This window comes from Photobacterium gaetbulicola (genome assembly GCF_003025515.1).
Classification (GTDB): Bacteria; Pseudomonadota; Gammaproteobacteria; order Enterobacterales; family Vibrionaceae; genus Photobacterium; species Photobacterium gaetbulicola.
Genome location: NZ_PYME01000001.1, coordinates 57,672 through 288,357, shown reverse-complemented (window position 1 = coordinate 288,357; position 230,686 = coordinate 57,672). Strand labels below are relative to the sequence as shown.

The following is a 230,686-nucleotide window of genomic DNA, read 5'->3' as shown; positions in this document are numbered from 1 at the left end:
ATTTAGAAGTGTTCTTCTCAACCAACCTTGCTCAGATTGATGGTGCTGTTAATGCCGGTATTGCGGCAGAGCTTACACGCCAGAACCAGCAAATTGAGTTGATCGCATCAGAGAACATCGTATCTAAAGCCGTAATGCAAGCCCAAGGTAGCTGCCTGACAAACAAGTATGCCGAAGGTTATGCTGGACGCCGTTACTATGGTGGTTGTGAACATGTCGACGAAGTAGAGCGCATCGCTATTGCCCGTGCCAAGCAACTGTTCCAATGTGAGTACGTCAATGTCCAGCCACATTCCGGAGCCCAGGCTAATGGGGCGGTAATGTTGGCACTACTTCAGCCGGGCGACACTATCTTGGGTATGTCTCTGGATGCTGGCGGCCACCTAACACACGGTGCGCGCCCTGCTCTTTCTGGTAAATGGTTCAACGCCGTTCAGTATGGGGTAGACAAAGACACCTGCGAAATCGATTACGAGCAGGTGCGCCAGCTCGCTATCGAAAGTCAGCCGAAAATGATCATTGCCGGTGGTTCGGCTATTCCTCGCCAGATTGATTTTGCTAAGTTCCGCGCCATCGCCGATGAAGTAGGTGCCTACCTGATGGTGGATATGGCCCACATTGCCGGTCTTATCGCCGTCGGCGAACACCCTAGCCCAATTCCTCATGCCCACGTTATTACTACCACCACGCACAAAACGCTACGTGGCCCACGTGGCGGCATGATTTTGACCAACCACGAAGACATCAATAAGAAGATTAACTCAGCGGTTTTCCCAGGTCTTCAGGGGGGGCCGCTAATGCATGTTATCGCGGGTAAAGCGGTCGCTCTGGGCGAAGCACTAGAGCCTGAATTTAAGTTATATATCAAGAATGTGATCAGCAACGCGAAAGTCTTGGCAGAAGTCCTGCAAGCTCGCGGTTGCGACATTGTGACAAACGGTACCGACACCCACCTGATGCTGGTCGACTTGCGTCCGAAAGGCCTTAAAGGCAACCAGGTGGAAGAAGCCCTTGAGCGTGCCGGTATCACCTGCAACAAAAACGGGATCCCGTTCGACCCTGAAAAACCAATGGTGACGTCAGGTATTCGTTTGGGAACACCAGCTGGTACCAGCCGCGGTTTCGGTGCCGAAGAATTTAAACAAATTGGTCAGTGGATTGGCGATGTACTTGATGGTTTGGCTGCAAACCCTGAAGACAACAGCGCCATTGAGCAGCAGGTTAAGCAGCAGGTACAGAAGCTGTGCAGCCGCTTCCCTCTTTACCAATAAGTAACCCTTTTTATGACAGAGTGGCCGGATAAGCCCGGTCACGGTAACAACTAATAAAATCTGCGGAAAGATTGCGCAAGGAGTTTTAAATGGAAAATACACTGAAGTTCGCCGAAAGCCACGAGTGGGTACGAGACAATGGTGACGGTACTATCACTATGGGTATCTCAAACCATGCTCAGGGCCTACTTGGTGATGTTGTATTTGTTGACCTTCCAGAAGTTGGCGATTCAACCGAAGCTGGTGAGTCTTTCTCTCTTGTCGAGTCAGTCAAGGCCGCATCTGATATCTATGCACCTGTGACCGGCGAAATCGTTGAAATCAACGAAGAGCTAGAAGACAGCCCAGAGCTAGTCAACGAAGAACCGTATGAAGGTGGCTGGATTGCTAAAATCAAAGTTCAGGACGTAGAGGAACTCTCTAACCTGATCGACGGTGAAAAATACCTAGCATCCATCGACGAAGACTAATTGAGCCGGGCTTTCGGGCCTCTGCGCCCGAGAGCCATCTTCGACAAGTAATCGCACAGCGACTCGATGACCATAAGCTATTGCAGTATGCTCAATGCAATAGGTAGTAACTGTTCAGGAAAGAACCATGACCGACATGACTCTTCTAAATGCACTAAGTGACGATAAGGAATTTGCAGGTCGTCACAATGGCCCGGATTCGGCACAACAAAAAATCATGCTGGAAACCATCGGCGTATCAAGCGTCGATCAGCTAATCGATGAAACGGTTCCGGCAGCAATACGTCTCCCAGAGCCAATGCAGCTCGACCTGCCTCAAAGCGAAGCGGACATGCTGGCCTCTCTCAAGGCAATCGCCAGCAAAAACATTATCAACCGCAGCTTTATCGGTCAGGGTTACTACAACACCTACACACCTAACGTTATTCTTCGCAACGTACTGGAAAATCCAGGTTGGTATACTGCTTACACCCCATACCAGCCTGAAATTTCTCAAGGCCGCTTAGAGTCTCTGCTTAACTACCAGCAGATGATCATGGATCTGACCGGTATGGAGCTGGCTAACGCTTCCCTACTCGACGAAGCAACAGCTGCTGCAGAGGCAATGACCCTGTGTCAGCGTGCCAGCAAGAACAAAAGCAAGGCGTTCTTTGTCTCTAACGACTTGCACCCACAAACCGTGGATGTTGTCCTCACTCGTGCCGGTTACATCGGTATTGAAATTATCCGCGGTGATATCCAAGATCTTGACCAGCACGATGTATTCGGTGCTTTGGTGCAATACCCAGGGACAACCGGTAACGTACAAGATCTGACCGCTATTATTGATGCGGCCCACGCCAAGAAGACCTTGGTAGCCGTTGCTTCAGACCTACTGGCGCTCACCCTGCTTAAAGCTCCGGGTGAAATGGGCGCTGATGTCGTGATTGGTTCAGCACAGCGCTTCGGTGTTCCGATGGGCTTTGGTGGCCCGCACGCTGGTTTCATGGCAACCAAAGACAAGCACAAGCGCACTATGCCGGGCCGTGTTATTGGTGTCTCTAAAGATGCCCGTGACAACCAGGCGCTGCGTATGGCAATGCAAACCCGTGAGCAGCACATCCGCCGTGAGAAAGCGACGTCGAACATTTGTACCGCTCAGGCACTGCTCGCCAACATGGCAGCGTTCTACGCGCTTTACCATGGCCCCGAAGGTCTACGCAAGATCGGCCGTCGCGTACATCACCTTACCGCGATTCTTGCTGCCGGCCTGCGCAATTCTGGTATTGAGCTGGCCAATGACAGCTTCTTCGATACCCTGACGCTGAACACTGGCAAGAAAACGACTGAGTTCTACAACAAGGCACTGGATGCCGGCATCAACCTGCGCAAATATGATGCCCAGCTAGGTATCAGCATCGACGAAACAACTAAGGTTGCCGATATCGAAGAGCTTTTGGCGCTATTTAGCGGCGAAAGCCTGAAAGCGTCGATGTTCACGGCAGATATCGCCAGCGACGAGTTTGCCGCGATTCCTGAGAGCTGCCGACGTACCAGCCAATACCTAACTCACCCGGTGTTTAACCAGTACCACAGTGAAACGCTGATGATGCGTTACATGAAGAAGCTGGAAAATAAAGACTACTCACTGACTCACGGTATGATCCCGCTGGGCAGCTGCACCATGAAACTAAATGCTGCCGCAGAGATGATCCCGGTAACCTGGCCTGAGTTTGGTGCCCTGCACCCATTCGCGCCAGCAGAGCAAGCCAAAGGTTACGCCGAGCTAGCCGACAACCTGTCCAAAATGCTGTGTGAAATCACCGGCTACGATGCTTTCTCGCTACAGCCAAACTCAGGCGCGCAGGGTGAATACGCCGGCCTCATCGCTATCCAGCGCTACCATGAGGCCAACGGCGATGCACACCGTAATGTGTGTTTGATCCCAAGCTCTGCCCACGGTACCAACCCGGCATCTGCGGCGATGGTTTCGATGAAAGTTGTGGTAGTCGGCTGTGATGATCAGGGCAACATCGATGTTGAAGATCTTAAAGCGAAGATCGAAAAACACCGTGACAACCTGTCTTGCATCATGATCACCTACCCGTCTACGCACGGTGTATATGAAGAAGCGGTACAGGAAGTGTGTGAGCTAGTCCATGAAGCTGGCGGTCAGGTTTACCTTGACGGCGCGAACATGAACGCCCAGGTTGGCCTAACCAGCCCTGGCTTCATCGGCTCTGACGTTTCTCACCTCAACCTGCACAAGACCTTCTGTATTCCACACGGTGGCGGCGGTCCGGGCATGGGTCCTATTGGTGTGAAATCTCACCTTGCTCCGTTCCTACCGGGCCATGTTGAGAACACTGAAGCGGAACAGCCACAATACGCAGTTTCTGCTGCGGATCTGGGTTCTGCGTCTATTCTGCCAATCTCTTACGCCTATATCGCGATGATGGGTGAAGCGGGTCTAACTGAAGCGACTAAACTGGCTATCCTGAATGCGAACTACGTAATGGAGCGTCTACGTCCACACTATCCGGTTCTATACCGTGGTACTCATGGTCGTATTGCACACGAATGTATTATCGACATCCGCCCAATCAAAGAAGCGTCTGGTATCTCGGAAGAAGATGTTGCCAAGCGTCTAATGGACTACGGTTTCCACGCGCCAACCATGTCGTTCCCAGTTGCGGGCACGCTGATGATTGAGCCTACGGAATCGGAAGACATTGCCGAGCTAGACCGCTTCTGTGACGCCATGATTGCTATCCGTCATGAAATCGCCCGTGTCCAAGATGGCGAGTGGGATCTGAAAGACAACCCACTGGTGAACGCACCGCACACTCAAGCCGATATCATGGACACTGAGTGGAACCGCAGCTACAACCGCGAACTAGCCTGCTTCCCATCGGCCCAGACTAAAGACGCGAAATACTGGCCGACAGTAAACCGCGTTGATAACGTGTTCGGTGACCGAAACCTCGTATGTTCTTGCCCAGGCATTGAGAACTACATTGAAGACTGAGGTTGTTGAAGACTAAGGTTGTCAAAACCCATTAGAGATGAGGCGAACCGTTTGGTTCGCCTTTTTTGTCGCAATTATGAGCATATACCTTCTTCAATAACGCTCATAACAACTTCCGCTCCCATAGCCCTCTTAACTTAAGAGGCCTCTTTTTAATCGCCGATGTTCGCTTGCGAGGCCGTTAGGATTTTATTTTTTATCCACTGATGCATAGGATGCATTCGCATGTTATGCGACTCCACCAAGACGATTTTCTTTATCTCTTCCGGGGTTTGCTCGGGGAAAGAAAGATAATCAAATTCACCATGCAGGTAATGGGCTAACTGCTTCGAGCAAGGCAGGATTAGTTCACTTTGCTTGATTACATCGAGCAGTGTATGAAGATACGAGCTCCTCGCTTGTATCTTAAGTTCGCCTGCCGACAAATGCTTTTCAATAAATGGCTGAGTATCATTCCAGCCAGGCACAACCAAACTGGCATACTGCCCCTTTTTTACTTCTTCTTGTGACAAGACCTTTCCTGCCATTGGATGCCCTATTCTGACCAGACCAACAAAGTCATCGTCACCAATAACCTGATGGGTAAACTGCTTGTTAGTAACAACCGGTGAATAGTTGATCGCTGCCTGTATTTCACCATTAAGCAATTTTTGAAGTGTTTGAGAGCCCCAATTTACAATATTAACTTGTGCGTTCGGTGCATCCTGAACAAGAGCAAGACATAACCGAGCACCCAGCCAATTTGAGATGAATCCATTGATGGCAATGGTTATCTTGCCCTTGTACTCTAGGGGCTCAAAATTAGGCGTATCTAAAATAACGGCGTCTAAGCTTTCCATAATCATCGGCAGCTGCTCGCCTAACTCTAGTGCACGCGGCGTCGGTTTCAGTCCGGTATGTACGCGGGTAAAGAGCTCATCATCAAAGTAGTTTCTTAAACGGCGCAATGCTTTGCTCACCGCCGGTTGGCTCAATGACAGCGCATCCCCTGCCATACGGGTATTTTGGGTTTTTAGTAGAACAAGAAAAACGCGTAGTAAATTAAGATCCAATTGTTTCATAGTCAACCAACGATCTTCATAGAAATAATATTATACCCGGTCAGAAAGAACTCTCCATCCACCTTTGTATCTAGAATGGGATTAGACCTGCCAAGTATACTAAACACTCATGTCTAGTAGAGTAAATTCAACACCAAAGCTTCAATCATCCTACTCTATAAATAAACGTCTAGGTGAACATCTTGAGCGGCCATGCATATATGTCGTGGATAACCCCTTACAGCAACAGACAGGATCAATATCTTGGGATTAAGAAGAAAATACTTGCAGAGATAAATGACTCATGTAGTTTGTCATACTTAATTTATCTCGATTGCCAACAATACACCCACTATGCCAACTAAAGACATCAAATTTATTGCCGTCGATATGGACGGGACACTACTCGATGAGAATAGCCAACTACCCGAAGATTTCTATTCGGTTTACCAGCAGTTAGAGCAACGAGATATTATCTTTGCAGCAGCATCGGGTCGTCAGTATTACAGCTTGATGGAGACGTTCGCGCCAGTTAGCGATGATATGATGTTTATTGCCGAAAATGGCACCATGGTGATGCATCAGGGTAAAGAGCTATACCGCTGTGAGATTGACAAGCCTTCTATTGCGGCGATTATCAAGCAGGCGAGAGCAATTGATGGTACACATATTGTCTTGTGCGGAACTCAGTCAGCCTACATTGAAACTCAAGACCCAATAGCGCTCAACGAATTTGCCAAGTACTACCAGCGCTGTCAGTATGTCAACGACCTCTTGGCTGTCGACGATGACTTCATTAAAGTCGCCATTTGTCATTTCGACGGCACCGAAGAGCATGTATTTCCAAGTTTTGACCGCGAATTTGGCCAGAGCCATCAAGTCGTCGTGAGTGCCAGGATCTGGCTCGATGTAATGAATGCCAATGCCTCCAAGGGAGCGGCGATTGAACACTTGCAGAGCACGCTTGGCTTTAGTTATGAGCAGACCATGAGCTTTGGTGACTACCTCAATGATTTAGAAATGCTCAAAGCGAGCTACCACTCTTATGCCATGGACAATGCCCACACTAAAGTGAAACAAGTCGCGCGCTTTTCAGCACCAAGCCATCGCGATGCGGGTGTAATGACCGTCATCAAACGTGAGTTACTCGATTAAGCTTGATTTAGTTGCCGGAGAGCCCTACTGGGCTCTTCGCTGTTTATCTCTCTACGACTAAAATCCGATTACTGACCAATAGGTGGCCACGGCCGGTGCTGCTCAGAATCAATCCACTCGGTTACCCATTGTGGCAATATGGGTGTATTCACCGGCTCGTGCATCGCTTCCAGCAATTCGTGCGGTGAAATCAACCCCTTCTTAGACGTCACTCCAGCCCGAACTAACACCGACGAGCACGGCTTGCCGTCTACCCACATCGACTGCTCGACATACAGCCATTTATCATCCCAACCGACACACTGTGAGTACATTTTTACCTTGTGAAACATATGTATGCGTTTTCTGTAGCGCACCGAGCTGCCTGCAACCACCAACGCCCACCGTTTTTTCGCCAAGACTTTCATCAACCCGCAGCGAATCCCTAATTCAGTTCGCCCCAAATCATACAGGGTAAGAACTCGCCCATTGTTCATTTCATTAAAAATATCGAGATCCCATGGACGGCAAGAGAATGAAATTTCACTTTTGTCGGTAATGTGAACCGGAGAGTTGCGCTTGGCTTGCCACATCACTTTTGCTAGACGCATAAACGGATACATAATCAGCTCTTCCTTTAACTGTTAGCTCTGTTATAAACCACTGACATATTAGATAATAATTGCAACAGCAGGTACCACTATAGAGCAAAAAATCTAAATCCCACGAATTATTATGACCAAACTGTCGATATCACCCATGTTTCACTGTAAAAAAGGCGAATCACATGATTCGCCTTTTTATCAACTCTCGATTTTCACCCTAAAAAACAAGGCATAAAATAGCGGAATAACCACTAAGGTAAGGACAGTGGCAAACAACAGGCCAAACATAATGGTCACCGCCATGCTCTTGAAGAACGGGTCGATCAGCAATGGCGCAACCCCCAAGATTGTAGTCAGCGCGCCAAGCAAAACCGGTCTGGCTCGACTGGTGGCCGCGTCTATGATCGCAAAGTATGGCGTTTTGCCATGTGCGATTTCCATATCCGCCTGATCTACCAATACAATCGCGTTTTTTACCATCATGCCAATCAGGCTGAGGAAACCCAATATTGCCATAAACTCAAACGGCGTTTGAAAAGCAATCAGTCCCACAGTCACTCCGATGACGGCTAATGGCGCAGTGAGCCAAATCACCAAAGGCTGGCGGATAGCATTGAACATAAAGATCACCGACAGAATCATTGCGGCAAACCCATAAGGTGCAGATATAACCAGCCCTTCATTGGCATCCTTCGATGCTTTATATTCGCCATACCAAATCAGCTCGTAACCCGGCGGTAAATCAATCGCTTCAATTTGGCCTCGAACACTATTGAACGCATCCGCAGTCAATACACCTGGAGCGGGATCAGCCTGTACCAAAATCGTGGGCATACGATTGATACGGCGCAAGATGGCGTCTTGCCATACCACATTTACCGAGTCAACCAACTGACTGACTGGAATAAAACCACCAGCCGCTGAACTAAACACCTCGGTGTTTTCAACTGCACGTTGATGGCCACGTTCATTTTCCGGCGAGCGCACCACAATTGGAATGAGGTTATCCCCTTCGCGATAGACACCTACATTACGCCCAGATAACGTTTGAGCAATAGCCTGATTAATCTCCTGGGTGGTCAAGCCAAAACGTTGGGCTTTTTCCGGCGAATAGACCGGACTCAACACAGGCACCTGTTGACGCCAGTCATCTTGTATCGCGATAAGGTTAGTATCCGCGTACATGATGTCCTTGGCCTGCTCGGCAAGTTGGCGCAATACATGGCTGTCTGGACCTTTGAAACCAGCTTCGATTTTTTTGCCACCACCTCGGCCCAGCATGAACTTCCACACTTTAATCGAGGCATCCGGGTACTTAGCCGACAGCTCATCCTGCAACTCAACCAACAGGGGCGCAATCTTTTTATAGTCATCAATGTCAATCAGCAACTGCCCGTAACTGCTATTCCGTGCTTCCGGGGCGTAAGTCAGCATAAAACGAAGGCCGCCACCGCCGATGAAACTCGTAATATTCGTCACCCCTTCCTTGGCTTTCACGTCTGATTCGATTTTCGCAACAAGCTTCTCAGTACGATGAATATCGGAGCCCTGAGGAAGATACACATCCACGACAAACTGCGGCCGTTGTGATTCAGGCATAAAACCGGGCGGAACATATCGCAAGCTGTAAACCGCCATCGCCAACAAAGCAACAAGCATGAGTACTGTCGCGAGACGATGCTGCAAAACCCAAACCAGCACCGCTTTGTACATAGCCATCAGCGGGCTAACGTTAGCCTGCCCCTTAACGGCTTTGACTTTCAAGAAGTCGTAGCAAAGCATCGGGGTGACAGTAACAGCAAACACCCAGCTCAAAAACATGGAATAAAGGATGACCCAAAACAGCGAGCCTGCATATTCGCCCATATCGGAAGGGGAAAGGCCGATGGCACTGAAAGCAAAAATACCCACTGCGGTTCCCCCCAGCAATGGCCATTTTGTTGCATCCACAACTTCTGCCACTATGGTTTCTTTGTCTTGTTCAGGCTCTTGCTGCAACCGAACCAAGATACCATCGGTCACCACAATGGCATTGTCCACCAGCATACCCAAAGCAATGATCAACGCCCCCAGGGAGATGCGCTGCATTGCGATGTCTTCGATAAACATAATGCACAGCGTACCGGCAACAGTGAGCAATAGCACAAAGCCAATGATCAAGCCTGATCGCACCCCCATAAACAGCAACAGAACCACGAAAACAATCACAACCGCAGCAATTAAGTTATCAATGAAGTTTGCAACTGAATCCCTTACCGAATCAGACTGCATTGAGATGATGTGGAGCTCCATCCCCAAGGGGCGTTGGCCTTCAAGTTCAGCCAAGCGTGCCTTTACGGCATCCCCCATATCAACGACGTTGCCGCCGGTGACGTTTGAGATACCAAAACCCACCGCCCGTTGACCGTTGTAACGCATCAACATGCTGGCCGGCTCTTGGTAGCCACGGGTAACGCTGGCAATATCACCAAGGCGCATTACGGTATTGTGCTGGCCAACACCAATCTGCAAGTTACGCAAATCATCAAAAGAGCGGATATTGGAAACAGGTACGACCGGAATACGCATGTCTTGTGTCTCGATAGCGCCAGCAACCGTCACTAAGTTTTGCTTTTGCAACACTTGGAACACTTGCTCTGCCGACACGCCAAAGGATGCCAGCCGCTCTCTCGAGATCTCAACGAAAATCGTTTGCTGACGTTCCGCCAATGTTGCTGTTTTGGCTACACCCGGAACCAGCACCATTTCACGACGTAAACCATCCACATAATCTTGGAGTTGCTTGTCACTAAAGCCATCTCCCGTAACCGCAAAAAACAATGCGTATACATCAGCAAAGTCGTCATTAACAATCGAAGGCCCTGCGCCAGGTGGTAACAACCGCTGTGCATCAGCGACCTTACGACGTAATTTGTCCCAAACTTGCTGTAACTCAGCGCCGGTTTTGGCGAACTCAAGCTTTATTTCGACCGTCACTTCAGACATACCCTGCTTGGAAACTGACTTCACTTCCTTCAGCTCCTGCAAAGACTGAACCGCCCCTTCAATAACATCTGTCACTTCGTCGGCGACTTCTTGTGCCGTCGCACCAGAATAAGCAGTATTGATGACAGCTTGACGAATAATAAATTCAGGGTCTTCAAAGCGGCCTAGCTTCAGGTAGCTGATATAGCCACCCAGCAGTATCAGGCCAATAAGAACCCAAACACTGGTACGCTTGGCCAGCGTGTAACGAGCAATATCCATTATTTGGCCTCAATGCTATCGTCAACCATCGGGCGGACTTTCATGCCATCATGTAAGCTAGAAACACCGGCGATAACCACTTGTTCACCTGTTTTCAGGTTATTGATGATCTCCACTCGGTCGCGACTTAATGTCCCCACTTCAACGTAGCGTTTACTCACGGTATTATCTGCTGCCACGACCCATACGTACTGCTTGCCTTGGTTGTCTGGTACAACAGCAACTAAAGGTACGGTGATGGTGAAGTTTTGACTTACCGCACCGGTTTCTACTGGAAGCACTTTCACCGCCATCCCAGGCAACACCCGATAACCTTGGATATCCTTGAACCCCAACACAACAGGATAGGTTTGGCTGACAGGATCGGCTTGGGTTGCAAATGTTTTCAATGACAGATCAAATAGATGGTTCGGAATGGCATTGATTTCAGCTTTTGCCTCCGTGCCACTGACACTCGATAGCATCACGCTATCTGGTATGTGAATCACGACTTCCAAATCATCTATATCATGTAAGGTAAACACAGGGTTATTAGCTTGCATCTGGACGAAATTATCAACGTACCTGCGACCGATAATGCCATCGAACGGGGCTTCTATCCGGGTGTAATCCAATTGGCGTTGTGCTTCATCACGTCTGTTTTTAGCTAAGTTATAGCGAGTTGTAACCTCATCTAATTGGCTTTTTGATATCGCTTTACTCTTGTCATAGATCGCTTTTGCACGCAAGTATTCTGCTTCTGTGTTATTTAGCTCTAGCTTTGCTGAAGCCAATGCCGTAATGGCATCCCGTGAATCTAGCCGAGCTAGAACCTGTCCCTTCTTAACTCTCTCGCCCTCGCCTACCAGTAGCTCAGTCAACCGTCCACCCACACGAAAAGCCAATTCCGCACGCTCAGCAGCCCGAACAACGCCATTAAAGCTAAGGCTATCACTACGAGACACTGACACGACTTCAGTAAGTGCTGGCCGCACAACAGGCGCCACAACGCTTGGCTCAGTCTCTTGACCACAGCCAAATAACGATAAACCTGTGATGGCCAGGCCTACAGCCATCGCCAATGTCTTCAACGAGCACCCGGCAGATACTTTGTGCATGTTTTTCAAAACATTCTCCAATAGGGAAAGGAAAGAAGAAATCAGCCCCTGTCTGGGGCGTTCAAAGTCTGTACAACGAATTCGGCGAATTTTAGTTCAGCCTTAGCCAAAAGTAAACTCATGAGTTTACCTTGCAACTAAACGTTGCTAAAATCAATGAAAACCATCACGGATTGAAGAGATGTCGCGCTCAGAACAAAAAAGGTTGGCCATCATTACAGCCGCCAAGCAAGAGTTTATCGCTAACGGCTTTTTGGCTGCCAATATGAACAATATTTGCACCGCAGCAGAAGTGTCGAAGCGAACCCTTTACCGCCACTTTGAAAGTAAAGAGTTACTTTTTGAAGCGGTCCTGACTGAAATAAGAGAAAAGTCAGTCGTTGAAGAACACTATCAGTTTGATGAAAATAAATCGCTAGATGAACAACTGCGCTTGATTACACAACATGAATTGAAAAATATTTACCAGGTATATGGAATTGAACTATCGCGAACTATCCTAATGGAGTTTTTCCGTCAGCCTGAACTTGCAAAATCCATTACCCAGCGCCTTTATCATACGCACGCAGTGAGTCAATGGTTCGAGCAAGCACTCGCAGCGAAAAAGTTATTCGCCCAAGATGTCCAAACCATCACCAGTATTTATATCAGCCTACTACAAGGTCAGCTGTTTTGGCCTCAAGTCCTTGATCTAATGCCTTTACCCGAAGGCGATGAACTTGAGCATAAAATAGATATGATTGTTACGACGATTGTCCGCACCTTTTCGGAGCCTTAACCAGCACCTGCAACTAAAAATAAGGCCGAGATACTTATCTCGGCCTTTTGCCCAAGCATTATTGCTATTGATTAAGCAAGCTTATGACATTTAATGAAAATAAAGTTTGGGTTTTTCGATAAATACTCGTAACGACCGGCATCCATTTCTTTCACCTTTTCAGACACTTCTCCTTCCGTAAGCTGGGTAATTACCAAACCATTCTGGGTTAAAGCGTTTGTGATTTCAGTCAGCGATCGACGATAAAAGCTTACTTGAACTGGCTTGCCAACGGTATTCCACTCTTCTTGCACCAATTCTCGCTCGAAGTAATTTCCACTTTGCGTACATTCAAAATCCGCAAACGGATGGTGAGTTGAAAAGACAAAATAACCACCAGCCCTCAATACACGATGAACATCGCTGAAAAGTGGATTAAGATCTTCCAGATAATGTACCATCAATGGTGAAATCACCAAATCGACACTCGCATCCTTTTCCTTCGGTAGCCCTTTTGAAAGGTCTTGCGCATAAGCCACCACCTTACTGCTCAACCCCGCTTCTTTTACCTTGCTAGCCACCAACTGAACCATCTCTTCAGCGTAATCAATACAGGTAACTGATTTAGCACCTTGCTTAAGCAAGTACTCGGCATATACACCGGACCCACAACCAAGATCGAGAACATCAAGATCATTCAGTGCTGGCAGCATTGCTTGAAGCGTTGGTCGCTCTAGGTGAGCATTGTAGATGTTGTCTTGAATAACTTCGTCATATTGGCTAGCGAACGTTGAGTACATCTTTGATTTCATAATACCTTCTCTGCTTTAAAGAATGCCGCGGTAAGGGGAAACATCTTTTACAGGATCAATCGGCTAACAGCAAGGAGGTCATTGTGACCATCATCATCTTGATAAAGTTCGATGCATAATTAGAAGGCCATGCATATTCATATTTAACATCATAAGCAAGATCATATTCACCGTTGTTATTGGTGATTCATTTATTGTGCTCTAGACAACAATATCGGTGAATACTGCTAATAACAAATACGGGTTATCAATTGCAAGCTACACATTTCAATTACAGACAAACTAGTCAACTGCCTCACAATTCAAGTTATTGCCCCCTTGAAATTATTGCCGACCTCAAGGCCAAAAGGCATGGTATATAAAGGTTTCTTTAATAATATCAAGGCTATTTATGACAACTGACAATCATCTGCACTTTTATGTTGGGAGCTATACTGATAAACCAAGCACCAGTAATGGTATAGCACATATCACATTAGACCCTAATACCGGAAGGCTATTTCGACAGGAAGATTTAGCATCTCTGCGTAACCCTACCTATCTCGCCGTTTCAGAACATGGTATCTATAGTTTTAGTGAAATACCGCAACAAGAAGGTGCCGCGCTCTACTTCAATTCAAGTATGGGTAATATCTACCTACCTATTGCAGGAGATTACCCTTGTCACATTGATGTAAAAGCTCCTCACCTCGCCGTTGCGAATTATGGTTCAGGCAATGTGTCAGTCTACCAACTTGATGAGGCTGGTAGACCGATACAATTAATTACAGAACTTTTTGAGCAAGGCCACGGCTCTCATACCGAACGCCAACAATCACCCCACGCGCATCAAGTCACATTTTTACAACAGTCAAACCATTTGGTTTTTGTCGATCTTGGAACAGACAGAGTCCATTTTTATCACTATGAAAACAGCGAAGAACCACAAAGTTTTACCCATAAGCAGAGTGTCATCATGCCCGCTGGCTCTGGGCCCCGCCACCTTGTTTTTAACAAGAGTGAAACACGCGCATACGTAGTATGTGAGCTATCCGAAACCCTCATAGTACTGACCCAAAATAATGGCCTTTGGGATATTTCTTATGAATGTGAATTATTGACTGATAAGGCAAATGGTGAAGCAGCCTCCGCAATTCGCCTTTCGCCTGATGAAAAGTTTATTTATGTATCTTGCAGGTCTCAAAACCTGATCAGTATTTTTAACGTCTCAGGTGACACTCCTTCAAGGCTCAATGCATTTGATTGTTTAGGGGATCATCCTAGAGACTTTATTCTATCTTCTGACGGGACTTGGTTAATCGTAACCAATTTATTCTCTGACAACATAGTTAGTTTTAGGCGTAACAGAATAACAGGAGAAGTCGAACCAACTGGACACCAATACAATATTGATGCACCAATCTGTATCGTTGAAGCGTTTTGATAAAGAGCTAACAACAATACCTGCAAGCTATAAACTAAAAAGCCTCTGTTAAAAGAGGCTTTTTAGGATTATGCCGTTTTCAGCTGGGCAAGTACGTCATGAAGTGAAGGTAAAATTGCATGACCAAACTGGCGAACTTCATTACAAGGCTGTACCAAGTCAGGGATCTGGTAGGTCATCATTTTAGCGGCAACTGCAGCCCTGACACCGTTGTTTGAATCTTCGAACGCCAGGCAGTACTGTGGTTCAACATTTAATCGGCTTGCTGCCAACTGGTAGATCTCAGGATGAGGCTTGCCATTGGCAACCTCACAACCCGTGGTCAGGTTATCAAAATACTTGTCGATACCCGCCAGCTCTATTTTTTTCTTAGCCACATCTTTGGCTGTTGAAGTAGCAATCGCGATAGGCGTTCCCTGTTCTTTAAGCCACTCCAATAGCTCTACCACGCCCTCTTTAACTGGAATGGCTTGGTGCTTAACCACGCCGTTGTAGCGAGTACGCCATTCCTCATGCAGGCGGTCTAAATCATCGCCATAGGCTTTGCGGAAAATCACCTCGATTCCCGCCGCATTACGGCCGATGATAGAGAGGTAGACATCTTCATGGAATGGAAGATTTTGCACTTCGCATGCTTCTTTAAAGATACGCATACATACGCGTTCCGTATCGAGAAGCAAACCATCCATATCGAAAATAGCAGCTTGATAGTTCATCACATTCCAGGTTTCTTGGTGGAGACGGTGCATTTTGACATATACACACCTCTTTTTCCCTAAAAATAACGTAATAAAACTGAAGTGCGGTGGACCATCCTCTGTTCCAGTCTGCTGGTGTTCAGAGCGAAAGGATTAGCGTCTCGAGTCAAGCGGCCTTTTTATCATCAGTTACAACCCATCTCGTTGCTCACAAGCATTATTTCAGTTACATCTCACAGTAAAGGTGCGATAATCTTTCTCCTCTGATTGCCGAGAGTTCTCGACTGATTATCAGAACACTGATTCAAAAGTATTTTTTCTGTAGGACATTCTTCAATGCGCGCCTTTGTATTACGAGCCCGATCCGCTCCTACCGACAGCCAGCAACTACTGGCTTCAGTTGGCCAAGAAGCTCACACCGAAATTTTGGCCCACACTCTGATGAATTCGATCTTTGTGGCGCAGTCGCACCGTGAAGACGTGATCGTTCACCTGGTACTGGAGAGTACCCAGGACTACTCCCGTACGGTAACTTTTGTAGCGAATGAAATGACCAATATCGGAGGTTTTCATGAGCAGGCACTATTGAAAAAAGTTGCCAAAGCGCTCGATGCATCAGTCGGAATGACCAAAGAGCAAGAGCGTCAGGTCGAACCGGGCATTACTGTTCGCACACTAAGCTTCGAAAAGCTGGTGAAAGAGCTTGCTGAAGATTATCAGCTTTACATGATGGACAAGAAAGGCACATCAATCCGCGAACAAGCATTCAGCGGCAACTCCTGTTTCTTGCTTACTGACCACATTCCGATGCCGAAGAAGACATTTAAAAGCTTGGAACGCCTCGGCACCCAAAAACTCAGCCTCGGGCCAAAAATGATCTTTGCTTCTCAATGTGTGGTGCTAATCCATAACGAATTAGATCTTTGCGAGTAATCGCGATAAGCGATAAGCCCGAGTCAACCAGGTTAACTCGGGCTTTTATTTAAAATCAGTCGCTCAACAACTTAAAACCATCAATCACCCTCAGTTTGGTTTCTTATATTTGTGCAGTAAGCCCAACGGAAGGTGGCAATAGTCATTTGGAAAGCGTGACAACCGGTCCTGGTGTTCTTCATCGCTTTTGACGTAGTTGGTCAGAGGCATCACTTCAACCACAATGCGCGGTTTATCTTTGCGAGAGTCGATATACTCCCGAGCCTGGGCGAGATGCAACGAGTCGCTACTGTATACACCAGTACGATATTTAAGACCGACATCTTCCCCTTGTTTGTTGAGGCTGTATGGGTCAATGATCTCAAAAAAATACGCCATCAGCTGCTTCACTGTCACGGCCTCGGCATCAAACTGCACCAATACGCACTCCGCGTACCCATCGTATTCACCTTGGGTGGTATCGGTTGTTCCATTAGCCCGCCCGGCCTCTGTGGCAATAACTCCTGGTAGGTGCTTCATAAACTCCTGAACGCCCCATAGGCAACCGCCGGCAAAATAAATTTGTTCCATTCCTGTCTCCTGAAATACCCTGATGACTATTTAACCACTCATCTATACTTGGGTACTAGCTATGGTTTCTCTTGGGCTTAAACTGCTTAATGCTGCGTTTCGCCTGACTGCGACGGTTGGCTTTTTTATCTCGCGGAGCCCTTTTTCGCTCGCCACCAACTGTCGAATCGGCCGGTTTATCTGTCACCAGAAACCCTTCCAGCCCAGTCGTTTCCATCGGTCGACCGGTGAGTTTGCGAATTGCATTTAAGGCAACGGTTTCACCATGGCATACCAGTGATATGGCCAGGCCATTCATACCCGCACGAGCTGTCCTGCCAACGCGGTGCACATAGACTGGCGCATTGTCAGGAAGATCGGCGTTGATCACTACAGGCAACGCATCAACATGAATACCGCGAGAAAGCAGATCAGTGGTGATTAGCACTCGGGTTTGCTGCGCCTTAAAATTGGCCAAGATTTGCTCACGCTCCGACTGCTCTTTATCACCATGCAAGGCAGCAACGTCAATACCCTTTTTATTCAACCTTTTAGCTAAACTGTCAGCCGCACTCTTCTCGCTGACAAAAACCAAAACTTGCGGCCAGTCATTTTGTTGCAGCAAAGCAATCAGTGCTTGTGGTTTGCTGCCCTTGTTGACCAAGTAAAGCTGCTCATGGATTTCTTCAACCACACTATTCTGCTTGCTGGCAGCCACTCGGTCTGGGTTATCCATTAGTCCCATCGCCGCCTGATCCAGTGTTTCGGGCAAGGTGGCGGAAAACAATAATGTCTGTCTCGCAGCCGGGGCAAAAGAGATTATTTTTTGTACGTCCGGCCAAAAGCCCATTTCCAGCAGCCGATCGGCTTCATCGAATGCCAATATCTGCAAAGATTTTAGCGACACATAGCCTTTATTAAGAAAATCAAGTAATCGTCCGGGTGTAGCAACGACAATCTGAGCGCCCAGCTCCAGCTCAGCCTTTTGGGCCTCTGGAGCAACTCCGCCACATAACATAGCCACCCGAATACCAAGCTGACTGGCAACGTCGAGCAATGACGCCGTCACCTGTGAAGCCAGCTCACGAGTCGGAACCAGCACTAGGCTTTGAAGAGTACTTTGCCCTGCATCAACCTTGTGCAGCATCGGTAAACCAAAGGCGTAGGTTTTGCCACTTCCCGTGTGTGCTAACGCCAGCACATCTTTGCCTTTAATTACGGCAGGAATAGCTAAACGCTGTATATCGGTCGGTGTCGTCAATTGGTCTGGCAGAGCGCTCAACACCATCTTGTTTAATTGCAATGATGCAAAAGTCATGGGCATTAACTGTTACGGTAGAAAAAGTGGATTCGCAGTCTACCAGTCCGAATCAATATCCCCAAGTAACTAGAACTATGAATCGGGTAGCAACAGTAGAATAGAACACTATTTGGTGATTTGTCGATTGAGGAAACAGAGCTGCTGGTATAATGCTTCCGTTTTTGGCATTTCAACCCCCTGTTGCCGAGCAATATCCAAAACATTGCTGTACATATACTGTAATTCCATTTCACGGCCGTTACGCCGATCAAGCAGCATACTGGTCAAATATGGCTTCATCTTGGCTGTATTATTGAGCATGGTTTCAATCAGACTTGGATCAATCGACGATCCTGTCGCTTTTGCGACAAGGCCCACTTCCAACATTATCGCTTTGGCCAGGGCGACCGTTTCACGGCAAGCCATGATCTGAGCCGTATCGGCATCCAGCACAGCTGACAAGCCATTAAAGGGCACATTCCACAATAATTTTTTCCATCGAGCATCGAGGATACTGTGTTCTATGTCTACCTCTACACCACAGTGCTTAAAATCATCAGCAACGCTGGTCAAGGCTGATATTCCAGACTCCCCATATACCCCCAAAGTCAACCGACCATAATCAATATGGTGGATGTGCCCAGGTCCAACTTTGTTGGAACAAATAAAACACAACCCTCCGGCAGTATATTCCAGTTCAAGTTGGTTACTGAGTGCCTGCTCTGCGCCAATACCATTTTGCAGCAAGAGAACAAGCGTATCTGATTTGAGCAAAGGACGGATTAAAGCCTCAAGTAAATCATTCTGGGTCGTCTTCAGAGCGACTAAGACAACATCAGCTTTGGGCATCTCGTTGGTCACGTTGTAAGCATTTATCCTATCAGCAGCAATGGAAAAATCGCCGAAATGGGAATCGACCTTCAAACCTTGTTGGCGAACTTGCTGATAATCACTGTTTAGCAAAAAATGAACATCAAAGCCCCCGTGGTGTAATCTAGCGCCATAATAACCACCGATAGCTCCTGTGCCGATGACTGCATACGTTTTGCTTTCCATTACTGTTAGGCTCCTGCATATTCCATGATGTAAATCTAATGCTTTAATGTACCGGATTTTTTCTATGCAGCAAGTGCATATACCCACGTTACTTCAAGGTGCAGGATTCAGAGGGTTGTCAGCGCCTTCAATCCAAGGCGAAGGTTTGCAGGAATGGCAGTCCCTTTCAAAAAGCTTCAACGACGGAGTGAATGGGCTGACACCCTCCCGAAGGTGGCGGTTCAATTTTAGACAACCAAATCAATCGAAATTTAAATTACCCATTATCTTCTGTAAAATGCATTCACGTCCTCTAGCAGCCATACTCTGTTGAGGCATTCCTCGAACAAGTTGTTCCAAAGGCAAATGGCAGTATACCTTTGTCTTAGCGAAGAGGAGCAACAACACAAAAAGATGAAGTATTATGATCAACGAAAATGATGTTATCTCAAGCCTCGAAGAACTGGAGGCATTTCTGCTGGCCGTTGAAAACGGTGGATTAGGCCTAACCAATGTTGCAGGTGTTGCCCTGGCTACCAACAATGCTGATGGCCGTCGTTTTATTGCAGTACTAGATGATAATCATCAACTGCTGTTGGGGCGCTGGGTAACAGAAGACGTCTATGAAAACGGCAAAGACCTTGTACGTTTAGGCCCCAAAGGCCCCGTTCACTAAATAGTGAATAAATCGCCTATGCCACCAAAATTAGCGTTTGGTGGCTTATGACAACGTATAACGGCACCGTCTCATTGACGCCCCAACCAACAACCCAATCAACTCATCTACGCACCGTCGATATTTATACAAACAAAATCAAATTTCATGCTTATCTAGCATTACCATCGCAAAAACCGTGAACCTCGTCACACCCGCAACCGTACAACACGCCTTAGATATGCTATCTTTTTCATAATTAAGGTAATAATTAGCTTCCATGGCATTTTGGTATCCGCAGACGTACTGATCTAAACATGTTGTTTAAATGAGGTAGAATTATGGATCAAGCGGAAAGTTTACGTAGCCTTTTTTCACACAAAACGGCCAGAGACAACCTCATTGATTGTAGAAACAAGCTTTATCAAGCAATTAAAACAGGAAATCATGCCGATATTGAATGTTTAATGGCTGAGCTTGATCAAGCACAACGATCTTTTGAAGCCTTCCTAAAAAGACAGTAATTTAGAAAGCACCACCTAATTGCTAATTTAATTTTTAATCATTCACAAAAAGCCATAAATAAACCTTTAAGTTGCAAAATACATTTGCAATTTAAAGGTTACAGGCATTTAGAAAACCAGGCATATAGACCCGGATTTCTATAATCTTAGCATATAGAGATTTTGGCTAACTCTTCAGCTAAATCATGATCAAGCTTATCCAACCAAGTATATCTTTCTCTGTACATTTTCCGCTTCGGCCTCTTAATCAACTCAATATCTTTTCTTTCACTAATTAAAGGCAAATGATAATACCAATCATTAAATTCTACCCCTCTTTGCTCTCGCCACAGCTGATCATAATTGAAATTTAGCTTTTTCTTATATCTTGTATCGGTATATACATGAGCTGAGTTTTTCACGGCATAAAGATTATTAATATTAAAATAGTTCAACACTATTCTTAGCGCCTCAACCACAAAGGCTTTAGGACGAATACCATAAACTGTTTTTGTGAACCTTCTGCTGAAATTATCGTTATCAACACTTCCCTGCACTCCGCCAATATAAGCACTACCTTCATGTACAGTAAAGGTAATTACGTAACGTTTATTTCCCGTATTATCACAAAGTGCCAATGTCAGCTCGCCTTCACGTCTATAACTATCAAGGAACAAAAACTTAATCATAAAGGTCTCTTCACCGATATCGAAGCTGTGCAAAGTCAAGCCATGCTGATAAATCATCTGCCGAGCGGTTAGGTTGATATGACTATCGAGCCATTCATGATGGTTAACCACGGCTTTGACAGCCATCATGCGACTCAAACCAGCTCTGAGATATGGCCGCATCGCCTTGAGCGCAAACTCGGGTTGATTTCGAAAAACGACCTTTCTTTCACCACACTTAAAGTTATCATTTAATAATTTCAATGATTTACGGTGAATCACCCCACGTAATATATATTTCGCTATAGACTTAGGTTTGTTGCGGCAGGTGACTTTATAAGTACTGAAAGCATCTTGAATTAAACTCATTACACACACCAATAAAACAGCGTTCTTTATGGTAAAGAGTAGAGCCCTCGATATGCCAACTCAACACTGACGATGTACGGTTTTGTATGCCTGTGTACCCCAAAAAAACAGCAGCATATTATTCCTTCAACACAAAGCAATGAAGTCCGTTGAACAGCTCTAATGTGATAATTATAATTTTATCAGAAGAAAGCTTTATTCCAATTAGCCGAAACCGTTATAATTATACAAACAGTGGAAATATACAGGTATAGCAATGCAACAAGGTCAGTTGGTACCACTAGTAAAAACTGTCAATGCCAGTACGATTATTGCTTTAATTAAGCATTTTGAAAAAGATATTTATCCATTACTGAGTGCAGCGGGTATACCTGATGATATCATGCAACATAAACATGAATATCTGCCAGAGGCTCCTATACGAAATCTCATGGGTATGATGGCGGAGCGGGCTGAGCCAGAGTTTTACGGTGAACTTCTGCGTACTTCCATTCGGGAGTATTTTATTCCTAAATTACTTTCACATCTGGATAATCCCAAAAGTATTGGCGAAGCCATTGAGCAAATGAAAACAGCGGTGCTACATGAATCCCCAAGTACCCAATTAAGCATAGAAAATTTTAACGATACACCATGGCTCTGCCGCTACAAACCGATCGAGGAAACCGAAGGTTATGTCTGGTCGGAAATCTTTGCCATCCTGTTTCTTGTCGAGTTTATTCGGCACACGACTAAACAGCCATGGTCCCCGACATACATTGCCATGCAATCAGATGCTGCGGATAAGCTTGCACAAATACTGAAGTGCAAGGAAACCAAATTTTTCACCAAAAGGAAAATTGGCGCGGTTGCTCTTAGCAATGAAATACTCAATTTACCCTACCACTCAGCAGCTAGCTTTGCTGTCTCTTCTTCCTCGAGCAATTCACCTAAAACGATTACCTATATTGAATCTATTTATCTCGCACTCTCCCCATACTTGTGCAAACAATCAATGACCATCACTGAAGCAGCAAAGATTTTAGGAACAACTCCGCGAACCCTGCAGCGCAGGCTTTCGCAGGAGCATACCAGTTTCAAGCATATTAGGGAGAATATCATGCTAGCCACTGCCTGTAGGCTAATGGAAGAAAAAGACTTCTCCCTGACAGATATAGCAGTTGAGCTTGGTTATGCAGATATCGCCCACTTTTCACGGGCTTTTAGAAAGCTGACTGGATTTCCCCCAAAAGACTACCGCAAGAAATTTGTCCGCTAGGTTAGCAATACCGGCGCAGGTTGCTTCGCGCCTGTACAGGATGCTGATTGCCACTTTTCAATAAAAGTGGCCACCACGATCATGTAACCGCTGGTTAAAATAAGCTGCCAGATTCGAGTATAAAAGTTCATATCAATCAATTTGCTATCACTGGCAACAACGGCGCCAAATATAACCAACAAAGCCGAGAATATACTGGCATAGATTGGCGCTTTCTCGGGCTGGCAAAAAATCTTCACTGCGAAAATCAGGGTAAAACAGGCCATCATCGCAACCAGGAAGGGAAACCACGGTGCAGTCACCAGCAGCTCATAAGCCATAATGGCCAGCAATCCGCCAACAATATTAGTTACAAGCAAAAACAGACTTAGTTTTACGCTCTTTGCAGCGGTCAGCTGCAGTGACAAGATACCAATAAAGATCATTGTCAAAATAGCTCCTGTCAGCTGACAAAAGTAGCAAAAAGCAATAACAGGAAAACTAATCAACAGTGCCTTGTATGATTCCTGTAACCTCACCTGCTGCGCTTGGCGTTCCTCTTGTGCGGATTTGGTGACTACATTCGGTATTTCGCCCCCCTGCGCAGGAAATAACCAATGCATAATACCATAAACAGCAACAGCCCCCCCCCCAGCCAGCATCAACGCTTTTCCTGCCTCCAAGGCAATCACCGGCTGCATAAGGCCCAAATACGGCAATAGTAGTGCTGCAATCATCAGCATCGTTGCAAAGAAGTTCCAATTCGGGTTCTGAAAAAGAAAATATGCCCATAGCATCATCAGCCCAATAAGCACCAACATAATAAGGGGATATTGGACTAGCCCATTGGTTACCATCAGGGCAATCAGAACAGTAGCCACCATCGATAAACCCAGCTCAGTCATCACCCGCTTATCTGCAATGGGCTTATCGACCAGCAGTTTGGCAACGAACACAGGCATCACATAGGCTAGCGGCCAGTTCAAACCATAGGCAATGATCAGCGATAACATCACACCAACGACGTAACGAAGTATCTTTTGACTTTGTTCCGTGTGCATTTTTCCGCCCCCAGCAATTTTAACGAATATACGAGAACCAAGAGATCACTCGTATCCAAACCATGCCGAACAGATTCATGACTGAGTCTTGTTCGGTATACGTCATGATATCAGCCTGCCCACCGACTCGAAGGCTACCTTTGGGTATCGGTTGGTCGAAACGGATCATCACGGGAAAACGCTGGGTTTGGCGCAGCCAGCCTGACTGATGCGCCACGGTTGCTAGTTGGCCTGCTTGCTGAGCCTGTCCCCACTCAACACCATAATCAATACTGGTAACTTCACCTAAAAACACCTCGCCCGGCACATTGTCAAGGGCGATTTCCACTTTATTGCCGGGCTTAATGTTGCCAAGGCTGTTCTCGCGATAATAGGCTTCAACCCAACTATCGCCACCAGCAACAAACGTCATCAGTGGCTGGCCTTTATTCGCAAAAATGCCTTCATCAAGCCTAAAGTTAGTGACCACCCCTTGAGACGGAGCACGGATAATGGTTCGCTCTACATCCAACTGTGCCTTTTGCAATGCAAGCAACGCAGCCTGTATTTCTGTATTTTCATTACCTTGTGCACCAAGTTGCTCTTTTGCTTGCTCAACAGAGGCCTTGGCTTGTTCAACACGTGCTTTCGCCTGGGCTAAAGCTGCATGAGTCTTATCCGCATCGGCTTGGGTGACGATGCCTTTGTCCACCATCGAAAAAACTCGCTTTGCCTGACGGCGAACATTTTCATGGTTTGCCATAGCATCACTCAATTGCGCTTGCGCCGACTCAACCGTCGCAGTTTGTACACCGACTTGCTTGCCCGCTTTTTCGAGGTTTTCCTCGGCTTGCTTGAGGGCAATCACATAATCCGTTTTGTCTATTTCTATAAGAGGCTGACCTGCGCGAACGATATCATTGGGTTGGACATGCACGTTAGTAACTGGGCCACTCACCAATGGCGCGAGAGGGACAACGTTCGCCCTTACCCTAGCCATATCGGTTGTGGGAATCACCCTGTCGCAAATCAGGTAAAAAACAAATAAACCCATGCAAATTAGTAATGCCATTAATGTCGCTCGGCGAGGGTCCGCTGCTTTCGTTTTATTTTTAGAGGTTATGGCTTCTTTTATCGCTGTGTTTCGATCATCTGACTCTAATGCCGTATTTTTTGCAGGTAATTGACTTTGCTGACTCATTACAACCTCATTGTAATCATACAATTGGTAAATGGATAAAAACCAACATTTTAAGTAATAAAGTACGTTGTATTCTTATCAATCCACGCCACAAAGCACTGTTCTGCAGCCACGCAGAATATCATGCTAGAAATGATGATAAAGCTCTGATTATCTGAATTTACTTGCTTATAAAATGTAATTTAGCTTGAAATTCTGGAATCAATGTCACATATTATTCTTGTTAGTGCTTTTATCGACGCAGTAGCTGACCGATTTGGGTCATACCATGGATGTATTCGGTAGTAATAATTTAAATGATTGAATTCCCACAGATACAGCTTGATCCTGATAATACCTTTGCCTCTGATTTTGGCATTTTAATCCATGATGAATTCAAGGTGCTTCATGTGGATCAGAATCTTTGCAACATCATTGGATTGAGTAAGATCCCAGCCAAATTATCACTTCCCAACCTGTTAAGTTTGCTTGTCGATGTCAATCCGGAGCAAGCACTCGCCCACCATCACCGTTTGATCAAAGGTGTAGAGCGACCAAGAGTTCAGACATTCAAAGTTACCAAACCCTCCGGCAAAGTCGCCCATGTCCTCGTTGCCGAATCGATTGTTCAATGGGAAGGCGAAATAGCAATCCAGTTAGCTATTATTGACATTACTGAAAAGTACAACGACTTTTATCAACTCGAGCAGCAAGCCTCGGTTGACTCGCTGTCAGGCCTCACCAACAGAAACCGCTTTGAGATCATACTGAGTAATGAAATAGCGAAGGCCCAGAGACACAGTTATCCTATTTCTTGTCTCTACATCGATATTGATGATTTCAAGCTGATTAATGATACATATGGCCACCAGACCGGTGACGATGTCATTAGAATATTTTCACAATGCTGTAAATCCAGTATCCGTCAATCGGATTTTATCGGTCGATGGGGCGGCGAAGAGTTTATCATCCTGCTGCCTCATACCTCCCATGAGTTCGCCCTCTTATTAGCAGAGCGCTTACGGTGGCGGGTAAGCCAACTCGATGTATCAACGGCTGATAGCACCGTAAATTTTACAATTAGCATTGGGGTCAATACCTTACTTGGTGACATGACATCACCAACATTGGCCTTACACCAAGCGGATCAGGCCCTCACTTTTGCCAAGCGGCATGGAAAAAATCAGGTCGCTTCGTTTGAAGAAATCACAACACCGACGGGCAAATCACCCGATTAACCCCTATGGCGCAAAGTGGTAAATTCCAACCGTTCATTTTATCTACACTTCTACTCGTCCAATAAGTAACGAGGTTGAAAGTAAAAGTGAAAAGTTTTTGGAATAAAGTTAAGTATTTCCTAACCACTCCCTATGGTAAAGCTTATTTAGTCTTTATTACTCTCACAAAGCTATACCTGGTATACAAGTGGGCTTTGGATCATGTCAGAGATTTCGGTGGAGATATATTCAATTTCATCGGTGCTTCGGAGCAATTCGGCGAATCAGTGGGAGCCATTTCCTTCACCGCCCTCTGCGGGTATTACACGGTAAAAGCGGTGTTCAATATCTTCAAGTCACCATCCAAAGAAGTCGCTGCTTAAATTAGCCTACAAATTAAAAATGGGAGCCTGGAGGCTCCCATTTGTCTACTGTTTATCAACTAACTCTATGATATATCCCCATATTTCACCTTCTTCTTCCTCTGGGGCTGGGTTAGCCCATTCGCCAGAGGTATCTATCCAGAACGACTTGAGCACAAACTGGATACCATCGGACTCGGTGATCGATATTATCTCAGAAGAGCCAATATAATCAGGGTGAGTAATCGTCAAGTGAACCTGACCGTCGACTAGTTGCCAATCAAATGGAAACTCGCCATCTTCTGGATCGACAAACGCACCAGTTCGATTTGGATTGAAGCGGATATTTTCTCCATCTCCATCCGTTGTGATACGCCAAGTTGTTTGCTGATCGCCCTCTTTACCTACCAACATATCTTCGGTGAATTTCAGCGCCCGGTTATCCGTCAAGACCTGACATTGCTGAACACTCGCTTGGTATGCCTGTACATCAGCATAGCCTGCGGGTTGATCCAGCTCATCATTCCATGGGGTGTTACCGGTATTGCATACAGATAGAGGCTGGTTTTGTTCATACTCTCGGAAAACAAAGCTCCATATATCACTATGATTTTGTGCACCATCAGTGTATTGCTCGTACACGACAAAGCTACTTTGGTCGTCATAGAACTGCTGATGGGCCAGTAACATGAACTCATTCTGGGTATTCACATCGGGCATTATTTTCAAGAAGCCTTCAGGAGTAACTTCCCACAGCGTTCCCTCTTGCGAGCGCCAATCACCGGCTCGTATCAAGTTGTATTGACCATTTTCATGGAACTGATACGCACGAGTATCGCCATCGCTTCTGACGCGTACAAACGTTTCTCCGGCAAGCGTATTTTCGAAATCACCTTCAATCGGGTTATATCCGCCGCACGCTGCAATTGCCTGATAAAAGTCATCGTAGCTCGCATTATCCTGATCTAACGGACAACTGGTTATCATGGGTGGGTAAGTCGTTACCCGTGCCGCCCAGATATTAAACCTATCTTCTCCGAAGTCATTCCACTGACTATAGACTTTAACGCCAATATGCTGTTCATCACGGCCGGTAAAAGCGAAGTAATCCACCGGACCCCACTCATAATCAACCTTAATGACTCCATCATTATTGACACTCCAATCAAAGCTGGCAGAGCTACCATCGGCAAATACAGTTTCCCCTTTACCTTGGTCATAGAAGTGCCATTGCTGCAGCTCCTGTCCGTTAAACAAGTAGTACGACTGACCTACTATTTCCTGTTCAGTGACCTGCAGGTAATAACACGCCTCCAGTAACGCTGCATAATCAGTATACTGCGGCTCACCAATCGGTATTCCGCCATCCCATTCGGTATTGCCTAGATTACACATCCGGCCGTGTTGGATGATGGCAGCCTGGGCTTCCTCCTCGCTGAGATAAAACTCCCCGAGCCAGTTCTTCCATGCCCCCGTCAGTGGCTCGACTTCATCAGCATTGAGCATTAAGCGCCAATAGGCATCGTACCAATTCCAAGGATTATCGGTATGCGGGACAGAAATCACTATGGTGCCGCTCTGGCTATCATTGACTCGCCAGTTAGGCTTGATCCCATTATGAGTAAGTTGTAACGGAACCAACTGATACTCCCCGTCTTGAAGGGGCGTGAACAAGTCATTATTGGTTACGACGTACCACTGCCTTGCCTCACCCGACTCGTCGTATTGGAATGATTCACCCAACAGCATACCGTTGTAGTCGCTCAACCCTGGCAGCAGGCTGGCGTCTATCTCATCAAGGGCATAGCCGCTGCTTCTTAACGACTCAATCTCTTGCGCAAGATCGGTAACCAACTGTGAACCCCACTCGGCAAAGCGCTGGCCAACCCATAACCCATTCTCATGCTTGGTGAATACTTTGTAGTCCTGGCCAACATCGATCTCTTTGACTGTAAAATTACCCTCAGGAGAGGCGAAGTAGCCATCGGAGATGGGTAAGTGGCTCCAGTTGACCGCTTCGGTATATTCCGACTCGGAACGGTCAGTTCTTACTGCATGATAGCCATTAAATAGCATACCTTGCGGATAGGCTTCATCAACGAGCTTACTATCGGTATTTGATAAGATGAACCGTTGACCTGTCACAGATCTTGTTTTTGCCTGCTCATCGTATTCAGTTGTCACTTCATACCAGTAATTACCCAATACATCGGCTTTATCTTTGATATAGCTATATTGGGCATATTCTTCAAAATATGGCTGTTCCGGTGCGGCCCAGACCGGCCTGAAGTAACTGAAGGTATATTGCTGATCGTTTTGCTTGGCAAAGCCAATTGCAGTGTTAACTATCCCGTCTGCTTGCCAGTCACGAGTATCGTAATAGTCAACGACAACGCCATCGGCAATGGATGCTGTCGCTTGTGCGCTGTAGTTCAGCTCACCTTCGCTATCTCCGAATGTCCAACCATCTATGACGTACTGCTTGATCCTCGTGGTGGTGGTTGTCACCGCGTCTTCACTGCGAGAATCGATGGTAAGGTATTGTATAGCATCAACACCGCTCAGATCCTCATTGGCAATTTGCGAGGCTATATCGATCTCATCAAATTCTCTGCCAGTGCCGTTACTTCCCCCCTCAAGGGCAGCATCCGATTCATCAATATAGCGCCAGAAGCGCTCGTGACCTTGGGTGTATGTACCGATATCCAACCATTGGCTTTCATACTGGATATAGCCATCCAGATTATAGTCATAATACCCAAAGCTGCTTCGCTCGAAAGTACCATCATCTTTATACAGGGCATGGCTTTCCCATTCGCCGAAGATGACTTCCGTGTCGGGCACGGTATAAACAGTATTTTCAGTGCGGCGGATACTGGCATCATTCAGCGTTTCGATTGTAATGTCTTGTGCAACGTCCAATGTTTTAACATCCATCAGAATATCGACGAACATTGGTGAGCGATAAGCATATTGAATTACAACATCGGCAACTGACTTGTCAGGATCATTGGGGTACTGATCACTATTATCCCCCACAGAATCCGAATCACTGTCTGCCCATTCACTGGCATCTAACGGAAATTTATCGTCGATATCATCGACTTTATCGCCATCATCATCGGTATCGGCGTTATTCCCAATTGTATCGCCATCCGTATCTATCCACTCTGTTTCGTCGTACGGAAAGGCATCATCCTCATCGTTGACATCATCATTGTCATCGTCGGGATCGCTGTTATCACCAATATCATCCTTGTCAAAGTCTGACCATTCGGTTTTATCGTCAGGAAACTGATCGGCTAAGTTATCGCCATAACCATCACCGTCGCTATCCTCCCACTCATCCTTATTGGTGGGGAACTTATCAGCCAGGTTATCACCGTGGCCATCACCGTCCACATCACGCCACTCTAGCGGGTTTTCAGGAAAATCATCTTCAGAATCTGCCACACCGTCCTTGTCGGTATCTGCCTCTACCGCTTTCTCTTCGCTAACGACCCGGTCAAAATCATAATCTTCAGCAATGTTCTCACCTCGATCATCAATCAACACCTGACCAACTTGACTCCCCTCCTCCATCGCTTGCTCAACCATACCACCAAGCGTATTTTCATCGAGTTCAGTTTCACTCTCCGGCAACACACCTGCCGTTACAATGGACTTTGCCGACTGCTGAACCAATTTTACCGCCACAGTTGCCCCCGTGGTCGCGGCATCTTGATAGTCACTGTCTATCAGATCCGGCTCTATCCCGAACATCTGGGCGATATCTGATTTGGCCGCTTCTTCACTGATCCCCTCTTGACGCATTTTGAAATCAACCATAGTGGTTAATGGCGACACCACTGCACTCCCACTGGGGGCTGACATAACAAAGTTTTTGGCAACCGTGGTACCCGGGTTATCTAAATCTATGGTTTCCTTTTGTATGGCCTTTACCACCACCGGGTAAGACTCAGGATTGTCAATACCGCTAACATCCAAAGTTGCTAGGCCATTTTCACTGCGCGTACTCGGTTCAACGTTTTCATCAAATTGGTAATCTCTATCTAAATCCAACCAGACAAAAGCATTATGAAGATAACCATCAATCGCCTTGATGCTCATCGATGTTGTAGGCTCGGGGATTGGCTCTTGCGCAATGGGAGTAGAATCATCACTGCAAGCCGCTACCATCAATAAGGTGCCTATCCCTACTGCGACAGCTATTGGATGCCGTTTCATACACTCTTCCTTGTCTATCCTCTACACAATACAACCCGCACAATTTGTCATTCTTAAATTTCGATATGTGGGTTGTTACTGAGGTTATATGAAGGATGTGTTTTGTTCGCATCACCCACTCGGGTGATAAAAACAATAAGAAGCGATAAACAGATAAGAAGGTTGATATAGAGCAAAATTTCTGGCAAAAAAAAAGGAAGCTGATGCTTCCTTTTCAATGTCATAAAATTTACGGTGCCGCTAGTAGCGGAAAAACGCCAACTGTTTGCGCTGCTGTTCGGCCAGCTGCGACAACTCTTCGCTGGCACTGGCACTCTGGCTGATCCCCACCACATTTTGGTTGACCAACTCAGACATATTCACCACATTCTTATTGATGTCTTGGGTTACCATCGATTGCTGCTCAGCTGCTGTTGCCACTTCGGTGTTCATATCACCAATAGAGGTAATCGCATCGGTAATACCTTCAAAGACTTCGTTCGCCAAGCTCGTCAGTTCCTCGGATTCTTTCAGCATCTGCAACGATTGCTGCATCCCATCATTGGCACTGGCAGACTGACGCTGAAGATCCTCGATGATCGCCTGGATTTCTTGGGTTGACTCCTGAGTACGTGCAGCCAACATGCGTACTTCGTCGGCCACCACGGCAAAACCACGACCTGATTCACCAGCTCGAGCCGCCTCAATGGCAGCATTCAGTGCCAGCAAGTTAGTCTGCTCTGAAATCGCCTGAATAACTTCAATCACCTTGCTGACCTGATCAGACTGCTCACGCAAATGCATCACAACATCAGCGGCTTCAGACATTTTATCTGATGTTACCTTGTTCGACTGCTCGCTCTGACTAAATACATTCCGGCCTTCATCTACCATTCTCTGGCTCTGCTTGGCACATGTATCCGCATCTTGCGCATTGCTGCTCACATTGTCCGCAGTACTAGAAAGCTCATTAACTGCCGACGCAACTTGTTCGATTTCAGCCATCTCCTGCTGGGCATTGGCTTGTGAACTACTCATAACCTCTGCCAGCTCTGTCGATGCCGCTGCCACCTCTTCGCTGATACGGTTCAATTGAGATATCGTTTCTTGCATCTGATCTAACGTGTTATTCAGATCTCGACTTAACTCGGCGATTTCATTAGAACCCGATACATGTACTCGTCCCGTCAGGTTTCCCAAAGAGAGTTGCTTTAACACCTCACGGACATCCAGAATGGGTTTAACCATCCGTCCAGACAATAACCAGGCAATCGCAAGGCCGGAGACAACCATAACGGCCATAATCAACATAACGCTTTGCATCATTTGACGATACTCTGCTTCCACTACGATGATTTCTTGCTCGACATATCGATCAATGGCATTGGTCAACTCATCGATAGACAGGATAAGTTCATTGCCTACTGCTCTGAAATTAGCAGATAGCATTTCAGTCTCTTGATATGTCACACCAATGCTATTTTTACGGGCGACGAATGGCTTCAAATCATTACTGATAAAACGCTCATAATTAGCCATTTTGTCTTTTACTGCATTCACATTATTAACCAATGCGCCAGTCCGCGATAACTGCTCCAGCAGAATCTTATTTGCATCAAAGCCTTTCTTTATCTCTGCATCCAAATTTTGAAATGCAGTTTGATCATAAAGGGCATAAATTGCACTAACGCGTGCGGCAAAACTATGCTCAAGTATCTGTTGTGAAATTGTTTTTTGCTCTAGTGCCGATACTGTCGTGTTACTGCTATTTTCACGTTGTGAGCGAGACTCTTTCGTTACTACCGCAAAAGCAAGCGCCATAATGGCACATATCAGCAGTACCGGAAGAAGAACCTGTTTCCGTACAGATATATTATTGATATTTAAATGCATGAGTATTGATAAAAATAATAACGTAATAAAGGTTTCACTTTACCATGAATTAATTCAATTCTGTTGATTTTTATCAATACGCCTACAGCGGTATTATTTTGTCGAGAGCGTCAAAATATCATCACACACATGAAAAATATAAAAGCGATGTGAATACACCGCTTCTTGAGACTCACCCCTGACGTTGACTCATTGCCTTTTGCGTCGAGCTCACGACTTCATCAAAAAAGTGCATGACCTCATCGCGATTAAGCCATTCCGGCTTGAAACGAAAATCGCTCCAATTACTTACCTGCTGCCAGGTATTATCAAAAGATGGGCCATGCAAATATAACGCTGCAATCAATAAGCACTGAAACGCACTGATAAAGGGGTTTTTCGGAGAGAAAACCTTTAACGCGGAGCCAAAGGATAGCTTCAGTCGACGGTTGGCTAAATCTACGCTATACAACTCGTCGAGCAATAAATGAACAACACCGCCAAAAAAAATAAAGCCGCCCGACAGCCAGGCCGTAATATCACTATAACCCAATAAGTAAACCAACCAGACGGTCAATAAGCCAGCCGCAGCGATAAATGCCAATGAGTGGCAACAACCACGATGAACCGTAATTTTCTCTAACGACGACTTGAAGTTGTACCGAATCGTCAAATAGCAAAACACACTGTAGACGATGAGCTCGAACATCGACACCATTTGATAAATATGGCCGACGAAACTGAACGTGATCAACCCGCCGAACAAGCGGAAAAGTGTACTCATCGAAGTCGAATTATCGGAGTCAATATCCGGCAACAAACCGCCAATGGTGCCCAATAACATCAACCACAATGCAGTGATCGGCACAATGTGTCCTGCTGAAAGCAGTGCTGTAGCCGCCAAACTACTCGTAAGTGCGGCTGTTCCAAGATGTGTGTTGAAATTAGCCACTGTAATCACATATACAAGACAGTTCCATCACTAAGATACTGGCCAGTATCGCCCTTTTTGATCATTGTAACCTTAGTGTGTAACTGCCGTTGTCTCGTTAACTGGATAAATAACCAGTATACTGTATTACATCATGATAACTGTACTAAATTACACCATTTATTTGCTGCAAGGTGATCGCCTGATCGTTTTTTGGTCGCTTTTGACATTGCGCTGACGTACTTATGTATCGAGTACTAACTGATAAAACGCAAGGTCTAACCAACGTTCAAATTTATAGCCTGCATGTTTGATAATGCCGACTTCCTCAAAACCGAATTTTTGGTGTAATCGTAAACTCGCAATATTTTCCAAATCGATAGCTCCAATTAATGAACGGTAACCTTGATGGGCAGCCAACACGATAAGTGTTTTCATCAACTCTACCGCCACTCCTTTTCCCCGGTGCTCTCTCGATACGTAAATACTGTGCTCAACGGTAAATTGAAAAGCTGGTTGCTCCCTGAATTTACCAAACGAGGCAAAGCCCATTAACCGCCCCGCTTGATCGAATGCCCCGATAACGGGGTAATCACCATGTTCTTTTGATTCAAACCACTGCGCCATAACATCCATCGTACGCGGTTCATACTCATAGAGCGCCGTAGTATTCAAAATAGCATCATTAAAAATGGCAAGCATCTCATCGGCATGTTGTTCAAAAGCACAGTATCTAATATGCATTTCACTTCCTATTAATATTTCTCTCTTCCCTATAGATTTACCTATCAAGATCACAAGATGCCAGTTTTTTTTTGTAATCGTTAAGGGTGTCATTAATGTTTATATTAAACGCTAGTGACAAATTTATGCTATGAATAGAGCCGATTATTGGATACGGAACCTTATCGAAGCAGGCCAATCTCATTTGGATATTAACCACGTTGTGGCTGATATAGGACGATCCGTCGGCGCCGATGTCAGTATTCTCTTTCTCGGCTCTTCACCGAAACTCTCGCTGGGTCACGTTTTTCACGCCGGCATTGAGCAGCCGCTGCTCGAATATTATGAACGTCACTCACAAAGCGATGTATACCTCCGGCATTACTCGCAACAAAACTTGCAAGGTACAATCGTTCCGCTACAAACCATGCTCCCCTTAAATAAAATTACAGATGAATGGTTCAGGGATGAGATGCTTCGCACCATTGCCGTTAAACATTCGCTAAGCGGTTATTGCCGTCTAAATAAGTCAGACGTACAAGTATTGACGTTCCATCGCTATTCCTCCCCTTTCAAGCCAGAGTGCCAGTTGCAGTTACAACAACTAATGGACGCCCTCGTACCATGGTCACAATATTATTTATCTAAGCAACAACTCATGAATAAATTTGGCACTATCCCCTTGCAGCACGGCAGTTTGCAATTGCCCGATACGCTCACCCCAGCAGAAAGACAAGTTATCCAGTTATTATCTCGAGGTTATGACGGCAGTGAGATAACCCAATTTAGGGGGGTATCAAAAGAAACCACAAAATCACAGATAAAAAGCATCTTGCATAAACTTGAATGCAAACACCAAAATCACTTACTGCACAAAGTTTATACAGAACTGGTTACCTAGTCCTTATTTTTCAATTATATAGTGCAGTTAGACTGCGCTTGGTACAAGCATTCCTGGCCAAATTAGGTATACTAATAGCCATTCACCATAAGCAACGCGGATCACACAATGGAAGCCGAACAGCTGGAAATTCTCAATTTTATCAGCCAATACCCCCCTTTCAAGACACTCCCGGAAGAGTCGCTAAAAGAAATCGCCCTCAATATAGAGGTCGCCTATTACCGGGCTGATTCCATGATCCTAAACTTTGGTGATGAAATACATGACCTTTACCTCATCCGCAGCGGTGCGGTTGAAATCTACCGCCGTAAAGGTGAATTATACAACCGGATTGATGAAGGCGATCTATTTGGCCAAATGGGCCTACTGATGAACAACAAAGTCAGAATGCCGGCCCGCGCCATCGAAGACACTCTGGTTTACTGTATTCCGGAAGCAATCTTCAATCAGTTGTGTGATGAGTACGATACCTTTGCCGACTTCGTGGAACTTGAGGATAGCGCCCGATTGCGTAACGTTGTCTCAACCCACGCCGAAGAGAATGATCTTACGACCTCGAAGGTTCGCACCTTACTCTCACGCGATCCTGTCACCATTAGCCGTGATGAAAGTATTCAAACCGCTGCCATGACCATGGCTGAAGAGAATATCTCTGCCATGCTCATTGTTGAGCCAAACGAAGATAGTGACGATGACGACTATGACCCTCTCGTTGGTATCATTACTGATCGCGATCTTTGTTCCCGTGTTATTGCCAAAGGCTTAGATACTTCAACACCGGTTTCCGAAGTGATGAGCACCGAGCTTATCTCGCTTGATCACAATGCCTATGTTTTCGAAGCGATGCTGACCATGCTTCGTTACAATGTGCACCATTTACCCGTACTGAGAAACAAGCATCCAATCGGTGTGATCGGTCTAACCGACATCGTTCGTTACGAGTCACAAAACAGCCTGTTGCTGGTAAGTACTATTTTCCAGCAACAAACTGTTGAAGAGCTACAGGTTGTTTCTGAAGAAGTTAAACACTGTTTCGTGCGTATGGTGAATGAAGATGCTAATGCCCATATGATCGGCAGTGCATTATCTGTCATTGGTCGCAGTTTCAAACAACGTCTTGCGGAGTTGGCTCAGGAAGAACTGGGCCCAGCCCCTATTCCATTCTGCCTCATGGCAATGGGATCCATGGCGCGCGATGAGCAACTTATTGTGACTGATCAGGATAACGCACTGATCCTAGACGATAGCTATGACGAAAAACTGCATGGTGAATACTTTGAGAAGTTCGCCAAGTTTGTCTGTGATGGGCTTGCGGCATGTGGCTACAGCTACTGTACCGGTGACATCATGGCAACCAACCCAGAATGGCGCAAAACGCGTACGGAATGGGAAGAATGTTTTGCTGAGTGGATCGACAATCCAAAACCACAGGCACTCCTTAACAGCTCTATCTTTTTCGACCTGTCTGGTGTCTGTGGTCGTGAAAAGTGGGCCGAGCAGCTCAACAGCTTCGTGGTCCGCCGCGCCAGGAAAAATAACCGCTTCCTGGCCTGTTTGGCCCGAAATGCCATTAGCCGTACTCCTCCACTGGGTTTCTTCAAAGATTTCGTCATGGAAAAAGATGGCAGACACAACAACTCCATCAACCTCAAACGTCGGGGGACGGCCCCGCTAGCTGACTTGATCCGCGTCCACGCCCTGGCGGTAGGCTCACGCTCTCAAAATTCTTTCGAACGGCTGGATGACGTAATTGAAGCCGGTATTTTACCAAAAGGGCGAGGGCAAGATTTACGTGATGCGATGGAACTCATCTATATGGTTCGAATCCGTCACCAAGCACTCGATATTGAAGCTGGTATAGAAGCCGATAACAGTATCGAGCCGGAAAATATGTCTGACTTCGAGCGCCGGAACCTGAAAGCAGCATTCCAGATCCTCAGTAATGCCCAGAACTTTATCAAATTCCGCTACCAGGGTAATCGCCGGTGAATAGCAGTATGACAGTAAGTAAAACCAAGCACCACCGACAACTGCTTAACACCCGCAGCACACCAGACTGGCCAACCTTCTTTCAAACCTTGCATGACAAAGCGAAGGACGACAGGCTGAAGAGTTTCTATTCTACGCCTATGGTCAATGGTGATACGCCGCTGAGTGAAGTGCCCTTCGTGGCCCTGGATTTCGAAACCACAGGGCTAGACCCGAAGAAAGACGAAATCATCAGTATTGGCCTCATTCCTTTCACTCTGCAACGCATCCGTTGCAGGGAATCTGCGCAATGGACAGTTAACCCTCACCGCCCTCTCAATGAGGAATCGGTGATCATCCACGGTATTACCGATTCCGAAGTAGAAAACGCCCCTGATCTGCTGAAAATTCTTGAGCGAGTATTAAATGCGCTGGCTGGCAAAATTGTTGTCGTTCACTACCAAAAGATCGAACGTGAATTTATGAATCAAGCTTTGCTTAGCCGTTTGGGAGAAGGGATACACTTTCCTGTTGTCGATACCATGGCTATCGAAATGGCGATACAACAGCGTGATAACGGCGGTATCATTAACCGCTTAAAAGGTAAACGTCCTGGCTCGGTTCGCCTTGCTCGCGCACGCCAGCGCTATGGCCTCCCTGTTTACCCGCCGCACCATGCAGTAACGGATGCACTTGCGACCGCAGAGTTACTGCAGGCACAAATTGCCTATCACTTCTCTCCGGATACACCAATATCGGATATCTGGTTATAGGAAATACGTCCCTTAGAATAAAAAAACGCCGTCATTGTGACGGCGTTCTTGATCTCTATGTAAGCTGTTTTACTTGTTGTACTTCTCTGTGCTAAAGCCCATCAGCAAGCTGACACACATCAGAAGCAGAATAAATACGAACGGCAATGCGGTTGAAATCGCCCCCGCCTGCAGCGCCTCGATAGCTTCTGTACCACCAACATAAAGCAGCACAGCAGCAACAGCACCTTCGATAAATGCCCAGAAGATACGCTGTGGCATCGGCGAGTCAATTTTACCGCCCGCAGTGATGTTATCGATAACCAGTGAACCTGAATCCGATGAAGTGATGAAGAACACCATTACCAGGATAATCGCTGTTACTGATAGCAGTGAACTCAACGGTAGCGATTCAAACATCTCAAACATCGCAAGCGGCACCGAGGTGAGCCCATTCTCGCCAAGGACACCGATACCATTGATGACTTGGTCAATCGCCTGACCACCGAATACAGACATCCAAAGGGTTGTAATCAGTGTTGGAACAATCAGCACTGCAATCATGAACTCACGAATAGTACGGCCCTTAGAAACACGTGCGATGAACATACCAACAAAAGGCGACCAAGATACCCACCAAGCCCAGTAGAAAACAGTCCAGCCGTGCAGCCAGGTTTGATCTTCACGACCATGCGGGTTGCTCAAGGCAAAGAAGTTCTTGGCATAACCTGTAACTGTTGTTGGGACTGTCCCCATCGAGATAGCAAACCCTGCCAGCGCGACAAATACCAGCAGCGCCAGAGCCACCAACATATTGATGTTACTCAGCAGCTTTACACCACCATCGATACCACGGGCAACAGAGATCACTGCCAGCAAGGTAACCAAGGTGATAACGGCAATCTGCAGGCCAATACCCCCAGAGATGCCAAATACATGCTCGATACCACTTGCTGCCTGTTGTGCTCCGAGGCCTAGTGATGTTGCAAGGCCGAATAATGTTGCAAGAACAGCAAAGATATCAATGATGTGGCCCGGCCAACCCCAGACGCGGTCACCAAGAATCGGATAGAAAATAGATCGAATTGAAAGAGGTAGGCCCTTGTTGTACGCGAAGAAAGCAAGCGAAAGCGCTACCACACCATAAATCGCCCAAGGGTGTAGGCCCCAGTGGTACATGGTCGCCCCCAACGCAAGCTCTACTGCCGCAGGGGTGTTAGGGTCAACATTGAGAGGAGTACCATACCAACCTGTGTAATACGCGACAGGTTCAGCTACACTCCAGAACATCAAGCCGATACCCATACCAGCAGCAAATAGCATCGCCAACCATGACATACGAGAATAGTCTGCTTCTGCATCCTGGCCGCCGATTCGGATTTTCCCAAATGGCGAAAAGATCAGTCCCAAGCAGAAGATCACGAAAATATTACCAGACCAAAGAAATAGAGCGTCAAAGTTGTTAATGATGCTGTTCTTCACACCATTTAACGCGGTTTTAGCTGTCGCTGGATCACTGACCAAAGAAGCAATCAAAAAGAGAACAATCAAGCCAGCACTGGTACCGAATACAGGGTTGTGAACATCGAACCCCCATTTCTGGATGTTGTCCTGCCCTACCGTGTAATCCGTATTGTCTATGCTGTATCTATCAACTTTTTTCATTGTATTTTCCTACAAGTATGCCGAAGCACTTCGGAAGCATTATCTGACCTATCAGTAAGATTAGACTGATGGGCCAGATAATGTCTCAGTTACCCCTCGGCACAAAATAGTTAGCCCTGTAAATAATCAAACAATGGATAGATCAAACCATTTCCACCCCTATAGTGTCAAGTTTTGCTATAAATCAACATCTAAAGGACAATCTTTGACCAAAAAATGTTAGTTTTATGCGCATCAGAAGCATATTCCAACAGGCAATTTGCTTTGTGAACTAACCATTACCAAATCATTCACGATGAATTTAGTTAGACCTGTAGCCATCAGTAGTGGATGCAAGTTTCCGCCGGACTTACATTCATTAAAGTTAAACTCTCTATATCTGCAATGTCTCTATGGTTCGTGATGCCGCGATAAAAATTAGCTCACCGCATAAACACAAAAAGCGGCCAGAGGCCGCTTTTATAAGTGATTACACAGATTGTCGTTACTGATTTAGATAAATAGTAGGTAACCGAGGAAAATTACTGCCAAGGTATAAATCACAGGGTGCACTTCCTTTGCCTTACCTGCCACAACCATCGAGAACGCGTAGCTGACAAAGCCCATTGCCATACCGTTCGCCGGAGAAAAGGACAGAACGGTAAACATGATAGTGAAGAAAGAGGCAATTCTAACCTCCACGACTTCCCAACGGATCTTGGCAATACGGCCAATCATGTAAATACCGACGACGACCATGGCCGGAGCGACCATCGCCGCCGAGAAGATAGAGAAAATGGGATAGAAAAATAGCGAAGCAAAGAACAGGCCTGCTGCAACAACCGCACTCAACCCGGTTTTTGCCCCTTGCGATGATGCAATACCAGATTCAGAGAAAGCCGTAACCGATGTCGTACCCAATACCGCACCAACCACGGTACCGCCAGCATCGGCAACTAACGCAGATTTAGCATTTGGCACCTTACCGTCTTTGTCTATGATGCCGGCATCACGGCCTACACCAACGATAGTGCTTAGACCATCAAAAAAGTCGACAATTAGGAAAATCAAAACAACAAACAGCAAGTCGAACATTTTTTCCGGAGTAAAGCCGGAGAAATCAAAAATATGCCCGAATGTCGGCGCAATGCTCGGAGGCAGAGACACGATGGAGTCTGGAATTGGCGCATTGCTGGTACCCATCAGCATATCGGCAGCGACTGTCAGCACAATTGCAGAGATGAATGCGAAGAATGTGGCCAGCTTGATATTGCGGATCATGCAAGCCAGAGCGATAAAGATAGAGATATAAGCAATTGCCACCTGGGGATCGCGGATGTCCCCCAGGCTAACCAGAATGATAGGGTTTGAAACGATAATACCGGCGTTTTTCAGGCCGAGGAAAGCAATAAACAAGCCTAGAGATACCGAAATGGCCAACTTTAGATCTTCTGGAATCGATTCAATCAAGCTCTTACGGATTGAAGTCATACTCAACAGCAGATAGATGATACCTGAAAGGAAGATGCCCAATAGGGCTTCATGCCACACCAGTGCAATAGAGCCGCTGAGAAGAATGCCCTTAAAGAAGCCATTCATACTCATGCCCGGTGCGAGCATGACAGGGTAGTTACCCCAGATCCCCATCACCAACGTCGCCAAGCCTGAGGCAATAGCAGTTGCTGTGAATAGCGCCCCCCGGTCCATTCCAGGGATGTCCCCTAAAATGGCAGGGTTAACGGCAAGGATGTAGCTCATCGCCAAAAAAGTAATAAAACCTGCATACATTTCGGTTGAAACAGTGGTCTTTCGCTCAGAAAGCTTAAATATCTTATCCAAATTCACAACAAATCCCTAAGGGTAAAAATCATCGGAAAGATATTATTAAATATATACTTAGCGTGAGGCATATAAACCAAGATGTATAGCTACCCAGCTACGGATAAATTGTAGTTTCAGGAATAGGTCCTGAAGTAGAAACTTTTGGTCCGTCTCACCAAAAATATACAATTTAATAATTCTTGGGCGCGGATTTTAATGGTCTGAAATTTGATTTCAATCTTGTAAAATGAAAAAAACGACCACGGAAACATTTAGAAACAATATAAAGCAAACGTTTGCGTCGCTATCGCAATAATGCTTCTATTTCGTAAAGTGACGATCACCAAAGTGATACATTTCTGTCACAATCGCCCGATAGGATACTGACAACAAAATACATAACAGCCTATTATTGCGATAATAAAAAGGAAGCTTACATGAGCGCCAAATCTGAATTCTCTCGCCGCGCAGAACCTGAGTTTAATCAAATCGTCGAAAAAGGACTTAACCGTCGTCAGTTCCTCAAAGCCTCTTCAGCGGCAGGGACTGTCGCTTTTTTCGGTGCATCCCCCCTATCTAGTGCAATTGCGGCCTCGAAAGACAACAAAGACCTGATTGGCTTCGAAGCCATCCCTGCTTCCACAGAAGATAAAGTCACTGTGCCAAAAGGCTACCAAGCCGATGTTCTTATCTCTTGGGGCGATCCGTTATTTAAAGGTGCCCCAGTATTTAGCCAAAAGGCTGACAGCAAAGCTCAAGCGCTTCAGTTTGGTGACAACAATGACGGTATGACTTTTTTCCAGATCAGTGATGATCGTGGGGTGTTGTCAATCAACAACGAATATACCAACCATGAATACCTGTTTGCCCACCAGGGGAAAGACATGTCAGCTGATGACGTACTCAAGTCACAAAACGCACATGGTATCTCTGTAGTGGAACTGAAGAAAATAAACGGCCTATGGGAGGTTAACAAGGAAGGCCGTTTAAACCGCCGTATTACTGCCAACACGGAGATGGAATTAACGGGGCCTGCTGCGGGTGATGCCCTACTGAAAACCGCTGCCGATCCTAAAGGCACCAAGGTACTAGGAACGTTCAACAACTGCGCGAATGGTGAAACACCCTGGGGCACTTACCTCACCTGCGAGGAAAACTTCAATGGCCTGTTTGGCTCAACAGAAACCCCTGCCCTTGACAGCAACTATGCGCGTTACGGCCTGAATACCAAAGGTGCCGGTTACGATTGGTTCAAGCATGACGAGCGCTTTGATCTTGCCAAGAACCCCAACGAACCGCACCGCCACGGCTGGGTCGTTGAAATCGATCCTATGAACCCAAATTCGACGCCGAAAAAACGGACCGCGCTTGGCCGCTTTAAACACGAAAATGCGGCGTTGACCATTAACAATGATGGCCGTGTTGTCGTTTACCTGGGCGATGACGAGCGTGGCGAGCACCTCTATCGGTTCGTTTCGAAGAACAAGTACAACCCGAGTAATCCAACTGCCAACCGCGACATCCTTGATGAAGGCACCTTATATGTGGCCAAATTCAATGCCAAAGACGGTGAACTGGAAGGCAAGGGCGAGTGGATTGAACTGACATTCGGCAAAAACGGCCTGACCAAGGAAAATGGCTTCAACAGCCAGGCTGAAGTGCTTATCTTTGCCCGTAAAGCTGCAACTCAAGTTGGCGCAACCACCATGGACCGCCCTGAGTGGGTCGCAGTAAACCCGAAGAACCAAAGTGTCTTCTGCACGCTGACCAACAACAAATACCGTGGTGTGAAGGCCAATCAACCTGTTGATGCGGTCAACCCACGCGAGAAGAACCCTTACGGCCACATTGTTCGCTGGATGCCATCGGGCCAAGATCATACGTCAAACAACTTCGATTGGGATCTTTACCTCATCGCCGGTAACCCAACGGTACATGAAGGCTTAATGGCAGGCAGCGACAACATCAACGCCGATAACATGTTCAACAGCCCTGACGGTATCGGTTTTGATAACGCCGGGCGCCTATGGATCCAAACAGACGGCAAGTATTCAAACCAGGGAGACTTCGCCGGTATGGGCAACAACCAAATGCTGTGTGGTGACCCTGACAGCGGTGAAGTCCGTCGTTTCTTGACTGGCCCTATCGCCTGTGAAATTACCGGCCTGACATTCAGCCCAGATCAAAAAACCATGTTCGTCGGTGTCCAACACCCGGGTGAAGATTTGGCACCTTCCCACTTCCCAGATGGCGGCGACGCTATCCCACGTTCGTCGGTGATCCGCATCACTCGCACCGACGGCGGTATCATCGGCGCAGCCTGAATAAAACAACCATAACTCACTGGCTCATTTTGGCGGATCATCAGATCCGCCTTTTTTCATCGTGGAGCCCCGGTTCCTGCGACTGTTGCCTGCCCCCTCTAATTTCACTCAACATTCCTGAACTATGGCTACTTCGGCGTCATTTTATACGATCAAGGATCCTTTGTAGCCCACTAAAAACCGCAATAACAGTATAGAGTTTAACCATGCCCTATCTAATAACTGATAGTGACCGCTGGTGGATTTAAGATACGTAAGCGAGCCTGTTCAACCATCGAGGAAGTCAATCCTCGATGGTTGAACAAAAGGCAATTAGATTCTTGGTTACGGACGGATAATCTGAAGACGAGGGTAAGGGAGAAATCTGCCTTCATGAATCGGTTGTTCAATGTTGTGTATGTTGTCCTGCGCTTATCTCTACCTTTGGTAGCAAAAGCGGGGCAAACTAATTTCTTGTATCCCCCCTTTTAGGCTGCTGTTTTTCTAACAGGGCCATAAACTTTCGCTCAATAATCAGCATAAATGTACATAATTCTCTTATCTACATTTGGATCACAAGGCTGTTCATCTCCTTCAAACCGTACTGAAACTGCTTGTCTAGCAACAGCAGAAGATAGTAATAGCGAGTATGTACTCTTACCTTGGGTTGATGATGTATCAAAATAATAATAATTGTAGGCAGCATTACATGAATCGTCTTTTAGCTGGAACTTTACTAATTCGCCTTGAGGGTAAATTCGCTTAATTTTCCCGGTGCTAGCGTGTACAGCTGAAGATAAAAAACTTACTAGTAAAATGGCAAAGCCAAAGTAATTTTTCATTATGTCTCCTTTGTAACAACTAATTGCTAATTAATTTAGCAACATCATCGCTTTCAACCCTGGTTATATTTAAGTCGTTTAACTTTACTAATAGTTCGTCCACCTGCTCCACAACACCAATAAACTGAGTACTCACATGAGTATCTGATTCCGTTACTCGACAGATAAGCAAATTATCAAGTAAGTCGAGGGTTCTTTCCATCCCCATGGCATCAAGTCCCGTATCAGAATTCTTAAATACTTTCCAAACAGTAGCAATACTTGGCTCTCTATCAGGTAAAAATAGAAGAGAGGTATACTGAGCCTGAGTAATCGTATTTAAATCGAATTCTGACATAGACTCAGATAACCTTTTTACATACGAATAGATATTTGAGTCTTCATTTTTCCTAAGAAGGTCGTCATTAACAAGGCCTGATCTAAGCTGTTTTAAAAGCTTCAACTCCTGGACTTTCGAACCTTCGATAGAATGACCAACGGTTCTCCACTTCAAAGCTCTAGGCAGCCGTTCGCTGACGCTTGTAACAAGCGTCAGCCAAAGACCCAACAAGTCACTAACCGACCGTTGAACAACAGTAATAGTTGCAAATCTGTGATCTGCTACTGATGTTGTTTGTTCCCATGGTCTTATACCTACGTCATAAAGATAAATTGATTTCATTTTTTTCTGCCTAATTAAAGTAAGTATGCGAGTCACCGTTTCCGCCTAATGACTGTTTAATACCATCAGCTGACCGAACTTCGCTATTGAAATGAGGGCCGTGATTATCTAACTTATGGCCTAATGAATGTTCTCTAATCGTAGCAGTACTTCCATCCTGCCTCTTAAACTCATAAACACGACCTTCTACGTGCCCATCTTGGTCACGTATTTTTTCTTTATAGACTTTATCTGGGTGCTGATTCCGTGGAACCCCAGCTTTTAGTTTCGCTTCTTTAAACGCGCCACTACGAGAAAGTGTACTGTTTGCCCCCTTTGTAACATTTGGACCTGGTATTTTCTTTTCAATGAATGCTATACCAATCGAAAATGATACACTACCGAGCGTTCCAATAAAATTCTCTCTAGTAGCATTTAAGACTTCATAATAGCCTTGCTCAATAGCCCTTATATTCGTTACGTAATCAATAGCTTCATCAATGACGTTTATAATGGCTTGGCTCTCAACAGAAGGGATTTCGCTATACGTAATCTGTTGTTCATCAACAGGCTCACTGATTAATGAGTTATTCTTTGAAGTATCGCTTCCCTGATGATGACGATCTCGTCCATTATTCCGATTACTCTCTCTTCGCTGGTCTTTAGGCCCACCCAAGTCGACACTCGTACGGCCTAACCCGTCATCTTGACCGCTTCCTTCAACAAGTACAAAACCGGTTGGATCGACATATTTCAGTGGGTTATTGGTGACATAGGAATAGCGATTAAAGCTATTGGTCATATACGGCGATTTAATAATCGGATCCGCACTTAAAAAACGCCCCAGTTCTTGGTCATAGACCCGGCCGTTCATGTGGATCATCCCGACCTCCGGCAACTGCTCATGCCCGGTATAACCACGGTTGGTCAAGGTAAATTGGCGCAAAGTACTGGCGTCGTCTTCATCTGCCCATTGGATATTGCGAGTTTTACCCCATGGGTCGTAACTACGACGTTCTACAATAAAGCCGTAGCCGTCGGTGATCATGTCCACCGAGCCAAGGGCATCGTAATGCAAGTAGCGGATCTGCCTATCTTCAAGATGATTGTCGCTATCGTGTTTCTGAATATTCAGTGCAATCAGCTTGCCATCAGCATAAATAAACTGCTTGTGTTGCACCTCGCCGGTACTAAGGTCGGTAACCTGCTCGTAGAGCTTATCGAAGTAATAAGTTTCACTGCCGCTGCTGTCTTTACGGTAGTAACGATTGTAGTTGGCATCATAGGCAAACTCTATTGTATGGCCATTGCGCACTATCTTAGTTGGCTTATTAAAACTGCTCCACTCCAGCAAGCGCTCAGTGGTTTTGACCGCTGTACCGGTTTCGCCTTTGACAAGGTTGCCGACGTTGTCATAAGTAAAGCTGATGCCATTGGCTTTTGTGACAGCATGCGGGCCGGCATTCTTGCCATCATACTCATAGGCACCGATATCCGTTTTGCCTATTAGATTACCCAGCTTATCATAGTCATAATTGAACCGACGATTGAAATCCGGGTTGTTTGGCCCGTGGCGATCAGCCTTATCCAGCATCGGTGTGGCAGCCCTAAGCCTATCAAGCGCGTCATACTCAAAGCTTTCGCTGATCCCCAGCTCAAAGTCATCACGCCTTACCACGTTATTGTGCTCATCATAATAATAGCGTAGGAAACGTTTATTCTGCCCAGCTATTATGTTTAAGTGGTTACGTTGGCTAACAACGCTGCTACCCCAGTGGGTAGCGATAGCATTAGGTCGGCCTGTTGCCTGATTATAGACATAGCTGTTAACCAAGCCATTGCCCAAAGTTTCAGCCAAGGTATGATCATAAGCATCGGTATTTTGTCGCTGCCAGTAGTAAATAAAGCCTTTGTCGCCACTGGCATCCTCTAACTCAGCCTGTGTCAATACGGTTTGCAGGTGGTCGACTTGGCTGATCTCCTGATCATTGACACAATTCCTTCTCCCCATAATTTGGTCACTATTACCCGCTAAACGGTTAGCGTCATCGCAATAGAGGTTAAACAGATCTCCGACTTGCTCTGCCAAGCTGACGAGTTTGTCAGCTAGCTGGTAATAGTATTGATAACGGGACGAGGCGATTTCTGCGGCTAGGCTGAGATCATCAGAGCTATATACCTCCCTTGCCATGTTGCGAGTATCCGATCCAGCACCCGCCCCGTAGACATCATCACGGCCAATCAGGTTAAGTAAGCCGTTACGGTCATAGTCAGTAAGCAACCATTCATCCTGGCTGTTGAAGTTGCGGCTGTTAAATTCCTCAACATCAACGCGATAAACCGTTGAATCAAACAGTTTGCGTCCAGGTTTTGTGCCACTGTGCTGACTGTCTAGCTTGAAGTACTGTTCAAGGTCAATATCCAACGGGACGGTCACATCATCGTGCAGTAGAACCCAGGTTGCCGCCTGCAGATAACACTCGCCGTCTGCGGTACAGTATCTCTTGTAGCGACTGGCGTCTTTAAGTAGCTGTATCGATTGGCTATCAAGCTGATGCAAATCTATTTCTCGGCTGGCATATTCACCAGCTTTGTTCGCAAAGAACACTTGCTTATCAGCATAGTCTTCCGCTATCGCAAGGTACGCATTTGCCTGCTCCAAGGCTTCATCAATTAGCTTCTGGATATCCGCCTTAAAGCTTGGGCTGTTAAATACATTGTCGGCAAACTCTTTCGGGCTGCGTACCGCGGCATGGTAACCATAAGGGTTATACAAATACTCTAACTTCAAGCTATTAGGTCTTACCTCGGTGGCAACCCTCTCAAGACTGTCGTAGGTATAGCGGTTCTTAAAGGTTTTCCCGTTGGATTTAACGACAATTTCACTGACTAGCCCATTATTGTCATAAATGAACTCTCGGCTATTGCCGTTTCCGACAAAGGCCTTGAGCAATCCATTATCAAAATAGCTCCAACTGGATGTCTGGTTACCCTGTTTCTCTGCTTTTTTTTGCCCCAAGTCGTTATAACTTATATTGGTAACAACACCGTTTGCGTCTCTCTTGTACTCCAGTTCACCGAACACATTGTAGTTGTAGCTCCATTTGCCCATATCCGGATCATCAAGATAAGTACGGTGGCCCAAATTGTCGTAACGAATCTCCGTTCTATTACCAGACGAATCCGCGGTCTGCCTTAACTTTCCATCCGGATAGTTGATGTATTCTTGATATGCACCCAATGGCTCCGTGGTTTTGGTGATATGACCCAATACATTGTACGTAATGGTTTTTTCGTTGCCTTTGGCATCGACCATGGTTGAAGTCAGGCCGCTGTATCGCGTCGTAAACGATGCCGTGCCGCCCGAGGCAGACGGTTCGGTTTTGACTATCTCCCTATCGCGCTCGTCATAGCTGAAAGTAACGGTCGGAATACTACTATGACTACCGGGCTCCTTGAAAGTTGGGCGTGTAATGGCCACTTTACGCCCATCTGTATCCCACAGGGTATCACGGTAGACCCAATTACCATCAAAAGCCTGATGCATGGCACGGATCTCACGACCAGCATAGTCAAAGTGGGTAACAGTTTGATATACACCGCCGTTACCATTGGCGTTTTTGGCAATGATACAGCTGACAGTCCGGCTGGTGCTTTTTATACACTGATTTCCAAGGCGGTATTCAAAGTCTGTAAAATCCCCTCTGCCGGGTCGGTTCTCCTTTCGTGCCCGTCCAAAACCATCGTAGCTCCAGGAGGTTGTTCGACCTTTCACTGGACTGACAGATTTTGTCACCAAGCCAAATCGGGCATCATGTTCAAAAGTGGTCGTCAGATTTCCAGCATTGGTAGAGCGGATTGAGAACAAGCCCTTACTGTCGTAAACGGTTGTTGTAGAACGAGACTGGGCATCAGTACCGCCATTTTCTTGGTCGACCAGGTTACCATAGGGATCATAACGATAACGGTTGACAACCTGCTTGGATGTATTGCCATAGAAACTATCTCCAGACTCATATTCCCCTGGAGTGATCAGCTCCTCTAGCAATAGGCCATTACTATCATAGCGATAGACCGTAATGTTGGTTTTGCTAAAACTATTGGCGCCATTGTCCTTGATGGCGCTAGTCACCGTGTCTGGGGCACTGACTTTCCAGTAATTGTCCCCCGACTCTGTTAAAAGTTGGGTGACTGTTTTCTTGCTGGTGGATAAATCGAGCTGACCATTGCCGTCATGGTCAACCACCACATAGCTACCGCACGGGCTAGCATTAGCGGCGTTGAAGCTACTTTCAGAAACCGAAACGAAATCGACCTGCTTGATCACCGATACGCCGTTGGACGAGGACGTGCTTCTGGTATCCAGCCTGTAGTATTCGTTATAACGTTTAGTGATCAGCGGGATGCTAATATCGCCATGGATCAGAACAAACTCATCGGTCGGTTTGATGTACTGGGTGCCATTCGCCGTGCACCACATCTGGAAGCTGTCATATTTGGTAAACAGTGAACTGGCAATAGACGAGCTTGTCGCTGAAAGCACTGTACTTTTGGTGATGCTGCCTGAGCTAAGGTACTCATAGGAGGCTTTTTCAGTAAAGCTACCGCCCCCACTGATCCCGCTGGTGATATCGGCGGTTTTCTCTGTGATATTACCAAAGTTATCATATTCGAACTCGCGGACAGTTTGCTTTTCTACCTGGCCGGCTTTGTTATATACATAGCTCTTATGATCGGAGCGTGTAACCGTGTAATATTTTGCCCCCACCCCGGAGTGGGACTTCGTTTTGTAGGTATTGGATTCCTTGAGGTATTTAGCATCGTTGCGGTAGGTGGTAATTTCTTTAACCCGACCGGCAATAATGGGATCAATTTGCTCAAATGTGGTGACCGTTTTCTCTTTATTAACCCCGTGACGGGTACGATCTATCTGGGCGAAACCAAGGAACCCCTCCCCCTTCAGGTGTGACTTAGCACCGTGGTAGAAGTAGGTTGTTTTAACCGGCGAATAGCCACGTGGAGTGACCTCAAACTGTGAAACAACGTACTTCGTTGGTGTACTATTAACAACTGGGTAATTGTAATAGGGGATCTGTTTATGTATATCCGGATCAGACAATGGCTTATAGGCCAGGGAATAGCTCACTGAATATTCGGAAATTGTTTTTATCCGGTCTTGAGCAAACGCTTTTGAGCGTTTGATGTTCGAACCATGGAAGTTATCCGGCCAACCGTTTGAATTCACATCGACAATTTGAACATCCGCTTGTTCATGGATATCGAGCTTTGAGTAACGACTTGAAACGGCATTATTGCTAAACATGCCATTTTTATTGATGAAGGACTTGTCGGCATAAACGATATCGAGCAATCCATCGCTGTTAATATCAACGATAGCAGCTTCATCAGGTGAAAAATTATGGTAGTAGCGATAACAAGTCTTGTCTTTATCCCCCACACTACAATCGTACGTTTCTGTCTTTAAGCTTGTATTGTAAGTTACCTGCAACTCATCGCCATTAAACTTGAACTCAGAGCCGGTAAAATAATACACTTTTAACTTATTACTTACACTATCACTCTTGTTACTAGTGACAAAACTTAAATTACCAATCAGTAGGTCTAAATAACCATCATTGTTGAAATCGGCAACTTGCAATAGCTGTTTTTTCTCAGAACCACTAAATACAGTTTGTGTTTTTGAACCGTTATTATAAGTCAGTACTCCATTAGAGTACTTCAAGTATTCTATTGTTTTACCATCACCATTAAAATCATAATAACTACAGTTTTCGCAGCGAGATTCTAGCGTGAAAACGCCATTACCATTAGTATCTCTTGGGTATTTTTTGGAAGTTGCCCATCCATATTCATTGATGTCACGAGTGTAAAACTCTTTAAAGCCACCATTTCCATCTGGGTAAGAAAAATATGAATCAGTATTGACCCAACTTAATATAGGCAAAATTTTATAAGACGGTTGATTATTACCACTCCAATCCGCAATAACAAAGTCAGTGGTCATACCAAAATTACTATACATCGAGCCTGATATTTTCTTTCCTGAATCTGAATTTACAACGACTTGTTTGGGATCCTTACTATTGGAGAAAATTTCGACATTCCCGTCACGCCCTATATCGTAAAATTTTGATCTTCTAACAGTATGGTCAAAAACTGCCTTATTGCTATCAAACTGTGCCCCAACCTGGGACTGCCAAGTAAAGTTCACCGGCACGCTCTCAACCCCATCGACACTGTGTGTGATTGTTGTCAACTGCGAACGGCTGGTACCGGATGAATATTGATAGGAAAAGCTGTATTGAGCAACTTCATCACCATCATCTGTAGTACTGACAATCGATGACAGCCGGTGGTTGGCGTTAAGTTTACTACCCGACAAATAGCTAAATTGGGTATCATCGCGAACTTCATAATTGAAGCTCACCTTACCGCCAACATAAGTGATCTCCTGGAGACGGTGATGGCCACCATTTTTGTCATAGTAATAGGTAAGGTGAATATGGTTATTTCGGGTGATATCTGAAATCTTGCTCAGTGACCATTTGTAGACATCGGATTTACCCGCCAGCTCAGGGCGGGCAGTCGCATTATTACCGTACTCAAAAAGCTGGCCGTCCTTTGACCATACTTTAAACGACTGCGGGCCGCTGCCTTTTTTACCAAAAGATATAATTTTGCGCTGATCATTGATACGGGTACGGTATTCCGTCCCGTCGGCCCCGGCATTACCGGTAATTGGGATAAGCCGTTGGCCATCAATACAATACTGGTCATCGCTGTCGAGATTGACACCGCCCCAGTTACCATCAAAAGTCAGGTTCTTTCCACAGCGGTATATCGACGACAAACCACGCAATTGCCATCCGACACCGAGAATACCATTAGGATTGTCGCTGCTGTAGGCCAAACTAAGGTTCGGCGCATGCCCCGCTCGCCCAGGAGCAATATTGATTGGTAACTGGTAATCAGCCTGGCCGCCACTAACGTTAAATTCACCTTCAAGATAGGTGGAGGCGTCAGATGCATTGACAAACAGAGGGAGCAAGGCTGTTAAGCAAACGGTAGGTAAAAGCGTATTGCGTATTATTTTTTTTATTACATCCACTGTAATATTCTCCGTATACGAACGTTACTTTAGAGATTCCATTCTTTTTCTAAGCTGATCAATATCAGCCTGCATCTCAGATTTTACGGAAGCCTTGCCATCAAGCGGCAAAAGATCTTCAGGGAAAATCTCTTCCCCTTCAAACACTGGCGGCTGGTAAGACTTAGCCAGCACCTGCTGGAGTTGTTTTACCGGCGCGGGGTATTCGAAGTTGTTACTGCCTTGGACATCAATCTGAATCTCAGATTGTGGTGCTTCGATGGAGTTATCAGTCATATTGATTTCCTTGGCATCATGCTGCCAAAGGAAAAGATTGATAGAGATGATCGCCAACAAAGCCACACTGCAATAAATGACTATTTTCGTTTTCATTAGCCAGCCTTTTGGTATTAATTTTTTGTATCTAGATATATTCTAGAATGGAGGCTACACTCAGTTATTTTTTCCATACAGATATTTGGGTAGCATTACTACAATCTTCAGAATGTGAATAGGTGTTAATAACTTGGCCTGTAGTAAATGAGGTGAGAACAATAGATCTAATACCATTAAGTCGAGACTGGTCTAGTGAATCTCTGAATATAATATAGCCACTTTTCTCGGTGCCAGATAACTCACTTTGCCCTTCTGAGTAATCGATAGTAATGCGATAGTCAATATCATTACCCCCCCTCCAATATTGAAAGGACTTTCCCTTTTCCACAAGAACCAGCATAGCTTTGCCCAGTTACAACCACATTAAAAATAATAGCCAAATTGAAAAATGTTTTAGTCGTCATTTTTAACCTTGCACTTTAATTATGTAGTGACTTTAACATAAAATATATTTATCTCTTTAAACATATCCAACAATTAGTTTATATAAGCAGAAACAACAATAGGAATATTAACATCCCAAAGTTTTTTACAGCCATCGAGCCAAAATGCTATAGGCTGATTTGCAACTTTGGCACTAAGAACTAATGAGTACATAGCTTTTCCCGCCTCATTTGATAAATCCAAATAGACTTGTGAAGCTTGACTTGAACCATTACATTGTCCGTCATCTACCCATAACGACCCACTTTCAGCTTTAATTCTGATAAGATTGGCTTGGTCTACTTTCAGTTCACCGATTGATTGATAACCAGAAAAATTACCAGCCTGTGCATATTGCATAGTACAAAAACAAAAAAGAAAAACAATGACAATGTTAATATTTTTCACTTACACTCTCCATGTAAATATAATTTATTAAGCAGATTAATAACTGATAGGCATGTCATTAATAATGACTTCAAAATCTTACCGCTTTTATATAAGGCAAGCCTAAGCTATCACACTCATATCGTAACTTAACTGGTTGTCCAGATGTCTTCGCAGATAAAAGGATAGAAAACTTTTGGTCAAATTCTAAAGTTGTATTCCTTGACATTAAGTACCTAGTCGTATAGGTCTTATCATTGCATTTATGCTCCCCGCCATTAGACTCTAACCATACATGAACGCTGCCGTTACTCCATGAGTAGATATGCCTAATTTTATAATAGTTATCATTATCTATGGTTTCTGAATACGTGTTAAATGATAATAAAAACAGTATTGTAATAAATAGCTTTTTGATACTCATAAAATCTCTTTCTTTAAGGTAATTAGCTAAAACTTCAATCATCATTTTAAATGACAACTTCAAATATAAAAACAAATATATTATAATAAGTTTATTTCATTATTTTAATTGCCCCCATTTTACAAGCCCACGCACCATTCCCATTATCAGCATAAATCCTTACTGGGCTCTGAGTTGTTTGTGCTGTAAGAGCTGTTGATAACAACATAGAAACGCCAGCCTCCGACTGATTAATACTGTTAGGAGTGGCATTTTTGAAAACATAACCTACACGTTTGTTACTCGCCTCACCACAAATATCATCGGTAACATCGACATAAAACTCACCATCTTGCAGTACAGTAACATTATTAATGTATGTATTCACGCCACCATTATCCCATGAGTAGGCATACGATGAGACAATAATCAGCAATATTAATATTTTTTCCATTTTACTTCACATATATGTTAAAAGTTAATCTCAATCCAAGATAGCGGCCCATGAGACTATTGGGTAACACCCAACACAGTCACCAGTATCATGACGGATTAGAAATGTTTTATTATAAGCCTGCGCAGCTAGAGCAATTGACGTAGTATTGTTTGTAACTGGGTTATGTATTTCCCAAACAAACTCTTTTAGCTGTCTACTACACTGATAGTTTTTAGGAAACTTATCAACTTAAACATAAATATATCCCTTATTTGCATGTGCACCAACATGTTTAACACGTATAATTATCATTGTCAGCTTTATCATGGCTTTGAAAATATAATATAAATAACATTATTAATAATGACCTCATATAACATCCCTCGTTTATTTAATTCACTCTAGATAAGATTCAATTTATTTTAAATTCAACTGAACCTTAGTTATTTTGGGCGCCGTTTCAGTACCATGGCCAGGAGAGATCATTGTGCAGCCAGAAACCTGTATTATGACTGGTGTGGCTGAAATGGCAGCACTTAATGTGACTGATACCATTGTATTACTCCCGATATCTGTATCAACAATAATGCCTCTATCTTTATAGGTACACCCTTGGTCTGGAATAGAACCTGATCCAAAAACAGCATGAGCGCCACTATATCTTGACTCAATAGAATCAATAATCATAAGTTGTGAGTTATCTAGTGAGGCGGAATTAACGGTTAAAGAGAAAAAGATACCAACTAAAAAAACAATTGATTTTGTCATAACTTTAAAGCCCTAAAACATATTAATAAAATTCAATAATCGCTTTATCACAGTAGGTTAGATACAGTGTGCATTGATATTTCTGTTGAGAGTGATAGAAGTAGAATCCACTTCAGAATTAGTACATCATTTGATAATCATGATGGCAAAACCCCATACTTTGCTCCCCCAAGATATGCTCTACTTCACAATGTATTTCTATAGTTTGAGTTGAAGATTTTGATGCAAGAGCACCGCTTATAACAGTGTTATTTAATTCTATCAAATTGATTCTTCACTTAATAAATAATAGTTAGCTTAATAAATCCGTACTTTATAGTACGAGTATCAAACTCAACTCTAAGTGAAATTCACATACAACCATTTCGTGCTACAACTAGTACTCTTGAGATTTATATGGATTCTAAATACCAATAGCAAATATATGAAGGCATATGTATTGAAATTATCATTATCCACCTGATGTCGTATTCTCTTATACACGCTACCGCCCTTGAGTGTGGCCCCAAAACCAATTTTATGATTAAAAAAACAATCAAGATTATTTCACCATCTGTAACAAAATGTCAAACTTGTTTGCTACTTATGTTCTATTACAGTTCATTTAAGATTACACGCACTCAGATTAAAATAACAAAATAAGGTAAATTCAAGCCAATCTGTGTTGCAAAAGCTAATATTTACAGTCATTAATGATAATTTTTAAATGTTTATTTTTTTGAAATTTCTTCGACTTGCTAGATAACAAAGAATTGAGATACTAGAACCTGTAACTTTCGTTAGAATACCAATAAGCAGTAATATTTTTCAGTTAACATTTATTAGCTAGCATTATTACCAGTTAGCATTAAAAAGTGAGTTATCAATATTGATATTCCTTGCTGGAATTTGTCAAATTGTATTTTACAGCTTACCACTACGAGCGCTTTTTTGTAACCCATCTTCCTCAGCGTAAAGCTAAAACAAGATCATGGTTTCATCCAATAACTAGCCTAACTTAGCCAGAGCATTAAAGATCATACCAATCATATAAATTAATACTCTATTCAATCTCACTGCACAGTGATTAGAGGAGGTAAAAACCTAGATGATGCTTGGCTGCAAAAATCAAACCGGAAGGAAATATTTTATGACATTTTAACTCGTAGTTGTCGCTAACATCGGCGCAGCCTGAATAAAACAACCATAACTCACTAGCTCATTTTGGCGGATCATCAGATCCGCCTTTTTTCATTGTAGTGCTCTGCTCCTGGAACTGTTCAATCAAACGCCTTTTTCCTGCACTGACATGAGTACTATAACGGGCCAGCAGAATTTGTAGCTTAGGCATGATCTGCCCTTCACAGAAAGGACGATTTGGGTGGGAAAAAAAGTAGTTCTGCTTTTCATCCTCACAGGAAATAAAGGTACCTGCTCCTTGTACCCGTGTTAGCAACGGATCGCCAAAGTCAGCTTGATGCAGATTTAACGCCTCCATTGCCCTCAATCTTTGAGGCTCTGTGAAAGCATAAACAACAGAAGGATATCGGCTACGAAGCGCATGTTCGGAAGTGCAATGGTGAGTATGAAGATGTACCCCCACTAATGTATCTACTGTTATTTTGAGTGGATCGTACTCCACCAGCACGGCTTCATAACACTCTGTATCATTGAGTGCATTCATCCAGCCCTGCTCTGCCGATATCACACCTTCAAGCGATTGAAATACAGCTTCCATGCACCAATAACAGCTGCCCGAGAAACCCAATTGCTGTGTTTTCATCATGCTCGCTATACCCTGCAGTGATCATCACCTATGGAGTTTAGCTTGCTAACATCGCCTTGGCTGCCGCAACGCCCTGTTCATAACCGCGCTGTAATTTGCGGTTATCGGTAGTTACCCGCCCCACTTCAAAGCTATCTGGTGGGGTGATGATCCGAATGTTACAGTCTTCAGGTGGATTATAGATAAAGTCAATCGCGCGATTATAGCTATCTGCTCGCTTCAACATTGCCTGCGCCAAACCGGGTTTATTACGAAGCAGCTTTCTGACTAGCCAAGCACTGCTCGGCGCTTTTTTCCGGTAACCCTGAGGACGAGAAAGCACAACCGTGATATCGCGCGCGCCCATTTCGTAGGCTTTGATCACCGGGATGGAGTCTGCCACACCTCCATCAGTCATCTCGTAGCCATCCATTTGCGGATAGTTTCGGTAAGCCAACGGCACGGCACAGGAGGCCTTTAACAGCTGATTCAAGTTTTGCTCAGTGGCCTGGATATAATGAGGCTCGCCATTATCAACATTGGTAGTTACGACATACAACGGGATCGACTGCTGTTCTAGCTCCCAGCCATCAATAGGGATTTCATCTATCGTTACCTCCCATAGCCAATCAATATCAAGCCAATGTCCACCCCGAATAAAACGGCTCAAATCGATAAATTGCTTGCGGCAAGAGTAGTCGGTGATAACTCGATGCGAACGACCCGGTTGATTGGCCAGCCAAGCAGCTAAATTTGTTGAGCCAGCAGATACGCCGAGACAAAAATCATATGGTCGATGGTCGATATCGAGGAAATGGTCCAGTACACCCGCGGCAAAAATCCCACGCATTGCCCCACCTTCAACGACTAACGCCGATTTAGTTCCAACGGTTCCTTCAATGATCATCTTGTCTAAAACTCCATGTGTTTCAGACAGTTTAGAATATCGACTCTAAATAAAAACTGAAGGTTAGCAACAAATTGCTCAAAACTCGATCTCTGCCAAATTAAATCTGCTCATCGCATCTTGGTATGCTGGGTTATTCGGTTGAAAAAAAGACCGAGGCACCTGATGCTCAAGACCTAGTCGGATCAATTTTTGCCATTCGCAACGTGACAGGATCACGTATTCAAGGTGTTCATCGAGCAAGGAACCAATCGCTTCAACACTCAGTTCATCATCACGCACCAAAGCTTTTAACTTCCCCGTCAGCACCGGCAACGGTAACACCATTTCACGGACCGTTTCTTTGCGTGATTGGCAGGCTCGCGCTTTTTTAGACGGTTTGGCAAAACAAAAAATCTGCTGCCAGTCAGGCTTACCCTGGCGGGTCACTAGGTTATGACGGTAGCAGTAATAAGCCTCAAAATACTGGCTCAGCGAATGATAGCGCTCGCTGTAGGCTTCTAGGTAGATATGCTGTAATTCAAGGTTGGCACTAAACGCATTGGTCGCCGCCATATTGGCTCCATTTTTCCTATTCTTGTTACATGTTACGAACTGAATATCTCGGTACAGTTGCGCAAGACGCCGACCTTACCTGCTTTAATCTGAATTTCCAACGAAATCCGACCTTAGCGTGAAATTTATTAGCTGATAGCGAGGTCTACTTGTTTAACATCATCTTTGATAAAGGAATATTCAATGCTTATCAAGAAACCGTCTCAGCTATCTCTGAATGAAAATGAAGCGACACCTGAGACTATCTACAAACAAAGACGCACCATTTTAAAAGCATTGGGTATTACGGTTGCGGGGTTGCCCCTTGCTCAAACCGCTCAAGCCGGCTTGTTTGATAGCTTTGGCAAAAAAGATAAACCTGTTGATAAAAGACGAGTATTAACCTCAGAGTCATCACCTTACTCGAACCGAGCCTTGTCTCTGACCCCCGAAGACAAAGTACTGCAATACAACAATTTCTATGAATTTGGCACCGATAAATCGGATCCTGCTGCAAGGGCCCAGAACTTCAAAACCAACCCTTGGAATATAGAAATTGGCGGCCTTGTCAGCAACCCGATCACTTTAGGCTATGAAGATATCTTCAAGTCATTCCCTATTGAGGAGCGTATCTACCGTCTTCGATGTGTGGAGGCCTGGTCGATGAACATTCCTTGGCTGGGTTTTCCACTCGCCTCACTACTCAGGAAGGCAGGGCCGCTCAGTAACGCCAAGTATGTTGCTTTCGAAACCCTGTACGATCCCAAACAAATGCCAGGACAAGCATCAAGACGTCTGGGTGGCGGTATCGATTACCCCTATGTAGAAGGGCTGAGGTTAGATGAAGCCATGCACCCATTGACACTCATGTCTGTCGGCCTATACGGCAAAACTCTGGCACCGCAGAACGGTGCCCCGATAAGGCTCGTCGTACCGTGGAAATACGGCTTCAAAAGCATCAAGTCCGTCGTCAGAATCACCTTGACTGACAACCAACCCCCAACAACATGGAACCTTCTCGCACCCAATGAGTACGGCTTCTATGCCAATGTGAACCCACGAGTCGACCATCCTCGTTGGAGCCAGGCTAGTGAACGTTTCATCGGCGAAGGCAGTATCTTCAGTAGCCGCAGGCAACCGACCAAGATGTTCAACGGCTATGAGGCACAGGTTGCCTCGCTATACCAGGGCTTAGATCTAAAACGTAATTACTGAGTACTATTGAGTTTAATTCAACTCATTGATATTTGTTCAGGAGAGCAAAATGCCATTGCAAATAACAACGAATTGGCGCTGGAAGATGTCGCCGCGCCACGTTTTTTGGCTAAAGGTGTTCATCCATAGTGTTTCGCTGTTCTTCATCGGCCAATTGGTGTACCTGACACTAAGTGGTGGGTTGGGCGCAGATCCTGTTCAGGGGATCAGCCATTTTACCGGTAAGGCTGCGCTAAATACCCTACTGCTCACCCTGGCTATATCACCCGTCGCCAAGCTATTGAAAGCCGGTATGCTGGTGCGTGTACGCCGCCCGTTGGGACTTTATTGCTTTTTCTGGGCCGCACTTCACCTCGGCGGATATGTGGCACTTGATTTGAATTTCAGTTGGTCCCTTGTCGTCAACGAGATTGTTAGCAGGCCCTATCTCACTCTGGGGGCGGTAAGCTGGGCGATTCTCTTTGCATTGGCCGTGACCTCACCTCAGGGCATTCAGCGACTTATGGGCAAGCGCTGGCAAAAACTGCATAACTGGGTGTACGTTGCCGCAATACTCATACCGATACATTATATCTGGTCGGTAAAGTCAGGCTTATTCGAGCCAATAATGTACATTTTCGTGACGCTGGGTTTACTGGCCCTTCGCTATAACAGGTTTGCAAAAGGGTTTGCTGCGCGATTTACACCAATCCGTGTTAAATAAGTCACTGTTTTATCCTAAGTAAATTGCTGTTACTAGGTGCTGTCCGCCCATTTTCTGATACGATATAGTAATCTACGTCCGTACCGGACCTTAAGACTGGAGAAAAAGGTATCCCACTCCAGTCTTCGCAGTGAGCTAGTGGGGCATCCTTGTTTTCTGAGCAACTTATATCTGACTTTCTTTCAACCAGCATCGAGCAGTTTCAACAAGACTGCTCCAAACTGTGCGCACAGCATTACCCTACTGTGCACAACCGCGGCATGCGTGAAAACCATCTCGGCAAAGCGCTGTGCCGACGGATCATGGCAACTCTCGAACAGGCAGCGCTTGATGTTCACTTTTCACAGCACAAAAACGATGAACAAGTCTCTCAGCCTGTCTTTGTTATCGAGTCCGCCAGTTTTGTAATCGTTGTTGTCGCTCACCGCTTACTCAGTGCCAACAAAGCATGCCGCCAGGGGCTGGTGAATACCATTGCAAACGTGAAGTCGACCCTGTTCAAGGGCCAACCAACCTATGTTGTCGTGGTTGCCGATCATTGGTTCGATCGCAGTAAGGCCAGTAAAGAAATTCCAGCCTGGTGGCTTGGCCGTCTTCCGGATAGCACCGATGAATACGCGAAAGAAGGGATAAAACTGTTGGGCTGCACTGGCAATGTGGCAGAGCATTTACGTGATGAACATCAGATATCCCATGGCGAGTATCATATTCACCACCCGCTTAAACGCGAAACGAACAATAAGATAGTCCATAGATACCTCTTATTGAGTGCCTTCATTCCTTTGCATAAGTAATTGATTATGTCTGAAGCATCACACCTTTCTCTCAAAGAAGACACGCTAGGGCGCCTTTTTTTACGATACACCATACCGACAATTGCAGCCATGTTGGTTACCGGGGTCTATGTCGCCATTGATGGCATGTTTATCGGTCATTTCATTGGCGAGAGTGGCCTCGCCGGTATTATGCTCGGATACCCAATCGGTTCGGTCCTCTACGCACTCGGGGCCATGGTCGGCATGGGGGCGTCAGCTCTGGTATCGATAAAGTTGGGTGAAGGCAACGAACAGCAAGCAAGGAACATCGTCGGCAATGCCCTCTCATTATGTATTGTGATATCACTGCTCACCTGTACCCTAGGTGTTGTATATGGCGAAGCTATGCTACGCTGGCTTGGTGCAGAAGGCGAAATCTTACAGATGGCCTCGGACTACCTGTTCTGGTATTTCAGCCTTGGTGCCTTTCCTATCATTTCGATGGCTTTCTCTGCCCTGCTGCGCAATGACGGGCAACCGAACCGTGTCACCTTGATCATGATCCTCGGCGGTGTGCTGAATGTTGTGCTGGACTGGCTGTTCATTGTTGTGATCCCATGGGAGCTAACCGGGGCAGCAATTGCCACTATGCTTTCGCAGCTAGCAACCGCCCTACTTTGCCTGCAGCATTTTTTCTCAGACAGAAGCCAGCTCCGGATCTCCTGGCAAACCCTCCGGTTGCGGTGGCACGACGTCGGCCAGATTTGCCAGCTGGGTTTTTCCAGCTTTCTGATGTACCTCTATTTATCTGTCGTGTTGACCCTACACAACAAAGCCTTACTTTGGGTCGGCAAACCGATCCACGTTGCCGCATACGGCATTATTAGCTACACCGAAGCTTTCTTTTACCTTGTTTTTGAGGGAATTGCGTTGGGGATCCAACCAATCACCAGTTACAACACAGGGGCAGGTAGGCATGATCGCGTTATTGCGGTGAGAAATCTGGCCTTCGCCACAACGCTTGGGTTTGCACTCGTGGGGGTCGTTTTCATCTATAGCCAACCAGATTTACTGGTATACCTCTTTGCCGGTGACAACCCTGCCCTTCACCCTGTTGCAATCAATGGTATCCAGCACTATTTCTGGGGCTTACCTATGGAAGGCATGCTGCTGGTAGGTGCAACCTATTTCCAGTCGATTAACCGGGCCCGCGAAGCTTCTATGCTGTCTGGGGGGAAGCTGATCCTAATCAGCCTCTTCATATTTGGCTTAGCCAAATTATTGGGGGTTAACGGGGTTTGGATTGCCCTACCTCTGTGTAGCAGTGTACTGACCATATGGATGTTCTATGCACTCCGTAGGCAAAGCCTGAAGCCATAATAACTTTCCCTAATCGGGGCGACGCAATCGTTTCGCCCCGCTATTTCGCTGCTTTATTGTTCACTTTGTCGCTAACCGCTATGCCGTATAGTGACCATGCTCACAGATTGTAAGCGGAGTCTGTATTACTGATTTTCAATAATTTGCTATTAGGTATTATCAGCGCAATTTCATTGCTGTCTGGTGATAATCATGTTCAAAAAAACTCTTGTAGCGGTTTCCCTTGCTGCAGCTTCTCTTGCTAGCGCGACCGCTATGGCCGCGGAAAATGTCGACCTGCTGATCAAAAACGCCACCGTCCTCACCATGGACGAAGATAAGAACGTTTATGAAAAAGGTCTTGTTGCGGTTAAAGAAAACAAAATCGTCGCAGTCACTGACGGCAGTGACCTCAAAGAGTTTGAAGCGAAGAAAGTGATCGACGCCGACGGTGATATCGTGATGCCGGGTCTTATCAACACCCACACACACGTTTCCATGACGGTATTCCGCTCGCTAGCCGATGATGTGCCAGATCGCCTCCACCGCTATATCTTCCCGCTGGAAAGTAAACTTGTAACACGTGATATGGTTCGTATCGGCGCTCAGCTGGGTAACGTTGAGATGCTAAAAGGTGGTGTCACGACCTATGCGGACATGTACTACTTCGAAGATGAAGTCGCGAAAACTGTCGATGAAATCGGTATGCGCGCTATCTTGGGCGAAACGGTGATTAAATTCCCAGTAGCCGATGCCGCAAACGCGGAAGAAGGCATCAAGTACGCAGTTAACTTCATCGAAGAATATAAAGACCACCCGCGTATCACACCGGCGTTTGCGCCGCATGCGCCATATACCAACACCACAGAAACCCTACAAAAGATCACCGAACTATCGAAGAAATACGATGTCCCGGTATTGATCCACCTAGCGGAGTCTGATCGCGAAGATCAGGTCATTGCCGAGCGCAGCGGCGGCATGTCGCCGGTTGAATACATGGCCGATATCGGTGCCCTTACCCCGAACCTTGTTGGTGCCCATGTTATCAACGTCAGCGATAGCGATATTGAACTCCTGAAAAAACATGATGTGGGGATTGCCCACAACATGAGTGCCAACATCAAGTCAGCAAAAGGCGTCTCCCCGGCCCTTAAGATGTTTGACGACGGATTACGCATCGGTCTGGGTACTGATGGCCCGATGTCCGGAAACACTATTTCTACCCTAGACGAATTCAACCAGGTAGCCAAAGTTCATAAACTCGTCAACAAAGATCGCGCTGCGATGCCTCCAATGAAAGTCGTTGAGATGGCCACTATCGGTGCCGCCCGTGCCCTTCACATGGAAGACACTATCGGTTCGCTGGAAGTCGGCAAACTAGCCGATATCATCGTAATTGATACCAAAGCGCCTAATATGGTGCCTGTCTACAACCCATACTCTGCACTGGTTTACTCTGCTTACGCAGCAAATGTGAAGCACACCATTGTTGACGGTCAGATTTTGATGAAAGACCGCACCATGACGACCGTTGACGAAGACAAGATTCGTAACGAAGCCCTAGCGTTTGCTGATAAAGTGCGTAAAACCGTAATCGAAAGCGGCGAAGTCGTTCAGTAAACCTTATACCGAACCTGTCTTTAAATTCCAAACACCGCCTTATGGCGGTGTTTTTATTGGTCAAAAGACAGCGTAAATTGACAAGCCATCAATTATCAACTGCTACAGAGAGCAATAATTTTAGCTTATCAATAACCAGGCAATTTTTTAGCCAATAACGTAGTTGCAAAATGCTGATTTTGGGGCGATGTGAGAACTTGCTGGAGGGATTTACAGATACAACACATAGAGCCCATGCGAACTACCGCTCTGGAGTTAGGCTCTATGTGAAGATTATATGACCAGTAGCAGTTTGCTACTTACACATAATAGGCTTCAACCGTACCTTTAAGGGTGATCAGAATTGGCTGACCGCGACGATCCAAGGCTTTTGGCGAAGGGATTTTAACCCAACCTTCACTGATGCAGTACTCTTCAACATCCGTACGCTCTTTGCCGTTTAGGCGAATACCGATTTGGTGTTCAAAGCACTCTGCCACGTGAAATGGGCTACGTGGATTACATGCTAGATGATCTGGCAGTGCTGGTTTAGAGTCGCTCATGTTTTTGACCTGATAATAGTAAAAAGTGCGTCATTGTAGACAATGCGTGGTTGGCACTCAAGCGCTGGATGCATTGTTGATGCAACAATTTAACTCAAAGCCCTAATTAGATTTTTCAACAATAAGGTCAGTATGCAACTCGGGATATTGGCCAAACGCTTGCTGTCTTACCATGCCGCCAAGTTCAAAAAAAGAGCCGAAAATCCATTGATACCCAGTGATGAGTAATAAACTGCCGGTCCCATAAATGGGTGATCAGATCGTAGACTTTGCCAATTTGCTCTGGGACTTAAAAACCCAGATAAAGAACAGCATAAATATCAAATCATTCAAGCCATAGATACTAAAGAAAACACCCGCAAACATATCGGCGTTATAAACATTTGATAGGCTATTTTGAAAAAACCATGCCAGCCAAGCCACCACGTAAACCAGTTTTTCTACGGCAAAAACAGCGGCCAGCCATCTGATATTAGACTTGATAAATGCAGCGCCGAGATAAGCCAGTCCCCAGACAACAATCATCAGCAAACCAAAGTTCGACATAACAACAGGATCTGCCTCATTTATTGCTGTATTAGTAAAAAGGCGAGAAAAGAATAAAACACCACCAATATTCATTGCGGCGGCTGCGATAAATCCAAGTTTGACTATTTTGTTTTTCATTTTATCCACTTTTCAAGATGAAGCCTATTTAGGCTACTGTTTGTTACCGATATTAGCTATGCCACTCCATCATAAGTTCGGATCCAGATGAACTTACAACCTTGAAGCCAAGACGCGAATAGAGGTCTTGTGCTGGATTCGTCTTTATAACACTCAGCCCCACAGTCGCGCCTGCACCTTTTGCCTGTTCAATCAACTGCCGAATAAGCCGACTGCCAATGTTCATCCCTTGATACTCTGGTGCAATTTGTATTTGAACTAAAGACCAGTGATTCAGCTCTGAATTGTAGGCCGCTTTAAATAAACCAACTGGCTTACCTGCCATTTCAACTATCTTTGCATGGTCAAACTGGTAACGGATACGCTTTTCATACTCCTCACGACAGGTCGGCATACCCACTTCCTCAAGGTAATACCGCATTGTTTTGTCTCTTAGCGCAAGCAAAAAGCCGATGTCTGACTCTGTTGCCGATCGAAGGGAAAACTCCATTATTCCTCCTAGAGTAAATATACCCACTTAATTTCAAGCCTCTGGGATATACAGGTCCTACATTAAACGTTGGCAATATCACACAATACCGCGCCTAATTAAAAGTCATTTTTTATAAATAGGATAAGCCCGCACTGTTAAGTGTGGGCTTCATCAAGCTATTCGTTTGCAACAGCTATAGCGACCATCGACTAGCCTGTAATTGGTAGATACCCATCCTGCCTGCAGGTACCCGGTAAGAAACTAACCTGCGTTATTTCGGTCTATTGATACAGGCCGTCCCTTGTCGCCCAAGGAATAATCACAGACGCCATCGGGGAAAGTTTTTTGTAGCTCGCTCAATCTAGCTGTAGCATCAACGTCGCCATACATCCCTTTAGCTATCGCGGCTTCGACAGCAATAGTATGGCACTTGAAGATACTGCCTTTCCATGGCGCTCCTGCCTGTATACGGCTATTGCTATAGATGGGGTACGAATCGGTGCATGGGCCATTTGCCTGAGCATTCCACTGTCCATCAAATACCCTTTTGCCAGAGGCATGAATAGCTCCTTCGGCACTGAAACACGTATCAACGGCTAGCTGGGGTTTCGACTCTTTTACCTTCGCGGAATAGCTCATCGACTCGGGCATCGCTTTAATCGCCATTAACCATTGATCCATCAGGGTATAGGCCTGCTCAACGGGATTATACTGCTTGTCGGAAATCCATATCACGTGATTGTCGGCATGCCCCATTTCATCCAGGATCCGCAACCGCGTCGAAAAAGAGGCGGAAGTATGGTGCATATTCAGATCATCTTCGAGGTGATGGCGTATATCAATGATCGGCAAGCTGACGTCACCAATGAAGACTTGGCCGTATTGATACGCTCTTTCGATGGCCGACAGGGGGGCGGATCGCCGCTTAGCCGGCGCTCTTTTGTCTTCCGTTACATTGTGCTCCCCCCACAGAGAGAGCCATAACGGTGGAATACTTGCACTTAGGCTCAGTTTTCTCTCGGATTCCATGTCGTTAAACGGTTTCCAAGCCCCTATTCTCTGGTTGATCTCAATGAATTCATCAATGGAAATCACCTTTTCGCGCAGCGCTTGAAGCCCATACTGCACACCCACGTTATCCCATGTCGATTGGGCAAAACCATGTTCATCCTTGCCGTAAATGTGGACAAGATCTTGCCAGTAATTCCAATTGACCTTATCAACCACTGACTCGTGGTAATACGGTTTCAGGAAACCCTGCCTTGGGTTATTGAGATAGCTGCTTAGACCAAAAAAGCCATTTATACATTCGCTATTACCTTGCGGGAACTGTGGCATTTTAAACCGGACTAACTGATTCAACGGCTGAAGCCAGCCAAACCTTTGCTCAGCCTCGTTGATGGCCCTCAACCCTTCAATATGCTGGCGAGACTGCCAATCCTGCCACCTGTCCCTGTCACTGGCTCTAAAGCTAAAATAAGTATTGAGCAAATCACAATCTAAGGCGTATATCGAAACACTGACCATGTCCGGGTACGAATACAAAGGAAGCAGGCCATCGAGAATCCCTTCACTATTTTGGGCAATCAGGTACTGGGCAAGCCCCCCGCCCGAACCACCGATCCCTATGGTGTATATGGGCTCTCCGAACAAACTGACGAACTGCGCCTTCACCCTTCTAGCCGTATCTTCAGCCAGTAGCATGTTGTAGCCATAACTGGTCTTATTGCCACTGGACGCTACAACGGCATACCCCTTCCTCAGTTGGGACAGCTCTTTATCAATCAGCCGGTTGAGCTTCATTTTACCTTGGCGAAATCCTAAGCCTGAGCCACCTTCGAACCGGTAGATTAACCTTTGGTTCCATACCTCAGCGCTGTCCTGTTTTCCCACTTCGTCAATACCGATAGGCATCGCAATAGTATAGATATACCGGTTAATCGTTCCTTTTTCGACCCGGACCAAGAGCTCACCTTTACTGGGAGGATCCTGCCTGAGTTCCAGCTCACTCCTACTCACTAAGACATTGTTTTCGCCCACCACCACATAGGATAACTGGGTTTTAATAGCACAATCTTTAGAGTAACCCATCAGTTTAACCCCATTAACGGGGTCATAAACAGGAACGCCATATCCATCCTGGTTATCAACAACAGGTTGTCCAAGTCCAGAATCGACCGTCATACAGAAAAAAGGGTATTGATTGGGACCTGAATAGAGTGAGTTGACCGGACCTATCTCTCCCACTTTGATGGGAAAGGCAAACGTTTCTTCTGGTCTCGGACTCCGGCTTATGTGCCCATCAACTTCCAGCAGGTAATTAGGTTCCGCCGGTGCCAAGCCCTTTACTTGCCTAGAGACAAGGCTTTCTTCGCTATCGAACTGTCGGAAAATAATGAAAAATACGAAAAGACCCGCCAAGCCAAGGATTAATTTTTTCATAGTATCAACGAAGCTTTGTGTACCCATCTATAGTGTAGCTTCGTTACATCATGACAGCGTCTTGTGGTTTAGATAACGAAAAGGAGCACTAACACGTACTCCTCCGTTAATTCACACAACCTATAAGAGTCTTGGGCTAACTTTATGGCTCCTCATGTTCTTGCTGGATATCAGAGCAGAATTTAAGTGCGCCAGTCTCGATATGATGGCACAAGGGAGCCCGCCCATTATGCACATTCTCAACCTCTTCCCACTTGTCAGCTGATTGCACATTTCCGACGAAAAGAAGCCCGCCAACTATTACCCCACTACTTACGCCGAGAATTCTCTTGGTTCGGCATGTATTACGTCTCTTGGTTGTAATCTGCTTTTTCATCTGTCTATTCTGTTTTCTTGATTCATGACTACAAGGCCTGTGACAAAAAAGTCCTAACCCAATAGTGCGTTTGCATTCAAACAGCTGATAACTCAAAGACCTAGCCAGCATCAAACTGTCACTTTTTTAACATAGCCACAAGTAAAACCCTTAAACATAAGCCACTTAGCGACCACGCCAACTTGTTACAGGGTATACATGATGCAGGCTGAACAAAAATCAAACAAGTCAAAAATCGCTCAATTTTAAGAAAACAGGTATCAATTTGTGAATAGGTCTTAACAAACCATGACATTGATGACGGCATGTTATACATCATGTGATGGATCGCGCCTTATAGGCGGAAAACACTTGAAATCAGTCAGAGGAGCTGCCGGCCTAGCAGCCTAATATACGTGGGTCTTCGAATCGCTAACCTAGCCATGTTGCGGCTAAAGCTAACATATTGAAAAATTGTGAGGTGCTTTGCTTAGTTAACTTAAAAGGAAGAAAGTCCTATCCAATGATGACGAAATCACGCCGCCATTGAATAGGACTCTCGTCCTGCATGCTTACCCTTGCGCTTGAAACTCCCCTTGCCTTTTTTCGCTTTTACAACTCGTGTTTTGAACAATTGACTGGTTACGACAGCTTTTAGCGCATTGTCTTTGATGGTACCTCGACCAAAATCGGTATCTACCGCTTTCGCTGCGTTTGCATCCATACCATCCAAGCCAATGACGGATGGCGTCTTTCTTTTCTTAGCCATGTTTATTCCTCTCAGATAATCACATGTATAGTACATTTAGCTCTTCTGTTGCTCGAATCGCTCACGATACAGCTTAAGGAAATAAAGCACAATATCTCTCGCAACATCGGTTTCGCAATTGGTTAAAAACACCATCCCGGTCTGTGTATGCCGATTGAACAACATCTCTGTACGGATCCCTTTGATCCAACCACCATGGTGAACGAAACCTGAGATCCCTTTGTAGTCAAATGTTCGCCAACCCAGCCCGTAATAAACATTGCTTAGCTTGGCTCGGTAACGATACTGATTAGCACGTATATGTGGCTTGTGCATGATCTCAAGCAGTGGCGGGCGCAATACACTTGGATTGTGGCCCAATTGGGCCAACATCCACTTGGCCAGGTCTTGTGCACTTGCATTTACCCCTGCCGCTGCCGGTAAGCGATAGTAGTATGAGGCAGGCTTCACAGGGGCAAACCCCGCTTTGACCTTCACATGGGGAGTGACACGGTTTTCTGATTCAGTGAAGCCCTCCATACCATATGATGCATGATCCATTTCAAGCGGCACAAAGATGTTCTCTTGCACAAAGGCGGAATAGTCGACTCCCACTGCCAATGCCAGCATATCTGCTGTAAGGTTATAGACGACATTTTGGTAGCCGTAGCATTTCCCCGGCTCACATACAAACTTCACCCTGTCGAGTATATTGAGAATACGGGAGTATTTGACATTATCTTCAATCAGGTCCGAGTAGGCTTGCGGTACCAAGCCAGTAGTATGGGACAGTAAGTGGCGCAATGTCACATCCTTACCAAGCATTGGATCACTGAACGTGATGTTGTCGAGGTACGGGACGACATGGGTATCCCATTCAATCACCCCCTGGTCGACAAGAATCGACACAGCCGCAGAGGCAAATGTCTTTGAAATCGACGCTAACGGAAAGACTGTTGCTGAATCAATCTTCTCTTTACTGCCTTTTTTTGTCACACCATAGCCACGTAATAACCTGATATCGCCATTAATGACGACGGCTAATGAGGCGCCAGGAATCCCCTTCTTTACGGCGTTTTTGACATATTGATCAAGTTTAAGTGCCATGTCGTCATGTTCAGCACCAACAACAGGGACTGAAGCCAGCAGCCACACTGCCAGCCCCATTGTCCGATAACTTTTCATCAATTTTACTACCTAGCCAAAATGATATTTACCCAAACACGCCAAGGCATTCGGTTTGTTCTAATCATTGAGACGTTCATATCCAACTAGCTTCATGCTACTTGGATTACAACATCTGGCTATAAGCGTAGACGTATCGCAGATAGGGCATATTTCTCTCAATTGAGAATGAGTTTCAGTGAAGTGACATTATTAACAAGTTAGCAATTCCAACATATGAATAATTTCACCATGCATAAAATATTGCTATTTTTTAGAGCAATTCTGTTTAATTTACTCTAAGATGAATCTGGTTTTAATGCGTTTTATACAGTGTATTTTTATGCTCTTGTCAATTATAGATATATACACTTGTACGCTGAAATATAGTTACACATGTACGCTGAAATAACTTACATGTGTACGCTTGAATCGAAGGCAATGGCTATTTTTCTAACAACCGAATATCATACGCGAGTTAAGTTAGTATTTTTACACTAAACTAACAGCTTATAACATTACTTAATATTCAGTTAGTTAAAGACAGCCCAGTAAGAAAATCGAGATGTGGGACACATTTTTTTCTTTCAATAATTTTATTTCCCATTACAATACTTCGCCTTGATTCGGCTTCAGGCAGTTTTAAATAATAAGGTATCAAGTCATGAAAGTTGTCGATTATTTTAAGCAAAAACGTGATGGCCTATCACTACATGCCTTTGAACTAAAAGACTTACTCTCACCATCTTTACGTGAGCACTGGCTTGATTTTGTTAACCGAGCAAACAAAACACAGCTGGGTGCCCTTGTTACGCACAAACAGTCTGCATCTAATGATGATGTTGTCGAGCAACCGAGTAAAACCAAGATAGAAAAAACTGTTGTGGAAAATATCGCACCTGAAGCTGTTGCTAAAACACCAGCTATTGAAATGAAGCCTGAAGCAGAAGCCTTGTACAAAGAGCTCACTGCTACCCTTGGTGAAGTCATCCATACTGGTGAATGGATGACTGTTGATCAGGGTCGTATTAACCAATTTGCTGATGTGACTGAAGATCACCAGTGGATTCACACTAACCCAGAACGTGCTGCTGAAGAGTCTCCATTTAAGACGACTATTGCACACGGCTTCCTGACGCTGTCACTACTTTCTGTTCTTACAGACAGTGTTGACCCTGAGAACCAAAAGTTCCCAACGGCTAAAATGACCGTCAATATGGGTTTCAACAAAATTCGCTTCCCATATCCGGTGAAATCAGAAAACCGTATTCGTGCAACGACTAAAATTCAATCTGTAACACCAATTAAGCGAGGACTGGAAATCGTCCAAGAGCTAACGGTACAAATTGAGGGTATACGACGCCCTGGCTGTGTCGCTGAATCCGTCATCCAGCTGCATTTCTAATTCAAGTCGTTCAACGCCAAGAAATCTTCAATGCCAAAAGCTAACTACTTTTGGCATTTTTGTATCCACCTCTCAAACCTCCCCCTAAGCCATAGACCTGTGTGATATCTTGCTATCCACGCATTCATCAGTTGCACAAGCAAAAAATTACCCCTACAATCAACACCGTTAAAAAACAGCATTCAAAATAATTAACTATTCTCTCAACAGCTCAAAAACTTATTATGATTAGACTCGTTACCGTTATTGTTTTAGTCGGACTTCTGGCCCTCACTGCTGCGGTCAAGATGCTCAACATTCAACAAGACTCTCGCCGTGCGACACTTCAATCTATCGCGGCAAACATTCACACCATGTCTGAGCTCGTTCATACAAAAGCCGAAATCGGTGGCGCACTGTCAAAATGCTATCCAGATAGCAGTGAGGAACTCAGCAAAGCACTAGAAAATAAGAAAGACTCTTTTTTCCTCGAAGATATCTATATCTGCAACGGCTACCCCTCAGGTCATATCGATAACGTCCGCAGGGCATTCGATATCGACGCGAAGCTCTATGTCACCAACAAGAGTAATGACAATGGCGGTTTGACAGCCCACATATCCTTCCCTAAGAATGGAGTGTTAAACTACCAATGCAGGGTCATTTATACCGATGCAAAAGGTACCGACTCATATCAGGTGGAATTTATTGATTCAGACTGCTAGAGAGCCGTGCCATGGTACCGTTCTTTAGCCCTGAAAGTAACTACGCTAACAACCCCAAACCTTCGAGGAAGGCCCTAGCAGCTTGTTTGTTCCAGCAATGCTTGGCTCAGAGGACTAGATTGGAGAGAGGTTGGTTCATCGTTTTTGACTCATCATTATTGGCTCAAAGGTTAATTTCCTGTCCATCGGACACGAGAAAGAAGTCGTCATCAAAGGCTTGTGGGTTTGCCATTGCCCAGCTTTCAAGGTCATGGCCAATATGGATCAAGCCCATCCTCTTAGGAAGGCATTCTTCTTTGAGTGATTTTGCGAGTATCACATCAGGTTGCCTTCGAACCATTGTTTGACTTTTTCTGGTAAATCCACGGTGTCAGTGAGGTATGCGATACGCTTTCCCCGATATTCGAATACATAGCCCAAGCAAGGCTTTGAGTGAATCAGGGGAACTGGAGTAATACGGATATCTCGCCAATAGAAATGCTCAAATGGCTGCCTTGCTGCTTTGAAGTCCAATATTCCGGGATGTTTAAAAAGATCATCACAACCGACAGGATCGTCGGGGCCAAATACAGGAATAGATAAGTTCAACCCCCAGCGCAGATCAAACAGGGATTGCACATGATCCATGTGGTAGTGGGTCAGTACAATACTGTCAATACTGCCGGCAGGAAAACGTCTCAGCAAGTCCTCGGCATTGGCATCTATCAACAAATTCCAGCCTTGGTCGCTGATATACGCGGATGTTTTCCCAAGAGAATAAACAGGGTTTTCTCTCGCCCGCTCACAAGCAATGCACTGGCAGCCATAGACCGGCAACAACCGGGCATTACCTGTTCAATTTACCGTGAACTTCATTGCAATATATCCTCGTCCCGCGACATTGAATAACAGCTAAGCTGTTGCAATGAGTCTTGGTATTGCCGATACTCTTTAGCAAATTGCTCGATAGTTTGTTGCAGTGATCCACTATTATCCAAGACAAAACCGCTGTTAGGGCATTGTCCACGATAGTACTCAGCCCTCGCCAGCCTATCGACGATTTGCTCGGGAGTCTCACGCCCTCTAGCGTAGAGCCGAGCTTCCAACACTTCAGCACTGACATCGACAATGATAGGTACAACACGGTGGCCAAAATCCATCATGGCTTGCTCTAAATAGGCTCGAGAGCCATTGACGACTACATCTAAACCCAGAGAAAGCCAAAGCTCGACTTCTTTACCCAACGCATAGTAAAAGCCATTGGCCTGCCAGCTCATAGCAAACAAGCCTTGTTGTTGTCGTTGGGTAAACTCTTCGATTGATAATTCAATATGATTTTCGCCGCCCGCTTGCGATGAGCGGGTGATATAACGATGTGCCACCAGCAGCTGTTTCGGGTAAAGCGTACGAATCGCCTGAAGCAGGCTGTCTTTACCTGCCCCGGACGCACCCATTACATAGAATAAGGTACCTTGTTTATTCAACGCAGATCTCCTTGCGTTTATTTCTTTGGCTCACTGTATTAATTAAAATACCTGCTTGCCCTGACGCCAAACACGAGTAACATAAGTGTGATCATGCAAATGGTGTGCAAGAAGTATATCTGCACGTTTGCCCTCTGCTATCACGCCGCGATCATTGAGCTGAAGTGCCTCTGCTGGGTCCACTATTGCCAGCTTGGTGGCCTGCGGCAAATCCAAATCATTTCGCTCATCATCTGCCAGCTGGAACAGCGCATCAAGCAGGCTTCTCGGGTAATAGTCTGATGACAGAATATCCAATACGCCTAAGCTTGCGAATTCATGTGCTGCCACATTGCCTGAATGCGAACCGCCACAAACAACGTTCGGCGCGCCCATCATGACCTTCAAGCCCATGCCATGGGATATTTCGCTCCCGACACTGGCGGGTTATTTCAGCACGGTTCGCCGCAGACCATTGCTGAGAGCGTGCTACCTGCTCTTTCTCAAAGGCGAACATCTGCTCGTCAGAGAACTTGTATTTTCCTTGGTATTAATCACGGTATTTTTGTACATCAACAAACTGGCACTGACCTGGCGCGTGATCAAACAAGGAAACCAAATGAACATCAGACACATTCGCATAACGCTCAAACATACCAACCGTGGTTTCATGAGGGACTTCACAACGCAGATGCAATAAATGCTCAGCTCGGTTCACTCCGCATTTTTGGCTTGCAATGACCGTATCGATAAGATGATCCAAGTTTTCCTGACGGCGCCCCCCCTCACGGTAGACACCAAGGGCAACAGCATCCAATACCGTGGTGATCCCCGAGCCAACCAGCTGAGCGTCATGGGCACTCATTGCTGAAAATACTGGCCAATCGACGTTCGGGCGTGGAGTACCTGATCGGTTGAGCCTGTATCCACTACATGACTTTGTTTCATTACCATCAGTCGATGAGCAAGCAAACGCACAACGCCAAGTCGTGAGTCACAATAACAACGGCAAGTTCCAGCTCTGTGACAACATGACAAAACGTAGCAGAAGAACATTTAGCCCCGAGTTTAAACTAGAAGCTGCACTGCTAGTTCTAGACCAAAGATACTCAGTAGCGGAAGCAGCCAAGGCGATGAATGTCGGTAAATACACGATGGATAAGTGGATGCACCAGCTAAAGGGTGAACTGCAAGGCACTTCGCCAAAGGCTTCTCCGATGACACCTAAACAAATTGAAATTCGTGAATTAAAGAAAAAGCTGGCTCGTCTTGAAGATCACAACGTAATATTAAAAAGCCACAGCTCTGTTGATGTCGGACTCACTGAACAATTCTTGATAATCGAGAAAATCAGGCAGAGCTACAGTGTAAAAACACGCTGGCAGTACTTCACCATAAGCGTGGTCGTTATTGCCGTATCAGAATACTGGAGACCTCGTCCTCGACGTCCGTGGTGAACAGAACAGTTCCAGGCTTCATTAGCTTGTTCATCGATTACGTCCAGTACAAGGTGTACCAGATCAGATCGCGATAATAGAAGATAGTTCAGTATGATTTAGTCAACAAAGCCGTTTAGGTCTGAAAACAAAAAATGTTAGAGACAGTTCTCTTTATCAGCATTGATAGTTATTGATAGTTATCAATATTTATCTGTATAATTAAAAAAATCGCCAAACAAACAACTAACAATTAACTCATGTAAGTAATCCTTATATTAAAGATTCAAAGGTTTATTGATGAATGCAATTATACTATACAAATTAATTTCAAAATTAGAAAAAGCAAGTAGTGAAAGTGAATTGCGTTCTATTTGTGAGCAGTTATGTAAATCAACTGAAATACCATTTTATTTAATGGGTGTCATATCACACAAGTCTCTATGCAACCCAAACTTTAATATTATAACTAATCATAATACGGAATCTATCAAAGCATTTTATAACAAAAATAAACTCGCTATTGATCCTATCATTTTGAAGATCATGTCTCAAAGCTCACCTGTTAGGTGGGAAAAATTGTTAGACAACCAACCCCATAAGAACAAAAATTTTATGCAACTTGTAAAAGATGCTAATGAGTTAGGTTTGAAAAATGGCTTAAGTATTCCTTTCCGATCCGGTAAAGGAGAAGTTGGAATCATGTGTCTTGGTGTTGACAACTGCACTCATGCAAGTGTCAAACAATTGAACAAAATTCTACCATACGCACATACATTTTCTATGCATCTATTTGAAACTTTCAGAAGTTTATTATCCATCGAAAGTGTACAAGAGCCCGAAACCGAACTTACTAATCGAGAAAAGGAGTGTCTATTTTGGGTTTGTGAAGGTAAAACAACTTGGGAAATTGCACAAATCTTAAAAATTACTGAAAGAACAGTAGGTTTTCACTTAAACAACTCAGCCACTAAACTAGGTGCATGCAATCGACAACATACTGTTGCTATTGCTATCAGCAAAGGCCTAATACAACCGAAAATTCTAGATATAAATATAGATATTGCAGCGTCTTGCTAACTCTAATAATCCTATAGCAAGACGCTATTATTATCAAATAGTTAATTTCGATATCGAATCCTCATGAATTCAACCTCAAGCTCAAAAACATATCTAATCGATCTTTATATATCATCAATGATGGTATGCACCATGTATTTAAAGTAAGTTCTATACAAAATTAAATGCATTCTTAACATCAGACTTTCTTCTAAATTGGACGAAGACACTTTTATCCGTAATTGACATGTAAAGATTATTATCTTGTACAACCTTATAAGCCTGTCCAACATCTAGACCAAAACTATGACCAGGATAAACTTTTGTCGATTCAGTACAAATTTCTTTCAATTTTTGCAAGCTATCGAAAAGTTGCTCTGGGCTACTACCTCTCTCGATACAAACACCACAACCTTCAGCAAATAGTGTATCACCACTGAACAACCAACTTTGATTAACAAATGGTATATTAATTAAATAGCAAAGGCTGCCAAAAGTATGTCCTGGTGTATTGATAAACTCTACTTTTGTAGATCCAATAGTAAAATCGCTATCACGCTCTAATGGTAAAAGACCATAACAAGAAAAATTATAATATTCTGCTTCTTTTTTTGACATAAACACAGGGACATTGTGCTTTCTTGCTAACTGATCAGACAAAGAACTATGGTCTAAGTGATGATGAGTTAGCAATATTGCTGCTAACCTGACATCATGAAACTCTAAATACTGTTTAAAAACCTTTTCATCCCAGACAGGATCTACCGCGATAGCGATTTTTTGCTTTTTATCAATTATTAGATAACAGTAATTAATAAATTGACCTTTAATCGCCTTAATAACCTCTAAGAACATCCGTAAACCTTATTGACAGGCACTTACCTTATACTCATTTTTAATATTATTCACTAACTTAGTCAACACACTTCCTGGCCCTAATTCCTTAAACTCAAACTCGCCAATGCTCAATAAGTATTCAATAGACTCTAACCATCTAACTTGGCCCGTAATTTGTTCCGATAACAATAGCTTTACTCGCTGCTTTGCATAAGGTCTTGCGTTAACATTTGAAATAGCTGGAATGCATATGCTGTTTAAGCGGGCTTCATCCAGCGCGTGAGTAAATTCATCCTTAGCAGTTTTCATCAATGGTGAATGAAAAGCACCACTCACTTTCAAAGGTACAAAATACGTAGCACCGTTATTTAAAAAAAGTGATGACAGTTCTGGTACAATCTGTTGCTCACCACTTATCACTACCTGTAAAGAAGAATTGTCATTGGCAACCCAAACACTATTAATTTTATTCTGCTTTAAAATCTTGTTAACTTTATCTTTATTAAGCCCAATTATGGCGGCCATTGCTCCATTTTCAGCCTTACTCATCAATTGCCCTCGTTTTATTACCAACCGAATCGCTGTTTCAAAATCGAGTAAACCTGAAGCAAAAAGTGCTGAGTATTCGCCAACACTATGACCAATAACATAATCTGGAATCACTCCTGTCAATTCTACTTCATTCAAGTAAGATAATGCACTAACAACAAAAAGAGCTGGCTGAGTATATTGGGTGTTGTTTAGCTTATCACCTATATCGTCTAAACATAAATCGCGCACAGAATAGCCCAAAAAAGAATCAGCTTTATCTAGGAATTCAGGGTATTTATCAAAAAGATCTTTTCCCATACCTTTATATTGAGAACCCTGTCCAGGAAACATATAAACTGTCATATCTAACCTTAATCAAATTGACCATGCTTTTGTGCCAAAAATAAGCACTTAGGATTTATTATATCAATAGCTTTTGCGTAAGCTATACCAGTACAGACTGCAGAGGTCGCCTTACAGACTTCTCCATTCGAGGTGCTAAACCAACACGAACCAAAGCTTGGGGCACTCGCCCCGAATCTATTTCAGCAATCTGTCTCAGTGCCTCCCTCCCCGCAATACTCTCCACAGGATAGCTAACCGGACAAATTGCATATCCTAATTTTGCCGATAATAAGTAGCATTTTTCCAAGACTCTACCAACACTGAGCCAATCCTTAGGCTGATCGGTACTAGAATGGATAACTCCCCACATAGGGACGTGATCGCAGCTAGTATCAACCATATCGATTTCAGACTGTTTTGATTGCTGGTTAACTAAATCTTCCTTAGTCGCAGCAAGCTGCATCCAATGCTTTATCAATATAGGAGCATCATTCTGGAAGATTGAAATCCCATCTCCTGTTGATAACATTTCTGCCCTATTACGACGAAACCATTTCATTGCGTCATTAGTTGCATCACCACTTAAAAACTCTCTAACAGTGACACTGCATACTTCACTTATGTCCTGGCATTTGGCGCGATCGTCAAGCCAAGTAACACCAACATCTGCAATAGGCTTTTGTTCCAGAGCTGCATCAAAATAATGCGAACTAACTTTTCCAATTCCTGTGTAGGAACTTCGGTTGGTCTGACGGTTAAAGATTGCCTTTACTTCAGGTAAATCCTTCAAATCATCTGTTTGGTGATGCCCGTTAGAGGTATCAGTGATACGTGTGTACTGCAACCTGGCAACAAGACCGCTGTCGTAGAAGTGTTCATTACACACACTATCATCAACAAATAAGCTGTAGCCTAACGAACTTGCCATCACCGCCATGTTTTCTATTGCGCACCCTAACCCTTGCCCCATCATCCTGCGTAATGGATCGGCTTTTCCTAAATGGCGGCGGTGATCAGCATACAGATCAATATTGCTCCCAGAAACGCTAAACTTCCAAGGCTGAGTGTTATGAGGGCTTGCAGCCAAAGTACCAGCAAGAACAAGATATTCAGCCAAACTGTAACCCAATGGCTCATCATGATACCAAGTTCGATATCCTCTGTGACCATAGTCAACCTTATTATAGTTAACAACAGCAAATCCCCCTAGCGCCGCCACTCCACCGGTTGCAAATAGTGCCTTCAATATATTCCTACGGTTCAAGTCATTTTCCTCAATAAGATGCTCTGCTTCAGGCAGAGCATATTTTTATAAATTAGCTTTCAGTTACAAAAACTAACAAGATTGCTCTGTTAATAACTCACCTTTTTCATGAGTTTCATATTCCTCGTTATTATCAAAACGAAGCAGTACCGCAGGCAATAAAAATGCATCAGAAATAAATGCTACAAAAATACCTACACTTAGCAATAATCCAAAATAGAGATTAGGATTAAAGTTAGCTAAAATGAATGTCAGGAATGACAATATTAGAACGGCTGTTGTTGAAAAAATCGGATAACCAATTAACTTTAATGTGTTCTCTATTGATTCTTGTGTAGTGAATGCAGCCTTCTTACTTGCTAAATAATGATTTAAGAAGTGGATAGTATCATCAACGGCAATACCTAATGCAAGGCTAGCTACCATAACAGTACCTACATTTAACCTCACTTCAAAAATAACCATTACAGCAACAACGACTACCAAAGGGAAAACATTCGGAATCAAGCTCAATATCGCATATTTAACAGATCGATACATCACAGCAATCAATAAAGTAATGCCGACTAGAGCAACACCTAAAGACTTAACAAAAGTCATCGCTATATTGTTGCCCATATTGGTATAAAGAACATCACGGCCAGTAAACTCAATATCAATTCCTGTTAAGTTATTCTCAACCCAATCGTGAATTTCCTTCATATCTAAACGACTCTGATTGGTTGATAACAGAGGACGAATAACTGTGATACGAGAAGAAGATTCACTTATGTTGATTCTATCATTGATATCCATTCCTACAGGAACAGATAAAGAATACAAGAACAAATATTGTGCTATTGTTTGATCATCTTCAGGAATTACATGATAAGTTGGATCATTTTGATTCATTGCCCTGTTGATATTCTTAATTATTGTAGATAACGAGTAGACAGAAGTGAACCCTCCTGGTGCCTCTTCTGTTAAATAATCAGTAAAATACGATAATTGGTCCATATACTGTTTGGTAGCCACATCACCCGGTTTTTCACTATGGATCAATATCTCAAAGACAGCAGCACCTGAGCCTTCTTTTTCAATAAAATTAATTGCTTGTTTGAACCAATAATTATCAGAGAAATATTCAGATGTTAAAGTATCAATCTTAATACTTGGTACACAGATAGCTGCAATTAAAGCTGCAACAGCCCCTAGAGTAAGAACCCCTTTTTGCCTATAATTAATCCATTTAGATAGACGAACAAACCCTTGTCCGTTGAGATAATTCGCTTTAGTGAGCCTTTTCGATGGTTTTTTTGGATACAAACTTAAAATAATAGGCATTAAAGTAAGGAAAAGAACACTCAAAACCAAAGTGCCGAATCCTGCCATTAGGCCTACTGTTTTAATAGGTTCTACTGAAGCAAAAATGAATGAGAAAAATCCTATCGCTGTGGTAATGCTCGTCAGCATTATCGGTTTGAAATTTTTTAGTACTGTATAGCGTACAGCATCAGCTGTCGAAGCCGATGTCGATTTTTTAAACAGAAAGCCAGATATGATATGTAGTGATCCAGCAACAGCAATTGCCATAATAAATTGTGGCAAAGATACTGTCATCGTGTTGAGTTTAAAGCCCAACATTGACGTAATACCAAGAGTAATTACAATTGCAAAACAAGCGACAATAAATGGAACTAACACCGCCCATATATTTCTAAATAACAAGAAAAGTGCAACTAGCAAAGTTGTCCACAATATAGGGTTCAGTGTGGCTCCATCTTTTTGAGCAAGTTGATCGAATGCAGCATCCGTTATGGGCCCACCAGCCATGTAAAACTCATAACCACTACGCTCCGTTTCAATTTGTAAGATTTTTGTTAACTCTTCAAAAATAACGACAGGAAGAACTTCTCGATTTGCATTTGGTGAAAACTTTACTCGCAATATAGCAGTAGTTTTATCAGCTGTTATTAGGCTACCCATCAGTAGAGCGTCAGTTTCTACATAATCTGATGCTCTTTTAAGATTCTTGGCATTAACACTATAGATATCAGGAAATAATGCATCAACATGAATATCATGATTGTTAGCATAGATCCCTTGGTAATTTGTAAGTGAGTCAACACGAATAACATCTGTCATTTTCCAGAATTGATCGGTAAGACGCACGATTGTTTGTATTGGTTTTTCATTGATCACCCCATTCGGGTCATTAAAAGCCACAACAAACATATCATCATTACCAAATTCTGTAATAAAATTATCATATGACTGAAGATATGTATCGTTCTCAGAGAACCAAATTCTATAATTCGAATCGAACCTTAGGTCTTTAAGAAAGTATCCGAAAAAGCAAGTTACTAGCATCACTAAAGTAAATACTATGAGCCTATTACGCAATAACCAATTGCAATAGCTTAGAATAGGTATATTGGTTTTACTCACTAGTAACATATCATAGTCATCCATTCCTTTATCCTCTGGTATAAATGATTTCACAATTTATCGTCCTGATATTGTTAATATTAAAAAGAATATTCTAGCTTAACTCTAAGCCAACCTGAGCCATCTTCATTTAAATCACCTCGAGAGAAATATTTTTGAGAGTCTTGAAATTGTATTTCGAATGTACACTTATCATTAATAGATCGCCTAAGACTAATTCTATAAACATCAGCGGTACAGTCACAACGCTGGCCTATCGCAATTAATTCAACTTGAGTAAGGGCTTCATCATTCGCAGCCCATCTTACTGAGAAGTAGTTCTCCTCAAATACAGTCATATCTGTTCCATCAGTGTTATTGAAAAAATACTCATACACTAATGTAAGATCCGACTTACCCCACAGGCTTTGCCATGTATGTTCAACCCCTACAGCACCTATAGTTCCACTACTCAAGTCACCTGTAGGATTTTGATAAACCACCTCTGAGCGAAGTAAAATGTCTCCGTATAACCCAGTCAACTCAACTCCCAACCTCCGGTTAGTAAATTGCGAACTATTAGGATGACTAAACAAGTGTTCCTGTGTTAAATACATATAACTTAACCCAAACTCGACATGATCACCAAAATAGGTATAACGAATAGCCCACTGCTTATCATGAACATTTTTTTTGTTAATAGTATTTAGACCCGGATAATAATGACCTGACTCCACATCAGGCACCCTATTTGGAATAAAAAATGGTGCATAGTAAAATTCTAAGTTATTAGAATCACCTAGAAACTTTGTAGTAATGTAAGGAGTACCAATTTTATCAGGACGTAACCAGTCATATTGAAAGTCTCTACTATTCAAAACATCGACAATGGGTTTATTTTCCATCAGTCCCATATCAATAATTTGATAACCAAGAGTATATTCAAAAAGACCACTTAGTGTCTGAAACCACAGCTCATCAAATCCTGCTACAATTTGATCATTATAATTTGGGTTGAACCTCGTAAAGGCATCTATTCCAAAACCACTATTATCAGCTATAAATCCCGATGCTTTAACTCTAAGCTGCAACATATCAGTGTATGAATATTGACCTGGTAGCGGTGTTTCATCAAACTGATCTCGATAGTACTTAAGCTCAACACTTGAATCAGCTTCATATATAGCCGCTAATAAAACTGACTCTTCTGCGGCAACCATAGTAGTAAATAATAGTATTAGTGCGTAATAACAATTAGCTTTTATTTGCTTACACTTTTTGGTCATTCAGATTACCTACATGCGTTTTAATCTATGTTATCGTTTAAAAACGCTGAAATCGCCTAGGTGTAAAATTGACATTATCAAAATCTTCAAATAATTTAATTTCACTTAGTTCCATTACCGTGCGTTTGTTTGTCTGTACATTAAAAACTTCCACGGTTTGTGCACGCCAATATTTACCAAACTTTTTCCAATCCATGGACTTTCTTACTTTAAGCAGATCGCCTTTTCGATCGTAAAACTCTGTTTTTATCTCTAGCAAGTTAGTTTGATCTCGCCAGATGATTTGTTTACTATAACCACTATTTGCTTTAATCGGTGTCCTTTCTATCACATAAGATTCAACCCCGTCGATTATTTCCGAACCCAATAAAATACGCTGATATTTTTCAAGCTGTCGAATAGAGATATCTTCGTAAGCCAATTCTGAACCCATAAATGCACCACTTTTATTTGAGGTGGCGATCCTTTTTACTTTCTTTATTGAAGGTAAAAACAACCACTGATCATCATCGTCAGCACCTTTAGAATGAGTTAATAAACGTACACCATTTAATTGCGCTGGATACGTGAATTTTACAATGCTGCGGTCAAATCTGTTTTCATACTGTTTTGCAAAGTATTCCATTTCCCTAACAGTTTCATTATTGTTTGCATCATAAATTAGGAATTTTAACTTACGGCTCTCACCGACATAGCCATCTTCCATAGCTGCAACTTTTTCGGCTATCTGCTGTCCTGTAAGACCTTCAACTTTGGTCACAGCAGCATTAGCTGCATTTAAAGATAACATTGCTATCGTAGCTGTTATAAATGCTTTTACGATATTTATTCTCATTAAATCCATCCTTATTTCATAATCCGTAATTTAAAACTCATTAATTATCAGTTCACTAGTTTTCTTTCTGTTCGAAGGTGCTGTAAATGGAAATTAACTAAAACTGAGCAAAAAAGAATTGCTGACACTAAAAAAAACCAACCTTTATCGCCTGTTCTCTCAACTAAGAAAGAAGATAAAATTGGTCCTATACCACATCCCCAGCTAAACATTGCTGTAAACCATGCACTACCAGATGCTATTTTATTTTCATCAAGTTTATCGCCAATCATTGACAAAACAAGCGGAAACATAGGACCTAAGACAAGTCCGATTAACCCACAAAATATCAATAAAACAATGAAGTTAATCTTATCCTCATAACCAAAAGAGTCATATCCAATCAATGACATAGCAAAAAGAAGGATACAGCCAATCAATGTAGTCAACTTTAACAAGCTATCTTTACCCAAGCTCTTCTCCAGCTGACCTAAAAATGCCATACCTAATCCAGAGCATAAAATAAAAACTAAAAAAGGATAGCCAGTATACTTGACAGTCATACCCATGCTTAGTACTAACAATGGAATTAAAGAGATCATCACACTCTCCAGTACTCCATATGCAAATATATAGTGCAAAGGTACTATAATAGAAGAAATTCCTGCTTTTCCTTTTATTGCATCTTCTGAACATCTTGGCTTGAGGTTTTTAAATCCAAAGTTGACAATTAGTATAGATATAATGATAACGATGCTAGCAACAACAAATGCCATTTTTTCACCAAATCCATACATATAAGCAGCGAACACAGGACCTATACCAAAACCTATTCCTAATAATATTGAGTAAATAGTCGATACTGCTGTTCTATTTTTATTGCTAGCTAGTAAATTTACAGATGTCTGTCCAGCAACTAAAAATAATCCCATCCCTATACCACTTATTACCCGTAATAATATCCATATCTCTAAAGATTCGAAAAAGGCATAGCACCCAGATAAAATAGCCGTTATCATTGCTCCAGCCAGCATTACGGGCTTGATACCTAATCGTGTAATATAACCTCCAGCAACAGGAGTAATTACTGCCATGGTAATAAAGTAGCTACTTGAAGTTAATCCAATTAAATCAGTTGGCACTCCTTTGGAGTCCATTAACATAGACACCAAAGGAGGAAATATACCGAGTGAGAACCCAGCCATGAACGCAATAAGGTATAAGCGAGTTAAGTTGGTATTCCTAGATGAGATATCCAAACGGTACATTGTCAAAAGCCTCTTATTGCATGATATTTTCTAGTGAGCTTTCTTTAATTTCACTCTTAAAGTTAATCATACGCAACAGTCTTGTTGTATATTCTTCGACCAAGTTCTCAATTGTTTTAGCATGATAACGATTAGAGCTATACCCTACTCTTACCTGTAGTTGCTGCTCATGTATAGAAAGCCAAAATTCTATTTCACTTACTCGTTTTTGCTGAGGAAACGAAATTCGTTGGTGTGAATCCTTCTCATTAAACTCAAACACATCTGATTTAGGAGCTGTAACATATCCAAGATAGTTCAGCCGTACGGAAGTCAGCTTTTCATCGGGGTAGCACGATTCTGGTAATCTGTCGCCTAGCCAGTCATAGGTAATACCTGACAGCGGAATAGCGGCAATCCCATTCTCAACGTTAGCTACTTTTCTAGCCCAACTGTCGTTGTGATTCCAATTCAAAACTAAAGGTACATTGACTGCATAGTTACCAATACTGTTTGTAGTATTAATACCTTCAATATCGCCCCCTCTTCCATTAAATTTATGACTGACTACAACCGTATCTAATCCTAGATGATCTGCAATCAGATCGTACAGTGGGCACGCAAGTACACTATATAACGAAGACTGATAGTGTTGTTTCGCTAACATGACAAGTGAAGCCGTCTGTTCTTTTGAAAAAGTGCGCGATACTATTTCTTCGCTCGCCTGGTCATTTATGCCATCATTACATTCGAGAGGAATAAGTGATTTTTTGGAAATACTTCCAAGAGTTGAAATCCAATATTCCAAGTGATTATTTAGCTTACCTGCAGACTCCAGTTCACTAATTTTACAGACATAGTCACCATATTGTGTTTTTCTTGGCTCATCAAGAAACTGTTCAAATTCTAGGAAATGACCATAACTTCTCCACAGCTCCCTAAAGAAAATTTCTGAAGAAATCATATCTGAGATCAGATGATGGCCAATAATTGAAATGTCAAATTCATTATCAGTTACTTTGACGATAAGAAGGCGCCATAAAGGAAAAACTTCAATTTTAATCTCCTCCAAAAGCTCAGCTATCTTAAGCTCTACTTGTTCATCACGCTCAAGTGTGGTGAGGTGCTCTGCACTGAACAGTTCGGGATTCACAGAGTTATCACTGTCTACAAACTCCTGATAATGAAACCGTTCACCTGGAACGATAACAGTTCTTAATGCATCGTGACTAGAAATTAGTTTGTTCAGAGCCGCTGTGAATACTTCCAAGTCCAAAGCTTGCTTATAGGTAAAGCGATGATATCCAAACCAATTATATGGTTTATCGAAGTGATTCATTATCCAACGCTGTGCTGACCCTAACGGCAATTTTGTATCATTTACCGTAGATACCGGCTGCAGAGAGCTATTACTTTGGCGCGAAAAATCTACACTTAGCTGTGACAGGCCTTTACGATCAAGCTTACCATTATGATTTTTAGGTAGGCTACTAAGATGAACTGCATAGTTTGGCAACATATATGAAGTCAGCTTCCCTTCGGCGAAGCCTGTCATTTCACTAAGACTCGTTTCTTTACCCGCATAAAAGCAGATTATTTTTTGCGTATTGTTAATTTCTTTGGTTATTACTCCAACTTCATCCAGATTTGGATGAGAAAGAAGTACATTTTCTATTTCACCAAGTTCTACTCGATAACCTCTAATCTTAACTTGATGGTCAAGACGGCCTTTATAGGTATAGCAGCCTGAGCTGTCACAAGTTACCAAGTCGCCCGTTTTATATACTTTATCGGACTTAATATCTTGCCAAATATTATCAATGAATGTTTGTTCTGTCTTTTCCTCGTCATTAAGATAACCTTTCGCTAGTTGTGGTCCGGCAATACACAACTCCCCAGTTTCACCAGGATTAACCCGCTTTCCATGCTCATCTATAATCAATAATTGAACACCGGGCATTTCGCTTCCAATCGGTATCGACTTATCGTTATCTTCAGGCATAGAATCAATAACGTATGCACTTACATCAATCGATGCCTCTGTAGGCCCATATAGGTTAGCTAATGGGATCGAACCATACTCATGAAACCATTGTCGAACAAAAGTGCGTGGCAATGCTTCACCGCTACATACTAGATATTTCATGGCCGACAAATCAGGTGCGTCACCTTCCACTGCATTCAGGAACTCGCCCAACATTGAGGGGACAAAATGCATATAGTTAATAGCTTCCTTCGTTAGCCAATCAGCTAATGCCCAAGGGTTCTTGACTGTATCAGTATCAACAATAGCTACCTCTCCCCCCAGCATCAGCGGCCAATATATTTCCCATACAGAAATATCAAAGCTACAGGATGTCTTCTGGGCAACACGATTTCCAGCAATAAGTCTGAACAAGTCTTGATGCCATTCCATCCTTATCATATAGCCGAGATGGTTAAGCTCGACCCCTTTAGGATTACCAGTCGACCCTGACGTATATAGAACAATCATCGTATCATTAGGGTTTACCTGAATACCTGTTTCCAAGATACTGTATTCAGACCATACCGACTTTGATACTAGGCTTACCTCTGACACGCTGCGGTTTCGCAGCAGCGGAGTCCATTGTTCCATAAAAATGATTGTGTTCAATTGCGAAGAATTTAGCAATAAGTCATCAACTTGCTTTGCAACATTGGAATTAGCAATGAGAATGTCACACTGGGCATGCTCAAGAATGTATGTCACCCGCTGGGTAGGAAACTTATCGTCGATAGGTACATACGCTGCTCCGGTTTTGAGAACTGCTAGCATTGCTATGATCATTTCACAGCTTCGATTCAGGTGGATCGCCACCAACTTGCCATTACCAACACCTTGGCTCACAAGGTAATTTGCCAGTTGATTCGAACTTTCATCAAGTTCACGATAGGTTATACGGCCATTTTTATCATATACAGCCGTAGCTTCCGGGGTTAAACTAGCCTGCCTGATGAAATGCCGAAACGGAATAGGCTCAACATCAGTGTAAAATTGCGTTTTTGTATTTTTGTTTAATTTCGAGTTAGCTTCAATTATAAAGTCAGCTAGTTGCTCTAAAGTTCTACACTTAAACAGTGATAACTTATCTTTAATATTATACTTTTTAGCTATTTTATTAAATATTCTGATCAACTCTAATGAATCGAGCCCCAAATCTGCTTCTAAATGCAACTTGGCGTCTTTGTCTTTCAGCTTGACATTTATATTTTCTGAAATAAAGTCCAATAGCTTATTTTTAAAATAATTGATATCCCACTCTGGAATACCTTGTGTCTTGACGTTATAACTCGGAGCAAAATCACCTGTTTTATGATCTATTTCTTGTAATTCTGGCTTACTCACTAAATCATATAACGACTGGTGGTAATTTTTCATTAATTGCTCCATCATAGAATGGTCAAAAAGTATTGCATCAAAATTCAATGACATAACTAATTGACCATCATATATTTCTTGAAGAAAATCTATAGCACCGCTGCTATTTGACGTCGTAGGTCGATACTCTATAACTTCAACCTGTCCGTAGTGTTTTTTAAGTTTAACTCTTCCTATATATGGAAAGTAGATATTGGAACGAATAAAACTTCTGATCAAGGGTATCATTTTCGATGGTATCTGCCCCCTGTGTAAAGTAACAGTATCCTTAACAACTTTCGCAGTTACATCACTTTGTAATGAATCTACCCCTTGAGATATCGCCCAATATAATTCCTCATGCAAATTTTTTATTTGCTGTTCAAACCCTTCGCTTGAGAATATATCCCTCGTTCTAAAAGGTATGTTTTGAGCAAAGCAACCTACCATTTTTTCTATTTTTGGTATGGGATACAAAATACCGCTAGTTGGGATTTGTAATACAACATCATCCAAATTTTCATCAAAGTCTCGCAGTGTTCGAATAAACATTCCAGTTAAAAGTGTATTGATAGAAACATCATACTTTTTAGTAAGATTAATTAGATTTCTTGTAAGTTCATCACCTGCATTGATAAACAAATTTTTAAACCTTGATCTATCAGGATTAAACTCATCATTTTTCATATTCCAGAAAAATGGTTGTTCACCAATTTTTTTCATATATTCTATATAATCATAGTCATTATATTCATCACGAGCAGCATTGATTTCATTTATAGTGTTTGCAAACTCTATATCGGTTATTGGCAAGCTAAGCTCCGATATGGTATTTTTTATAATGGCATCATATATACCCATGAACTCACTTACAATATTCTGATTTCCACGACCGTCCGAAATTACATGGTCATTACTAAAATACAGGTAAAATTCTTCCTCATTAATCACACCAATATCAAACTGATGCAGTGGCCATTGATCTAGCTTCCACTCTTTATTTATTCTCTGATTAATAATTTCATCTGCATCATCACCCTGCAGATGAATGACCTCTATTTCTGGAACTTTGGCATCATGCTTGATATAACTTATCATTTCGTTAAAAGATGTTGCATTATCTGGCAGCACATAATATGTTCTTAATGCAGGAGTTCTTTCGACTAAAAGTTGCCACGCCTTTTTCGCAATATCAAGGTCAAGACTCCCTTTTAATTTTAACCGTGTACAAAGTCCATTTCCCGCATTTAGTGCATGTGATAAGAAAAATATCCTCTGAGAATTTAATATTGGAAATTCAGTATCAGATGGATAATTCTCCTTTTCATTGATACTTTCATCCTGTACCACGTTATAATGTTCAAAGACATCACCGATTACATCCCATTTAACTAATTCTTCATGAGTTAACGGCCTAATATGCTCAAAGCGAGCCACAAGTTGACTCATCAATCCCATCATCTTGATTGAATCAAGTGCTAAATCCAGCTGCAATTTTGTTTCAGCTGTCAATTCATTTTCAGGGAAACCTGTTAACTCAGATATTAATTGCTTAATTTCGTTGACTATCATTTCATTATCCTTAATTTAAAACCATCAAGTTGACAGCTTAATAACACTAGAGCCATTTAATTGCTCTAGTATCATTAAGCTGAACTATAATATTTATTATTCTTAGATACTAAGTGTATCAAGTCCCTTTATATATACTGACAACTTTTTGCGCTCTTCATGGTTAGGACGCTTTATTTCTTCAAGTTTTAACGGTCGTAATTTATTTTCTTTTACAAGTTTATTTTCAGGATATAATGTGCCTTGCTTTTTTAATCCTTCAGCCTTATTAGCATTGTTATCAGCTGAAATCCAAAATGACTGAGTCTCGAAACTCCTCAATGGCAATGATACTTTTATGGCATTAACCTGTTCCAAAATATCTGATGTCGATAGGATGTCTTTTACATGTACACCATCTATACACCAGCATTTTGCTAATGTCATTTTGTCATAGAAAAGATGTTCTTTTTCATTGCTGATATTGTTAAATATCAACTGCTCATCTTTATTAACGCAGCCAGTCACGACACCCCATTGCTCCAGCCTATTTTCAATGTTATTTTCAACATATTCTGCAGATTCACTTACCCCGTCTGCTAACTGTTTTGGTGAAATCATTTTAAGGCGTTTAAGGGCATTACTGAAAGTCGGCTTTGAACATGCAATGATTACAGCCCTATATTTATGATGAATACGGCAGTGCTGTGATGTGTAGGCTATATCCTTGATCTCTGGATACATATCATGTTGCTGCCACCGTGATTCTAGCTTGACTAGCTCTTCAATGAGTTTCGCGAGACGCTGTGGGGTTGATTCACTGATCACAACACATTGATATCTCGGCACAAATTCAGTAATCTTCGAAGGACGTTCCACTCTAGAGTAAGCATCCAATATTACGTGTGCATTCGTTCCCGTATACCCTAATGCTGTTACTCCCGCCCTCATTGGTTTTCCTATCGACTCAGTCCAGGTTACAGGTTCTTGCGGCAGCACCAGACGGCTGTTAGCAATATTGATCAAGTCATTAACTTTAGATACCTTGGTTACTGGTGGGATTGTCTTATATTTAAAGGCCATCAATACCTTAATTAAACTGGACATTCCTGCTGCATTGAACGAATGTCCAATATTGGGCTTCAGCGCACCTAAATAACAAGGTTTTGTATATTCTCTGTGCTCGGCCTCTCCGCCAAACACGGTAGCAAGAGCCTCGCACTCTATAGGATCGCCAAGCTTTGTTCCTGTGCCATGTGTTTCAATGTAATCGACACTGTCATGTTCAATTCCGAAGCGATGATATACATCATTGATTAGCGCAGCCTGTGACAAAGAGTTAGGAGCAGTCATACCGCTTGTATAACCATCCTGGTTGGTTCCTGAGCCTTTTATAACACCATAGATCTGATCGCCGTCACGTTCAGCCTCTTGCAGTGGTTTAAGTACAATTGCTGTAACCGCCTCACCAATCGCAATGCCATCCGCACTCTGATCAAACGTTTTGCAGCCATCTGTTTTTGACAACATCCCAGCTTGGCTCGCAGTGGTTAAATCGCGTTCGTTAACAACCAAATATACAGAGGAAACCAGAGCCATTTTGGTTTCTCCAAGCCTGATACTATTACAAGCTTGATGCAATGCGACCAGTGAAGAAGAACAAGCAGTATCAAAAGCAACGGCTGGCCCTTTTAAATTTAGCCAATACGACAAACGAGCAGGAAGTACCGCAGCATGCGTACCCAGCATCGCAAAAGCATTAGGTGGCGTTTGTTGCTCGATAATCTTTTGATAATCACTCGTCATACACCCTACATAAACACCGCAATTTTTTCCATTTAAGTCGGCTTTGGTATAGCCTGCATCTTCAAAAGCATGCCAAGCGGATTGCAAAAATAAACGCTGTTGTGGGTCAATGTAGTTCGCCTCCATTGGCATAATCCCAAAGAATTTGGCATCAAAATGATCAATGTTCTCAAGCAAGCCCGCATATTTACAAACAGTCTTTCCTAATTGATAAGGTTTTTTATCGTAGATATCTGCCAGACTGAAACGTTTTTCCGGTAACTCTCTAACAGAGCTATGTTTTTTTAAGCAATTCTCGAACATTTCATCGGGTGTTTCTGCATCGGGAAATCGTCCCGAAACACCAACGATTGCTATATCCATCGACGCTAAATTATTCTTTTCGGAAACAGCGCTCGGTGCATTAAAAACCTTCTCATCTTCGACAGCTTTCCCTTCCCCGTTTGGCTGAGTAGCACAATACTCAGCGTTGAGGGGCTCAATCACCTTTTCCTTCAATCTCGAAGATACACCGTGAAGTGTCATTATTTGCGAGTATGGCTTCTGCAGTAAGTTTTGTAATACCAGCAACCCAGCTTCTTTAGGCAACAGCTGCAACCCGTATTCCTCTTCCAGGTGCATACGGTAATTGGTAGGCACTTCCATTCCGTTGATCAAGCTTTTGTTGCACCACAATGGCCAGTTAATACTTATCGTTTGACCTTTCCTTTCTCCATTTTCAACTAAAAATTGCCTATACCGGCTAAACCCGTCAAGATAGCCATTCGCGAAGGCATAATCACTTTGACCTGCATTACCTATTACCGAGCTTATAGATGAAGACATCACGAAAAAGTCAAGCGCGTGGCCAGTGCTATATTCATCTAGCCAGTGCACTCCATGCATCTTGACTGACAATACAGCAGACATATCCTGCCAACTTTTTTTCAAAAACATGGAATCACGTGTTATACCAGCATTATGTATGATCCCTTTCAAAGGTTTGCCATCTAATACAACCCGGCTAAATACGCGGCTTATATCCTCTTCGCGGCTAACGTCAGCACATATATGGACAATCTTTGAACCCTTGTGGTTTAACTTTTGGTCAGCATTGACCTGCTCAACCATCTGCTTGCTTTTCGTGCCAAGTTCAGATCTACTGCAAATATAAATATTGCTTCCCGCACTGTTCTGCGCGAGGTATGACGCAAATAGTAAGCCTATTCCAGTAGAGCCTCCACTCACTAAATAGCTCGAATTTTCTGCCAGGTTTGCCAATACTCGATGACTTTCACCACTTTCCTTAAGCTCATTTTCAAGGCTAGCTGTTTGCTCCCAGCGCCGAATCTCTGTATTCGTGCCGACCAAGCGATAGTATTCTGATTTGTTCCATTTCTCCCCAACACACGGATCGTCTTCATTACAGGACGTATGCTGTATTGAATGAATTAACTCTATCAAAGCTTGGTTACATCGGGGGCTACCCACGTCGTTTGTAAATGATATATAGTCAAATTTTAGTTGGCTGAATTCTTTTGCTAAAGAGCGGCCAAAGCTCATGACCGCCTCATGCGAAGAAGAATTCATTTCAGAATTCGATATTCTATTTGGAGCAACGCCAACATAGGTAACCATGATTTTCCGGTAAGAATCGGCTTTTTCGAAAAGTGTTTTGAACATCGAAAAGATATTGTGAATTTGATTAAATCCTTCCTCTTTCAACCTTAAATCTGCGTCGGCAAAATAAACAAAATGAATAGGTTTTGAAATAGTCTCTGAATGAAGCACCTTAGCGGTTAATGCATCAGACCAGTGCTCATGCACCAAGACAGCATTTTCTCCTGTTTCGCTTTTCAGCTGTTGAACAAAATCTGGTTTAGCACCAATCAGCACAAGAGTGCTGTTGATGGCTTCGATTACAGGTCTAACCTTGAAGTTATTCCACTGCGGCCGATAAAACAAAGTCTCGCTTCCGCTTTCATCGGCTGATTTAATTGCTACACTAAGATCCAACGATTCCTTGTGCTGCTGGACTATTGGTACATTGTGCTCAATTCCCGGGGTATCCGCGCTCCACTTTCCTTTGAGGTATTTTGCTAACAGTTGCAAGTTATTATAATTGTACAAAATAACAGGTGATACCTTCTCAACTGTATATTTCGAGATTTGCTCGCAAATGCGTGCACTAAATATTGAGTCAATACCTATTTCAAAGAAACTCGTATCCATATACTTTGTGGACAGCTCAGCGACATCAATTTCCAAAACCGATGATAGTATTGATACCAAAATATCTTTGATTTGACTGTCATCAACTTCTTTATCAGACGGCGGCTTATGTTCAGGTGACCGGGAGGTGTCTTGCTTCACTTCAAAGGCGCCTACCGTCCAATTCACCACTATCGCCTTACCAGACCTGTTCTGCTGTGCTGTCATCCTGTTTCGTTCACAACAAAATGCCTCAAATAAGGTACCAGCCGAATTTGTACCTTTCTCATTGGATACAATGATATGTAAAAAATGTGAAAGTGGGATCTTTTCACTCGCGATATCCAATAACATAGTGGCGATGATATTATCAGCTAAATTATTGTCTTTTTTGTTTTGTTCTACAGAGCAATGAGCAACAACATTCAACTTGCCAAAACGCTGTAGGCTATAATTGACAGCTTTGCGATAACTGGCTTTATCAGCTCTGGACTCAAGATAAATCGCATTAGGAGCAATTGCTTCTAATTTCTCAATTTCGTCATTTATTTCAGACTTTTTCATCCCCCCAATAATTACAAGTTGTGCCGTGTTTTGAGCGATGTCGTAAACAACATCAAAACAAGCCTTGTCGTCACCAATTGTTATCAAAGCAACATTTCCATCGAAGATCTCAAAACACTCTGAATGGGGACCAGTCAATATCGTACATTTTTTATTAGTGTCGTGTTTAACATCCTTAGAAAGGATAGCCCCAATTCCTTCTCGAGCTATCATTTGCTTTTGTACCAAAAGAGGTTCAGCAACGCTGACTGTACAATTCTTCCTTGAACTTGAAATTACTGTACCAAGCGTGTTAATGACAGATTTATCACTATCCGGCTGCAGTACAAAATGAAAATTATAGTTTTTGCTCTGGTCAAGCCGTAATGCTAAATCAATCAGGTCCGATAAGTCTCGATTGGCACCTTCATCTATGCTGCAACGACTCTCGCTTCCCAATAATAGGCTTAGATAGCTTTCAGGCACTAATATATTTATGGTACTAGCATCACTCATATTGTGATTTAGTAATGAAGTTTTCAGGTCTTTTGGACTGCTCAGCCGAAAGAGCCTATTTCTACCTGGCTCATTCTTTAGAGCCAGATACGTTTCGGTGACTTCTTTTGAGCCATCAGAGAGAAAAAAAAATGCTTGACCCACACTATCTTGATTCAGGCTGCCATCCGATACAGCCTCATTTGTCCTCAGGCTATTGTCTTCCAGCCAGTAACTTTTTTTGTCAAAAGCATATCTCGGCAACGAAATAACTCTGGGTAAAATCGGTTTGCTGCCTATCTTGAGGTTATCCAACTGTTGACGGATATACAGCGAACGCCAATTAATATCTATTCCAGCAAGCCATAATTTTCCTAGTATCTGCATTGAGTTATTATCGGCACATCCACTGTTCCATAATGAATAGAGGTATTCTTCACCGCCTTTTTGTTGAACCAGAACTTGCAAGCGGCTATTTCTCTCTTGCTCGTTATCGCTCCGAAAGCAGTTGGCACTGATACCTGTATCAAGCACATTACGGATATCGCTAACAAGCTCCGACAAGGAATGTGACATAAATACCATTCGGTGCTCATAGTCCGTCTTTGCAACATGAAGGCTATAGGACAAGTCATCAAGACGGGGGGGGTTATCCTGCTGTAAGAAGTTATACAGTCTCTCAAGGTTTCTGGTTAAATCGTCCAGCCTTTTGCCGGACAGGGTGATCATGCAAGGACTACTCGTGTCCTTGTCAGCAGTACGGTTATCAGGCTGCCCCTTACTATCTTCTGCCAGGACCAAATGCACATTTGTTCCACCAGCCCCAAAAGAACTAATGCCGGCACAACGCCGTTTAGATGGATTGCTCGCAGTATTTACTGTCCATGGTGTAAGCACTTTATTAATATAAAAAGGTGTATCCGATAGGTTATAGCGTGGGTTTTCCTTTTCACAGTTAAGTGAAGGAACTATTTGGCGGTGCTTCAATTGAAGCAAGGTCTTGATCAGCCCGGCGATACCAGCCGCTGCTTCCAAATGGCCGATGTTCGGTTTTACCGTTCCGATAGCACAGTCTTGTTGTTTCTCACCCTCGCCATTTTGGTCAATAGCATTTATCAGTGCGCTGATTTCAATCGGATCCCCCAAGGAGGTTCCTGTGCCGTGTGCCTCGATATAGCTTATTTCAGCAGGTGGTATCTTTGCCGAGCTCAAACATTTGGCGATAGCATTGGCCTGCTGCGTCGGATTGGGAACGGTATAACCGTTAGTACGTCCCCCGGAATTAACAGCACTTCCGGCAATAATACCGTATATTCTATCGCCATCGTCGAGGGCCTGCTGATATGGTTTTAACAAGACGGCGCCAACGCCTTCACCATCAACAAAGCCATCGGCCTTTTCTCCAAAAGCTGAGCACTGACCTGACGCGGATAGCATTTGCATCTTGCATAAATCTTGATAATGTTTTTTATGCAATATCAGACTAACTCCACCAGCTATTGCTTGCTGGCACTCCCGACGCCTTATGCTTTCACAGGCAAGGTGCAGCGCTAAAAGCGAAGATGAACAAGCGCTGTCAACCGCCATACTGGGACCGTTCAGATCAAAAAAGAACGAAACCCGATTTGCTATCGACCAGTGATGATAACCACCTCCCCTAAGCCCATAATCACTGTACATCGCACCAACAAATACGCCAGTCGAAGCCAGTTCATTACGAATTCGCTCCATTGAGTACCCTGCATCTTCAAAAACATTCCAGCAGGTTTCCAGAAACAGTCGTTCTTGGGGATCGATTGACTTAGCCTCTATCGGAGATATATTAAAGAACAATGGGTCAAATTCATCAACACCATCGATAAAACCTCCACGCCGGCTATATATTTGATCTTTATTTTCACTGTCATTAGTTTTCCAGTTCCAGCGTTTTAATGGAATGTCTGAAATTGTGCTACGGCCTTCGGCTAAATTATCCCAAAACTCATTAAGTGTATTTGCACCCGGAAAACGACCATCCATGCCGATAATCGCAATATTTGTTTCATTACTCATTGCAGACCAACCTAAATCCTATAGTTCCAACGTCCATGTGTTTTAAAATAAATGTCGCGTTATCCAACCGAGTCCAGAAGCATCAGAAACTCATCATCAACTTCATCGCCTACAACTCTTTTATCACAGGCTGCATTAACCTGGTCCGGTAGCTGCCTTATCGATTCTTGCAAACTCTTTCTGTATATTTCAGTATCGTTGCCCTGTATATCAACGAGGTGTTTTGTTAATTGGCTAAAACTTTGGTATTCAAATAATGCAATTTCAGATAATGTCGGGTAACGGGTTTTTAGTTGCTTAATGATGCTTACCGTATTGAGAGAGTCCATCCCAAGCTCATCAAATCGCTCGATTTTTTTTAAACGACTAGCAGGGAATCCGAGAACATCGCTTACGACTTTCTTTAGGTAGATTTCCGTATTTTCCTGTGACTTTTGATTATCCTTGGTAGCCATCTCTTCTATGCTGGAAACAGGCTTTAACTGCGGTGTATTTATGGCTTCCTTGTGACCAGGGATCCGGCATTTTTCCTTCAAGAAGGGATAAACCGGAAGTGAAAGGCGTTTACATAGTTTATCTTCAGCAAAATGTGGCAGGCGATTGAGCAGTCCACTCACCCAAATTTTGGCAAGCATATCTAGCTCACGGTTTACCGATAACATTTCTAGGTATTGTTCGGTTGAGCCACCCGCAGCCAAAAGTGGATTTACCATCGTCGTTTGTTCGGCGCACCCAAGATAGAGACCATTTCCTAACTCTATACTGTCAGACCGCTGTGCGGTGTCACTGGAAATATACTTCCTGAGAGAATTCAACAGCTCATCAAGCGTAGTATATACTATCGCAAGGCGTTCCCGTTGTACCACCCGGCCAACTCGCAGGGTATAGCTGATATCGGCAGCTAGCCAAGACAAGTTCGAACCAGAATCTATTTGCCTTTCCAAATAGTCGACAAATCGAGTTGCGTACTGGGACAATGTTTCCATTTCACCCGCAGAGAGTACGAATAGGTGTTGCTGTTTTAATTCAGCCCCCCTTGACTCAACGTCAATATACTCTCCAATTATTAAGTGTGCATTCGCTCCCCCGGCACCAAAAGTATTAATACCAGCGAAACGTCGGGCTTTCTGTTGATTCCCAGCCCTCCAATCTTGCCTTGTTTGGGGGATATAGAATGGTGTCCGTTCCAGTTCTATATTTTCGTTTAGCTCCTGACTATGAATTGATGGGGCTATTGCGTCATTCTGCATCTGCAGTAGCACTTTACTGATGGCAGCGACACCGGAGGCAGATTCAAGATGACCGAAGTTCGATTTCAACGATGCTAAAGCAATCTCAACGTCTGAGTCCGGCCTTTCCTGTGGTTGGTAAGCCCTTGCCAATGCATTAACTTCTATCGCATCCCCAAGGGCGGAGCCCGTTCCATGACCTTCAATGACTCCTACATCTGAACCGGAGATCCCCGCCTGCTCAAGAGCTTCTTGAGCTACCAGTGTGATCGCTTTGGGATCAGGTGTCATGTATGATTTTGAATGGCCATTATGATTAACAACAGACGCTTCAATAATCCCATAGATATGGTCGCCATCTACACGAGCTTGTTCTACTGTTTTTAGTAATAAGCAACCAACCCCTTCCCCCGGAGAATAACCGTCTCCGCCTATTCCGTAACTGCGTGTAAGCCCATCGTCCGACAATAGATTTTTCTCCTCCAGCACTCGGTACTTATGAGGATGAAGAGTCAGGTTGACTCCTCCTACCAATGCACAATCGATCTCGCCGGCCTTAAGAGCGGTACAAGCTAAATGTGCCGTATAGAGCGATGAAGCACACATGTTGTCTAATGCAATACTCGGTCCTTTGAAGTTGCAGACATATGATACCCGGTTCGCAATTGAGGCCAGCGACGTTCTTAATGGCAACATTTCATCATAACGACTACCAAACAGTTGGTATTGTCCCCACATTACTCCAACATAAACCCCTGTTTTATATCTTGACATAGTGTCTGGTGTATAACCGCCGTCTTCCAGAGCTAGCCAAGCCGACTCGAGAAAGAGACGCTCCTGGGGATCCATCAGTTCAGCTTCTTTCATCGGAATTTTAAAGAAAGGCCCGTCAAACTTTTCATAGTCTTCTAGGAAGCTTCCCCACCGAACAGAACCAAGCTCCCCAAAACCGCCTCGATGTTGCGAAAACTCTGTAATTGCATTTGCCCCCCTTTCCAGCTGAAGCCAAAATGCCTGCAAATCTTCAGCATTTGCATACTGCCCGGACATGCCAACAATCGCTATCCCATTCATCTTATCGGCCTGCTTAACCTTCGGCTTTTCGGCTGTCGAGAAAATAGCCTTTTCGGTTATCTCTGCTGACTTCGTGGAGTCCGATTTATATGGCTGTTTTTTAACCTTGATGATTTTCTTTATCTTCGCATTGCCTGCTAGACTCGACGGGCTTTTTGTACCCTCTGCAGAAGAAGGCTCCTCTCCAATAGGAGATTTACTCCCCGACCTTGGCTGACTCTGAAGATAATCCACTAATTGGCTACAAGTGTTGTATTCGAAAAGCGCTGTCGTTTCCAGAGAGGGAAAATCTCCCCTCAATGAACGAACAATCTGCATACCAAGAACCGAATCTATACCAAACGACTCAAAAGGCTCTCTGTCCCTGATATCTGCAACTTCAAGTTTTGCAAATTCAGCAACAGTCGACTTCACAATCGATTTAATCTCAGCAGCTGAGCTGTCATCGCTCTGGTTGATTGCTGTTTCTATTTCATTTTTATCCAATGCAAGTGCTTCTGTCGTCCCAGCCACCGCTGTGCCGAATATTTTCTCAACATCAGCACCATGCTCCAGTAATAAATGTTCAACGAAATCTGTAAGTGTCGTCTGCTCAAATAAAACAGTCGTTGTAAGGCCAGGAAAACTAGCCTTAAGCGTATTAACCAATTTCAATGAAAGGACAGAGTCAAGACCGTAATCATCAAATGGCACATTTGAATTTAAATCATTCGGCTCTAACTTTAAGATATCAGCAGTATGAGTTCCGATTAACTTGAGCAGTTGTTCTTTATAAGGCCCACTCGCACTTTGTTGGCTATGATTATTCATAAGTTTATTGGATTCCGTTTCATCATAATGTAAAAGACTATTCTTTGGCCTAGCGCTAGTATTTATGGCTGTACCCCGCTCATTGCCAACCACAGTCCTTCTGGCGAGTAGGCTTGAAGTTTGCGGGCCGGGAAATACCATTGCATATTCGATTTGTTGTGCTAAAAACTGGAAGAAATATGATGCTCCCTGCTCTTTGCTCAAGGTTTGGAGTTGCCACTCCTCAAGCATCCATTGACGAATATGGTCTTTGACATCCATACCGCCAACACCATCCCATAGAGGCCAAGCGATCGATTGAGAAAAGCCATGCCTAACACCTTCTCGACACAACTGGTTCCGATACCTCATGTAGTCATCAACAAACGCATTACCGTAGGCATAATCCGATTGCCCAGCATTGCCAAAGCAGGCTGCTATCGACGAAAAGCTAATAAAAAAGCGAAGGGGATCTGCCGCGCTAGCTCGGTCTAGGTTAATGAGCCCTTGTTGTTTCACTGAAATAACTGGCAACATTGCTGAAAGATCTTTATTTACCAACAACTTGTCATCAGTCACACCTGCGCTATGAATAATCCCAGAAACCGGACCATATTGATGCCTTATCTGGGCCAAGCATTTAATTACCGCTTCTTCGTCTGTTACATCACAACTTAGATAGTCTACATTCCCGCCTTGCTGACGAAGTGCCTCCAGTTTCTGCATAATGGTAAGGGTTAAAGGAGAGCGTCCTGTAAAAACAAGTTGCCCACTAAATCTTTCAATCCATTGCTGTGCAATATAATAACCAATGCCACCTGCGCCACCTGTGATCATGATGACGCCGTCTGGCCTACCCAAAGGCCTATCACTATCGGCGGGTCTTTGGAGACCATCAACTTCATAAGGCACTAGACCTCTTATATAGCGCCTACCAGCCCTGTAAATCACATCCGCATCTTTCTCGTGGTGCCCTAATTCATTGCGCAGCGTTAATGCCAATTCTTGACTCGCAATAGGTAAGACCAAAGACTCTGCTTCGAGAGTCAAGATCTGAAGCTTGAAATTTTCAATTTCGACATTCAGTGTTCTGGCTAAGCCCGCCAACCCCATATTGGCAATATTCGGCTGCTTAGCATGCTGCTGTACAACAACGATGCCATGAATAACCTGATCACGAACGACTGAAGACCATGCCTTGGCAAATTGAGCAATTGCCAATACCGGCCTATTTTCAAAAATGATTGAATTATCTGTTTTAGGAGTGCGATCCTTAGATATATTAAAGATCACATGGTCGGGAATAGTACCTCGCAGATTAAATTGGCTAATGAGCCATTGGTACCCCTTCTCTGAAGCTTCGAAGTAACATTGGCTTCCATTTATCCATCCTCCCTTTTCATCCCCCTTTTGGAACTGAGTCAAGTTTGAGACCGGTTTGGCGCAGAGAAGGTTACTTTGCGTTAGTTTGCCATCTTCTGCCAAACTAGCAGTCAGTTGCTCATTCCCATCAATAACCAAGATTGTTTTATTTATATATCTGCCACCAAATGTGTCGAGAGCTAAGGGAGTCGACGACAAATGACCACTCTCATACTCTTCTTGGCAAAACAGAAGGCACGTTTCGGGCTCTTCTTTGCTGCTGTTCTGTAGAACATCAACACGGCCAAATTGCTTCTCGCTGTTACGATGCCTCTCTCGCGGAGTTCCACTTCCTTCTATTACCGATGCAATGAAATCTGATATTTCGAGAATAACGTGCCCTTCTTCATCAAGAAGGTAAAGATCAAATATAAGTTGGCTATTGTTAGCTTCCTGCCTTAAGCCACTGTCTGATGTCATGACTGCAAGAACTTGTTTCGCGGTTGATAGATCAAGTTTTTGGTTCACTTGACTAATCGTAAAAGGAATAATAGCTTGATCAAACTCTGGAACCATTTCCTTAACGATTAACAAGCAACTCTGAAGCATTCCGTCGAGCAAAAGAGGCTGCCAATAACAAGCCTCACCGAAATCTTCGGCATCGAGTATTGCCAAACACACGTTATCTTCGACAATGGCCTTAGTGATTGACTGGTATTTACAGCCATAGTCCATACCCATTTCAGCCATTAAGCTGTAAACATCGTTACGAGTTAGCCATGTCGACCCCGAAATTACTGATGGCACATCTATTAGGTCTACATCTTCTACCTGTTGCGCTGGCTCAATTGCTTCGTTTAACGCAAGATGGCCAATGGCATGTTCTGTACAGCCGCCGCTAACTAGCTCAGACACCACCTTAAAATCATAACCGCCTTCACATTGAGCCAACTCAAGAAGCATCCGACTTGGATCAATATTCTCCACTCCTTCACTAGGCACTGAAAGAGTCAGAGGTGTTAGCCAAACAATATCGTTCACAGTGAACAGGCTGGGGAAAGAGCCTGATGCCTCTTTGGGGGCAACTTCCCGGTATGCTGCCGCTAGTACCATTTCAAGCATCACCATCCCAGGCACCATTACGGCACCATTTATCCGATGATCTTGAACAAGAGCCAATAACTTTAGTTGGTTGACACCATAGCGTACTGTCTGCTCTTTACTTTCAATAGATGTCAGCAAAGGAGGATTCGCGACACCTTCCTGGACACTCTTTTGCCCAACAGCAGGTAAGACAGGCTGAGTAACTTCACTACCGCTGATTTGCGATAACCAGCATCGACGCTTGGCAAACGGGTAACCCGGTAATGACACACGTTTGAATCCACTTCCACTGAAAAGTCTTGTCCAATCTACCCGACTACCGGCAACCCACAACGCCCCTAACTGAGCTAAATCACGCCCGGCCAGATAAGAATTAACCTGTTCGGCTTGCACCTTATCCCTGCGTGCATCATAAGTATTACCGTACCAGCATAAGTCAGGAGTTTCGCCAGCAACAAGCAACCTCAACTTCTCGATGGCTTCTTCCGTATGAGCTGCGATAAATGCTACACGCTGCTCAAGAGGCTCCCGGCCTAACATTAAGCTGGCGGCGATATTTTTTACGCTATATCGCGGATGCTGCCGTTTTTCCTGCAAAGCATCCAGCAACAGCTTCAATAGAGAATCTAGCGCGCTCTGATTTTTCGCAGATATAGTCATCAATTGCTTGTCACTTGCTTGTGACAGCATAGCCCTCTCTTCATACTCTTCGATAATCAAGTGAGCATTGGCTCCACCGGCGCCAAATGAATTGATACCGGCCCTCCTTACACTTAACACATCAGAATTTGAGTTTTCAGTTGTTTGCCACTCCTGAAGCGTTTGCTGAACACTGAATTGACCAGAATTGAAGTTAATATTAGGGTTCAGGCGTTCGCTGTGGAGGGACGGCACCAAGGTTTTATGCTTCATTTGCAATATCACCTTTGTTAATGCAGCTATACCTGCAGCTGCTTCTGGGTGACCAATATTTGATTTTATAGAACCGATCGCGCAAGGCTGCCTTTGTCCAGCCTGCCATTGATAGGCGTCAGTTAATCCTTCAATCTCAATAGGGTCGCCTAGAGCAGTACCTGTGCCATGGGTTTCTACATAGCTTATTGTCGACGGATCAATTCCTGCCTTAGAAAGCGCCTTTTTAATTACTCTCGCCTGTCCTGTCGGACTCGGTACAGTGTAGCCAGTTGCCTTACCACCATGATTAACAGCTGTTCCTTTAATAACGGCATAAATATGGTCTCCATCCCGCTGTGCTGTACGCAGCGGCTTTAATAGAACAGATCCTACAGCCTCAGCAGGTACATAACCGTTGCCACCTTCCCCAAAACTACGGCAGCGACCATCATCTGACAGGAAGTTACTATCGCATAACTTGAAGTACTTAAAAGGATGCAAACTCAAGTTAACCCCACCGGCCAGAGCCATCTCACAGTCACCATTATTCAGGCTCTGACATGCAAGATGAATGGCCACGGCGGATGATGAGCACATGGTATCGACCGTCATACTTGGTCCCGTTAAGTCCATAACGTAACTTACACGATTGGAAACCGACGCAAAGTTTGACTCGGTCGGCACCGGGTTGCCCTTAAGGGATTCGGTGACCCCATAGATCTGGTAGTGACTCCACATAATGCCAGCAAAGACACCAACCTCCAGATCTTTCATAGAAGCCCGGTTATAACCAGCATCTTCGAAGGTATGCCAGGCCGACTGAAGAAACAAACGCTCCTGCGGATCAATCAGTTCAGCTTCACGAGGGGACATACCGAATAGTAGCGGATCAAATTTATCAACATCCTTCAGGAAGCCCCCCCACTTGCTGTAGCTGGTTAATTTTCCAGGTGCCAGCTGCTGATACTTCTGGTAGAACCCCTCTATGAGCCATCTATCCTCAGGAATCTCAGAAATACAGTCGACCCCATTTGCTAGATTCATCCAGAAATGCGCTAACGTTTCTGACTCGGGATATTTCCCTGCTAAACCAATAATCGCAATGTCATCTGTCAGCGGTGTTTCATTATCGTTGGAACCAATATCAGAAACCTTTACCACGGGTTCTGGCTTTAAATCACTAGAAGATTCCGCCTGCATGGAATGTGACATCTCTGTTTTTTGCGGTTGCCACACCTTCAGTTCCTGCGACTTTGCCCCCAGTAAATACCCAGCTAATTCTTCGGTACTCTTATACTTAAAGAACAATGTTTTAGGAAGCTCACCCAGATCAACTTCAATTAACTGAGTCAGCTTAATAATCATTACAGAGTCCAGCCCATAATTATCAAATGTTTCTTCTTCATCAATTTTATCAATGGGCATTCCAGTAACTTCGGACAACACTGTATTGAGTTTTTCTATCACCCAATCTTTTTGCTCAGCAACATCCGATAAATCACGACTTTGCGTCATTGCATCATAATCTGATAACAAAGCTGGATCCTGACTGGAAAGTGAAGAATCTTTCCATACGTTATTTAACGCATCTAATAGCTTGTCCTTATCTCCTGGCGCAACAAGGATTTGCTCATTGTTTTTTTCAAGCATCAATGAAAGGCTAGCCAGTCCCTGAGCCGAAGACATGGACTTCATCCCAAACTCATCATAAAGTCGCTGCTCAATTTGTGAGCTAACGGACATCCCACCAAGTAAGTTATCACTCTGCCATAGCGGCCAGTTAATACTTACTGTCCGTCCAAAACGACGACCTTGCCTGACTTGTTTACTACGTGCATGGGAGAATGAATCCAAGAAGGCATTGGCGTAACCATAGTTAGTCTGCCCTTTGTTTCCAACCGCAGCTGTAATCGAAGAGAACAGAACTAGGTAATCAAGCTCGATCTCACTGGTATAACGATCTAGCCACAAAGCTCCCAACACTTTTGGGGACATAACTTTTTTGAAACTACTCCAATCCTGCGCCATCATTATCCGATCATCTAGAACCCCTGCACTATGGATAACCCCTTTCAGCAAAGTGCGTAGTGACTGGCAAAAAGTAAGAAGATTAGCGACATCTTCTTCCTTACCGATATCTGCAGAAAAATAATGGACCCTTACACCGGGCTGCTTGATTTTCTCAATTTGAGCTCTTTGATCCTTATCCAGAGGTCGACGCCCGCAAAGTACTAGATCGATATTGGAAGCCTGTAAGGCCAAATGCTGAGCAAACAGCAGTCCCAGGCCCTTGGTCCCGCCAGTAATCAAATAGCAACTGTTGTCTCTAGCCAACGGAATACCCGAGCTACTAGGTTTTACGTTGCCGCTTACCGACCAGTGGTACTCCAGCCGCTGCTCTTGCTCATATTTAAATCGTGTTACCGTACTTCTTCTTTGCCCAGTTAAGTCCTTTGCTTCTAACAGCACCGTTTTGATCAACCTCTCAGTGCTGTTATGGTTACCCTGGGGCAACTCCAGTAATCGCAACCTACTGTTGTTTAGCTCCTTTGCTAGACTACGCATTAGCCCATAATCGGCAACATGGCACGGTAACGAGTCTTCTTCTTGATGTACAACCGCTAGATAGTCAAAAGAGAAATCATCATCGAAAATCGCGATAGTTTTGAATAGATCAACACTTTCTGAAGCAAACTCACGTACAGAATAATTCGTACCGCTACCTGCACTCGGGTAGGGCTGATCTTGCTTTTGATAACGCCATACTGAAATACGCTTTACACCTTGCGCCCTTGCTTGATCCAATAATGCTTGTGAACTCTCGTTATTAAAAATGGGAACAGCGGTAACCTTAACGGATGATTCAGCACTCGTTAAAGCGTGAATTAATTTGCTGCTTAGTATTTGTGGCCAGCCCACCAGCAAGACCATATTTTTCTCTGTCGGTAAGTCACCGGAGCGTGACAAAGGAGAAGCCGACCACTCAGGGGTAAAAAAGTGTGGCTGATTGTCCGACATGCCTGTTATCTGCAGAGTAAAATCTCTGATCCGGGCAACCAACCGTCGTTTATTGTCGTATATTGCCATATCAAACAATAAGGTGGCGTGCCCCACTTGCTTCTTACCTACCACCACAACTTGGCAATGGCCTTTGAAAGGAGCAATAAGTTCAACCTTTCCTATACTGACAGGGATGACATTCTGAACCTCAGAAGGAGGAACCAACCCTAGGACAGCCTGCAAACAACCATCAAATACTAAGGGATCAGCAATATATGACCGGCTTAGCGCTTCTTCTTGGGCCGATAGCTCCCGGATAGATGCACTAGCGAAATTGCCTGCACCTCTACCGGAATGCGTCAGGCGTTTGAATTCGGACACTCTACGAAATGCTGACTCATATCGAAGCCCCTTACAATCAACCTGTTGGTGGATATGAGCATAGAATGCATTTTGACCTAACCAAGAGTCTTCTTGCCACTCATCCAAGCGCTCATACTCGGACGGCAAAGCCAACTCCTTGCCCTCGCCTTGTAATATCCAACCTGACATCACCAAAATTTCTGGACGGATACCTCCCCGTTCAAGCTGGGAAAGTTGGAATTCAAGCCCTTCATTTGAAACAGAAAATTCAATCTCTATGTCAGTATGCTGACCTTTATCGAGAGGGAGAGCCCGGTGCCATACAATATCTCCTATGGAGATCAAAGCACCTTGCGAAACTGTAGTATTTTTTTGGTATTGCTGATACGACTCAATGACACAGGCCATCAAAGTCGCGCCTGGGACAATATTCACCCCATTAAATAGGTGGCCCGAAACCGTTATATCATCACCAGACAAGTGGTGATGGTATCTATTTGCGTTTGTCTCGTTTCCCTCAACGTTTTCTTCCCTTGCCTGACAATCAATCAAATGAGTACCGGGTGAAGCTATATTGTGGCCAAAGCCACCAACCCAATAGCTCTCCTTAACAAAAGGGTAGCCAGGAAGAGGCACCTTGCTATATTTAACTTTGCCAGTGCTTCCAGCAATAGGAGCTCCCCCCGTAAAATATCGACTCCAGTCTATCTCTCGTCCCCTTTCCCACTCAGTTACAAGATGACTATTGCCCCCACAGTGAAGAACAGCCTGTTTGGCGGCACTGCGTTCCATTTTTACAAATCGCTGTTCACGCTTTAACTGTTGTAGGTTATCAATTAATTCTGGCAATGAAGAAGCGACACATCCCGCCCTAAAGCCATGATGCTTCCGACCGAAAGCTAGACTACAGGCGATATTTTTTAAGCTAAAATTCTTGGCAAATGGTTGACTTAACCATTCAATCAATGCCTCAACTGATTCCGCCAATTGCGACTCAGAACGTGCAGATAATAAAAACGGCCATTCACCGTCATCTGGAAGTGATGAAGACTTAGGATGCTTATTGGAGTAAGCTTCCAAAATAACATGAGCATTCGTTCCGCCGGCACCAAAAGAGCTGATTGACGCATATTGCCTATTACCGTCAACAAGCCAGCTCTCGTTTTCCTGCAACACATATAATGGTGTCTGCTCAAAGTTAATGTTCTTGTTTACAGTCTCGCTATGCAAACTTTTCGGTAGCTCTTTGCTTTGCATACTACCGAGTACCTTAATCGTCGCAGCAACGCCGGCGGATGCCTCTAAATGACCGATATTAGATTTAACCGACCCAATAGGAATACTCCCAAGAGCCAAGTCCGGCGACATTTTCGTGAAAGCAGAAACCAAACCGTTAACTTCAATAGGATCCCCAAGCGAAGTACCAGTACCATGGCACTCTACATAACCCAGTTGATCAGGTAATATGTTTGCACGGCGGAAGGCTTTGGTAATCAATTCACTATGAGCGTCAGAATTAGGAACCGTAAACCCTGCTGCCTTTCCGCCATGGTTAACCGCCGATCCTCGTATCACGGCATAGATGTAATCACCATCTTCTTCAGCCAAGTCCAATGGCTTCAGAATTAGAGAGCCAACCCCTTCACCCGGAACATAGCCGCTCCCTCCTTCACCAAAACTTCTACACAATCCATCTTTAGCCAGGAAGCGAGCTTCGCTGAGATAAGCATATTTGCTTGGGTGCACAATAAGATTAACACCACCGGCTACAGCCATTTCACAATCACCACGAATAATGCTCTGACAAGCAAGATCAATAGCGACCAAAGACGAAGAACAAGCTGTATCAACAGCCATACTTGGCCCATGAAAATCCATAATATATGACACGCGATTTGCAATCGCCCAGTAGATTGAGCCCGGCCCTTGATACTGCCCCTGGCTGTAACCTATGTCATGGGTAACAAGTGAATAGTCATTCCACATCGTTCCTACAAAAAGGCCGACTGTTTTACCCTTGTAAGATTCAGGAACACCGTAACCGGCATTTTCCATCGCATGCCATGTTGTTTGCAGAAAGAGCCTTTGCTGAGGATCCATCTGCTCTGCTTCTTTCGGCGTCACACTAAAAAACAATGGATCAAACTTATCCACATCGGTGAGAAAGCCTCCCCATTTTCCATAACTGTTAATCCCTGAAGAATTCTCGAAACTATCAGCATCCCAGCGCTCTAATGGCACCTTCACGACAGATTGCTTGTGGGCTTTTATGTTCTCCCAAAACTGCGTCACAGTCTCTGCTTCCGGAAATCTTCCAGCAATGCCAATAATCGCAATAGGTATTTGCTCGTGACTTGCATCCTTTGAATTAGATATTAGAGGATAGTCTTGCTGCTTATCATCAACGGCAATAGCGGCCGGTACAGTACTTTGTTGAATATTTACTATGCGCTCAGTGGAGACTTTTTGAGTAACAAGATAAGCCGACAACTTGTCGATATTTGGAAAATCAAATAACAGAGTTGCTGGTAAATTATCGTAGCTCTTACTTAATTCTGCGGCAATGTTCTGAAGAGCCAATGACTCCACACCTAAATCAAAGAATGAGTCGTGACTGTCAACCTCATCAACCTCACAATCTATTTGTGAGGCCACGATACCAGTTAGCCAAAGATTCAAATCTTCTTTGCTCTGGTAACTTTCCTTCAATTCATTCATTTCTTTTGTATCCGCAAAGGGATCTTTAGCTACAGGTGTTGATAAATTTGTAGCCAAAGCGACTTCTTGATTAGCGGTCACTGGAAGAGTGTTCAAATGTCCAGCCAGTTTCTCTATTGTTGTGAAATCGAACAGAAGAGTTGCTGGTAGGTTACCGTATTTCACCTCCAATTCAGCATAAATATCTTGAAGGGCCAAAGATTCTACACCCAAATCAAAAAAAGAATCTTGAATATCGATCTCATCCTCATTACAACCAATTTTTAAAGCCACTATTTTAGTGAGCCAAGCACTGATTAATGCTTTATCTTGAGTCGTTCCCTGTTGTAAAGACATGGTATTCATTCCGTTAAATACAATATTGTCGTTAGGTTTAAAGTTAAATTGACTGGTTAACTCTGATGAGGTGGTGACTGGTAATTCCCTGATTGGTTGCAACCACTTATCGTAATTTTCTTTTAAAACACAGATGCTTCCCAAATCATTAGAGGAAGCCAATATATCCCATAAGGCATTTACACCTTGTTCAGGCGAGATAGGCGGCAACCCCTTAGATTTAAAATGTTCAACAATTAATGGGTCATCTCCCATTCCGTCGCCTTCCCATAACGTCCAGTTAATAGAGAGAACTTTTTTGAATCTAGTTAAATTAATTTTCCCATAAAGTGTTTGTGCAATAGAATCCAAATATGAATTTGCTGTTGCATAGTCTATTTGCCCACGGTTACCAACTAACGAAATGACCGATGAAAAGCCAACAAAAAATTCCAATTCAACATCATCATGTTGTTCTAACATTAGTGTTATCAAGTAATTTGTTGCATTCCATTTTGGATAGAGAACTTGAGAAAAATCGTCCCAAGATTTATTGAGCATTAATCCATCTCGTACTAATCCAGCCCCATGAATAACACCATTAATCGCCATAGACTGACGTCTAAAGTCTTTAAATAAAGCCATCACTTGGTTATAGTCACTAAGATCTACACTATAGTAATGAACAGAATTACCATATGATCTCAAGTAAGAAATTTGTTGTGTCATCTCTTCATTCTGTAAAGAGCGACCAACTAAAACTAAACTCGCCTTACTTAGCTGACAAATCATTTTTGATATTTCAAAACCAACCCCGCCGAGGCCACCACTAATCAAATATGTGGATTTATCTCTAAAGGGTGTACTCTCATCAGCTAGATCGCTATATTTCGAAACTAAAAGATTAAACCCACGAGTGAAGCGAAGCCCGTCTCGGTAAGCAACGACAGACACCTCTTTTGACTGCACCAATTCATTCGCCACTAAATCTTGGAAGTTATACTCTTCTCGACTGGATAAATCACAATAAGTCAAGCTTATTTTGGTAAGTTCGGCACTGACACTATTGCAAAAACCGATAAGTGAAGCTAGGTATGCATTAGCAACTTGTTCATTTTCATAGACTGACAGCGAGTCTTCAGCAACAAATAAAATATTCAGCAAGCTACGCCTGCGTATTTTCTTCAACTGTTTTACTAATTCAAATACAGTTCTGATAACACCCTGTTCTAAGTTAGCTTGCTCTTGCAGGGTTAGCTCTTGCCTCCCCCCGTAGAGCAAGGAGCATAAATCAAAGACAATATCATAGGAATTACTATGGCTAGATGACAATAAAGGTTCAATGAACTCTAAAAACTCCCTCGGAGAAGCATATAGTGACCATTCACTGTGATCAAACTGTCTAATGACATTAGAGCGGCTAGAAATAACAACTTTTGACGTTGCTGAGTTTGTTTCAATTTTTGTATCAAGTTCTTCAAGAGCCCAATTGGTTTGATACATACTCGTAGGCAAATCAATATAGGTGTCTAAGAAATTATTAGAAACCTGGCGAAATAGCACCTGGTTCATATTACAGTATGGAACGCCATTTACATCAGTGATCAAGATATCCGTTACATAGCATCCAGACTCAATATTCAATTCCGACTCATTGAACCGAATATACAGCTCATTTATATCCTCAGGTAGATACTCTAACTCTTTGATCATACATGGAACCAACAAAGAGCCATAGGGAACTTTATCAGGCTTAGTCTGATAAAGCGCTAGCAGTGCTGCTTGCAAGCAACCGTCAAGCAAAACAATCGCCCTTTCGAATACAGTAAGATCACTTTGAGTAGAAACTTTATAGTCCTTAAAGCCTGGTTCACTGAAGAGTGAGGTGACACATTGCAATTCAGGACCATATTGATAGCCTCGCTCTGATAACAATTGATAAATCTCGTTTTTACTAACCTCTCCATGAGAAAAAGGGAAACGAGGTTGCGGGTCTATTTGAGGGCTCAATCCATCAACACTTGCTTTAAAAACCACTCTATTACTGATTTCTATAGCAATTTCTTCATTATCATAACTAGAATTTACGAGAATCTTTTCAGACGGTCTAAATGGTGAAGCTGCCAAAACATTAATATTTTTCAAACAAGGTTTAAAAGAAGAGTTCAATTTATTAATTAAACTCTTTGTGATCGCCAAGTAAGATGCTAAAGGTAATAGTAGCCTTTCAGTAATAACATGATCTGAAATGACTGAGTCTTCACTTGATAGAATGTCGGATTGAAGCACTTTCATAGGCTCTGCTAAGACTTCTGTTTCTTCAGCAGGCGTAGCTTTTTCTTCATTTTCTCTCGAATGAGATGTAAGTGTAGGATTAACAACTTTCACACTCTCGTGCTCTCTATTTGAAATGCTACTATGCCAGAATTTTTTTCTCATAAATTCAGATTTTGGAAGTCTTAGACGATTAAAGCTATCTGATATAGGCCATTTGACATCAATACCCTGCTGCCACAATTCTGACAACCAGTCTGTTATAGAAAAGCTTAACTCGTCATTTAAGTAACATACGACCTTATTACCCGTTCCAGAAACTTTATTGCATGAGAAAACAATACTATCGTCGGCCACTGATTCAACCAAATTTTCTAGTGATACTTGTTTATTACTGAGGTCAATAACCCAATTTAAATCAGGTTTTAATCCATTATTATTCTTCCATTCTTGAATAAATCGCGACTCTGAACTCATCATGTCACGTAAAGGACGTTTGTTTATGTTGTTAGCCAAGAGTTTCCAGTCAAAATTTTCGCTGCAAAAAGCGGCAACTAACTCTTGTTTGGTTATACGAGATGAACCAAGTAAATTAAGAATGACGTTAATGCTATCTGAGTGACTGACACCTCGCTTGGACAGGTTCCACTTCTTATTAAGATCGGCAACAGAAGAAACAAAAATTATATAAACCAATGAACTAACTGCCGAGTCTATACAAGGCGCTTCTTCATTCTTGATAACATCCCATAGCAATCTTTGATATTCAGCAGCATTCTCCGCATCTAGAAGATAGTCCCATTCTTTTATATATTTCTTAAAGGTAAACTGGTGTTCTTCCATTAGGCTAACGCTAGTTTTAAGCGAATCAAGATCAACATCTGAATTACGAGCTTCATATACCAAATTAGATAAATACTCGGCATCAACAGATTCTAGTGAAAAGATATTATCTGTAGTAACATCTTTAAGTGGAATATTAGGCCATGATAAAGATAGATCATTTACCTTTCGTGTTTTCAACAAGTATGAAACAGCATCCGCAATAGTTATTGATCCAACTATGTTTGCCATTACCCAAACACCATTTTTCCGCCCATAGATTGCGATGGGCTTTCTTATATATTGCAAAGTGTTTTTAATTATTAATGAGGATACCAAAACTGAGAATGCATGACATTCTTCATCTTTCCATTTTCCATCTGTGAAATTATCTTCAATCGAAGAAAAATCATTTTCCCCATAGAAACTTATTATGGCATCCAGCCCACCTAAATCTTTTATAATAGGGGCCACTTCATTATACCCGTTCCATCTCAAATCATCGATAATGATAGAGATGGACTCATCATTTAATTTAGGGTTTTCTACTTTTATGTTGTTCAAGTTTAATTTGAGATCATCTTTGCTATCAACAATACATTTCCATCTGTACTTATAGTGTTCACGACCTAAAATTGAGTTTTTACTGATATCTTCTAATGTTGCTGACTTAAATTCATCACTATCACAATATTTACACCACTGAGATATTAATTTTTCTAAAGACTTCTTTGATTTAGCAGAAATAAGAATAGGATATTCATTTTTATTTTGACTTTTACAATTTCTATCGACGAACTTTGAATTCGACTCTTTTTTATTTTTATCAAATGATTCAACTATAACATGTGCATTACTTCCACCAAAACCGAACGAACTGACACCAGCGATTAAACGTCCAGACTTTGTCACCCAGGGCAGATTGCTTGTAACAACTTCAAAGGTGTTTTTGTCAAACTTTATAACAGGGTTTGGCTCAGAAATATTTAAGCTCCTAACAAGCTTGTTATTTTTCATCATCAAAATAACTTTGAATAAACCAGCCATTCCAGCTGCTGCTTCAAGGTGACCAACGTTTGTTTTTACAGAGCCGATATAACATGGGCTAGACCTTTCATTTCCCTTGCCGCTATTTGATTTAAACGCTTGCGTCAAAGCTTCAACTTCAATGGGGTCACCAAGAGACGTTCCTGTACCATGGGCTTCGATATAGCTAACCTCATTACTATCAACTCCTGCTGCTTGCTGTGCTGATTGAATAAGTTTTTTTTGAAGTTCAACCTTCGGAGCGGTTAAAGAAGCAGAGCGTCCTACATGGTTGACAGATAGCCCTTTAATTATCCCATGAATTGAAGCTTTATTTTTTATTGCCTTATCGAGTCTCTGGAGCAATATAACAGCAGCACCATCGCCTGGAACATAACCATTTGCTCTTGCATCAAAAGTTTTACATTGCCCGTCCGGGCTTAACATCCGATATTTACCAAAACTAATATACTTCCAAGGATGGATATTTAGATTTACCGCGCCTACCAAAGCATACTCTGAATCACCATGCAGGAGATCATGTCTTGCGTGATTAATAGCAACAAGTGATGATGCACAAGCGGCATTAATTGATGAGCTAGGCCCTGTCAGGCCAAAATAATATGATAACCTATTTGCTAAAAAGCATTGACAGTTCCCCATAGCGGAAAACCCTTCAATATTAGATCCTTTTTCTAACACATCATTAAGATAGTCATCAAACATTGCCCCCGTATAAACAGATGTTTTTTCTTCTTGTAATTTAGAAATGGGAAAACCCGAATCTTCAATACAATGCAATGCCTGCTCTAAGATTAATCTTTGTTGGGGATCCATCTCTCGTGCTTCTTTCGGAGAAATGCCAAAGAATCTATTGTCAAAAGAATCTATATCATCAACAATTCCACACCATTTACTCGTTGATGTGTTCTCATGAGACTCGCTATTATTTACATTGTAGTATTTATTTATATCCCAACGGCTTTTTGGTATCTCTTTTATTGAGTTAACACCATTTTCCAAATTTTCCCAAAATTGATTATAGTCATTTGCATCAGGGAAACGACACGACATACCTATTATTGCTATGTCGTTCTCATTACAATCTGAAGAAGCGAGTTCATTTTTTTGGGTTGAGATGTTAGATAGAGTTTTATTCTTTACATTTTTATTTCTTCCAAATCTAGCAATTAAACTCTCAAACCCTTTGAATTTCATTTTAAAGCCTTCCTGAAAATAATTTTTACAACATTATCTTGACTTATAATAACTTCCACAACTGTAAAAAACTGCAGTAAGCCAAAAATACCACATAAGAATAACTTTTGATGAAGGTAAAATACATTTAAACCACCTACAAATATAATTATCCTCATTAATGATTATTTGCAAACTGCATTTATATTAAAATTGGAAAAATTTACAATTAAGATAAATTCATTATAGGTATCTTAAAAATATTTTTTGTATTGTTCAAAAATCGATAATATTAATATCGTCTCCAGAATATCCGCTGATTTATCAACACGTAGATACTTGGTTTCATCGACCAAACCCTCTACGACAACAGGTTTTTTGATTATCCGTTGTAAACATATGACTGCCAAGACCCGCTATCTTATCCACCACGAATCACAGATTTTGTTCACGCCAGATCACCATTGTTCAAGAAAGATGCACCTTGAGCCTTTGCAGTCAAAACTGCTCGGCTAGTTCATCATTCAAAACGGTGTGGTCGTCAGTGCTCGTCAAATCGCCGATAACGTATGGCAAAAAAGTCAAGTCTCCGACAATCTCGTTTACCAAATGGTCAGCCTGCTTCGCAGCCAACTAAAAGATAAAACTCGCCCTTACCAAATCATCAAAACGATTCCCAAACAGGAATATCTGTTCGTCCTACAGGTTTCAGATATCAGTGCTGAGGAAGTCACAACAAAAAGAACCTAATGTAGAGCAACAAAGCCAAGGTGGCTTTTCCAAGGTAATTGCTTAGAAACTAAAGTGATTATCAGAACAACGGAATCAGCAATATCAGCCCATGCATTCAATGACGTAAAGAACAGTCCAATCAATCACCAATAAGCAAAACACAAACCCATTGCATCAACAACCTATTAGTTCAATCTGTTCATACTCTCCTCATTCAACACTCTCTGTTTATTGTGGTAAAAGCATGTTAAAAAGATGGCCTTCCAAATTATTCCTATAAGAATTTTCTTGTTTGTATCTTGGTTTAAAAATGGCTTTATCGATAAAGTTATGGGCGTATTGTTAAGCGTAGTCACACCAGACACCGCTTATTCTGGTGATACTTGGGCTGGCTGGAAAGGCTATATCGTTGGCACGAGGGACAAAAGCCAAGTGGGCCATGTTTTTCTCAGCCCCACTTTTTATATCATGTTTCCAATTTTGATTACATTGCAATGCGTTCCGTTCATTTTATTTATTCGTTCGGTGTTTAATGGAGAGTTTCTTTCAAACAAAGAGCGCCCATGACTATTTTACTCTGCAGTATCTTCATTGTTTGTTCCTGATTGTATGGCATTTACCCAAACACTTTCTGGTGCGAGTGATGGTCAATACCTATGGCAATTTATGGGCTTTAGTATGATTGCCATCATGTTTATTCGTCATGAGCAAGCCAAATAAATAGTTTATTATTGATTAGCACAACAAAGAAAAGCCACTCAATTAAACACATTGAGTGGCTTTATTTTTTAATAGTATTGAACTCGTTCAATTAGTCTTCTTTGGGAAAGCATCGATATACCGCTAAAAGGCTGCAAAGACAAAGGACGACCATTACCCAATATGCTGCAGATAATCCTAGCATTACCGCACTCCATCCTGCTAGCAAGTAGGTAAACAACCACCACAAGTGGGTAAGCGAAAAATGAGCGGCAAAAAATGCGGTGACAATCATCGTGCTACCAAGCAGCATGAAACTGCGAAGCTTTCTTCCTTCAAGCCATTTAGGGAGTTTCAACGCAATTACCATAGAGCCAAAACCTACCACAGCCATAGCTAGTGCGGTCTCTTGTTCTCCTCCAACTAAGACCTGATTAGCATAAACGACCGTATTTACAATAACTATTGCACTGGCAGCAGAAGCCGCAAGGTACCCAATCCACAGTGCCCTTAGTCTTGGTGTCGACAAATAAGACTGCATACCATGCTTCAGTTGATTAAGAGGCCCTCTATTACATGGCGTTGCTTTGATAAATGGAAATACACAAATCATTAGCAATATCGCTGACAGCAGAAAGGTGAAAGCATTGAGAAAAATTACTGCCTGAACCCCAACACCACCAGCAATGAGGCGGTAAGTAACGGGCTGATGATTTGCTCCAGATTGTAGGCCAACCTGCTAAATGATAACGCCCTTAAATACTGGTTCTCATCAGGAAGTACGGCTGGTAGCGTCGATTGATACAAGGGAGTAAACCCTGCCGAACACGCATTAATGCAATAGACAAGCACGTAGATCTGCCAAGTTTCAGAGACAAAGGGCAAAAACATGATGAAACCTACCCGGACTAGATCAAGCGTGATCATGGCAGGTTTTCTGGGCAGCTTATGGGCAATGGCACCAAACACAGGTGCCAAACCAACGTAAGCAATCATCTTCAAAGCAAATGCGATACCCAGTACAGCACTGGCTTCTTCCCCTGCGATATCCCAAGCAAGTAGTGCCAGCGTCAAGGTACTGATCCCAGTCCCTATAAGGGAAACCACTTGTGCAGACAGCAACTTCAAATATGTTGCGTTTTTTCTCATCGGGATAGGTTCTGTATGGCTCATTAACGCCATGCTTACCATTCCTCTAAAGAAGTTTATTTCACCGTAAGATCTGCTGACTCCGCTGATTCAGAAAGCCCTGTCACAAGCTGAAAAGCAATGGTTTCAGATGCCATTTTCACTGCATCCAAGTCTCCCACATATGGCTTTGCTTCATTCTTATTGCTAGTAATGTACTGGTACTTTTCATGTCCTTTACCACAGAGCAGCAAAACATCTCCCGATTGGAGCTCAGCAATTGCCACTTTGATTGCCAACAACCGGTCCTCAATACAAGCACTAGGTTTATTGGAGCTTAATGGCAATTTACTTGTCAGCGCTTTAAACAAATCGTCCTGATTTACGCCTAATGGATTATCCGTCGTCAGTACAAGTTGATCTGAATGTTCAAAGCACAATTCACCGATGTCAGGTGCATCTGCTAACCTCTCTCCTGTCACACCGATCACGGTAACAACCTTACCTGTCTTATGTTCAAGGACATTACGATATAGTTTTTTTAAACTATCGTAATTATGGGCATAATCGAGGATCACTGTCGCGCCATTGCTCAAAGGGTACACTTCGCTCCGCCCCGGAGCAGGTTGCATCGTCTCAAATATGGGCAACACCTCGTTGATTGGCATTCCCAACCCCAGCATAGACGCAATAATGGCAAGGCTATTTTCAATATTGAAGCGAAATGGCAAGCCAGATACCACTTGATATTCTGCACCTTGATATACCAAGCTAAACTGGCTGCCGCAGCATGCAGATCGAATCTTTGCAGCAAAGAGGTCAGCGGTTACATCAGTACAACTAAAAGTAATGACCTCACAACGGCTTCTACAGCGTTCTATCACTGAAAGGGACTGTTCATCATCCAAGTTCACAATGGCTACGCCACCTGGTTTTAGCCTATCAATTAGTCGAAGTTTGGCTTGAATGTAGTCTTCACGATGTTTGTGATAATCAAGGTGATCGGAACCAATGTTGGTGATAATAACAATATCGAAGTCGATATGTGTCACCCTATCCTGCGATAATGCATGGCTGCTCACCTCCATGACATGGTGAGAAACATCACGTTGCTCCATTGCATGGAATAGATTCAGCAAGGTAATGGCATCTGGTGTGGTGTTATCTAACGGGTAATAAACATCATCAAATGAACTACCAAGTGTACCTGTATAAGCTGATTTACCCTTGAGGTTGAGCAACTGGTTAAGGCAATAAGCGACGGTTGTTTTTCCGTTAGTACCTGTCACCCCAATATGCTTAATCTTATCTTGAGGATAAGAATAGTATTGGTTGATCAAACTGACTGAGGTGCTGTGACTGGGTGTCACCAAGCAGGGCACTGCCAAGTCCAGAGGACGATTCGCTATCACGCCGCAAGCGCCACGCGCTACCGCATCTTCAGCAGACAAATGACTATCCCAAGTTAAGCCTTGCCGGCAGACAAACACATCACCCGACTTGACCTTCTGGCTGTGCGTCTTGAATTCTTTTACTGGCAGTGATGCTAATGACGTTAATACTTTTTGGTGACTACTGTTCATGCTGCTCTCACCCTTAAGGGCATGGTGCTAATAGGTGTTATATCTCAACGGTTCGAAAAAGCGACTCGACGAATATTTTTGAGCCGCAAGAATACCACGACAAGTTTATAATTGGCCTATCAGACTACGCAGAACAAGTGTTTGGTCCAACCCTTTTTGATCAACTGCTTAGTGATTGTCCAAACAGTCAGGTGTTATTCAAAGCCATCGATCCCTCCAACTGCGTATCTGCGCTTGAATCAGGTGATATAGACTTGGCGATTGGCGTGTTTAAAGCCCTTCCCGAGAGCCTAGTTCGCACCTTTCTGTATCGTGAGCGTCATGTCTGTTTGTTCGATAACTCTGTTTTACAAGTCAAATTACCTATCAGTCTTGATGATTACCTAGCGACTCCGCAAATGGTGATCACGGCCAATCGTGAATTAACCTCTGCGGTCGATATCACTCTGACGGACATGAATAAAAAACGAAAAGTCGTGCTTGGCTCCAACCGCTTTCTTACCTTACGCCATATGCTAATGGGCAGGCGCCTCCTTTGCGTCATGGCCGAGCTGGTTGGTCGCTCAGCACCAAATAGTGAAAGCGTCACGATTTGTGAGGCGCCCATCCCTATTCCAGATTTTGATATAAAAATGATCACCCGCCGCCGAGACAGTTTACACCCAAAGCAAAAGTGGCTTACTGAGCATGTTACCTCGAGCATTCAGCAAAAAGTTGAAGAGCTGATGAAGGCATAAACTATAGATTTAAAACAGATATCAAACTTACGAAAACCCACAATAAAATACCGTTCCATTGTATTTAAAATCCAATAGAACAATATTCTTTTACTGGCAATCAGCAAATTTTATCAGCGATATCAATAAGAGTAATTATCCTCAACCCAATAAAACAACGTATAAATACGCCATAGATTACATTTACTACTCCAAACACTGGCTTACACGGTAGGTCATCACTATGGTGAATTGAAATGAAAAAACTCTTTGCTGTTCTTGCCGTTGCATTACTCGCTGGTTGTAACTCATCAAGTGACTCTACTGATGACAAGACACTACCACCAGCAACTCATTTACCTGAAATTGAAGTTCCGGAGAGACCGCAGCCTCAACTTCCACCCGAACACTTACCAGGTGATGATACCTCACCCGATCGCCCAACCCCAGACAACTGGTATCAGGAAGTTTCAGACCGCTTTGGTATGACGGTTGCAGCGCTTCACAAAGCATGTAGCTTTGAGGGTGAGCATCTGCAATATGAGGTATTTACCGGTTGTAGCTGGCAAAATGAAACGCTGACGGTTACATATTACGTTGCAAAAAATACCGGTGACAGCGACCCTGGCGATAGCAGCAGCAACTTTGAACACAACTTCACCTGGGTAGTGAATGATGCCAACATTGATGCGGGGAAAATCTGGCCGCAAGCTAATCATCTGGCAACAGGCCTAGATGGTAAAGAAATGCATATTGAGTATGGAAAAATATGGTATTCATTAAGCTTCTGCGATAATGGCCTCTGTACCGAAGATGGCGAATATAATTACATCGAGCACCCTCTCAGCCATATTTCAGATAATAACCATGTTTTCTCTGATGGTACGCCACTAGATGGTGGGGAATCAGACTTCGTCATAGACTCATACCGTACGGCTGAACGACTGTTCTTTATCGTTCACTTTACAGACAACCATACAAACTATGTTTACAAACGCCCACTGATGATGGACACAGCTTATCCTGCAATCATCTACGATGTCTTAGCACCTGCATTCGGCTATTAAACCACTAGCATTGAGAGGGACTCAGCTCCCTCTCAATGCGCTTTTCCCATTATTGCCCCTATAAAACATTGCTTAATCTCAGAATTCTGATCGCCATTAAAAAGTTTCACCGCCAATGTCGTTCAGCTGATTAGACTACTGATATACTTATGGAAAATTTCAATATGGACTTTGTAATGACACAACGTGATGCCAACAGCTTAGACTTGAACATGCTCAAGTTATTGGTCGTGTTATACCAAGAAAAAAATATGCGTAAAGCAGCAAACCGGCTACATGTCAGCCAACCTGCTGTGAGCCATTCGTTGAAAAAACTACGTGAGCACTTTGACGATCAGCTGTTTGTCAAAGTTCCGAAAGGCTTGGAGCCAACGCCTTTAGCCCACCAAATTGCTGGTGTGGCCAACTCGTATCTAGAAGGCTTAACCAGAGAATTAAACAATCTCACTGAGTTTGATCCTAAATACATAGATCAAACTGTTCGTATAGCAATCGCAGGGCCGATTTTGACATGCATTGCTGGAAGTTTACATAGAAAAATCAGGGAACAAGCGCCAAATATCCAGCTTGAAATTGTGACTTGGGCCCAGCAGACCCCAAATGACTTGGCGCAAAATAAAATCATCCTTGCGATTAACTACAGCTCCGTTCCGCACACGAAACAGATATACAGTAAAAAGCTCGTTGATTTCAATCCCACAGTGATTTTCAGAAAAGACCACCCTCTAGCATCTAAGCAACTTGAACTGCCAGATTTTGCTAAATACGAGCTTGCCTCTTTAATCATTCCGGGCTGGAACGATCAAATCGTATATGCCGTTGAAACGTTGAAACAATACGGAGTGGAGGCAAAAGTCGGTATTCGCTCTGAAGTACTCCTTGCATTAATCGACGTCATCAGCCAAACCGATATGTATATCGCGCATAATGACTTCTTTCCGATACAACATTTTCCACACCTCAAAATGAAGTCTGTCGCTAATTTAGTGGAGCCAGAGGACTATCAGCTCAGCGTAAACAGCTTTTGTCATATTAAGGATCACCACAGCAATCTGGTGAACTGGCTAAGTGGATTAGTGAAAGATAGTTTGCAAGAACAAATTGAAACCTCTGCCTGTTACTGCAAAGAGTAAAAGAAGGTTTGCTTGATAGCGAAGAGCCAGAACACATTATGCGACTGTCTTTGTAAAATTTGATAAAACTAACCCAGTTATCAAACTAATCTTCCGAGGTTGTTTCTAAGTGACTGCTTTTAAACTATGTTTAAAGAATAATTGAAACGGATGGAGAATTACAATGCCGCTGCTAGCCTGTCCACTGTGTGAAAAATCGATTTCCAAACGTGCCCATGCCTGCCCCAACTGTGGTGAGCCGGACCCATTCCGTTACCATAGTCGAAAAAGTTGGATCGAACGCATTGTCTGGACAATGGTGATCGCATTTATTGTCATCTATGGTTGGCTGGAGTTACTTCCGATGTTTATTGAAGCAATTCGCTAGGCCGCTCAGGGAAAACGTTTCATTTACCATCAAAACTCTCTGCAACTGTCACGATAAACGGACTGGCTGTAGTAACAGTATCTCTGGCTGACAGATAAAAACATATTGTATCTGCTACTTTATATACTGTTACTATCTTGCTTTTATTCGCCCGTGAGGGCTTTTAAAAATTCATTCGGGCACGAAGACCCGTGACCCACATACTCTCCACACTGGAGGAATAGGCCGGGTTTGCCAGGTACTGCAAACTAGGTGTTATTGCCAAATTATTTGATACCTGGAATCGATAAAACAGCTCAGTGGTTGATTGCGAATCACGGCTTCGGATTTGCGTAGCCGAGGATATTTATATAATCATTGGGATCGAAACTACCTACGATAAATCCGGAGTTACCACCATTAACGCTCTTGTTCCACGTCAAAGTTAGTATATTAAATTTTCCGTCCAAATCGCCAAAATGTCTTGATGGACTCACAGATTGCAGCAATGGCATTGGGCTTTTTCTTGTTCTGCAGCCTGCCAGCTTTTATCAGCCTTGCCTATATTCGCGAATCCGTTAACCCTAGCTCCTTACCATTAACATTTATGCTGCTGTGGGAGGGAAGTGACTTGTTAGTGTCACTGATGGTTAAAGTATTTACCCTAGTATCACCTAACACCGGAAATCTGATCTTACTAGGATTAATCACAACTTATGGGCTAGGCACTGTCTATATCGCCCGTAGATACCGGTAACAAACGATAGCAAGCTACTTGGTAACATATACGAAAAAAACCAGGCTCACTATGCAGCCTGGCTTTTTCGTTTAATTTCAATTGCTTATTACATCGTTGGCATCACAAAGCTGCTGCTGTGCTGCTCTAAACGAACACTGGCTGGCCAGCGACTGGTCACTGTCTTCATTCGGGTGTAGAAACGAACACCATCGTTGCCGTGAACATTCAACGGGCCAAACACAGAGCGCTTCCAGCCACCGAAACTGTGGAACGCCATCGGAACAGGGATTGGCACGTTAATCCCGACCATACCCGCCAGTACATCTTCACTGAACTGACGAGCGGTTTCGCCATCACGGGTAAAGATCGCGGTACCATTGCCGTACTCGTGACGGTTGATAAGCTCAAGGCCGGTCTGGTAGTCAGGCACACGGACAATCGCAAGCACAGGGCCGAAAATCTCTTCTTGGTAGATGGTCATCTCCGGTGACACATTATCGAACAATGTTGGCCCAACGAAGAAACCATTCTCATGCCCTTCAATGCGGATATCACGGCCATCGACCACCAAGGATGCGCCCTGCTCTACACCCGATGTGATGTATTCACAGATCTTGTCTTTGTGCTGTGAGGAAATCACGGGGCCCATGTCATTTTCAGGGCCTTCAACCACGCCCGGGCCAACTTTCATCACATCAATTTGAGACTTCAGCTTACCGATAAGCTGATCAGCCGTTTCATCACCAACCGCAACTACGACAGACAATGCCATACAACGCTCACCAGCGGCACCATAAGCAGCGCCCATGATCGCGCTTGTCGCCATATCCAGGTCGGCATCAGGCATCAAGATACAGTGGTTCTTCGCACCGCCCAGTGCCTGGCAACGCTTGCCATGCGCTGATGCAGTTGAGTAAATGTACTCAGCAATCGGCGTCGACCCTACGAAGCTGACCGCTTGTACACGCGGATCGGTAAGCAATACATCAACCGCTTCCTTGTCACCGTTCACCACATTAAAGACACCGTCAGGCAAACCGGCTTCTTTAAGCAGCTCGGCCAACACCAATCCTAGAGAGGGATCTTTTTCCGAAGGCTTCAACACAAAAGTATTACCCGTCGCCAAGGCAATCGGGAACATCCACATGGGCACCATTGCCGGGAAGTTGAATGGGGTAATACCCGCACAGACACCTAGTGGCTGCATCAGCGAGTGACTATCGACACCAGTCCCCACATTGGCTGAATGCTCCCCTTTCTGAAGATGCGGAATACCACAGGCAAACTCAACTACCTCAAGGCCACGGGTCACTTCACCCACTGCATCTGAATAAACTTTACCGTGCTCACTTGAGATCAGGCGAGCCAGCTCATCCATGTTCTGCTCAAGCAAGGCTTTGAATTTGAACATCACGCGAGCACGCTTGAGCGGCGATGTCTTTGCCCATGCAGGAAATGCCTTATCAGCAGCAGCGATGGCTTCGGCGGTTTCAGCAGCTGAGCTCAATACGACCTGACGGGTCTGCTCACCGGTTGCTGGATTGAATACCGGGGCAAAGCGCTGGCTGTGACTTTCGCTGATTTGGCCCTGAATGAAGTTTTGAACTGTTTCCATTGTTTGCTCCTGTAATTACTCTCGGCCTTCGCCTTCTAATAGCCCGGCCTCGCGAGCAAGTTCTTGTAAATTATTAAAACCTAAAGTGGCATAGGTCATTGGATGAGCGATTGCAGGGTCCTGCTCAGCTTCCACGACCAACCAGCCCTGATAATTGACGTTTTTTAACTGCTCGAATACTGCTGGATAATTCACACAACCATCGCCCGGAACAGTGAATACGCCATCGAGTACTGCATCAAGGAAGCTGGTATTGCGGTTCTTCACATCAGCCAGTACATCAGCACGAATATCTTTGGTATGAACATGGTTAATCCGGTGGGCCCAACGCGTTGCCACCTGTACCGGATCAGCGCCAGCAAAGGTCAGATGACCGGTATCAAGCAACAGCCCCACTTCTTCACTGGTGTATTCCATCAGGTTATCGATATCTTCAGCAGTCTCGATAACGGTGCCCATATGATGGTGATAGGCTACCTCAACCCCCTGGCTTTTGGTGTACTTGGCAAACTCGCTAAGTTTCTTGCCGTACTCTCGCCATTTATCAGCGGGAAAGTTAGGGCGAAGACGCACCGGTGTATCTTGCTGGCCGTGAATGCATCCGGTGACTTCAGCAAATACCATCACCTTGGCACCCAACTCACTCAGTAAGGTCAAGTGAGGCTGAACCGCTTCGATTTCTTCCTCTACCGTGCGGGTAAGCAATTCGCCGGAGTACCAGCCTGACACCAACTTAAGATCATGATTGGCGAGTATCGGTCCTAGCACACTGGCTTCACGCGGAAACTTATTGCCAAGTTCGAAGCCAGCAAAACCGGCTTGGCGCCCTTCAGTCAAACATGTTGCTAATGGTGTTTCTGCACCCAAAGATGGCAAGTCATCGTTGGTCCAAGTCAGTGGGTTGATACCTAGTTGAACAGTCATGCTAATTCTCCTTAAATCACTTGCTGTTGTTTGGCGATTTCATACCTTGATCTGGCTGCACGCACTTGTTCGCGCTCAGATACTTCAGGTACTGCCACTTCCCACCATGAACCACCCGATTCAGTCGTACTCAGCGGATCGGTATCCAGGGTGATTACATATGTTGATGTCGCCTGCTTCGCCCGCACCAAGGCTTGCTCTAGCTCTGCAATGTTGGCGACTTTTTCTGCCTGTGCCCCTAGCGAGCGAGCATGGGCGGCAAAATCAGTCTTCGGTGCACCTTCTTCAATGGTGTTACAGTCCTTGAGCAAGTTATTGAAACCAGCCCCGCCGCAAGCATGCTGAAGACGATTGATACAGCCGAATCCACGGTTATCCAGTACCACGAGTACCAACTTGTGCCCTAGCATCACCGAGGTGGAAATTTCGGAATTCAGCATCAGATATGAGCCATCACCGATCATAACGAATACTTCTGAATCCGGTTTAGCCATCTTGACGCCAAGGCCGCCAGCAATTTCATACCCCATGCAAGAGAAGCCATATTCGAGGTGGTACCCTTTGTCATAACGGGTACGCCACAGTTTATGCAGTTCACCCGGCAACCCACCGGCGGCACAAACGACGATATCTTTCTCGCCCGCCGCGCGGTTAACCGCACCAATAACCTCTGCGTCAGTCGGCAGTGCCGTACCACGATCAGTCATGGCAATAGATACGGTTTTGTTCCACTCCAGACGAAGTGTCTCTGCTTTATTCTGCCAAACCGTCGAGACCTGCCAGTCGACCAGATACTGGGTTAATTGAGGTAATGCCACCTTGGCATCAGCTACCAGAGGGATCCCATAATGCTTCGTTGCATCAAAGCCGTTCACATTCAGCGAAACTATCTTGGCATCGGCTTTAAACAGTGCTCTTGAGCTAGAGGTAAAGTCCTGCAAGCGTGTTCCCACCGCGATGATCACGTCCGCTTCAGCAGCCATCTGGTTCACCGCCGCAGATCCTGTCACGCCAATTGAACCAAGGTTGGAAGTATGATCCCAAGGCAATGCCCCTTTACCGGCCTGGGTTTCACCTACTGGTAACTGGTAGGTTTCTACAAACTCACGGAACTGTTCCAACGCGCCGGAATAGTGAATACCGCCACCGGCAATGACCAGCGGTTGCTTAGCCTGTTTGATCAACTCAACAACTTCGGTCAGCTCATGCTCATCTGCCCCAGGTCGGCGCACACGGTGGATTTTCTCTTTAAAGAAATGAAGCGGGTAATCAAACGCCATGGTCTGGACATCTTGCGGAATCGCTATCGTTGCCGGGCCGCACTCAACCGGATCGGTCAACACCCGCATCGCTTGCGGCAAACTATTTAGCAACTGCTCTGGACGGGTGATGCGGTCAAAGAATCGGCTCACCGGTTTGAAACAATCATTCGGTGTGATAGTCGCATCACTCCAGTCTTCAACTTGCTGCAGCACAGGGTCCGGTTCACGGGTAGCAAATGTATCGCCCGGCAGAAGCAATACAGGCAGGCGGTTGACATGGGCCAGTGCTGCTGCTGTGACCATATTCAGAGCCCCTGGCCCGACCGATGTTGTCGCCGCCATCATACGTTGGCGGTTATTGGCCTTGGCAAAAGCAATGGCACTGTGCGCCATAGCCTGCTCGTTATGGGCGCGGTAGGTCGGCAGTGCTTCATTGGCGTGATAGAGCGCCTCCCCTAGCCCGGCAACATTACCGTGTCCGAAAATGGCAAACACACCGGCAAACATGGGTTGGATCTCACCGTCGATCTCGACTTTCTGCGCTTGCAGGTATTTCACCAAAGCCTGAGCCATCGTCAGGCGTACCGTATTAACACTCATGCTCGACTCCTTTAGCCACGCTGACGCCACAGGGTTATTAAGTTGTGATAGTTCTGCTTGATCTGCTCAATCAAGCCAGCATCATCAATGTCATTAGCTAGCCACAAACGGGAAGGCTGGCCGAAAATAGTCCTGCCAACGGCAAAACCTTTTACGATATCGGTACTTGCTGCTGCATTGAACCCGGCTTTCAACTCGTTTTCTGGTGCGTCCAGGCCCAGCAATACAACCCCACGACAATACGCATCGCGGTCTCTGATCAGCGCATTCACCTCCTGCCATGATTCAGCAGCCATTGGCGGCAGTTTCCACCAATCCGGTTTCACGCCTAAGTTGTAGAAACGCTGCATCGCGCGCAGGTATAACTCATCGGTGCGCTCCATATCAGCAGGCAAAATCACTTCTAGCAGCAGCTCATGACCTGTCTTGCAGCACGCTTGATACACTTCACACACTTGCTTTTCTTGCTCAAGACGTAACGCATGATGATCATCAGGGTGGAAGAACACCAGGCACTTAACAACATGCTCCAGCGGCCAATCAATCAGCTGGGTACCAATATTGCCGTGTTCTAGTTCAAGAGGACGGGAAGCTGGCAGCTCTACCGGCCGGCCAATCCACCAGCCTTCCCCGGTGATTTCGTTCAGTACGTCTTGACCAAATGTGCTGTCACACAGCAATCCCGCTTTGCCGGATAAGCCCGCCTCTTCAGCCACTTCGCGACTCGCCTGCAGAATAAGCTTTTTCAGTGACCTGATCCGGCTGATATCGGCATTGGCTTCGCGGGCCATATCGACGAACTGGATACGGTGATCAAAAGCCAGCACACAGAGTTCGTCCCACTCTTTATCCCTTGTCGTTACCCGATGAAGATGGTTTAAACGCTCATCCAGATCAGGACGAGGAACATCACCAGCACGAGACAAGTAATCATCCAACTCTTGTTTCGAAGGCATGGCCGGTGCACAACCATGGCGAGAGACGACCAAGGCACCACAGGCATTGGCATAGGCACAGGCTTTTTCCCAACCTTCATCATTTAGGTAGCCACGCAACAGCCCTGACATAAAGGCATCACCAGCACCGAGAACATTAAGAACGTCGACCCGAACACCTTCAACGGTGACACCGTCGTCGAGATCATTAGGGATCTCACCAGAAAATACTGAGCAACCTAGCGGACCACGCTTGCACACTAACTCGGCATTACTCACTTCACGTACGGCTTTCAGCGCTTCCACAGTGTCCGTCGAGCCACCTGCAATGTGGAATTCTTCTTCTGTACCAACAATCAAATCGAACAAGCCCAGCACTTCTTGAAGTTGCTCGGTAACCTTGCCTGACTCAATAAAGCGCGTTTCGCCATCTCCCAAGGTAGTTAGCCCCCAAAGCACGGGGCGGTAATCAATATCTATGGCTGTTTTCACGCCGTGCTTACGGGCATAGCGCAAGGCGGTCAGCACGGCTTCGCGGGTGTTGGGATGTGACAGATGAGTACCAGTAATTGCCAAGCAGCGTGCCGAGGCAATATATTGCTCATCAATATCATCGGCAGTGATAGCCATATCTGCGCAATTATCACGGTAGAAGATCAGTGGGAAGGTGTCTTCATCCTTAATACCAAGGATGACCAAGGCGGTAAGACGTTCTTTATCGGTAATTAAGTGACTGGTATCAACACCAACTCGCTGCAGCTCTTCGCGTAAGAAGCGCCCCATGTGCTCATCCCCAACCCTCGCCAGCATGGAAGACTTCAACCCCTGCCTTGCCGTGCCATAAGCGACGTTGCCTGACGACCCACCGAGATACTTAGAGAAAGTGCCCATATCCTCTAGGCGAGCCCCAATTTGCTGGCCATACAAGTCAACGGCAACTCGCCCCAAACAAATAAGATCCAATTTCTTATTGCTGGTATTCATCCTTTTCACTCCTTCCTTTAACTACCGAGTAGTTAAGAACCGTTCAGATAATGATTAAACTGATTTTCGCAATCGTTGTTGAGAACACCTTTCCCAACCCTCATTGTTTCAATGCCCTTATCATACGAAATATTCATTTCACTTTAAACGAAAAATGAAATGAAAAATATATTTTGTGATCAAGGTAAAATTTCCAAAACTGTTCAACCCGCGTACAACAACAGAATAAAATGGAAAATTTTTTTCAAATAATTGCAACATACCTCCAACACGATAACGTTTGCGGAATATTCCACCATTTATCAACAAGTTAGGCAAAAAGCAGCATATCAGCCAAAAATTTAGCCTTTAAAATCATAAAATTAGTATATATCACAACAATTAGACATTGATTCCAGTGAGACTTGGTTAACAATTTTGTTATTTACACTCAATCAGGGGTGGTTATTAATTGAGCTCGAGCATATAGTTGTTTACATAAAAATAATAAATTTATTTCAATCAACGTGAACACACTTTCTGGATGAATATTTCATTACAGAAAGTGATCAGCATCTATTTACCGTGATATATGAAATGTACATTTCACCCAAGAAAGCGGTTAGATGCATCATAATAAGGAGGCAACAATGCCGTCACTGATACATGGAATTACTTCTCTATTCACAAACTCTATTTCAACGACAAAGTCCCTATCAAAAGGGGTCCTTCGCAAAATAGCCATCATTGGCACCGTGTTTGCGCTAGCTGCGTGCGGCGGTGATGACGGTGAGGACAAGATCAAAATCGGCGTCGCCATTCCTAACTTTGATGACACCTTTTTGGTCAACATGAAGGACTCTATGGATAAGTACGCCAAAGAGATGGGTAATGTAGAGCTAATTTTCGTCGATGCTAAAGAAGATACAGTGAAACAATTGGGGCAAATCCAAAACTTCATTGTTCAGCAAGTTGACGGCATCATCCTAGTTCCGGTTAACACCGATGCAACGCAACCGATGACAGACAGCATCCAGAAAGCCGGCATCGAACTGGTTTACCTAAACCGTCGCCCTTCTTACCTGCCAGATGGTGTATCTTATGTGGGCTCTGATGAACTTCGTTTTGGTGAAGAACAAGCAAAATATGCGGCATCTAAAGTTGATGGCGGCAATATCGGCATCATCATGGGCATGATGACAGTAGAAGCGGCTATCCTTCGCACCCAAGGTGTCGAAGACTTCTTCAAGGACAAGCCAGAGTTTAACATCACCCGTAAACAAACCGGCCTATGGCAGCGCTCTCAGGGCATGATCGTAATGGAAAACTGGATCAACTCTGGCGAGCAAATCGACATTATCCTTTCTAACAATGACGACATGGCACTGGGTGCTATCCAGGCACTGCGCGCTGCCGGTAAACTCGAAGACACCATTGTTGTCGGTGTCGATGCGACCCCGGATGGCATCATGGCAATTCAACAAGGCGCTCTGGATGCAACCGTATTCCAAGACGGTGTCGGCCAAGCCCGTGGCGCATTGGATGCGGCAATGAATGCCATCAACAAACAACCCCAAGAGAAAATCACTTGGATCCCTGCAGAACTGGTTACCAAAGACAACCTAGCTGAATTCCAGGCTAAAAGTTAATCCACCACCCTCTCTATAAATAACTTATCCGGCCCTGCTACACGCTAGTTATCCGCTAGCCGCGTAGGGCCAATTTTGGAGCAATTCAGTATGAGCCAAGTAATACTTGAGATGCGTGGTATTACCAAAACCTTTCCCGGTGTAAAGGCACTTGATAACGTGCAGCTGACTCTAAAGAAAGGCCGTGTAATGGCACTCATGGGCGAAAATGGTGCAGGAAAATCGACCTTGATGAAAGTGCTGTTTGGCACATACCAGCGCGATGAAGGCACCATTCGTTACCAAGGAGAATTGGTAGATTTCTCTGGCGCCAAAGAATCACTCGAAAGCGGGATTTCAATGATTCACCAAGAGCTATCGCCCGTTCTACATCGTAATATTGCCGAGAATATCTGGTTGGGCCGCGAACCGCTCACAGGGCCATTAAGACTGATCGATCATAAAAAGATGTTCGCCGATACCGAAGCCCTACTCCAGCGTCTTGATCTCGATCTTGACCCTCGAACCTTAATGAGTGACTTGACCGTAGCAACTATGCAAATGGTCGAGATTGCCAAAGCCATTTCTTTTGAATCGAAGATCATTATCATGGATGAGCCAACTTCGGCCCTAACGGACAAAGAAGTTGCCCACCTGTTTGAAATTATCGAAAAGCTCAAATCCCAGGGCGTCGCCATGGTGTATATCAGCCACAAGATGGATGAAATCTTCAAAATCTGTGATGACATCACCGTATTCCGTGACGGTTGCTACATCGGCGAACGAGAAGCCCGAGACACCAATCACGATGAACTGGTTCAGATGATGGTGGGCCGCGATCTTGGCGATGTATTCCCCCCTCCGACGGCCAAACCAGGCAAAATCCGCCTAGAGGTAAAAAATCTGTCTGTCGATGGCTGCTTCAAGCATGTCAACTTCAAACTCCATGAAGGTGAGATATTAGGGATAGCAGGCCTTGTAGGAGCCGGCCGAACCGAACTTATCGAGACCCTATTTGGGGTTCGCGAGAAAGAGACCGGTGAGATTTGGATCAATGGCGAAGAAGTCGAAATCAAGGCCCCACAGGATGCCATCAGCCACAAAATGGCTTTCTTGACCGAAGACCGCCGTCATTCCGGCCTTTACCTGATGCTCGATATCTTTGCCAATACGTCCATCGCCCACCTCGATGCTTACAAGAGCCGAGTGGCCAATGTTCTCGACGTCCGCCAGATGCGCTCAGACAGTGAAGAACACTGTAAAAAACTCAAGGTGAAAACACCACACATGAGCGAGGCAATTGACAACCTCAGCGGAGGTAACCAGCAGAAAGTACTGCTAGCCCGCTGGATGTTGACCAAGCCTGACATTCTGTTCCTCGACGAACCGACCCGAGGCATCGATGTGGGTGCGAAGTCTGAAATTTACAAACTCATGCGCCTTTTGACCGGTATGGGTAAAAGCTTGGTAATGATCTCGTCGGAACTGCCGGAAGTTATCGGCATGAGCGACCGAGTGTTGGTCATGCACGAAGGCAACCTCAAAGGCGAGCTCGACGGCACTGAAGCGACCCAAGAAAAAATCATGTCTATGGCGTTGGCATAACCGCCTGCAGCCCAAAAACGCATATTCACTGCTGTCGTGACAGGGTGACGCAAAATTTATCAAGGAAAGTCATTATGATTGCGAAGTTAATAGAAGCAACGTCTGGTGCGAAATCGCCTCAGAATTATAAGCGCTTGATTTCTAAGTATGCCATCTACGTTGTATTCATTGCCATGTGTGTGGTGATGTCGATTCTATCTCCAGTATTCCTTACTGTAGCCAACTTGCTTAATGTTGTTACCCAAATGGCCAGTATCGGCCTGCTCGCACTTGGGGTAACCATCATCATTATTACCCGGGGTATCGACTTGTCGTCCGGCTCGGTTCTCGCTGTCGCCGCCGTGGCCTCGGCCAGTATGGCGCAAACCCTCGATTGGGGCATGCGGATGTATCCGGCGATGCCTGAACTACCGGTAATCGTGCCTATCTTGGTTGCGCTGGCAGTCGGTGCTCTCTGTGGTTTTATCAACGGTGCATTGATTGCCTATACCGGTATCCCGCCGTTCATCGCCACCTTGGGTATGATGATCATTGCACGCGGTGCGGCCCTTCTCTACTCAGACGGCCGTCCAGTCAGTAGCCTTATTGACTCCTACCAGTGGATTGGTCAGGGCACCATTGCCGGTATCCCGGTGCCGGTCATCATCTTTATCGTCATGGCAATCGTGTCCTACATCCTGTTGAACTACACCCGCTTCGGTAAATATGCCTACGCCATCGGCGGTAACGAAACAGCGGCCTATGTATCGGGCATCAACGTTAAGAAGTACAAGATCCTGGTATACACCTATGCAGGCCTACTCGCTGGTATCGCAGCGCTTATCCTATCTGCCCGTATCAACTCAGGTCAGCCTGGCCTCGGTGTAATGTACGAGTTGGATGCCATCGCATCAGCAACCGTTGGTGGTGTATCCCATGCCGGTGGTATCGGTACGATTCAGGGTACCATCATAGGTACCATGATCATGGGGGTACTGCAGAATGGCCTCGACCTATTGAACGTTTCGGCATACTGGCAGCAGGTTGTTAAAGGTTTGGTGATTGTGGTCGCTGTTGTCTTCGATATGAAGCGTCAGAAGAAGAGCAAGTAACCTTTAACCTAAATGCGCCATAAAGATAATAACAACTCGAGCCTATAAAGTATTCGCTTTACTGTAGGACTTCACGTTGAAGTGCCACGTTTCTCCCCCTAGGGTTACGTGGCTTTTTTTAGCCTCAAGCTCAGTGAAAGAAGTATACATCGATGCCCTATTGTTCATTTGGACACCAGATAGGTTAACGGCTACTTCGCTATAACCGCAAAAACCATTACAATGCGCGCGATTTTTGACACAAACCGGGCATTCCCCTTGAAACTCAGTACAAGATTAAAGCAAATTGAACAAATGGTACCACTTGGCTATGACCATGTTTGGGATTGTTGCTGTGACCATGGGCTTATCGGTGCCGCCCTTCTTTCAAGACAAGCGGCAGCCCGAGTTCATTTTGTCGATATTGTCCCGGCGCTTATGGCCGCAGTGGAAAAGAACCTACAACGTTTCTACCCAGAAGCTGCATGGGCAGTCCACTGTCAAGATGTCGCAAAACTGCCTCTAAATCGATATGACGGCAAGCATTTGGTGGTCATCGCCGGCATAGGAGGGGATTTAATGAGTGAACTCGTTGAGTCTATCCACCAACAGCATCAAAACGCCAATATTGATTTTTTACTGTGCCCGGTGAATAACCCATACACGCTTCGTCAAAAGTTGATAAGCCATCACTTTGGCCTCAAGCACGAAGTACTCATTGAAGACAATCAACGCTTTTATGAAATATTATTTGTTTCATCGACAATAGATGGAAATGAACAGATTAATGCCGTCGGCAATAAAATTTGGCACTCAGATTGCGCCGTACAAAGCGATTTAATCACCAGATATATCGACAAGACATTGAATCACTACCGCCGACTTCAGCGCGGAAACAGCAACAATATCGATACCATTATAGATAACTATAATGCCATCGCGGTTTGACTTTTCATGCTCTAAATATTCTAATAAGCAAAATATCACTACGATATGAAAGGAGTTTTTATCGTGAAAAAATTACTTAGTTTAGTTTTTATCTGCTTCACTCTCTCTGCTTGTACTGAAGTAGGCAGCGAAGCTTGGTGTGACGATCTAAAAGAAAAACCAAAAGGTGACTGGACGGCAAACGAGGCTAAAGATTACGCTAAGCACTGCATTTTATAATCATCGCGAATCAGATGCTAGGAGAGCGGTTTCCCCTAGCATCACAGGGCACTAAATCAGCAAACTCACCTGCCACCCTATGTAATATTTCGCAAGATTTCACTGGCCTGCTTCTCAAACAGTTCCTTCACGCTCAACTTATTCGTTTTAGCGATGGAAACCCACTGCAATCCTGTTTCATCTATATGTTGGAATTCGATTTGAAGCTCATATTTCCTCACTGTTGCGAGGGCCAAAAGCATACCCAATATCAACGCTAACGGAGCCGTTAAAAACCCCAATGAACCCGGAAAGATCATCCAAACCACGCTAGATACAACAAGGCCAATAATGACGATTCTTAGTGCATGGTCTTTTAAAGAATTGGTTTTGACTCTGGCTCCCCTTATTTTGGATATCGGGTATTCATCTCTTTTGAAAACAACGTTAGTGTCATTGATTTGAAAATCATCGGCAACAATCACCTTTATCTCCTATCACATAACCAATATATCCATATGTCTGTATATCAAGGCAAGGGATTGATCTTAAAATCAACAACCCTATCGATAATATATCGTTTTTCGGTATTGGTGTCTGTCTCGTCAGGCAGAAAATGATTGCATACTCACTCACATCGTAGTCACTTGTGACAAAACACCTTAATCACAACTTATCCGTTACTTTTCGCAATCCATACTGAAACATTCATTCCAACAGAGAATATTTTAAAATATTAATGAAAAAAACATTTCATATATACGCACCAGCCTTTACAATACTAAAGGAGTATTTGAAGGGAGTGAAAGATGTCTGTTGCCAACAACCTTACTGAACTGCAAGATCAAATCCGCGCGCGATATAGCGATCTCAGCAAGCGTTTACAGCAGGTCGCCCGTTACGTGCTAGACAACTCCAACAGCGTCGCCTTCGATACGGTTGCAACTATTGCCAGTCAAGCCGAAGTGCCCCCTTCGACCTTGATCCGTTTTGCTAACGCGTTCGGCTTCAATGGCTTTAATGATATGAAACAGCTATTTCGCCGCAACCTTGTTGAAGAGACCGCTAGCTATACCGAACGTGCCAAGCTTTTCAAAGAGCTAGACGCAGAACAAAGTGCGCCGGAAAGCCCTGCCATGATTTTGCAGGAGTTCGCCCGCGCCAACGCCCAGGCAATGAACCACCTTGCGGCACAAACACCGAGCGACAAACTCGAAGAAGCCATTGATATTTTAAGTCAAGCCGAAAACATCTATCTCATCGGCCTGAGGCGCTCTTTCAGCGTGGCTTCTTACCTTACTTATGCGTTGCGCCACCTAGAACGCCGCGCTTTTCTTATCGACGGTTTGGGTGGTATGTTCAAAGAGCAACTATCCATGATCGGCCCTAAGGATGCGGTATTGTCGATCAGCTTCAGCCCTTATGCACAAGAAACGATTACCCTAAGCGAAATCGCCTCTCAAGCCGGAGCCAAGCAAATTGTTATAACTGATAGCCAGGTGAGCCCTCTTGCCACCTTCAGTGATGTCTGTTTTGTGGTAAAAGAAGCCCAGGTTGAAGCATTCCGCTCTCAGTCAGCGTCTCTATGTCTGGCGCAGACTCTGGCTGTTTCCCTCGCTTACCGACAAGGTTCTACCAATGATTTTGACTCTAGTCTCCTAGGTTAGTATTCATTGGCACCCCGTACATTTTGACCTAAATGCTGCCCATATGGCGGTTTTTTATTGGTGACGACAGATTGTCTTGCAAACAGAAAAAGCCCCGCAATTGCGAGGCTTAGAGAGTGACAAGACTAAAGGGGCTATGTCTTGGGGGGTAACAGCCCCTGGTAAACATCATCACTCAGGAGGGTTTTCTGAGTATTACAGCTTAATGGTTTTACCCTGCTTCATCGACTCAAGCGCGGCATCAGCCAGTACGAGAGCATATTCACCATCGGCGCCGCCACATTCAGGGTCTTTACCTTCAAGCACATCCACGAAGTCTTGCCATTCAGCGATGTAAGCCGCTTCATAACGTTCAAGGAAGAAGTGCTGAGGTTTCGCGGCTACACAGCCTTCTTCACCCCAATGCTGTACCAGATTCTCTTTAACGTTGTGTGCCTGCAGCAGACCTTTCGAGCCGTGCAGCTCAAGACGCTGATCGTAACCGTAGCCAGAGCGGCGACTGTTGTTGATGGTCGCAATCGCACCTGATGGGAAGTTCATTACCAATACCGCCGTATCAATATCACCCGCTTGACCGATAGCGGGATCAACCATACAGCTACCGTGCGCAGTGATAGAGACCGGATCTTCACCCATGATGAAACGGGCCATATCCAAGTCATGGATAGTCATATCGCGGAACATACCACCCGATACTTTGGTGTACTCAGCTGGCGGTGGCGACGGATCGCGAGAGGTGATCACCAAGGATTCAGGCTGGCCGATCACACCGGCATTTAGCTGATTCTTTACCGTTCTGAACTGCGGATCATATCGGCGGTTGAAGCCTACCATCATAGGCACACCATGCTGGCGTACTGTCGCCAAACAATCGCGTACTCGGCTAATATCCAGATCAATTGGCTTCTCACAGAAGATCACTTTGCCATGCTGCGCAGCCAATTCAATCAAGTCGGCATGCGTATGGGTTGCAGAGCAAATACAGACCGCGTGTACATTCGGATCGGACATCGCTTCGTCGATCTCTTGAATTTTCGCGCCGTACTCTTCGGCAAGCTTCTTCGCCCCCTCTACATACGGGTCGATGATTGAATACAGTGTCGTTTTGGGATGCTTTGCAATATTTACAGCATGCACTTGGCCAATCCTGCCAGCGCCGAATAACGCAATATTAAACATGTCTCACTCCTTTGCCGGAAATTCATTATTGATGTTTTCTTGCATATTGCTCTTCGTTAATCCATTGGTGGTCATCTTCCCAGGTAAACAACCATTTACGGGTTGGCCCTGCCATTACATTGAGGTAATAGCTGTCGTAGCCTGCAATGGTTGCCACTGGGTGATACCCCTTAGGTACTTGCACGACGTCTTTGTCGTATACCGCCATGCATTCGTCCAACGAACGATCGTCGGTATAGACGCGCTGCATACAGAACCCTTTTGATGGGTTCAAACGGTGGTAATAGGTTTCTTCAAGGTAGGTTTCGTTTGGCTCTGCGTCCTGATCATGCTTGTGGCTCGGATACGAGCTGGTACAGCCCTCGTCAGTGTACACCTCAACCACCAGCAAGCTGTCGGCTTCTTTGTAGTCAGGCAGAATATTATGAACAAAACGCTTGTTGTTCCCAGCGCCGCGCTGCTCGGCATCAATATTGTCAGGTGCAATTAGGCGGGTTGGATAATTGCCTTCGCCAGGCGCACTGCAAACTGCCAGCTCAAGCTGGGTATTCGCCACCACTTTAATCGCTTCTCCTTTAGCGACATATACGGCATAAGGCTTTTTCCGCTCAAACGGGCTCTTTCGCTCGCCGATATTCTCGAAGGTGGCTGAAGGCGTGGTGATAGTGGCAAAGCCGCCGACAAGCACCAAACACACTTCATTATCACTGGCTGGCAAGTCGATGCTTTGCCCGCTTTCAAGTTCAAACGCTTGGAATCCCACATAGCCCCAACCAGCCGATTCTGGGGTAATGTTCTGGGTATTACCGTGTTGGTCGGGTGCGTGATATTTGGAGAGCAGTTTTGACATGGCGGCCTTCCCATCCCTTATAATTCGAAATTATTTTTCAAAATCATATGAGAATGAAAAAACCTTTTCAAACCATATATGAAACAAATAGTTCATTTTGTGGGCGAGGTAACACAGCAATAATTTCTTCTTTTTTCATGAAATAATTGGCATAAAAAAGTGATATAGCCATAAAAGAAAACGAGCCAGGCGATATAGCCTGACTCGTTTATTTCTTGCGGGTATAAATAGAGGAAAATTAACGACGCCGGCTTGGCAGCATATCGGTCATTGAGCCTTCTACCAGTTCGGCGGCAAATGCAAAGGTTTCAGCCAATGTCGGGTGGGCATGAACGCTATGGGCGATATCTTTCGCCGTCCCACCAAATTGAAGTACGGCACCTGCTTCGTGAATCAGTTCACCGGCGTTCTCGCCACAAATCCCGGCTCCTAGCAAAGTACCCGTTTCTTTATCAAACAGTGCCTTGGTGACGCCGTTGGTTGCACCAACACTTTGTGCCCGGCCACTGACTAGCCATGGCACTTTTCCTGTGGTGTAGTCGATACCTTGCAGCTTGGCTTCTTTTTCGGTCAAGCCTACCCAGGCGACTTCTGGACTGGTGTATGCGACTGAAGGGATAGCAACAGGATGGAACGCGGCATCCATCCCTGAAATCACTTCGGAGGCAACCTTACCTTCATGCGTTGCCTTATGGGCCAGCATTGGGCCTTTTACGATATCGCCAATGGCGAAGATATGCGGTACCGAGGCCTGCATTCTGTCATTGACTTCAACCAGTCCTTGCTCGCAAATATCGACACCGATATTTTCCAGGCCAATGCCAGAGGTATTTGGTCTGCGGCCAACGGCAACCAATACAGCATCAAAGACCTCACTATCAGGCGCTTTCTTTCCTTCAAAAGCCACGGCAATACCATCAGGCTGCACTGTCATATCGGTGACTTTGGTTTTCGTCAGCATTTGATAGGTCTTTTTCGTTGCCTTGAGCAACGGCTGGACAACGTCTTTGTCTGCTGCGGGGATAATCTGATCTTGCGCTTCGACGATAGTAATTTCAGAACCAAGCGCCGAATATACCTGCGCCATTTCCAACCCAATGATCCCACCGCCGATGATCAGCAGTTTCTCCGGGATATTTGGCAAAGACAATGCATCCGTAGAGTCCCAAATCCTAGGGTCATCCGGCGCAATAGGCAACTTGACCGAGTGTGATCCTGTCGCGACGATGGCATGTTTGAACTGTACTTGCTGCTCGCTCTCACCTTTCACTGATAGCGTATGTTCACCGATGAAGTGTCCCTCACCTTGGATGCGCACCACTTTTCTCGCCTTACACAAGTTGGCAATGCCTTTGGTTAGCTCGGTGATCGTCTCTTCTTTGTGGGACCGCAGTGCGTTGATATCGATATTGGGCGCGGAGAACGCGATACCCATTTGTGCACCATGCTTGGCATGGTCAATCAGCGATGCCGCATGCAGCAGGGTCTTGGAGGGAATGCAGCCCACATTGACACATACACCACCCAATGTATCGCGCTTCTCAACAATACATACCGACAACCCAAGATCGGCAGCCCTAAAAGCTGCAGTATACCCACCGGGTCCACCACCGAGTACAACAACATCTACGTTGATAGATTCCGTCATTATAATTCCTTCTCTGCCTAGTGATTGACTTAAGTTATAAGCATCTGGATGAACAGATTTATCCCAGACGAAGTCAAAAATAAATCGCAAAGTTGGAATATCCGATGTTGGTCCACTTAATTGAGAAATTTCGCCGCCAATATGTCTAGCAGCTCAATGTTTATGTTTTACAACGCTCGTGACACATTGCGCTTCTGTCGGTGCTCTTAACGGCTAAACGTGTAGTTGAGTGCTTGATCTAGATGAGGTAGGTAGTAACGATGGTACAGCTCAGCAGAAGCTAGCCCCAGTTTTGTGCAAGTTAATGGATCAGGTACATTCGGTCGTATTCATGAACGACGAGCTTAGTTGCTTGAAATAGGAGTGACTTCACAATTTAATTCTAACGCTTCCTATCAATATCAATTTGGCAATATAAACTATCCGCTCAAGAAAAATCCAATTATTCGTTCTTCGAGCTATACCGTGTAAGGGATTATATTTTTAAAAATAAACCTTCCGTGTAGCCATTTCTTCTTCCAGAAGCGAAGTCATTGAAAACAACAACCTTGCTACCGTAAATATTGCCGGTATTGATGGAGATTATTGAATGAGTACAGGCGCATATATAACTCTATGAATACTGGTAAATTGTATTTGGGGAACAGCATTCCTAATCCCGTATACCCTTCCAGAAGCTAACCCAATGCTTATCGCGTTTGGTCGATACATCGTCTATGGCTTAATTTCTTTGGCTTTAATTCTACTTGCTCGAAAAAACTGGGACAAGCTGTCAAAGAGCCAGTGGATCACTGCTTTCACTTTAGGTTTTGCTGGGAATGTTGGATATTACTTGTTCCTCACTAGCAGCATTTACTATAGCGGTATCACGGTATCGGCCTTGATCGTTGGGATACTGCCAGTCTCGCTAATCATTGTCGGGAACATTGTAGAGAAAGAGTATTCGTATAAAAGCCTGGCCGTTCCTGTCGCGCTCATCTTAAGTGGAATAGTGACACTCAGTTTAAACGGAGCAGATACTGGAGTAAGCGATGACTTGCTGATGGGGGCATTGCTGGCCTTTATTTCATTAAGCCTATGGACGTATTACGGGATAAAAAATGCCCGCTTCTTGAAACAGAATCCAGGAGTATCCTCTAATTCATGGTCACTATTGATAGGTGTATGCTGTCTTATACAAAGTCTTATCGCCCTCCCAATCTTAGCCATATTCACAAATGCGCTAGATTTTTCACCAAGTACTGAAAATAACTATTTAGCTGAAATTATAGCTGCCTGCCTCTTTCTTGGGATCGTCGTATCATGGCTAGCCACGATACTATGGAATCAAGCATCCCGACATTTACCCGTCACTTTAGCGGGTCAGCGCAGTTGCTGCTGACACTGCGCTCACCGAGCGATTGTGGCATTTGTGGTATTGGGATCCTCGAACTTGCAAACTGGCGATTGTGAGAGCATTCCCGGAATTATTGACTTACAAATGAGGTTCAAAACCGCTAAAGAAAAGCACTGAAAAGCTATACAATACTCGTGTTGCGAGGTCGCAGCATTGGATACTCATTCACAGAAAGCCTCAAAGTACCCATATGTCTAAAGATTTTAGTTTCACCACAGAGTACACTCTCGACAAGCCCTTTTTTGCCGAGTGTTATGATCAAACGAGCCGCCCTACTGAATTTCCAAAATCCTATTACAAAGCAATACTTTTTCTTCTTTTTGGGGTGGTTTTAGTCAAATTTGAGCTACTACCCAATAATTACGTTGGTTGGTTCTTTATTGTTTTGAGTATCATTGAGGTGCTCAGTGTTTACTTTAAGAGAACCTGGTGGTTATGGCGACAGTCAATCAGCTCGAGCTCTGGCAGCAAAGTAGGATTTCAGGTTGGCTCTACAGGTGTGAGTTATACAAGAGGTAATAAAACTCACCACATCGCTTGGAGTGAAATCGACCAGCTTCAACAAAGCGAGTTAGGTTTAATCCTTCATATGGGTAAACAGCGCCAATATGTCAGTAAATCTTGCTTAAATGACGAAGTGATCGCGTTCATGGTAGAGCAGCACGCAATATCCAAAAAGCACTAACGTCAATGCGTGCAGAATAGTGTTTACCTCTGCCGTTTTGTCCATTCTGTAATAGAATACCCGCAACCCACTCTCTTTCATATTGATAAGGAATGCCATGAGCAGCCAGAATGCACAATCAGATGATGTAGTGATTGTCAGTAACTCTTCCGACAACCCGTTTGCAATCGATGTTGCATATGCAATGGGCCAAGATGAAGATATCTCAGATGTAATCAGCATGAAGCACTTCATGAACTCTGAGTTTTGCCCACGCTTTATCTCTGATGAAAATGATATGGAGAATATCGGCAACAGCTTAGAAGGCAAGACTGTTGTTATTGTGAGTACCGGTAACCTAGTTACTAGCCGCCAAGAATTGGCCATGCACAACCTTATCATTGCACGTGCGGCCAAAGAAAACGGTGCCAGCCGAGTGGTGTTGGTTGAGCCTGACCTCTTTTTCTCCGCTCAAGATCGTGGCCCCCGTGCAGATTTGGGGGATACCCCCGGCAAGCGTGATGTAGCCGACATCAAGAAGTTTGATGGCCAACCCTTTACTTCTAAACTCTATGCACAAATGCTAAAGCTTGCTGGAGTTGATGATGTCGTGACGGTGCATAACCATTCTGTTTCAGTACAGAAAATGTTTAGTGAAGTGTTCGGTGGTCGATTCTACAACCTTATTCCTTACAAGATTTACGCCCACTACTTGTTGAATTCAAACATTTTGAGCTACGGGCCTGACGGTGAAGGACTTGTTCTCTGTGCACCTGACAAAGGTGCTCGCGACTTCGTCAAAGAGATGTACAACACACTTGGTTTATCCAAAGCGAAGTTCATCATGTTAGACAAAGAACGTACTGCTGAACGTAAGGTAGAAATCACCCTCCACGAAGAAAGTGAAGACACATTCGAGGGCCTGAACAACCCGAGTATTGTGCTATTTGATGATATGGTGCGTACTGGCTCAACCGTAGTAAAATCCTGTCAGTTCCTTCAGCAATTAACACCTGAGCGCATGGTATTTACCGTCTCACACTTCTATGCAAGTACTGAAGGTCGTGAACGTATGTCTGACCCTGCATTGGGGGAGATCCTGACGCTGAATACAATGCCAACTATCCTCAACCGTGATGAGCAAGGCCGTTTACGCAAAAAAATGGTTGTACTGAAGATTGAGAAGTTTTTGGCTCAAGAGCTGTGCAAGATCCTAGACCTACCACAGCGCTCTGAAGAGACTAACCCTTACAAAATTGACATGTCATCTAAAAATCCTCGCTTCCAGCGGAAGATTTGGTTCTCTGATCAACTGTCCGAACTGTAATCGTGGTACCTCTATATTCATAGGCTTGCCATCCAATTAGGGGAACATTTGTTCCCCTACATTTTCAACAATGATGATGCGAGAGGAATTCATGAAATATGAGACGTTGTAATATTTTTAAGAATGGCGCCACATTGCGTCAAACATACGCGTCCGTCAGTTGATATTAAATGGAGGTAATTGGTATTGTTGTGGCACGTAACCACATGCCATTGGGGGATAGCACGCTAGGTACCCCTTAATCTTTATTTATTCAACGAGAAAGCCAAACATGTCAGCTACGCAATATCAAACAAACTGGATTAAGCCTTTCACTCTTGATCACGCTGCCCTCAAGCTCGGCAAAAGCAAAGAAGAAATCAAGGCGTTGTGCGAATCAAAAGTGTTGAATGGCGGTTGGGACGACTTTATTGGCGAAAATGGCGCTTTTGTCGTTTGGCTGCCAGAAGACCAAAATGATATTACAGCCGACGAAATACGTGCTGGCGCAACAATCCACTAAGAATTCAATCAAATTTTCCACATCGTATTTCAGGTAAAGTCAACTGAATCGTTGCCAGCCCTATTTTAACCACGTTAATTCAGTAATAAATGCCTAATGAGATGGTATTTTACAAGAAAATGCGCATAATCGTTGTTTACAAGACTCTATGAAGAATTACCCATGACTAATTTTCAATATTTCTTTCATCAACTTCCTTGTTTTAACTGTAAAAAAACCAAAGTGAGCACGGATCTTGGCTGGCTAACCCCAGCGATGAAAGAAGAAGCAATCGCACAAGTGGCTACGATCATCGAGCAGGGCAACGTTGTACCTGATCTTTCGGTAAACGTGACTTGTACTAAAGAAGAAGCACGTGAATACCTACTGCTGAACTTCTTTGGCTACCCAGAAGAAGAGCTAGTGAACCAAGTTGAAGCAGAAGATGAGCAAGAAGTCGCGGACGAAATCGCAGAGCTATTTGCTGAAGGTAACGAAACTGCTGTATTTGAGCACGAGATCGCATTGCAAAGTTGCACTGATTGCGACGTTGAATAAGCTTAAGCTTAAAAAGAGCGCCGTACATAGCACGCTACTCTCTTTTAAATACCCGCTATCCCCACGGTCTACGATTCATGATGAAGCCGAGCATTTCAATCAACCTACCCTCTCTGGCACATAAAGTCACAACCGCAGGTATTTCAGAAATTAATTCAGTTATCGCACCGTATGCTTGTAATGTGAAACGCATTCGCCGCAGCCGAAACTACGTCCTTGTTGGCAGTTATAACGATCTGGTTTCGATAAAAACTGAATTGGCGCAACTTGTTAACTCCAAGAATTGTTTGAAGTGGCAGCGAGTCTATCAAAGCTTTCTTGCTGGCTTGGAACAACTTAGCGAGGAAAGTGAATATGCAACCTTTGAGATTAAGAACATTGCAGCTCTTATTGGTAAAACAGACCGTATCTTCTTACTTGAAAAACTGACAGAAATTGGCATTGATACAAAACGCAAAGCGAACCAAAGGCACCTAGAGCTTTCTGGAGCATTAACGAAGTTAAACGCGCTACAGTCGATACTACAAGACATGTCTAGTGAACCTTTAGCCGCCATCGGGAAATCAATTCAAAAGCGCCTGTCGAAATATCATGATATCGAAGAAATAGGCTTCGACTACGGTAAAACAGAGCAACCGCGCACTCTGCTTTCCTATGTAGTCGAAAACCCAGCTATTACTGTTGCCGAACTTTGCTTTAAGAGCAACTGCTCGACGGCAGATGCAAGAAAAGCGCTAGATGACTACTTCGAGCTTTAGCGCTCCACAGGCCACCATTAAGCCGCTTTTTTGGTGACATAACCGACCACATGGCCGAGTCCACGATAAGTAAACAGGGCCAATAGAATCATCAAACACCCGGCCAGCTTATTGGCTGGCATCTCTTCCGCATACCAAATCACACTGAGGATCACCGTCCACACCGGCTCCAAGATCATGATGATCGCCGCATTAGCGGCAGTGCTGTGCTTCTGCCCCATCGTCTGCATGACGTAACGCAAACTGGTCGCAACCAGCATACTCAACATAAACCATCCCCATGTCGTCATACTGACTGATTCTGGCCATGTTTCAAACAATAAAGAGGCGATCAACCCCATACAGCCTATGCTGAACAGCTGCAAGCAAGTTAGCAGCAACGTTGGGAGTTGACGGGCATATTGGCTGTTAAAGTTAAAATGAACAGCCAACATCACGGCAGCAGCCATAAACCACAACTGACTCGATGACATCTGCCAGCCATTGCCGCCGCCCAGTGATAACATCAACAGCCCAGCAAAGGCGATTGGCAATGCCAACCAGAACGTTCTAGGTGGTTTTGCCTTAAACAATGGCCACGCAATAAGCGGCACAAACAGCATAGACAGGCTCATAATAAATGCGCCTTCACCCAGGGTATCACTCACCGAAATGGCATGAATCCAAAGTAAGATGGCAGTGCCTAGAATACACCCTACCCCTAGCGCTTTGGGAATAACGGATTTGTCTACCTTTTTAATATCAGAAAAGCAAAATATAAGTAGACATAAAGAGGCCAGCACAAAACGTAAGCCTATAAAACCAAAAGCCGGCAGCCCCTGGATAGCTTCTTTCGAAAATATCCAACCGGCTGCCGCCAAGATTGTTGTTGCGACAAGTATTAAATCTGCACGACGCTCAAGGTTCATTCTTAAGCGCCCTCAATATCGGTAACAAGCAGAAAATAACAACAAATATAATTCAACGTATCATTCCAAATATTAGCCGCAACTCCTTGCCAGCCTTATCGTACTAATGCTTTCATCCCATTGAGCATTTTTTCTGCCACTTCGTAATGGTCGTGTTCCCACAATTGATCATTAAGGAACTCGCCAGAGAAGAAACCGTCATATCCTGTCTGTAGAAGTGCATCAAGCCATTCTTGCATCGGGATATCACCTTCACCGATGTAGAAACCGCGCAACTCTCTTTCATCAACCCATGGCTGACCTTCTGCTGGACGTTTACCATCAGATAGATGCACATTGTAAATCAGTGATTTATCAACCTGAGAAATCTGCTCCAGAGTGGCACCACGACATGCCCAGAGGTGCCATGTGTCTAAGACGAAACCAAAATTATCACGCCCGACCGCATCGAGCAATCTATAGTAGTCTTCCAGCGTTGCAATGGGTGTCCATGCTGCGCCTTCATACTGGAATCGGATGCCATATTCGCGACCAATATCGGCGATTGAGCGAATGTTTTTTGCGGTTAGCTGAATATTATCTTCTGTACTAAAGGCATTCAGGCTTTCAAACGCATTTAGCTGTATAGTTGGGGCACCAATATCTCTGGCAAAGCGACATAGGGTTTCTGCCTCTTTGAATACGCGTTGTTGCTCTTCTTTGGTCGCCGCTTCCACACCGCCAATAATATCAATCGCAGAAGGCGTAATATTGGCTGCATCAAGTCGTGCTTTAAATTCTTCACTGGTAAAACCGGCATTAATATAACGCCACAATTTTTCAGTATGTATTTCTAACCCCTGATAACCCGTTTCCTTTGCCAAACGAATATCAGAAAGAATATTACTATGAAGCGAACACATTCCATGAAGAGCAAAACGCATTTTAAATCCTTATCGGTAACAAATACCGTGCGACGAAGTTCCTAGGAGCCACAGCCGTGATTCCTACCCAAATAAGAAGAATCGGAAACTAAATACTCTATATTCAAGTAACTTCACAAAACACCTTCATAAAGTCACTTGAATATAGGTAGCCAAACCAAGGCTCAGCTAACCATATATGTTCTGCCAGATTAAATCGCTTATTTCACTTCCCGGCACATCAGACTGACTGCCAGTGTTTGTGCTAAATACAAAGAACTACTGAGAGAGCGGAAGCCCATAATTTCGCCTTCCTGTACTTCAAAGCAAACCTCCATCTTGCTACCTTGGGATGTCATCTGGTTATCCGTAATCGCAACAATAGGCACATTCTTTTCGAATGCAGTATCAATCAAACTGCTGGTTTCTGGTGCATAGGGGCTGAACGTCACCGTGACCAGCACATCTTTTTCATTCATCCGGCGAGTCATCGGTGCCAGCATACCGCCATGATCATCAAGCAACACCACGTTGTTGTCTGATTTCATCAAGGCATACCAGAGATAAAAAGCCACAGGGTAAGCGCGGCGCATGCCCTGAATATAAATGGTCTCGGCTTCATCGAGCAGGCTAACCGCCCTTTCAAGCTTGTGCGGAGAAACAGACATTTGTAGCTGTTCCATCGCTTCAATATTCGCTTGCCCAAAATCTTGGAAGATTGCCATTGGTGAGTCTTGGCTCACTTCTTCAGCTTCGCGCGCTTTTCTTACCCGCTCGATATAATCCCTTGGGCGATTCAGGTACTGATCACGAAATAACGCCTGCATCGAACTAAACCCTGAGTAGCCCATTGCATTTGAAAACCGGCTCAGTGTAGACAATGGAACATTAGCCTGTTCAGCGATCGTTGCCATTGTTTCGACCGCGACCAACATAGGTTGGGCCATCACAAAATCGGCAACCTGTTGTAGGCGCCCACTTAGGCTGTCGTAGCGCTTAACAATAAGCTCACGCAGCGTGTCTAAGTCAGCGGGTACTTGTTCTTCAACATCCATAATTGGCCGCACTCCTGCCCGAAAGCACTATTACAAAATAAGAATACCTCAAGTGACTGGCACTTGAGGCTATAGTTTATGATAATAATTTGAAGTTGCGAATCGCTTCTTCTTTCACAAAAGGCATTGCTTTTTTCATAAAGTAAATTCGATCAAACTTTTGTGGTTCTTCATTCATGAAATCGCGCAGGTTATGTCCCAATGCCTGGCGCAAACAGGTACCAATATTGAACTTCGATACGCGGGTACGCTTTAGCACTTCCATATCTTCGTCGCGAATACCACTTGTCCCATGAATGACTAGAGGAATATCTACCATATTCGCAATACGATCTAAACGACCAAAGTCAATTGTACATGTAGGTTCGGTCAATCGGTGTACGTTTCCAACGGATATGGCGACACAATCGGCACCGCTCTCTTTGGCAAAACGCGCGGCATCTTCCGGCTCGGTGAAGATTGATTTGATATGGTCGCGTCCTTCGTCATAAGGAACGGAGCCAATCTCGCCTTCGACCGACGCCCCCAATGCATGGGCGACATCTGCTACAGCACGGGTACGGGCAATGTTCTCATCGAGTGGCAGCTGAGAGCCATCGAACATTACTGAGCTAAAACCCGCCTTCAGCGCGCGGTAGACAATATCTTCCTCATAGGTGTGATCAAGGTGCAGACACACCGGTACTGAGCTTTTGTGCGCCAAAGGCAGTAGCATCGCCGCTGCCGTCTCAACCCCATAGAAGTCAGCGACATCTTTGTTACAAGCAAGGATCACCGGCTTGTTTACCGCTTCGGCAGCTTCGACTACCGCACAGGCATCTTCATAACCAAACACATTAAAACAAGGCACGGCATAGTCAGATGCGGCAGCCTGAGGCAAGAGTTCTTTCAAGTTTACGAGCATATTGCCCCTCCTTATTTGAACTTGGCGATCATGTCCTTGATGCCAGGGATCGTTTCGACTTGATACTCATGATGCGGGTCGAAGTGCTGGATCAGCGACTTTTCGGTTTTGCCCACGATGATGGTGAAGTAGTACATCTCGTAGCCCGGCGCCGCCACGCTTGGGTGGTACCCTTTGTCGATGGCAATCACCGAGCCGGTACGGACGTGGTAAACCGGGCCGAAGTCATCCTCGTGCTCGTAAAGGAACTGAGCACCGAAGCCAAAGTCTGGATTAAAGCGGAACTGGTACACTTCTTCGTACAGTGTCTCTTTGCTGCCATCAGGCTTAACACGGTCTTCATCGTGCTTGTGAGGAGGGAAGCCAGACCAACCACCCGCACCAACGGTAAACAGCTCACTGACCAGCAGGCGCCCGCGGTTGTCGGCATTCGACTGGCCCAGTACGTGTTTGATCTTACGGTGGGTTTTCGTGTCATCCGAGCCGTACTGAACAATATCGACATTCTCTTCACGCACGCAGAATGGCTCTAGTGAGTGTTCGAACTTACCGCCAGCAATCATGACGTCTGCGGCATCGCTGACACAATCAATGGTTGCACTGAAGCCAAGCGGCACATAGACCGCTTCGGGATTACCCTCCCACACCGACTTACGCTTACCGATATTGTCGAAAACTTCAGTCTTCTCGCCATTGGTTACGGTGATTGAACAGGTGCCGCCAGCAAGAACGATGACGGACTCATAGCCTTCAACAACGTGCTGGTGCTGCTCACTTTGGGCCAAACGGACTTGGTTGAAATAGCACAGTGGTGTCACTTCATCGTTAACATCGATGATAGGTTGGTTCTTGTTATCAAATGGTGGGATATGCTTGCCCATGGTACTTTCTCCTCACTGCCCTGCCTTTCCAACTGTCATTTGCCAGCACAGTGTGTATCTGTCTAATTGGTATGAATAAAAAGGCCGGGCCTCGATGGTTTGTACCCTTTCTAGACGTGTCCAGTAAAAATACCGGCCCGGCAGACCTAATTGCCTTTAATCACTTCGTCCGGAGGTGACTGTTAAAGGCTTTGTTCTCTGGTCTCAATAAAATCGAATAATTGTTCTTTGGTTGGCATCGCTTCAGTACAACTGGTGCCGCTGACGTTAATCGCGGCGGCTGCCGAACCGTGCTTAACGCCGTCTTCCAGCTCGCCACCGTTAACCAAGGTCCAAATCAGTCCGCCTGCGAATGAGTCACCCGATCCGAACGGCTTCTGTACCTCAACGCGGAAGATCCCCTGCTGGAAGTTGTGGCCATCGCGGCAGTACACTTTTGAGCCAAACTCACCGGCTTTGATCACCACCACCTGGGTATTGGCACGCAGGAAGCGCTCTGCCGTTGCATCGTCGTCCTTGTTGCCCGGGGCCAGCACGGTTTCCATCATGTCGAATTCTTCGCGGTTGCCGATAACGATATCGGACAAGCCAGCTGCGATGCCGTAGTAGATAGACGCATCGACATCGGTTCGCCATGAGTAAGGGCGGTAGTCGACATCCAGTACCACGAGCGTGTTGCTGCGGCGCGCATGCTCCATCGCAATCAATGTGGCTTCGCGGCTTGGGCTTTCAGACAGCGCCGTACCGGTTACCACCAACACTTTCGAGCTGGCAATGTATGCTGGGTCTACCTGTTCGGGCTTGATAGTCAGGTCAGAGGCCTTATTGCGGTAAATCAGTACCGTACAGTCACTTGGCTTCATCTCGGTGAATGCGACGGAAGTGCGCGAGCCCGAGCTGTCGGTCATCATGCCGTCAAGGTTGATGCCCTGGCCTGACATGTACTGCTTCACGTAGCCGCCGAATGCATCATCAGCGACACAACCGATAAACCCTACTTTGCCGCCTAGCTTGCTCACAGCCACTGCGATATTCGCCGCAGAGCCACCCACAAACTTGTTAAAGCCTGAAATGTCTGCCATGTCCGTGTTTGATTCACGGGCGTAGAGATCGACGCCCGCACGTCCCAACACGATGGCATCCAGCTTACGATCTTGCTGAAGTGCAATCTTTGTCATGGTCGTTCCTATTACTTGTATTCAACCCACGCGGCGTTCTGGTCTGCCGACTCGACGCACTTCTCACACAGGCGTACACCCTCGATACCCGCATCGATACCTGGGAACCAGATACCAGCAAGCGTTTCCTGATCATCACGGTCTGCCGCATCGAATGCCAGAGCAAAGCGGTGGTATAGGTTTGCCCAAGACTCGAAGTAACCTTCAGCGTGGCCACCGCCAACGCGATTAGCTGCAACGCCTTCTACGTCTTGGTACAGGTAGCCCATACCGCGGTCTAGGATGCGAGGTGGCTCGCCCTGAATTTCGTAGCGTAGTTGGTTTGGCTGCTCGTCCCACCACTCGATAGAGGCTTTAGAGCCAACAATACGGATCTTCTGCTGGTGCATAGAACCGGCGTTAACTGCTGAAGCCCAAAGCGTACCGACTGCACCACCCTTGAACTCCATCATCACATGGGCGTTATCTTCCAGCGGTGTGCGCGACTTGATAAAGCTCTGGCGCATGCAAGACAGGCGGTCGACTTCCAGGCCGGTCATCACTTCGCATAGGTAGAAAGCGTGAGTACCGATATCGCCTAGCACATACGTAGGGCCGGAAACCTCTGGGCTTACACGCCACTTCAGGCCCGGATCGTTGAGCTCGTACTCTTCATTGTGGAAGCCGTGGGCGAACTGCATGTTGATAACGCGGATTTCACCTAAGTCACCACGCTTGACCATTTCACGCGCCTGCTGAACCATAGGGAAGCCGCTGTAGCCGTACATCACGCCGATAACACGGTTGTTCTTAGCAGCAATTGCCTTCAGCTCTTCGGCTTCTTCGGTCGTGAAGGTGATTGGCTTTTCACACACCACGTGCAGGTTGGCTTCCAGCGCAGCCTTACAGATTTCGTAGTGGGTCGAGTTTGGCGTTGCGATAGATACCGCCTGGATGCCGTCTTCACGCTGGGCTTCTTGCTCGAACATCTCTTTGTAGTTGGCATAGCAACGGTCGCCATCTAGGCCAAGGTTGATACCGAAGTCACGGCAGCGCTCAGGATCAAGATCAAAAGCACCGGCTACCAACTTGAACAAACCATCACGCTGTGCTGCGTTACGGTGAGAATAACCAATCTGGCTACCACGACCGCCGCCTACCATTGCCCAACGGATAGGTTGATCAAAATGACGTTCTTCATTAAACATGGCTTCACTCCTTGTCAGGTATCCCCCACTACTTTTTGAGAGAGACCCGCGTTTCAGATATTGGAAATAGTTGATCTTATTTACAGCTTGGGTATACAGAGTTTTTATTCTCAGAGGCTCTCAACAATAAGAGCCTCTTGGTTAATAAATTCTCACTCGAGAGTTACTGCTTAAACACCCCGTCTCTGGGTTGCTCGGCCTTCTTCCCACTCTGCCACTTTCTGAGCGGTGTGATCATTACGAGTGACTTCAGGCAGCCCGACTTCCCACCAGCAGTCACATTTAGACCATGCCGCCGGTGATACCGGATCGATATCCACCACAATCACGTAGGTACGGTCAGCTTCTTTGGCGCGGGCAAAAGCAGCATCGAACTCGTCAATAGAGGTCAGCTTCTCGGAAATCGCCCCTTGAGCTTCGGCGTGCTTAGCAAAATCGACGCGGGCCAGCTCGCCGTCTGGGCGGCGGCAGTCTGCCAGCAGGTTGTTGAACGACTCGTTACCGGTGTTGTTCTGCAGTTTGTTGATAACCGCGAAGCCGCCGTTGTCACACACCACCACAATCATCTTGTGGCCAGTCAGTACCGAAGAGTAGATGTCCGAGTTCTGGATCAGGTATGAGCCGTCACCCACTAGCACCACGACATCGTTGTCTGGGTTGGCGATTTTCGCGCCCCAGCCACCGGCAATCTCGTAGCCCATGCACGAGTAACCGAAGTCGATATCGAATTTGCCGATCTGGTAGTTCTGCCAGTTCATTGACAGCTCTGCAGGCAGGCCGCCTGCTGCGGTCAGTACGGTGTCGCCTTTTTCCATCGACGTGTTCAGCTTGCCAATCACTTCTGCGTAAGAAGACATGCCCGGTAGCAAGTCACCCTCTTGTGGGTGAGTACGGCGGTGAACCAGCTCTTTCCACTCATCCGCTTCGGCTTTGGCTTTGGCCGACCACTCATCACCTGAGCGCCAGTCGCCAAGTAGTGCAGACAGCTTGGTCATGGATGTTTTGGCATCGCCCAGTACTGGGTAAGACATGTGCTTGATGGCGTCGAATTTCGCCACGTTGATGCTGATCAGTTTCATCTCTGGGTTCTTGAAGACAGTCCAAGAGCCGGTGGTGAAGTCCTGCAGGCGGGTACCGATAGCCAATACCACGTCAGCTTCATTGGCCATGTGGTTGGCAGAGTCTGAACCGGTTACCCCGATTGGGCCGGCATTCAGCGGGTTGTCCTGCAGCATGGTGGCGCGACCGGCAATGGTCTCGACCACAGGGATATTGTGCTTGCTGGCAAAGTCCGCCAGCTCGTCAGTCGCCAGCGAGTAGTGAACACCGCCACCCGAGATGATGAGCGGCTTCTTCGCTTGCATCAGAATCTCTTTCGCTTCTTCCAGCACGATCATTTCTGGCTCTGGACGGCGAATGCGGTGTACCTTCTCGGCAAAGAACACTTCAGGGAAGTCGTAAGCCACACCCTGGATATCCTGCGGCAAGCCTAGGAATACCGGGCCACAAGTGGCGGGGTCTAGCATGGTATCGAGCGCTTGCGGCAATGTATGCATCAACTGAGATGGCGACAGAATGCGGTCCCAGTAGCGGGTTAGCGGCTTGAAGGCATCATTTGAGGTTACAGACGGATCTTCAAAGTTCTCCGGCTGCTGCAAAACGGGATCTGGCAGACGGCTGACATAGGCGTCACCAGAAATAAGCAGAAGAGGTAGACGGTTGGTATGCGCAATACCGGCAGCCGTTACCATGTTGGTGGCACCTGGGCCGATAGAGCTGGTCGCAATACCGATACGGCGGCGCTGGTTAGCTTTCGCGTAAGCAATGGCAGCCGTTGCCATCGACTGTTCGTTCTGACCACGCCAAGTTGGAATTTTATCTTCGATATTCTTTAGCTGCTGGCCAAAGCACGTCACATTACCGTGACCGAAAATCGCAAAGGCGGCACCAAAAAGCTGTTCTTTCTTTCCATCAATTTCAATCAGTTGTGCTGCAAGGTACTTAGCAAGTGCTTCAGCAACGGTCAGGCGTACAGTATTCATTGTCTTCCTCGTTTTTCGAAATTCGAAAAATTGCTTCCTTTACCCACTGCAAATCTTTTTCATTACTCGTGCGGTGTAATTTGCCGTGAGATGTTAAGGGGGCCTAGCCTGCCCCCTTCCCTTTTTGCCTTAACTTACAGGCCGTATTTCTTCGCGTAGCCAGTGATATTCTCGTACGCTGTTTTTGCGTAAGTCAGTGGGTGTGCTTTCGCAGGGTCCTGCTCGGCTTCGACCAGCAGCCAGCCTTTGTAGTCACGCTCTTTTAGTGCAGCGAAAACGTCGTCGTAATCAACGTCGCCAGTACCAGGAACGGTGAATACACCATCAAGAACTGCATTGAGGAATGATTTGTCTGCAGCACGGGCAGCCTTCATTACGTCTAGGCGTAGATCTTTAAAGTGCATGTGGCCGATACGGTGACCCCAGCGTTTGATCATAGTGACAGGATTGCCGCCACCGTAGGTGATGTGGCCAGTGTCCAGTGTCAGGTGAACCGCGTCGCCAGTCAGCTCCATCATTAGATTGATGTCATCTTCTGTTTCACAGATAGTGCCCACGTGATGGTGGAAAGACAGCTTGATGTCGTGCTCATTCAGTAGGTACTCAGCCACTGTAGTTAGCTTTTCGCAGTATGTTTTCCACTCATCCATCGTCAAGATGACGCGCTGAGAAAGAGGAGTATTGATGTCACCATGAACAGTATTGCTTACCTCGCCGAATACCATCGCTTTGCAGCCAGCGGCTTTCAGCAGCTTGATATGATCCTGCATGGCTGCAATTTCTTCTTCTGCTGTCAGCTTCATCAAGTTACCGCTGTACCAGCCAGACGCCAGAACCAGACCGTGTTTTTCTAGAAGAGGAATAAGCACTTCTGGCTCACGAGGGTATTTGGTACCTAGCTCAGTACCGGTAAAGCCAGCTTCAGCCATTTCACTCAAACATGTTTCCAATGGGATTTCGCCGCCAAGTTCTGGCATATCATCGTTGGTCCAGGTTAGTGGGCTGATTCCATATTGAACATTGCTCATGTTTGTACTCCAATTTTATGATTATTTAATTCCGGGTCGGTGATGATTGCGGTCAGTTCAGTGGAATATGTTCTTTGGGCATCTCTGAACCGTTTTTCAATCTGCACCATTTGCTTCACTGGAAATTACTATAACTGAAAAAACATTAACGAAAAATATTTTTCACTCATGTCGATCGATTTCATTTTTTCCATTTAAAGTGAAAAAAAACCAGTATCCATGCGGCTTAAGGGAAATTTTTGAGCAAGATCACAAATCAACATAACCCTTAAAATTCAGTAATTTACTCCAAGCATCACCTGCGAAAAATATTTTTCACAATATGACCCATGTATCATTTTTCGACAAAACCCCCTATTGGCTATAGCCGTGAATATTTTGTGAGCATATGATTTAGTCCGTCACCGAGTGGAAAATTATTATCAAAGCAATTCATAACTATTACAAATATTGGTGAATACAAGAATGCCGATGCAAATACCCTACAGTAATTAGCGCATTGGAAAGCTACCCAACTCAAACTTATTCGATGGTTGAGTACGAGACGGGGATCTCATGAAGGAGTAGAACATGTCACCCACAACCGCGGCCGAGGCCCGAAAACATAATTTTGCTTACATTATTCGAATCTGTTGTATCGCAGCCCTAGGGGGAATTTTATTAGGTTACGATACAGCGGTTATCTCAGGTGCCATCGGGCCTATCAGAGAACACTTTGGCTTAACCCCGGCACAAACCGGTTGGGCAGTATCAAGTGTTGTTCTAGGTAGTATTATCGGTGCCGTCAGCGCCGGTTGGTCCGCATTAAAATACGGACGTCGTAACACCCTCTTCATCGCCGCCATCCTCTTTATGATCTCCGCCATTGGTTCTGCACTGGCAACCACCTTCTCGTTCTACGTCATACTTCGCATCGTTGGTGGTGTCGCAGTGGGCTTGGCCTGTGTGGTTTCACCTATGTATATGTCCGAGGTGGCACCGAAAGATTTCCGTGGCCGTGCCGTGAGTATGTTCCAGCAGTCTGCGGTAGTCGGCCAGACCGGTGTGTTCTATGTTAACTACTTGATTGCCAAAGGCATGAGTGAAGCCTGGCTGGTTGATATGGGCTGGCGCTGGATGCTGGGCTCAGAAGTGATCCCTGCTGCGCTATTTGCCGGCCTGTTGTTCCTGATCCCTGAATCGCCACGTTGGTTGGTACTTAAAGGCAAAATCGATCAAGCCAAAGACACCCTGTCGCGTATCTCCAACCCGAAACATGCTGACCAGCTGATCGGCGAGATCCAGGCGTCACTGGCTGATTCCAATCAGCCGGGCAAAAAACAAGTTAGCCTGCGCTCACCGCTTCTGTTCGCTATCTTGGTGATCGGTACCTTTGTCGCTGCCGCCCAGCAGCTGACGGGTATCAACGTCATCATGTACTACACACCGGAAATCCTACGCCCAATCACCGGCAGCACCGAGAATGCCCTGTTCCAGACCACTTTCGTCGGTATCGTGTTCATCCTGGGTAACGCCCTGGGTATGTACCTGATTGATAAAGTCGGTCGTCTACCACTGATGAAATACGGTACGTTCGGCTGTGCCGTTGGTATGACAGTAGTTGGTTTCGTCCTCTACACAGGTACTGAAGGCTACGCTGCCCTATTCGCGCTGTGTCTATACGTTGTATCGTACGCGACCTCTTGGGGCTGTGCGTGCTGGACCATGATTTCTGAAATCTTCCCGAACAGCATCCGCTCACGTGCGATGGCTATCGCGGTTGGTGCCCAGTGGTTCACCGGCTTCCTAGTGACCCAGTCGTTCCCAATGCTGAACGAAAATGCCTTCTTGAAAGAGAACTTCAACGGTGCCTTCAGCTTCTGGTTGTTCGCTGCCCTGTCGATAATCTGTATGTTTGTGGTCGTCAAGTACGTACCAGAAACCAAAGGCGTCAGCTTGGAGAAAATGGAAGAAGCCATGGCGAAAAAGCTTGGCAAGAAAGTACCAGCATCTGCTGCTACTGAAGCGCAAGCCAGCGCTTAACCACACTTTGTCGTAACTAACAGGCTTGTCCACTGATAAGCCTGTTTTTCTAATAAAAGGCAACACGATGCTCGATAAAATGGCTTTCTTTGTCTATGTGATCCGTACCGGTTCAATCTCAGCCGCGGCACGGAAGTTCAATATCTCCGTCTCTGCGGGTAGCCGGTGGCTACAAGACCTCGAACAGACCTTCGGTATAACCCTTTGCCGCCGAACCAATCGGTTGTTAACCGCCACACCAGCAGGCCAAAAGCTGGTTGACGAGTTTTCACCTCTGGTGGATAACGCCGAGCAACTTTGCCGCAGCTTGCAAGATTTCCAGGAGCAAGACAAAGGCCATATTAATATCGTTTGTACCCCGGTTTACGCCAACAATTTCCTGATGGATAAAATCAGCAGTTACCTGATTTCCCATCCAAATGTCACCTTTAACCTCAATGTCACTCCTTGGGCGCTGGATCATGCCGCAGAAGCAGATCTTGTTATCAGTGCCAATGCTTGCTATCAGGGTTACCAAGAGAAAGACCTGCACCTTGTGCGCAGAGAGCTGATGCAAAGCCCTTTTGTCGCGGTTGCTTCTCCTCAATATCTGGAACGAAATCCCGCCCCTGAATTCCCAACCGATCTTTCACAGCACCAATGCTTGTTTGCCACTACCCTAACCGGTAGCAACGACTGGATTTTTGAGCGCAATGGCGAAACCCAAATGATCAAAGTGCCTAAATCGCTAGAAGTCAACGACAGCGATTTACTATTGCAGAGCGCAATTAAAGGGGCAGGCATCGCCTATTTACCGGCTTTCATTGTTGATAACCCATTATCTGAAAAACAACTTATCCCTATTTTGGAGGATTATGAAACCAGTATCTGGAGCCTCAATCTCTATTATCATCCACCGACAAAAGCCTCTGCTGTTGCGAGTCATTTCAAAAGCTATCTACTAGAAAGCTCATAACGCTATCCGGGGTCTTCCGCCTAACCCTGATCCGCTTCGCGTTTTCTAATCTGCCGCACAGAAATCTCCCTGCAATCGGTAGTAGTGTGGTGGCTTATCTTATACTTTTGGTAAACAGACCATGTATTTCAATCAATTACAACAACCTATTGGCTCCCCAATGCCTAACTGGCAAGGAGCCTCCCCCCCTGAGCCTGTGACACTTTCCGGACACTTTACCCGCCTTGAACCGCTTAGCCCAAACGCCCATGGTGATGATCTGTTTGCAGCATTTTCTGCCGACCATGAGAACCGCATGTGGACATATATGTTTATGGGGCCATTTGAGAGTAAGGAAAGCTTCTTTGACTGGCTAAACCCTCTAGAGCAAAGCCGCGACCCGCTTTTCTTCGCCATTATCGACCCCGCGACAGACCGAGCAGTAGGTATCGCTTCCTATATGAGGATTGTTCCCCAAATGGGGGTAATTGAAATCGGCAATTTCCTTTTCTCGTCAAAACTGCAAAAAACCCCAGCAGCAACCGAAGCCATTCACCTAATGCTTAAACACGCTTTCGAGACATTGGGCTACCGCCGTTGCGAATGGAAGTGCGACTCGCTCAATCATCCTTCACGTCGTGCAGCAGAACGCCTAGGGTTCAGTTATGAAGGGTTATTCAGGCAGGCCATTGTTTACAATGGGCGAAATAGAGACACCACTTGGTATGCCATTATCGACAGCGATTGGCCGCAACTATCCGTCGCACATCAGGCTTGGCTGTCAGCTGATAATTTCGATATTAACGGAATGCAAAAACAACGCTTGGCAGACCTATTTTAACTAGGCATAGCCTAACTATGTGTAGCGTCTTATTTGGCATTCCTTTAACCTAGCGCCGTACTGAACTGTTAAGAAACAAAACTCAACAAAGGATAACTGTGAAAATTTACCAGATCACCGACACTCACCTAGCCGAGGCTAGCAATGAGCTAGATGCCAATCTCATCAGGCTATTAGACATTGTTAACCAAGATAAGGACGAGAAAGTCTTACTGCTGACCGGTGATCTTGCCAATGCCGCAGTCCCTGCTGCTTATCAGCGTATCCGAACTTACCTTGAAGCCTGCGAGTTCATTACTCATTGCTATGCGCTTACAGGAAACCATGACGATCTGACTATTATGAAAGTTTGCTTCAAGGGCAGCAAAATTAAGATTCTTCAATCAGCAACTGTGCTCGGTATCCCTTTCCATTTCCTTGATACCAGCGAAAAGCCTCTGGGCAGTTCTCTGGAGCTTGGCGCCGGGAGAGTTACCAGCAAAGAGATAGCGGCTCTAAAAAAGGCCATAAGGAAAACACCAAGGCTAATCGTCTCACACCACCCGATCCTTGATGTCAGCGAGAAATGGTTCAAACAGATTGGCATTGAAAACCAAGCTGAGGTTGTCCGCTGCTTTAAAAACAAATGCAATATCATTAGTGGTCATGCTCATCACTACTTTGATATTGAAGAAGGCAATATTCGTCAGCTCGTCGGTATCTCCTCTTCCTATGGTTTTGAGCACCAGTCTGATATGCCGCAAAGGAACAACAGCATCGGAATGACGGTTTACCACGCGGGTTGGTTGAATGGCGACATCGACGTTCGCTTGCTTGAAAAACACTTCCTTATCGGTCAGTAATCTCCGTACCTTGACTATCACTTTAGTCAATAAATACATTGAATAGTGCCAACCTGCCGTCTTTCTCCAGCTGGCAATGTTATCTTACCCGCTCAACCTTTGTAATAGATTGTAAATAGCTGTAAGACACATTTAAGGTTGCCATCACGTCTCATTTTTTCCGTCTACATTGTAATGATAAGAAACCGTAACAGCAGTTTTCTTTGTCTGGATATGGAGGTGGTTATGAAAAAGTACTGTCCTTACTGCAGAACCGAATTGCTTGATCACTGCAACATACTCGTTTGTCCAAGAAACGACATTGGCGAGTGTACCTATGATGGCTATGAAGTCTATCGCCTATATGAAGAGACGCATAACCTCAAGGAAAAGCATAACAGCTCAATCCATGACCAAGAGCTAACGACAATAGACTAACAGTCAATGGACAATACACAAGTCCCTCAACATCAAGGTAACATGTAATACGATAACCTTCGACGCGAAAAATAGGTTTATGGATTAACCTTATAAGCACTAAGTACATTTATAAGGGATGAACATAATTAGTGGCATATAACCCAGAAAAAACAAAGCCCTTACTCGATAGCGGTAAACACCATTACAGCCTACTTGGGTTTGTGGTGTTTCCCGCTCTTCTATTTGCTGCGTCTATCTTTTACTACCGCCCCTCCCCAACCGGGCTTCGTTGGTCGGCATCATGGGTTCCCAGCCTCGACATCAACTTGAGCTTACAACTTGATGCACTCTCCTTCGTTTTTGTCGGATTAATCAGCAGCATCGGTTTTTTTATCCAGCTCTATGCGTTGGCTTACATGAAGGACAAAGCCGAACGCTTTTCTTTCCATCTCTACCTTACCCTGTTCATGCTTTCTATGCTTGGACTGGTACTCAGTGACAACATCATCTTGTTGTTTGTATTTTGGGAACTCACGACCATAACTTCTTACCTGCTTATCGGCTTCAATCATGAAAATGAAAAGTCACGTAAGAACGCCCTGCAATCTTTAGTTGTCACAGGGGCTGGCGGCTTAGCACTGCTAGCTGGTTTGATCTTATTGGGGCAAATTGCCGGTAGCTATGAAATAAGCACTATTATCGACCAGGCCGTTCATGCCAAAGACAGTGTTACACAGCACCCCTATTTTGCCCCGTCTTTAGTGCTGGTACTGCTTGGTGCATTTACTAAGTCAGCCCAATTTCCTTTTCACTTCTGGTTGCCTGGTGCCATGGCGGCTCCCACGCCGGTGAGTGCCTTTTTGCACTCGGCGACCATGGTCAAGGCCGGCATCTACCTGTTGGCCAGGCTTTCACCTGTGTATGCCGGCAGTGATATCTGGTTTTACACCCTCATAGCCATTGGTGGCTTCACAGCGCTGTGGTCGGCTGTCATTGCGCTGATGCAAAAAGATCTCAAGCTAATGCTGGCTTTCAGTACCAACACAATACTTGGGATCCTGACCTTGTTACTCGGGATCGGTACAGAGACTGCCTTAGCTGCCGCAATATTGTTTATTCTCGCCCATGCCTTTTACAAGGCGGCGCTGTTCATGGTGGTAGGGAACATCGACAAGGCAACCGGAACCCGTGATATCAGGGTGTTGTATGGTTTGAAGGCCGTATTGATCTTCAGTTTTGCCTCTGGCCTGATTGCCGCGCTGTCAAAAGCTGGCATACCTCCTCTATTAGGTTTCCTGAGTAAAGAATATGCTTACAAGGCAGGCTTGGAAGTCCATGGCATCGTGATGTTTGCCCTAGTCATGATAAATGCTGTCATGGTCGCCTTAGCCATTGCGGTGATATCACAACCTTTCCTAAGGGAGAAAATCGAAGATAACCCCACGGTAAAATCCATCGAGGCAGAAATAGGCTATTGGATCCCGCCCATGGTCTTGGCTTGTTGCAGTGTTATTGTTCCGACCCTAGGTTTAGGTTGGCTCAATGAATATGTACTCTCCACAGCGATCTTTGAAATCAATCAAGTAGAACAATTTAGCCCGGTGAAATTGTGGCATGGGATCAACCTGCCCTTAATCATGAGTGCTGTGACCTTAGCTCTGGGTATTCTCATCTTTAAATACATGTCATCCGTTACCCAGGCATTAAATAAAGTACTTAACCCACTACCAGTAGCCAGTGAGGTTTTTGAAAAGTGCATGGCAGTGATGTTGTCTGTTGCAACGTGGCAGACAGAGCGGTTACAGCAACGTAAGCTTAGCGTGTATGCCTTACTTTTCTTCTCGGTACTTGCCGCAATTTTGTTGCTAAGCCCAATCTGGCCCACTGGCGACTTCCTTGAGCGCATCCTTTCTCTCAAGCTGTACGAAATTGCCATTGCATTACTGTTGATTGCCGCCGCCCTGCTGTGTGTTTTCTCAACCTCGCGTCTGCTGTCAATTGCCGGGCTCGGTGCAATTGGCTTTTTGATGACCTTAGTCTTTATGATTTACAGTGCGCCAGACGTTGCCAAAACCCTGCTGCTGGTTGAGACCTTAATGGTGGTATTTGTTGCCTTGTTGATTCGACATCTCCCCCATTTCAGCACGGTAGCAAAGCACTCAATCACCCGGCGTGGTTTCCATGCTCTTATTGCAACAGTCATTGGCTTTTCGGTTACTGCCTTGCTCATCACTATAACCAAGGCGCCATTAGATTCTCCACTCGCAGACTTCTTCGCTCAAAACAGTGTGCCGGGCGGGCACGGCCGTAATATCGTCAATGTCATTCTTGTCGACTTTAGAGCTTTTGATACCATGGGCGAAGCCATTGTTGTGGTCATTGCAGCAATAGCCGCTATTAGTTTATTCCAAAGCCATTCCCAACAGCAGAACCGAATTCAATCCCTGATTTTCAGTACTACTGCCCACATCGTTGCTGTATTAATGATGGTCTTTTCTCTGTATCTCTTACTTCGCGGCCATAACTCACCGGGTGGCGGATTCATCGGTGCACTGATTGCCGTTATCGGTTTAACTCTGCTTATTTTTGCCGAATCGCCACAATACGTCAGGGAGCGACTGGGCTACAGGCCGATGAATATTGCGATGGTTGGTGTTTTCTTGAGCTTATTGGCTGGCGGAATAGGCTTTGTTATGGGCCAGCCTTTCTTAACCGGGATTTGGTGGAAGGAGATTTTACCCTTAGGCACACCGCTCATTTTCGATGTCGGCATTTATCTCGCTGTTATTGGTGGTGTACTTGAGGTCTTGTTACGCGTGAATGAGGAGCTCGATTGATGGAAATACTTTGGAGCTTGGTCGTTGGGGTGTTTGTGACGGCGGGGGTTTACCTGATGCTTGAACGCCACATTATACGTATCCTACTTGGCCTGATCTTAATCAGCAACGCAGTAAATTTGGCCATTTTCACCGCTGGCCGCCTAACGCCCGGCAATCCGCCCCTGATCGATCTTGGCTCGGTATTGCCACCAGACGGAGCTGCGGATCCCTTGCCACAGGCACTGATTCTGACAGCCATAGTGATTGGTTTTGGGTTATTAGTTTTCGCATTGATGTTGCTGTATCGGGCATACATCGAAACAGGATCTGCTGATGTCGATGCCATGCAACATTCAGAGGAGGAACAATGACCTCAGCTTGGCTCACACTACCTGTTGTTATATCTCTACTGACCGCAACCGGTGCCTTTTTTGTCCGCCACAACCACAAGGCCATCAACTGGGTTAGTGGCTCAAGCGTTATCCTGTCTGTATTTTGTAGTGTGCAATTATTGGCCGACATCACCACAAATGGTCCTTATGCTGTCGCTTTCGGTAACTGGATGGCACCATTCGGTATTGTATTTGTTGCTGATTTCCTTGCCGTCGCGATGACTGTCATTACAGCTATCATCGGCGCAGTCACTGTTTTTTACGCGATGGCCGATCTCAACCACAAGCCTTCTTACGGCCTCTATCATGTGCTGTTTCATGTTTTGCTGGCAGGGGTTTATGGTGCATTTTTGACAGGTGATATTTTCAATCTGTATGTATGGTTCGAGGTCATGCTCATTGCCTCGTTTGGCCTGATGATTGTCGATGCCGAACGCAGGCAAATCGACGGTGCCGTTAAATACGTCTTGCTCAACCTAATTTCAACACTGATCTTCCTATTAGCGATTGGCTTGACCTATGGGGCAACCGGAACCCTAAACCTTGCCGATTTGCACCTGAAACTCCCGGGAGTGGATACACAAACGGCCACTTTGCTGTCAGCGCTATTTTTATTTACCTTCGCAATCAAATCAGCCCTATTCCCGCTGTTTGCTTGGCTTCCTGCGTCATACCACACACTGCCCAGCGCCGTCGTCGCCTTATTTGCAGCCCTGCTCACCAAGGTGGGGGTTTATGCCCTAATCAGGGTTTTTACTTTACTGTTTCCACTTACAGAGACCAATTGGCAACCCCTGTTACTCTGGATCAGTGGCCTGACGATGCTCACCGGGGTCTTAGGTGCAGCCAGCCAATTTGATATCAAGAAGATCCTGTCATTTCATATTATCAGCCAGATTGGCTATATGATTATGGGCTTAGCTTTGTATACCCCGGTCGCTATTGCTGGTGCGATTTTCTATATCATCCATCACATCATTGTTAAGGCGAACCTATTCTTAATTGGCGGTTTTATAGAGAGGAAATATGGTACCAGCCAGCTGTACCACTTAGGCGGCGTCTACAAAGCGATGCCCTGGCTAGCTTTCCTATTTCTGATCCCCGCATTCTCGCTGGCCGGTTTCCCGCCACTTTCAGGCTTTTGGGGCAAGTTCCTTGTTATCAAAGCCAGCATTGTCAATGACTACAATATCTTGGCTGCGACAGCTCTAGTGGTTGGCCTACTGACTATATTTTCGATGACCAAAATATGGAGCGAAGCCTTCTGGAAAGCACCGGTAGCCAATCAAACAGCCCAAGAGCTCACCCTACCAACCACGCTGCTTTACTGCTTGCCCATTGCGACGCTCACAGTAATGACGATAACTATCGGGCTTGTCGCTCAGCCTTTCTTCGAGTTTGCCAATGAAGCAGCAGAGCAGATATTGAACCCAATACAGTACATTCACGCTGTACTTGGGGAGCCGTAAAGGGAGTAAAGGTATGAGTTATTTTATTCTAAATCTATTTCTTGCCATGGCATGGACACTGATCAACGGCCAATACAGCAGCTTGGATTTTATTGTCGGCTTTGTCGTCGGGTATTTTACCCTGAGCCTCTGCCAACCGTTCGGGTTGAAAACCGGTTACTTCAAGAAATTTACCGCTTTCGTAAAACTCGTTATCTACTTCTGTTACGAAATGATCGTATCTGTCGCCAAAGTCGTTTGGGATGTCATCACGCCAACCCACCTAAGCCAACCGGATATCGTCTACGTTCCGCTTGATGCAGAAACGGATCTTGAAATCACACTCTTGGCCAACATGGTGTCATTAACGCCAGGCAGCTTAAGCCTCGATGTCACGCCCGACAAGAAGTATCTCATCTTGCATGTCATGTTTGCCCCGGATCATGAAGGCGTCAAGCAGGACATAAAACAAGGTCTCGAGGCCCGGATATTGGAGGTAACACGTGGCTGATCTCCTTCAAGTGAGCATTCAACTCTCCTACATCGGCTTGATAATCAGCTTGGTGCTGGCCTTTATTCGTCTGATACTCGGGCCGACCTTGGCAGACCGGGTGGTGGCATTGGATCTAATCTCTTTCGTTACTATCGGCTTTATCGCCGTCTATACCCTAGACAGTGGCCAGAAGTCATTGCTCGATGTTGCCATTACCCTTGCGTTGGTCGCTTTCCTCGGCACTATTGCGTTTGCAAGACTGATCACCAAACAAAAGCTTGATAAGGGCTAACCATGGACATTTTAATCAGCATCTTGCTGCTTTTCGGCACCTTTTTCACCCTTGTTGCCAGCTTGGGGATTGTCAGAATGCCGGATCTCTATACCCGCATGCATGCTGCGACAAAAGCCGGCACCGTAGGGATTTGTTTCCTTTTGTTGGCCGTTTCATTGTCAATGCCGGAAGTCACAGTGATCTCCAGGGTTATCGGTACGATATTATTCCTCTTCATCACCGCCCCTGTTGCAGCCCACCTGTTGGGTAAAGCAATGCAACAAAAAGGCTATAAGATTTGGCGTAATAAAAAGTAATGAGTTTCGTCCTCAGCAATAACACTAAGCAACATAATATTAACTATCGCCAGTGACTCACAAGCCGTCACTTATTGGTGATTAAAACGTCAACAACCGCGGCTCTATACCGGGTTTGGCATAACTCAACCGGCCAAGTCGCTGGGTTACGTGGTAACTATCGAGACCGGAGATAGCCACACTGCCCAAGGCTTCAATATCAAGGTACCCCGTTTCCGTCACCGCACTTTCATCAAGTTCTAAGTGTGTGACTTCACCAATCACCAACTCAACACCGTTTATTTCCAATGTCTGGCAAGAACGTAAAGCCAACGCGTACTTCAAGCGACTCTCTGCAACAAAAGGCGCTTTGATACCATCCAGCCATTGAGGTGTTAGACTTACTTCAGAAAATTCAGAAACAGTTTCCGGGTAGCGGGCTGAGGTTTGGTGTGCCTTTTGCCATATATCATGGTTGACATGGTTTATCGTGTATTCACCAGCACTCAAGATGTTCTCGAACGTATCCCGCCTTACTGTATGTGGACGCATGATCATCCCGATCAAAGCCGGATTGGCACCAAGGTGAAATACCGAGCTTACAATCGCCACATTGGTATTACCTGCGTCATCTTGTGTGCCGACTAAATTCGCACTTTTGAAACCTGAAAGACTGCTGATCAAATTAGCCCGGAACCGATCATCCATATCCTTAAAATCGGCTTTGCGAAACATCATTACCACCACCTTGTTAAATGAGGGACTTGTAAAATACCGCTCAATTTATACTCGCCAGCAAAGCAGATTGATCACTTTTCAAGCTTCGTTAAATCTGTCTCTCACCTTCCATTAAGGCGACGAAAAGCGACTCCACTAATGGTAATTTCAGATTCTAAGCAGAAAGTTCATTGAATTTAACCGATTGAAACTTAAAAGAATATAGCTTAATTCGCAATATTAATTAGCAGGTTACCAAAAGTTAACTAATTGCATTCAAGCCCTAGGTAACCATAATAAACCACATCAAGCAAAACGATTGGAATGATCGTTAACACAGTACAGTCCAGTGACATCGAATGAAGGATTTAATTATGAGCAACGTTCTTATCATCAACGCCCATGAGCCATCACCTTTTTCAGAAGGCAAATTGAATGCAGCCCTAGTAGAGAAAGCACGAACCCAATTGGAGGCCAAAGGCCATGCTGTTCGGGTTGTGACTATGCAGGACGAAATTGTTGTCGATGAACAGCTAGGTCACTTTGACTGGGCTGATCGTGTCATCTTGCAATCACCGGTAAACTGGATGACGATTCCATGGTCGTTCAAACGGTATATGGATGATGTGTTTACTGCAGGTATGGGTGGGGCTCTGTGTAACTTTGATGGCCGCAGCTCAGACAACCCTACCAAGAATTACGGTACTGGCGGCACACAAACCAATACAAAATACATGCTTTCGTTCACCTTTAATGCGCCAAAAGAGTCATTTAACGATGAAAGTGAATACCTGTTCGAAGGTCGAAGTGTCGATGATTTGATGTTCCACATGCATGCTAACTTCCGCTTCTTTGGCATGTCTACGCTACCGACATTCGCCTGTTATGACGTAATGAAAAATGGCGATATCGAAAATGACTTCAAACGCTTTGAAGCTCATCTAGACGCCAACTTTTAACCAGGAGCAGTGAAATGACCAAGTTCACCTATTACACAGCTGACAACGCGCCAGTAGAATCGAAAGGATTGGTAGAACAGTCCCTCAAGGGCTTTGGCATGTTACCCAACCTGCACAGCGTTTTGGCAGAAGCACCGGCAACGTATGAAGCCTATAATACAACCTTTGATTTATTCATGAAGAACACCACTTTCAGCCCCTTGGAGCAACAAGTCGTGTTTATGACAGCCAATTTCGAAAACAACTGTCATTATTGTGTCCCTGGCCAACCTGGATGATGAAAGCTGGAAAAATGCCAGAGGATGTCATTGAGGCTTTGCGTGAAGGCACCGTCATTCCCGACGCTAAACTGCAGGCACTGCATGACTTTACCAAAGCACTGCTGGATAACCGTGGCCACATTGGTGATGATCGTCTGCAAGCTTTCTTGGATGCCGGATACACCAAGAGGCAGGCATTAGAAGTACTGACAGGCCTGTCCGCGAAGTTGATTTCCAACTTCACCAATGCGTTGGCTCATACCAAAACAGATAAGCCGTTTGAAAAATTCGCCTGGACGCACCCACGCGAAAGATAGTGGCCTTTATCCATACTTTCCGCTACCCAGTTTATTATGGTAACCTTAGTACATGAATCAACCAGTGTACTTTTTGTAACCTTAATAATTGAGGTGAACTTGTGGAAGGCGTAGTAAAAATTGATAGCAAAGGGCGAAAGTCAGTCACCAATGTGTGTAAAGAGCCTTGCGCCATTGAAAAAGGCATGCGCCTTATCGGCGGGAAGTGGAAAGGCTCGCTGATCTATCATCTGAAAGATGGACCAGTTCGCTTCAATGATTTGGCACGCCTTCTAGGTGGTGCGAGCAAGAAAATGGTCGACCAGCGTCTCAAAGAACTTGAAGCTGAAGGCATGGTGATTCGTAAAGTGATCAGTGACCGCCCTATCGCCGTCAGTTATGAACTCACAGATTTTGGCCGCACGGCCCTAAAAATATTGGATGACCTACGCGTATGGTCCGAGAGCCATAAGCTGTAACCCACACCAAGACCGTCAGGCATTATCACGCATTCGCTCTTGCGCTAATCAGTGATAATGCTTGAAAGAGCTACAATGGAATATAATTCAGCTTTTGCTTCTCGGAAATTCTACTCTATACCGCTACAAAAATCAGATTCAAAATTGGCTTTTTCTCAAAACACGATAGACCTTATGATTGGAATAATATAATCACCCATCAAGATTGAAACTATATAAAAAGGCAGGCTCTAATATACAGGCACCTTCTAGTGACCAATATATTAAAAACCTGCCCTTCGTATTACTGCCTCAATTAAGATCTATTTACCTAAATAAAACTTATTTGACTTGCGGTAGCGTACCTTCGCCGTTAGATACTACTGCATCGATTTGTACCAGTGCATCCATCTCAATTTGAGAAACACCGACTACTGTACGAGCAGGAAGATCACCCTGGAAGAAAGTGGTGTAAACTTCGTTGATTGCCTCGATATCGGCAACATCTTTCAGGTGGATGTTGATTTTAACGATATCGTCCATAACGTGGTCAACGCTTTCTACGATAGCTTTAATGTTCTTCAAGCACTGCTCTGCCTGCTCTTTCGCGCCACCAGCCACGATTGCATTGGTCGCAACATCAACAGGAAGCTGAGCCGCAATGTGGTTGTAGTGTGAGAAAGCAACAGTTTGAGTGTGTAGCGGGTTACGTGGTGCCGCATCGGTATTGTTTGCACGAATAACGATATTGTGGCGATCTTCGACTTCTTGTGGCGGAGTGCCGTCACCGTGAGAAACAGAAGCGTCGATTTGTACTAATGCACCCATTGGTAGCGCGTCTGCCGCAATGATAGAGCGAGCTGGAACGTAAGCTACTGCGCGAGCGATAGATGAATCAGGGAAGAAAGTTGAGTACACTTCGTTCACTGCATCAACGTTGGCTAGATCGCTTAGGTATAGGTTGATTTTAACGATGTCATCGAAAGGTACATCGATGCTTTCAAGGATCGCTTTCATGTTCTTCAAACACTGAGCAGTTTGCTCCTTCACACCACCTTCAACGATTGCACCTGTTTTAGGGTCAACTGGCAGCTGAGCTGAAATATTGTTGTAGTGAGAGAAAGCAACAGTGTGGGTAGCCAGTGCGTTTAGCGGCGCGTTTTCAGTGTTGCGAGAAAGCTTAACTAGCGGGCAAGGCGCTTGAGGAGCTGTACCTTCACCGTTAGAAATAAGCGCGTCCATTTGAACACGAGCATCACTCATTGGTAGCGCAGCAACTTGAACCACAGTGCGGGTTGGGATTAGGTTTTCGAAGAATGTTGCATACACTTCGTCTACGGCTTCCATGTCTGCAATGTCTTTTAGGAATACGTTGATTTTAACAACGTCGTCCATCACGTGATCGATGCTCTCTACAATGGCCTTAATGTTTGTTAGACACTGTTTAGCCTGCTCTTTTACATCACCAACAACGATTTCGCCTGTTTTAGGGTCAACAGGTAGTTGTGCAGAAAAGTTATTGTAGTGAGAGAAAGCGACTGTTTGAGTAGATACAGTACTTAGAGGGGCATTTTCAGTGTTTCGAGAAACTTTAATGATCGCATCAGTCATTTGTAATTATATCCTTTGATGTAGTACAGAAATATATATCTATCTAAAGTAGATTTATTTAGAAGAGCTTTGAAAGTGATGAGATAGTATGGGAAAAATTTCACATTAAATGTGACTGACATCAAAAGATATTTTCACTAACCATGTGTTACACTTGGAATAATTAGTCATTTAACGACTAATTATCCGCAAAAATTCATATATTCTCCTAGACACTTCTTTTTTTATTCAAATGATTCGCAAATAATGAATACAATCTCAGCAAGATAAACTCTATTTTCGTTATATTTTGACTGGTTTTGATAGCTTGTTCACAATAATCTGATGCAAAAGCATATACAGCTTAAATTTACTTGTCGTTTATTGCGCTATCAATGAATAAATACCCTCACACTTCACTTTCACCATTTCTGCCCTCCCCATAATACTCACCAACCAGCATATAAGTAATTCATTTATTCAGACTTCAACACACAAAGGTTAAAATAGCTGGCAAGTTGTTAATAAACTGTTCCAGGGTTTATTGTTTACCCTTTGAATTATCACTATTGAACATTATGGGAAGCAAAAAAAGGCCAGAGACGTGCTCTGGCCTTGACTCATTTACAGCAGGCGTTAACCACTGCTATTGATAGCGATTATTGAAAAGATATATTGGACATCACAGACAGGTGATCGGATGCGTAAATACCGTCCTTAACCACACTTCGGTATTCAAACGTATTTACCGCTAATTTGTCATTAACAAAGATATAGTCAATATCTTCAGGCTTTTCCTTGCCATAACCATGATAGGTAAACACCTGATCTTTGTTGCCGTTCACACCGGTAAAAGGTTGCTGACTGATTTCACGGGCGTCACGGTATAGGTTGATCAAGGCCTGATAGGACGCAATATCACTGCGCTCGAAGTTCAAATCGCCGAGAACGATAACGGCATCACCGGCCCCGCTGGTGATCTCCTCGGCTTTCTTGCTCAGCAATTTCGCACTTTGTTGACGAGCCATTTGGCCTATATGGTCAAAGTGGGCATTAAACACCAGCACCCGCTTGCCCGTGGCAATTTCTTCCAGTCTCACCCAGGTGGTGATCCGAGTAAGATCGGCATCCCAGCCAACACTGGCAACAACCTGAGGGGTTTCTGACAGCCAGAAGGTTCCGCCACCGAGCTTCACATATTTATCATTACGGTAAAAAATAGGAACCGCTTCCCCTTTCGCATTACCGTCATCACGACCTACCCCTACCCAGCTATACTCAGGTAACTGACGAGCCAAGTAGGCAATTTGATCACTGAACGCTTCCTGCAGTCCGGCAATATCAGTCTGCGCAATGATATCCGCCACTATAGCCTTGCGGTTATCCCATGTATTGTTGCCGTCGTATTCACTGCCGATAACACTGTCTTTGCTGTTGCGGATATTAAACGACATAACATCGAAATCCGCGGCCACCGCAGGCAGGGCCAGTGAACACATCACTAGTAGAGAAATCTTTTTCATTTTTTGCTCCGTGCTACTTATAGTTAAGAGGTTACGGCCTCTCAAGTTATTATGATCAGAAGGAAATATCGGCAGCCTCAATGCTTGCCTGTGTAAAGGGTGGATAGCCCGACGGACGGAACCTGTTGAGGTTAGTCAGGAAGTTGCTGTCTTTGAGCGGGATCGTTGCCTTACCATAGTCAAAGCTGTTGAGCCGGTCGCGCATCGCCTGGTTGTCCAGGCCGTCGCCAACCAGTTCATACCAGCTGACAATTGCAGGCGTAACAAAATAGCCGTATCCGTTTTCTGCAACTTCGTCGGGCTTGGCAAAGCGCATGGCATGGGTCAGTCCGCCTTCCTTGTGGTAAACAAACTTAATATGGGCTCCTTCCATGGGTAAGGTCGCAGCCGTCGCGGTAGTGAGATCGCCGTGAGCACTGTAACTGCCGTGGGAAATCTCTCCATTGATCGTCCAGACAGCGACATATTCCCAATCATGCCGGTGTCCGAACCAGTCCCAGCCATCCATTGTCTGGTCCTTCTCGAAGTAGAGCGAGTAAAAGTGGCCGCAGTATTCATTGCCCTGCTCAACCAGACATGCGTACCGGTGAAGCGTATTGGACAACTCAAGGAAGTTATCCTCGCGGCACTCACCGGTGATCGATCCCGAGTTATTGAGGCCCGGATTCGGCTCACCACTGCGGCTGATCCCCGCTGCGGGCAAGCAGCCGTCGGTATCAAAGTCAAATACCGGCTCGTTGCCATTGATCACATTATTGCCCGGCAGGGCTTCGTCTAGGCGGGTAAAGTCCGCCGCCAGTGCATCTGACGCAGCCGCAACAGCAAGCAACCCCGGTATCAAAATAGTCAATCTTTTCATTGGTGACTCCTTGTCTATGGCTCTAGCCGGAGGGCGTGAACTCGGTGGTGTACCGGCCTGCCCTCCCACTAGTGGTGCCATTACTGATAACGTTATTGATGGTTTGGCTGTTACATCAAGGCTGCCGGTTCAAATCGGTTATGGTGCCCTGGTCGAGATCCAGCTTAAAGTGATAGCTTGGCTGGCCATTGGCAAACTTGGTCAGGATGCCAAACAGGCCGCCGAAGCGCTGCTTGAACACATCACCGAACTGTGACGAGTCAGAGCCGCTCACAGCCTGCTCAGCCAAGGTACTTGCCAACAATTCATATTGCGGCATCCGATTGCGATCAATATCTTTAAACGCCAGCTCGTCGGCATTCCTCAGGCGATAGAAATCAACAGCGAGATCAAACCCATTCCAGTTAGCAAAAGCCTCCAGTTTGAGACCGTTGTCGCTGGCTAGCTGCTCAGCACGAGTTTCAGCCTGCTGCCATGCCTTAGCAAAGGCAGCATCGCCAATCTTCGACGGCTCAAAGGCTACTGGCGTTTCTTGGCAGATTTCTACGGCCTGGCGACCACCTGTCAGTATCATTACCTGCTGTTGGGTTAACGGACTGTCTAGCTGGCTCAGGATCAGCATCTGGCGACCGTCCAACGCGAACACCATCTGCTTCAAATCACAAGGCCACTCTTCTGGCAGGAATCGCATTCTCGTTAATTCAGTGATATGCCAGTTGGTAAACTCGTAGTAATCCTTCGATGTTAAAACATCCTTATTCCAGATTTCTTCGTTACCTTTGGCTTTAAGGTGCCGCCACTCCTCTTCATAATGCTCGAACAGCTCGTCGAAGCGCGGTACCTTATCCAGGATCACGGTTTCTACTTCGACCTGGCGCGTGGGCTTAAAACTAAGCAGCTTGTAGGCGGGTACATAGGCCGCCATCGAAGGAGCCTGAATATTGAACAGGAACGAGCCATCGTCGTAATGCTTCACGCCAGTGTCATTGAAGTGCATATGACCTCCGACATGAAGCTTGAGCCCGGTTTTCGCCAGCGCTTCGCTAACATCTTCTTTCGGTGAACGTGCCAACTGGAAGTTGCCCGGGCCGAAGATATCTTCTATCGTCTCTGCTGCACCGTTGTAAAACTCGGTCATCGGGAAATGGCTAAACGCTACCAGCGTCTTGCCTTCGGCATTTGCCCTTTCCACCACCGATTCCATCCAATCAATCACCTGCTGTTTGTGGGTCAGCATTTTGTTGTAGCCAGCATTACCCGAGCCGGCGAAATTAGCGGCAAGCTCTGGTTGCTGGGTATCGGCATCGGCATTGGGGACATAGACATTGGCGTCAATCGCAAGCAGCCACAGACCTTCCACAGGCTCAACCAGGTAACTGGTATCAGGAACCATAAAACAGGCCGAATAGTTCGGCTGCTTGTAGCTACCGCCGGTTCCCTGATGACAAATCTCATACTGGCGCTGCTCATAGCTTGACTGGGTCAACGCCTTGTTAAACTGATAATTCTCTTGTGTATAGGTCGAATACGGAGTCTCCCAATACAGGTTGGATTCTTGTGGGAAGAAACCAAAGTCCGCCAGCTCAGCCATCAAGCCGTCGTAACCCAACTCACGGATTTCCTCGGTGCAAATCGTTGGTAGCTCATGGCCGGCATTGATGACGGCACTGTCGCCTTCGTAACCAACACACTCCTTCGCCCCCTTGCTGTAAATTCGCTGGGTTTTCCCCTCCAGGCCGAGGAAGTCCCCTTCTCCGCTTGGTCGATCGAAAGGACGAACCGGATCGTGGTTGCCCGGCGCGGCGAAGAACTCAACGTCATAGGTTTTGGCATAATGATCGAGTATTTTCTTGAGGCCGCGGATATGAACCGGCTGGCCATCATCGCTGAAGTCACCGGGCAAGGCGATATACTTCACTCCCCGCTTCACGGCATCATCCAGCGCCGCCAGCAAGGCAAAGTAGTTTTCGTTAAACAGACGGGTCGAGGTCAGCTGAGCATGCATAGTACGGATAGTCGCATGCTGGCCGCTGTGGCTGTTCTTCAGACCATCGAAACTGCCATCGGTAAAATCACCGTACACATCATGAAAATGAATATCCGGCATAAAGGCAACTTGAACCTGCTCAGCGGCAGAGGCTGTATGCATTGCCATTGCTGTGGCCATAGAGACGATGAGCGCAACACTGCTTTTTCTGAACCTTTTCATTAAGGTATCTCCGTATAGAGTATTATTATTGGGCTCGCGTGATTTTGAATTTAGGTTTAGCTTCTTCTTGTTTTTTCGGTAGCTCTTCACCTTTAAAGACCAGCAATGAGCCAACCGCGATGATGCCCGAGCCGACGGCAATCGCCAGCACATACACCAGCCAGTTTTCAACCGCTAGCCAGCCATAGAAACCAGAGATAGGTGCACGGTTAACCGCTCCCAGCCCAACCGCCAGCGCTGAACCGACAGCCGAACCGATGACGTTAACGACGATGATCTTGGGGTTTGCCAACGCGAAAGGGATTGCCCCTTCCGAGACTCCGATCAGCCCCATCAGGGTGGATGCCTTGCCGGCATCTTGCAGTGAGTGCGGGAAGCGCTGTTTCCAAATCAGGGTAGCAACACCAATACCAATAGGCGGAATAATAATGGCGACCTGGGCTGCAGTATTTGGGTCATAGATCCCTGAAGCTAGCATCGCCATTGCCGTGGTTACCGCTGCCTTGTTGATAGGGCCTCCCAAGTCAAAACCGACCATGCCTCCGACAACCGCCGCCAGGACAATTTTGTTGCCATCGGACATGCCTAGCAGCCAGTTTTCCAAGCCACGGTTCATGGCCGCGAGGGGGTCGCCGATGATGTACATCATGACTAAGCAAGCGAGTAAAGTACCGCCAACAGGGATAATGAAGATAGGGCCTGCTGATGCAACAGATTTCGGCAGTTTAACTTTCGTGACCAGTAACTTAACGATATAGCCAGCAATGAAGCCCGCCGCCAAGGCGCCAAGGAACCCCGTTCCCATCTCTTTTGCCAGCAAGCCGGCAACCATACCCGGCGCAATCCCAGGCTTATCCGCGATAGAGAATGCGATGTAACCGGCCACAACCGGTAACATCAAGCTCAGCGCCAAGCCACCAAAGCCATCGAATGCATGAAATAACCGAACTACCGCATTGGCTGCCTCAGCATGGCTCCCGTCCCATATATTATCGATACCGTAAAATGAGGCCCCGATACGGGCAATACCCATGATCACTGCCCCTGCAATGATCAATGGCAGCATATACGAAACCCCGGTCATGATGGCGGTTTTTACTTCCGTCCCCATCGACTTTTCTTTTTTATTCATCGAAAACTTAGCCATTATTTATTTCCTCGCATAATGCTTCAAATACGGCATTTCCATGTTTAATTGGATCAGCAACAGCGCACTCTAAGACAGGTAAACTTGAGAACCTCTCTTTTTTGGCAATAGCGACTTCAGCTGCAATAATACAGCCATCAGCGCGTTCTATATCTTCAGCTGTAATTTCATTTTCAATACCTAAGCTGCCTTGGGTTTCAACTTTGACTTCATGGCCTAATTCTTTGCCAACCATCGCGAGTGATTCCGCAGCCATATAAGTATGCGCGACGCCAGTAGGGCAAGCCGCTACACAAACAAAATACATAATTAACCTCGTTAGTTTTCACTTGGATTAAATAGAAAAAGCACAGTAAAGAAATAAGATCTTCCTGTGCTTTTAATTGGATTATTTTTCGGTTTTTTTCCAGTTTTAGAGCTGGTTTGGTTTCTAGCGTTTTATGACGGGGCGTAACAAGATGGGGCAAGCTGGTTAAAATGGCAACCTGTTGAGAATAAGCGGCAGCCGGATCGCCCATATTGCGCTGACAAGCCAGCATCTGTGCAATTGACGAATTCGCACCACCATGAGATAGAACTTCAAAATCAACAACTTGAATATTCAAGCGTGACTGACATTCAGCTATCGCAAGTAATTCACGAACAGGTTGTTTACCTGGCTTACGGAATGACAAATTATCAGTGACACTGTCCCACATTCCGCTCCACTGTGTTGCTAACGTATCTAGCTCATCAGTTTTATATTCAGATCGATTTAACTTTTCTAATTCAGGCGTCAAGGCAAGGCTGATATTTTCAAGCATAGTCAGCATGGAAAAGAGCCAATCTTTCCCTTTCACTGCTGCGATACTTAAGAAAAACATCAAGCGTAACATTGATATCACCCGTACAAATAAAAAGTCAACAAACTAATCCTACCAGCAATAATCTCACTTATTCTCAGACAACGATCACAATACTGCTAGACTATTTAAATAAATCTAATTGGTACTTTAAAAATTATCATCCCCTATGAATATATTTATAAATTTAGAACAACAATATTAAAATCACCTTATCAAGCAGCTGCTCTTTCATTTGTTTTTGACTTCAGCTTAAGAAGCAAAACAATACTAGAAAGAACCAGTGTAATACCATTCCCAAGCATCAATGGAAGATCATGTGATATTAAGCCATAAATCAACCAGCACAGAATACCAAAGACAAACAAGACGTACATTGCCAATGAAATACCTGCAGTATCCCTGGTCCTGATGGTATGCAGCACCTGAGGTAGAAATGACAGGGTTGTACAGGCAGCCGCAACGCCACCCAGCATTGTCGGATGGTCAATCATCATAGGAAGACCTACGGCCATCATGATCATCACGGCCAATACATTCAACGATATTACTTTCATCTTTTTCAATCCAACTTTGGTCCTAGAAGCTTCCTCTAGGAACCTTTTCGCCTCTAACTTATGCCACTTGCTCGTACAGTACCCCTTTGAGCAGAGATACCGTTTGTTCCCTCCCCAAGGCGTTGTTCATCAACGCATCTCTAAATTCACGGTGCATTAATTTTCGAGCCAACTTGGAGAAAATACTCATATGCGTTCCCTCATCATCATGGCTAGAAATCGTAAGCATAATCACTGTAGAAACCGTCTCGCCGTCTGCTTCATTCCAAACAATAGGCTGTTCAAGATGAGCAATAGAAATACTGTTATGGTTCACTGCCGCTGATTTACAGTGAGGAACCGCAACACCAAAGCCTAGGGATGTCGCAAAAATCGCCTCCCTATCCCAGATCGCCTGCTCTACCGCAACGGCGTTTTCTGCCCTGCCATGTACTTCGAGGTTATCGGTCAACTGCTTGATGACACCGGCTTTATCAATAGCATGACACTGAACAACAAGCTGTTCAGACAAAATCTCAGGATGGTCTTGTTGCTGCCAGAATTGATCGATCTTGGCTTTAACCTCGTCTAGCGAAGCCAATCCGCAGACCTCATCCAGCAATTTGCAGCATGAAGCGTATTCAAGCTGGGCCAAGTCAGCACGCCGCTGGATGATATTGGGCGAGGATAAACTGATTTCGTCAAAACCCATCGCCAAAAGTAAAGGCAGCGCCCGTTTATCGCTTGCCATTTCACCGCAGATACCAAGCTCGATGCCCGCGGTTTTCGCTGTCTTGGCAATCTCTGCAAGGAAGGCGATGAAACCTGGGTGGAAACTATCGTAGAGTGCACCTACTTGGCGGTTGCCTCTGTCACAGGCCATGAAATACTGGGTGAGATCATTGCTGCCAATCGAAATGAAATCGATCAAACCCGCGGCTTTTTCGAGCAGATAACGGGCTGAAGGGACTTCTACCATGATCCCCAACCGCCAACAGCCAGTAACACGCCCTTCAGCCGTTAACTGGGCTTCACATTGCTGACATAGCTGGTGAATCCACTCCACCTCTTCCATGCAGGCAACCATAGGGATCATAATATTGACTTCACCATGCCGAGAAGCCCTAAGCAAGGCGCGGATTTGGCTTTCAATCATGTGTTGGTATTGCGGGTACATACGTACCGCACGGTAGCCCAGGAACGGATTTTCTTCCTCCGGCATCTCGAGGTATGGCAAAGGTTTATCGCCGCCGATATCGAGCGTACGGATAATCACGGTCTTTCCGGCTGCCGCTTCGATCACTTCGCGATACACATCATACTGTTGCTCTTCACTCGGTGCATCGTCCCGATCCATAAAGAGCATCTCGGTCCGGAACAGACCTATCCCTTCTGCCCCACGCTCGAATGCACTGCTCGCTTCCAGCCCCACGGCAATATTGGCGTACAGGGACAGAGCCCTGCCATCTTTGCTTTGCCCTTTGCTGCTGGCATAAGCGGTCAGCAACGATGTTTTTGCCAAGTGCTTGTGGTGCTCCAGCAGGTAGAACTGCTCGACTTTTTCATTCGGATCGCGGATCAAACACCCACAGAGGCCATCGAGCACCAAACTCTCGGCGTCTTGGACAAACGCGTCGACAGCCTCAACAGCAGTAAGCACCGGAATGCCGAATGATCGGGCCAAGATCACCGTGTGAGAAGTTTGCCCTGCTTGTGCCAATACGATGCCTTTAAGCCAGCGTTTGTCCAGGGCCAAGAATTCGCTCGGCGTTAGGTTATCAGCAACCAGGATACTCTCTTTAACCAAGGTCACGGGTTGCTGTAGCGGCTTACCCACCACCAAACTGGCTAACCTGGCACATAAATCATCAATGTCCAAGGCTCGCTCACGCATATAGCTGCTCTGGCTTTTCAGCATCGGGGCTTTCAGCTCATCAGACGCCTTGGCTATGGCGAGAATGGGATTACCCTGCAGGCTATGCTTCGCCAATGATTGGCTAAACAAACTGTCACTCGCTATTTGGAGGTGCGCTTTAAGGATTGATAACTCCTCGCGGCTACCTTGAGCTTTAGCCTGTGCAATCGCCTGTTCAATTTGCTGGCACAGTATATGCCTCGCTTTTTTTATCGTCTCTTCGGCAGGGCCATTCTCTTCGAACGCAACACTTTCAGCCAGCTTGTGCAGATCTACCTGACTGCAAACCACCGGGCAGCCTTTGCCAATACCGCGTGACACAATACTGCCACGTACATACACAGGCTCGGCCTTAAGCAAAGATACCGGAAGTGGCTGACAGACATCGGCCTCGCTGCATTCCAGTGGTTCGTCACAGTCGGCAAATTCCCCTTCAATAAATGCCTTCATTGCTTCAAACGCTGGCTGCTCGTCTGTTCCGTCAAACACCAGCTGGCATTCGTCGCCAACAGCAACATCAGCGCCGACCAGAGAGAGCACACTTTTGGCATCGGCTTTCGTCCCCTTGCTTATATTGAGCAGGGAAATCTGGCAACAAAAGGGGGTTGTCCGGTTTTCTATCTCTGCCGCCGGCCTGGCATGAATACCATTGACCAGAGGATTGGTAAATTCTATTGATTTAGTCATGATTGCCCCTTCGGGAATATTCGATACGTTTTTTCGGGTGTAGCAGACCACTCACCCAAGCAACAGAGACAAAGCCAACAAATACTGACTGTTCTCCGGGCTATACGGGTGAGGGCCAACGGTGATGCACAAGTAGTGCAATTACATTTAAGCGCTTCGCTTTACGGGTTAGCTTTGCTCAGGCGCAGGCCGATTAATCCTTGTGGCGGAATAACCGTTTGGGCCGTGACATCTCCGACAACACGCTCCATGCCATCAACCTGCTGAACCCGCCACTCTGCTGGAAGCGCACCAAGCGCAATATGGTTACTGCTAGCATTCATTAACCTAACAACCACACTGCGGCTATCATCTTCACAGACCTTGACCGCGCTAACCGTCACGTCAGGCTGGTTGAACGCCAACATGCTGAAAGTTTCCGGTGCAGTGAACACTGGCGGAGCAATCATGAAGCGTTGTACAACCCCGTTGTGCAAGGTCAACGGAGTGCTCAACCACTCCTTCACCCGCTGGCATAACCCGGCGTCAGAAGCGCTACCGCTGAATGGGTAAAGAGCCAAACGGAATGACAATGGTTGGCGTAGCTGGGAGTCAGGACTAGCATCCGGCAAACCTGATAGACGCCCTGGACGGTATTTCAGGTCCGGCTTACCGACAAAACCCATGGCACGGAACAGGGTTATCGCGATTGAGTCATCATATTGCTGATACTCTCGTACACCGTCTGCCATCACTGCAATTCCGCCTTGTGACGTTTCACCGGCAACAACACTCTGCATCGGATAAATCGGCACGGGACAGGATGTCCATTGCTGCTGTTGCCATAGCGACAGCGCCAATTCATCGTTGCCACGCCGGATCAGCCCGACAGGTTGATCCGCCACACTCTGTGCCCGGGCAAAATCGCCATTAACATGCAGTTGTAACCGGTGATCATTGACTTTATTTTCCAGCTCGAGCGCAATATCCAAATGCTCACTGCCTTTCGCCAGTCCCAGAACGACTTCAATGTGCTGCGTGACAGAACCGCACTTTTCGGCCCGCTCGGCCAAGTCCGCCGGCAGATCCGCCTGATAATCAATACGGATTTCTGAGCGCAGCGGCCCTTGGCAAACCCGGATCCCTTTGGCTTGTTGCACTCCAAAAGCAATTTGATGGTCATCATGCGGCTCAGAAAAGTCGTAGTTGTCACCATCATCGCCGCCGTCCACCAGGGTGATTAAATCATCCCAGTGTTGGCCGCTGCTCAAACAGGTCAAGCTAATCTTGCCATGCATATCGACCGTCACTGACAGGGCCTCATTAGCAATACTGACCGGTTCATCGATCACAGTTTGAAGCTGGCAGCGATCAGCCGGCGCTTCCTCATCGGCCAGGCGCTCTACCCTGAGGTTACGGTAGCCGCAGGCTGGCAAACCTTCCAGTGACACCACAACGTTATGCCGGTACCAGGACCGAAAGCGCTCATCACCGAGTGTGGTCGGGTCTTGGACAATGGCATTGATATCCACCAGCTCGCACGACACATGCTGCTGCTCTACATCCTGCGCACCGTCAAAGATGGTAAACCGGCGAGTCGGCAATACCAGCTCCAACTCGACCTGAACGTTGCGGCTGTAAGGCAGAGGGTTGAAAACCAAAACGTACTCGCCGTCTTTTCCCTTCGTCGACGAATCGGCCAATTGCTTGAGTGTGATCGCCTTGAGCCGTTCAGCATTCTCACGAACCGCCTCGATACGGGCTTTAACCTGACGGTTTACAGAGTCGGTATTACAGCCGCCGATGGAGTCATGGGCATGGCTCTGCATTAACTGCTTCCAGTTTTTCTCCATCAGGCCATACGGATATTTCAGACCAAATTGGTTAGCAACCGTCAGCAATGGCTCAAGCTGATTGACCAGCAGGTTCTCGACATCGCTGTTGAGTTTTTTGATGTCGTAGCGGGTTGAGTAAATGCCACGATGGATCCGGCTATATTTGCCATACAGCATTTCGCTTTCAACAACGGGGAGCGAGCAACCGGTGGTACTGGCAAAGTAATCTTCGAAACGGCAAAGTTGATACTGGTATGGCCGAGTTTCATTGGCCTGTCGGATAGCCTCAACCGTTTCTCTCTGCCATGGTTTCTGGTCATGCCCCCCCATGAACAAGAAGTGGTCCCGCTCGCCGGGCCAGAAGCGCTCACTCATCTTCTGATCAATACCCTCAAGATGCGTTTCCATTGGCTTCATCCCCTGGAATGCGCTATAGCCAAACTCGAGTACCGCCGTGGTTACTTCACTGCCATCTGGAGCCCGCCAAACGAATTCAGTATTGCCACAAATTCCTTCCCAGATCCCACGCCAAAAGACGCATTTATCGATATTGAAATGCTTAAGTAGCTGAGGAAGCTGTTCACTTTGGCCGAAAGAGTCAGGTACATAACCGACTTTCATGACTGCGCCGAAGCGTTTGGCATCACGACACCCCCACATCAAGTTCCTGATTTGTGATTCGCCGTGGACAACACACTGATCAGTTTGGGTATACCAAGGACCAACCAACAACTTGCCCGACTCGACCAGAGCTTTCACCCTGTCGCTGTCTTCCGGTACCACACTCAAGTAATCCTCGAGCATCACCGACTGCCCATCGAGCACGAAACAAGGCAGACCATCGTCTTGCTCAAGCTGCTCCAGGACTTGCTGCATGGTGAAGACCAGCAATACTTGAGACTCCTCAGTGCTGAAATACCACTCGCGGTCCCAGTGGGTATGAGGAACTATGTACGCTTTTTTATTCAATGACATCATTAATACCTTAAGCGGATTTCGCTGCTTGCTGCTGGGTCTCAGCCTCTGTGGCCTGCTTAGTGAACTGTCGCTTCATCAGTACCGTGGTAGCAACAGCGACAAAAGCCACGCCGGTAGCGATAGAAATGAAGTACAAGAAGAAATTGGACGATAGAATCAGCGCAAGGATCCCTGCTGCTGGCGCTTGTACTATTGAGTCAAACATGATCACCATCGCAGCTGAAATGGCACTGCCGACGGTATTAATAATGATTAATGCTGGATTGGCGAGGATAAAAGGTATTGCCCCCTCACTGATGCCTACGCATGACATCATCAGGGCTGCACGGCCATTTTCCTGCAATTCTTTGCTGTAGTATTGCTTGGCGAAAATCGTTGACAGACCGATACCAAACGGTGCGATCATGATAGCAATATGTGACGCGGTAACGGGCTCAAAGATCCCCTGGGCAAACAAACCGAGACTCACCGTGATAGCCGCCTTGTTGATTGGTCCCCCCAAGTCAAAACCTACCATTGCCCCAAGCACAGCTGCCATCACCACTTTGTTGCCACCGGACATGCCGACCAACCAATTCTCCAGGCCAGTATTGAGAGCAATAAGCGGATAACCGACAATATATTTCATGACAAACAGAATGATTGCCGAGCCGATTAGCGGGATAATCACCATCGGCAATAGGCTGCGGAACTCTTTTGGCAGCTTGATATTGGCCAGCATCCAGCGGACTAAATACCCCACCATCAAACCACCCAATAGTGCCCCTAAAAAGCCCATTTGCATGTCACGGGCCAACATACCGGCAATTAAACCCGGTGCTATGGCAGGTTTTCCCGCCAGGCCAAACCCAACAAAGGCGGCAATAACCGGGAATAATAATGTCAGTCCATATAAACCAAATGTTTTTAAATCATTTATTAATTGAGCAGCTAAAGAATTGCTTTCTTTTAAATCAACCCCAGTTAAGGTTTCAAATAATGAACCAAAAGCCAGCATCATACCACCAGCTACAATAACTGGAATCATGTATGAAACGCCGGTCATTAACGCTTCACGTAATTTATCTATTTCAGTTTTTTCTTTTTTTAATAGTAGGGCCATGGTAATTATCCTTAATTATTATGAATTAAATGCATCATGGTTTCATACACTGCATCAGGCTGTTTAATTGGGTCTGCCACCGCACATTCAAGAACCGTGAGTGGTTCAAACCTGTCCATGCCTTCCACTGCAATTTCTGCAGCAATGATAGCGCCATCAGCCCTAGCAATATCATCGGCGGTGATCTCATTATCAATACCTGTGCTGCCTTGAGTTTCTACCTTGACTTCCCAACCGTGATCTTTGCCCAATACTTCAAGGGCTTCTGCCGCCATATAGGTATGGGCAATTCCAGTTGGGCACGCTGCTACACAAACAATATACATTTCGACCTCGCTAGCAACTTGATAAGCTGCTGTTATTAAAAACAAAAAAAGCAGCAATCATCTTACGACGATTGCTGCTCATTGGATGGATGCTAACGTGAGTTACGTTACTTTTGCTAGCATGTTCACGACCAAGTGATACAGTACCATTTGTAATAGACGTAGCAGCGTTCGCTGGTGCATAGCGATAGAAACACACCAAGGAACTGGCCGCTACCTGCTTCGCAAAATATAGGTATGTCAGTGACAACAATGAAAGCAGTGTGCGAACTTGCTCCGCACGGTACTGATGATGACTTTTCCATCGTGCACAAGTCACTTCGCACCAATACCTGAACGGCTTACCAAGCATATCACCAACACAGATATATAGCTGGTTATAGTCCGATGCAATTGCATCCAGTTCCTTGTCAGATCCAGAGACTAGGTTATCACTTGGACTGATACAGACACACGAATAAATAGCATTAACCAAGGTGTGCAATACACCCTGGATAAATACTAATAGCGTGGCCGTATCAAATCTCATCAAACTATCCCCTATAAAGATAGCCAAATCATATACAGATAAATTTAAATATGATGTGATGTAATTCACAAATGATTGCCAGCACACTATTTAAATTATCATTAATTACAATAGTTCGACTTTTCCATTGGAAATATCGTACATCACACCAACTAGCTTAATTGTACCCTTTGTTTCTAAATCTCGTATTGTCTCGCTATTCTTTCTTATTTCATCCAACGTTAATTGAACATTAGTTTTCGCAACAGCATCGACAAAAGCGTAATTTTCTGGCGTCCGTTCTCCATCAAATTTAGTTTTACCAACGGCTGATTTTATCTTATCAAGTAATGAAGTCAAATTGCCCATCTCAACATTGGCAATGGCACCCTGAACAGCACCGCATTTTGTATGCCCCATCACCATGATGACTTTTGCCCCAGCGACAGCGGTAGCAAATTCCATACTTCCTAAGATATCACTGTTCGATACATTACCTGCCACTCGGCTATTAAATAACTCGCCAATTCCTGCATCCAAAACGATTTCTGCCGGAGCCCTGGAGTCAATACAGCTTAAAATGACCGCAGAAGGGTACTGTCCTTGCTGGCTTGTTCTTTGCTGAGCAAGGTAATCATGCTCTACCCCCTCCCCTTTTATGAAGCGCTGATTACCATCAAGCAAAGACTTAATCACCTGATCTGGCGTCATCGCATCCCGCTCTTCTTTTGTTAGCGAGGCGGCATAAGAGACAGAAGGAAGCCCGCCAACAGCCGCAAAAGCCACCGCTCCGGCTGATAACTTCAGTAAGTGCCGTTTAGATAAGTCAAATGAACAGTTTTTATCACACATTCAATACCTCCTAGGTATAAGGTTAGCTAAGTCATTGAATATGTATAAAAACAGTATAAAAAAGAGATAGAAAATATGAGGAGATATATCAAAGTAATACACAACTTGAGCGACTATCGATTTGCAGCCTCTCACTTTCCGCGCACGTAGTCGCTGTTTTGGGGTTTATACCGTTAAACAGCCACACGATCATGTCTCAAGCTTATCTGGGCGCCGATGAAATAAGATTAAGAATGATTTACATTTATTGTGTTTTATAACAACACCTCAAAGAGATGGTACATGGCTATAAGCCACTGACTTGAAGAAGGTAAAGATATCTCAAGAAGGGTGTAAGTCGAATGCGACTTACACCCGAATCGCTCGCTCTGTTAATCGGTAACATACGAAGCCACCTACTCATGTAGGTGGCCTATTTAAAGAACGTCAGTTACTAGCTTCATTCCGGAAAGAAAAAGAAACAGGTAACACAGCTGGTACACAACATCCTGACTAACACGATGAAGAAGCCAGACCCCCATATACACCCCAACAGGAGCCAGGGGCATGAGTACTGCCGCCGTCATCAAGTTGGTAGTATCAAACTCTCCGAGCATGGTGTAGGGGATCAGCTTGGCCAGATTGATAATGGCAAACAGCACTGCCATCGTGGCAATCAAAGTGACTTTTTCTAGCCGCAACGGCAACAGGTAAATACTGGCCGGCCCGCCACCAGCATGGATTGCCGTACTGGAAAAGCCTCCTAAGCTGCTCCACCACCATGCACTGGCTTTACCGGGCTTTTTCTCATCCTGGCTACCGCCCAGCACATACTGCACACAGAACAGCAGCGATAACACCCCAATCAAAAGTTTGAGTCCGGATTCAGGGGTTACGCTTAGAAACAGCCCTGCTAGCAATACCCCTAATAAAGAGCCCGGCAGCATTTGCTTCAGTACCGAATAGTCAGCACTACGATAGTGCTGCTTGACCGCAAATGCATCCATCACACACAGGATAGGCAGCAAGATAGCAGCGGCTTGAGTTGGCGAAACCACCAGGGCCATCAGGGGAACCGCGATGATCCCTAACGCTCCGCCCAAACCGCCTTTACCGATCCCGTAAATCAATACAGCGGGTACGGCAGTAATGTAAAACCAAGGATCGGTAACAATCATCTCAACCCTTACACGCAATGTTCAGCCAGATACCCACGGCTTTTCGCCATATCCATTTTCACATGATCAAGCTGGCTGACAGCACGCTCTTGCTCAACAACAATCCAGCCTTGATAATTAATATCCTGCAATACCTTGAAGATATTAGAAAAATTGATACTACCCTCGCCTAATGGGCGGGTAAGGCCTTTACTGAATGCATGGGTCATCCCGCAGCGATCACGCATCGCATTATGTAATTGCTGACCGTCCACATCTTTAAAATGCAGGTGTTCCAGGCGGTTAGCATAGCGACGGATAAACTCTTCAGGCTTCATCCCATCAATAAACAAATGGCCGACATCCAAGCACAGGCCAAGGCGTTCAGCCGGAATTGCATGCAGCACTGAGGCTATCTCATCAGAAAAAGCGACAAAGCCCCCTGAGCTAGGATGCAACAAGGTTCGTACCCCTTTTGCCGCAGCCATTTTGGCAACCTCAGACATAGTCGATATCATTGCCTGCAACTGCTCTTGCTTGAGTCTAGGTGCGATAACACCATGCCCTACATAGGCATCCCGCGCAGCATTGGCACGATCCATAATGATCAGCTTATCGACTCCAATAGCGCTGAGTAGATCAATCACCCGCAGCGCTTTTTCAAGTACCTGCTCTTTAGAGTCAGGACAACTGAAGTCACCATGAAGGTTTCCAGCACATACATTCATTCCCCTCACTCGCAAAGAGCTCGCAAGGATAGTCGGGTCTTCAGGGAAGTACCCAACGGGCCCAAGCTCAATCCCTTCATAACCCGCTTCACGTGCCTCGACCAACACTTTCGCCCAACTGGGGTTTCCGCCTTGCTCTGAGTTTTCCACTCCCCACGAGCAAGGTGCACACGCTATCTTTATTGCCATAATTACATCCTCTACATGACAAACTACTAAACAAAATTCTGTTTCGTACTACCTAGATGAAGCCTTTCTCAACCAAGAACTGACGGCTTTTCTTAATATCGGGTAATGTCGTGTCTGAATGGCGAGGATCGCGCTCTTGCTCTATCGTGATCCAGCCGTGGTAACCAATGGACTCCAAAGCCTCAGCAACCTCGTTATAATCCACCGCCCCTTCGCCAAGTGGACACATCACACCATCGGCACAGGCTTGCCAGAAACCAACTTGCTTATCGATAGCGTGCTGCAATCGCTGCTGGTTGACGTCTTTAAAGTGAACATATTCCAGCCGGTCTGCGTACTCCACCAAACTTTTGGCCGGATCCATCGTGGCGTAATAGAGATGGCCGGTATCAAGGCAAAGCCCTACCTCTTCAGCAGGCAAATCGCCCAGCATACGGTCGATCTCATCCCGATATTCGATATAGCCACCAGCATGAGGGTGGACAACCGCCCTGATCTCATGGCGCTTAGCAATTTCGGCAATATCTCTGATAGTGCTCATCATCTGTTGCCAACGAGCATCATCCAGCCTTGGCGCTTGCTCTGGCATGCCGGCATAGCGGCTTCTGATGTCATTGACACAATCAATGACGACCAATTTTTCGCAGCCAATCTTTTGCAGCAAACCACACAAGCGTTTAGTTTTGCTTATGATGTCTTCGTAACTTCCCGGCTCAGAGAGCGGCTCGAATATAGTACCGGCACAAATTTCCAACTCTTTGATGTACAACGCCGTGTTGACAGTGTCGGCATCGAGAGGCAAAAAACCATAAGGCCCCAGCTCTGTACCGGTAAATCCCCCCAACCTTGCCTCCGACAATACCGTCATCCAATTTGGGTTATGCGGATTGTCAGAAGATTCAACACCCCAGCAGCAAGGTGCACATGCAATTGAATAACTCATAGTTCCACCCTCAAGTGATCCATTAACTGAACAAAGCAAATTACAGCCAGACTAATCACTCTGAGTACTAATTGGCGTGACCAAGCACGCATCTTATTTTTGCATTTTCGCAAATCAGATTTGAATCTATGCCTATAACACCCCTGGGCCCGCCCCCCATACACTGTTGATAACAAATCAAACTGAAACAGGAAGTTGTATGGAATCTGTATACATTGTTGCCGCGAAACGCACCCCTATCGGCAGTTTTAATGGTGCCCTAGCCCCAGTCTCTGCCCCTCAGCTAGGGGCTACCGCCATCAAGGGCGCTCTTGAGCAATGTCATCTCGATCCAAGCCTGGTTGATGAAGTAATTGCCGGTAATGTCCTAAGCGCAGGGATCGGTATGGGCCCAGGCAGGCAAGCTGCCGTTTTGGCAGGTATCCCAGAAACCGTGCCCGCTTATACCCTTAACATGATCTGTGGGTCAGGCATGAAAACCGTGATGGATGGTGTCAGCCATATTCGTGCCGGTGAAGCTGAGATTGTTATCGCATGTGGGATGGAAAGCATGTCCCAAGCACCTTTCATTTCTGCAAACCCACTGCGTGATGGGGTAAAAATGGGCCAGCTCACTCTTGATGACTCAATTATCAAAGACGGTCTAACGGATGTGTTCAACCAGTACCACATGGGGATCACGGCTGAAAACATTGCCGAATTGCACGAGCTAACTCGCGAGGAACAAGACCAGTTTGCCCTCTCAAGCCAGCAGAAAGCGACTGCAGCCATCAAAGAGCATGGCTTTAGCGATGAAATCGAACCAGTCAATGTCTCCCACCGTCGCCAGCAATACAGCGTCAGCATTGATGAATACCCGAAAGCTGATGCGACTCTGGAAAAGCTGCAAAGCCTTCGTACCGCATTCAAAAAAGAGGGTACCGTGACGGCAGGTAATGCCTCCGGCATTAATGACGGCGCATCTGCCATTATTCTCGCTTCCAAAGCAGCGGTAGAACGCTACAATCTCACCCCGCAGGCTGAGATCGTCGCTTGTGGGCAAGCAGGACTCTCTCCAAAGGTGATGGGCCTTGGCCCGGTACCGGCCATCGCCAACGCCCTCGATAAAGCCAAACTCACCCTAGCCGATATCGAATGTTTCGAGCTCAATGAAGCGTTCGCAGCCCAGGCCCTCGGGGTAATGAAAGAACTGTGCGAGAAACACAGTGTAGATAAATCCTGGCTTGAGTCTCGTACCAATCTGAATGGCGGCGCAATCGCCCTAGGCCACCCACTCGGGGCATCTGGCAACCGCATTCTGACCACACTGATTTACCAACTCGAACGTTCACAGCAAACCTATGGCTTGGCCTCCCTCTGTATCGGTGGCGGTATGGGCACAGCAGTGATTATCCGTCGATGCCAGGCGAACCAATAGGAGCACACCATGAAAAAATCTATTTCTGCTAGCGAGATCGCCAGCCTGCTGCGAGACGATATGACCATCATGATCGGTGGCTTCATGGCCAACGGGGCCCCCGAGGGACTGATTGATATCATCCTTGAATCCGATATCAAAAATATCACCTTGATCACCACAGACACCGGTACACCAGAAACGGGATCTGGCCGTCTAATCAAGGCCAAGCGTATCAGTAAACTGTATGCCTCCCATATCGGCACCAACCCTGAAACCGGCACGCAAATGAACAGCGGCGAGCTAGATGTTGAACTCGTACCGCAAGGCACTCTGGCCGAACGTATTCGTGCTGCTGGAGCCGGTCTCGGCGGGGTCTTGACCCCAACCGGTCTCGGTACAATGATTGCTGAATCCAAGCAAGTGATCCAAGTCGATGGTAAAGACTTCCTATTGGAAAAACCGCTTCGCGCTGATCTTGCCTTGATCCGCGGCTCTGTTGTCGATACCAAAGGCAACACCGTCTACAAAGGAACAACACAAAACTTCAACCCGTTAATGGCCACCGCCGCCGATACCGTCATTATTGAAGCGGCATGCTTGGTCAAGGCTGGTGACATTGCTCCTGAAGCAGTACACACTCCAGGACTGTTCATTGACCATATTTACCAAGGAGCCTAATCATGACAATTCAACGAGAGAAGCATCAGATCCGTCGCATGATTGCATGGCGTGTTGCCCAAGAGCTTCATGATGGTGACGTGGTCAACCTGGGCATCGGCCTACCAAGTCTTGTTGCTAATGAGACCTCATCGGATATCGAAATTCTGCTGCAGGCTGAAAATGGTCTTATCGGCATTGGCGAAATGCCGGATGAAGCCAACATTGACCCGGATCTGGTCAATGCCGGCGGCCAGCCCATTACTGCTACCATCGGTGCCTGCACTTTCCACAGTGCCGATTCGTTTACCATCATCCGTGGCGGGCACGTCGATGCGACGGTGCTGGGCGCGCTGCAAGTCGACCAGCACGGTAACCTCGCCAACTGGATCATCCCTGGCAAAATGGTACCGGGAATGGGTGGCGCGATGGATCTTGTGGTTGGGGCAAAGAAAGTCATTGTCGCCATGGAACACACCGTCAAGGGCAAGCCAAAGTTGCTCAAACACTGTTCACTACCGCTTACCGCAGCCAATCAGGTCGACTTGATTGTCACCGAAATGGGCGTCATCAAAATCACCGAGGCAGGTATGATGCTGACCGAGCTTGCCCCGGGGACAACAATTGACGAAATTCAGGCCGCGACAGAAGCAGAGTTAATCATCTCTACTGATTTGAAAGCGATGCCTATCCCAAGCGATTTATAAACAACACATGCTAACCAGCACCGAGAGGAAATTCGGTGCTGGATAATAGAATACATTTTCCTGTTTATTTTAGCGTCAGTATATCCCCTACCTGAACCCAAGCTTGATATATTTTCCTTCGAAGCGTAGTCTTAAAAATCAACTCATCCACTTAGCTTTTATAGACATAATTAAACATCGCTCTTCTTACTGTTCACCTGCTAGTAACTAAGAAAATATATAGCACTGCAGTATTTCAGCAGTTAGTACAAGGAATAAGGATATAAAGTTGACTACCTTAAACAATTTAAAATTACCTACTATATTTTTTATTTTAGGCTTATCTGTTACTGGATGTTCATCCTACTCAACGATTCCAGAGTCTTGTACAGCAGCATACTCGTATAGCGAAGCATTTCTTCAAAGTCATTTTTACCAAGGATGGAAGATCTTAAATGCCAAAGGAAAGAGTAGCGGCTGTGAAGAAGCGATATCTTATTTTGAAAAAGGTATACAAGAACAAGAAGTCACAGAATTATCTAATATCTACGCTATTTACTGTAATGGATTAGGCCCCTACCGTAGTAGGGTAATTTCAGGGAGGGCGATAGAAGGTAGGTTATCCCTAGAAGAGTTTAACTGGATATCAGAGTGGTTATATTGTGATGGCACTGTAGAGCAGTACAGTGCTGGACAAATGTTATTAAATGGCTATCTGGTCGATAAAAACCAAGAAGCTGCAATATACTATATGACTCTTGCAGCAAAGAAAGATTATCCTCATGCTCAGATGCAACTAGCATTATCACTACTGGAAATCGGCGAAGTTGATAATGCCATTCTTTGGCTAAGAAAAGCATACGAAAATGGTTACTATGGTGCGGGACAAATGTTAGAAGCCATGGATATGATTTACCAACAGCAAGATGAAGGTTAAGTTTTGTATACACAGAACATTTGGCTGACAATCAATCAATTATTTCTCCCAACAAGGAAGGCCTGTCAATAGTAACTCTTTTATCTTGATTTAGACAATAAAGCCCTTCCTGCAATCGCGTTAATAGTATCTTTATAATAAAAAACCAGCACATATGTGCTGGTTTTCAACATATCAGAGTAGCTACAATTAAGCCTTTGTTTCTTCCGGTTGGCCTTGCAACACGTTAGACACTTCGATCGGCAATTTCTGCATCACATAATCACCAGGTGCATTGCACTTAACCGGGTAGTTATCGCTACCTGCAGAGCGTGCATCAACCGCCTCGGCCTCTTCGAAGCCAGCCATCCACTCGTTCCAGTGGCCCCACCAGGAACCTTCCTGGCGCTTCGCCCCTTTCAACCATGTTTCAGGCTCAGCCGAAGATTTTGCATTGGTCCAGAAACCATACTTGTTCTTCGCCGGATGGTTAACAATACCCGCAATGTGACCAGACTCGCCCAGCACAAACGTGGACTTACCGCCAAGCTTGCGTGCGCCACGGTAGGTACCCTGCCACAACGCAATGTGATCTTCCTGGGTTGAGATAAAGTATGTTGGGATCTTGATCTTAGCAAGATCAATATACACCCCACCTACTTTAAACCCTTTCGGATCAACAAGACGGTTTTCCAAGTAGAACTGGCGCAGCAGTGTACTGTGACACGCTACCGCTACATTGGTACTATCGCCGTTCCAGTACAGCAAATCGAAGTCGATTGGGCTGTTACCTTTTAGGTAATTGTTGATGTAGTAGTTCCAGTACAGGCTGTTTTCACGCAGCAGGCTGAACGTTACGCTCAAAGAGCGACCATCCATATACCCTTTAGCTTCATTCTGCGCTTCAATGGCCGAAATAATCGGATCATTGATATAAGCACCGATCTCTCCTGGCTGAGAGAAATCTAGCAGCGTGGTAAAGAATGTCGCCGACTTGATACGGCTGCGCATACGCTTGGCCGAATAGTAAGCCAATGCCGTCGCTAGCAGCGTACCGCCGATACAGTAACCCGCCGCATTGATTTGCTTCTCGCCAGTGATATCTTCGACAACATCAACCGCTTTAACCACACCATCAACAACGTAATCGTCAAAATCCACATCGTACATACTGGCATCTGGATTACGCCAAGACATCATAAATACGGTATGACCCTGCTCTACCAGCCAACGTACCATTGAATTCTTCTCACGAAGATCCAAAATGTAATACTTGTTGATAAACGGCGGCACGATCAACAGCGGTGTCGCGTTAACTTTTTCGGTCAACGGCTTGTATTGAATCAGCTCAAACAGGTGGTTCTTATAAACAACATCACCCGCAGTATTGGCCACGTTTTCACCCAACTGGAATGCCGCATCATTGGTCATGCGAATTTTCAGTACATCGGCACTCGACTGCAGATCTTGTTGAAGCAGCTCCATCCCTTTGATCAGGTTTTCACCATTGCTCTCAACCGTCAGCTTGGCCAGCTCTGGGTTGGTGGTGATAAAGTTGGTTGGCGACAAAGCGTTAATCGCCTGGCGCGAAAAGAAGCTCAAACGCTCCTTGGCCTTCTCATCAAGCCCTTCGATCGATTCGATGGACTCTTTCATCTTATTGCTAAATAGCAGGTAAGATTGCTTGATATAGTTGTAAAACGCCTCATTTTCCCATGCAGGATCGGTGAAGCGCTTATCATCTTTTTCGGGCTGAATAAAATCTGACTGATCGCCATTTTTCATGACGACATTTTGCCAAATCTTCATTTGGTTTTCCCACCAGTCCATTTGCAACTGTGCAATAACGGCTGGCTGCGCTGATGCTTTTTCGATGAACTCGGAAGTATCCTCCAAGCTAATTTCATTGAGCGCTTTATTAAGGGGAGTATTCATGGCTGCCTTGCCTGAATCCAGCTCCTTCCACCACATTTGGTTCATTTCCTGGAGCTTGGCAAAGTAGTCCGAAAAAAAGTTCTGGTTCATTCCAATGACCTCTAATTTTGGACTAAAAATGCCGCCCCAGAACGGGGGCGGCAGAGTGGCCATTTTTCTTAAGCTGGAGTTACTTGCTTTACGTTTTCAGCAACTAGCTCTTCCACTTCAGACTTGAAAGACTGAGCGATTGCAGTGAACTTGTTGCTGTCATCGATTAGCTGCTGAGAAAGCTTAGTCAGCGTTTCTAGCTGCTGACTGTTGTAAGCAGCGAATGACTGAACGTCTTTTACTTCGCTAACAGCCTTAAGCTGAGAAAGACCTAGCTCGCTGTAAGCGCGAACAGCAGCAAGCTGAAGCTCAGTTAGCTCTTCAACGTTCTTGGTAAAGACTTTGTTGAACTTAACGTATGGCGCTAGAGATTTTTCAGTCTGCTCAGAGAAAGATTTAAACATTTCCGTATACATAGCAATTTTCCTTCATTAAAAGAATGGTTAAGTACCTGTGCCATGATGAATACAGGTACTGGTTAGCTTTACAGTTGAATTAGACGCTCTTCAGTACAATCGCTGTACCCATACCACCACCAACACACAACGTGGCTAAGCCATGTTCAGTGCCGCGGCGGCGCATTTCGTGAAGAAGGCTGACAATAATACGGTTACCTGAAGCACCTAGAGGGTGTCCCAATGCAATCGCACCACCATTAACATTGGAACGCTCGGCCAAGTCTTCTACTTGAGACCCTAGCTCGTCGGCCAATTCGTGTAATACACCCAGAGCCTGACCCGCAAAAGCTTCATTGAATTCGAACAAACCAACATCAGCAATGTTTAGCTCTGCTTTATCAAGTGCTTTAATCACAGCAGGTACAGGACCGAGTCCCATAACCTCTGGGGCAATGCCTGCTTGAGCATAGCTTTCAATTTCAGCTAACGGTGTTAGGCCATATTTTTCGACGGCGGCTTCTGAGGCAACAATAATCGCACTAGCACCGTCGTTGATGCCTGACGCATTACCCGCTGTTACAGAACCACCCTCTTTCTTGAATGCCGGGCGTAGTTTCGCCAAGCCTTCAATACTTGCGTCCGCCTTTGGATACTCATCGGTATCTACAACGCTGGTTTTTCTGCGAATAGTCACTTCAACAGGGGCAATTTCACCGGCGAACTTGCCTTGCTCAATCGCGGCAACCGCTTTTTGCTGGCTTGCCAAGGCAAAGTTGTCTTGTTGCTCACGGGTAAGGCCCACTTTGGCAACAACATTTTCAGCTGTTACACCCATGTGGTACTTATTGAACACATCCGTCAGACCATCAGAAATAAGTAGATCGTCAAGGCTTAGAGAGCCCATTTTCTGACCATCACGAATTGTAGCGGGTGCGCAGAATGGGATCTGGGACATATTCTCTGCACCGGCAGCAACGACAAGTTCAGCATCACCGGCCTTGATATGAGCAGCAGCATCCATAACCGCTTTCATACCCGAGCCACAGACCATGTTTAAGCTGTAAGCTGGTACTTCCTGAGGAACACCGGCATAGATAGCTGCCTGACGGCCAGGGCCCATACCTTGTCCAGCACCAACTACATTACCTAGAATAACTTCATCAAGATTAGCAGGGTCTACGTTTGCCTCTTCCAACGCCGCTTTAATTGCCACTGCGGCAAGTTGAGGAGCAGGCACTGATTTCAGCGCACCATTGAAACTACCGATAGGCGTACGTTTAGCCGCAACGATATATACTTTTGCCATGATTTTTTGCGTCCTTTCGAAATTCAGAAATTAAACCATTAGTGCATGTACAAGCCGCCGTTCACAGACAGTGTTTCGCCTGTGATGTAGGCAGCAGCATCGCTCGCCAAGAAAGTCACCGCAGCTGCAACTTCAGCTGGCGCAGCAAGGCGCTTCATTGGGATTTCAGCTTTAATGCTATCAAGTACTTCTGGCTTAATGGCTTCTACCATTGGGGTACCGGTGTAACCCGGGGCAATGGCGTTAACCGTCACACCTGAGCGTGCACCTTCAGCAGCAAGTGCTTTGGTGAAGCCGATCATCCCTGCCTTAGCAGCAGAGTAGTTCGCCTGTCCGAACTGACCTTTAAGACCGTTTACTGAGGAAATATTGATTACACGTGAGTTACCGTGCTCACACATTGAAGCAAATAGCGGCTGAGTCACGTTAAACAAACTGTTCAAGTTTGTTGTGATCACATCACTCCACTGCTCTTTAGACATGCGCTTGAACGTTGTATCGCGTGTGATACCGGCATTATTGACAAGCACATCAATGTTACCTTCCTCTTGCAACAATGTTGCCAGAGCTTCTGCGCAATAATCAGCATCCGTAACATCCAGCGGGAACAAACGAACCTGCCTTTCCGAATAATTATTCTCTTTAAACCATTCTTTAGCCTTGGCTTCACCGCTTGGGAAATATGTGGCAATCACACGAAAACCCGCATCCACTAATCCTTTAGTGATCGCTGAACCAATACCACCTTTTGCACCAGTTACTAATGCTTTTTTACTCATTACAGAAGACTCCATTCCATCTTTATGATGACTTACTACCCTTAAATACAGATACTTACAATTATCCTATCAATAAAGGGCACTAACCAACGTAGGCTGTTTATTCAGCCTTATTTTTAATCTTGTTGCATCCTAGCGAGTGAAAAAGACACTCAGGTGACTATTACATTGCACGAATATTATAAGAACACAGTCACATAGCAATATCAACACGGAGTATCAATGGTCGTACCAATATTCCTGCATAGAATCACACTAAACTGCAAAACCTAAATCTACCTATAAATGTGTCACTAATGTTAACTTTTGATAGCATAATAAGTGCCAGGTTTTATATAAGCGAAAACAATGATATAGAATGAGGGAATAGCTAAACTTTGACTTTAGCTTGTGCAAGATTGCACTGTAAAAGTGCATCAATAGTCACTGAAAAACACCATTAGACCGATCAGAATAATGAGGAAAAAGGCCAATTTATCACCAACTGAACCTTGGTAATGAACTTAAGCCATCTCTATCAGTCTTATTTTTCATATTTGACTGTTTCATTTAAGGAAAATAACTCCCCATGTTGACAACGACTTTTCAACGCCTTCAATCACACCTGAATACCCAGGTCATCGGTCAACCAAATCTTGTTAAACAGTTAATGATCGCCCTACTTGCTGACGGCCATATTTTAGTTGAAGGGCCTCCTGGGCTGGCAAAAACACGAGCCGTAAAAGTGCTCTCTGATAGTATTGAGGGAAACTTCCACCGCATTCAATTTACGCCTGATCTCTTACCTGCCGATTTAACAGGCACTGATATTTTCCGTCCCGAAACGGGGGATTTCACTTTCCAGCCAGGCCCCATATTCAATGCCTTGTTGCTCGCCGATGAGATCAACCGGGCACCAGCCAAAGTGCAAGCCGCGATGCTAGAAGCAATGGCTGAAAAGCAGATCACTGCCGGTCGCAAGACCTACCAACTCCCGGCGTTATTTTTGGTCATGGCGACCCAGAACCCGATAGAGCAAGAAGGTACCTACCCCCTTCCCGAAGCACAGCTGGACCGTTTTTTGCTACAGCTGAATGTGGAGTATCCAGACGAAAGTAGCGAGTTGGCAATCCTGCGGCTCAACAGAGGAGAGGCTTTGGGGCACACTCCTGAGGAGTCGGTACAGATCAGCCAGGAAGAAATTTTTTCTGCCCGTAGAGAAGTGCTCAATATCCATATGGCAGAAGAAGTTGAGCAATACATTATCCGCTTAATCATGGCGACCAGGCATCCTCACCGTTACAGTGAACAACTTGCCAACTGGCTACAAATGGGGGTCAGCCCACGAGCCACACTTGCACTTGACCGCTGTGCCCGCGCTCATGCATGGTTAAGCGGTAGAGATTTTGTCACTCCCGAAGACGTCCAGTTAATGGCTTACCCGGTTATGCGCCACCGCTTGCTCCTTAGCTATGAGGCGCAGGCTGAAGCAGTGGCACCAGACACCATCATCGAGCAATTAATTACTCAGGTTGCCTGCGCATGACTTCACAGGACTTAACTCCAACACTTCCTGCCCATAGTGATGGTGTTAACCTCTGTCTGGCTGAGCTTCTGCAATACAAAAACCAGTCAGTACGATGGCTACCACCAGCCCAAAGTGTTTGGTCACAGCTTAATGGCCAGCACCAAAGCCGCCAAAAAGGGCGCGGCATGAACTTTGCCGAAGTGCGCCCTTATCAAGCTGGCGATGATATCCGCGCCATTGACTGGCGCGTCACTGCACGTACCGGGAAAACTCACACGAAACTATTCACCGAAGAGCGCGAGCAACCGGTGATGTTACTGATCGATGTCAGTCCAAGTATGAAATTCGGTACGCAGTTATTGCTAAAATCCGTTCAAGCAGCCCACTTTTCCAGCTTGCTAAGTTGGCTTGCAGTCAGTGAGCAAGACCGAATCGGAGCCATTGTGTTTAACGGCAACCGTCTGTACGAATGCAAACCAACAGCTCGTCAACAAGGACCGTTAACAGTAATCAACGCCATGATCGCCGCCCATCAAGAATGTGGGAGTGGAGAAAATGAGAATGACGACTTCAATGGTAAACGTTTGAACTTCTCCGATGCCTTGAAGCACCTTCACCACCTTTGCCCTAAGGGCAGTGAGATTGTCGTACTCAGTGATTTCTACCAATTGCAAGATAAAGACAAACGGCGCTTAAGCCAACTGCGCCAACACAATCGGCTTCAGTTCGTTCAGCTCTATGACCCATTGGAGTTTGGACATACATCATTCAATGGTGTTGAATTTGTCACCGATGATCACCAAGCTACTTGGCTGGACTTTTCCGCCCAAAGCACCCGTGACAGCCTAAGCACGCAGTATCAGCAGCATCAGCAATTCATTCAGGAAATGTGCAAAAGCCTAGCAATTCCTTTGCACCACTTGTCTGCCGCCCGAACGTTGATGGAGCAATTGGGCCATTGCGGTTTCAACTCATATAAAGGAGGGGAAAATGGCTGAAGCAACAACTCTACCGACGCTTCCCCTTGCAGATATCCACCTGCCTAACGCTCCGGGGATTTGGCCTCTGGCGTGGGGATGGTGGGTAGCTATCTTACTCATTTGTATTGCGATGGCATATTTGGTGATGGCGTTCAAGAAACAACGACGTTACAGCCTTGCTAGACGTGAAGCCTTGCAGCATTTGACATTTTTAAAATCCCCGGAGGATTTCAGCAAAGTTAACTTGCTATTGCGTCAGGTGGCTATGTCATACCACTCGCGAGAGTACGTAGCAGGTTTAACCGGCCAGTCTTGGCTTGCGTTCCTCGATCAACACCTTGAGCCAAAAGACCAAGGCTTTATCCGTTTGTCAGAGACTTGGCAGCAAGGGTTATTCTCCCCAGCTCCGTTAGAAAAAGAACAATTTGTTATGTGTTACCAACAAGCCCAGAAATGGATCCGCAAGGCCAAGTTCCATACCATGCCGGAAGTATCCAAGGAGTCTGGTAATGTTTGAATTTACTTGGCTCTGGGCTTTCGTGCTAATCCCTTTACCCGTTGCCGTTTATTACTTCAGTAAACCCAAAACTCAGCCTTCGGCTATCAGACTGCCCAAGTTACCCAATGGGCTCGGGCAAAAAGCCAGAATCAGCCGATGGTTAGTGATCGTCATGGCAACGGCATGGCTAGCTTTAATTGGTGCGCTTTCACGCCCGGTCTGGTATGGCGATCCGATCGAGATCAACCCTGATCACCGGGATATGATGCTCGCTGTCGATTTATCAGGATCGATGTCTATCAAAGACATGATCACCGAAGACGGGCAAGCCATTGATCGCCTAACGGCCGTTAAAGATGTGCTGCATCAGTTCATCGGCAAGCGCAGTGGCGACCGCCTCGGTCTGGTGTTGTTTGCCAACCACGCGTACCTGCAAACCCCATTGACCTTTGACCGAGATACCGTCCAGCAGCAGCTAGACCGCACGGTATTAGGGCTTATTGGCCAAAGTACCGCTATCGGTGAGGGGCTGGGTATTGCGACCAAGACCTTCATTGATAGTGAGGCACCACAGCGGGTGATTGTCCTGCTGAGTGACGGAGCCAATACCGCTGGTGTCATTGAGCCTTTGGAAGCGGCTGAACTCGCAGCTCGCAGTAATGTGACAATTTACACGGTCGGCGTCGGTGCTGAAGAGATGGAGCAGCGCACCTTCTTTTCTACTCGAACGGTTAACCCTTCCCACGATCTCGATGAAAGGATGCTAACCCACATTGCGGAAATGACCGGAGGGCAATACTTCCGCGCCCGAAACCCGCAAGAGTTAGAACAAATTTATCAGATGATTGACCAACTAGAGCCTATCAATACTGCCCAGCAAACTTGGCGGCCTCGTCAGGAGCTGTTCCGGTTCCCGTTGGCCCTATCGCTGTTATTGTCAGTCGTTATTGTTGTTATGAGAAAGCGTAATGGTTAGTTTTACTTTTCTATATCCTTATTGGCTAATCGCTCTGCTCCCATTGCTAATGATCTTGCCGTGGTTAGCCAAAAAGAAGCCAAAACAAGGGCTTATTGCACCACATTTGGCCGAAAAGCTTGGGCTATCGACTAAAGCGCAATCTCGGGCGATCTTACCAGCCCTCGGTATCCTGTGGACTCTCGCCGTTATTGCGATTGCAGGCCCAAGTTGGCAAAAATCGCCAATTCCTGCATTTAGCCTATCTGGAGCTCGAGTCTTGGTCATGGACATGTCCCGCTCTATGTATGCCGATGACATTGTACCAAACCGTCTAAGCCAAGCCCGCTTCAAAGCGCTTGATCTCCTGCCCGGTTGGAAAGAGGGCAGCACAGGTTTAGTCACTTATGCAGCAGATGGCTATATTGTCAGCCCTTTAACAAAAGACAGCTCCACGCTAGCAAGCCTTATTCCCCACCTCTCCCCAGAGATCATGCCAATACAGGGCAGTAATGCTGCGGCAGGTATCCGGGAAGCCATCCTCCTACTTAAGCAAGCTGGCCACCAGCAAGGTGATATCATATTGATCACGGATGGTCTCAGCCCTAAGGAGAGCCGAGATAGCAAAAAACTTCTGGATGATAATCAGTACCGACTTTCTATTTTGGGGGTTGGGACAACTGATGGCGCCCCAATTCGTTTGCCAGACGGCACACTGCTGACCAATAGCAATGGCAAAACAGTGATCGATAAACTGGAAGTCGCGTCTCTACGTGAGTTAGCACGCTTAACCGGTGGTATTTTCCTACTTTCCCAACCCACCAACTTTGATATCGACGCACTAATCAAAGCAACAGAGAAACCAGTGAGCAATAACAATAGCGATGCAAGCAAAGAGCTCGAAGAACGGATCAATGGTGGGTTCTGGCTGTTAATTCCTATTGCCCTGCTTGCACTGCTCGGCTTTCGTCGTGGTGTAATTATCGCTGCGGTATTGATGGTTACCCCTGTTGATCATGCATTCGCCGCATCCTTGACTTCGCCGTTTACCAATCGTGACGGCTTGGGTTATGAATTATTCGAGCAGGATAAATTTGCTGAAGCCGCAGAGCAATTTTCTTCGCCACAATGGCGTGGTGCCGCGCAATATAGAGCAGGCGATTTTGAAGGGGCGATAGAAACTCTCTCGCCGCTCTCTGATCAACAATCCCAATACAACCTTGCCAATGCCTATGCGCAAAAGGGGGATTTAGACCAAGCCGAAGCTCTGTATCAATCGATTCTGGATAAGAACCCTGATCATCAAGATGCTAAGAAAAACCTGTCGTTAGTCCAAGCCCTACAACAACAGCAAGAGAAGCAACAACAAGGAAACCAGCAGCAGGAACAGAATCAGCAACAAGATGGCCAGCAACAAAACCATCAGCAATCAGAGCAGGGTCAAAACCAATCTCAGGGGCAACAGCAGTCCCAAGATAATTCCCCTCAGGATCGCCAGTCACAACAACATCGCCAAGAGCAGCCGCAAGGCCAACAACAAGGTCAGGCAGGAGGGAATGCTGATTCTCAACAAGGCCAAGATCAAAATCAACCAGATGGTTCGCAGCATCAGAGCCAACAAACTCAAGGTGAACCACAAAATGGCCAGCAGCAGAGCGAGCAGCAATCTGGGCAAGCTCAGAGTCAATCCAATGATGACCAGAATAATGAGATGAACCAACAACAGGCTCAATCTTCTGGAGTGCAACAACAATCAGGCGAAGAGTCCTCAGCACAAGCATCACAAGCTGGGGACACTCATGAAGAACAAAACGGCAACAGCGCCAATACTGTAACAGACTCACAAGGCCAAGAGACGCCAAACAGCGTGACAGCCAGTGACCCAGTTCTGAAAAAATTAGAACAGGTGCCTAATGATACCAGTGCCTTGATCCGCGCTCAGCTCATCTTACAGGCTCGAGAAAAGCAAGCACCTGAAGCAACAGAAAACTCTTGGTAAATATATGATTACATTAAATATGTTTAACTTTAAAGGTACATTTTATATGGCCACTCACTGGCTGAAATGGCTATTTCTTGGATGGCTACTGTCATTCTCAATGTCATCCTATGCCGCACAAGCCGTCGCAACCGTTTCCAAAAATATCGTCGGTGTTAATGAAGTATTTCAATTGACAATTAGCGTCGACGATAACGTCAACACCAATGCACTTGATCTCAGTGTGCTGGACGATGATTTCAATTACGGCTCCCCATCGGTAAGCAGTGGAACAAGCTTTGTTAACGGCGTCGTGACCCGCCAAACCGAATGGAAAATTGCTGTTGCTGCAAAAGAAATCGGGGAGTTTACTATCCCGAGCTTTCGTGTCGGCGCCAGCCAGACCGATCCTATTACCATGACGGTCATGAAGTCTGCGAATAAAACGGCAACGAGTTCATCCAAGCCTGAAATTCGAATAGATGCGGAAAGTAATAAAGATCATCTCTATGTCGGCGAAAGTATTCGCTATACCGTGAGAATCCGTATTGGCGAGCAAATGAGCCAGGCAGCACTGCAAGCACCTTCCGGTGATGGCCTGAATGTAAAGCAACTGGGCGAAGATCGTCAGGTCGAAACCGTACTCAATGGTCGTCGCTACCTAATCATTACCCGTGACTACCAGATCACTGCCAACAAGGCCGGGGATATCCTGCTACGCGGTGCAAAATTTACCGGTAACCTTATCAAAGGCAACCGCGGGTTTGGCTCTACCCTTCAAATCCCTTTTGAGCAGCAGGCCGACGACTTAACTTTATCTGTACAAGCAAAGCCAGCTGACTATCAAGGCTTGTGGCTTCCTACTGAAGCGCTTGAATTAGAGCAACAATGGCAGCCTGATGTGAAAGAAATAAAAGTCGGCGAGCCCGTCAGCCGCACTATCACTTTACGCATCAAAAATGCCGAACAAAGTTCCCTACCCAACCTCAACCTGCAGTATCCGGATTCCGTGCGTGTTTATGATGAGACTCCTATTTACGGTAGCGACAATGACTTCACATTCATGACCATCAAGCAGGTGATCATTCCCCGCCAGGCTGGTGAAATCACGCTGCCAGCATTATCAATCAACTGGTGGAATACGGCCAGTTCACGGCAAGAAACCAGTAATATCGATGGTCTGACACTTACTGTCCTGCCAGGAGACCCAAGTACACAGGCTTACCTACCGCCACAAGCATTGCAACTGGACAATGCAGAACAGGTTCCGGGCAATGTTCAGACGGAAATAATCCATGACAGAGGATGGTGGCCGTGGCTAAGCCTGTGTCTCGGCCTATTGTGGGTGGCCACAGTGCTACTCTGGCTCACTGAAAAAAACAAGAGTAAACAGCGTACGCAAAAAAGTGACTCAAAATATCATGAATCATTACTAACACCTGTAGATGGCATGATTAAGTCTCTGGAGCAAAATCAGCCGGTTCAACTACAGAGCTATTTCCACCAGTGGTCAAGGCAGAACCCGAACCATCCACGGTTCAAAGAGCTAGATACGGCAATACAAAACATCATGAAGAGTCATTACAGCAAAAACAAGCACCAGGTTAGCGAACAGATACAGCGCAAAACACTGGAAATTATGCAAGACCTGAATAAAAACACCGTGAACATTGTAAAGAATAAGTCAAGCGCACTTGAGCCCATAACCCCAGACTAGCCGCTCTCTACCGCCCGCAAAGCCCACTGCACAGTGGGCTTTTTAACATTCCACACAGCCTAATCCTTGCATTTCTTAACAACCACCCTCTAGCAAGCCAATATAATTAACACCCTCACCATAAGCAGAAATACGTTGTTAAATATTAGTGAACCAAAAGTTTCTTTAATCGACTATGGAAATGTGCCAAAATTCCTGTTACAAAATGTGTCGCAAGCAAAATTTAATGCTTAGCGATAAAACTATAAAATATGCAGGATGTATTATGAACCAAACACAACCCTTTCTAGCCCGAGTCGCGAACGGTAGCCTCGTCGTACAAATACTTTTTGGTATTGTCGCCGGTATTATCCTCGCAGTGGTATCACCCGCTTCAGCGGTTAAAGTCGGCTTTCTTGGCGGCCTGTTCGTCAGTGCCCTGAAGGCCGTAGCACCAATCTTGGTTTTCATTCTAGTGGCTTCTTCTATCGCCAATCAGAAGAAAGGCGCACACACAAACATGAAACCAATCATTGTGTTGTACCTCTTCGGTACCTTGATGGCAGCACTGACCGCCGTAACCATGAGTTTCCTTTTCCCAACCACTTTAACTCTGGTAACCGGTGCAACGGGTGCAACCCCACCAGAAGGTATTACCGAAGTACTAAATACTTTGCTATTCAAGATTGTTGATAACCCAGTCAACGCTCTTATGTCAGGCAACTTTATTGGTATTTTGGCATGGGCTATTGCCCTTGGTTTTGCCCTCCACCAAGCCAGCGATGCTACCAAGCAAGTTTTCCATGATGTGTCTAACGGCATTACACTGATTGTCCGCTTTGTCATTCGCCTTGCACCAATCGGTATTTTTGGCCTGGTTGCCAATACCTTTGCAGAAACAGGTTTTGATGCTCTGTTTGGTTATGGCCACCTACTAGCGGTACTACTGGGCTCAATGGCAGTCATTGCGTTTGTGGTTAACCCAATCATTGTATTTGTAAAAACCAAAGAAAACCCGTATCCACTGGTACTTCGCTGTATCCGCGAAAGTGGTATTACGGCTTTCTTCACCCGAAGTTCTGCAGCAAACATCCCTGTGAACATGCAGCTATGTAAAGATTTGGACTTGCATGAAGATACTTACTCAGTGTCTATTCCTCTGGGTGCGACCATCAACATGGCGGGTGCCGCGATCACTATTACAGTATTAACACTGGCTGCGGTACACACCATGGGCATCGAAGTTGATGTTGCCACTGCCGTGCTATTGAGTGTTGTTGCTGCTGTGTCTGCATGTGGTGCATCGGGTGTAGCTGGCGGTTCATTACTGCTGATCCCTCTCGCATGTAGCTTATTCGGTATTCCAAACGAAGTTGCTATGCAGGTTGTCGCTGTTGGCTTCATCATCGGTGTAATTCAAGACTCTGCTGAAACGGCCTTGAACAGCTCAACTGACGTTATCTTCACCGCCGCTGCCTGTAAGGCTGCAGAAGCCAAGCTTGAAGGCGCTAATGCCAAAGCGGTTTAAACCAACGGACTGCTCGAACCATTAATCATGCAACAAAAAATCCAGCATCTTCCGATGCTGGATTTTTGTATTAATCACAATGACTAACGAAAGAATATGTTATTTAGTCATTTCAAAACCCGGAACAAAGACTTCAACACGACGGTTTCGCGCTCGTCCTTCCTCGGTATCATTGTTTGCCACCGGCTCTAGCTCACCTCGGCCTTGGGCAACAATACGAGTTTCATCAATACCGAAGTGATTGCCGACATACCCAGCAACAACGGCCGCACGATCTTCAGATAACTTCTGGTTATACTCCAGAGAGCCGCGACTATCTGTGTGCCCAACAACATAAAGCTGGGTATCCGGGTATTTAACCAGCTGTTGCGCAACAGGTTGTAACATCTCAATATCACGCTGAGTCAACTTGTCACTGTCAAAGGCAAACGGCAGCACAGCGCCAACAGCTTCAACTTTAACCACTTCTGGTACTGGCTCTGGCATTGGTTCAGGCTCGGGCTCGATGACAGGCACGGGTGCTGGTGCCCCCCAATGATAAACCAAGCTCAAGCCGTAAAAATGAATATCGCTTTCTCCAGGAGAGTCAGTTTTACCTACCTGGTTATAATACTGATATTCAGCTCGAGCAGATAAATCACGGTTAAAGAAGTACTCAAGACCCACCCCAGCCGTACCTGCTAAGTTCGTATTGTCATCATTAACTACACCGTTATCGGCATCTCCGACAAATCCCCCCAACTTAGCGTAAATATCAAATGAATTTGACACTTGATAGGTAAACTTACCCAACAGGTCAAGCCCTTGCACTTCGAAACCATCATCAGCGTAGTCCGCCTGCCCCAAATAGGTATAGCCGCCTTCCAACGCAAACCAAGAATTGAAGTTATAACCTACAAATATACCACCACCCCAATCATCCTTGTCGGCATTCTGACCTTTGATAACCCCATCAAGGTTATCGTAAGTCGTACCACCAACACGCGCACCCACATACCATGGATTATCGGTGGCAGCATGCACAGCACCAGATATCAACAGAGCAACCGGAAGTATCTTGAAGACTTTATACATAACTAACTGTCCTTATTTATAATTTGCCACTACCCAATTAGGTGTAGAACAAAGAACAGTTTTTTTACAAATTTATACCTGAAAATTAGTACTTTTTTGTCTAGCCACAAGCAAAAAACACCAAGCCGATATCATGGGATATTTAGTTAATACTTTGCATTCCTTTACCAATTATCCTAATGTCCTTATTCTTTTTCGGTTTTCAATGTGATCTAGGCACAGTAAAATCGTGTAACTCAGACATTGTATGGTAACGACGCGCATTTATATGAAAGATAAAGCTCTCCCGCATAATCATCGCTCCTCTCTCTCAGTTGGTATTATTGGCGGTGGTATAGCAGGCTCTACCATTGCGCTGCGTTTGGCTGAACTGGGTATCAACGTCGAGATTTTTGAAGAAGGTATCAGCTTGGTCAATGGCCCGCCCATTTGCCATCTCCACGCAGGCGGAAACCTATACCGTGAAATCTCAGATGAGCAATGTATCACTCTGCTCCAGCAGTCCATCGACTCGCTGAAGGTGTTTCCGCATACCGTGAATGTGCGCCCGACGGTCATTGCCGTGCCTAAACCAGACAAAGGCGATCCGGTGAATCTCATTCCCCGTCTGAGCAAACTCCAGTCTTTTTATCGTCAGTCAGTTGAACAGGATCCGACCAACCAGGTCATTGGTCATCCAGACGGCTATTTTAAGCTCTACGAGCAAAACGATTTGGAACGGCTTTCGCAGCAATCGATGCCAACGCATCCGGAGTCATTTGATGACTGGATGATTCCCGTAGCCAAAAACCTCGATCTCAACCAATTCAAATACCCTTTAGCTCTGGTACAAGAGTATGGCTGGAGTGTATTCCGTTTAGCCGCAACCGCCAACCTTGCCCTGGACAAACTGCCAACCTGCCAAATTCATACCCAAAGCAAAGTGACACATGTATCCCAGCAGACCGACTTAGGATGGCAAATCGAATATCAGCAATACGATAGTGGCTGCCAAGATTATGTAACGCACCGACTCGAAGTTGACTATTTAATTAACGCCTGTGGTTTTCAAACCGGCCTAATTGATGATATGGCCAGGCAGCAGCGAAGCCGACTTGTCGAATTCAAAGCCGCCTATGTAACACAGTGGCCAGATAACCAGGGCTGCTGGCCTGAAGTGATCTTCCACGGTGAGCGAGGAACCCCAGATGGTATGGCGCAACTGACTCCATACCCCGATGGCTACTTTCAGCTTCACGGTATGACCGAAGACATTACCCTGTTCAAACAGGGGCTGGCAAAAAGTACCGCCACCAGCGCTCAGCCCAAACTAGCTGACGGGTTTATTCGTAAAATAAAGTCTGGTTGGGATAATCAGGAAATCCATACCCGCTCGGAGCGAGCCATAAGACACATGTCCCGCTTTGTACCCAATTACAAAACGGCCGTTGTAGGTGGAAAGCCCCTTTTTGGAGCCCAGCAAATCCCTGGTGACGACGTTACCCTACGGGCTGCAGATGTTTCCTTCGCCGGCAAACGCTATGCACGTACCGAGATTGTAAAAGCCTCTTCGGCATTGTCTGCAGCAAACAGTATCGTTGAGCAGCTACACGCTGAAGGGTTATTTCAAGCACAGGTTGACGGAATGAACATTGCTCAGGCCTTTCCTGTGACGCGGTCACTTTCAGTCAAAGATATCGAAGCCTACGCTATCTCATTGGCACACCAACGCGGCTACCCTGAGGCGCTGGCTAAAACCCTTTCGTATGATCTGAAAAAATAACTCGGCCTGTTTTTCTATCACTTAGCGAAGGGCATCCATGCCCCTCGCTAAACAAACACCTCAATTATCGCTGTAAAACACCGCAAGCCAAATTGTTTCCTGCTCAGGGTCGGTCCAAGAGACCCTGTGGCGCTGGTGTGCTGGAATAGTGATATGATCACCTGCAGTCATAGAGATCTCTCGCATCCCCTCTTCAAATAGGATTCTTGCGCTTCCCTTCACGACCATGACCCACTCCCCCTCATCTTGATCGTACCAGTCTCCTTCTGGTGTAGCATGACCTCGAGAGACTATACGCTCAATCCTCATGGTGCTTGTCTTGAGAATGTCTTGAAACAGCTCCTCTGGCAAAGAGGCCGGTATCGCATCAAACAGGTTATCCATACAAACTCCTAAAGAAAAGGCGAGCCTTAGCTCGCCTGATTCATTCAATTAATTCGGCCGTGGAATTTCAATCTCTATACGCTGATTGAGGACATCCAACTCTTGCTCTAATGCGGCAAGCTGGGCTTGCTCACCCTCGACGACCTTCAGCCGTGCTTCATACTTGTCACAGTCAGCTTGTGAAACCCAGTTCCAACTGGTACCGGATTTGAATTCATCGCAAGCTTGCTTGAATTCCGCCGCCACCTGCTCAGCCTTTTTAACGTCAGCCTTAGCCGCGATGATCTGTTTTTGCAGCAACAGCTGCTGTTGATACAAGGCTTTGGAATTATCCAAAACGGCTTTTTGCTGCTCGGCAGTACTGGTCAATTTTACCACCTGGGTATCGAGCTTCTTCTTTGTCACAGTCAGTTTTTTTTGCTGACTCGTCAATGCCGTGATTTGTTTTTCAAACTCAGCCTTTTGCAGTTCAATGACTTGCTGTGACGCTTCCAACTCTGCTCGTACTTGCTCAATATCAAGTGCACTTTGGGTTTGATAGTCTTCAAACTCCCGCTTAATGGCCGATTTTTCCGCAACTAGCTGTTGATTTTGGTTTTGAAGCTGTTCAAATTCTGCTTGGGTTGGTCTTGGTGAACGGTGCCATACTGCGGTTGTAAGCAAGCCACCAATCACTAAACCTGCAACTAACGATAATTTCCAAGATGCCATATCACAATATCCATAAGTTCTGGAATTCTTTCCCTCACTGAGCAGCACTACAGCCTTGTAAGCCATCCACGTTGGGCAATCGGAAATCACAACATCCAATTGCTAACTACTAAAGTATCAGTGTAGGGAAAGTGAATGTCAGATTTATATCAAACTTTCTTAATTTTCTATATGACTAAATGACTTGCGGTCAATCATTACTGCAAGTTCAACTTAAGATCACCCGGCTTGATCCAACCGATCTTCCTTAGTAATTCAGAGAAGACCAAGGTAAGCAACGCAGGTAGCACAAAATGCAGCACAAAAATCACGCCGTACATGTTTATGCTGTCCCAACCGGCAGCCTCGAGAGCGATGAATGTCTGAATTTGGCCGACAAAGCCCGAGGTCCCCATGCCAGCACCCAGTGGTGTATTATCTACGGCAAAGACTGTTGTCGCGATAGGGCCAAGGATGGCAGAGGTCAAAATTGTCGGGATCCATACCTTATAGTTCTTAATGATGTTCGGCATTTGCAGCATTGAGGTGCCCAAACCTTGAGCCATCACCCCAGCCCAGCGGTTCTCGCGAAAGCTCATCACCGCAAAACCGACCATCTGGGCGCAACAGCCTACTGTCGCTGCCCCTGCCGCAAGACCGTTTAGGCTTAGCATAATAGCGATAGCGGCACTGCTAATAGGAAGAGTCAATGCCATACCCATCAACACAGCGACCACGACTCCCATCAGAAATGGCTGTAACAAGGTCGCAGACATAACAAGATCGCCCAACGAGGTCATGAACTGGCTAATGTACGGCCCTATCAAGGTTCCGACTAAGCCCCCACTGACCATAGTCACAGCCGGCGCTACAAGAATATCGACCTTGGTCTCATTCGCAACAAGTTTTCCAAGCTCGGTGGCAACCAAGGCGGAGACAAACGCGCCGACAGGCCCGCCCAGCATAGCCCCTGCGGCCCCCACCGTCGTTACCGAGAACAACACCAGAGGAGGGGCTTTTAATGCGAAAGCCACGGCAACCGCTATCGCAGGCCCCGTCATTTGCTTCGCCAGCGGCCATAACGTATCGGTAAACAACGGAATACCAAATTTAATCCCTGCGGTATTCAAAATCGAACCGATAAGCAAAGAGGAAAACAAGCCCAATGCCATAAAGCTCATCGCATGGATAAAGTAGGTTCTAGGAGAGAGTGTTACCCCTTTCCGTTGCAAAAACGCATTACACTGGGTAACAAATGTCGCAGACTGAATAGTAGACATGATTAATCGTTAGCAGGTTCAATAACACAAACACGCAATTTTATTCTTGCCTTGCCAAGATGCAACAAAATTAGTCAAGCTTTGCATAAATTGGCCTCTAAGCGGAAATGTGCCGCACTTCGCACTTAGGCTGGCTCTTGCTGTCGATAAAGGATAAAAAGTGCCTGGTGAGTCGTAACCCAAAGTCACTTAGCACAATGATATTTTTATTAGCCTAGGTTAGCCTCCTATCGTTGCTAGCTCTGTTATCGCACTTTTTGAGGCCGCCAGTGATAAACAACACTCTTCTCCCGCCAAATATTCAATTTAGCTCTCTATCCGCTGCTATCCTATTAGCTCTTAGCCCTTTTAACCCTGCCGTGGCATCAGACCCTGTTGCATTCGAGCTTATGCATGCCCACGCTATTAACATCGACACGCTCGAACAAGACGAAGAACTCGTACAGAAGCTACAGAGCTACCTAGCCAGTGAAAAGCTTGATGGTATCAGGGCGGTGTGGACAGGTAAGGGGCTTGTTACCAGACAAGGCAACCCGATTGTTGCCCCATCTTGGTTTACGGAGACTTTACCCAAGGATACTTGGCTGGAAGGTGAGTTATGGATAGATCGCAATCAATTTCAGTTGCTCAGCAGCATAGTTCGCGATCATCACCCCAATGAGAAAGAATGGCAAAGAGTCAAGTTCATGGTATTTGACTCGCCCTCGATCAGTGCTCCGTTTCAAGATAGAGTGCTCATCCTCAAAACACAGATTCAGACTATCGACCAGCCATATATCCAATTAATCCCCCAGCATGACATTGCGAACATCACTGAGTTAGAACAGTTGCTAGAAACTATCAGGAGTCAGGGTGGTGAAGGAATCATGCTGCATCGCAAAGATAACCTTTACCAACCCGGCCGTAGCCAAAACCTAATCAAGGTGAAACCCTATCAAGATGACGAGGCTATCGTTATCGGCTATGTGCCGGGAAAAGGCAAATACCACGGGATAATGGGGGCTGTTTGGGTCACTACATCCGATAACCGAAAGTTTAAGATTGGATCCGGTTTTAGCGATCACGACAGGCAATACCCGCCACCTCTAGGTTCAATCGTTCAGTATCGGTTCAATGGCTATACTGACAGCGGCTTGCCTCGGTTTGCCCGCTTCCTCAGGGTGCGAAGCAGCCCTGATTCATAACACACTGAAATTATAAACAAAAAAAGTACTACTCCCCCGCTACTGGGAGTAGTACATAAAAGATGTCATTGTGTACCATCTGCTGCAATCATAAGCCTTAATGAAATAGAGCTTTGGATTGCATGTAGGAGAAAGCACAATGCTTGCCAATCTTTATAGCAAATAAAATCAACAACTTAATTGCAATAATATCTATCAGATGCCCCATAACAGTGAGTTAATGCACCATTATGCAACACAACCTTCGCCACATTAGCTTTCAGCTCACAACAAAGAAGTAAAAATAATTTTTGCTATAAAAGTTTCTGTGATCGCTCGCGCAATAAATTATTTAGTATTCTAAATAACGCTCGCTCCTACAAGAACTATAAAATTAGAAAACTAAACTTGTCCACACCTAAAATTCAATCACTTAATTGAAATATTTAAATAATATTAATGTTCACACAATATTACCCATCAAAACATTATTTCCCCCAAATTAATCACATGAATCTGATTGCCTTTTCGCATTAGAATTAGTCATTTTACTCAGCCGCTTTTTCTCGCCATATTCCCGATCAGCGACAATTCTCATGGCATTTCCTGTGCCTGTATCTCGCCTAAATACCCTGCGTATCCGCCACTCAAGCAGAGAGGACGGTAATTTTTTGCTTTTTCGGAGAACACAGTAGTGAACAAGCACGCTACGACATCAGCTAAGAAACCTGTTTGGGTTCCAATTTTAGGGCTAACTATTTTTGCCGTTGCCTCAGGGTATTTTATGAGCGTGCTGCCTCTTACCTTGGCGAGCCACGCAATTCCGAATAGTGCCGCGGGTTGGCTGGCCAGTATTTACTACTTTGGCTTGCTTGCTGGCGCCATGCTTATTGAGCCTGTTATCAAAAAAATAGGTCACCGACTGGCTTTCATCTGCTTTGTGAGTGTGTTGGCTTTGTCTGTGGGTTTCATGGGGCTGAGCTCAACGTTATCACTCTGGATGGCAAGCCGTTTTATCGCGGGTTTCGCCGTCGCCGGTATCTTTGTAGTCATCGAATCTTGGCTGCTGATCGGAGACAATAAAGAAGAAAGGGCCAAGAACCTAGGCCTTTACATGACCTCACTCTATGGCGGTACCACTGTCGGTCAATTTGGCATTGGCCTACTCGGTGCAAGTGGGGTGATGCCGTTTGTCGCTACTGTCGCTCTATTGTTGGTAGCAATTATTCCAGCATTGACAGCCAAACAGGCAAACCCAACCCAGGAGCAACATGTTAGCCTAAGCCTGCCGCAAATATTGGCACTTAGCAAACCGGCCCTAATTGGCTGCCTTGTCTCAGGTATCGTAATGGGATCTATTTATGGATTGTTGCCCCTGGCTCTAAAAGCAACAACCAATAACTTGGAACAGGTAGGCAGCTTAATGGCAGCAACAGTATTAGGGGGGATGAGCATTCAGCCGATCCTCAGTAAATTGTCCTGTCGAATGCCAAAATCGCTGCTACTGGCATTAATGAGCCTTTTGGGCGTATTCGCTATGGGGTTATTTCACTTAGATAGCAGTTATGGCGTTCAGATAGTCGCTTTAGCCCTATTGGGGATGTCGGCATTTGCACTCTATCCAATCGCGATCACACTGGCTTGTGATGGACTAGCATCGGAATCCATTGTGTCAGCGACACAAATTATGCTGTTTAGTTACAGCGTAGGATCCGCTTTCGGTCCGGTTGCTGCCAATTACTTGATGCACACAGATACGGGGCTAACGGGCTTTTTCTTTGCCGTATTGCTAACTACTGCTATTTACATGCTAATGGTCAGCCTGCGCACGAAACCAACCGCTTTGGCACAGTAATATCTCGGCGGTACAAAAAGAGCGGGCGCGACTTTCGTCGCGCCCTTGGTCTTACTTGCAGCGATCCAGCTACTATGGTGCTCCCTGCATCATTCCATGATTAAGCTGTTTCCTTCAGCGCTTTCCCTTTGTATCCTTCCTGGACATGTCCTATCGGTCTCGCCTTGACCCGTCGATACTTCCTGTCTCGACTCTCTTCTCCTTCCTGGAGGTGTCCCTAACTTCATCCTGAAGTGGTCCATCTATGTCGTCATGACTGGTAGGTATCCTACCTACTGTATCACTTCCTTTTAATTTTCCCTTCACAGTCCTTGTCCGATAAATCTTCCTGATCCACCGCCCTCTTCCTGAGGGTGCCAACGTCCCTGGCCACTTTCCTGTTCCGTTCCGTCAGTTCCTTCCGACACAGATAAGATTACGTGAACTAAAATTCTAAACAACCGACAGCGATCACATTTTTTATACCCACTTCGTCGCTATTCAACAAGTCACCTATAACTACATGATTTTAAAGAAATCAAGTAGTAGCGCTAAATTTATCTGACGACCACAAACTTAAAAATCCCACCTCGCTGTAAGAGATATCTCACATTGAAGCAGGATAAAGGGGTCAATTGGCACTAAATAGCCCGTTCCTGATCATCCTCAGTAGGCTCAAGCCCTTCAAGCTTCTCGAGTAAAACTTCTTTCTTAAACGGTTTTGCCACATAGTCATTCATGCCAACCTCGTAACATTTCGATATGTCCTCATCAAGAACACTGGCCGTCAGGGCGATGATATGCAAACTCGCCTGTCCCGTTTTCTTTTCCCACTCTCGAATGGCTGTTGTCGCCGTGAATCCATCCATGACAGGCATCATGCAATCCATTAGCACGGCATAGTAGCTATTACCTTTTTTGACCATATCAAGGGCCTGCTGCCCGTTGTTGGCAATATCAAATTGGTATCCTGATTTTTTCAAGAATAAACCGGCAACTTTTTGGTTTACCGCATTATCTTCAACAATTAGCACCTTGGGCTTTACCGATAATGCAGCCTCTCCCTGTGGTATGCCGTTTATGGCGTCTATCTCTTGCTCAACCAAAACTTGCTTTACGGCAGACTCAGAGGGTGGGAAGCTGACTGCATAATCATTATCGGGATCCTTGGCTATAGTTGGCTCCTGCCCTACCGACAAAGCCACAACCTTTTGCTTCAAGGCTTTTTTAACACTCTTCACTAAGCGCTTGCCAAAAAATGGCAGGGTTACAATACCTGAGATCACGCTACCAAAATCGCATTGCTCATCGCGATGGTCAATACACAAAATGATAGGCAAATTCGGCATTATCGTCTTAATCAGACCAAGATCATATCTCGTTTGCTTGGTGCTTTGCTGACAGTAGAAAATCACATCAACATCATTTTCATACCTTGGCGAAAGCTCTGGTACATCGGTTACATAGGCTACCATTCCCAGCCCTTTACACTCGGGTTCAATACGCTGTGCTGCGGCTTTGTTCGGCCCCAAAACAAGTGCTCGGCAGGCTTGCAAATCAGCCTCGCCAGGTTCGCTCTCCTCGCAGACATCTACCTCTAAACTGAAGAAAAATCGGCTACCCAGCCCCTTTTCCGATTCAAGCTCCAAATGGCCACCCAGTAATTCAACAAGCTGGCGGCAAATAGCCAACCCTAATCCGGTTCCGCCAAATTGACGTGTAATCGAGCCGTCCTCCTGGGTAAATGGGGCAAATACCTGATCCTGTTTGTCCTTCTCAATACCTATCCCGGTATCTATCATGGAGAAACGAAGCTGAACACGGCCTTCTTGTTGGCTGATACAATCGATCTCAAGAGTCACCCCACCCTTCTGGGTAAATTTCACCGCATTGGAAGCCAAATTCATCAGCACTTGCCTTAAGCGATACTCATCCAGAACAACCACTGCCGGTAGCTCCGGATCGATTTTTACTTCAAGGTTTAGTTTGCTAGCTGTAGCCTTAGCCAATACAACAGTCATCGTATCGTAGGCAACCTCAGCCAACCGGCACTCACTTGGCGACAACACTAAGTTACCCGATTCAATTTTCGACAAATCCAGAATATCGTTAATTAACAACAATAGCGTTTGGGAGGAAGTCTCAATAGTTTGAACATATTCCGCTTGGGAGGGACTCAAGTCGGTATCAACCAAGATGCCTGACATCCCTATAATGCCATTGAGCGGCGTGCGGATCTCATGGGACATATTGGCCAAAAATGAGCTCTTGGCCAAATTAGCCTTTTCCGCTTCTTCTTTTGCTTGGAGAAGCTTATTATGGTTGGCAATCCGCTCCTCAATCATGCCGTTTAGTTGGTGGCTAAAAACGGTAAACTCGTCTTTGCCGTCCACTTTTATTTTCGCGACCGAGTGATCTTTATTACTGGTTTCAAGCAGCGCCATTGCTTTTAGTATCCGGTTTAAGTACGAGCCAATCCGCCTAATAAGATTAACCCCTAGCCAAATAATCATAATAACAGAGACTAAGATCACTCCGGCATACAGCCAAATAAGCCCCTTCGACTGGCTAATACTCGCCTGGATATCCTGTGCCAGCTGGCGGCTGACCTCTGTCACAACAAACTGTATCAAGGTATACCGTTCATCCAAGGCGGAAAGCGAATTATTCTCACCAAAACCAGTAAAAGTCCCCAAAAATATACTTTCACGTAACTTATAACTGGCTGCGAATACCGGATTAGCAAACGTTCTGCGCAATAACTCAATCTGTGCCGGGTTCGCGTTAATAGATAAATAACGCTCAATGATTAATTGCTGCCGTTCTATAAGCGTGTCCAATTGCTCCTTGTAATCCGACGCTTGCTCTGACTGGGTGGCAATCATACGGATATACCAATTTTCTTGCTGCGCCCATAACTGCAGCCATTGAAGTTGGTACAAAATAGATAGCTTTTGTTCAATATTGGCGTCGGCAACGTCGATGGGGGCTTTTTCAAGCGATACTAGGTTTTGGATAACAAGATCAAACCCCCAATCAGACCAATCATTCAATTCCATTATTTCAACATATTCATACTCGGAGATAAGATCTTTCATCTCCTCATTGGTGGATAACGCCTCAGCAGATTGAGTACTAGAAAAAGCACGGGGAATAATAGCTGAATACTGTGATGCTTGTTCAAGTATATTTGAAACTGTTTCATCTATTTCATTACCGGATAGTCTATTAATTTTCAGTTCATGAACAGAATTTGAAAACTTCGAATTTGCCTTTAACAAATCCAACCGAGCCGTTAATTTATTCAATGAAGTAACTTTGTCGAACAGACTAGAAATTTCAATGGCTGCAAAGACACCGGAAAACGTAAGTGGCAGAACAACAAGAGAAATCAGCCTTAATTTTATCGAAAACCGATTCAGCAACCCCATAACCTCACCTTGATCAAAAAATTCAATCTTGCCTATTTGTACTAACATCAATGTCTACTAACATTTATAGCAGGAATGAACATGATGATGGAACTAATTCAATGATCAAAGGATTGACTTTAAAAAGTTTATTGCCTTTCACGACATTATTGACACTAGCATCAATAATTAGCCCTCCGTCTTTTGCCAACGATAATGCAAAAGATATTGAGTTTGCCGTTTTTTCATTAAATGAAGAGATCCCAGCTTTAACAAAAAGTAAAGCCAGAATGCTCTACAAAGGAAAAACCAAGAAACTTAACGGCAGTATTAAAATTGTTTTAGTTGACTTGCCCGAAAAGTCTATTCATCGCGAAGAATTCTACAACATGCTGTTAGGCAAATCCGTTTCGCAAATGAACGGATATTGGGCCAGCCTGTCATTTTCTGGCAAAGGAGCCCCGCCAGAGGAACTAAGCAGTGATGATATAAAAGAAATCATCGAATGGCTTAATAAGAACCCCAACGGGATTGCCTATGCTCCTGTCAGTGCCGTGCCAGAAAATGCCAATATTCTCATTACAGTCTTACAAGGAGAGTAAGATATGACTCAAAAATCATTGCTTGCACTCGCTGTACTTGTATCGCCTTTAACCAGTGTGGCAGCTATACAAATCACCGATAATTTTTCCATCAGTGGCTTTGGTTCTACCTCTATCACCAAGTCAGATAACAGCACACCTTTGTTTGTACACCGTGAAATCACCGATGAGACATGCTACGACTGTGACACCATCTTCGGCCTTCAAGCTGACCTTTCAATCATCGAAGATGTAAATGCCTCGGTTCAGATGGTCAAGCGGCCACAAGATCATTGGTCTGATGTCGAATTAGAATGGGCATACCTAAACTACGAGGTAAACCAGTTTTCCTTCCGCGGAGGCAGGCTGCGCATACCGCTATTTCTTATTTCGGAATATTACTATATTGGCCAAGCCTACCCTTGGGCCCGTCCGCCCCAAGAGGTATATGACAGTATTCTCGGCTTTACCTCATATGAAGGGATCAGTGCCTCCTGGTTGTGGGACGTCAATGATGAAGCTGTTGTGAGAATAACGCCTTACTATGGCTTTGGTAATGACAACAAAGTCAAATTCAGCGGCGCTCGGTTCAACTTCAAAACTGACTATCTGGCAGGGCTATCTGCAGAGCTCAGCGGGTTCAACTACCGCGTGCATTTTGGCTACTTAAATTCAAAGTACTTAATGTCCCCTAGCTCGTCTTCCGAAAAAGAAACATTGAATATCTACACCCTTGGTGGCGAATACTCGATGGATGACTGGCTATTTATGTCAGAAGTACAAACAGACGATCTACAGACCAATTGGTATGTCAGTGCCGCTTACAGCATCGATAAATTCACACCTTATCTGGTCTATGGAGAAAGCCACCACCGCCGTAAGTCAAACAGTGTAACCGCTGGGATACGTTATGACCTAAGCCACAAGATTTCACTCAATGCCGAATGGCAAGGCATCTATATGGAGAGGGAAAATTACAACGCCGGTAACGAGGGACAATTTGTCACGGCGCCAATTCATTACAATGAAGACAAAGATGTTCAAGTGTATACGGTTATGATTAACTTTATTTTCTAATTGTCCCAAACAGACCAGAGCGCTTCAGGCCAATCGCCTAAAGCGCTGGCAGCTCAGCTACTTCACTAACATGGCAGCACCGAAAACCCCGGCGCTGTCGCCCAACGCAGGCTTGGCCAGTACCGTATTGAGAACAGGATTGAACAAATGCGGTAAAATCGCCTCGCGCCCCTCGGTATACAGGGATTCAATGTTTCCTACCCCACCGCCTACGACGATCACATCTGGATCCAGCACATTGATAATTGTCGCAACCGCCCGACCAAATTGCTGGTGCATGCGGTCAATCGTCTGCCGCGCCAACTCTTCGCCCTGACTTGCCAATGCCACTATCTCCGGAAAACTTCGAGAAACAGCTGGATTACCACTGTTCTCTCGGTAGTAACGCTCTAGTCCTTTTCCCGACAACACAGTTTCAACACAGCCATTTTTACCGCAATAACAAGGTGTGCCATCAGCTTCGAGCACATTATGCCCCCACTCACCTGCGATACCATGACAGCCATTGAGCACCTTACCGTTAACAACAATACCACTACCGACGCCTGTCCCCATAATGATACCGAATACCACTTCAGCATCAGGCTTTATGTCCTGGACCACCCCCAGTGTTGCTTCTGCCAGGGCAAAGCAATTAGCGTCGTTGGCCAAACGCACGGGGATCCCCAGTAGTGACGCCAAGTCTTGATCCAACGGCTGGCCATTAAGATGGGTCGAGTTACAGTTTTTCATGGTGCCGGTTGCCGGATCCAAGGTTCCAGGCGTGCCAAAACCAACAATTTTAGGGTACTCACCCACCTCCTCGGCGCATGAGTCGATCAACTTCTTAATCTGTCCGAGCACATGCTGATAGCCGCCTTCGCCCTCGGTGGGCAGACGCTTACGCAACACACAGTGGTCATCAGTATATTGCATGACAGCACACTCGATTTTTGTCCCGCCCAGATCAATACCCCAATAATATTTGCTCATAATTCTCCTGCTTTGTGGCTTGCCGCTCTATATGGCTACAGATTTCAGTAGATACAGTCCATGCTGCTGCAATGGAGTATGTGTCGCGCTTTCACCCCTGCACTGCAAAGCGCGCAAAATCAGCCATACTTATACCAAAACATAATGGTTACTGATGTCTAATCATCGTCATTTTCAGCAATTAACACGCTGATTAATCGACAATACAACATATTTTGGAGATTTGTGATGTTTCTAAGAGAGTCACGCACTGGTGATTTAGTTGACGTCATCGACATGTCTTCTTTGGTCAACCCCTTCTCCTCACATGTCAAAGTGCAGTATCAATCCGGCGAAGATCTTGCCGATCCGGTTACTGTCGACAAACAAAGTTTGGCTTTTCCTTCTGGTGAGGAATTACCAGAGTGCTGGATAAACGGCTATTACAGGCATAGTCAACGATAACCAAACAAAAGAGCCCTCTGATGAGGGCTCTTTTTTCAGCAAATCAAATCGGACCCGATTTACATCGCCAGACTATTAATGCTCTGGCTGATCTGGTTGGTTAAACGCGCCACGCCTTCAGCCAATGCTTTCACCTGTGCATCATAGCCATCTTGCTCGAGTGGGACTTGAATGAAAAACGGCTGCCTTGCCAAGGCTTCACCTTGCTTATCAACCAGTAGCCATTGTCCGCTCAATCTTGCGCCACCGCTGTAGTGACCGTTGAACTGGGTAAACTTCACCTGCAGTTTCGGCAAATTACCGCTATTTACAACAGGAGTCAGCTCATCGAACCAGTATCTTGATTGCTTTTGACGCAAATCCTGAGTAATGATCCGTGTCAACTGACGCGATAAGCTTTCTGCCCATAAGTTTTGCTGAGCCTGGACCACTTCGGTTTCACTGCTTTGGTAAACAAGCCCAGTTCCCGCCAGATGCTCGGCCACTTCAACGGGGCGAACAATAACCACCGGTTGATGCTTGTTGGCAAACGCCATGGTTAAATCACTGCTGTGATCAGGCAGCAAATACGTTTTCGTCACAGGCTCCGTCGAGCTGCACCCTGTTACCGCCAACAGGGCAAGCGCCAGAATTATTCCCTTGTTCATTATTGACGTCCTCCGACAGGAATGGGATCAGCCGGTTTTTCCCCGCTGAAAATCAGCGAGTTGGGTTTTTCATTTATCTGCCGCAATACCGGCTGTAGCTCTGCCATCACTTGTTCAAACTGTATCAATGCCTGCTCCAAATTCTGATAAGGCGCACCATCAGGGCTGTAGCCGTTAAGAGTATCTTGGATCTGCTGCAAGCTTTCACGAATTTCCCCCGGTATCGCCTTAGTGTCTTTCTGTGCCAGCAGGCTATTGAGCTCTTTGGCAACTTTTCCAGCCGCTAACAATGTTTTCTGCGAAGTTTCCAACGTTTTGTTCAGGGTCAACAAAGTATCTTCAACAGGTAAATTGTTGATCTTTTTCAATATTGACGTGATCTCTTTTTGGATCTGGGCAAAACCGCCAGCTTTGGTTGGAAAAACATCATACTCACCATAATTACGGTGTTTATACTTCTTCTCTTCAGGATAGACTTCAACGTCCACCAATAATGCTCCGGTTAAGATGTTCGCGGTTTTCAATGACCCGCGCAGGCCATAACTAAACTCGTCTTCAAGGCTAGCCTTTAGCTTCTCCAAATTTTGGTATTTAACATGGGCGCTTACCCTATCCAATTCAATGCGGACTAGCACCGGAATTTGCCGGTTGGAAAAGCTTTTCTCGCCGCTCATGATATCCAAAGGCACTTTGCGAACCGTACCGATTTGAATACCGCGATACTCAACAGGCGCACCTGGTTTCAAGCCCCGTACGGACTCATCAAAAAGCATGACATATTCAAGGTAATCTTCGAAAAATCGCTCACGCACTTGCTTGATGTTGTCATATAAACGGAACTTAGATTTATCTTTGGTAATAAGCTCACCAGGCTCTCGCCCTTTCGGCACGCGAAAGCTTACACCGCCAGTGATCAAAGATTCGATTGAACCAATTTTCAAGTTGAAACCTTCCGCCGACATTTGCAAATCAACCCCAGAGGTCAACCAGAAACGGGTACTTTTCCTGATCAAACTGTTATACGGTTCGAAAATAAATAGCTGGTAGTGCGCTTTTTTACTTTCGGTATCAAAGGTAGCGTTTTCAACCCGACCGACCGTGAAGCCCTCATAAAGTACCGGATCCCCCACGCCCAACTTGCCCGCCTCACTGTGGGTCAGGATCAGGCGCAGCCCCTTGGCATCCGGCGGCGCGACCGGTGGAATATCCAATACATCGAAAGTACGTTGTTCTTCCTCGCTTTTACCCGGTCGCAGTTGGATGTATGCCCCCGATAACAAGGTATCCAACCCAGACACCCCTGACTTTCCGATGCGCGGCTTTACTACCCAAAATAAAGAATCTTCCTTGAGCATCCGGGCTGCGTCTTTATCCATTTGAGCTGTCACCTGAATAGCACTGTAATCCTCATTTAAGGTTACCGCCGTGACCACACCGACTTTAACGTTCAACGCTTTAATTTCAGTTTTGCCGACCTCTATACCCTCTGCAGTATCGATATTCAATACAATTTCAGGCCCTTGGCTAGTGATAAACTGAATCAGCATCCATATACCAATCCCGACAGCAATAACAGGAACCAACCATATCGACGATATTTGTTTAATGGCTTCTTTCTTAGCCTGGGGAGATGAGGTTTCACTCATAACTGTTTTTCTCTTTATTATTGTTCACATAGCCTGCGGGGGAGACAAGCGCCGAATCCTTGGGCCAAAACACACGAGGATCAAAAGACATTGCTGAGATCATAGTCAGTAGAACAACACAGGCAAACGATAATGCAGCAGGGCCTGGGTAAATTGCCATTAAGTTCTGAAGTTGAACCAAGGCCACCAAAATCGCCACCACAAAAATATCAATCATCGACCAACGACCAATAAACTCTGTCATTCGATACACCTTTAATTTTCGCACCGCTTTCTTTTCATCGAGGCTGCCACCTTTCCCAGCCATGATATACAGCCAAGACAGCGCAATAATTTTTGCCAGCGGAATGACCACACTCGCCAGAAAAATAACTGCCGCTATGGGATATGACTTTAATTGCCATAACAACACAACCCCGCCCAGTATGGTTGAGCCTTCTGCTTTGCCCAAACTGACGGTATACATCATGGGATAAAGATTGGCGGGAATAAAAAAGACAGCGGCGGCGATAAGCAACGCCCAGGACCGCTGCAACATCTGCTGAGGCTCGTAGGGGTGGAGCCGGCCATGGCAGCGGATACAGCGAGCATGCTTCTCTTCCGTCAGCGGATTGAGTTGCGAGCACACATGGCAGCTGACATGGTTATAACTGTTGTGGCAATCACCGGCCTTTACGCCATCCTGCGGCTCGAGAGGAAGAAACTGCAACCATAGCCAGGTACGATCAGCCATCGAGACGCATTTCACCACCAGCATGGTATAGAGGCAAAACGCCCAAAACGACATCCCCAGTCCGATATCCGCCAACGACGCAATTTTTATCAAGCTGACTAATACGCCAATTAAAAACACATCAACCATCAACCAAGGTTCAATCCGGATCATTAGCCGACATAACTTTTTCTCCCACAAGGCAATAGGCTTTTCTCCCGGATACTTGAGTCGCTGGCCTGCACGGAAATACAAATATAGCAGCGAGACCAAATACAAGGCCGGCAACACTAATACCGTTAACAGGAGCAGAAGTGCCAGCAAACTATTTTGAAAAACACTGAGCATTTCTGCCGAATGCATCAGGGTAATTTCCTGGCTGATCCCCTTCACACTGAACGACATAAAAGGAAAACTGATGCTGGCAACAAGCATTACCAAACTCGCCAAACCATAAGACAGTGGCCGCTGAAATGGCTGAGCTATGCGTTTAACCAGTGTGTGATGGCACCTAGGACAAACCGACTTCTCATCATCGCCGAGCTCAGGCAACGCCACCACTAATCCACACTCTTCACAGCCGACTAGCGCTTGTCGTTGTTGTGGTTTACCCATTTGTACCTCAATTCACCTTGCATCGGGCAAGGCAACATTATCAATTAGCGTTATTTTACTTTATTTAAGTTAGTATACCCAAGTGGCATTAAGTTGCTTAACTACAACACATAACTGAAAAAGCACCCGATTGATTCGAGTGCTTTTTAGAAATAAACGGATTGTTTTAACGTTAACCCGCAGTGAAAAGCTTGTCAGTTTTGGCCGCGCAGATGAAATCATTCTTGTGCAGCCCTTTGGCCGAATGGCTCCACCAGCGAACCCTTACCTTACCCCATTCAAGGGTAATTTCCGGATGGTGAAACTCTGCTTCAGCCAACCCTGCAACCCTGTCAGTGAACGCCCAGGCCATTTTAAAGTTCTTGAAAGAAAATTGTCGCTCAAGCTGTTCAACACCAGCAACTTCAACCGCCTGCCATTCTGGCAAGGTGGCGAGCAGTGCTATTTTTTCATTTTCTGTCACTTTAGGTGCTCCAGCATGGCAGGCTTCGCACTTGAGTTCATGTAGTTCAGTCATTGATTCCCCTTAACTCACTTCCTTGATTTTGCTTTCGAACAGTGGCTCATGTAATCCCAGCTTCTGTGCCTCAGTGACCAACTGCATGATATCTTGGTGGGCCAACTCGTAGAGCTGGTTAATATCCTCAAGAATAAAATAGAGCGGCTGCATGATGTCGATCCGGTAGGGCGTACGCATGATATCAACAGGCTCAAACGGTTTATAAAGAGGCCTTGACTGGTCAGCCGTCGGCGCTTTACCACCCAGCTTATTAATATTGTCCGAGGCCCTTTGCCCCGTTAGCGCATAGCGCGTTTCGCCGGGGGACGACAGAATGCCTCCACCATATATGCGCAATCCTTCTTGCTGCTGCAGCAGTCCAAATTCAACTGTAAACCAGTATAGCCTTGCCAAGTAGACTCTTTGCGCAGAATTCGCCTTGGCTCCCAATTTTCCGTACGTATGGGTAAAGGCAGCAAAGGCTGGGTTGGTCAGCATGGCACAATGACCAAAAATTTCGTGGAAAAAGTCTGGCTCCTGCAGATAGTCAAATTCTTCCCTTCGCCGCAAAAACGTGGCGACAGGAAATTGCTTGTTGGCTAACAACCTGAAGAAACGATCAAAGTTGATCAAGGCTGGGACAGCAACACACTCCCACCCAGTAGTGGACTGCAATACCCGATTAATTTCCACCAATTGCGGTGCTCGCTGCTGGGGTAAATCGAGTAATTCCAGACCGTCGATATACGCCTGGCAGGCTCTTCCTTCGATACATGCCAATTGGCGCTCAACCAGATCGTGCCACACTTGGTTTTCTGAACGGTCCCAGTGGATCACACCCTGTTCATCTGGCTTTTTTGAGACATATTTTGTTCCGCTACCCATAATTGACCTTTTTTGTTCTGCTGCCTCGCCCTGGCAAATCAACATTCCGCTAATATCATGTTCGTTTCCTTTAGATTAGGTCGCTTAGCCAACCCACCGACAGTCGTTCTTAGCAATGAAACTCCGGCAAAACGTAACAATTATTTTACAGAACATTATCCACCCTATACTGGCAGCCGGTACGAGTACACATCATTCAATGACTTAAAAACAGCTCAGCAACATGCAAGCGAACAATCATGGCTTGTAAATCAATACGGACACTGGTTGGTGAATTCAGTTAAGGCTTCAAGTTGCCTTGCCCGAATGACTGCGCCAGAGTTAAGCCATTGAGCTAACATTTAATTAACACGGTCAATGTGGAATGACTGTGATCACGAGGGATATGCAATGCGGCAATGGTTTCAATTTCCAATCACCGAGGGAGAGGCTTCTCGCCAAGCACATTGTGACTTGCCTGAAGGTACGTTCGAACGTGAGTGCGGCCGGGAAGGTTTTTTTGGCCCAGCAAGCCATATGTATCACCGCCACCCTCCAACAGGGTGGATAGACTGGGATGGTCCCCTACGCCCCAGGGCAATAGACACTAATCAAATCCCCTCTGAAGGGGCCTCGCCTTGGGATGCCTCGCTTATCCTGTTCAACAATAACCTCAAGTTTCGGGTTTGGCACTGCGACAGAGCCATGGAAGATCTCGCGCGAAATGGCGATGGCGACGAAGTGCTATTTATCCATCATGGGTGTGGCGATTTGTTCTGCGATTATGGCCATATGACCTTCCGAGACGGCGATTATATTGTACTACCTAGGGCAACGAGTTGGCGGATAGAACCCAAGGCCCCTGTCACCATGCTGCTCATCGAGGCCACGAACAGTGCCTATCAGATGGCAGAACGCGGCATCGTCGGCCAGCATGCCGTCTATGATCCGGCCGTATTGGAATATGCCAGGATCAATGATGCCTTCCTCCACCAGCAGAATGACAACCGGCACTGGAAAGTCCAACTCAAGGCCCGTAACCAACTTAACACTATTACTTATCCCTATAACCCACTCGATGCACAAGGTTGGAAAGGTAACCTGACGGCCTTCAAGCTTAACTGGCGCGATATCAGACCGCTGATGAGCCACCGCTACCACCTCCCCCCTTCGGCCCATACCACTTTTGTTGCCGATGGGTTTGTGATTTGTACCTTTGTGCCACGGCCAATCGAAAGCGATCCGAATGCCTTGAAAGTACCCTTCTACCATAACAACGATGATTTCGATGAAGTCCTGTTCTATCACCGGGGTAACTTCTTTAGCAGAGACAATATCGAAGCCGGCATGATCACCCATCACCCCTGCGGCTTCTCCCACGGCCCCCACCCCAAAGCACTGGCAGCCAGCATGACCGCGCCGAAAAAAGAAACCGATGAAGTGGCGGTCATGATCGACGCCCGCTGGCCGCTGGAAGTCGCCCCTTTGCCCGACGGGGCTGAAAACACAAATTATGTCTTTTCATGGCAGGGCAACAACGCGGAGTAGCCAAGCTAAGCTAAATCGAAAATATTAAGGAGACGAACGTGAAACTTGCATCGCTCAACCACGGCCGCGACGGCCAACTCATTGTGGTTTCCCGTGACCTGAAAATGGCTGTACATGCCCATGACATCGCGCCAACATTGCAATTCGCCCTCGATAACTGGCACGAAGTCGAAGCAGACTTGCAGCATTTATACCGCAACCTCAATGACGGTATCGCGCAACATACCTTCCCTTTCAATCTGGCTTTATGCAGCTCCCCCCTTCCGCGGGCCTATCAGTGGGCCGATGGTAGCGCTTACGTCAACCATGTCGAGCTAGTCCGTAAGGCCAGGGGGGCGGACATGCCGGAGAGTTTCTGGACCGATCCCTTGATGTACCAAGGCATGTCAGATGGTTTCTTGGCCCCTACCGAAGATATCAAGGTTGCCGACGAGCAATGGGGGATCGATTTTGAAGGGGAAATAGCCATTGTCACCGACGATATTGCGATGGGCACCCGCACCGAAGAAGTCCATGGCCATATCAAGCTGCTGATGCTGGTCAACGATGTCTCGCTACGCAACCTGATCCCGGCTGAACTTGCCAAAGGATTTGGGTTTTTCCAGTCCAAACCGTCGTCGGCCTTCTCGCCTGTTGCCGTGACGCCGGATGAACTGGGTAACAGCTGGCATGATTACAAACTCCATCACCGGCTCACTGTTCACCTCAACGGGGAGTTATTCGGCCAGCCCCATGCCGGCACTGACATGACGTTTAATTTCGCCGAGCTTATACAACATGTAGCCAAAAGCCGGGCCATTTGCGCCGGTAGCATAATCGGCTCGGGAACAGTCTCGAATAAAGATCGCAGCAGCGGTTCGTGCTGCCTTGCCGAGCGCCGTATGCTGGAGATCTTAGAGTATGGTCATGCTGAAACGCCTTTCATGAAATTTGGCGATACGGTCAAGATCGAAATGTTCGACGACAGCGGCCACTCCATTTTCGGGGCCATAGAACAAACCGTCGTTCGATACAAACATCACTATCACGATGAAGATTTGAACCACCATAACCCGCATCATCAGCAATAATTAGAACACGGGTCGATTAACTTGGAATGAGTCCTTGGAGTAGGCACTCGGAGTTGCCGTTGGAATATTGGGGCTAAGGATAAAACAACGTGAAATTGTATGATTACTATCGCTCATCGGCATCGTACCGGGTGCGAATTGCGCTAAACATAAAGGGACTCAACTACCAACAGGTAGCGGTTTCGCTACTCGACAACGAGCAGCGCAGTACCGCCTACGCTGAACTTAACCCCAGCCAACTGGTGCCTGGCTTTTCACCCGCCGCAACAGAGCCAGCAGATGCTTTGACGCTAGAGGGGGGCTCTGGCGGTGATACCGGGATATTGAGCCAGTCGCTAGCCATCATTGAATATCTGGACGAGTGTTACCCCGAACCGGCATTACTCCCCAGCGATCCGTGGCACAAAGCACAGTGTCGAGAGATCGCCCTCATTGTAGCCTGTGACATTCATCCCCTGAACAATTTGCGGGTTCTCAACTATTTAAACAGTGAACTGGGGGTCAGCCAGAATGAGAAAATGATTTGGTATCACCACTGGCTGAAACAAGGTTTCCAAAGCCTGGAAACTCTTTCTAGACGTTATCACACCCAGTTTACCTGCACTGAAACGCCTTCCCTAGCCGATATCTGCCTGATCCCTCAACTCTACAATGCCAAGCGATTCGGATTTGACACTAAGCATTACCCAAGGCTGCTAGAGATCGAGCAACGTTGTTTGCAACTGCCTCCATTTCAACAGGCCCACCCGGATAACCAGTAAAGGAGAGAACGATGACGAACCAAGATCCTAACGGCAATGGTTATCACTCGGACACTCAGCCAAAACTGCTATGGATGCCGGAAAAAGATCGCATCCACAATAGCAGGCTGTATCAATTCATGGTTGAGTTGAGCGAGAAAAAAAACATCCTCTATCATGACTATAATCAGCTCCACCATTGGAGTGTCAGCCACAGTGAAGAATTCTGGAGCATGGTGTGGGACTTCTGCAAAGTCGAGGGGGCCAAGAAGCCCCCAGTGGCATTTTGCCCGCCAGAGAGCACAACCCCGGCCAAGGATACCCAATGGTTCCCCTATGCCAAGCTCAACTATGCCGAAAACCTGCTTCGCGACTGGCGTACCCGCGCCGCGGCGGATGCCATCATATTCCAGTGCGAAGGCGATCCCGAGCAGCGCCAGCACCTCAGTTGGCAACAGCTCTACCGGCAAACCTCGCAGGTCGCCAGTTTTCTCCATAACCATGGGGTCAAAAAAGGCGATGTCGTCGCCGGCTACCTGCCCAATATCCCCCAAACTGTCGTCGCGATGCTGGCCACAGCTTCTCTGGGGGCTATTTGGACGTCGACGTCACCGGATTTCGGTACCGAAAGCGTCATTGAGCGCTTCGGACAAACCCAACCCAAGGTGCTGTTTTTCGCCCAGGGTTACCAGTACAACGGCAAACCCGTCTCCTACCGCGACAAAGTCGCTGAGGTAAGCGCCAGTATTCCCGGGCTGGAGCATGTAGTCGAAATATCCGCAGTAGCACCTAGCCCGGGCCAATCCACCAAAACAGCCATACCAGATACCGTCAGCCAGCATTTTTGGCACGACATACTCGACAGCACGGTACCCTGCGAGCTCGGCTTCACTCCGGTCCCGTTCGACCACCCGCTCTATATCCTCTATTCGTCAGGTACAACGGGAAAACCCAAATGTATTGTGCACAGCGTTGGCGGCACCCTCCTCAACCACCTGAAAGAGCATCAGCTGCAAACGGACATCCGGGCTGGGGACAAGGTCTTCTACTTCACAACTTGCGGCTGGATGATGTGGAACTGGCTCGTATCTGGCCTTGCCTGCGGCGCAACCTTGGTGTTGTATGACGGCTCGCCCTTCTATCCCGACGGCAACGTTTTGTGGCAGCTAGCCGAGCAAGAGCAGATAACTTTGTTTGGTACCTCGGCCAA

The 230,686-nt window shown here is 45.5% G+C and carries 178 protein-coding genes, 4 pseudogenes and 1 riboswitch (2 of these 183 only partly in view); of the genes and pseudogenes, 80 read left to right on the top strand and 102 right to left on the bottom strand.

Annotated elements, in window-relative coordinates:
• The 3 genes from C9J03_RS01165 to gcvP all read left to right on the top strand — a co-directional run.
• On the top strand, window positions 1-1,271 hold the 3' portion of the coding sequence (locus C9J03_RS01165; protein WP_044621009.1) for a serine hydroxymethyltransferase. 25 nt of this gene lie to the left of the window's left edge; the window shows 1,271 of its 1,296 coding nt (coding positions 26-1,296); its start codon lies beyond the left edge, outside the window; the stop codon is at window positions 1,269-1,271.
• An 89-nt stretch (window positions 1,272-1,360) separates the two neighbouring features.
• Window positions 1,361-1,741, top strand: coding sequence for a glycine cleavage system protein GcvH (gene gcvH / locus C9J03_RS01160; protein ID WP_039465916.1), 381 nt, complete (start codon window positions 1,361-1,363; stop codon window positions 1,739-1,741).
• A gap of 127 nt (window positions 1,742-1,868) precedes the next feature.
• Window positions 1,869-4,748, top strand: a complete 2,880-nt coding sequence (gcvP, locus tag C9J03_RS01155; protein ID WP_044621008.1) for an aminomethyl-transferring glycine dehydrogenase — start codon at window positions 1,869-1,871, stop codon at window positions 4,746-4,748.
• Between the two features lie 152 nt (window positions 4,749-4,900).
• On the opposite strand, the gene C9J03_RS01150 is transcribed toward gcvP, so the two are convergent.
• Window positions 4,901-5,809 (bottom strand): LysR family transcriptional regulator, encoded by a 909-nt coding sequence (locus C9J03_RS01150; RefSeq protein ID WP_044621007.1) that lies wholly within the window; start codon window positions 5,807-5,809, stop codon window positions 4,901-4,903.
• A gap of 333 nt (window positions 5,810-6,142) precedes the next feature.
• On the opposite strand from C9J03_RS01150, the gene C9J03_RS01145 reads away from it, so the two are divergent.
• The gene (locus tag C9J03_RS01145) at window positions 6,143-6,943 is read left to right on the top strand and encodes a Cof-type HAD-IIB family hydrolase (RefSeq protein ID WP_044621006.1); all 801 of its coding nucleotides are present in this window, start codon (window positions 6,143-6,145) and stop codon (window positions 6,941-6,943) included.
• A gap of 68 nt (window positions 6,944-7,011) precedes the next feature.
• Here the strand turns inward: C9J03_RS01145 and C9J03_RS01140 are convergent, their stop codons facing one another.
• From C9J03_RS01140 to C9J03_RS01130, 3 genes are all read right to left on the bottom strand, one after another.
• Window positions 7,012-7,545: a thioesterase family protein gene (locus C9J03_RS01140; protein WP_039465925.1), complete on the bottom strand. Its 534-nt coding sequence runs from the start codon at window positions 7,543-7,545 to the stop codon at window positions 7,012-7,014.
• A gap of 180 nt (window positions 7,546-7,725) precedes the next feature.
• Window positions 7,726-10,773 carry an efflux RND transporter permease subunit gene (locus C9J03_RS01135; RefSeq protein WP_044621005.1) on the bottom strand — a complete coding sequence of 1,016 codons (3,048 nt, stop codon included), beginning with the start codon at window positions 10,771-10,773 and terminating at the stop codon, window positions 7,726-7,728.
• Complete coding sequence (locus tag C9J03_RS01130) at window positions 10,773-11,870, bottom strand: efflux RND transporter periplasmic adaptor subunit (protein ID WP_044621004.1); 1,098 nt, start codon at window positions 11,868-11,870, stop codon at window positions 10,773-10,775. Before C9J03_RS01130 ends, C9J03_RS01135 begins: the two co-directional genes overlap by 1 nt.
• A 181-nt stretch (window positions 11,871-12,051) precedes the next feature.
• Here C9J03_RS01130 and C9J03_RS01125 point away from each other — a divergent pair, with 181 nt between their 5' ends.
• Window positions 12,052-12,648: a TetR/AcrR family transcriptional regulator gene (locus C9J03_RS01125; protein WP_044621003.1), complete on the top strand. Its 597-nt coding sequence runs from the start codon at window positions 12,052-12,054 to the stop codon at window positions 12,646-12,648.
• Window positions 12,649-12,719: 71 nt separating this feature from the next.
• On the opposite strand, the gene C9J03_RS01120 is transcribed toward C9J03_RS01125, so the two are convergent.
• Window positions 12,720-13,439: a class I SAM-dependent methyltransferase gene (locus C9J03_RS01120; RefSeq protein ID WP_044621002.1), complete on the bottom strand. Its 720-nt coding sequence runs from the start codon at window positions 13,437-13,439 to the stop codon at window positions 12,720-12,722.
• 391 nt (window positions 13,440-13,830) lie between these two features.
• Between C9J03_RS01120 and C9J03_RS01115 the strand changes: the two genes are divergently transcribed.
• Window positions 13,831-14,862 carry a lactonase family protein gene (locus tag C9J03_RS01115; RefSeq protein WP_044621001.1) on the top strand — a complete coding sequence of 344 codons (1,032 nt, stop codon included), beginning with the start codon at window positions 13,831-13,833 and terminating at the stop codon, window positions 14,860-14,862.
• 68 nt (window positions 14,863-14,930) lie between these two features.
• Here the strand turns inward: C9J03_RS01115 and C9J03_RS01110 are convergent, their stop codons facing one another.
• The gene (locus C9J03_RS01110) at window positions 14,931-15,578 is read right to left on the bottom strand and encodes an HAD family hydrolase (RefSeq protein WP_044621886.1); all 648 of its coding nucleotides are present in this window, start codon (window positions 15,576-15,578) and stop codon (window positions 14,931-14,933) included.
• A 318-nt stretch (window positions 15,579-15,896) separates the two neighbouring features.
• Between C9J03_RS01110 and trmY the strand changes: the two genes are divergently transcribed.
• Window positions 15,897-16,493, top strand: a complete 597-nt coding sequence (gene trmY / locus C9J03_RS01105) for a tRNA (pseudouridine(54)-N(1))-methyltransferase TrmY (protein ID WP_044621000.1) — start codon at window positions 15,897-15,899, stop codon at window positions 16,491-16,493.
• A gap of 90 nt (window positions 16,494-16,583) precedes the next feature.
• Here the strand turns inward: trmY and C9J03_RS01100 are convergent, their stop codons facing one another.
• The 3 genes from C9J03_RS01100 to C9J03_RS01090 form a co-directional block, all read right to left on the bottom strand.
• Complete coding sequence (locus C9J03_RS01100; protein ID WP_044620999.1) at window positions 16,584-17,063, bottom strand: peptide-methionine (S)-S-oxide reductase; 480 nt, start codon at window positions 17,061-17,063, stop codon at window positions 16,584-16,586.
• 55 nt (window positions 17,064-17,118) lie between these two features.
• Window positions 17,119-18,360 (bottom strand): DEAD/DEAH box helicase, encoded by a 1,242-nt coding sequence (locus C9J03_RS01095; RefSeq protein WP_044620998.1) that lies wholly within the window; start codon window positions 18,358-18,360, stop codon window positions 17,119-17,121.
• 108 nt (window positions 18,361-18,468) lie between these two features.
• A complete protein-coding gene (locus C9J03_RS01090) occupies window positions 18,469-19,398 on the bottom strand; it encodes a putative 2-dehydropantoate 2-reductase (RefSeq protein WP_052829608.1) in 930 nt (309 codons plus the stop codon).
• 403 nt (window positions 19,399-19,801) lie between these two features.
• Here C9J03_RS01090 and C9J03_RS01085 point away from each other — a divergent pair, with 403 nt between their 5' ends.
• Both C9J03_RS01085 and C9J03_RS01080 read left to right on the top strand, forming a co-directional pair.
• Complete coding sequence (locus tag C9J03_RS01085; RefSeq protein ID WP_044620997.1) at window positions 19,802-20,053, top strand: hypothetical protein; 252 nt, start codon at window positions 19,802-19,804, stop codon at window positions 20,051-20,053.
• 320 nt (window positions 20,054-20,373) lie between these two features.
• Window positions 20,374-20,556 (top strand): hypothetical protein, encoded by a 183-nt coding sequence (locus C9J03_RS01080; protein ID WP_044620996.1) that lies wholly within the window; start codon window positions 20,374-20,376, stop codon window positions 20,554-20,556.
• Between the two features lie 146 nt (window positions 20,557-20,702).
• Here the strand turns inward: C9J03_RS01080 and C9J03_RS01075 are convergent, their stop codons facing one another.
• On the bottom strand, window positions 20,703-21,572 hold the full coding sequence (locus C9J03_RS01075) for a VirK/YbjX family protein (protein WP_044620995.1): 870 nt from the start codon (window positions 21,570-21,572) through the stop codon (window positions 20,703-20,705).
• 256 nt (window positions 21,573-21,828) lie between these two features.
• Between C9J03_RS01075 and C9J03_RS01070 the strand changes: the two genes are divergently transcribed.
• Entirely contained in the window at window positions 21,829-22,830 is a 1,002-nt protein-coding gene (locus tag C9J03_RS01070) for a helix-turn-helix domain-containing protein (protein WP_044620994.1), read from the top strand.
• Here C9J03_RS01070 and C9J03_RS01065 read toward each other — a convergent pair.
• The gene (locus C9J03_RS01065) at window positions 22,827-23,870 is read right to left on the bottom strand and encodes a DUF2955 domain-containing protein (RefSeq protein ID WP_044620993.1); all 1,044 of its coding nucleotides are present in this window, start codon (window positions 23,868-23,870) and stop codon (window positions 22,827-22,829) included. The two genes, C9J03_RS01070 and C9J03_RS01065, sit on opposite strands and share 4 nt — an antisense overlap.
• A 19-nt stretch (window positions 23,871-23,889) precedes the next feature.
• Window positions 23,890-25,050 (bottom strand): HlyD family secretion protein, encoded by a 1,161-nt coding sequence (locus C9J03_RS01060; protein ID WP_044620992.1) that lies wholly within the window; start codon window positions 25,048-25,050, stop codon window positions 23,890-23,892.
• Window positions 25,051-25,346: 296 nt separating this feature from the next.
• Between C9J03_RS01060 and C9J03_RS01055 the strand changes: the two genes are divergently transcribed.
• Together C9J03_RS01055 and C9J03_RS01050 are read left to right on the top strand one after the other, a co-directional pair.
• Complete coding sequence (locus tag C9J03_RS01055; protein WP_052829607.1) at window positions 25,347-26,267, top strand: GGDEF domain-containing protein; 921 nt, start codon at window positions 25,347-25,349, stop codon at window positions 26,265-26,267.
• A gap of 74 nt (window positions 26,268-26,341) precedes the next feature.
• Window positions 26,342-26,629, top strand: coding sequence for a hypothetical protein (locus C9J03_RS01050; protein WP_231580629.1), 288 nt, complete (start codon window positions 26,342-26,344; stop codon window positions 26,627-26,629).
• 45 nt (window positions 26,630-26,674) lie between these two features.
• Here C9J03_RS01050 and C9J03_RS01045 read toward each other — a convergent pair whose 3' ends face one another.
• The 4 genes from C9J03_RS01045 to C9J03_RS01030 all read right to left on the bottom strand — a co-directional run bounded on the left by C9J03_RS01045 (window position 26,675) and on the right by C9J03_RS01030 (window position 34,361).
• The gene (locus tag C9J03_RS01045) at window positions 26,675-30,835 is read right to left on the bottom strand and encodes a hypothetical protein (protein WP_052829606.1); all 4,161 of its coding nucleotides are present in this window, start codon (window positions 30,833-30,835) and stop codon (window positions 26,675-26,677) included.
• 240 nt (window positions 30,836-31,075) lie between these two features.
• Window positions 31,076-32,635 carry a methyl-accepting chemotaxis protein gene (locus C9J03_RS01040; protein ID WP_052260586.1) on the bottom strand — a complete coding sequence of 520 codons (1,560 nt, stop codon included), beginning with the start codon at window positions 32,633-32,635 and terminating at the stop codon, window positions 31,076-31,078.
• A gap of 244 nt (window positions 32,636-32,879) precedes the next feature.
• Complete coding sequence (locus tag C9J03_RS01035) at window positions 32,880-33,638, bottom strand: metal-dependent hydrolase (RefSeq protein WP_044621882.1); 759 nt, start codon at window positions 33,636-33,638, stop codon at window positions 32,880-32,882.
• Between the two features lie 222 nt (window positions 33,639-33,860).
• Complete coding sequence (locus tag C9J03_RS01030) at window positions 33,861-34,361, bottom strand: GNAT family N-acetyltransferase (protein WP_039458462.1); 501 nt, start codon at window positions 34,359-34,361, stop codon at window positions 33,861-33,863.
• 130 nt (window positions 34,362-34,491) lie between these two features.
• On the opposite strand from C9J03_RS01030, the gene C9J03_RS01025 reads away from it, so the two are divergent.
• From C9J03_RS01025 to C9J03_RS01015, 3 genes are all read left to right on the top strand, one after another.
• Entirely contained in the window at window positions 34,492-35,241 is a 750-nt protein-coding gene (locus tag C9J03_RS01025; RefSeq protein ID WP_044620991.1) for a helix-turn-helix transcriptional regulator, read from the top strand.
• A 108-nt stretch (window positions 35,242-35,349) separates the two neighbouring features.
• Window positions 35,350-37,230 (top strand): DUF294 nucleotidyltransferase-like domain-containing protein, encoded by a 1,881-nt coding sequence (locus tag C9J03_RS01020; RefSeq protein WP_044620990.1) that lies wholly within the window; start codon window positions 35,350-35,352, stop codon window positions 37,228-37,230.
• Window positions 37,231-37,238: 8 nt separating this feature from the next.
• A complete protein-coding gene (locus tag C9J03_RS01015) occupies window positions 37,239-37,982 on the top strand; it encodes a 3'-5' exonuclease (protein WP_044620989.1) in 744 nt (247 codons plus the stop codon).
• Between the two features lie 69 nt (window positions 37,983-38,051).
• Here the strand turns inward: C9J03_RS01015 and C9J03_RS01010 are convergent, their stop codons facing one another.
• Together C9J03_RS01010 and C9J03_RS01005 are read right to left on the bottom strand one after the other, a co-directional pair.
• A complete protein-coding gene (locus C9J03_RS01010; RefSeq protein ID WP_044620988.1) occupies window positions 38,052-39,626 on the bottom strand; it encodes a BCCT family transporter in 1,575 nt (524 codons plus the stop codon).
• A 492-nt stretch (window positions 39,627-40,118) separates the two neighbouring features.
• Window positions 40,119-41,450: an NCS2 family permease gene (locus C9J03_RS01005; RefSeq protein ID WP_044620987.1), complete on the bottom strand. Its 1,332-nt coding sequence runs from the start codon at window positions 41,448-41,450 to the stop codon at window positions 40,119-40,121.
• A gap of 85 nt (window positions 41,451-41,535) precedes the next feature.
• A riboswitch (purine riboswitch) is annotated at window positions 41,536-41,635 on the bottom strand.
• Between the two features lie 228 nt (window positions 41,636-41,863).
• Here C9J03_RS01005 and C9J03_RS01000 point away from each other — a divergent pair.
• Both C9J03_RS01000 and C9J03_RS26980 read left to right on the top strand, forming a co-directional pair.
• Complete coding sequence (locus tag C9J03_RS01000) at window positions 41,864-43,750, top strand: PhoX family protein (protein ID WP_044620986.1); 1,887 nt, start codon at window positions 41,864-41,866, stop codon at window positions 43,748-43,750.
• Between the two features lie 184 nt (window positions 43,751-43,934).
• A pseudogene (locus C9J03_RS26980) lies at window positions 43,935-44,143 on the top strand (IS6 family transposase); the annotation flags it as partial.
• A 113-nt stretch (window positions 44,144-44,256) separates the two neighbouring features.
• Here the strand turns inward: C9J03_RS26980 and C9J03_RS00995 are convergent.
• The 10 genes from C9J03_RS00995 to C9J03_RS00950 all read right to left on the bottom strand — a co-directional run bounded on the left by C9J03_RS00995 (window position 44,257) and on the right by C9J03_RS00950 (window position 58,338).
• Window positions 44,257-44,571: a hypothetical protein gene (locus C9J03_RS00995; RefSeq protein WP_044620985.1), complete on the bottom strand. Its 315-nt coding sequence runs from the start codon at window positions 44,569-44,571 to the stop codon at window positions 44,257-44,259.
• A gap of 19 nt (window positions 44,572-44,590) precedes the next feature.
• Window positions 44,591-45,232: a hypothetical protein gene (locus C9J03_RS00990; RefSeq protein WP_044620984.1), complete on the bottom strand. Its 642-nt coding sequence runs from the start codon at window positions 45,230-45,232 to the stop codon at window positions 44,591-44,593.
• Between the two features lie 10 nt (window positions 45,233-45,242).
• Window positions 45,243-52,340: an RHS repeat-associated core domain-containing protein gene (locus tag C9J03_RS00985; protein ID WP_082060465.1), complete on the bottom strand. Its 7,098-nt coding sequence runs from the start codon at window positions 52,338-52,340 to the stop codon at window positions 45,243-45,245.
• Between the two features lie 24 nt (window positions 52,341-52,364).
• A complete protein-coding gene (locus C9J03_RS00980; RefSeq protein ID WP_044620983.1) occupies window positions 52,365-52,712 on the bottom strand; it encodes a hypothetical protein in 348 nt (115 codons plus the stop codon).
• Window positions 52,713-53,192: 480 nt separating this feature from the next.
• Window positions 53,193-53,546, bottom strand: coding sequence for a hypothetical protein (locus tag C9J03_RS00975; RefSeq protein ID WP_044620982.1), 354 nt, complete (start codon window positions 53,544-53,546; stop codon window positions 53,193-53,195).
• Window positions 53,547-54,040: 494 nt separating this feature from the next.
• Window positions 54,041-54,382 (bottom strand): hypothetical protein, encoded by a 342-nt coding sequence (locus C9J03_RS00965; protein WP_044620980.1) that lies wholly within the window; start codon window positions 54,380-54,382, stop codon window positions 54,041-54,043.
• 399 nt (window positions 54,383-54,781) lie between these two features.
• Complete coding sequence (locus C9J03_RS26430) at window positions 54,782-55,132, bottom strand: hypothetical protein (RefSeq protein WP_146149050.1); 351 nt, start codon at window positions 55,130-55,132, stop codon at window positions 54,782-54,784.
• Between the two features lie 1,198 nt (window positions 55,133-56,330).
• Window positions 56,331-56,897 carry a peptide-methionine (S)-S-oxide reductase gene (locus C9J03_RS00960; RefSeq protein ID WP_052829604.1) on the bottom strand — a complete coding sequence of 189 codons (567 nt, stop codon included), beginning with the start codon at window positions 56,895-56,897 and terminating at the stop codon, window positions 56,331-56,333.
• Between the two features lie 37 nt (window positions 56,898-56,934).
• Window positions 56,935-57,783: a patatin-like phospholipase family protein gene (locus C9J03_RS00955; protein ID WP_039469389.1), complete on the bottom strand. Its 849-nt coding sequence runs from the start codon at window positions 57,781-57,783 to the stop codon at window positions 56,935-56,937.
• A gap of 78 nt (window positions 57,784-57,861) precedes the next feature.
• The gene (locus C9J03_RS00950) at window positions 57,862-58,338 is read right to left on the bottom strand and encodes a hypothetical protein (RefSeq protein ID WP_039469391.1); all 477 of its coding nucleotides are present in this window, start codon (window positions 58,336-58,338) and stop codon (window positions 57,862-57,864) included.
• A gap of 183 nt (window positions 58,339-58,521) precedes the next feature.
• Between C9J03_RS00950 and msrP the strand changes: the two genes are divergently transcribed.
• From msrP to C9J03_RS00925, 5 genes are all read left to right on the top strand, one after another.
• Window positions 58,522-59,532, top strand: coding sequence for a protein-methionine-sulfoxide reductase catalytic subunit MsrP (gene msrP / locus C9J03_RS00945; RefSeq protein ID WP_044620979.1), 1,011 nt, complete (start codon window positions 58,522-58,524; stop codon window positions 59,530-59,532).
• Between the two features lie 49 nt (window positions 59,533-59,581).
• Window positions 59,582-60,235 (top strand): protein-methionine-sulfoxide reductase heme-binding subunit MsrQ, encoded by a 654-nt coding sequence (gene msrQ, locus C9J03_RS00940; RefSeq protein ID WP_044620978.1) that lies wholly within the window; start codon window positions 59,582-59,584, stop codon window positions 60,233-60,235.
• Between the two features lie 149 nt (window positions 60,236-60,384).
• Complete coding sequence (locus C9J03_RS00935) at window positions 60,385-61,029, top strand: hypothetical protein (RefSeq protein ID WP_044620977.1); 645 nt, start codon at window positions 60,385-60,387, stop codon at window positions 61,027-61,029.
• Window positions 61,030-61,035: 6 nt separating this feature from the next.
• The gene (locus C9J03_RS00930) at window positions 61,036-62,370 is read left to right on the top strand and encodes an MATE family efflux transporter (protein WP_044620976.1); all 1,335 of its coding nucleotides are present in this window, start codon (window positions 61,036-61,038) and stop codon (window positions 62,368-62,370) included.
• Window positions 62,371-62,559: 189 nt separating this feature from the next.
• Window positions 62,560-63,969, top strand: coding sequence for an amidohydrolase (locus C9J03_RS00925; RefSeq protein WP_197078579.1), 1,410 nt, complete (start codon window positions 62,560-62,562; stop codon window positions 63,967-63,969).
• 299 nt (window positions 63,970-64,268) lie between these two features.
• Here the strand turns inward: C9J03_RS00925 and C9J03_RS00920 are convergent, their stop codons facing one another.
• The 6 genes from C9J03_RS00920 to C9J03_RS00885 form a co-directional block, all read right to left on the bottom strand.
• Window positions 64,269-64,511, bottom strand: a complete 243-nt coding sequence (locus tag C9J03_RS00920; RefSeq protein WP_039469403.1) for a DUF3297 family protein — start codon at window positions 64,509-64,511, stop codon at window positions 64,269-64,271.
• A gap of 255 nt (window positions 64,512-64,766) precedes the next feature.
• Window positions 64,767-65,177, bottom strand: a complete 411-nt coding sequence (locus tag C9J03_RS00910; RefSeq protein ID WP_044620974.1) for a hypothetical protein — start codon at window positions 65,175-65,177, stop codon at window positions 64,767-64,769.
• A gap of 52 nt (window positions 65,178-65,229) precedes the next feature.
• Complete coding sequence (locus C9J03_RS00905; protein WP_044620973.1) at window positions 65,230-65,667, bottom strand: GNAT family N-acetyltransferase; 438 nt, start codon at window positions 65,665-65,667, stop codon at window positions 65,230-65,232.
• A gap of 243 nt (window positions 65,668-65,910) precedes the next feature.
• The gene (locus C9J03_RS00900) at window positions 65,911-68,091 is read right to left on the bottom strand and encodes a DUF6351 family protein (protein WP_052829692.1); all 2,181 of its coding nucleotides are present in this window, start codon (window positions 68,089-68,091) and stop codon (window positions 65,911-65,913) included.
• 890 nt (window positions 68,092-68,981) lie between these two features.
• Window positions 68,982-69,170: an alternative ribosome-rescue factor A gene (locus C9J03_RS00890; RefSeq protein ID WP_044621878.1), complete on the bottom strand. Its 189-nt coding sequence runs from the start codon at window positions 69,168-69,170 to the stop codon at window positions 68,982-68,984.
• Window positions 69,171-69,251: 81 nt separating this feature from the next.
• On the bottom strand, window positions 69,252-70,379 hold the full coding sequence (locus tag C9J03_RS00885) for a serine hydrolase domain-containing protein (protein ID WP_052829603.1): 1,128 nt from the start codon (window positions 70,377-70,379) through the stop codon (window positions 69,252-69,254).
• A 643-nt stretch (window positions 70,380-71,022) separates the two neighbouring features.
• Between C9J03_RS00885 and C9J03_RS00880 the strand changes: the two genes are divergently transcribed.
• A complete protein-coding gene (locus C9J03_RS00880; RefSeq protein ID WP_044620971.1) occupies window positions 71,023-71,763 on the top strand; it encodes a MaoC family dehydratase in 741 nt (246 codons plus the stop codon).
• Window positions 71,764-71,987: 224 nt separating this feature from the next.
• The gene (locus tag C9J03_RS00875) at window positions 71,988-72,467 is read left to right on the top strand and encodes a type II secretion system protein (RefSeq protein WP_044620970.1); all 480 of its coding nucleotides are present in this window, start codon (window positions 71,988-71,990) and stop codon (window positions 72,465-72,467) included.
• A 163-nt stretch (window positions 72,468-72,630) separates the two neighbouring features.
• On the opposite strand, the gene C9J03_RS26975 is transcribed toward C9J03_RS00875, so the two are convergent.
• The 4 genes and pseudogenes from C9J03_RS26975 to C9J03_RS00860 all read right to left on the bottom strand — a co-directional run.
• Window positions 72,631-72,786, bottom strand: a complete 156-nt coding sequence (locus tag C9J03_RS26975) for a hypothetical protein (protein ID WP_231580628.1) — start codon at window positions 72,784-72,786, stop codon at window positions 72,631-72,633.
• On the bottom strand, window positions 72,783-73,286 hold the full coding sequence (locus tag C9J03_RS00870; protein WP_052829602.1) for an MBL fold metallo-hydrolase: 504 nt from the start codon (window positions 73,284-73,286) through the stop codon (window positions 72,783-72,785). The genes C9J03_RS26975 and C9J03_RS00870 overlap by 4 nt, the downstream gene beginning before the upstream one ends.
• Before the next feature lie 32 nt (window positions 73,287-73,318).
• Window positions 73,319-73,930 (bottom strand): ribose 1,5-bisphosphokinase, encoded by a 612-nt coding sequence (phnN, locus tag C9J03_RS00865; RefSeq protein WP_276329419.1) that lies wholly within the window; start codon window positions 73,928-73,930, stop codon window positions 73,319-73,321.
• Between the two features lie 42 nt (window positions 73,931-73,972).
• A pseudogene (locus tag C9J03_RS00860) lies at window positions 73,973-74,828 on the bottom strand (alpha-D-ribose 1-methylphosphonate 5-triphosphate diphosphatase); the annotation flags it as partial.
• 112 nt (window positions 74,829-74,940) lie between these two features.
• Here C9J03_RS00860 and C9J03_RS00855 point away from each other — a divergent pair.
• Both C9J03_RS00855 and C9J03_RS00845 read left to right on the top strand, forming a co-directional pair.
• Window positions 74,941-75,351: pseudogene (locus C9J03_RS00855) on the top strand (transposase); the annotation flags it as partial.
• A gap of 294 nt (window positions 75,352-75,645) precedes the next feature.
• Window positions 75,646-76,425 carry a helix-turn-helix transcriptional regulator gene (locus C9J03_RS00845; protein ID WP_044620969.1) on the top strand — a complete coding sequence of 260 codons (780 nt, stop codon included), beginning with the start codon at window positions 75,646-75,648 and terminating at the stop codon, window positions 76,423-76,425.
• Window positions 76,426-76,575: 150 nt separating this feature from the next.
• Here the strand turns inward: C9J03_RS00845 and C9J03_RS00840 are convergent, their stop codons facing one another.
• The 10 genes from C9J03_RS00840 to C9J03_RS00795 all read right to left on the bottom strand — a co-directional run bounded on the left by C9J03_RS00840 (window position 76,576) and on the right by C9J03_RS00795 (window position 115,338).
• A complete protein-coding gene (locus C9J03_RS00840; protein WP_044620968.1) occupies window positions 76,576-77,259 on the bottom strand; it encodes an MBL fold metallo-hydrolase in 684 nt (227 codons plus the stop codon).
• Between the two features lie 9 nt (window positions 77,260-77,268).
• Window positions 77,269-78,135, bottom strand: a complete 867-nt coding sequence (gene fabD / locus C9J03_RS00835; protein ID WP_044620967.1) for an ACP S-malonyltransferase — start codon at window positions 78,133-78,135, stop codon at window positions 77,269-77,271.
• Between the two features lie 82 nt (window positions 78,136-78,217).
• Window positions 78,218-79,363 (bottom strand): nitroreductase family protein, encoded by a 1,146-nt coding sequence (locus tag C9J03_RS00830; protein ID WP_146149049.1) that lies wholly within the window; start codon window positions 79,361-79,363, stop codon window positions 78,218-78,220.
• Window positions 79,364-79,453: 90 nt separating this feature from the next.
• On the bottom strand, window positions 79,454-81,832 hold the full coding sequence (locus C9J03_RS00825; RefSeq protein WP_044620965.1) for an efflux RND transporter permease subunit: 2,379 nt from the start codon (window positions 81,830-81,832) through the stop codon (window positions 79,454-79,456).
• A gap of 56 nt (window positions 81,833-81,888) precedes the next feature.
• Window positions 81,889-83,073, bottom strand: a complete 1,185-nt coding sequence (locus C9J03_RS00820; protein ID WP_044620964.1) for a hypothetical protein — start codon at window positions 83,071-83,073, stop codon at window positions 81,889-81,891.
• 37 nt (window positions 83,074-83,110) lie between these two features.
• Window positions 83,111-83,908, bottom strand: a complete 798-nt coding sequence (locus C9J03_RS00815; RefSeq protein WP_052829599.1) for an outer membrane lipoprotein-sorting protein — start codon at window positions 83,906-83,908, stop codon at window positions 83,111-83,113.
• A 47-nt stretch (window positions 83,909-83,955) separates the two neighbouring features.
• Entirely contained in the window at window positions 83,956-85,155 is a 1,200-nt protein-coding gene (locus tag C9J03_RS00810; protein WP_082060461.1) for an MFS transporter, read from the bottom strand.
• 13 nt (window positions 85,156-85,168) lie between these two features.
• A complete protein-coding gene (locus C9J03_RS00805; protein WP_044620962.1) occupies window positions 85,169-90,085 on the bottom strand; it encodes a non-ribosomal peptide synthetase in 4,917 nt (1,638 codons plus the stop codon).
• Window positions 90,086-90,187: 102 nt separating this feature from the next.
• Window positions 90,188-97,150 (bottom strand): SDR family NAD(P)-dependent oxidoreductase, encoded by a 6,963-nt coding sequence (locus tag C9J03_RS00800; RefSeq protein WP_044620961.1) that lies wholly within the window; start codon window positions 97,148-97,150, stop codon window positions 90,188-90,190.
• A 59-nt stretch (window positions 97,151-97,209) separates the two neighbouring features.
• Window positions 97,210-115,338: an SDR family NAD(P)-dependent oxidoreductase gene (locus C9J03_RS00795; protein WP_044620960.1), complete on the bottom strand. Its 18,129-nt coding sequence runs from the start codon at window positions 115,336-115,338 to the stop codon at window positions 97,210-97,212.
• Window positions 115,339-115,836: 498 nt separating this feature from the next.
• Here C9J03_RS00795 and C9J03_RS26970 point away from each other — a divergent pair, with 498 nt between their 5' ends.
• Entirely contained in the window at window positions 115,837-116,067 is a 231-nt protein-coding gene (locus C9J03_RS26970; RefSeq protein WP_082060460.1) for a winged helix-turn-helix domain-containing protein, read from the top strand.
• Between the two features lie 237 nt (window positions 116,068-116,304).
• Window positions 116,305-116,769 (top strand): annotated as a pseudogene (locus tag C9J03_RS00785) (hypothetical protein).
• Between the two features lie 91 nt (window positions 116,770-116,860).
• Here the strand turns inward: C9J03_RS00785 and C9J03_RS26965 are convergent.
• The 3 genes from C9J03_RS26965 to C9J03_RS00775 all read right to left on the bottom strand — a co-directional run bounded on the left by C9J03_RS26965 (window position 116,861) and on the right by C9J03_RS00775 (window position 119,459).
• Window positions 116,861-117,289, bottom strand: coding sequence for an MFS transporter (locus C9J03_RS26965; RefSeq protein WP_052829598.1), 429 nt, complete (start codon window positions 117,287-117,289; stop codon window positions 116,861-116,863).
• 116 nt (window positions 117,290-117,405) lie between these two features.
• Window positions 117,406-117,921 (bottom strand): MFS transporter, encoded by a 516-nt coding sequence (locus tag C9J03_RS26960; RefSeq protein ID WP_249031103.1) that lies wholly within the window; start codon window positions 117,919-117,921, stop codon window positions 117,406-117,408.
• Between the two features lie 32 nt (window positions 117,922-117,953).
• Entirely contained in the window at window positions 117,954-119,459 is a 1,506-nt protein-coding gene (locus C9J03_RS00775) for a Mur ligase family protein (RefSeq protein ID WP_052829596.1), read from the bottom strand.
• Between the two features lie 41 nt (window positions 119,460-119,500).
• On the opposite strand from C9J03_RS00775, the gene C9J03_RS00770 reads away from it, so the two are divergent.
• The 4 genes from C9J03_RS00770 (at window position 119,501) to C9J03_RS00755 (ending at window position 122,742) form a co-directional block, all read left to right on the top strand.
• Entirely contained in the window at window positions 119,501-120,196 is a 696-nt protein-coding gene (locus C9J03_RS00770) for a LysR substrate-binding domain-containing protein (protein WP_082060459.1), read from the top strand.
• Window positions 120,197-120,432: 236 nt separating this feature from the next.
• Window positions 120,433-121,242, top strand: coding sequence for a hypothetical protein (locus C9J03_RS00765; protein ID WP_044620959.1), 810 nt, complete (start codon window positions 120,433-120,435; stop codon window positions 121,240-121,242).
• A 176-nt stretch (window positions 121,243-121,418) separates the two neighbouring features.
• Complete coding sequence (locus C9J03_RS00760; RefSeq protein WP_044621872.1) at window positions 121,419-122,375, top strand: LysR family transcriptional regulator; 957 nt, start codon at window positions 121,419-121,421, stop codon at window positions 122,373-122,375.
• Between the two features lie 163 nt (window positions 122,376-122,538).
• Complete coding sequence (locus tag C9J03_RS00755) at window positions 122,539-122,742, top strand: hypothetical protein (RefSeq protein ID WP_044620958.1); 204 nt, start codon at window positions 122,539-122,541, stop codon at window positions 122,740-122,742.
• Window positions 122,743-122,905: 163 nt separating this feature from the next.
• Here the strand turns inward: C9J03_RS00755 and C9J03_RS27250 are convergent, their stop codons facing one another.
• The 5 genes from C9J03_RS27250 to C9J03_RS00730 all read right to left on the bottom strand — a co-directional run bounded on the left by C9J03_RS27250 (window position 122,906) and on the right by C9J03_RS00730 (window position 129,780).
• On the bottom strand, window positions 122,906-123,070 hold the full coding sequence (locus C9J03_RS27250; protein WP_420812990.1) for a carbohydrate porin: 165 nt from the start codon (window positions 123,068-123,070) through the stop codon (window positions 122,906-122,908).
• Between the two features lie 496 nt (window positions 123,071-123,566).
• Complete coding sequence (locus C9J03_RS00745) at window positions 123,567-125,075, bottom strand: CoA-acylating methylmalonate-semialdehyde dehydrogenase (RefSeq protein ID WP_039469438.1); 1,509 nt, start codon at window positions 125,073-125,075, stop codon at window positions 123,567-123,569.
• 15 nt (window positions 125,076-125,090) lie between these two features.
• Window positions 125,091-125,999: a myo-inosose-2 dehydratase gene (gene iolE, locus C9J03_RS00740; RefSeq protein WP_044620957.1), complete on the bottom strand. Its 909-nt coding sequence runs from the start codon at window positions 125,997-125,999 to the stop codon at window positions 125,091-125,093.
• 11 nt (window positions 126,000-126,010) lie between these two features.
• Window positions 126,011-127,861, bottom strand: a complete 1,851-nt coding sequence (gene iolD, locus C9J03_RS00735) for a 3D-(3,5/4)-trihydroxycyclohexane-1,2-dione acylhydrolase (decyclizing) (protein WP_044620956.1) — start codon at window positions 127,859-127,861, stop codon at window positions 126,011-126,013.
• Window positions 127,862-127,872: 11 nt separating this feature from the next.
• Window positions 127,873-129,780: a bifunctional 5-dehydro-2-deoxygluconokinase/5-dehydro-2-deoxyphosphogluconate aldolase gene (locus C9J03_RS00730; RefSeq protein WP_039469445.1), complete on the bottom strand. Its 1,908-nt coding sequence runs from the start codon at window positions 129,778-129,780 to the stop codon at window positions 127,873-127,875.
• Window positions 129,781-130,409: 629 nt separating this feature from the next.
• On the opposite strand from C9J03_RS00730, the gene C9J03_RS00725 reads away from it, so the two are divergent.
• The 5 genes from C9J03_RS00725 to C9J03_RS00705 all read left to right on the top strand — a co-directional run bounded on the left by C9J03_RS00725 (window position 130,410) and on the right by C9J03_RS00705 (window position 135,229).
• Window positions 130,410-131,408 carry a sugar ABC transporter substrate-binding protein gene (locus C9J03_RS00725; RefSeq protein ID WP_039469447.1) on the top strand — a complete coding sequence of 333 codons (999 nt, stop codon included), beginning with the start codon at window positions 130,410-130,412 and terminating at the stop codon, window positions 131,406-131,408.
• A 90-nt stretch (window positions 131,409-131,498) separates the two neighbouring features.
• Window positions 131,499-132,992: a sugar ABC transporter ATP-binding protein gene (locus tag C9J03_RS00720; RefSeq protein ID WP_039469450.1), complete on the top strand. Its 1,494-nt coding sequence runs from the start codon at window positions 131,499-131,501 to the stop codon at window positions 132,990-132,992.
• A 74-nt stretch (window positions 132,993-133,066) separates the two neighbouring features.
• Window positions 133,067-134,083: an ABC transporter permease gene (locus C9J03_RS00715; protein WP_039469452.1), complete on the top strand. Its 1,017-nt coding sequence runs from the start codon at window positions 133,067-133,069 to the stop codon at window positions 134,081-134,083.
• 258 nt (window positions 134,084-134,341) lie between these two features.
• A complete protein-coding gene (locus tag C9J03_RS00710; RefSeq protein WP_044621870.1) occupies window positions 134,342-135,010 on the top strand; it encodes a tRNA (adenine(22)-N(1))-methyltransferase in 669 nt (222 codons plus the stop codon).
• 63 nt (window positions 135,011-135,073) lie between these two features.
• Window positions 135,074-135,229 (top strand): DUF3012 domain-containing protein, encoded by a 156-nt coding sequence (locus tag C9J03_RS00705; protein WP_082008692.1) that lies wholly within the window; start codon window positions 135,074-135,076, stop codon window positions 135,227-135,229.
• 77 nt (window positions 135,230-135,306) lie between these two features.
• Here C9J03_RS00705 and C9J03_RS00700 read toward each other — a convergent pair whose 3' ends face one another.
• Window positions 135,307-135,693 carry a DUF6232 family protein gene (locus C9J03_RS00700; RefSeq protein WP_039469454.1) on the bottom strand — a complete coding sequence of 129 codons (387 nt, stop codon included), beginning with the start codon at window positions 135,691-135,693 and terminating at the stop codon, window positions 135,307-135,309.
• A gap of 324 nt (window positions 135,694-136,017) precedes the next feature.
• On the opposite strand from C9J03_RS00700, the gene C9J03_RS00695 reads away from it, so the two are divergent.
• Window positions 136,018-136,875, top strand: coding sequence for a MurR/RpiR family transcriptional regulator (locus tag C9J03_RS00695; RefSeq protein WP_039469456.1), 858 nt, complete (start codon window positions 136,018-136,020; stop codon window positions 136,873-136,875).
• Between the two features lie 195 nt (window positions 136,876-137,070).
• Here the strand turns inward: C9J03_RS00695 and iolG are convergent, their stop codons facing one another.
• The 3 genes from iolG to lpdA all read right to left on the bottom strand — a co-directional run bounded on the left by iolG (window position 137,071) and on the right by lpdA (window position 140,552).
• The gene (iolG, locus tag C9J03_RS00690) at window positions 137,071-138,054 is read right to left on the bottom strand and encodes an inositol 2-dehydrogenase (protein ID WP_039461755.1); all 984 of its coding nucleotides are present in this window, start codon (window positions 138,052-138,054) and stop codon (window positions 137,071-137,073) included.
• Window positions 138,055-138,079: 25 nt separating this feature from the next.
• Entirely contained in the window at window positions 138,080-138,904 is an 825-nt protein-coding gene (gene iolB / locus C9J03_RS00685) for a 5-deoxy-glucuronate isomerase (protein WP_044620955.1), read from the bottom strand.
• 238 nt (window positions 138,905-139,142) lie between these two features.
• On the bottom strand, window positions 139,143-140,552 hold the full coding sequence (gene lpdA, locus C9J03_RS00680) for a dihydrolipoyl dehydrogenase (RefSeq protein WP_044620954.1): 1,410 nt from the start codon (window positions 140,550-140,552) through the stop codon (window positions 139,143-139,145).
• Window positions 140,553-141,171: 619 nt separating this feature from the next.
• Here lpdA and C9J03_RS00675 point away from each other — a divergent pair.
• From C9J03_RS00675 to C9J03_RS00650, 6 genes are all read left to right on the top strand, one after another.
• Window positions 141,172-141,933 (top strand): DMT family transporter, encoded by a 762-nt coding sequence (locus tag C9J03_RS00675; RefSeq protein ID WP_082060455.1) that lies wholly within the window; start codon window positions 141,172-141,174, stop codon window positions 141,931-141,933.
• Window positions 141,934-142,138: 205 nt separating this feature from the next.
• Window positions 142,139-142,633, top strand: a complete 495-nt coding sequence (locus tag C9J03_RS00670; RefSeq protein WP_044620952.1) for a YcxB family protein — start codon at window positions 142,139-142,141, stop codon at window positions 142,631-142,633.
• Between the two features lie 97 nt (window positions 142,634-142,730).
• On the top strand, window positions 142,731-143,939 hold the full coding sequence (locus C9J03_RS00665) for a phosphoribosyltransferase family protein (RefSeq protein ID WP_044620951.1): 1,209 nt from the start codon (window positions 142,731-142,733) through the stop codon (window positions 143,937-143,939).
• Between the two features lie 271 nt (window positions 143,940-144,210).
• Window positions 144,211-144,441 carry a hypothetical protein gene (locus tag C9J03_RS00660; RefSeq protein WP_044620950.1) on the top strand — a complete coding sequence of 77 codons (231 nt, stop codon included), beginning with the start codon at window positions 144,211-144,213 and terminating at the stop codon, window positions 144,439-144,441.
• Between the two features lie 162 nt (window positions 144,442-144,603).
• On the top strand, window positions 144,604-144,978 hold the full coding sequence (locus tag C9J03_RS00655; RefSeq protein WP_044620949.1) for a hypothetical protein: 375 nt from the start codon (window positions 144,604-144,606) through the stop codon (window positions 144,976-144,978).
• A 77-nt stretch (window positions 144,979-145,055) separates the two neighbouring features.
• The gene (locus tag C9J03_RS00650; RefSeq protein ID WP_044620948.1) at window positions 145,056-145,736 is read left to right on the top strand and encodes a ribosome recycling factor family protein; all 681 of its coding nucleotides are present in this window, start codon (window positions 145,056-145,058) and stop codon (window positions 145,734-145,736) included.
• 17 nt (window positions 145,737-145,753) lie between these two features.
• Here the strand turns inward: C9J03_RS00650 and C9J03_RS00645 are convergent, their stop codons facing one another.
• The 9 genes from C9J03_RS00645 to iolE (C9J03_RS00605) all read right to left on the bottom strand — a co-directional run bounded on the left by C9J03_RS00645 (window position 145,754) and on the right by iolE (C9J03_RS00605) (window position 155,821).
• Window positions 145,754-146,644 (bottom strand): DMT family transporter, encoded by an 891-nt coding sequence (locus C9J03_RS00645; RefSeq protein ID WP_044620947.1) that lies wholly within the window; start codon window positions 146,642-146,644, stop codon window positions 145,754-145,756.
• Window positions 146,645-146,739: 95 nt separating this feature from the next.
• On the bottom strand, window positions 146,740-147,567 hold the full coding sequence (locus tag C9J03_RS00640; protein WP_044620946.1) for a sugar phosphate isomerase/epimerase family protein: 828 nt from the start codon (window positions 147,565-147,567) through the stop codon (window positions 146,740-146,742).
• Window positions 147,568-147,767: 200 nt separating this feature from the next.
• Window positions 147,768-148,601, bottom strand: coding sequence for a MurR/RpiR family transcriptional regulator (locus C9J03_RS00635; protein WP_044620945.1), 834 nt, complete (start codon window positions 148,599-148,601; stop codon window positions 147,768-147,770).
• A 76-nt stretch (window positions 148,602-148,677) separates the two neighbouring features.
• Window positions 148,678-149,505, bottom strand: coding sequence for a class II fructose-bisphosphate aldolase (locus C9J03_RS00630; RefSeq protein ID WP_044620944.1), 828 nt, complete (start codon window positions 149,503-149,505; stop codon window positions 148,678-148,680).
• An 11-nt stretch (window positions 149,506-149,516) separates the two neighbouring features.
• Complete coding sequence (locus C9J03_RS00625) at window positions 149,517-150,386, bottom strand: 5-deoxy-glucuronate isomerase (RefSeq protein ID WP_044620943.1); 870 nt, start codon at window positions 150,384-150,386, stop codon at window positions 149,517-149,519.
• A 182-nt stretch (window positions 150,387-150,568) separates the two neighbouring features.
• On the bottom strand, window positions 150,569-151,564 hold the full coding sequence (gene iolC / locus C9J03_RS00620; protein WP_044620942.1) for a 5-dehydro-2-deoxygluconokinase: 996 nt from the start codon (window positions 151,562-151,564) through the stop codon (window positions 150,569-150,571).
• Between the two features lie 11 nt (window positions 151,565-151,575).
• Window positions 151,576-152,751, bottom strand: coding sequence for a Gfo/Idh/MocA family protein (locus C9J03_RS00615; RefSeq protein WP_044620941.1), 1,176 nt, complete (start codon window positions 152,749-152,751; stop codon window positions 151,576-151,578).
• 170 nt (window positions 152,752-152,921) lie between these two features.
• Window positions 152,922-154,793, bottom strand: a complete 1,872-nt coding sequence (iolD, locus tag C9J03_RS00610; RefSeq protein ID WP_044620940.1) for a 3D-(3,5/4)-trihydroxycyclohexane-1,2-dione acylhydrolase (decyclizing) — start codon at window positions 154,791-154,793, stop codon at window positions 152,922-152,924.
• 134 nt (window positions 154,794-154,927) lie between these two features.
• The gene (iolE, locus tag C9J03_RS00605; protein WP_039461703.1) at window positions 154,928-155,821 is read right to left on the bottom strand and encodes a myo-inosose-2 dehydratase; all 894 of its coding nucleotides are present in this window, start codon (window positions 155,819-155,821) and stop codon (window positions 154,928-154,930) included.
• Window positions 155,822-156,391: 570 nt separating this feature from the next.
• Here iolE (C9J03_RS00605) and C9J03_RS00600 point away from each other — a divergent pair.
• The 11 genes from C9J03_RS00600 (at window position 156,392) to mnhG (ending at window position 166,602) form a co-directional block, all read left to right on the top strand.
• Window positions 156,392-157,843: a sugar porter family MFS transporter gene (locus tag C9J03_RS00600; RefSeq protein WP_044620939.1), complete on the top strand. Its 1,452-nt coding sequence runs from the start codon at window positions 156,392-156,394 to the stop codon at window positions 157,841-157,843.
• A 67-nt stretch (window positions 157,844-157,910) separates the two neighbouring features.
• Window positions 157,911-158,798 (top strand): LysR family transcriptional regulator, encoded by an 888-nt coding sequence (locus C9J03_RS00595; protein ID WP_044620938.1) that lies wholly within the window; start codon window positions 157,911-157,913, stop codon window positions 158,796-158,798.
• A 121-nt stretch (window positions 158,799-158,919) separates the two neighbouring features.
• Window positions 158,920-159,618: a GNAT family N-acetyltransferase gene (locus C9J03_RS00590; protein ID WP_039457825.1), complete on the top strand. Its 699-nt coding sequence runs from the start codon at window positions 158,920-158,922 to the stop codon at window positions 159,616-159,618.
• A 98-nt stretch (window positions 159,619-159,716) separates the two neighbouring features.
• Entirely contained in the window at window positions 159,717-160,460 is a 744-nt protein-coding gene (locus tag C9J03_RS00585; RefSeq protein WP_052829593.1) for a metallophosphoesterase family protein, read from the top strand.
• 225 nt (window positions 160,461-160,685) lie between these two features.
• Window positions 160,686-160,877 (top strand): hypothetical protein, encoded by a 192-nt coding sequence (locus tag C9J03_RS00580; RefSeq protein WP_044620937.1) that lies wholly within the window; start codon window positions 160,686-160,688, stop codon window positions 160,875-160,877.
• A 206-nt stretch (window positions 160,878-161,083) separates the two neighbouring features.
• The gene (gene mbhE / locus C9J03_RS00575) at window positions 161,084-163,696 is read left to right on the top strand and encodes a hydrogen gas-evolving membrane-bound hydrogenase subunit E (RefSeq protein ID WP_197078578.1); all 2,613 of its coding nucleotides are present in this window, start codon (window positions 161,084-161,086) and stop codon (window positions 163,694-163,696) included.
• A complete protein-coding gene (locus tag C9J03_RS00570; protein ID WP_044620936.1) occupies window positions 163,696-164,049 on the top strand; it encodes a Na+/H+ antiporter subunit C in 354 nt (117 codons plus the stop codon). The genes mbhE and C9J03_RS00570 overlap by 1 nt, the downstream gene beginning before the upstream one ends.
• Entirely contained in the window at window positions 164,046-165,539 is a 1,494-nt protein-coding gene (locus tag C9J03_RS00565; RefSeq protein WP_044620935.1) for a proton-conducting transporter transmembrane domain-containing protein, read from the top strand. Before C9J03_RS00570 ends, C9J03_RS00565 begins: the two co-directional genes overlap by 4 nt.
• Before the next feature lie 13 nt (window positions 165,540-165,552).
• On the top strand, window positions 165,553-166,029 hold the full coding sequence (locus C9J03_RS00560; protein WP_039457820.1) for a Na+/H+ antiporter subunit E: 477 nt from the start codon (window positions 165,553-165,555) through the stop codon (window positions 166,027-166,029).
• Window positions 166,022-166,303 (top strand): monovalent cation/H+ antiporter complex subunit F, encoded by a 282-nt coding sequence (locus C9J03_RS00555; RefSeq protein WP_044620934.1) that lies wholly within the window; start codon window positions 166,022-166,024, stop codon window positions 166,301-166,303. Before C9J03_RS00560 ends, C9J03_RS00555 begins: the two co-directional genes overlap by 8 nt.
• Before the next feature lie 2 nt (window positions 166,304-166,305).
• Window positions 166,306-166,602 carry a monovalent cation/H(+) antiporter subunit G gene (mnhG, locus tag C9J03_RS00550; RefSeq protein ID WP_044620933.1) on the top strand — a complete coding sequence of 99 codons (297 nt, stop codon included), beginning with the start codon at window positions 166,306-166,308 and terminating at the stop codon, window positions 166,600-166,602.
• 81 nt (window positions 166,603-166,683) lie between these two features.
• Here the strand turns inward: mnhG and C9J03_RS00545 are convergent, their stop codons facing one another.
• Window positions 166,684-167,319, bottom strand: coding sequence for a flavin reductase family protein (locus C9J03_RS00545; protein ID WP_044620932.1), 636 nt, complete (start codon window positions 167,317-167,319; stop codon window positions 166,684-166,686).
• A gap of 353 nt (window positions 167,320-167,672) precedes the next feature.
• On the opposite strand from C9J03_RS00545, the gene C9J03_RS00540 reads away from it, so the two are divergent.
• The 4 genes from C9J03_RS00540 (at window position 167,673) to C9J03_RS00530 (ending at window position 169,292) form a co-directional block, all read left to right on the top strand.
• Entirely contained in the window at window positions 167,673-168,257 is a 585-nt protein-coding gene (locus C9J03_RS00540) for an NAD(P)H-dependent oxidoreductase (protein ID WP_044620931.1), read from the top strand.
• 14 nt (window positions 168,258-168,271) lie between these two features.
• Window positions 168,272-168,535: a carboxymuconolactone decarboxylase family protein gene (locus C9J03_RS26955; RefSeq protein WP_231580625.1), complete on the top strand. Its 264-nt coding sequence runs from the start codon at window positions 168,272-168,274 to the stop codon at window positions 168,533-168,535.
• Window positions 168,532-168,834 (top strand): carboxymuconolactone decarboxylase family protein, encoded by a 303-nt coding sequence (locus C9J03_RS26950; RefSeq protein WP_231580624.1) that lies wholly within the window; start codon window positions 168,532-168,534, stop codon window positions 168,832-168,834. Before C9J03_RS26955 ends, C9J03_RS26950 begins: the two co-directional genes overlap by 4 nt.
• 101 nt (window positions 168,835-168,935) lie before the next feature.
• Entirely contained in the window at window positions 168,936-169,292 is a 357-nt protein-coding gene (locus tag C9J03_RS00530) for a winged helix-turn-helix transcriptional regulator (protein ID WP_044620930.1), read from the top strand.
• A 321-nt stretch (window positions 169,293-169,613) separates the two neighbouring features.
• Here the strand turns inward: C9J03_RS00530 and C9J03_RS00525 are convergent, their stop codons facing one another.
• The 17 genes from C9J03_RS00525 to C9J03_RS00450 all read right to left on the bottom strand — a co-directional run bounded on the left by C9J03_RS00525 (window position 169,614) and on the right by C9J03_RS00450 (window position 189,155).
• Window positions 169,614-170,882, bottom strand: coding sequence for a RidA family protein (locus tag C9J03_RS00525; RefSeq protein ID WP_044620929.1), 1,269 nt, complete (start codon window positions 170,880-170,882; stop codon window positions 169,614-169,616).
• A 638-nt stretch (window positions 170,883-171,520) separates the two neighbouring features.
• Complete coding sequence (locus C9J03_RS00520; protein WP_044620928.1) at window positions 171,521-172,384, bottom strand: endonuclease/exonuclease/phosphatase family protein; 864 nt, start codon at window positions 172,382-172,384, stop codon at window positions 171,521-171,523.
• Between the two features lie 55 nt (window positions 172,385-172,439).
• Window positions 172,440-173,243, bottom strand: coding sequence for an NPP1 family protein (locus tag C9J03_RS00515; protein ID WP_044620927.1), 804 nt, complete (start codon window positions 173,241-173,243; stop codon window positions 172,440-172,442).
• 115 nt (window positions 173,244-173,358) lie between these two features.
• On the bottom strand, window positions 173,359-175,452 hold the full coding sequence (locus C9J03_RS00510; protein WP_052829592.1) for a metallophosphoesterase family protein: 2,094 nt from the start codon (window positions 175,450-175,452) through the stop codon (window positions 173,359-173,361).
• 25 nt (window positions 175,453-175,477) lie between these two features.
• The gene (locus C9J03_RS00505) at window positions 175,478-176,599 is read right to left on the bottom strand and encodes a PTS fructose transporter subunit IIC (protein ID WP_044620926.1); all 1,122 of its coding nucleotides are present in this window, start codon (window positions 176,597-176,599) and stop codon (window positions 175,478-175,480) included.
• The gene (locus tag C9J03_RS00500; protein ID WP_231580623.1) at window positions 176,592-176,855 is read right to left on the bottom strand and encodes a PTS fructose transporter subunit IIB; all 264 of its coding nucleotides are present in this window, start codon (window positions 176,853-176,855) and stop codon (window positions 176,592-176,594) included. Before C9J03_RS00500 ends, C9J03_RS00505 begins: the two co-directional genes overlap by 8 nt.
• A complete protein-coding gene (locus tag C9J03_RS26425) occupies window positions 176,809-177,474 on the bottom strand; it encodes a hypothetical protein (RefSeq protein WP_146149048.1) in 666 nt (221 codons plus the stop codon). The genes C9J03_RS00500 and C9J03_RS26425 overlap by 47 nt, the downstream gene beginning before the upstream one ends.
• Window positions 177,475-177,656: 182 nt before the next feature.
• Window positions 177,657-177,998 carry a SemiSWEET family sugar transporter gene (locus C9J03_RS00495; RefSeq protein ID WP_231580622.1) on the bottom strand — a complete coding sequence of 114 codons (342 nt, stop codon included), beginning with the start codon at window positions 177,996-177,998 and terminating at the stop codon, window positions 177,657-177,659.
• A gap of 58 nt (window positions 177,999-178,056) precedes the next feature.
• Window positions 178,057-180,579, bottom strand: coding sequence for a phosphoenolpyruvate--protein phosphotransferase (gene ptsP, locus C9J03_RS00490; RefSeq protein ID WP_044620924.1), 2,523 nt, complete (start codon window positions 180,577-180,579; stop codon window positions 178,057-178,059).
• Window positions 180,580-180,740: 161 nt separating this feature from the next.
• Window positions 180,741-183,368 (bottom strand): glycoside hydrolase family 38 N-terminal domain-containing protein, encoded by a 2,628-nt coding sequence (locus C9J03_RS00485; RefSeq protein WP_044620923.1) that lies wholly within the window; start codon window positions 183,366-183,368, stop codon window positions 180,741-180,743.
• A 10-nt stretch (window positions 183,369-183,378) separates the two neighbouring features.
• Window positions 183,379-184,473 carry a PTS fructose transporter subunit IIC gene (locus tag C9J03_RS00480; protein ID WP_039457740.1) on the bottom strand — a complete coding sequence of 365 codons (1,095 nt, stop codon included), beginning with the start codon at window positions 184,471-184,473 and terminating at the stop codon, window positions 183,379-183,381.
• An 11-nt stretch (window positions 184,474-184,484) separates the two neighbouring features.
• Window positions 184,485-184,799: a PTS fructose transporter subunit IIB gene (locus C9J03_RS00475; RefSeq protein ID WP_039457737.1), complete on the bottom strand. Its 315-nt coding sequence runs from the start codon at window positions 184,797-184,799 to the stop codon at window positions 184,485-184,487.
• 10 nt (window positions 184,800-184,809) lie between these two features.
• On the bottom strand, window positions 184,810-185,328 hold the full coding sequence (locus C9J03_RS00470; RefSeq protein WP_044620922.1) for a hypothetical protein: 519 nt from the start codon (window positions 185,326-185,328) through the stop codon (window positions 184,810-184,812).
• Between the two features lie 105 nt (window positions 185,329-185,433).
• Window positions 185,434-186,159 carry a carbonic anhydrase family protein gene (locus tag C9J03_RS00465; RefSeq protein ID WP_044620921.1) on the bottom strand — a complete coding sequence of 242 codons (726 nt, stop codon included), beginning with the start codon at window positions 186,157-186,159 and terminating at the stop codon, window positions 185,434-185,436.
• A 416-nt stretch (window positions 186,160-186,575) separates the two neighbouring features.
• Window positions 186,576-187,316, bottom strand: coding sequence for a sulfite exporter TauE/SafE family protein (locus C9J03_RS00460; protein WP_044620920.1), 741 nt, complete (start codon window positions 187,314-187,316; stop codon window positions 186,576-186,578).
• Window positions 187,317-187,324: 8 nt separating this feature from the next.
• A complete protein-coding gene (locus tag C9J03_RS00455; RefSeq protein ID WP_044620919.1) occupies window positions 187,325-188,212 on the bottom strand; it encodes a sugar phosphate isomerase/epimerase family protein in 888 nt (295 codons plus the stop codon).
• A gap of 52 nt (window positions 188,213-188,264) precedes the next feature.
• Complete coding sequence (locus tag C9J03_RS00450) at window positions 188,265-189,155, bottom strand: TIM barrel protein (RefSeq protein ID WP_044620918.1); 891 nt, start codon at window positions 189,153-189,155, stop codon at window positions 188,265-188,267.
• 199 nt (window positions 189,156-189,354) lie between these two features.
• On the opposite strand from C9J03_RS00450, the gene C9J03_RS00445 reads away from it, so the two are divergent.
• The 4 genes from C9J03_RS00445 (at window position 189,355) to C9J03_RS26420 (ending at window position 192,834) form a co-directional block, all read left to right on the top strand.
• On the top strand, window positions 189,355-190,572 hold the full coding sequence (locus C9J03_RS00445) for an acetyl-CoA C-acetyltransferase (protein WP_044620917.1): 1,218 nt from the start codon (window positions 189,355-189,357) through the stop codon (window positions 190,570-190,572).
• A 9-nt stretch (window positions 190,573-190,581) separates the two neighbouring features.
• Complete coding sequence (locus C9J03_RS00440) at window positions 190,582-191,232, top strand: CoA transferase subunit A (RefSeq protein ID WP_044620916.1); 651 nt, start codon at window positions 190,582-190,584, stop codon at window positions 191,230-191,232.
• A gap of 2 nt (window positions 191,233-191,234) precedes the next feature.
• Complete coding sequence (locus C9J03_RS00435; protein ID WP_044620915.1) at window positions 191,235-191,918, top strand: 3-oxoacid CoA-transferase subunit B; 684 nt, start codon at window positions 191,235-191,237, stop codon at window positions 191,916-191,918.
• A gap of 268 nt (window positions 191,919-192,186) precedes the next feature.
• Complete coding sequence (locus C9J03_RS26420) at window positions 192,187-192,834, top strand: SEL1-like repeat protein (RefSeq protein WP_146149047.1); 648 nt, start codon at window positions 192,187-192,189, stop codon at window positions 192,832-192,834.
• Between the two features lie 189 nt (window positions 192,835-193,023).
• Here C9J03_RS26420 and phaC read toward each other — a convergent pair whose 3' ends face one another.
• The 4 genes from phaC to C9J03_RS00410 form a co-directional block, all read right to left on the bottom strand.
• Window positions 193,024-194,838 carry a class I poly(R)-hydroxyalkanoic acid synthase gene (gene phaC, locus C9J03_RS00425; RefSeq protein ID WP_044620914.1) on the bottom strand — a complete coding sequence of 605 codons (1,815 nt, stop codon included), beginning with the start codon at window positions 194,836-194,838 and terminating at the stop codon, window positions 193,024-193,026.
• Window positions 194,839-194,906: 68 nt separating this feature from the next.
• Window positions 194,907-195,254 carry a phasin family protein gene (locus C9J03_RS00420; protein WP_044620913.1) on the bottom strand — a complete coding sequence of 116 codons (348 nt, stop codon included), beginning with the start codon at window positions 195,252-195,254 and terminating at the stop codon, window positions 194,907-194,909.
• 79 nt (window positions 195,255-195,333) lie between these two features.
• Window positions 195,334-196,542, bottom strand: coding sequence for an acetyl-CoA C-acetyltransferase (locus C9J03_RS00415; protein WP_044620912.1), 1,209 nt, complete (start codon window positions 196,540-196,542; stop codon window positions 195,334-195,336).
• A gap of 38 nt (window positions 196,543-196,580) precedes the next feature.
• Complete coding sequence (locus C9J03_RS00410) at window positions 196,581-197,321, bottom strand: SDR family oxidoreductase (protein WP_044620911.1); 741 nt, start codon at window positions 197,319-197,321, stop codon at window positions 196,581-196,583.
• 568 nt (window positions 197,322-197,889) lie between these two features.
• Here C9J03_RS00410 and C9J03_RS00405 point away from each other — a divergent pair.
• From C9J03_RS00405 to sstT, 7 genes are all read left to right on the top strand, one after another.
• On the top strand, window positions 197,890-198,846 hold the full coding sequence (locus C9J03_RS00405; protein ID WP_044620910.1) for an AAA family ATPase: 957 nt from the start codon (window positions 197,890-197,892) through the stop codon (window positions 198,844-198,846).
• Window positions 198,843-199,826 (top strand): DUF58 domain-containing protein, encoded by a 984-nt coding sequence (locus C9J03_RS00400; RefSeq protein WP_044620909.1) that lies wholly within the window; start codon window positions 198,843-198,845, stop codon window positions 199,824-199,826. The genes C9J03_RS00405 and C9J03_RS00400 overlap by 4 nt, the downstream gene beginning before the upstream one ends.
• Complete coding sequence (locus tag C9J03_RS00395; RefSeq protein WP_039460824.1) at window positions 199,819-200,325, top strand: DUF4381 domain-containing protein; 507 nt, start codon at window positions 199,819-199,821, stop codon at window positions 200,323-200,325. The genes C9J03_RS00400 and C9J03_RS00395 overlap by 8 nt, the downstream gene beginning before the upstream one ends.
• Window positions 200,318-201,283 (top strand): vWA domain-containing protein, encoded by a 966-nt coding sequence (locus C9J03_RS00390; RefSeq protein WP_044620908.1) that lies wholly within the window; start codon window positions 200,318-200,320, stop codon window positions 201,281-201,283. Before C9J03_RS00395 ends, C9J03_RS00390 begins: the two co-directional genes overlap by 8 nt.
• Window positions 201,276-203,261, top strand: a complete 1,986-nt coding sequence (locus C9J03_RS00385; protein ID WP_044620907.1) for a vWA domain-containing protein — start codon at window positions 201,276-201,278, stop codon at window positions 203,259-203,261. The genes C9J03_RS00390 and C9J03_RS00385 overlap by 8 nt, the downstream gene beginning before the upstream one ends.
• Window positions 203,262-203,307: 46 nt before the next feature.
• Window positions 203,308-204,957, top strand: coding sequence for a BatD family protein (locus C9J03_RS00380; RefSeq protein WP_044621864.1), 1,650 nt, complete (start codon window positions 203,308-203,310; stop codon window positions 204,955-204,957).
• A 265-nt stretch (window positions 204,958-205,222) separates the two neighbouring features.
• Window positions 205,223-206,464 (top strand): serine/threonine transporter SstT, encoded by a 1,242-nt coding sequence (gene sstT, locus C9J03_RS00375; protein ID WP_044620906.1) that lies wholly within the window; start codon window positions 205,223-205,225, stop codon window positions 206,462-206,464.
• Between the two features lie 99 nt (window positions 206,465-206,563).
• On the opposite strand, the gene C9J03_RS00370 is transcribed toward sstT, so the two are convergent.
• Entirely contained in the window at window positions 206,564-207,538 is a 975-nt protein-coding gene (locus C9J03_RS00370) for an outer membrane beta-barrel protein (RefSeq protein WP_039460819.1), read from the bottom strand.
• A gap of 268 nt (window positions 207,539-207,806) precedes the next feature.
• On the opposite strand from C9J03_RS00370, the gene C9J03_RS00365 reads away from it, so the two are divergent.
• On the top strand, window positions 207,807-209,300 hold the full coding sequence (locus tag C9J03_RS00365; protein WP_044620905.1) for an FAD-dependent oxidoreductase: 1,494 nt from the start codon (window positions 207,807-207,809) through the stop codon (window positions 209,298-209,300).
• Window positions 209,301-209,360: 60 nt separating this feature from the next.
• Here the strand turns inward: C9J03_RS00365 and C9J03_RS00360 are convergent, their stop codons facing one another.
• The 3 genes from C9J03_RS00360 to C9J03_RS00350 all read right to left on the bottom strand — a co-directional run bounded on the left by C9J03_RS00360 (window position 209,361) and on the right by C9J03_RS00350 (window position 211,654).
• On the bottom strand, window positions 209,361-209,684 hold the full coding sequence (locus C9J03_RS00360; protein ID WP_044620904.1) for a cupin domain-containing protein: 324 nt from the start codon (window positions 209,682-209,684) through the stop codon (window positions 209,361-209,363).
• 48 nt (window positions 209,685-209,732) lie between these two features.
• Window positions 209,733-210,395: a hypothetical protein gene (locus C9J03_RS00355; RefSeq protein WP_044620903.1), complete on the bottom strand. Its 663-nt coding sequence runs from the start codon at window positions 210,393-210,395 to the stop codon at window positions 209,733-209,735.
• Between the two features lie 197 nt (window positions 210,396-210,592).
• Window positions 210,593-211,654, bottom strand: coding sequence for a PTS sugar transporter subunit IIC (locus C9J03_RS00350; RefSeq protein ID WP_044620902.1), 1,062 nt, complete (start codon window positions 211,652-211,654; stop codon window positions 210,593-210,595).
• Window positions 211,655-212,043: 389 nt separating this feature from the next.
• Here C9J03_RS00350 and C9J03_RS00345 point away from each other — a divergent pair, with 389 nt between their 5' ends.
• Together C9J03_RS00345 and C9J03_RS00340 are read left to right on the top strand one after the other, a co-directional pair.
• Window positions 212,044-212,838, top strand: a complete 795-nt coding sequence (locus C9J03_RS00345) for a DNA ligase (protein ID WP_082060536.1) — start codon at window positions 212,044-212,046, stop codon at window positions 212,836-212,838.
• A gap of 673 nt (window positions 212,839-213,511) precedes the next feature.
• Complete coding sequence (locus C9J03_RS00340; RefSeq protein ID WP_044620901.1) at window positions 213,512-214,672, top strand: MFS transporter; 1,161 nt, start codon at window positions 213,512-213,514, stop codon at window positions 214,670-214,672.
• A 620-nt stretch (window positions 214,673-215,292) separates the two neighbouring features.
• Here C9J03_RS00340 and C9J03_RS00335 read toward each other — a convergent pair.
• Complete coding sequence (locus tag C9J03_RS00335) at window positions 215,293-218,130, bottom strand: hybrid sensor histidine kinase/response regulator (protein WP_052829588.1); 2,838 nt, start codon at window positions 218,128-218,130, stop codon at window positions 215,293-215,295.
• A 53-nt stretch (window positions 218,131-218,183) separates the two neighbouring features.
• On the opposite strand from C9J03_RS00335, the gene C9J03_RS00330 reads away from it, so the two are divergent.
• Both C9J03_RS00330 and C9J03_RS00325 read left to right on the top strand, forming a co-directional pair.
• Window positions 218,184-218,663: a hypothetical protein gene (locus C9J03_RS00330; RefSeq protein ID WP_044620900.1), complete on the top strand. Its 480-nt coding sequence runs from the start codon at window positions 218,184-218,186 to the stop codon at window positions 218,661-218,663.
• 3 nt (window positions 218,664-218,666) lie between these two features.
• Window positions 218,667-219,719 carry a porin gene (locus tag C9J03_RS00325; RefSeq protein ID WP_044620899.1) on the top strand — a complete coding sequence of 351 codons (1,053 nt, stop codon included), beginning with the start codon at window positions 218,667-218,669 and terminating at the stop codon, window positions 219,717-219,719.
• Window positions 219,720-219,776: 57 nt separating this feature from the next.
• Here C9J03_RS00325 and C9J03_RS00320 read toward each other — a convergent pair whose 3' ends face one another.
• Window positions 219,777-220,691 carry an ROK family protein gene (locus C9J03_RS00320; RefSeq protein ID WP_082060453.1) on the bottom strand — a complete coding sequence of 305 codons (915 nt, stop codon included), beginning with the start codon at window positions 220,689-220,691 and terminating at the stop codon, window positions 219,777-219,779.
• 228 nt (window positions 220,692-220,919) lie between these two features.
• Between C9J03_RS00320 and C9J03_RS00315 the strand changes: the two genes are divergently transcribed.
• Window positions 220,920-221,135 carry a hypothetical protein gene (locus tag C9J03_RS00315; protein ID WP_044620897.1) on the top strand — a complete coding sequence of 72 codons (216 nt, stop codon included), beginning with the start codon at window positions 220,920-220,922 and terminating at the stop codon, window positions 221,133-221,135.
• Between the two features lie 59 nt (window positions 221,136-221,194).
• Here the strand turns inward: C9J03_RS00315 and C9J03_RS00310 are convergent, their stop codons facing one another.
• The 5 genes from C9J03_RS00310 to phhA all read right to left on the bottom strand — a co-directional run bounded on the left by C9J03_RS00310 (window position 221,195) and on the right by phhA (window position 226,139).
• Window positions 221,195-221,782 carry a PqiC family protein gene (locus C9J03_RS00310; RefSeq protein ID WP_044620896.1) on the bottom strand — a complete coding sequence of 196 codons (588 nt, stop codon included), beginning with the start codon at window positions 221,780-221,782 and terminating at the stop codon, window positions 221,195-221,197.
• The gene (gene pqiB, locus C9J03_RS00305; protein ID WP_044620895.1) at window positions 221,782-223,428 is read right to left on the bottom strand and encodes an intermembrane transport protein PqiB; all 1,647 of its coding nucleotides are present in this window, start codon (window positions 223,426-223,428) and stop codon (window positions 221,782-221,784) included. Before pqiB ends, C9J03_RS00310 begins: the two co-directional genes overlap by 1 nt.
• Window positions 223,421-224,755: a paraquat-inducible protein A gene (locus tag C9J03_RS00300; RefSeq protein WP_044620894.1), complete on the bottom strand. Its 1,335-nt coding sequence runs from the start codon at window positions 224,753-224,755 to the stop codon at window positions 223,421-223,423. Before C9J03_RS00300 ends, pqiB begins: the two co-directional genes overlap by 8 nt.
• 172 nt (window positions 224,756-224,927) lie before the next feature.
• A complete protein-coding gene (locus tag C9J03_RS00295; RefSeq protein ID WP_044620893.1) occupies window positions 224,928-225,272 on the bottom strand; it encodes a 4a-hydroxytetrahydrobiopterin dehydratase in 345 nt (114 codons plus the stop codon).
• Window positions 225,273-225,281: 9 nt separating this feature from the next.
• Window positions 225,282-226,139: a phenylalanine 4-monooxygenase gene (gene phhA / locus C9J03_RS00290; protein WP_044621861.1), complete on the bottom strand. Its 858-nt coding sequence runs from the start codon at window positions 226,137-226,139 to the stop codon at window positions 225,282-225,284.
• Window positions 226,140-226,529: 390 nt separating this feature from the next.
• On the opposite strand from phhA, the gene C9J03_RS00285 reads away from it, so the two are divergent.
• The 4 genes from C9J03_RS00285 to C9J03_RS00270 all read left to right on the top strand — a co-directional run.
• Window positions 226,530-227,666, top strand: coding sequence for a homogentisate 1,2-dioxygenase (locus tag C9J03_RS00285; RefSeq protein ID WP_044620892.1), 1,137 nt, complete (start codon window positions 226,530-226,532; stop codon window positions 227,664-227,666).
• Between the two features lie 38 nt (window positions 227,667-227,704).
• Window positions 227,705-228,736 (top strand): fumarylacetoacetate hydrolase family protein, encoded by a 1,032-nt coding sequence (locus C9J03_RS00280; RefSeq protein WP_044620891.1) that lies wholly within the window; start codon window positions 227,705-227,707, stop codon window positions 228,734-228,736.
• 89 nt (window positions 228,737-228,825) lie between these two features.
• Window positions 228,826-229,497, top strand: coding sequence for a maleylacetoacetate isomerase (gene maiA / locus C9J03_RS00275; RefSeq protein WP_044620890.1), 672 nt, complete (start codon window positions 228,826-228,828; stop codon window positions 229,495-229,497).
• Between the two features lie 11 nt (window positions 229,498-229,508).
• Window positions 229,509-230,686, top strand: the 5' portion of a protein-coding gene (locus C9J03_RS00270) for an acetoacetate--CoA ligase (RefSeq protein WP_044620889.1). The gene runs 862 nt beyond the window's last position; only the first 1,178 of its 2,040 coding nucleotides appear in the window; the start codon lies at window positions 229,509-229,511; its stop codon lies beyond the right edge, outside the window.

Coding starts and splice junctions, on each gene's coding strand:
- C9J03_RS00525 (WP_044620929.1), bottom strand. CDS start 170,882: ATGACTGATGCGATCATTAAAGTTTCTCGAAACACTGAAAATGCCCCT.
- C9J03_RS00625 (WP_044620943.1), bottom strand. CDS start 150,386: ATGGGCAAGCATATCCCACCATTTGATAACAAGAACCAACCTATCATC.
- C9J03_RS00635 (WP_044620945.1), bottom strand. CDS start 148,601: ATGGATGTTGAAGAACAAGTACCCGCTGACTTAGACACGCTGCGTGAG.
- C9J03_RS00630 (WP_044620944.1), bottom strand. CDS start 149,505: ATGCTCGTAAACTTGAAAGAACTCTTGCCTCAGGCTGCCGCATCTGAC.
- C9J03_RS00965 (WP_044620980.1), bottom strand. CDS start 54,382: ATGGAAAAAATATTAATATTGCTGATTATTGTCTCATCGTATGCCTAC.
- C9J03_RS00930 (WP_044620976.1), top strand. CDS start 61,036: ATGTCTGAAGCATCACACCTTTCTCTCAAAGAAGACACGCTAGGGCGC.
- C9J03_RS00320 (WP_082060453.1), bottom strand. CDS start 220,691: ATGAGCAAATATTATTGGGGTATTGATCTGGGCGGGACAAAAATCGAG.
- C9J03_RS00655 (WP_044620949.1), top strand. CDS start 144,604: ATGACTAATTTTCAATATTTCTTTCATCAACTTCCTTGTTTTAACTGT.
- C9J03_RS26965 (WP_052829598.1), bottom strand. CDS start 117,289: ATGCAGTCTTATTTGTCGACACCAAGACTAAGGGCACTGTGGATTGGG.
- C9J03_RS00410 (WP_044620911.1), bottom strand. CDS start 197,321: ATGAGTAAAAAAGCATTAGTAACTGGTGCAAAAGGTGGTATTGGTTCA.
- C9J03_RS00600 (WP_044620939.1), top strand. CDS start 156,392: ATGTCACCCACAACCGCGGCCGAGGCCCGAAAACATAATTTTGCTTAC.
- C9J03_RS00645 (WP_044620947.1), bottom strand. CDS start 146,644: ATGAACCTTGAGCGTCGTGCAGATTTAATACTTGTCGCAACAACAATC.
- C9J03_RS01010 (WP_044620988.1), bottom strand. CDS start 39,626: ATGAAAAAAGTTGATAGATACAGCATAGACAATACGGATTACACGGTA.
- C9J03_RS00420 (WP_044620913.1), bottom strand. CDS start 195,254: ATGTATACGGAAATGTTTAAATCTTTCTCTGAGCAGACTGAAAAATCT.
- phaC (WP_044620914.1), bottom strand. CDS start 194,838: ATGAACCAGAACTTTTTTTCGGACTACTTTGCCAAGCTCCAGGAAATG.
- C9J03_RS00295 (WP_044620893.1), bottom strand. CDS start 225,272: ATGACTGAACTACATGAACTCAAGTGCGAAGCCTGCCATGCTGGAGCA.
- C9J03_RS00285 (WP_044620892.1), top strand. CDS start 226,530: ATGCGGCAATGGTTTCAATTTCCAATCACCGAGGGAGAGGCTTCTCGC.
- C9J03_RS00540 (WP_044620931.1), top strand. CDS start 167,673: ATGAGCAACGTTCTTATCATCAACGCCCATGAGCCATCACCTTTTTCA.
- C9J03_RS00520 (WP_044620928.1), bottom strand. CDS start 172,384: ATGAAAAAGATTTCTCTACTAGTGATGTGTTCACTGGCCCTGCCTGCG.
- C9J03_RS00670 (WP_044620952.1), top strand. CDS start 142,139: ATGTCTAAAGATTTTAGTTTCACCACAGAGTACACTCTCGACAAGCCC.
- C9J03_RS00995 (WP_044620985.1), bottom strand. CDS start 44,571: ATGAAAAATTACTTTGGCTTTGCCATTTTACTAGTAAGTTTTTTATCT.
- C9J03_RS00450 (WP_044620918.1), bottom strand. CDS start 189,155: ATGAGTTATTCAATTGCATGTGCACCTTGCTGCTGGGGTGTTGAATCT.
- C9J03_RS00660 (WP_044620950.1), top strand. CDS start 144,211: ATGTCAGCTACGCAATATCAAACAAACTGGATTAAGCCTTTCACTCTT.
- C9J03_RS00595 (WP_044620938.1), top strand. CDS start 157,911: ATGCTCGATAAAATGGCTTTCTTTGTCTATGTGATCCGTACCGGTTCA.
- C9J03_RS00325 (WP_044620899.1), top strand. CDS start 218,667: ATGACTCAAAAATCATTGCTTGCACTCGCTGTACTTGTATCGCCTTTA.
- C9J03_RS00580 (WP_044620937.1), top strand. CDS start 160,686: ATGAAAAAGTACTGTCCTTACTGCAGAACCGAATTGCTTGATCACTGC.
- gcvH (WP_039465916.1), top strand. CDS start 1,361: ATGGAAAATACACTGAAGTTCGCCGAAAGCCACGAGTGGGTACGAGAC.
- C9J03_RS01070 (WP_044620994.1), top strand. CDS start 21,829: ATGCAACAAGGTCAGTTGGTACCACTAGTAAAAACTGTCAATGCCAGT.
- C9J03_RS00385 (WP_044620907.1), top strand. CDS start 201,276: ATGGTTAGTTTTACTTTTCTATATCCTTATTGGCTAATCGCTCTGCTC.
- C9J03_RS00615 (WP_044620941.1), bottom strand. CDS start 152,751: ATGTTTAATGAAGAACGTCATTTTGATCAACCTATCCGTTGGGCAATG.
- C9J03_RS00560 (WP_039457820.1), top strand. CDS start 165,553: ATGAGTTATTTTATTCTAAATCTATTTCTTGCCATGGCATGGACACTG.
- C9J03_RS00440 (WP_044620916.1), top strand. CDS start 190,582: ATGAAAAAATCTATTTCTGCTAGCGAGATCGCCAGCCTGCTGCGAGAC.
- C9J03_RS00310 (WP_044620896.1), bottom strand. CDS start 221,782: ATGAACAAGGGAATAATTCTGGCGCTTGCCCTGTTGGCGGTAACAGGG.
- C9J03_RS00820 (WP_044620964.1), bottom strand. CDS start 83,073: ATGACCAAAAAGTGTAAGCAAATAAAAGCTAATTGTTATTACGCACTA.
- sstT (WP_044620906.1), top strand. CDS start 205,223: ATGAACCAAACACAACCCTTTCTAGCCCGAGTCGCGAACGGTAGCCTC.
- iolG (WP_039461755.1), bottom strand. CDS start 138,054: ATGTTTAATATTGCGTTATTCGGCGCTGGCAGGATTGGCCAAGTGCAT.
- C9J03_RS00390 (WP_044620908.1), top strand. CDS start 200,318: ATGTTTGAATTTACTTGGCTCTGGGCTTTCGTGCTAATCCCTTTACCC.
- C9J03_RS00730 (WP_039469445.1), bottom strand. CDS start 129,780: ATGAATACCAGCAATAAGAAATTGGATCTTATTTGTTTGGGGCGAGTT.
- C9J03_RS01130 (WP_044621004.1), bottom strand. CDS start 11,870: ATGCACAAAGTATCTGCCGGGTGCTCGTTGAAGACATTGGCGATGGCT.
- C9J03_RS00765 (WP_044620959.1), top strand. CDS start 120,433: ATGAAAAAACTCTTTGCTGTTCTTGCCGTTGCATTACTCGCTGGTTGT.
- trmY (WP_044621000.1), top strand. CDS start 15,897: ATGCGCGCCTTTGTATTACGAGCCCGATCCGCTCCTACCGACAGCCAG.
- C9J03_RS00465 (WP_044620921.1), bottom strand. CDS start 186,159: ATGTGTGATAAAAACTGTTCATTTGACTTATCTAAACGGCACTTACTG.
- iolE (WP_044620957.1), bottom strand. CDS start 125,999: ATGACTGTTCAACTAGGTATCAACCCACTGACTTGGACCAACGATGAC.
- C9J03_RS01020 (WP_044620990.1), top strand. CDS start 35,350: ATGGAAGCCGAACAGCTGGAAATTCTCAATTTTATCAGCCAATACCCC.
- C9J03_RS00755 (WP_044620958.1), top strand. CDS start 122,539: ATGCCGCTGCTAGCCTGTCCACTGTGTGAAAAATCGATTTCCAAACGT.
- C9J03_RS00485 (WP_044620923.1), bottom strand. CDS start 183,368: ATGTCATTGAATAAAAAAGCGTACATAGTTCCTCATACCCACTGGGAC.
- C9J03_RS00570 (WP_044620936.1), top strand. CDS start 163,696: ATGGAAATACTTTGGAGCTTGGTCGTTGGGGTGTTTGTGACGGCGGGG.
- C9J03_RS00510 (WP_052829592.1), bottom strand. CDS start 175,452: ATGAAAAGGTTCAGAAAAAGCAGTGTTGCGCTCATCGTCTCTATGGCC.
- C9J03_RS01125 (WP_044621003.1), top strand. CDS start 12,052: ATGTCGCGCTCAGAACAAAAAAGGTTGGCCATCATTACAGCCGCCAAG.
- iolE (WP_039461703.1), bottom strand. CDS start 155,821: ATGAGCAATGTTCAATATGGAATCAGCCCACTAACCTGGACCAACGAT.
- C9J03_RS00445 (WP_044620917.1), top strand. CDS start 189,355: ATGGAATCTGTATACATTGTTGCCGCGAAACGCACCCCTATCGGCAGT.
- C9J03_RS00760 (WP_044621872.1), top strand. CDS start 121,419: ATGACACAACGTGATGCCAACAGCTTAGACTTGAACATGCTCAAGTTA.
- C9J03_RS01080 (WP_044620996.1), top strand. CDS start 20,374: ATGGATCAAGCGGAAAGTTTACGTAGCCTTTTTTCACACAAAACGGCC.
- iolD (WP_044620956.1), bottom strand. CDS start 127,861: ATGAGTGTTAATACGGTACGCCTGACGATGGCTCAGGCTTTGGTGAAA.
- C9J03_RS00545 (WP_044620932.1), bottom strand. CDS start 167,319: ATGATGTTTCGCAAAGCCGATTTTAAGGATATGGATGATCGGTTCCGG.
- C9J03_RS00460 (WP_044620920.1), bottom strand. CDS start 187,316: ATGATTGTTACCGATCCTTGGTTTTACATTACTGCCGTACCCGCTGTA.
- C9J03_RS26960 (WP_249031103.1), bottom strand. CDS start 117,921: ATGAGCCATACAGAACCTATCCCGATGAGAAAAAACGCAACATATTTG.
- C9J03_RS01065 (WP_044620993.1), bottom strand. CDS start 23,870: ATGCACACGGAACAAAGTCAAAAGATACTTCGTTACGTCGTTGGTGTG.
- iolD (WP_044620940.1), bottom strand. CDS start 154,793: ATGAATACTGTACGCCTGACCGTTGCTGAAGCACTTGCTAAGTACCTT.
- C9J03_RS00395 (WP_039460824.1), top strand. CDS start 199,819: ATGGCTGAAGCAACAACTCTACCGACGCTTCCCCTTGCAGATATCCAC.
- C9J03_RS01045 (WP_052829606.1), bottom strand. CDS start 30,835: ATGAAACGGCATCCAATAGCTGTCGCAGTAGGGATAGGCACCTTATTG.
- C9J03_RS01140 (WP_039465925.1), bottom strand. CDS start 7,545: ATGTATCCGTTTATGCGTCTAGCAAAAGTGATGTGGCAAGCCAAGCGC.
- C9J03_RS26955 (WP_231580625.1), top strand. CDS start 168,272: ATGACCAAGTTCACCTATTACACAGCTGACAACGCGCCAGTAGAATCG.
- C9J03_RS00745 (WP_039469438.1), bottom strand. CDS start 125,075: ATGGAAACAGTTCAAAACTTCATTCAGGGCCAAATCAGCGAAAGTCAC.
- C9J03_RS00980 (WP_044620983.1), bottom strand. CDS start 52,712: ATGAAAACGAAAATAGTCATTTATTGCAGTGTGGCTTTGTTGGCGATC.
- C9J03_RS00955 (WP_039469389.1), bottom strand. CDS start 57,783: ATGATCATTGAAGGAACCGTTGGAACTAAATCGGCGTTAGTCGTTGAA.
- C9J03_RS01040 (WP_052260586.1), bottom strand. CDS start 32,635: ATGGCGCTTGCTTTTGCGGTAGTAACGAAAGAGTCTCGCTCACAACGT.
- C9J03_RS00590 (WP_039457825.1), top strand. CDS start 158,920: ATGTATTTCAATCAATTACAACAACCTATTGGCTCCCCAATGCCTAAC.
- C9J03_RS00405 (WP_044620910.1), top strand. CDS start 197,890: ATGTTGACAACGACTTTTCAACGCCTTCAATCACACCTGAATACCCAG.
- C9J03_RS00840 (WP_044620968.1), bottom strand. CDS start 77,259: ATGTTCTTAGAGGTTATTAAGGCGATTAAAGGTCAATTTATTAATTAC.
- C9J03_RS01095 (WP_044620998.1), bottom strand. CDS start 18,360: ATGACTTTTGCATCATTGCAATTAAACAAGATGGTGTTGAGCGCTCTG.
- C9J03_RS01030 (WP_039458462.1), bottom strand. CDS start 34,361: ATGCATATTAGATACTGTGCTTTTGAACAACATGCCGATGAGATGCTT.
- iolC (WP_044620942.1), bottom strand. CDS start 151,564: ATGACAAAGATTGCACTTCAGCAAGATCGTAAGCTGGATGCCATCGTG.
- C9J03_RS00360 (WP_044620904.1), bottom strand. CDS start 209,684: ATGGATAACCTGTTTGATGCGATACCGGCCTCTTTGCCAGAGGAGCTG.
- C9J03_RS01075 (WP_044620995.1), bottom strand. CDS start 21,572: ATGAGTTTAATTCAAGATGCTTTCAGTACTTATAAAGTCACCTGCCGC.
- C9J03_RS26950 (WP_231580624.1), top strand. CDS start 168,532: ATGATGAAAGCTGGAAAAATGCCAGAGGATGTCATTGAGGCTTTGCGT.
- C9J03_RS00665 (WP_044620951.1), top strand. CDS start 142,731: ATGAGCAGCCAGAATGCACAATCAGATGATGTAGTGATTGTCAGTAAC.
- C9J03_RS00315 (WP_044620897.1), top strand. CDS start 220,920: ATGTTTCTAAGAGAGTCACGCACTGGTGATTTAGTTGACGTCATCGAC.
- C9J03_RS00845 (WP_044620969.1), top strand. CDS start 75,646: ATGAATGCAATTATACTATACAAATTAATTTCAAAATTAGAAAAAGCA.
- C9J03_RS00475 (WP_039457737.1), bottom strand. CDS start 184,799: ATGTATATTGTTTGTGTAGCAGCGTGCCCAACTGGAATTGCCCATACC.
- C9J03_RS01150 (WP_044621007.1), bottom strand. CDS start 5,809: ATGAAACAATTGGATCTTAATTTACTACGCGTTTTTCTTGTTCTACTA.
- C9J03_RS01090 (WP_052829608.1), bottom strand. CDS start 19,398: ATGGAAAGCAAAACGTATGCAGTCATCGGCACAGGAGCTATCGGTGGT.
- C9J03_RS00300 (WP_044620894.1), bottom strand. CDS start 224,755: ATGGGTAAACCACAACAACGACAAGCGCTAGTCGGCTGTGAAGAGTGT.
- C9J03_RS01025 (WP_044620991.1), top strand. CDS start 34,492: ATGAATAGAGCCGATTATTGGATACGGAACCTTATCGAAGCAGGCCAA.
- phhA (WP_044621861.1), bottom strand. CDS start 226,139: ATGGGTAGCGGAACAAAATATGTCTCAAAAAAGCCAGATGAACAGGGT.
- C9J03_RS00470 (WP_044620922.1), bottom strand. CDS start 185,328: ATGAGATTTGATACGGCCACGCTATTAGTATTTATCCAGGGTGTATTG.
- C9J03_RS26425 (WP_146149048.1), bottom strand. CDS start 177,474: ATGTTACGCTTGATGTTTTTCTTAAGTATCGCAGCAGTGAAAGGGAAA.
- C9J03_RS00505 (WP_044620926.1), bottom strand. CDS start 176,599: ATGGCTAAGTTTTCGATGAATAAAAAAGAAAAGTCGATGGGGACGGAA.
- C9J03_RS01055 (WP_052829607.1), top strand. CDS start 25,347: ATGATTGAATTCCCACAGATACAGCTTGATCCTGATAATACCTTTGCC.
- C9J03_RS00330 (WP_044620900.1), top strand. CDS start 218,184: ATGATCAAAGGATTGACTTTAAAAAGTTTATTGCCTTTCACGACATTA.
- C9J03_RS00415 (WP_044620912.1), bottom strand. CDS start 196,542: ATGGCAAAAGTATATATCGTTGCGGCTAAACGTACGCCTATCGGTAGT.
- C9J03_RS00900 (WP_052829692.1), bottom strand. CDS start 68,091: ATGAAAAAATTAATCCTTGGCTTGGCGGGTCTTTTCGTATTTTTCATT.
- C9J03_RS00905 (WP_044620973.1), bottom strand. CDS start 65,667: ATGGAGTTTTCCCTTCGATCGGCAACAGAGTCAGACATCGGCTTTTTG.
- C9J03_RS00725 (WP_039469447.1), top strand. CDS start 130,410: ATGCCGTCACTGATACATGGAATTACTTCTCTATTCACAAACTCTATT.
- C9J03_RS00400 (WP_044620909.1), top strand. CDS start 198,843: ATGACTTCACAGGACTTAACTCCAACACTTCCTGCCCATAGTGATGGT.
- C9J03_RS01145 (WP_044621006.1), top strand. CDS start 6,143: ATGCCAACTAAAGACATCAAATTTATTGCCGTCGATATGGACGGGACA.
- C9J03_RS00960 (WP_052829604.1), bottom strand. CDS start 56,897: ATGATGAAAACACAGCAATTGGGTTTCTCGGGCAGCTGTTATTGGTGC.
- C9J03_RS00640 (WP_044620946.1), bottom strand. CDS start 147,567: ATGCGTTTTGCTCTTCATGGAATGTGTTCGCTTCATAGTAATATTCTT.
- C9J03_RS00650 (WP_044620948.1), top strand. CDS start 145,056: ATGATGAAGCCGAGCATTTCAATCAACCTACCCTCTCTGGCACATAAA.
- C9J03_RS26430 (WP_146149050.1), bottom strand. CDS start 55,132: ATGACAAAATCAATTGTTTTTTTAGTTGGTATCTTTTTCTCTTTAACC.
- C9J03_RS01015 (WP_044620989.1), top strand. CDS start 37,239: ATGACAGTAAGTAAAACCAAGCACCACCGACAACTGCTTAACACCCGC.
- pqiB (WP_044620895.1), bottom strand. CDS start 223,428: ATGAGTGAAACCTCATCTCCCCAGGCTAAGAAAGAAGCCATTAAACAA.
- C9J03_RS00500 (WP_231580623.1), bottom strand. CDS start 176,855: ATGGCTGCGGAATCACTCGCGATGGTTGGCAAAGAATTAGGCCATGAA.
- gcvP (WP_044621008.1), top strand. CDS start 1,869: ATGACCGACATGACTCTTCTAAATGCACTAAGTGACGATAAGGAATTT.
- C9J03_RS01110 (WP_044621886.1), bottom strand. CDS start 15,578: ATGAACTATCAAGCTGCTATTTTCGATATGGATGGTTTGCTTCTCGAT.
- C9J03_RS00565 (WP_044620935.1), top strand. CDS start 164,046: ATGACCTCAGCTTGGCTCACACTACCTGTTGTTATATCTCTACTGACC.
- C9J03_RS00825 (WP_044620965.1), bottom strand. CDS start 81,832: ATGGATGACTATGATATGTTACTAGTGAGTAAAACCAATATACCTATT.
- C9J03_RS00695 (WP_039469456.1), top strand. CDS start 136,018: ATGTCTGTTGCCAACAACCTTACTGAACTGCAAGATCAAATCCGCGCG.
- C9J03_RS00990 (WP_044620984.1), bottom strand. CDS start 45,232: ATGAAATCAATTTATCTTTATGACGTAGGTATAAGACCATGGGAACAA.
- C9J03_RS00370 (WP_039460819.1), bottom strand. CDS start 207,538: ATGTATAAAGTCTTCAAGATACTTCCGGTTGCTCTGTTGATATCTGGT.
- C9J03_RS00950 (WP_039469391.1), bottom strand. CDS start 58,338: ATGGCGGCGACCAATGCGTTTAGTGCCAACCTTGAATTACAGCATATC.
- C9J03_RS01060 (WP_044620992.1), bottom strand. CDS start 25,050: ATGAGTCAGCAAAGTCAATTACCTGCAAAAAATACGGCATTAGAGTCA.
- C9J03_RS00480 (WP_039457740.1), bottom strand. CDS start 184,473: ATGGCCCTACTATTAAAAAAAGAAAAAACTGAAATAGATAAATTACGT.
- C9J03_RS00775 (WP_052829596.1), bottom strand. CDS start 119,459: ATGAACAGTAGTCACCAAAAAGTATTAACGTCATTAGCATCACTGCCA.
- C9J03_RS00805 (WP_044620962.1), bottom strand. CDS start 90,085: ATGATAGTCAACGAAATTAAGCAATTAATATCTGAGTTAACAGGTTTC.
- C9J03_RS00910 (WP_044620974.1), bottom strand. CDS start 65,177: ATGAAAAACAAAATAGTCAAACTTGGATTTATCGCAGCCGCCGCAATG.
- C9J03_RS00810 (WP_082060461.1), bottom strand. CDS start 85,155: ATGTACCGTTTGGATATCTCATCTAGGAATACCAACTTAACTCGCTTA.
- C9J03_RS00720 (WP_039469450.1), top strand. CDS start 131,499: ATGAGCCAAGTAATACTTGAGATGCGTGGTATTACCAAAACCTTTCCC.
- C9J03_RS00380 (WP_044621864.1), top strand. CDS start 203,308: ATGGCCACTCACTGGCTGAAATGGCTATTTCTTGGATGGCTACTGTCA.
- C9J03_RS00920 (WP_039469403.1), bottom strand. CDS start 64,511: ATGAGCGACTCTAAACCAGCACTGCCAGATCATCTAGCATGTAATCCA.
- C9J03_RS00455 (WP_044620919.1), bottom strand. CDS start 188,212: ATGGCAATAAAGATAGCGTGTGCACCTTGCTCGTGGGGAGTGGAAAAC.
- C9J03_RS00880 (WP_044620971.1), top strand. CDS start 71,023: ATGAAAGTTGTCGATTATTTTAAGCAAAAACGTGATGGCCTATCACTA.
- C9J03_RS00345 (WP_082060536.1), top strand. CDS start 212,044: ATGCATGCCCACGCTATTAACATCGACACGCTCGAACAAGACGAAGAA.
- C9J03_RS00815 (WP_052829599.1), bottom strand. CDS start 83,908: ATGAGAATAAATATCGTAAAAGCATTTATAACAGCTACGATAGCAATG.
- C9J03_RS00715 (WP_039469452.1), top strand. CDS start 133,067: ATGATTGCGAAGTTAATAGAAGCAACGTCTGGTGCGAAATCGCCTCAG.
- mnhG (WP_044620933.1), top strand. CDS start 166,306: ATGGACATTTTAATCAGCATCTTGCTGCTTTTCGGCACCTTTTTCACC.
- ptsP (WP_044620924.1), bottom strand. CDS start 180,579: ATGACTAAATCAATAGAATTTACCAATCCTCTGGTCAATGGTATTCAT.
- C9J03_RS01135 (WP_044621005.1), bottom strand. CDS start 10,773: ATGGATATTGCTCGTTACACGCTGGCCAAGCGTACCAGTGTTTGGGTT.
- C9J03_RS00890 (WP_044621878.1), bottom strand. CDS start 69,170: ATGGATGCAAACGCAGCGAAAGCGGTAGATACCGATTTTGGTCGAGGT.
- C9J03_RS00885 (WP_052829603.1), bottom strand. CDS start 70,379: ATGAAAAGTTATCGGACAATGGGGCTGGCAGTGTGGCTGCTGGCTTCA.
- C9J03_RS00800 (WP_044620961.1), bottom strand. CDS start 97,150: ATGAGTAATGAAACAAATATTGCGATTATCGGCATGGATGGTCGTTTT.
- C9J03_RS01000 (WP_044620986.1), top strand. CDS start 41,864: ATGAGCGCCAAATCTGAATTCTCTCGCCGCGCAGAACCTGAGTTTAAT.
- C9J03_RS00355 (WP_044620903.1), bottom strand. CDS start 210,395: ATGGCATCTTGGAAATTATCGTTAGTTGCAGGTTTAGTGATTGGTGGC.
- C9J03_RS00515 (WP_044620927.1), bottom strand. CDS start 173,243: ATGAAAAGATTGACTATTTTGATACCGGGGTTGCTTGCTGTTGCGGCT.
- lpdA (WP_044620954.1), bottom strand. CDS start 140,552: ATGACGGAATCTATCAACGTAGATGTTGTTGTACTCGGTGGTGGACCC.
- msrP (WP_044620979.1), top strand. CDS start 58,522: ATGCTTATCAAGAAACCGTCTCAGCTATCTCTGAATGAAAATGAAGCG.
- C9J03_RS00795 (WP_044620960.1), bottom strand. CDS start 115,338: ATGAAATTCAAAGGGTTTGAGAGTTTAATTGCTAGATTTGGAAGAAAT.
- iolB (WP_044620955.1), bottom strand. CDS start 138,904: ATGTCAAAACTGCTCTCCAAATATCACGCACCCGACCAACACGGTAAT.
- C9J03_RS00495 (WP_231580622.1), bottom strand. CDS start 177,998: ATGAAAGTAATATCGTTGAATGTATTGGCCGTGATGATCATGATGGCC.
- C9J03_RS01100 (WP_044620999.1), bottom strand. CDS start 17,063: ATGGAACAAATTTATTTTGCCGGCGGTTGCCTATGGGGCGTTCAGGAG.
- fabD (WP_044620967.1), bottom strand. CDS start 78,135: ATGACAGTTTATATGTTTCCTGGACAGGGTTCTCAATATAAAGGTATG.
- C9J03_RS01085 (WP_044620997.1), top strand. CDS start 19,802: ATGATCAACGAAAATGATGTTATCTCAAGCCTCGAAGAACTGGAGGCA.
- C9J03_RS00335 (WP_052829588.1), bottom strand. CDS start 218,130: ATGTTAGTACAAATAGGCAAGATTGAATTTTTTGATCAAGGTGAGGTT.
- C9J03_RS00350 (WP_044620902.1), bottom strand. CDS start 211,654: ATGTCTACTATTCAGTCTGCGACATTTGTTACCCAGTGTAATGCGTTT.
- C9J03_RS00875 (WP_044620970.1), top strand. CDS start 71,988: ATGATTAGACTCGTTACCGTTATTGTTTTAGTCGGACTTCTGGCCCTC.
- C9J03_RS00435 (WP_044620915.1), top strand. CDS start 191,235: ATGACAATTCAACGAGAGAAGCATCAGATCCGTCGCATGATTGCATGG.
- C9J03_RS01115 (WP_044621001.1), top strand. CDS start 13,831: ATGACAACTGACAATCATCTGCACTTTTATGTTGGGAGCTATACTGAT.
- C9J03_RS00365 (WP_044620905.1), top strand. CDS start 207,807: ATGAAAGATAAAGCTCTCCCGCATAATCATCGCTCCTCTCTCTCAGTT.
- C9J03_RS01120 (WP_044621002.1), bottom strand. CDS start 13,439: ATGAAATCAAAGATGTACTCAACGTTCGCTAGCCAATATGACGAAGTT.
- msrQ (WP_044620978.1), top strand. CDS start 59,582: ATGCCATTGCAAATAACAACGAATTGGCGCTGGAAGATGTCGCCGCGC.